General features: G+C 35.1%; 188 protein-coding genes, 1 tRNA gene and 3 pseudogenes (2 of these 192 running past the window's edge). 91 read left to right on the top strand and 101 right to left on the bottom strand.

The window, feature by feature from the left end; translation table 11 throughout:
- Window positions 1-373 carry the 3' portion of a CARDB domain-containing protein gene (locus ACIEHO_RS03300; protein ID WP_406968602.1) on the top strand. 557 nt of this gene lie to the left of the window's left edge, so only the last 373 of its 930 coding nucleotides appear in the window; the start codon falls outside the window, past its left edge; the stop codon is at window positions 371-373.
- A 67-nt stretch (window positions 374-440) separates the two neighbouring features.
- Here ACIEHO_RS03300 and ACIEHO_RS03295 read toward each other — a convergent pair whose 3' ends face one another.
- Entirely contained in the window at window positions 441-791 is a 351-nt protein-coding gene (locus ACIEHO_RS03295; RefSeq protein ID WP_406968600.1) for a toxin-antitoxin system YwqK family antitoxin, read from the bottom strand.
- Window positions 792-1,173: 382 nt separating this feature from the next.
- On the opposite strand from ACIEHO_RS03295, the gene ACIEHO_RS03290 reads away from it, so the two are divergent.
- The 4 genes from ACIEHO_RS03290 to ppnP all read left to right on the top strand — a co-directional run bounded on the left by ACIEHO_RS03290 (window position 1,174) and on the right by ppnP (window position 6,256).
- Window positions 1,174-2,376, top strand: coding sequence for a porin (locus ACIEHO_RS03290; protein WP_406968598.1), 1,203 nt, complete (start codon window positions 1,174-1,176; stop codon window positions 2,374-2,376).
- Between the two features lie 76 nt (window positions 2,377-2,452).
- Window positions 2,453-4,765 carry an inorganic phosphate transporter gene (locus ACIEHO_RS03285; RefSeq protein ID WP_406968706.1) on the top strand — a complete coding sequence of 771 codons (2,313 nt, stop codon included), beginning with the start codon at window positions 2,453-2,455 and terminating at the stop codon, window positions 4,763-4,765.
- A 174-nt stretch (window positions 4,766-4,939) separates the two neighbouring features.
- Window positions 4,940-5,800 (top strand): OmpA/MotB family protein, encoded by an 861-nt coding sequence (locus tag ACIEHO_RS03280; RefSeq protein WP_406968596.1) that lies wholly within the window; start codon window positions 4,940-4,942, stop codon window positions 5,798-5,800.
- 171 nt (window positions 5,801-5,971) lie between these two features.
- Window positions 5,972-6,256 carry a pyrimidine/purine nucleoside phosphorylase gene (ppnP, locus tag ACIEHO_RS03275; protein WP_406968594.1) on the top strand — a complete coding sequence of 95 codons (285 nt, stop codon included), beginning with the start codon at window positions 5,972-5,974 and terminating at the stop codon, window positions 6,254-6,256.
- Window positions 6,257-6,405: 149 nt separating this feature from the next.
- Here the strand turns inward: ppnP and ACIEHO_RS03270 are convergent, their stop codons facing one another.
- From ACIEHO_RS03270 to ACIEHO_RS03255, 4 genes are all read right to left on the bottom strand, one after another.
- Window positions 6,406-8,172 (bottom strand): Na/Pi cotransporter family protein, encoded by a 1,767-nt coding sequence (locus tag ACIEHO_RS03270; RefSeq protein WP_406968592.1) that lies wholly within the window; start codon window positions 8,170-8,172, stop codon window positions 6,406-6,408.
- Window positions 8,173-8,412: 240 nt separating this feature from the next.
- The gene (locus tag ACIEHO_RS03265; protein ID WP_406968590.1) at window positions 8,413-10,203 is read right to left on the bottom strand and encodes a ribonucleoside-diphosphate reductase subunit alpha; all 1,791 of its coding nucleotides are present in this window, start codon (window positions 10,201-10,203) and stop codon (window positions 8,413-8,415) included.
- Window positions 10,204-10,206: 3 nt separating this feature from the next.
- A complete protein-coding gene (locus tag ACIEHO_RS03260) occupies window positions 10,207-11,481 on the bottom strand; it encodes a ribonucleotide-diphosphate reductase subunit beta (RefSeq protein WP_406968588.1) in 1,275 nt (424 codons plus the stop codon).
- A 475-nt stretch (window positions 11,482-11,956) separates the two neighbouring features.
- Window positions 11,957-12,520, bottom strand: coding sequence for a DUF3109 family protein (locus ACIEHO_RS03255; RefSeq protein ID WP_406968587.1), 564 nt, complete (start codon window positions 12,518-12,520; stop codon window positions 11,957-11,959).
- Between the two features lie 106 nt (window positions 12,521-12,626).
- Between ACIEHO_RS03255 and ACIEHO_RS03250 the strand changes: the two genes are divergently transcribed.
- From ACIEHO_RS03250 to ACIEHO_RS03240, 3 genes are read left to right on the top strand one after another with little or no spacing between them, the layout of a single operon-like run.
- Window positions 12,627-13,214 carry a MarC family protein gene (locus ACIEHO_RS03250; RefSeq protein WP_406968586.1) on the top strand — a complete coding sequence of 196 codons (588 nt, stop codon included), beginning with the start codon at window positions 12,627-12,629 and terminating at the stop codon, window positions 13,212-13,214.
- 12 nt (window positions 13,215-13,226) lie between these two features.
- A complete protein-coding gene (locus ACIEHO_RS03245) occupies window positions 13,227-13,430 on the top strand; it encodes a hypothetical protein (protein WP_406968585.1) in 204 nt (67 codons plus the stop codon).
- Between the two features lies 1 nt (window position 13,431).
- Window positions 13,432-14,040: an FAD-dependent oxidoreductase gene (locus ACIEHO_RS03240; protein ID WP_406968583.1), complete on the top strand. Its 609-nt coding sequence runs from the start codon at window positions 13,432-13,434 to the stop codon at window positions 14,038-14,040.
- Here ACIEHO_RS03240 and ACIEHO_RS03235 read toward each other — a convergent pair.
- The 4 genes from ACIEHO_RS03235 to ACIEHO_RS03220 form a co-directional block, all read right to left on the bottom strand.
- On the bottom strand, window positions 14,037-15,629 hold the full coding sequence (locus ACIEHO_RS03235; protein WP_406968581.1) for a S41 family peptidase: 1,593 nt from the start codon (window positions 15,627-15,629) through the stop codon (window positions 14,037-14,039). The genes ACIEHO_RS03240 and ACIEHO_RS03235 overlap by 4 nt on opposite strands.
- Complete coding sequence (locus tag ACIEHO_RS03230) at window positions 15,629-16,060, bottom strand: deoxycytidylate deaminase (protein WP_406968579.1); 432 nt, start codon at window positions 16,058-16,060, stop codon at window positions 15,629-15,631. The genes ACIEHO_RS03235 and ACIEHO_RS03230 overlap by 1 nt, the downstream gene beginning before the upstream one ends.
- Before the next feature lie 134 nt (window positions 16,061-16,194).
- Window positions 16,195-16,785 carry a HupE/UreJ family protein gene (locus ACIEHO_RS03225; RefSeq protein WP_406968577.1) on the bottom strand — a complete coding sequence of 197 codons (591 nt, stop codon included), beginning with the start codon at window positions 16,783-16,785 and terminating at the stop codon, window positions 16,195-16,197.
- A gap of 33 nt (window positions 16,786-16,818) precedes the next feature.
- On the bottom strand, window positions 16,819-17,790 hold the full coding sequence (locus ACIEHO_RS03220) for an NAD-dependent epimerase/dehydratase family protein (RefSeq protein WP_406968575.1): 972 nt from the start codon (window positions 17,788-17,790) through the stop codon (window positions 16,819-16,821).
- Between the two features lie 160 nt (window positions 17,791-17,950).
- Between ACIEHO_RS03220 and ACIEHO_RS03215 the strand changes: the two genes are divergently transcribed.
- Window positions 17,951-18,469, top strand: a complete 519-nt coding sequence (locus ACIEHO_RS03215; protein ID WP_406968573.1) for a hypothetical protein — start codon at window positions 17,951-17,953, stop codon at window positions 18,467-18,469.
- A gap of 65 nt (window positions 18,470-18,534) precedes the next feature.
- Here the strand turns inward: ACIEHO_RS03215 and ACIEHO_RS03210 are convergent, their stop codons facing one another.
- Entirely contained in the window at window positions 18,535-19,251 is a 717-nt protein-coding gene (locus ACIEHO_RS03210; protein ID WP_406968571.1) for a tetratricopeptide repeat protein, read from the bottom strand.
- Window positions 19,252-19,434: 183 nt separating this feature from the next.
- Between ACIEHO_RS03210 and ACIEHO_RS03205 the strand changes: the two genes are divergently transcribed.
- The gene (locus tag ACIEHO_RS03205) at window positions 19,435-19,902 is read left to right on the top strand and encodes a CBS domain-containing protein (RefSeq protein WP_406968569.1); all 468 of its coding nucleotides are present in this window, start codon (window positions 19,435-19,437) and stop codon (window positions 19,900-19,902) included.
- A gap of 2 nt (window positions 19,903-19,904) precedes the next feature.
- On the opposite strand, the gene ACIEHO_RS03200 is transcribed toward ACIEHO_RS03205, so the two are convergent.
- The 3 genes from ACIEHO_RS03200 to ACIEHO_RS03190 all read right to left on the bottom strand — a co-directional run bounded on the left by ACIEHO_RS03200 (window position 19,905) and on the right by ACIEHO_RS03190 (window position 20,974).
- Window positions 19,905-20,099, bottom strand: coding sequence for a hypothetical protein (locus tag ACIEHO_RS03200; protein ID WP_406968567.1), 195 nt, complete (start codon window positions 20,097-20,099; stop codon window positions 19,905-19,907).
- An 8-nt stretch (window positions 20,100-20,107) separates the two neighbouring features.
- Entirely contained in the window at window positions 20,108-20,500 is a 393-nt protein-coding gene (locus ACIEHO_RS03195) for a hypothetical protein (RefSeq protein ID WP_406968565.1), read from the bottom strand.
- A gap of 123 nt (window positions 20,501-20,623) precedes the next feature.
- A complete protein-coding gene (locus ACIEHO_RS03190; RefSeq protein ID WP_406968563.1) occupies window positions 20,624-20,974 on the bottom strand; it encodes a hypothetical protein in 351 nt (116 codons plus the stop codon).
- Window positions 20,975-21,136: 162 nt separating this feature from the next.
- Between ACIEHO_RS03190 and ACIEHO_RS03185 the strand changes: the two genes are divergently transcribed.
- Window positions 21,137-21,469: a single-stranded DNA-binding protein gene (locus ACIEHO_RS03185; RefSeq protein ID WP_406968561.1), complete on the top strand. Its 333-nt coding sequence runs from the start codon at window positions 21,137-21,139 to the stop codon at window positions 21,467-21,469.
- 48 nt (window positions 21,470-21,517) lie between these two features.
- On the opposite strand, the gene nadB is transcribed toward ACIEHO_RS03185, so the two are convergent.
- The 3 genes from nadB to ACIEHO_RS03170 all read right to left on the bottom strand — a co-directional run bounded on the left by nadB (window position 21,518) and on the right by ACIEHO_RS03170 (window position 26,037).
- Complete coding sequence (gene nadB, locus ACIEHO_RS03180; RefSeq protein WP_406968559.1) at window positions 21,518-23,074, bottom strand: L-aspartate oxidase; 1,557 nt, start codon at window positions 23,072-23,074, stop codon at window positions 21,518-21,520.
- Window positions 23,075-23,080: 6 nt separating this feature from the next.
- Window positions 23,081-24,007 (bottom strand): quinolinate synthase NadA, encoded by a 927-nt coding sequence (gene nadA / locus ACIEHO_RS03175; RefSeq protein ID WP_406968557.1) that lies wholly within the window; start codon window positions 24,005-24,007, stop codon window positions 23,081-23,083.
- A gap of 221 nt (window positions 24,008-24,228) precedes the next feature.
- On the bottom strand, window positions 24,229-26,037 hold the full coding sequence (locus ACIEHO_RS03170) for a hypothetical protein (RefSeq protein ID WP_406968555.1): 1,809 nt from the start codon (window positions 26,035-26,037) through the stop codon (window positions 24,229-24,231).
- A 279-nt stretch (window positions 26,038-26,316) separates the two neighbouring features.
- Between ACIEHO_RS03170 and ACIEHO_RS03165 the strand changes: the two genes are divergently transcribed.
- On the top strand, window positions 26,317-28,899 hold the full coding sequence (locus ACIEHO_RS03165; RefSeq protein ID WP_406968553.1) for a phosphoenolpyruvate carboxylase: 2,583 nt from the start codon (window positions 26,317-26,319) through the stop codon (window positions 28,897-28,899).
- A gap of 78 nt (window positions 28,900-28,977) precedes the next feature.
- Here the strand turns inward: ACIEHO_RS03165 and ACIEHO_RS03160 are convergent, their stop codons facing one another.
- The 5 genes from ACIEHO_RS03160 to ACIEHO_RS03140 all read right to left on the bottom strand — a co-directional run bounded on the left by ACIEHO_RS03160 (window position 28,978) and on the right by ACIEHO_RS03140 (window position 33,583).
- Window positions 28,978-29,316, bottom strand: coding sequence for a P-II family nitrogen regulator (locus ACIEHO_RS03160; RefSeq protein ID WP_406968551.1), 339 nt, complete (start codon window positions 29,314-29,316; stop codon window positions 28,978-28,980).
- 124 nt (window positions 29,317-29,440) lie between these two features.
- Window positions 29,441-30,670, bottom strand: coding sequence for an ammonium transporter (locus ACIEHO_RS03155; protein WP_406968549.1), 1,230 nt, complete (start codon window positions 30,668-30,670; stop codon window positions 29,441-29,443).
- A 28-nt stretch (window positions 30,671-30,698) separates the two neighbouring features.
- On the bottom strand, window positions 30,699-31,037 hold the full coding sequence (locus tag ACIEHO_RS03150; RefSeq protein WP_406968547.1) for a P-II family nitrogen regulator: 339 nt from the start codon (window positions 31,035-31,037) through the stop codon (window positions 30,699-30,701).
- 142 nt (window positions 31,038-31,179) lie between these two features.
- Window positions 31,180-32,466, bottom strand: coding sequence for an ammonium transporter (locus ACIEHO_RS03145; RefSeq protein WP_406968545.1), 1,287 nt, complete (start codon window positions 32,464-32,466; stop codon window positions 31,180-31,182).
- A gap of 103 nt (window positions 32,467-32,569) precedes the next feature.
- Window positions 32,570-33,583: an outer membrane beta-barrel protein gene (locus ACIEHO_RS03140; protein ID WP_406968543.1), complete on the bottom strand. Its 1,014-nt coding sequence runs from the start codon at window positions 33,581-33,583 to the stop codon at window positions 32,570-32,572.
- Window positions 33,584-34,050: 467 nt separating this feature from the next.
- Here ACIEHO_RS03140 and gltB point away from each other — a divergent pair, with 467 nt between their 5' ends.
- Complete coding sequence (gltB, locus tag ACIEHO_RS03135; protein WP_406968541.1) at window positions 34,051-38,565, top strand: glutamate synthase large subunit; 4,515 nt, start codon at window positions 34,051-34,053, stop codon at window positions 38,563-38,565.
- 4 nt (window positions 38,566-38,569) lie between these two features.
- Window positions 38,570-40,033 (top strand): glutamate synthase subunit beta, encoded by a 1,464-nt coding sequence (locus ACIEHO_RS03130; RefSeq protein ID WP_406968539.1) that lies wholly within the window; start codon window positions 38,570-38,572, stop codon window positions 40,031-40,033.
- An 80-nt stretch (window positions 40,034-40,113) separates the two neighbouring features.
- Here the strand turns inward: ACIEHO_RS03130 and fbp are convergent, their stop codons facing one another.
- Window positions 40,114-41,121, bottom strand: a complete 1,008-nt coding sequence (fbp, locus tag ACIEHO_RS03125) for a class 1 fructose-bisphosphatase (RefSeq protein ID WP_406968537.1) — start codon at window positions 41,119-41,121, stop codon at window positions 40,114-40,116.
- 114 nt (window positions 41,122-41,235) lie between these two features.
- On the opposite strand from fbp, the gene ACIEHO_RS03120 reads away from it, so the two are divergent.
- From ACIEHO_RS03120 to ACIEHO_RS03110, 3 genes are read left to right on the top strand one after another with little or no spacing between them, the layout of a single operon-like run.
- Entirely contained in the window at window positions 41,236-41,715 is a 480-nt protein-coding gene (locus tag ACIEHO_RS03120; protein WP_406968535.1) for a GNAT family N-acetyltransferase, read from the top strand.
- A gap of 1 nt (window position 41,716) precedes the next feature.
- A complete protein-coding gene (locus tag ACIEHO_RS03115; protein WP_406968533.1) occupies window positions 41,717-42,967 on the top strand; it encodes an aspartate kinase in 1,251 nt (416 codons plus the stop codon).
- Between the two features lie 21 nt (window positions 42,968-42,988).
- On the top strand, window positions 42,989-44,815 hold the full coding sequence (locus ACIEHO_RS03110) for a GNAT family N-acyltransferase (protein ID WP_406968531.1): 1,827 nt from the start codon (window positions 42,989-42,991) through the stop codon (window positions 44,813-44,815).
- Between the two features lie 87 nt (window positions 44,816-44,902).
- Here ACIEHO_RS03110 and ACIEHO_RS03105 read toward each other — a convergent pair whose 3' ends face one another.
- The 14 genes from ACIEHO_RS03105 to ACIEHO_RS03040 form a co-directional block, all read right to left on the bottom strand.
- Window positions 44,903-45,304: an NINE protein gene (locus ACIEHO_RS03105; protein ID WP_406968529.1), complete on the bottom strand. Its 402-nt coding sequence runs from the start codon at window positions 45,302-45,304 to the stop codon at window positions 44,903-44,905.
- Between the two features lie 96 nt (window positions 45,305-45,400).
- Window positions 45,401-46,165: a TSUP family transporter gene (locus tag ACIEHO_RS03100; protein WP_406968527.1), complete on the bottom strand. Its 765-nt coding sequence runs from the start codon at window positions 46,163-46,165 to the stop codon at window positions 45,401-45,403.
- Between the two features lie 25 nt (window positions 46,166-46,190).
- A complete protein-coding gene (locus ACIEHO_RS03095; protein WP_406968525.1) occupies window positions 46,191-46,577 on the bottom strand; it encodes a VOC family protein in 387 nt (128 codons plus the stop codon).
- Window positions 46,578-46,593: 16 nt separating this feature from the next.
- A complete protein-coding gene (locus ACIEHO_RS03090; protein WP_406968523.1) occupies window positions 46,594-46,965 on the bottom strand; it encodes a VOC family protein in 372 nt (123 codons plus the stop codon).
- A gap of 11 nt (window positions 46,966-46,976) precedes the next feature.
- Window positions 46,977-47,438: a DUF1801 domain-containing protein gene (locus tag ACIEHO_RS03085; RefSeq protein ID WP_406968521.1), complete on the bottom strand. Its 462-nt coding sequence runs from the start codon at window positions 47,436-47,438 to the stop codon at window positions 46,977-46,979.
- A gap of 24 nt (window positions 47,439-47,462) precedes the next feature.
- A complete protein-coding gene (locus ACIEHO_RS03080) occupies window positions 47,463-48,443 on the bottom strand; it encodes a 2-hydroxyacid dehydrogenase (protein WP_406968519.1) in 981 nt (326 codons plus the stop codon).
- Window positions 48,444-48,597: 154 nt separating this feature from the next.
- Window positions 48,598-49,974 (bottom strand): magnesium transporter, encoded by a 1,377-nt coding sequence (gene mgtE, locus ACIEHO_RS03075; protein WP_406968517.1) that lies wholly within the window; start codon window positions 49,972-49,974, stop codon window positions 48,598-48,600.
- Between the two features lie 19 nt (window positions 49,975-49,993).
- Window positions 49,994-50,788, bottom strand: coding sequence for a 16S rRNA (adenine(1518)-N(6)/adenine(1519)-N(6))-dimethyltransferase RsmA (gene rsmA / locus ACIEHO_RS03070; RefSeq protein ID WP_406968515.1), 795 nt, complete (start codon window positions 50,786-50,788; stop codon window positions 49,994-49,996).
- Window positions 50,789-50,853: 65 nt separating this feature from the next.
- Window positions 50,854-51,177, bottom strand: a complete 324-nt coding sequence (locus tag ACIEHO_RS03065) for a DUF4286 family protein (protein WP_406968513.1) — start codon at window positions 51,175-51,177, stop codon at window positions 50,854-50,856.
- An 18-nt stretch (window positions 51,178-51,195) separates the two neighbouring features.
- Window positions 51,196-52,983, bottom strand: a complete 1,788-nt coding sequence (locus tag ACIEHO_RS03060) for a tetratricopeptide repeat protein (protein ID WP_406968511.1) — start codon at window positions 52,981-52,983, stop codon at window positions 51,196-51,198.
- Between the two features lie 509 nt (window positions 52,984-53,492).
- The gene (serS, locus tag ACIEHO_RS03055; RefSeq protein WP_406968509.1) at window positions 53,493-54,770 is read right to left on the bottom strand and encodes a serine--tRNA ligase; all 1,278 of its coding nucleotides are present in this window, start codon (window positions 54,768-54,770) and stop codon (window positions 53,493-53,495) included.
- A gap of 44 nt (window positions 54,771-54,814) precedes the next feature.
- Window positions 54,815-56,131, bottom strand: coding sequence for an HTTM domain-containing protein (locus tag ACIEHO_RS03050; RefSeq protein ID WP_406968507.1), 1,317 nt, complete (start codon window positions 56,129-56,131; stop codon window positions 54,815-54,817).
- On the bottom strand, window positions 56,124-57,056 hold the full coding sequence (locus tag ACIEHO_RS03045; protein WP_406968505.1) for a bifunctional riboflavin kinase/FAD synthetase: 933 nt from the start codon (window positions 57,054-57,056) through the stop codon (window positions 56,124-56,126). The genes ACIEHO_RS03050 and ACIEHO_RS03045 overlap by 8 nt, the downstream gene beginning before the upstream one ends.
- 56 nt (window positions 57,057-57,112) lie before the next feature.
- Window positions 57,113-57,631 (bottom strand): hypothetical protein, encoded by a 519-nt coding sequence (locus ACIEHO_RS03040; protein ID WP_406968503.1) that lies wholly within the window; start codon window positions 57,629-57,631, stop codon window positions 57,113-57,115.
- Between the two features lie 98 nt (window positions 57,632-57,729).
- Here ACIEHO_RS03040 and ACIEHO_RS03035 point away from each other — a divergent pair, with 98 nt between their 5' ends.
- Window positions 57,730-60,759, top strand: coding sequence for a zinc-dependent metalloprotease (locus ACIEHO_RS03035; protein WP_406968501.1), 3,030 nt, complete (start codon window positions 57,730-57,732; stop codon window positions 60,757-60,759).
- A gap of 32 nt (window positions 60,760-60,791) precedes the next feature.
- On the opposite strand, the gene pth is transcribed toward ACIEHO_RS03035, so the two are convergent.
- The 3 genes from pth to ACIEHO_RS03020 form a co-directional block, all read right to left on the bottom strand.
- Window positions 60,792-61,421 (bottom strand): aminoacyl-tRNA hydrolase, encoded by a 630-nt coding sequence (gene pth, locus ACIEHO_RS03030; protein ID WP_406968499.1) that lies wholly within the window; start codon window positions 61,419-61,421, stop codon window positions 60,792-60,794.
- 97 nt (window positions 61,422-61,518) lie between these two features.
- Window positions 61,519-62,730, bottom strand: coding sequence for a 2-oxoglutarate dehydrogenase complex dihydrolipoyllysine-residue succinyltransferase (gene odhB, locus ACIEHO_RS03025; RefSeq protein ID WP_406968497.1), 1,212 nt, complete (start codon window positions 62,728-62,730; stop codon window positions 61,519-61,521).
- Window positions 62,731-62,774: 44 nt separating this feature from the next.
- Window positions 62,775-65,516: a 2-oxoglutarate dehydrogenase E1 component gene (locus tag ACIEHO_RS03020; RefSeq protein ID WP_406968495.1), complete on the bottom strand. Its 2,742-nt coding sequence runs from the start codon at window positions 65,514-65,516 to the stop codon at window positions 62,775-62,777.
- Between the two features lie 220 nt (window positions 65,517-65,736).
- Between ACIEHO_RS03020 and ACIEHO_RS03015 the strand changes: the two genes are divergently transcribed.
- The 11 genes from ACIEHO_RS03015 (at window position 65,737) to ACIEHO_RS02965 (ending at window position 75,223) form a co-directional block, all read left to right on the top strand.
- Window positions 65,737-66,204: an alpha-ketoglutarate decarboxylase gene (locus ACIEHO_RS03015; RefSeq protein WP_406968493.1), complete on the top strand. Its 468-nt coding sequence runs from the start codon at window positions 65,737-65,739 to the stop codon at window positions 66,202-66,204.
- A 220-nt stretch (window positions 66,205-66,424) separates the two neighbouring features.
- Window positions 66,425-66,925: a c-type cytochrome gene (locus ACIEHO_RS03010; protein WP_406968491.1), complete on the top strand. Its 501-nt coding sequence runs from the start codon at window positions 66,425-66,427 to the stop codon at window positions 66,923-66,925.
- Between the two features lie 6 nt (window positions 66,926-66,931).
- Entirely contained in the window at window positions 66,932-67,501 is a 570-nt protein-coding gene (locus tag ACIEHO_RS03005) for a fasciclin domain-containing protein (protein ID WP_406968489.1), read from the top strand.
- A 20-nt stretch (window positions 67,502-67,521) separates the two neighbouring features.
- Window positions 67,522-69,492 (top strand): Sec-dependent nitrous-oxide reductase, encoded by a 1,971-nt coding sequence (nosZ, locus tag ACIEHO_RS03000; RefSeq protein WP_406968487.1) that lies wholly within the window; start codon window positions 67,522-67,524, stop codon window positions 69,490-69,492.
- A gap of 123 nt (window positions 69,493-69,615) precedes the next feature.
- Window positions 69,616-70,206 carry a hypothetical protein gene (locus tag ACIEHO_RS02995; protein WP_406968485.1) on the top strand — a complete coding sequence of 197 codons (591 nt, stop codon included), beginning with the start codon at window positions 69,616-69,618 and terminating at the stop codon, window positions 70,204-70,206.
- A gap of 25 nt (window positions 70,207-70,231) precedes the next feature.
- Window positions 70,232-70,666 carry a nitrous oxide reductase accessory protein NosL gene (locus ACIEHO_RS02990; protein WP_406968483.1) on the top strand — a complete coding sequence of 145 codons (435 nt, stop codon included), beginning with the start codon at window positions 70,232-70,234 and terminating at the stop codon, window positions 70,664-70,666.
- A 6-nt stretch (window positions 70,667-70,672) separates the two neighbouring features.
- A complete protein-coding gene (locus tag ACIEHO_RS02985) occupies window positions 70,673-72,073 on the top strand; it encodes a nitrous oxide reductase accessory protein NosL (protein WP_406968481.1) in 1,401 nt (466 codons plus the stop codon).
- A 1-nt stretch (window position 72,074) separates the two neighbouring features.
- Window positions 72,075-72,509 (top strand): CopD family protein, encoded by a 435-nt coding sequence (locus ACIEHO_RS02980; protein WP_406968479.1) that lies wholly within the window; start codon window positions 72,075-72,077, stop codon window positions 72,507-72,509.
- 2 nt (window positions 72,510-72,511) lie between these two features.
- The gene (locus tag ACIEHO_RS02975) at window positions 72,512-73,747 is read left to right on the top strand and encodes a nitrous oxide reductase family maturation protein NosD (protein ID WP_406968477.1); all 1,236 of its coding nucleotides are present in this window, start codon (window positions 72,512-72,514) and stop codon (window positions 73,745-73,747) included.
- Entirely contained in the window at window positions 73,741-74,448 is a 708-nt protein-coding gene (locus ACIEHO_RS02970; RefSeq protein ID WP_406968475.1) for an ABC transporter ATP-binding protein, read from the top strand. The genes ACIEHO_RS02975 and ACIEHO_RS02970 overlap by 7 nt, the downstream gene beginning before the upstream one ends.
- A complete protein-coding gene (locus ACIEHO_RS02965; RefSeq protein WP_406968473.1) occupies window positions 74,441-75,223 on the top strand; it encodes an ABC transporter permease in 783 nt (260 codons plus the stop codon). Before ACIEHO_RS02970 ends, ACIEHO_RS02965 begins: the two co-directional genes overlap by 8 nt.
- A 203-nt stretch (window positions 75,224-75,426) precedes the next feature.
- Here ACIEHO_RS02965 and ric read toward each other — a convergent pair whose 3' ends face one another.
- The 4 genes from ric to ACIEHO_RS02945 form a co-directional block, all read right to left on the bottom strand.
- Window positions 75,427-76,161 carry an iron-sulfur cluster repair di-iron protein gene (gene ric / locus ACIEHO_RS02960; RefSeq protein WP_406968471.1) on the bottom strand — a complete coding sequence of 245 codons (735 nt, stop codon included), beginning with the start codon at window positions 76,159-76,161 and terminating at the stop codon, window positions 75,427-75,429.
- A gap of 50 nt (window positions 76,162-76,211) precedes the next feature.
- Window positions 76,212-76,646, bottom strand: coding sequence for an RrF2 family transcriptional regulator (locus ACIEHO_RS02955; protein WP_406968469.1), 435 nt, complete (start codon window positions 76,644-76,646; stop codon window positions 76,212-76,214).
- A gap of 68 nt (window positions 76,647-76,714) precedes the next feature.
- Window positions 76,715-77,062 (bottom strand): hypothetical protein, encoded by a 348-nt coding sequence (locus ACIEHO_RS02950; protein WP_406968467.1) that lies wholly within the window; start codon window positions 77,060-77,062, stop codon window positions 76,715-76,717.
- Entirely contained in the window at window positions 77,062-78,036 is a 975-nt protein-coding gene (locus ACIEHO_RS02945) for a polyprenyl synthetase family protein (protein ID WP_406968465.1), read from the bottom strand. Before ACIEHO_RS02945 ends, ACIEHO_RS02950 begins: the two co-directional genes overlap by 1 nt.
- Window positions 78,037-78,159: 123 nt before the next feature.
- Here ACIEHO_RS02945 and ACIEHO_RS02940 point away from each other — a divergent pair, with 123 nt between their 5' ends.
- The 4 genes from ACIEHO_RS02940 to ACIEHO_RS02925 are packed head-to-tail and all read left to right on the top strand — an operon-like array spanning window position 78,160 to window position 84,836.
- Window positions 78,160-78,765 carry a TetR/AcrR family transcriptional regulator gene (locus ACIEHO_RS02940; RefSeq protein ID WP_406968704.1) on the top strand — a complete coding sequence of 202 codons (606 nt, stop codon included), beginning with the start codon at window positions 78,160-78,162 and terminating at the stop codon, window positions 78,763-78,765.
- A 3-nt stretch (window positions 78,766-78,768) separates the two neighbouring features.
- Window positions 78,769-80,109, top strand: coding sequence for a TolC family protein (locus tag ACIEHO_RS02935; RefSeq protein WP_406968463.1), 1,341 nt, complete (start codon window positions 78,769-78,771; stop codon window positions 80,107-80,109).
- A gap of 22 nt (window positions 80,110-80,131) precedes the next feature.
- Complete coding sequence (locus ACIEHO_RS02930) at window positions 80,132-81,304, top strand: efflux RND transporter periplasmic adaptor subunit (protein ID WP_406968461.1); 1,173 nt, start codon at window positions 80,132-80,134, stop codon at window positions 81,302-81,304.
- Window positions 81,305-81,314: 10 nt separating this feature from the next.
- Window positions 81,315-84,836, top strand: coding sequence for an efflux RND transporter permease subunit (locus ACIEHO_RS02925; RefSeq protein WP_406968459.1), 3,522 nt, complete (start codon window positions 81,315-81,317; stop codon window positions 84,834-84,836).
- Between the two features lie 194 nt (window positions 84,837-85,030).
- Here the strand turns inward: ACIEHO_RS02925 and ACIEHO_RS02920 are convergent.
- Window positions 85,031-85,112, bottom strand: a tRNA-Leu gene (locus ACIEHO_RS02920).
- A gap of 99 nt (window positions 85,113-85,211) precedes the next feature.
- On the opposite strand from ACIEHO_RS02920, the gene ACIEHO_RS02915 reads away from it, so the two are divergent.
- The 3 genes from ACIEHO_RS02915 (at window position 85,212) to ACIEHO_RS02905 (ending at window position 88,908) form a co-directional block, all read left to right on the top strand.
- A complete protein-coding gene (locus ACIEHO_RS02915; protein WP_406968457.1) occupies window positions 85,212-86,600 on the top strand; it encodes a dipeptidase in 1,389 nt (462 codons plus the stop codon).
- 110 nt (window positions 86,601-86,710) lie between these two features.
- On the top strand, window positions 86,711-87,571 hold the full coding sequence (locus ACIEHO_RS02910; RefSeq protein WP_406968455.1) for a DMT family transporter: 861 nt from the start codon (window positions 86,711-86,713) through the stop codon (window positions 87,569-87,571).
- A gap of 236 nt (window positions 87,572-87,807) precedes the next feature.
- A complete protein-coding gene (locus tag ACIEHO_RS02905; protein ID WP_406968453.1) occupies window positions 87,808-88,908 on the top strand; it encodes a DUF4407 domain-containing protein in 1,101 nt (366 codons plus the stop codon).
- Here ACIEHO_RS02905 and ACIEHO_RS02900 read toward each other — a convergent pair whose 3' ends face one another.
- From ACIEHO_RS02900 to ACIEHO_RS02860, 9 genes are all read right to left on the bottom strand, one after another.
- A complete protein-coding gene (locus tag ACIEHO_RS02900; RefSeq protein WP_406968451.1) occupies window positions 88,909-89,187 on the bottom strand; it encodes an STAS domain-containing protein in 279 nt (92 codons plus the stop codon).
- 708 nt (window positions 89,188-89,895) lie between these two features.
- Window positions 89,896-90,474, bottom strand: a complete 579-nt coding sequence (locus ACIEHO_RS02895) for a PhnA domain-containing protein (protein ID WP_406968449.1) — start codon at window positions 90,472-90,474, stop codon at window positions 89,896-89,898.
- A gap of 127 nt (window positions 90,475-90,601) precedes the next feature.
- A complete protein-coding gene (locus ACIEHO_RS02890; protein WP_406968447.1) occupies window positions 90,602-91,432 on the bottom strand; it encodes a hypothetical protein in 831 nt (276 codons plus the stop codon).
- Between the two features lie 147 nt (window positions 91,433-91,579).
- On the bottom strand, window positions 91,580-91,942 hold the full coding sequence (locus tag ACIEHO_RS02885) for an MmcQ/YjbR family DNA-binding protein (protein WP_406968445.1): 363 nt from the start codon (window positions 91,940-91,942) through the stop codon (window positions 91,580-91,582).
- Complete coding sequence (locus ACIEHO_RS02880; RefSeq protein WP_406968443.1) at window positions 91,939-92,547, bottom strand: DUF4230 domain-containing protein; 609 nt, start codon at window positions 92,545-92,547, stop codon at window positions 91,939-91,941. The genes ACIEHO_RS02885 and ACIEHO_RS02880 overlap by 4 nt, the downstream gene beginning before the upstream one ends.
- Window positions 92,548-93,297: a cyclase family protein gene (locus ACIEHO_RS02875; RefSeq protein ID WP_406968441.1), complete on the bottom strand. Its 750-nt coding sequence runs from the start codon at window positions 93,295-93,297 to the stop codon at window positions 92,548-92,550.
- Entirely contained in the window at window positions 93,294-94,427 is a 1,134-nt protein-coding gene (gene hemW / locus ACIEHO_RS02870; RefSeq protein WP_406968439.1) for a radical SAM family heme chaperone HemW, read from the bottom strand. The genes ACIEHO_RS02875 and hemW overlap by 4 nt, the downstream gene beginning before the upstream one ends.
- The gene (ruvC, locus tag ACIEHO_RS02865; protein ID WP_406968437.1) at window positions 94,427-94,978 is read right to left on the bottom strand and encodes a crossover junction endodeoxyribonuclease RuvC; all 552 of its coding nucleotides are present in this window, start codon (window positions 94,976-94,978) and stop codon (window positions 94,427-94,429) included. The genes hemW and ruvC overlap by 1 nt, the downstream gene beginning before the upstream one ends.
- A complete protein-coding gene (locus ACIEHO_RS02860) occupies window positions 94,978-95,616 on the bottom strand; it encodes a cell envelope biogenesis protein OmpA (protein ID WP_406968435.1) in 639 nt (212 codons plus the stop codon). The genes ruvC and ACIEHO_RS02860 overlap by 1 nt, the downstream gene beginning before the upstream one ends.
- A 30-nt stretch (window positions 95,617-95,646) precedes the next feature.
- Between ACIEHO_RS02860 and ACIEHO_RS02855 the strand changes: the two genes are divergently transcribed.
- Entirely contained in the window at window positions 95,647-96,612 is a 966-nt protein-coding gene (locus ACIEHO_RS02855; protein WP_406968433.1) for a lysylphosphatidylglycerol synthase domain-containing protein, read from the top strand.
- Window positions 96,609-97,733 (top strand): glycosyltransferase family 2 protein, encoded by a 1,125-nt coding sequence (locus ACIEHO_RS02850; RefSeq protein ID WP_406968431.1) that lies wholly within the window; start codon window positions 96,609-96,611, stop codon window positions 97,731-97,733. Before ACIEHO_RS02855 ends, ACIEHO_RS02850 begins: the two co-directional genes overlap by 4 nt.
- Window position 97,734: 1 nt before the next feature.
- Here ACIEHO_RS02850 and ACIEHO_RS02845 read toward each other — a convergent pair whose 3' ends face one another.
- Window positions 97,735-98,178: a hypothetical protein gene (locus ACIEHO_RS02845; RefSeq protein ID WP_406968429.1), complete on the bottom strand. Its 444-nt coding sequence runs from the start codon at window positions 98,176-98,178 to the stop codon at window positions 97,735-97,737.
- 151 nt (window positions 98,179-98,329) lie between these two features.
- On the opposite strand from ACIEHO_RS02845, the gene ACIEHO_RS02840 reads away from it, so the two are divergent.
- A complete protein-coding gene (locus tag ACIEHO_RS02840; RefSeq protein WP_406968427.1) occupies window positions 98,330-98,833 on the top strand; it encodes a DUF456 domain-containing protein in 504 nt (167 codons plus the stop codon).
- A 252-nt stretch (window positions 98,834-99,085) separates the two neighbouring features.
- On the opposite strand, the gene ACIEHO_RS02835 is transcribed toward ACIEHO_RS02840, so the two are convergent.
- From ACIEHO_RS02835 to ACIEHO_RS02820, 4 genes are all read right to left on the bottom strand, one after another.
- Entirely contained in the window at window positions 99,086-99,760 is a 675-nt protein-coding gene (locus ACIEHO_RS02835; protein ID WP_406968425.1) for a response regulator, read from the bottom strand.
- Between the two features lie 10 nt (window positions 99,761-99,770).
- Window positions 99,771-101,780, bottom strand: coding sequence for a tetratricopeptide repeat-containing sensor histidine kinase (locus tag ACIEHO_RS02830; RefSeq protein ID WP_406968423.1), 2,010 nt, complete (start codon window positions 101,778-101,780; stop codon window positions 99,771-99,773).
- Between the two features lie 116 nt (window positions 101,781-101,896).
- Window positions 101,897-102,043, bottom strand: a complete 147-nt coding sequence (locus tag ACIEHO_RS02825) for a hypothetical protein (RefSeq protein WP_406968421.1) — start codon at window positions 102,041-102,043, stop codon at window positions 101,897-101,899.
- A 364-nt stretch (window positions 102,044-102,407) separates the two neighbouring features.
- Entirely contained in the window at window positions 102,408-103,433 is a 1,026-nt protein-coding gene (locus ACIEHO_RS02820; RefSeq protein WP_406968419.1) for a LacI family DNA-binding transcriptional regulator, read from the bottom strand.
- A 178-nt stretch (window positions 103,434-103,611) separates the two neighbouring features.
- Here ACIEHO_RS02820 and ACIEHO_RS02815 point away from each other — a divergent pair, with 178 nt between their 5' ends.
- A complete protein-coding gene (locus ACIEHO_RS02815) occupies window positions 103,612-104,424 on the top strand; it encodes an HAD family hydrolase (RefSeq protein WP_406968417.1) in 813 nt (270 codons plus the stop codon).
- A 304-nt stretch (window positions 104,425-104,728) separates the two neighbouring features.
- Here the strand turns inward: ACIEHO_RS02815 and ACIEHO_RS02810 are convergent, their stop codons facing one another.
- Window positions 104,729-106,276: a hypothetical protein gene (locus ACIEHO_RS02810; protein WP_406968415.1), complete on the bottom strand. Its 1,548-nt coding sequence runs from the start codon at window positions 106,274-106,276 to the stop codon at window positions 104,729-104,731.
- Between the two features lie 186 nt (window positions 106,277-106,462).
- On the bottom strand, window positions 106,463-108,379 hold the full coding sequence (locus tag ACIEHO_RS02805; protein WP_406968413.1) for a helix-turn-helix domain-containing protein: 1,917 nt from the start codon (window positions 108,377-108,379) through the stop codon (window positions 106,463-106,465).
- 282 nt (window positions 108,380-108,661) lie between these two features.
- Between ACIEHO_RS02805 and ACIEHO_RS02800 the strand changes: the two genes are divergently transcribed.
- Entirely contained in the window at window positions 108,662-109,276 is a 615-nt protein-coding gene (locus ACIEHO_RS02800; protein ID WP_406968411.1) for a hypothetical protein, read from the top strand.
- Between the two features lie 87 nt (window positions 109,277-109,363).
- On the opposite strand, the gene ACIEHO_RS02795 is transcribed toward ACIEHO_RS02800, so the two are convergent.
- Window positions 109,364-111,214: a helix-turn-helix domain-containing protein gene (locus ACIEHO_RS02795; protein ID WP_406968409.1), complete on the bottom strand. Its 1,851-nt coding sequence runs from the start codon at window positions 111,212-111,214 to the stop codon at window positions 109,364-109,366.
- Window positions 111,215-111,521: 307 nt separating this feature from the next.
- Here ACIEHO_RS02795 and ACIEHO_RS02790 point away from each other — a divergent pair, with 307 nt between their 5' ends.
- Complete coding sequence (locus ACIEHO_RS02790) at window positions 111,522-111,764, top strand: hypothetical protein (RefSeq protein ID WP_406968407.1); 243 nt, start codon at window positions 111,522-111,524, stop codon at window positions 111,762-111,764.
- A gap of 8 nt (window positions 111,765-111,772) precedes the next feature.
- On the opposite strand, the gene ACIEHO_RS02785 is transcribed toward ACIEHO_RS02790, so the two are convergent.
- On the bottom strand, window positions 111,773-111,919 hold the full coding sequence (locus tag ACIEHO_RS02785; protein WP_406968405.1) for a hypothetical protein: 147 nt from the start codon (window positions 111,917-111,919) through the stop codon (window positions 111,773-111,775).
- A 457-nt stretch (window positions 111,920-112,376) separates the two neighbouring features.
- On the opposite strand from ACIEHO_RS02785, the gene ACIEHO_RS02780 reads away from it, so the two are divergent.
- The gene (locus ACIEHO_RS02780) at window positions 112,377-113,981 is read left to right on the top strand and encodes a hypothetical protein (RefSeq protein WP_406968403.1); all 1,605 of its coding nucleotides are present in this window, start codon (window positions 112,377-112,379) and stop codon (window positions 113,979-113,981) included.
- A gap of 1 nt (window position 113,982) precedes the next feature.
- On the top strand, window positions 113,983-114,486 hold the full coding sequence (locus tag ACIEHO_RS02775; protein WP_406968401.1) for an LSm family protein: 504 nt from the start codon (window positions 113,983-113,985) through the stop codon (window positions 114,484-114,486).
- A 170-nt stretch (window positions 114,487-114,656) separates the two neighbouring features.
- Here ACIEHO_RS02775 and ACIEHO_RS02770 read toward each other — a convergent pair whose 3' ends face one another.
- Window positions 114,657-114,977: a panthothenate synthetase gene (locus tag ACIEHO_RS02770; RefSeq protein ID WP_406968399.1), complete on the bottom strand. Its 321-nt coding sequence runs from the start codon at window positions 114,975-114,977 to the stop codon at window positions 114,657-114,659.
- Window positions 114,978-115,503: 526 nt separating this feature from the next.
- Here ACIEHO_RS02770 and ACIEHO_RS02765 point away from each other — a divergent pair.
- Together ACIEHO_RS02765 and ACIEHO_RS02760 are read left to right on the top strand one after the other, a co-directional pair.
- Window positions 115,504-115,989 (top strand): hypothetical protein, encoded by a 486-nt coding sequence (locus ACIEHO_RS02765; protein ID WP_406968397.1) that lies wholly within the window; start codon window positions 115,504-115,506, stop codon window positions 115,987-115,989.
- A 375-nt stretch (window positions 115,990-116,364) separates the two neighbouring features.
- Complete coding sequence (locus tag ACIEHO_RS02760; RefSeq protein ID WP_406968395.1) at window positions 116,365-116,931, top strand: CHRD domain-containing protein; 567 nt, start codon at window positions 116,365-116,367, stop codon at window positions 116,929-116,931.
- 248 nt (window positions 116,932-117,179) lie between these two features.
- Here ACIEHO_RS02760 and ACIEHO_RS02755 read toward each other — a convergent pair whose 3' ends face one another.
- Entirely contained in the window at window positions 117,180-118,070 is an 891-nt protein-coding gene (locus ACIEHO_RS02755) for a hypothetical protein (protein WP_406968393.1), read from the bottom strand.
- 432 nt (window positions 118,071-118,502) lie between these two features.
- Between ACIEHO_RS02755 and ACIEHO_RS02750 the strand changes: the two genes are divergently transcribed.
- The gene (locus tag ACIEHO_RS02750) at window positions 118,503-119,315 is read left to right on the top strand and encodes a hypothetical protein (RefSeq protein WP_406968391.1); all 813 of its coding nucleotides are present in this window, start codon (window positions 118,503-118,505) and stop codon (window positions 119,313-119,315) included.
- A 92-nt stretch (window positions 119,316-119,407) separates the two neighbouring features.
- On the opposite strand, the gene ACIEHO_RS02745 is transcribed toward ACIEHO_RS02750, so the two are convergent.
- Window positions 119,408-122,617 (bottom strand): toxin-antitoxin system YwqK family antitoxin, encoded by a 3,210-nt coding sequence (locus ACIEHO_RS02745; protein WP_406968389.1) that lies wholly within the window; start codon window positions 122,615-122,617, stop codon window positions 119,408-119,410.
- Between the two features lie 275 nt (window positions 122,618-122,892).
- On the opposite strand from ACIEHO_RS02745, the gene ACIEHO_RS02740 reads away from it, so the two are divergent.
- Window positions 122,893-123,231, top strand: a complete 339-nt coding sequence (locus tag ACIEHO_RS02740) for a hypothetical protein (RefSeq protein WP_406968387.1) — start codon at window positions 122,893-122,895, stop codon at window positions 123,229-123,231.
- 345 nt (window positions 123,232-123,576) lie between these two features.
- Here ACIEHO_RS02740 and ACIEHO_RS02735 read toward each other — a convergent pair whose 3' ends face one another.
- Window positions 123,577-123,936 carry a putative quinol monooxygenase gene (locus ACIEHO_RS02735; protein ID WP_406968385.1) on the bottom strand — a complete coding sequence of 120 codons (360 nt, stop codon included), beginning with the start codon at window positions 123,934-123,936 and terminating at the stop codon, window positions 123,577-123,579.
- Between the two features lie 956 nt (window positions 123,937-124,892).
- Here ACIEHO_RS02735 and ACIEHO_RS02730 point away from each other — a divergent pair.
- From ACIEHO_RS02730 to ACIEHO_RS02710, 5 genes are all read left to right on the top strand, one after another.
- The gene (locus ACIEHO_RS02730) at window positions 124,893-125,729 is read left to right on the top strand and encodes an RteC domain-containing protein (RefSeq protein WP_406968383.1); all 837 of its coding nucleotides are present in this window, start codon (window positions 124,893-124,895) and stop codon (window positions 125,727-125,729) included.
- 279 nt (window positions 125,730-126,008) lie between these two features.
- Window positions 126,009-126,290 (top strand): helix-turn-helix domain-containing protein, encoded by a 282-nt coding sequence (locus ACIEHO_RS02725; protein WP_406968381.1) that lies wholly within the window; start codon window positions 126,009-126,011, stop codon window positions 126,288-126,290.
- A 6-nt stretch (window positions 126,291-126,296) separates the two neighbouring features.
- Entirely contained in the window at window positions 126,297-126,944 is a 648-nt protein-coding gene (locus ACIEHO_RS02720; RefSeq protein WP_406968379.1) for a hypothetical protein, read from the top strand.
- The gene (locus ACIEHO_RS02715) at window positions 126,928-127,584 is read left to right on the top strand and encodes a P-loop NTPase family protein (protein ID WP_406968702.1); all 657 of its coding nucleotides are present in this window, start codon (window positions 126,928-126,930) and stop codon (window positions 127,582-127,584) included. The genes ACIEHO_RS02720 and ACIEHO_RS02715 overlap by 17 nt, the downstream gene beginning before the upstream one ends.
- 41 nt (window positions 127,585-127,625) lie before the next feature.
- Window positions 127,626-128,741 (top strand): hypothetical protein, encoded by a 1,116-nt coding sequence (locus tag ACIEHO_RS02710; RefSeq protein ID WP_406968377.1) that lies wholly within the window; start codon window positions 127,626-127,628, stop codon window positions 128,739-128,741.
- Window positions 128,742-128,861: 120 nt separating this feature from the next.
- On the opposite strand, the gene ACIEHO_RS02705 is transcribed toward ACIEHO_RS02710, so the two are convergent.
- Complete coding sequence (locus tag ACIEHO_RS02705) at window positions 128,862-129,512, bottom strand: N-acetylmuramoyl-L-alanine amidase family protein (RefSeq protein ID WP_406968375.1); 651 nt, start codon at window positions 129,510-129,512, stop codon at window positions 128,862-128,864.
- A 198-nt stretch (window positions 129,513-129,710) separates the two neighbouring features.
- Between ACIEHO_RS02705 and ACIEHO_RS02700 the strand changes: the two genes are divergently transcribed.
- From ACIEHO_RS02700 to ACIEHO_RS02665, 8 genes are all read left to right on the top strand, one after another.
- On the top strand, window positions 129,711-129,998 hold the full coding sequence (locus tag ACIEHO_RS02700; RefSeq protein WP_406968373.1) for a hypothetical protein: 288 nt from the start codon (window positions 129,711-129,713) through the stop codon (window positions 129,996-129,998).
- Between the two features lie 34 nt (window positions 129,999-130,032).
- The gene (locus ACIEHO_RS02695) at window positions 130,033-130,317 is read left to right on the top strand and encodes a hypothetical protein (protein WP_406968371.1); all 285 of its coding nucleotides are present in this window, start codon (window positions 130,033-130,035) and stop codon (window positions 130,315-130,317) included.
- Entirely contained in the window at window positions 130,304-132,706 is a 2,403-nt protein-coding gene (locus tag ACIEHO_RS02690; RefSeq protein WP_406968369.1) for a TraG family conjugative transposon ATPase, read from the top strand. Before ACIEHO_RS02695 ends, ACIEHO_RS02690 begins: the two co-directional genes overlap by 14 nt.
- A 4-nt stretch (window positions 132,707-132,710) precedes the next feature.
- The gene (locus tag ACIEHO_RS02685; RefSeq protein WP_406968367.1) at window positions 132,711-133,298 is read left to right on the top strand and encodes a conjugal transfer protein; all 588 of its coding nucleotides are present in this window, start codon (window positions 132,711-132,713) and stop codon (window positions 133,296-133,298) included.
- A gap of 2 nt (window positions 133,299-133,300) precedes the next feature.
- Window positions 133,301-134,143, top strand: a complete 843-nt coding sequence (locus ACIEHO_RS02680) for a hypothetical protein (RefSeq protein WP_406968365.1) — start codon at window positions 133,301-133,303, stop codon at window positions 134,141-134,143.
- Between the two features lie 108 nt (window positions 134,144-134,251).
- Window positions 134,252-134,866 (top strand): conjugal transfer protein TraK, encoded by a 615-nt coding sequence (locus ACIEHO_RS02675; protein ID WP_406968363.1) that lies wholly within the window; start codon window positions 134,252-134,254, stop codon window positions 134,864-134,866.
- Window positions 134,867-134,917: 51 nt separating this feature from the next.
- A complete protein-coding gene (gene traM / locus ACIEHO_RS02670; protein WP_406968361.1) occupies window positions 134,918-135,847 on the top strand; it encodes a conjugative transposon protein TraM in 930 nt (309 codons plus the stop codon).
- Between the two features lie 31 nt (window positions 135,848-135,878).
- Window positions 135,879-136,712, top strand: a complete 834-nt coding sequence (locus ACIEHO_RS02665; RefSeq protein WP_406968359.1) for a DUF4138 domain-containing protein — start codon at window positions 135,879-135,881, stop codon at window positions 136,710-136,712.
- Window positions 136,713-136,782: 70 nt separating this feature from the next.
- Here ACIEHO_RS02665 and ACIEHO_RS02660 read toward each other — a convergent pair whose 3' ends face one another.
- From ACIEHO_RS02660 to ACIEHO_RS16520, 10 genes and pseudogenes are all read right to left on the bottom strand, one after another.
- A complete protein-coding gene (locus ACIEHO_RS02660) occupies window positions 136,783-138,033 on the bottom strand; it encodes a type II toxin-antitoxin system HipA family toxin (protein WP_406968357.1) in 1,251 nt (416 codons plus the stop codon).
- Window positions 138,034-138,038: 5 nt separating this feature from the next.
- Window positions 138,039-138,326 carry a helix-turn-helix transcriptional regulator gene (locus tag ACIEHO_RS02655; protein WP_406968355.1) on the bottom strand — a complete coding sequence of 96 codons (288 nt, stop codon included), beginning with the start codon at window positions 138,324-138,326 and terminating at the stop codon, window positions 138,039-138,041.
- 73 nt (window positions 138,327-138,399) lie between these two features.
- Window positions 138,400-139,992, bottom strand: coding sequence for a type IV secretory system conjugative DNA transfer family protein (locus ACIEHO_RS02650; protein ID WP_406968353.1), 1,593 nt, complete (start codon window positions 139,990-139,992; stop codon window positions 138,400-138,402).
- Window position 139,993: 1 nt separating this feature from the next.
- Window positions 139,994-141,022: a MobB family relaxase gene (mobB, locus tag ACIEHO_RS02645; protein ID WP_406968351.1), complete on the bottom strand. Its 1,029-nt coding sequence runs from the start codon at window positions 141,020-141,022 to the stop codon at window positions 139,994-139,996.
- Between the two features lie 4 nt (window positions 141,023-141,026).
- Entirely contained in the window at window positions 141,027-141,419 is a 393-nt protein-coding gene (locus ACIEHO_RS02640) for a BfmA/BtgA family mobilization protein (protein WP_406968349.1), read from the bottom strand.
- A 558-nt stretch (window positions 141,420-141,977) separates the two neighbouring features.
- Window positions 141,978-142,175 carry a hypothetical protein gene (locus ACIEHO_RS02635; protein ID WP_406968347.1) on the bottom strand — a complete coding sequence of 66 codons (198 nt, stop codon included), beginning with the start codon at window positions 142,173-142,175 and terminating at the stop codon, window positions 141,978-141,980.
- 17 nt (window positions 142,176-142,192) lie between these two features.
- Window positions 142,193-142,573, bottom strand: coding sequence for a DUF6876 family protein (locus ACIEHO_RS02630; protein ID WP_406968345.1), 381 nt, complete (start codon window positions 142,571-142,573; stop codon window positions 142,193-142,195).
- Window positions 142,574-142,645: 72 nt separating this feature from the next.
- Window positions 142,646-142,983: pseudogene (locus ACIEHO_RS02625) on the bottom strand (single-stranded DNA-binding protein).
- Window positions 142,984-143,743: 760 nt separating this feature from the next.
- A complete protein-coding gene (locus tag ACIEHO_RS02620) occupies window positions 143,744-145,312 on the bottom strand; it encodes a ParB/RepB/Spo0J family partition protein (protein WP_406968343.1) in 1,569 nt (522 codons plus the stop codon).
- 437 nt (window positions 145,313-145,749) lie between these two features.
- Window positions 145,750-147,012, bottom strand: a pseudogene (locus ACIEHO_RS16520) (site-specific integrase).
- Between the two features lie 722 nt (window positions 147,013-147,734).
- Here ACIEHO_RS16520 and ACIEHO_RS02600 point away from each other — a divergent pair.
- The 3 genes from ACIEHO_RS02600 (at window position 147,735) to ACIEHO_RS02590 (ending at window position 155,850) form a co-directional block, all read left to right on the top strand.
- On the top strand, window positions 147,735-148,784 hold the full coding sequence (locus ACIEHO_RS02600; RefSeq protein ID WP_406968339.1) for a pectinesterase family protein: 1,050 nt from the start codon (window positions 147,735-147,737) through the stop codon (window positions 148,782-148,784).
- Between the two features lie 2 nt (window positions 148,785-148,786).
- Complete coding sequence (locus tag ACIEHO_RS02595; protein ID WP_406968337.1) at window positions 148,787-151,318, top strand: glycoside hydrolase family 95 protein; 2,532 nt, start codon at window positions 148,787-148,789, stop codon at window positions 151,316-151,318.
- 155 nt (window positions 151,319-151,473) lie between these two features.
- Complete coding sequence (locus ACIEHO_RS02590; protein ID WP_406968335.1) at window positions 151,474-155,850, top strand: two-component regulator propeller domain-containing protein; 4,377 nt, start codon at window positions 151,474-151,476, stop codon at window positions 155,848-155,850.
- 143 nt (window positions 155,851-155,993) lie between these two features.
- Here the strand turns inward: ACIEHO_RS02590 and ACIEHO_RS02585 are convergent, their stop codons facing one another.
- The 10 genes from ACIEHO_RS02585 to ACIEHO_RS02540 all read right to left on the bottom strand — a co-directional run bounded on the left by ACIEHO_RS02585 (window position 155,994) and on the right by ACIEHO_RS02540 (window position 178,079).
- Complete coding sequence (locus tag ACIEHO_RS02585) at window positions 155,994-157,934, bottom strand: polysaccharide lyase family protein (protein WP_406968333.1); 1,941 nt, start codon at window positions 157,932-157,934, stop codon at window positions 155,994-155,996.
- Between the two features lie 288 nt (window positions 157,935-158,222).
- Complete coding sequence (locus ACIEHO_RS02580) at window positions 158,223-159,848, bottom strand: glycoside hydrolase family 43 protein (protein WP_406968331.1); 1,626 nt, start codon at window positions 159,846-159,848, stop codon at window positions 158,223-158,225.
- 214 nt (window positions 159,849-160,062) lie between these two features.
- Window positions 160,063-163,836 carry a pectinesterase family protein gene (locus ACIEHO_RS02575; protein WP_406968329.1) on the bottom strand — a complete coding sequence of 1,258 codons (3,774 nt, stop codon included), beginning with the start codon at window positions 163,834-163,836 and terminating at the stop codon, window positions 160,063-160,065.
- Between the two features lie 128 nt (window positions 163,837-163,964).
- Entirely contained in the window at window positions 163,965-165,485 is a 1,521-nt protein-coding gene (locus tag ACIEHO_RS02570) for a pectate lyase family protein (RefSeq protein ID WP_406968327.1), read from the bottom strand.
- Between the two features lie 115 nt (window positions 165,486-165,600).
- Entirely contained in the window at window positions 165,601-167,193 is a 1,593-nt protein-coding gene (locus tag ACIEHO_RS02565) for a hypothetical protein (protein WP_406968325.1), read from the bottom strand.
- A 30-nt stretch (window positions 167,194-167,223) separates the two neighbouring features.
- The gene (locus ACIEHO_RS02560; RefSeq protein WP_406968323.1) at window positions 167,224-169,248 is read right to left on the bottom strand and encodes a RagB/SusD family nutrient uptake outer membrane protein; all 2,025 of its coding nucleotides are present in this window, start codon (window positions 169,246-169,248) and stop codon (window positions 167,224-167,226) included.
- 12 nt (window positions 169,249-169,260) lie between these two features.
- Window positions 169,261-172,596: a SusC/RagA family TonB-linked outer membrane protein gene (locus ACIEHO_RS02555; RefSeq protein WP_406968321.1), complete on the bottom strand. Its 3,336-nt coding sequence runs from the start codon at window positions 172,594-172,596 to the stop codon at window positions 169,261-169,263.
- Between the two features lie 431 nt (window positions 172,597-173,027).
- Window positions 173,028-174,575, bottom strand: coding sequence for a glycoside hydrolase family 28 protein (locus ACIEHO_RS02550; RefSeq protein WP_406968319.1), 1,548 nt, complete (start codon window positions 174,573-174,575; stop codon window positions 173,028-173,030).
- Window positions 174,576-174,619: 44 nt separating this feature from the next.
- Window positions 174,620-177,085 carry a glycoside hydrolase family 95 protein gene (locus ACIEHO_RS02545; protein WP_406968317.1) on the bottom strand — a complete coding sequence of 822 codons (2,466 nt, stop codon included), beginning with the start codon at window positions 177,083-177,085 and terminating at the stop codon, window positions 174,620-174,622.
- Window positions 177,086-177,107: 22 nt separating this feature from the next.
- A complete protein-coding gene (locus ACIEHO_RS02540; RefSeq protein ID WP_406968315.1) occupies window positions 177,108-178,079 on the bottom strand; it encodes a pectinesterase family protein in 972 nt (323 codons plus the stop codon).
- A 1,150-nt stretch (window positions 178,080-179,229) separates the two neighbouring features.
- Here ACIEHO_RS02540 and ACIEHO_RS02535 point away from each other — a divergent pair.
- The 17 genes from ACIEHO_RS02535 (at window position 179,230) to ACIEHO_RS02455 (ending at window position 200,559) form a co-directional block, all read left to right on the top strand.
- Window positions 179,230-181,989, top strand: coding sequence for a TonB-dependent receptor (locus ACIEHO_RS02535; RefSeq protein WP_406968313.1), 2,760 nt, complete (start codon window positions 179,230-179,232; stop codon window positions 181,987-181,989).
- Between the two features lie 38 nt (window positions 181,990-182,027).
- Window positions 182,028-183,035 carry a purple acid phosphatase family protein gene (locus ACIEHO_RS02530; protein WP_406968311.1) on the top strand — a complete coding sequence of 336 codons (1,008 nt, stop codon included), beginning with the start codon at window positions 182,028-182,030 and terminating at the stop codon, window positions 183,033-183,035.
- A gap of 215 nt (window positions 183,036-183,250) precedes the next feature.
- Complete coding sequence (locus ACIEHO_RS02525) at window positions 183,251-183,928, top strand: response regulator transcription factor (protein ID WP_406968309.1); 678 nt, start codon at window positions 183,251-183,253, stop codon at window positions 183,926-183,928.
- Window positions 183,925-185,169: a PorY family sensor histidine kinase gene (locus ACIEHO_RS02520; protein WP_406968307.1), complete on the top strand. Its 1,245-nt coding sequence runs from the start codon at window positions 183,925-183,927 to the stop codon at window positions 185,167-185,169. The genes ACIEHO_RS02525 and ACIEHO_RS02520 overlap by 4 nt, the downstream gene beginning before the upstream one ends.
- Before the next feature lie 48 nt (window positions 185,170-185,217).
- Window positions 185,218-185,637, top strand: a complete 420-nt coding sequence (locus ACIEHO_RS02515; RefSeq protein WP_406968305.1) for a PepSY-like domain-containing protein — start codon at window positions 185,218-185,220, stop codon at window positions 185,635-185,637.
- 4 nt (window positions 185,638-185,641) lie between these two features.
- Window positions 185,642-187,690, top strand: coding sequence for a phytase (locus ACIEHO_RS02510; RefSeq protein ID WP_406968303.1), 2,049 nt, complete (start codon window positions 185,642-185,644; stop codon window positions 187,688-187,690).
- Between the two features lie 19 nt (window positions 187,691-187,709).
- Window positions 187,710-189,347 carry an alkaline phosphatase PafA gene (gene pafA / locus ACIEHO_RS02505; RefSeq protein WP_406968301.1) on the top strand — a complete coding sequence of 546 codons (1,638 nt, stop codon included), beginning with the start codon at window positions 187,710-187,712 and terminating at the stop codon, window positions 189,345-189,347.
- Window positions 189,348-190,286 carry a class II fructose-bisphosphate aldolase gene (locus ACIEHO_RS02500; protein ID WP_406968299.1) on the top strand — a complete coding sequence of 313 codons (939 nt, stop codon included), beginning with the start codon at window positions 189,348-189,350 and terminating at the stop codon, window positions 190,284-190,286.
- Between the two features lie 9 nt (window positions 190,287-190,295).
- A complete protein-coding gene (gene iolE, locus ACIEHO_RS02495; RefSeq protein WP_406968297.1) occupies window positions 190,296-191,180 on the top strand; it encodes a myo-inosose-2 dehydratase in 885 nt (294 codons plus the stop codon).
- 1 nt (window position 191,181) lies between these two features.
- Window positions 191,182-192,216, top strand: coding sequence for a Gfo/Idh/MocA family oxidoreductase (locus tag ACIEHO_RS02490; protein WP_406968295.1), 1,035 nt, complete (start codon window positions 191,182-191,184; stop codon window positions 192,214-192,216).
- A gap of 9 nt (window positions 192,217-192,225) precedes the next feature.
- Complete coding sequence (gene iolB / locus ACIEHO_RS02485; RefSeq protein WP_406968293.1) at window positions 192,226-193,086, top strand: 5-deoxy-glucuronate isomerase; 861 nt, start codon at window positions 192,226-192,228, stop codon at window positions 193,084-193,086.
- A gap of 26 nt (window positions 193,087-193,112) precedes the next feature.
- The gene (gene iolC / locus ACIEHO_RS02480) at window positions 193,113-194,120 is read left to right on the top strand and encodes a 5-dehydro-2-deoxygluconokinase (protein ID WP_406968291.1); all 1,008 of its coding nucleotides are present in this window, start codon (window positions 193,113-193,115) and stop codon (window positions 194,118-194,120) included.
- A 12-nt stretch (window positions 194,121-194,132) separates the two neighbouring features.
- Window positions 194,133-196,013 (top strand): 3D-(3,5/4)-trihydroxycyclohexane-1,2-dione acylhydrolase (decyclizing), encoded by a 1,881-nt coding sequence (gene iolD, locus ACIEHO_RS02475; RefSeq protein ID WP_406968289.1) that lies wholly within the window; start codon window positions 194,133-194,135, stop codon window positions 196,011-196,013.
- 12 nt (window positions 196,014-196,025) lie between these two features.
- Window positions 196,026-197,504, top strand: coding sequence for a CoA-acylating methylmalonate-semialdehyde dehydrogenase (locus tag ACIEHO_RS02470; RefSeq protein WP_406968287.1), 1,479 nt, complete (start codon window positions 196,026-196,028; stop codon window positions 197,502-197,504).
- A gap of 19 nt (window positions 197,505-197,523) precedes the next feature.
- Complete coding sequence (gene iolG, locus ACIEHO_RS02465; RefSeq protein ID WP_406968285.1) at window positions 197,524-198,534, top strand: inositol 2-dehydrogenase; 1,011 nt, start codon at window positions 197,524-197,526, stop codon at window positions 198,532-198,534.
- Window positions 198,535-198,575: 41 nt separating this feature from the next.
- Window positions 198,576-200,153, top strand: coding sequence for a solute:sodium symporter family transporter (locus ACIEHO_RS02460; protein WP_406968283.1), 1,578 nt, complete (start codon window positions 198,576-198,578; stop codon window positions 200,151-200,153).
- Between the two features lie 202 nt (window positions 200,154-200,355).
- Window positions 200,356-200,559: a transposase gene (locus ACIEHO_RS02455; protein WP_406968281.1), complete on the top strand. Its 204-nt coding sequence runs from the start codon at window positions 200,356-200,358 to the stop codon at window positions 200,557-200,559.
- Between the two features lie 289 nt (window positions 200,560-200,848).
- Here the strand turns inward: ACIEHO_RS02455 and ACIEHO_RS02450 are convergent, their stop codons facing one another.
- From ACIEHO_RS02450 to ACIEHO_RS02420, 7 genes are all read right to left on the bottom strand, one after another.
- On the bottom strand, window positions 200,849-201,400 hold the full coding sequence (locus tag ACIEHO_RS02450; protein ID WP_406968279.1) for a cysteine hydrolase family protein: 552 nt from the start codon (window positions 201,398-201,400) through the stop codon (window positions 200,849-200,851).
- 65 nt (window positions 201,401-201,465) lie between these two features.
- The gene (locus ACIEHO_RS02445) at window positions 201,466-202,338 is read right to left on the bottom strand and encodes an AraC family transcriptional regulator (protein WP_406968277.1); all 873 of its coding nucleotides are present in this window, start codon (window positions 202,336-202,338) and stop codon (window positions 201,466-201,468) included.
- Window positions 202,339-202,398: 60 nt separating this feature from the next.
- Window positions 202,399-203,337 (bottom strand): carbon-nitrogen hydrolase family protein, encoded by a 939-nt coding sequence (locus ACIEHO_RS02440; protein ID WP_406968275.1) that lies wholly within the window; start codon window positions 203,335-203,337, stop codon window positions 202,399-202,401.
- 216 nt (window positions 203,338-203,553) lie between these two features.
- The gene (locus ACIEHO_RS02435; protein ID WP_406968273.1) at window positions 203,554-204,465 is read right to left on the bottom strand and encodes a PLP-dependent cysteine synthase family protein; all 912 of its coding nucleotides are present in this window, start codon (window positions 204,463-204,465) and stop codon (window positions 203,554-203,556) included.
- 165 nt (window positions 204,466-204,630) lie between these two features.
- Window positions 204,631-205,167, bottom strand: a complete 537-nt coding sequence (locus tag ACIEHO_RS02430) for a GNAT family N-acetyltransferase (RefSeq protein ID WP_406968271.1) — start codon at window positions 205,165-205,167, stop codon at window positions 204,631-204,633.
- A gap of 1 nt (window position 205,168) precedes the next feature.
- Window positions 205,169-205,645, bottom strand: coding sequence for a GNAT family N-acetyltransferase (locus ACIEHO_RS02425; RefSeq protein WP_406968269.1), 477 nt, complete (start codon window positions 205,643-205,645; stop codon window positions 205,169-205,171).
- 12 nt (window positions 205,646-205,657) lie between these two features.
- Window positions 205,658-207,130, bottom strand: a complete 1,473-nt coding sequence (locus tag ACIEHO_RS02420; RefSeq protein WP_406968267.1) for a pyridoxal phosphate-dependent decarboxylase family protein — start codon at window positions 207,128-207,130, stop codon at window positions 205,658-205,660.
- Between the two features lie 73 nt (window positions 207,131-207,203).
- Between ACIEHO_RS02420 and ACIEHO_RS02415 the strand changes: the two genes are divergently transcribed.
- On the top strand, window positions 207,204-208,091 hold the full coding sequence (locus ACIEHO_RS02415; RefSeq protein ID WP_406968265.1) for a LysR substrate-binding domain-containing protein: 888 nt from the start codon (window positions 207,204-207,206) through the stop codon (window positions 208,089-208,091).
- A 185-nt stretch (window positions 208,092-208,276) separates the two neighbouring features.
- Here ACIEHO_RS02415 and ACIEHO_RS02410 read toward each other — a convergent pair whose 3' ends face one another.
- The 5 genes from ACIEHO_RS02410 to ACIEHO_RS02390 form a co-directional block, all read right to left on the bottom strand.
- A complete protein-coding gene (locus tag ACIEHO_RS02410; RefSeq protein ID WP_406968263.1) occupies window positions 208,277-209,218 on the bottom strand; it encodes a carbon-nitrogen hydrolase family protein in 942 nt (313 codons plus the stop codon).
- Between the two features lie 101 nt (window positions 209,219-209,319).
- Window positions 209,320-210,192 carry a YitT family protein gene (locus tag ACIEHO_RS02405; protein ID WP_406968261.1) on the bottom strand — a complete coding sequence of 291 codons (873 nt, stop codon included), beginning with the start codon at window positions 210,190-210,192 and terminating at the stop codon, window positions 209,320-209,322.
- 126 nt (window positions 210,193-210,318) lie between these two features.
- Window positions 210,319-210,948, bottom strand: coding sequence for a CatA-like O-acetyltransferase (locus ACIEHO_RS02400; RefSeq protein WP_406968259.1), 630 nt, complete (start codon window positions 210,946-210,948; stop codon window positions 210,319-210,321).
- A 63-nt stretch (window positions 210,949-211,011) separates the two neighbouring features.
- A complete protein-coding gene (locus ACIEHO_RS02395; protein WP_406968257.1) occupies window positions 211,012-211,803 on the bottom strand; it encodes a PhzF family phenazine biosynthesis protein in 792 nt (263 codons plus the stop codon).
- Window positions 211,804-212,252: 449 nt separating this feature from the next.
- Window positions 212,253-213,125 (bottom strand): AraC family transcriptional regulator, encoded by an 873-nt coding sequence (locus tag ACIEHO_RS02390; protein WP_406968255.1) that lies wholly within the window; start codon window positions 213,123-213,125, stop codon window positions 212,253-212,255.
- A 93-nt stretch (window positions 213,126-213,218) separates the two neighbouring features.
- Between ACIEHO_RS02390 and ACIEHO_RS02385 the strand changes: the two genes are divergently transcribed.
- Together ACIEHO_RS02385 and ACIEHO_RS02380 are read left to right on the top strand one after the other, a co-directional pair.
- Complete coding sequence (locus ACIEHO_RS02385) at window positions 213,219-213,575, top strand: DUF983 domain-containing protein (RefSeq protein WP_406968253.1); 357 nt, start codon at window positions 213,219-213,221, stop codon at window positions 213,573-213,575.
- A gap of 172 nt (window positions 213,576-213,747) precedes the next feature.
- A pseudogene (locus ACIEHO_RS02380) lies at window positions 213,748-213,998 on the top strand (tyrosine-type recombinase/integrase); the annotation flags it as partial.
- Window positions 213,999-214,051: 53 nt separating this feature from the next.
- Here ACIEHO_RS02380 and ACIEHO_RS02375 read toward each other — a convergent pair.
- Window positions 214,052-214,645 (bottom strand): RNA polymerase sigma factor, encoded by a 594-nt coding sequence (locus ACIEHO_RS02375; protein WP_406968251.1) that lies wholly within the window; start codon window positions 214,643-214,645, stop codon window positions 214,052-214,054.
- Window positions 214,646-214,749: 104 nt separating this feature from the next.
- Here ACIEHO_RS02375 and ACIEHO_RS02370 point away from each other — a divergent pair, with 104 nt between their 5' ends.
- The 7 genes from ACIEHO_RS02370 (at window position 214,750) to ACIEHO_RS02340 (ending at window position 229,025) form a co-directional block, all read left to right on the top strand.
- Window positions 214,750-215,946 carry a FecR family protein gene (locus tag ACIEHO_RS02370; protein WP_406968249.1) on the top strand — a complete coding sequence of 399 codons (1,197 nt, stop codon included), beginning with the start codon at window positions 214,750-214,752 and terminating at the stop codon, window positions 215,944-215,946.
- 157 nt (window positions 215,947-216,103) lie between these two features.
- Window positions 216,104-219,553 carry a SusC/RagA family TonB-linked outer membrane protein gene (locus ACIEHO_RS02365; protein ID WP_406968247.1) on the top strand — a complete coding sequence of 1,150 codons (3,450 nt, stop codon included), beginning with the start codon at window positions 216,104-216,106 and terminating at the stop codon, window positions 219,551-219,553.
- Window positions 219,554-219,563: 10 nt separating this feature from the next.
- Window positions 219,564-221,069, top strand: coding sequence for a RagB/SusD family nutrient uptake outer membrane protein (locus tag ACIEHO_RS02360; protein WP_406968246.1), 1,506 nt, complete (start codon window positions 219,564-219,566; stop codon window positions 221,067-221,069).
- Between the two features lie 16 nt (window positions 221,070-221,085).
- On the top strand, window positions 221,086-222,468 hold the full coding sequence (locus ACIEHO_RS02355) for a TlpA family protein disulfide reductase (RefSeq protein WP_406968244.1): 1,383 nt from the start codon (window positions 221,086-221,088) through the stop codon (window positions 222,466-222,468).
- A gap of 47 nt (window positions 222,469-222,515) precedes the next feature.
- Window positions 222,516-225,317 (top strand): M16 family metallopeptidase, encoded by a 2,802-nt coding sequence (locus ACIEHO_RS02350; protein WP_406968242.1) that lies wholly within the window; start codon window positions 222,516-222,518, stop codon window positions 225,315-225,317.
- A 233-nt stretch (window positions 225,318-225,550) separates the two neighbouring features.
- Window positions 225,551-227,518, top strand: a complete 1,968-nt coding sequence (locus ACIEHO_RS02345) for a protein-disulfide reductase DsbD family protein (protein WP_406968240.1) — start codon at window positions 225,551-225,553, stop codon at window positions 227,516-227,518.
- Window positions 227,519-227,534: 16 nt separating this feature from the next.
- Complete coding sequence (locus ACIEHO_RS02340) at window positions 227,535-229,025, top strand: aminotransferase class V-fold PLP-dependent enzyme (RefSeq protein ID WP_406968238.1); 1,491 nt, start codon at window positions 227,535-227,537, stop codon at window positions 229,023-229,025.
- 376 nt (window positions 229,026-229,401) lie between these two features.
- Here the strand turns inward: ACIEHO_RS02340 and ACIEHO_RS02335 are convergent, their stop codons facing one another.
- Window positions 229,402-230,686 carry the 3' portion of a ParB/RepB/Spo0J family partition protein gene (locus ACIEHO_RS02335; RefSeq protein ID WP_406968236.1) on the bottom strand. The gene runs 503 nt beyond the window's last position, so 1,285 of the gene's 1,788 nt are visible here — the last part of the coding sequence; its start codon lies off the right edge, out of view; it ends in the stop codon at window positions 229,402-229,404.

The following is a 230,686-nucleotide window of genomic DNA, read 5'->3' as shown; positions in this document are numbered from 1 at the left end:
ATTCTCTTCGAACCAATTCCATGCACTGTATCTAGGTGAAAGTCTTCAAATTTTATTAAATGTAGAAAATAATGGTACAGCCGACTCCAATACGATGAAAGTGGGCTTTTATGTTACCCAAGGATCGAGTTTCAATAATGCTACGTTATTAAAAGAAGTCACTTACAATGGAATTATCAGCCCTAATCAAAACCAATCAATGTCAACTGAAATTTCAGGACATTCAATAGCCAGTTATGCTAATTCTAACGGATGGGCATATATTCATGTACGTGTAGATAAGAACAACAATGTTAACGAAGGCACAACGGGAGGGGAAGATAACAATGTTTACTCATCAATACCAACAATTACCTACTATAATCCAAGATAAAAATATTAAGCAATAAAAAAAAGCATCCCAGTTGGGATGCTTTTTTTATTAGTAGTTTTCAAGTTTATTATAAACCGCCGTTGTTATCAACTTCTGTTTCTTTTAAGCTTGCAATAACATTTTCATTGTAATCTACTTCTTTTACGGTTTCATTAGTGTAATAAAACCATTTGCCGACTTTTTTACCATTATCATAATTACCAAAAATTGTTTTTTTGCCTTCCGCGCTAAAGCTTAACCACTCACCTTGAAGCTTCCCATCTGTAGTGTAAAAGCCAGTTTGGCTTACCACGCCATTGTCATGATAGTAAACAACTTCAATTAAGTTCGTTTCTTTGTTAAACTTTAAATCTCTCTTTTGCTGAGCAAAAGATACCACAGTAATTAAAAAGGCAAAAAATAAGATAAACTTCTTCATAATTATGGGGTTTTTACATTATTTATCAAAGTTACGAAACAGATAACATTTAAACAACGTTCTCATAACATTAATTTAACATTAAACATGTAAAAAACTGATTTTCAACAAACAATAAATCATCAAACCAACCTCATTCTTAATATTAAATTAATATTTACATTACATTACAATGAACTTAAACATTGATATTTGTAGGGTCTTAAGACTAATTTAATTAGTATTTCATATAATCTATTAGTTTTTGTCGACTACATTATCATGATTTCTAATGAGACTGCCTTTGGCCAAGGCAGTCTTTTTTTTTATAATCTTAAACTTTAGGTAACATTTAGTTAACATTGGGATTGGTTATTTGCAGCGACAAAAACTAATAAATACAATGAAACTTAAAATTACTTTAGCACTGGCTCTTTGCCTAGTGTTTTCAATGCATTCACAAGAAATAAGCGATACGTCTTTCGGAAAAGGATTAATCAATTTTGTTGCAAAAGACAGTTCTTTTAGCGTAAAATTTGCTCCTCGCTTTCAAGTACGTTCCATGTCATCATGGGATTACAACGGAAACAACTATAATAGTCCAGAGCATAACTTTATTGTACGTCGTGCTCGTTTAAAGTTTGATGGTTTTGCTTATAGTCCAAAGCTTAAATATAAAATAGAGCTAGGTCTTTCCAATAGAGATATCTCTGGAGCCAACGAATTCAATCGTAACACACCGCGATACATTTTAGATGCTGTTATTATGTGGAACTTCGCCAAAAACTTTGAACTTTGGGCAGGCCAAACAAAACTACCAGGAAACGTAGAGCGTGTTGTATCATCAGCAAACCTTCAATTAATTGACCGTTCATTATTAAATAGTCGTTTTAATATAGATCGTGATTTAGGTATTCAATTACGTCATAAAAGCAATTTAGGGGGTAACTTCCTAATGCGCGAAAAACTATCGATTTCACAAGGCGAAGGCCGCAATGTTACCGAAGGCAATGAAGGTGGTTTACAGTATACAGGAAGATTGGAGCTTTTACCTTTTGGAACTTTCAAATCAAAAGGTGATTACAGTCAATCGGATTTAAAACGTGAAGATAAACCTAAATTAATGCTTGGTTTCACCTATAACTATAACCAAGATGCCGTTAGAGAAAGAGGATTTGCCGGCGACTATATGATTAGAACGGATGGTTCCATTTATGAAACCGACCAAACTACCATTTTTGCAGATGCCATGTTTAAATACAATGGATTTTCGTTTATGGGTGAATATGCTAAACGTACAGCCGACGATGAAATTGCGACAGAAGCAGATGACACAACCCCTACTGGAGATATCGTTCTAACAGGTAATGCTTTAAATTTACAAGCAGGTTATTTGTTTAAAAGCAACTATGAAATTGCTGCACGTTTCACTACACTAGACTATGAAGCCATTACCCAAGCACTTCCTGCCAAACAATACACTTTAGGTGTTAACAAATTTATTGTTGGGCACAAACTAAAAGTACAAAGCGACATAAGCTACACCACACTTGATGGCAACAAAGACAACATCACATTTAGGTTAGGATTTGACGTTCATTTTTAAGTCATAAAATAACAATTACGTAACATAATAATCATATATTGTCATGATATTTGCAGACCTTTTACAATTAAAACCTATGGAAAACATTTATTTATACATGCTAATAGCCATTGCTATATTAGCTGTGGTAGACCTTGTTGTTGGCGTTAGTAATGATGCCATTAACTTTCTAAACTCTGCAATAGGCTCTAAAGCCATTTCATTACGTACGATAATGATTGTTGCAAGTTTAGGTATTTTCATTGGTGCCGTTTTTTCAAGTGGCCTTATGGAAGTCGCGCGAAAAGGTATTTTTGTACCAGCACAATTCAGTTTTCATGAAATCATGCTCATTTTTATGGCCGTTATGATTACGGACATACTCTTACTTGATTTCTTCAATACAATAGGCTTACCTACCTCAACAACGGTATCTATTGTTTTTAACTTATTGGGAGCTGCTGTTGTTATGGCACTAATCAAGATTAGTGCTTCAGAATCACAAACATTAGCAGATTTGGGTAGCTATATCAATACGAAAAAGGCTTTAGAAATTATAAGTGGCATTCTACTATCGGTCGTCATAGCCTTTAGTGTAGGTGCCTTTGTACAGTGGATTTCCCGTTATATTTTCACTTTTCATTACGAAGAAAAAATAAAAAATTTCGGCGCCCTTTTTGGTGGTTTGGCATTAACGGCCATTCTGTATTTTATTTTCATGAAAGGCTTAAAGGGAACTCCTTATTATGGCGACCTTAAAGGCTATGTTGAAGGGAATGAATTATATATCATTATTGGAGGCTTTGTCCTTTTCACCCTATTTTCGTATGCCTTCCAAAAAATAACTAAAAAAAGTATTTTACTAATTGTTATCGCTGTTGGTACTTTTGGATTGGCTTTAGCTTTTTCAGGAAATGATTTAGTTAACTTCATTGGTGTCCCCATGGCGGCTTACCATAGTTACGAAGCTTGGATAGGGTCTGGCACTGGAGCTTCAGAATTTACTATGGGCATATTAGGTAAGAAAATGCCTGCTGAGCCATTTTTATTGTTCATCTCTGGAGGCATTATGGTTGTTACCCTTTGGTTTTCTAAAAAGGCCAAAACGGTAGCTGAAACCGAAATTAGCCTATCTCGCCAAAGTGAAACTCACGAAAAGTTTAAGCCCAACATGCTTTCAAGAACAATTGTAAAAGCCACTTCTGGGATGTCGGATGCATTAAGGTATATCATTCCTAAATCGATGCTAGCTAACGTAGATGCTAGTTTTAAAAAACCAAATACAACCATAATGACTAAAGACCAAAGTATGGATGCTCCAGCATTTGATATGATAAGAGCTTCAGTTAATTTAATGGTTGCTGGCGTGTTAATTTCTATTGCAACTGCCATGAAATTGCCACTTTCAACTACATACGTGACTTTTATGGTTGCCATGGGTACATCTTTGGCCGACAGGGCCTGGGGTTCTGAAAGCGCCGTGTATAGAGTTGCTGGTGTTTTAAATGTTATAGGTGGTTGGTTTGGCACTGCATTTGGTGCTTTTACAGCTGCTGGTGTCGTAGTATTTTTAATTAATTGGGAGCCGAGTGTAATGACTCCTATACTTCTATTGCTTACTATTATTTTATTAACTAGAAACTTCTTATCACACAAAAAGAAATCTACCGAAAGCAAAAGTGAGGACCGCCTTAAAACAGCAGAAAGCAGTTCGGTTCAAGGGGTTATTCATGAAAGCGCAGCTAATATAGCCAACGTAGTAAAAAGAGGTAACAAAATATATTCTAACGCTATAAAAGGCCTTGCTAAACAAGATTTATCTTCATTAAAAAAGAACGAGAAACAAATAGCTAAATTATCCTTAGAAGTTGACAACCTTAGAGACAATATATTTTATTTCATTAAAAACCTTGATGACTCTAGTGTTGGGGCCAGTGATTTCTATATTAGTATTCTAGGCTACCTTCAAGACATGACACAGTCTTTGGAATACATTTCAAAAGTAAGTTTCAAGCACGTCAATAACAACCATAAAAAACTTAAGTTCAATCAGATAAAAGAACTAAAAGAAATTGATGAAGCGGTTGAAAAATTGTTCAATGATATCAAAGCATCATTCGATTCGAGTTCCTTTGAACAAATTGGTGATATTCTAAACTCCAAAACTGAACTCTTCCGTCTGCTATCTGAAAAAATTCAAAAGCAGATTGAGCGTACCAGAAAGGAAGAATCGAGCCCAAAAAACACAACTTTGTATTTCGGCTTGTTGTCTGAGACCAAAGATTTGTTAATTGCAACCATGAATCTTCTTGAAGAGTACCATAACTCTCATGATTCATCTGTTGAACCAGCAACCCTTGAAGTTGTTGAATCTATTGCCAAAAGTGACCTACCAGAGGAAACGGTATAGATTACAAATAAATTAAGGGCAAGCCTCAATAAACTTTAGAACCATTTAAAAGTTTATTGAGGTTTTTTTATTTCTTCAATATTAAATATCAGCAGGTTACAAATAAATCCAATACACCGTAATCTATATTGCTCCCAGTTTCGTAAATAGAATAAATCAAATCTTATATTAATTATGAAGAAAATATCCGTATTACTTTTATTAGCCATTATCACCGTATCATGTGTTTCCAAGAAAAAATACTTGGCATTGCAACAAGAGAATGGTGAAATTAAAAGTGAATTACAAAAAACTAAAGTTGCTAAAGAGGACTTAGAAGCTAAATTCGATAAAATTCAAGAACGCGTTGAGGCTTACAATAGCAAAATTATGTCTCTAAAAGAAGAAAACGATTCAAAACTAGAGGTCGTTGAAAACGGTACTGTAATCTCTAACGACACGAAATCACGTATGCGCGAAACATTAAAAAATGTTGACCAAAACAAACTTAGCCAAGCGAAAACATTAAAAGACTCTATGAACTTGGCGGTGGCATACAACCTAGAAAAAACCATAAACGAGAGCAACATTGATGAAGACCAAGACTTTGCCGTTGAAATTAATGAAACTGTAGTAATGATATCTATCGCAGATAATATGTTGTTTAATACAGCAAGCTATAGACTAAGTTCTAAAGCTGATCCTGTTTTAAAGAAACTAGCCGATGTTATCAACTCTGAGCCAAGCTTAGATGTTATGGTTGAAGGCCATACAGATGCGAGAACCATTAATACCGCTAATATTGCAGACAACTGGGATTTAAGTGTTTTAAGAGCGACCTCAGTTGTTCGTAAACTACAAGATAAATATAACGTTGCTCCAGAAAAACTAATTGCTTCTGGCCGAAGCAGCTACCAACCTATTGCGAGCAACGACTCTAAAGAAGACCGAGCAAAAAACAGAAGAACAAGAATTATTATTCTACCGAATATCGATAAGTTTTTTGCACTAATGGCCGATAACGACAAAGCCATTTCTGGAAATATTTTAGACTAGTATTAGATTAAGTAAATCCGTTGACAACCGAAAAAGGTGTTACAAAAGCTTTAAATCTCTAAGGGCCCTCACTCTTGGAGATTTTTGTTTTTGACAAAATCCTATATTTAACTACTTGTATTCTTTCTTCCATGAAGAGTTTATTATTTTTGGTGAAATTTTAAATTAAAAATGATGATTTCAGCAAACGAATATTTTGACGGAAACGTTAAATCTTTAGGATACACTAGCAAAACGGGGCAATCAACCTTGGGCGTTATGAATGCCGGAACCTACGAGTTTAGTACTTCAAAACATGAAACCATGAATGTGGTAGAAGGCGAAATGACAGTACTATTGCCAGGGGAATCTGAATGGAAAACCTACAAAGCAGGAGAAGCTTACCAAATTGAAGCCAATGAAAAATTTCAGGTGAAGGTTGGTGAACAAACCTCTTATTTGTGCCAATATAAATAAACGAAAGCGCATTAAAATTAACGAATAAGAGCTATAAAGCATCGGGAAACTTGTTATTCTGAATTTAATTCAGAATCTAAAACAAGTTCAGATAGACAAAAAATGTGCCTTTTTAGCTCCTTTTTAGCTCCTTTTTAGTACTTAATTTTTCACCTATTTCCTTCTTCGTCCAATAATGAATCTTTTTTTACATACAGCAGTTCAGCAACATCAATTAATTTTTTTATCATATCGTTTACATTAGCATAATCATTAAATAAAGACGAAGCCATTTCAGCAGTAATTAAATTTTGCCTAATTAACTTATCTATAGATTTATTACTTAATCGTACTTTTTTTATGGCCTCACTTTTTAACTTTTTTAATTTGACCCTATGCTTTTTTTCGTCGTCATCTGTTCTAAATAAATATATAGTTCTAAGCACATTAGTTAGCTTTTTTCGATAACTATCGTATTCTTTTTGTAAATGCTTATTATCCATATCTAATACACGGCTAATGTTTTTATTCAATTCGCGTGCATCTTTAATAATTTCCACCATTTTTCTATTAGCGATCTTTATATCCGTTATTGCCGTAATTTGTTTACTATTTAGACTTAAAGTACTTTGGGCGGTTGATGCATACTTTATAATTTCACCATATATATATTTTACTTTTTTATAGTATAAGTCTTCAATGTCTGTTTGAAAATCGATGTTCGACTTCTTAACTATGGTTTTAATTTTTTCATCAGACTTCACATCAGACCTATGAATATTCAAAGCATGGGTTACAATTTCAAAAACACTATTTTCATATAAATATTTCGATTCCTTTATCAATGCAGAAATGGTAGAACCAGAGAACTTAAGCACAGAAGCGTTAAGATATTTAGGCTCATCGATATCTTTTTCGGTTTTCTCCTTGAAAAATTTCAATAAAAACTTTTCCAGAACACCTATAAAGGGCAACATTAAAAGCACTCCTAACGCATTGAAAATCGTGTGAAACATTGCTAGTTTTAGGGTGTTATTGGTAGAAGCTATATTTATCAAATCGGCTAGAATATTTACTAATCTTGCCAAGGGGAAAATAAAAGCCATGGCCACCAAACCAGTAGTAACATTAAATATAAAATGCGCCAAGGCCAACCGTTTCCCTGCACTGTTTGAACTTACCGCGCCCAAAACTGCCGTTATAGTGGTGCCAACATTGGCTCCAATGGCCAATGCCAATGCATTTTCATACTCTATTTGCCCTACAGACAAGGCGGTTAATATAAGCGCCAAAGTTGCACTACTTGATTGCAAAATAGTTGTAATTAGTATACCAAGTCCTGTATATATAAGAACGCCCAAGAAACCCGAAACAGCGTATTCAGATAAATCGATATACTCCTTAAAGACATCAAAGCCTTCTTTCATATAGTGAATGCCCAGAAAGAAAAACCCTAGTCCAGCCAACACATTTCCAACGCCCTTGAGCACTTGTCTTTTTTGAAAAGAAAAAATAATTCCGAAAACAAGCATGGGCATGGCCAAGGCAGAAATCTTTATTTTCAGTCCAAATCCAGCCACTAACCATGCAGTAGCTGTAGTACCTAGGTTTGCACCAAATATCAACCCAAAGCCTTCTGCTAAAGAAATCAACCCGGCACTTATAAAAGATATGGTAATTACAGTAACCAGTGAACTTGACTGAATTAACGCTGTAACGACTGCGCCAGCAGTAATACTTTTGTATAATTTATTTGTTGCTTTTTTTAGAATCTGTTGAAGTGGACCTTTGGTAAAAACTTTAAAGCCTTCTTCTAGCATAATCATTCCAAAAAGTAGAATAGCGATACCTGCAGAAATCGTTTTAAAATTGGGATTTAAGTACAGCGCCAAACCTAAAAGAACCAAGAGTAAGTAGAAAATTATCTTTTTAAACATATTTGTTTGATTTCGCTGTTTTAAAGTATTACCGTATTACCATCTAAATTTAAAAAAAATAAAATCGTTTGTTAAAACTTTAATTTGTAATTGCTAGCAAATACTAGTTTTTTTTAGATTGAGCTCCCCTAGAAACAAATTAATACAAGGTCCATTTATTAAAGCACCGAACACCTAAATAAAAAAAACACCTTAGTTTTAAGGTGTTTTTTTATTTAGTTTAATTAAGTGTTTTAGGCATTATCCTTCACAACTAGCACATTCCTTTTTCTGCTTAAATTTTTGTGCAGCATTCATGCTATGTTGGTAGTACAAAGATTTGAGCCCAAGCTTCCATGCCGTTACATATATTTTGTTTATGTCTTTAACTGGCATATCTGGATGCACAATAATATTAACCGACTGCCCTTGATCGATATGGTTTTGTCTGTTAGCTGCCTGATAAACGATGTTTAACTGGTCAATTTCAGAATAGGTTTTAAAAACGTCGCGCTCTTGCTCGGTTAAAAACTCTAAATGCTGAACAGAACCATCATGGTCACGTATACTGCGCCATACCTCTGGTGTATTCTGTCCTTTTTCTTCTAAAAGATTCTGCAAGAACGGGTTTTTAATGGTGGTTTTAATTTTGGCAATATCTTTTACATAAATATTAGACCATATAGGCTCGATACCTTGTGATACCTGACCTAAGATAAACGCCGATGAAGTTGTTGGAGCAATAGCATTCAAAGTAGCGTTACGTCTGCCATAACCTTTTAACACCTCTGGCTCACCGTATAATTCAGCCAATTCTTCTGAAGCTTTATATGATTTCTCTTGAATTAATTTAAAGATTTCACTGTTTAAGTTGAAAGCTTCGGCACTGTCAAATGATAACATTTTAGACTGCAATAACGAATGCCAACCCAATGCACCTAAACCTAGCGCTCTATTATCCTTTGCAAAATTATAGGCACGCTCCATGAACATAAACGTTTGTCTATCATCTAAATCTTGTGAATCTCTAAACTCTTCAAGTTTCTCAATAAACTCAGTAATAACAGCATCTAAAAAGTATACCATGGTTTCAACCGCATCGGTATCTTTCCACTTATCATAATGTAATACGTTTACAGAAGATAATACACAAACGAAAGACCATTGATCGTTTGAAGGCAACATAATTTCTGTACACAAGTTACTTGCTACTATTTTATGGTTTTTATCTTTATAAACATCTGCCGCTTGGTTGTTTGCATGATCTTTAAAGAAAATATAAGGATAGCCTATCTCACCTCTGCGCTGAATTACTTTTGCCCAAACAGAACGTTTTTCAACATCGCCACCTATCATTTCTTCCATCCACTTATCAGTAACCGTAACACCGTGCGTAAGCTCTTGAATAGAATTTCCTTCTGTACCAATTTCTAAAAACTCCTTGATATCTTGATGCTCTACAGGTAAATATGGTGAAAAACGACCTCTTCTTACCGAACCTTGGCTAACTACATCTACCATTTTTTCGAAAAGTTGCATGATATGCACCGCACCAGAAGACACCCCGTTGTTTTTTACAGGAGCTCCTCTATGCCTAAGGTTTCCAAAATACCCTGATGTACCTCCACCTAATTTAGACATCATTCCCACTTCAGACTGGGTGTAAAGTATGTTACCCATATCGTCTGCAATGTTAGAGCCAAAACAGCTTATAGGAAGTCCACGCTTTTTTCCAAAATTAGACCATACCGGAGATGCTAAAGAGAAGAAACCTTCAGACATGTACTTGTAAAACTTATCGGCATAACCGTCAATTTTCAAAATTTCCTCGGCTCTTTCTGCTATTTCTCTTATCCTGCCCTCTGGAGTGATTCCGTCGGTTAGGTAACCCGACTCTAAAAATTTACGGCTGTTTTCGGTTAGCCATTTAAACTCATACTCAGTTTCCAATTGAGTAGCATTCTTAATTTGCTCTTTACGGGCACTTAATAATTGGTCATAATTTGATTGTTGCTCAGTTTTTTCACCCTGGAGATGCGTGTTTACTTTCATAATTTAAAATAGGTCGTCGCTAGTTATACTTTTTGTTCTTTTACTGTAATTAATAGATCGTTTCACAAAGAAATCGCCGTGTTTGGTGCCAATTATTTCATCATCAAACCACTCTGTTTCGGCCAATAACTTTTCGCTTACGTCAAATACTTTTCCTATGCCAATACTTTCCAATGAATTGTTAAATCGATTCTTAATAAATTCGTTAATAACGTTCTTTGGAAGAAAATCCAATTCACCATCTTCAAAAATCCAATCGATAATATCACTTTCAGCCTTAAAAGCATCTTTACAAATATTTTGGATTTTCTCGTTATAATCCTCTCCAAACCATTTTGGATTTTCCTTTTTAATAATTTTTATTACATCTATACCAAAATCGCCATGAATTTGCTCTTCTTTTGAAGTCGCTTCAACAACATTTGATATACCTTTTAACATGTTCTTGTGTTTGTTAAAAGCCATGATGATTAAAAACTGAGAAAACAACGACACATGTTCTATAAAAAGGGAGAACAACAATATAGACTCGGCATATTCTTGAATGTTTTCACTTTTGGAATTTTTTAAAGCCGTTTCTAAATAATGAACACGCCTCATTATTACCGGCTTCTTCTTTAGAGTTTTAAACTCAGCATTAAGACCCAATATCTCCAACAAGTGCGAATACGCATCATGATGTCGCACCTCACTTTCTGCAAATGTCGCCCCCACCGAACCTATTTCTGGCTTAGGCATTTTTTGGTAAATATCGCCCCAAAATGATTTGACGGCAACTTCAATTTGAGAAATGGCCAGCATGGTATTTTTTATGGCTGATTTTTCTATTGGAGTAAGACCTGTTTTAAAATCCTGAATGTCACTGGTGAAATTAAACTCACTGTGAATCCAATATGAATGCCTAATCGCATTTACATATTCGTACAAATCTGGATATTCATAAGGTTTTAGGTTAATACGCTTTTCAAAAATATTGGTCTGGCGCTTTCTAGCTTGCTCATCTCTGTAGAGAATATAAGCCTTAGCCGCGTTATGGAATGCACTGCCCATTAATTTATCTTCTACAATATCCTGCACTTGCTCTACCGTTGGAACATATCTTGAATCTACCGCTTTTCTTGCTAAAAGTGATTCAAATACTTTCCCCGAAATAGACTCGGCGTCTTCCCTTGTTCCATGTCCTACCGAAAGCATTGCTTTTTCAATAGCAGCGGTGATTTTGTCCAACACAAAAGGTGTTGTGTCGTAATCTCGTTTAATGATGTGCGTTATTTCCATATATTTAGTTTTGGTTGAGTCATAATCTCTTTATATCGCATTTTGTAAAATCACCTAAAACATGGCCTCCATTTCTGCGCATATCTTTTTAAAAACTTGATTGAATTCTTTCTTTTCAAAAAAACCGACTTCAACAAAGTTTATAATTTGTTAAATATGTTTTTGGTAATCTCAAAACACATTTTTAACAAGTTTACTAACAAGCTAAAAAAATTGAATTTTATCTCTGAATTGATTGAAACAAAGATTGCAAAATGATTGATACGTTTAGAAGCAAATAAAAAAACCTTTTCAACAAGTTTTTAACAAAGAAGAAAAAACAAAACCTAAGAAAGTTTACAAAAAAAATAACTCAAAAAACTGATTAACAGCATTTTATGTTTTTTTGACTTTCAAAAAGTTATCAAATTTTTTAAGGATTTAAACCCTAAAACACTGGGGTTTATAGCGTTTTAAACAGCTATTTTTGGAATTGTTAAAAAGTTTGGGCAACCTTTTCTAACTCCATGTACCAATCTTCTCCAAATTTTCTTATGAGCGCTTCTTTTACAAATTTGTAAATGGGTACCTTGAGTTCGTTACCCAAAGCGCAGGCATCATCACAAATTTGCCATTTATGATAATTTACGGCCGAAAATTCACTGTAATCTTGAACACGAACAGGATATAAATGACAGGAAACTGGTTTTTTCCATGTGATTTCACCTTGATTATATGCTTCTTCAATAGCACATAGCGCCACTTTTTTTTCGTCGAATATCACATAGGCGCAATCGGCTCCATTGATGAGAGGAGTTTCTAATTCACCATCTTCGGTCTCTACTGACGTTCCTTGGGCTTCAATGGCATCAATACCTTCTTGACGCAAAAAAGGCTTCACTTTAGGATATATTTCCTTTAAAATATCAGCTTCGTCTGCATCTAGAGGCGCACCGGCATCACCATCAATACAACAGGCTCCTTTGCACGCGGAAAGGTTACAAAGAAAATCCTTTTCAATGATGTCTTCAGAAACTATAGTTTTACCCAATTGAAACATAACGGCCCCTATTTTAGAGTTTGCAAAAATAACTAAACTTTAGCGTTTTAAAGCAAATAAGTATGGTTTAATCCTATACTTTTGCACAATATTTAAAATCAAGCTTATGCAACTTAATTTTAAGGAAATCTTTACCGCCTTTATGGTACTATTTGCTGTAATTGATATTGTTGGCAACATTCCCATAGTTATAGATTTACGTAAAAAAGCCGGACACATACAAAGTGAAAAAGCCTCTATTGTAGCCGGTGTCATTTTAATTGTTTTTCTGTTTTTAGGAAAAAGCATATTAAACCTTATCGGCATCGATGTTAATTCGTTTGCCGTAGCAGGTGCCTTTATTTTGTTTTTTATCGCCTTAGAAATGATTTTAGGAATTACACTCTACAAACAAGAAGAGCAAAACTCGAAAACTACAGCGGTGTTCCCATTGGCATTTCCGCTTATTGCCGGCCCGGGAAGTTTAACCACGCTGCTTTCGCTTCGCGCGGAATTCAGGACAGAAAACATTATCGTTGCGGTTATAATAAATGTTATTATTATTTTTATAGTTTTAAAGACATCGTCTAAAATTGAAAAACTCATTGGGCAAAACGGCATTAACATTATCCGAAAAATATTTGGCGTAGTTTTATTGGCCATTGCAGTAAAACTATTTGCACATAATATAAAAGCACTTTTTGATCTCGTTTAAAAGATTGACAACATGAAAATTCTATCTATAGTTCTCAGCATCATCGCCCTAGGCCTGATTATTTTTAATTTCACCAAAGTAAATCTTAACGCACCGTTTGATGACGACAGTATCGTAGCGGTTATCACCATAGTCGCCGGGCTTTGTGTCATTTTAATGATGGCCATTTTAAGAACATCTAAACGTATTGAGGACAAAGTTAAAAAAGGCAAATAATATGTTTGACGCATTAATTATTGGTGGTGGAGCGGCCGGCATGTCTTGCGCCCTAGTTTTGGGATCGGCCCAACATAAAGCTTTCGCGAAAGACAAACGCATTGGCATTGTTATACACCAAAAAACCTCGCATTTGCAAACGGCCTTGTTCAATAATGTATTGGGGTTGAAACCCGGGACTACCGGAGCATCTATTTTAAAAGGTGGAAAAGAACAACTTTCCAACCTTTATCCGCATGTCGAGCAATTAGAAAAAGAAAAAGTTTTAAACGTTTCGCAAACCGAAGACCACTTTAGGTTAAAGACAAACAAAAACACCTACCATTCTAAAGTAGTGGTTATCGCAGTGGGATACACCAATTTAATGAATATTGAAGGACTTGAAAATTTTATTGAGCCACATCCTAGGGCTGCCATTGAAAAAGACCGTATTTGGCTAAAAAACACCGACCACTTAATTAAAAAAAACCTGTATGTAGCTGGAACATTAGCCGGTTGGCGTAGCCAGTTTGCCATAGCATCGGGAAGCGGATCCCAAGTAGCGACAGATATTTTAACCCTCTGGAATGGTGGAAAGCACACAAAAGTACATGATAAACTAGAGGTTTAATTGCCTTCTTCACTAAGGCTAATCACCTCTTCAATCATAATATCACGTTGGTTATAAACTTCTTCGAAGGCACCATTACCAAAAAGTTGATCTGCAAGGGTCGCCTTTATATATTGCTTAACCTCATCATGGTAGGCTACAAATGTCACTTTAGAATCGGAACGCAGGTTTAAATAATCCTGAAACGCAAATACCAAATCATCGCCTACTTCAAAATTATCAATAAAATTTTTTCGCGTAATATCATCGTATTGATGCCTATCTTGCTCGAGTTCTTCAAAAACAAAATTTCCAAAAAAACCACGTCGCAGTAAAAAGGACAAGGTTTCATTTTGCATACTTTTATCTAGTGGCACAAATACATCGGGAATAATGCCGCCGCCGCCATAAACGACTTTTCCGCCAGGTGTTATAAATTTTAACGAATCATCCACCTCAATTTTTTCAGGATCTAACAGCTCACCACTATCCAATCGCTCAAAATATTCATCGTAGTAATCTTTGTTACCATTGTCGTAAGGCCTTTGTATGGATCGCCCCGTTGGCGTATAATAGCGCGACACAGTTAAACGTACAGCACTGCCATCACCCAGTTCCATTTCGCGTTGCACCAAGCCTTTACCGTAAGAACGTCTTCCTACAATAGTACCTTTATCATTATCCTGTAAAGCGCCCGCAACAATTTCACTCGCCGAAGCCGAGTTTTCGTCAATCAGCACATAAACTTTGCCTTCTTCAAAATCGCCCTTACTGGTAGCAAAACTTTTATCGATATCGCCACGCTTGTTCTTGGTGAACAGAATTAGCTTATCATCTTCTAAAAACTCATCTACTATCTTTTCAGCTATGCTTAAAAATCCGCCAGGGTTGTTCCGTAAATCTAGCGCAATCTCGGTAGCACCTGAATTTTCAAGCTTCTCAATACCTGCTTTAAATTCTTTGTAAGTAGATTCAGCAAACCTATTAATTTTTATGTAGCCTAATTTATCGGTCAACATATAAGCAGCATCAACACTTTTAATGGGAATTTTTCCTCGCTTTACAGTGAAATTTAAAAGATTGGGTTCACCGCGACGATAAACCTTCAATTTAACTTTAGAATTAATTTCACCTTTAAGTTTGTCTATAATATCCCCATCTTTAAGGTTATCGCCATAAAGCGTATCACCATCGGCTATCAAAATCCTGTCTCCACCTTTAATACCTGCCTTTGCACTCGGACCGTTTTCAATAGCACGAATTACGGCAATAGTATCTTTGTAGGTATAAAAACTGACGCCAATACCTACGAAATCACCCTTCATTTCTTCGGCAACGCGCTGCATATCCTCCTTTGGAATATAAACCGAATGCGGATCAAGATTTTCCAATATGCCGTTTACGGTAACATCAACAATACTATCTGTGTTAATGTCATCAACGTAATCATACTCAATGTAATCAATGAGCCGATTGAGCTTGTCCTTTTTACTATTGGTTGAAAACAACTTGTCTCGTGAATCTGAAAAATCCAACTTTCCGCCAATAAAAACACCCATCGCAACAGCAATCCCTAAAACCAATGGTATGTATTTTTTTTGTGTCGACATTATACTTTTAAATCTTCTATTAACCTCAGTTCCACCCCTGCTTTTTCTAAGAATTTAAGGCCAGAATCGTCTTTATAAGCCTTGTTATAAACCACTTTTACAATCCCTGCTTGATGAATGAGCTTACTACACTCCTTGCACGGCGATAAGGTTATGTAAAGCGTAGCACCTTTACACGATTGTGTTGACGATGCCACTTTTGTAATAGCATTGGCCTCGGCATGCAAAACGTACCATTTCGTGTATCCTTCTTCATCTTCGCAGAAATTCTCAAATCCAGATGGTGTTCCATTATATCCATCAGAAATAATCATTCTATCTTTCACAACAATCGCACCAACCTGCTTTCGCTTGCAGTAAGATAACTTGCCCCATTCTTGGGCCATCCTTAAATAAGCCTTATCGTACTTTAACTGTTTATTATTTGGCATTAATGTATTTTAAATTAATGGCGCTACCCTATCGGGTCAGGCTATCCGCGATATCCTTAACTCAAATAGCATAACGAATATAGTTGCAAAACATTTTAATTGCAACGTCAAGGCGTTAAACTTTTACGAAAATTTTATGATAAGAAGTCGCTGTTTAAGATCATGGGAATAACCAAGCCCACCACAATGGCCGAAATAACCATAATCCAATCGCGTTTTGTAAACCTAAAAATAGTTTGAACAATATACCCCAAAAACAGAACCATAAACACAATAATTATTTGGGCAATTTCAATACCCAAAGCGAATTCTAGAAGCATTCCAATTTTGTTATCACTATCGCCCAAAAGCATCCTAAACTCTCTAGCAAAGCCTAAACCGTGGATTAACCCAAAAAACAAAGTCGATAAAAAAAGAACGCCAACCTTTTCGCGCTGTGCTCCTTTACCAGAAGTAAAAACATTAAACAGAGCCACCACCAAAATGGTTATGGGAATTAAAAATTCCACTACCGTAGCATTTACGCTAACCACACCATACGATGCCAATACCAGCGACAATGTATGACCAAGCGTAAACATCGAAACCAGGAGAAGTACACGCTTCCAATCTTTAAAAATGTAAGGAACCGTTAAAACAATTAGGAACAAAACATGGTCGTAGGCATTTATATCAAGTACATGATTGATGCCATATTCTATATTAAACCAAAAATTTTCAAGCATATTAATAAAGATTTAGGGTGGCCAAATATACAATTAATTCGATTTGTTTAAAACATCCTCATACTTCTTACGCAATTGAAAGAGCATCTCTTCAGTGACATCTTCTAACTTGAAGCTGTGCTTCCATTTCCAGTCTTGCCTAGCATAAGAATCATTGATGTTTTTGGGCCAACTATTGGCTATATCTTGCCTATAATCGGGCTTATAGCTTATTTTAAAGTCTGGCAAATGGTTTTTTATAGATTCTGCAATCGTCCTTGGTGTAAAACTGATAGCTGCCAAATTGTACGAAGACCTAATTTTTACATCTTCAGGTTTTGCCCTCATAATATCAATAGTGGCTTTTATGGCATCATCCATAAACATCATGGGGAGCTCAGTATCTTCTTTTAAAAAGCACTCATAGCTACCTTCTTTTATAGCTTTATGGTAAATTTCCACAGCATAATCGGTTGTTCCACCACCGGGCATGGTTTTCCAACTTATAATTCCAGGATAGCGCAGACTGCGCACATCAACATTATATTTATTATGGTAATACTCGCACCACCGCTCACCTGATTGTTTCGTTATTCCATAAACGGTTGAAGGTTCCATAATCGTATATTGCGGGGTATAATTTACCGGTGTTGTTGGGCCAAAAACTGCAATGCTCGATGGCCAAAACACTTTTTTCACAAACTTATCTCTTGCCAAATTTAAAACATTAAATAACGACGTCATGTTTAAGTCCCAAGCTTTCATGGGGTACTTTTCTCCCGTGGCACTTAACAGGGCCGCCATAAGGTAAACGGTGTCGATATCGAATTTTTCAATGCAGGTTTTCACACTGGCATAATCTTGGGCATCAACAATTTCAAAAAGGCCAGAGTTAACAATATCTAAGTTACTATAACTTATATCGCTGGCAACCACGTTTTCATGGCCGTATATTCCCCTTAAGGCAAAAGTTAATTCTGAACCTATTTGCCCACATGCACCAATAATTAGTATTCTAGAACTCATTAAACACAAGTTTTTTAAAGATTTTTTAAAAATAATAAGTTTTTATTGATAATATTCTATTTTTCAATCCAAAATTTTTGATGTCGATATGATGCTCAAGCGAGTAAAACCAAAGTAATTGGTATATATTTGCGATGAATGATTTTTTTAAAGTAAAGTTATGCGCACAATACCCTCATTACTCTTTAGCATCTTTGTTCTGTTAACAGGATGTAAAAACACAGAAGAAAATGGTACTGTTTCTAAAGAAGAACAAAACAAAAGTGAAACAATAACCGAAGAAGATATTGCCAAACTTAAATTCACCGATTATGTTTTAGACGTAAAAGCCCAAAACATTATTAAAACCTCGGTGGAATATGTGCAGTTACAAGACCTTAGGAATAATATAAAAAATGGTGATTTGAGCTTTTTTGTTGGTAGCGAAGAAACCTCAAAAGCTCTTTTTAAAAATTTAAGACAAACCTTACCCAGTGAATTCAATACTGAGTCTATTCTGGCCAGGATATTGGTTTTGGAAACTGAATTTTACAAACTTGAAAGCCTTTCCCGCCTAACTACAACCAGTAGAGAAGAACTGCTGCAGGCTATAAAAGATTTTTTTGTGGCTTATTCAAACCTTAGCTTGCAGATAAACAAAAAGATGGAATTTGAAAACCGTACCATTGAAAAACCTTAATGTATAAAAAAAGGCGAATCATTTCTCATGAATCGCCTTTGGTTAAAACCTTATCTCTAAAAACGTTAATTCTGAGGCTGTGCAGCTTGATTTTGCAACGCCTGTTTTTGTCTTAACAGTTCGTTTTTGGTTAATTGTATTAAATTAAAGTTTGGCGCTTCTTTCAACACCGCATCTAAAATATCTACCGCAGCATCAATATTGGCCTTTCTATCTTTGTTATATGTAGATAATGCATTTAAATACATAAACGCCGATTTTAATGGCACTTCATACGGATTTTGGCTTTCATAGAACGCCTTTTTCATATCGGGTTTTGCGTTTATCAACCCATAATTTATATGCTTATCTGCTTCAGCATATTTTTGGGTTTGCAAATTGAGCTCTGCCAACTCGTAAGCCACCATAGCATTTGGGTTTCGCTTAAACATTTCATCAAAATGCACAATGGCCAATTCAGGACGTTTTACAGCCTTTAGCGATACCGCCTTTACCTCAACTGCAATATCAGAATCTGTTACTTTCTTTTCAAACCCCAAAGTATTAAGTGCCTGCACATAATTCCCTTCACTCATATAAATGTATGCCAAAGTATCTTTTCTCGCTTGCGATGGCGACAAAATGTTTATGTGCGTCATGGCATTGATAATACCTTGCACATCCCCTTGGGTTTTCATTTGCTTGTAATAAGCTTCGTAGTGTTTAAGTAGTTCTGAGTTGGTTTGTGCGCTCATCATAAAACCAACCAGTAAAAAAACCAATCCAAATAACTTTTTATTCATCGTTTCTATCTATTTTAATTTAGTGGGCTAAAACTATAAAAATTTAACATTTAAATCCTTAAAAGAAAGCTAATTATTTTGATTATTATTAAAAAATGAGCTTTTATTTAAACTTGAAAGCCATTGATTTTAGGATTTATCATAAAAAATGAGTATATTTAAGTTTATTTAAATTTGATATTTATGGGAATAAAGAGTTTTCAAGGAGCCAGAAGAAACCAGTCTAATACTGCCGACACACAGTCATTAAGCGTTAGCGACTATATGACTACCGACTTAATTACGTTTACACCAGACCAAAGCATTGAAAGTGTTATGGAAGCCATAATAAAAAACAGGATTTCTGGTGGACCAGTAGTTAATGATAAACATGAGTTGATTGGTATTATTTCTGAAGGTGATTGCATCAAACAAATTAGTGAAAGTCGTTATTACAATATGCCAATGCAAGACCAAACCATTGAAAAGCATATGGTTCAGAATGTGGAAACTATTGACGGCAATATGAACATTTTTGATGCAGCCAATAAGTTCCTGAGCGCAAAAAGACGCCGTTTCCCAATCGTTGAAAACGGTAAATTAGTGGGACAAATAAGTCAAAAAGATATACTAAAAGCTGCCATGCAGCTAAAAGGCCATAACTGGAAATAAAATTATAATCTGTCATTAACTTTTTGCAAAGCTATTGGTTCAACTGTAACCAATAGCTTTTCTTTTTTTGTTCCCGATAAAGTCAATATTTTTGAATAGGAATACCCTTCAACAGGTTGTTTTAACGTTTTCCATTGGGCAATTCCTTTTACGGAGATGGGCTCATTAAGTTCTATAATACCTTCTTTGAAGCGCATCCTTTTGTTTATACAAAAAAACGAGTGCTTTTTTTATTGTGCATTTTAAGATAAGCTTCCAGCTTTTCAGGAGCATCATTTCTAAATCCCGAATTTTTCGCAAAGTCTTTTACCAAATAAAACCGACGCATACATTTATGCATAGAACCTATTTTAACGATGGCCGTTTCGGAGTTGCTTTCAATAAAAAAGTCTTGTGATTTTTGGTCATTAATTATTTTTCGCCAATTTTTGTTTCCCTTTACTTCTAATAGAATATGGCCATACACACACTTTCTTCCGCTCAACGGAGCTATTAATGGCTCACCCAGGTGTTTTGCTTTACCTATTGTTTTAGCATATTCTTTTTCCTGAATTCGATGAATAGGTTTTCGTCTACTTTTTTTAAACTCCCGAAGCATTATATTTTTGTTGCTGTAGTAAAATAAAATCAAGCCAATAATAATAACCACCTAAAACATTATTACAGGCATCAAAATCCCAGAAAAGCCATTTAAAACAAACATACTAACAACCATAGGCAATTAACTTTCTCTTTTAACCAGAGCATAGTAATCGCCATCCAAAGGCAGGTAACCCTGATCGTAAACAAAGTAATATACTTTGCCGGATTTAGTAGTATAAATGCTTGTAAAATAGTTAAAATCAAAACCTGCTTCAATAAGCTTTCCTCTTGAAGCCGTGGTTTTTTGATTGGGATTAAGCTTTTCTAGAATCCGATAATTTTTTCTCAATCTATTATTGGTGTTCCTGATTAGGTTTTTGCTGTCTTTGTTGATTCGGTTGTTATAAGAATTTCTACAACCGTCACTACAGAACTTTTTATCGATTCTGCCAATAATCTTATCGCCACATTCCAGACATTGTTTTTTCATGCCACAATATATGAAAAATTATTCGTTTACAAACGACAACAAACATTTACAAACGATAATAAATAAGTAAAAACCGAATAACCTTTTAAGTTTGAGCAATATTTGCAGTGTCGAAACATAAGAACTCGATAGTATTAACTGTTTAACATTAAAATTTAAATTATGAGCACGCTAAGAAACAAAGTACAGTTGATTGGAAATTTAGGAAACGATCCGGAAATCATCAATCTAGAATCTGGTAAGACATTGGCAAAATTCAACATTGCCACTAACGAAAGTTACACCAACAACAAAGGAGAAAAAATAACTGACACACAGTGGCACAACATTGTGGCCTGGGGAAAAACGGCACAAATTATTGAAAAATACGTTTCAAAAGGTAAAGAAATTGCTATTGAAGGCAAGTTAACCTCGCGTAGTTACGACGATAAAGAAGGCAACAAACGCTACATCACAGAGGTGGTTTGTAGTGAATTGCTAATGCTTGGCAAGTAATCTTTTTTTGACCTTTAAATCTTAGTAAAGCCGGTTTTAGTACCGGCTTTACTTTTTAACATTATCAATATTAAAGTACCCTCCCTTGTTTTCGGTTCTTTCTAATGACTGTACAATAATAAGATGGGCAATGTTAACCATATTTCTTAGCTCACATAATGATGTGGATATTTTAGACTCCCTATACAAATCCTCGACTTCACTGTGAATCAAATCAATTCGCTTGATTGCCCTTTTTAACCGCCTGTTGCTTCTTACAATTCCAACATAATCGCGCATTAAGGCCTGTAATTCTTTTAAGTTATGCTGAATTAAAACATGCTCTTTAGTTATGGTTGTACCTTCATCATTCCAATCTGGAATTTCAATATTTACAGTTTCAATTTGATGTTCACAATGGTGTCTGTAAATATTATGAGCATAAACCAAAGCTTCTAAAAGCGAGTTTGATGCCAACCTATTGGCACCATGCAACCCTGTTCTAGAACATTCACCACAAGCAAATAAATTTTTAATGGTTGTTTTTCCTTTTGTATTCACCTTTATGCCTCCACACAAATAATGTGATGCTGGCACTACCGGTATCCAATCGGTTTCAACATTAATATGTCGTTTTAGACATTCACTATAGATATTGGGAAAATGGCTTTTAAAAGCCTCCATATCTAAATGGGTACAATCTAAATAAACATTAGTGTCTCCAGACTTTTTTAGTTCATTATCTATACTTTGTGAAACAATATCGCGAGAGGCCAATTCGGCTCTTTCATCATAATCGGGCATAAACCGATACCCCTTTTTGTTACGCAAATAAGCACCAAAACCACGAACCGCTTCAGAAATTAAAAATGACGACTCCCCTTTGGCCTCATAAAGCGCCGTTGGATGAAACTGCACAAATTCCATGTCTTCAATTCGGGCTTTGGCTCGGTAAGCCATAGCTATACCGTCTCCAGTGGCAATAACGGGGTTTGTGGTATGCCCATAAACACAACCTATACCACCTGAAGCCAACAAGGTGCTTTTTGCCTTTATGGTGAAAATTCTTCCTGTTTTTTGATCGAGAACATAGGCCCCAAAGCAGGTCAATTTGTCGGTAGAAGCGCTTTTAATGTGATGGTTTGTTACTATATCAATAGCAAAATGATGCGGTAAAATGGTTATATTGGGTAATTGGTGAACTCTTTGCAGCAGTGCACGTTCAATTTCATAACCAGTAATGTCTTTATGATGGACGATACGGTATTCTGAATGCCCACCTTCTTTTCCCAAATCAAATTTTCCGGCATCATCAACATCAAAATTGGCACCCCAAAGTAAAAGCTCTTCAAGTCTATCTGGGCCTTCCTCCACAACCATTTCTACAACGCCTTTCTGGCAAAGGCCATCACCTGCAATTAACGTATCCTGAATATGCTTTTTGAAAGAATCGTCTTCTTTATTTAAAACAATGGCCACACCGCCTTGGGCGTACTTTGTATTGGACTCGTCTTCATCCGCTTTTGTTACTATAACCACTTTCCTTTCGGGAAATTTTTCAGCTATTTTAACCGAGAAAGTTAAACCTGCAACACCAGAACCTATGACGAGATAATCTGAAGTCATGTTATGTTATTTAGACAACTCCAACATGCGCTGAATAGGCAATAAAGCGCGGTCTATTATGGCAGGGTTTACATCAATTTGAGGCGACTCGTTCAACAAACAGTCGTATAATTTTTGAAGGGTATTCATTTTCATGAAATGGCACTCGCTGCACGCACAGGTATTGTCTTCCTTTGCTGGCGCAGGCACCAATTCAGTATTCGGCATTTCCAGTTGCATTTTATGGAGAATTCCCGCTTCTGTTGCAACTATAAACTTCTGGTCTTGATGTTCCTTTACATAATTAATCATTCCCGAAGTTGAACCAACATAGGTTGCGGTATCTAAAATATGAGTTTCAGATTCGGGGTGCGCTATAATTTTATAATCGGGGTGCTTTTTGTGAAGTTCAATCAATTTATCCATTGAAAAAGCTTCATGAACCACACAACTACCATCCCAAAGTAGCATATCTCTGCCGGTTTCATTAATAATGTAACGTCCCAAATTTCTATCGGGCGCAAAAATAATTGGGGTCTTTTTAGGTATAGACTCCACAATTTTTAAAGCGTTAGAGGACGTACAAACAATATCGCTTAACGCCTTTATTTCTGCCGAGCAGTTTACATAAGTAATCACTATATGATCTGGATGTGCCTTTGTAAATTCCTCAAAGGCTTCCGGTGGACAAGAATCTGCCAAAGAACACCCTGCATTTAAATCGGGCAAAACAACCGTTTTACTAGGATTTAAAATTTTAGCCGTTTCAGCCATAAAATGCACGCCGGCAAATACGATAATATCAGCATCGGTTTCGGCAGCCCTTTGCGATAGGCCCAAACTATCTCCTACATAATCTGCAATATCCTGTATTTCGCCAACCTGATAGTAGTGCGCCAAAATCACAGCATTCTTTTCTTCCTTTAGCCTTTTAATTTCTTTTACTAAATCCATTTTAAACTATAAAAGTATGATTACAAAACTAGCTGCGTAAAGTAAATGCGGCCATTTTTATGCAAATATCCTAATTAATCTGTTTAATGGATTGCGTTTCGTTTAAAAAATATTCCCTTATAAAATACCTTCAACGATTTTATTGATTTTTTAAATAATTGTTAACCAAAGTCTTTAATAATTCAGAAAACAAAAAGCTAATTTAAAGCAAAACAGCATCTTTAGGCCTCAACTAGCTCTACTTCCATGGCCGTTAAAATACCTTCCAAATCTTGCTCGCTCCTATCCAATTCGTTTAAAACGGCGAACTTTACTTCAGAAAAAGTATCTTTTAGATTATTAAACAAGTTTTGGTAATAAGAAACTCCCAACTTTAAATTTTTAGCGAAAGTGGTTAAATATTTCTGTTCTTTTTTGCTCATTGAGCTTTTGGCTTCCTCTATTTTTTTTCTGAGGTAATCCATATAAATACCCAGTTCTTTAACAAACAAATTAGGCCTATCGCTATGTGAAACCATATTGTCTCGCCCATAGATATGGTCAGTAATATTAGCTAAACTCATAATTTTAGAATAATAGGCCATGTTAGGACCTGGACAAATAGAAACGCCTTCGCCTTCGGTTTTTGTATCTAAATCATAAGCCAAAAGTGCCGATGTACCCAAACCAACACAAGTACAAGATTTTTCTATTACTTTATCATATTGTTTTTGATATTCGTCGGCATTCAACCCTGCGCCTTCGAGCCCTTTTATTTTTAAATATTGAAACTCTCTGGAAGCTGTACACATTCCAGTTTCTTTAAACTCTTTGTTTAGCGCTACAAACTTTTTAGGACACGAACTGCCCGGTCTACCTTTATCTATTAAAACCTGCTTTTCAATATCCTTCGTGTTATTTTTCAGGTTGTTAAATGGCACGCCCAAAGGAGAAATATCGCTTAAATACAAATCCTCTTCTTTAGCTTTTTCTAATTTTTTTAGAGTTTTGGCATCAACGGTTGTAGCCTCTGGCACAAGCAAAAATGGACTTCCCCATCCCACAGAATCTAAATTATAGTGCTCTAACAAAAAGTTGTGTTCCTCCTGTGTACCAACACCTCCTTGAGCTGTAATTTGAAATGATAATTCCTCGCTTGGAACAGCTCGATTCTGTCTTAACAACTCTTCTTTTATAACATTGAAAATGGTTGCTTGCAACGCATTTCGGTTTTCTTTAAACTCATTGAGTACTGGCCCTAGAAGATAACCATCGGTGGCAAATGCATGCCCTCCGCAATTGAGTCCAGATTCTATTCGATACTCTGAAACCCACAAGCCCTTTTTGGCCAAAAACTTACCTTGAATCAAGGCTGACCTATAATCACTTACCTTTAAAATAATACGTTTTTTAAAATGCCCCTTTGCATCTGGATAAAAATCATCAAACTGTGCCATGTAGGCATAAAGTCTTGGGTTCATTCCAGCCGAAAGCACGACAGAAGAATTCAATTTACTTTTTGCAAAGCCCCTTAAAGCTGCATGGGCATCATTAAATTCAACGGGAAGTTTTTCGTCCTTTTGGTAATTGTCCTTATCAACCTTGGTCATAATATTAACATCAATGGCACCCATTACCAGGTTTTCTGAAGTCCACTTATTTATTTCGGCATCATCGAGTTGTTTTGAGATTAAATTTTCAAACTCACTTTTTAACTTCGAGCCACTGGGAAGCATATTTATATAAGCTAAAAGCTCTTTGTTAACTTTTGCCGTAACATTTTTTAATGCTTGGAAATTTTTATCCGCCAAATCGTTGATTAGGTTCAGGTAAGAGGTTATTCTTTTGGCCCTAAAGTCTTCAACTTTATTGGTAATTTCTTTATAAGGTATCTCAAACTTTTCGCTGTACATTTTTCTTAATTTCTCAAGTAAAATATCATCTACCAAAGAAATCACGGAATCCATTCCATACTGAGCCACCTTTAAAGGTGTATCAACAGTGAAACCAATGCCCATTACCGGAATGTGAAACGTGTGCGCTTTTTTCATGTTTTTTATATTTGATCGACAAAGGTAAATAGTTATGTTATGGCAGAATATGACAAATATCATACTACATTCTCATACAATTGATGAACTAATGGAGGAAAAAACTGAAAACAACCCCATAATTAATTAAAAAGATAGGGCCATAGCCCCCATTTTATTTAATTATTCTTAATCAGGTTTCTTTAAAGGATAAAATTTGATAAAACTTAAAACAGGCTGTGTTGTTTAGGTCTAGCTTTAGTATTTTTATGCTTAATTTTCAATAGAAAAAAAAATTATATGTCAGTAGAGCCAAAATTAACTAGATTCAACCAAAGTGTTTTGTCAAAGTATCAAATATACAATAGTATATTCATGACTTTACCTTTTGATTCGGTTACAAAAACCGGAGTTTTGCTCCCTTTATTTCATGAAACATGCGAAAAGGGCTTTAAACAAGGAGACGACCCCACCACTATAGTTGATACCTTTTTCAAGAAATACCAAGCACGTCGTACCAAAGAAAGCCAAATAAATCTTCTTTTTAGGTTTATACAATATATTGAAAGGCAAGTTGTACTGTTTGACGCCATTGAGGATGCCGCTTTTCCGGTAGTGAATAACATGGAAGGTGTTGGTACATTAAGAAACCTTAAAGGGTCTGCAAATTCTGAAGGCAAGTTAGAAGAGTTAAAACAATATCTTGATGAGTTTAAAGTTAGAATAGTACTAACGGCCCATCCCACACAGTTTTACCCAGGCTCGGTACTTGGTATTATAACGGATTTAACCGAGGCCATCAAGGAAAACAACCTTTCTGAAATCAACAACTTGTTTGGACAATTGGGAAAAACGCCTTTTTTTAAGCACACAAAGCCCACACCTTACGATGAAGCTAAAAGTTTAATCTGGTATTTAGAAAACGTATTTTACGAATCATTTAGCGAAATTTACAATTACATACAGCAAAATATCTATACGGATGGCAAAAAGCACAATGAGATTATAAACATTGGATTTTGGCCCGGTGGCGATAGAGATGGTAACCCGTTTGTAAAACCAGAAACCACTTTAAAAGTAGCCAACAAACTCAAGCAAGCCGTACTTAAAAAATATTACCAAGACCTAAAAAAACTAAGAAGAAAGCTTACGTTTAGAGGGGTTGAAGAGCGTATTATAAAATTGGAAACCATTTTATACAAATACAGCATAGACCTCAACAGGAAAAAAACCATAGATTCCAAAGAATTAATTAAAGAGCTTCTTAGTATAAGACAGGTTATTATTGATGAGCACCAATCACTATATGTTGCCGAAATTAACAACCTAATTAATAAGGTGCATATGTTTGGATATAATTTTGCTACGCTAGACATAAGGCAAGACAGCCGCATACACCATTCAGTTTTCACAACGGTTATAGATCATTTAATAGCACAGGGTAACTCTTCGTTCCCAGATAACTATCACGATTTATCTGAAAGTGAACAAATTGAAATTCTTTCAAAAGCTAACGACAGTATTGAAGACTTAGATGCTTTTGAAGACGAAATGGTACGTAATACCCTTAAGACTATTTCAATAATTAAAGACATCCAAAAGAGCAATGGCGAACGCGGAGCGAACCGCTATATAATAAGCAACAACCAAACAGCTTTAAATATGATGCAGCTGTTTGCTATGCTTAAAATTGTTGCCTTTAAAGATGAACTAACGGTTGATGTAGTGCCTTTATTTGAAACCATTACCGACCTGGAAAATGCGCCAGGCGTTATGGAACAATTGTACACCAACCCAGAATATATGGCCCACTTAAAGGCCAGAGGCATGAAACAAACCATAATGCTAGGTTTCTCTGACGGAACTAAAGATGGTGGTTACTTAATGGCTAACTGGGGAATTTATAAAGCTAAAGAACTGCTTACCGAAATGTCTAGAAAATATGATGTTACTGCCATATTTTTTGACGGACGAGGTGGACCACCAGCACGTGGAGGAGGTAAAACCCACCAATTCTATTCATCTTTGGGGCCAACAATTGAAGATAAAGAAGTACAGTTAACTATACAGGGACAAACTATTAGCTCTAATTTCGGGACTTTAGATTCGTCTCAGTACAACCTTGAGCAGTTAATTAGTTCTGGTATTATGAATAAACTCAAGGAAAAGAACAGAATGTCTGACGAAGACAGGGCGGTTATGAATGATTTGGCAGAGACGAGCTACCAAACCTATAAAGACTTTAAAAGCCACGAGATGTTTATTCCTTATTTAGAACGCATGAGCACTTTAAAATACTACGCCAAAACCAATATAGGCAGTAGACCATCCAAAAGAGGAAACTCAGATAAATTGGTGTTTTCAGATTTACGTGCCATTCCGTTTGTTGGGTCATGGAGCCAGTTAAAGCAAAATGTACCAGGTTTCTTTGGTGTTGGTACGGCATTGAAACAATATGAAGACAGAGGTGAATTTGATAAAGTAGAGCAACTTTACAAAAACTCTAAATTCTTCAAAACACTGTTGGAAAACAGTATGATGTCCTTAACAAAATCATTCTTCGACCTTACAAAATACATGTCTAACGACGAAGAATTTGGTGCGTTTTGGAACATTATCCACGAAGAATACTTGACCACTAAAAGTCTATTGCTTAAATTAACAGGATACGAAGATCTGATGGAAAACGAACCTTCTGGTAAAGCCTCCATTCAGGTAAGAGAATCGATTGTTTTACCACTTTTAACCATTCAGCAATACGCCCTTAAAAAGGTTCAAGAATTTGAAAAAGCCGGAATTGATAACGATGAGAAAAAGATTTTTGAAAAAATAGTTACCCGATCGTTATTTGGTAATATTAACGCCAGTAGAAACTCGGCTTAATACAAGAATGATTATATACATAAAAAGGGCTAATTCTTTCGAATTAGCCCTTTTTATGCGTAAATAATTCTCTACTATTTAATTTAAGGTATCGCCGCCTTTACTACCTGTTCGAATTCTAAAAGCCTCTCCGATGTCAGAAACAAAAATTTTACCATCGCCCACTTCGCCTGTACTTGCGGATTTTATAATGGCTCCAATGGCGGCTTCAGCAAAATCATCATTAACTACTATAGAAAGATACCTTCTTTGAATATCACTTGTGCTATAGGAGATACCCCTATACACATGACCTTCTTTTTCGTTACCCAATCCGGTAACATCCCAATAAGAAAAAAAGTTAACCCCAACATCGTGAAGGGCCTCTTTAACCAAACTAAACTTAGATTTTCTTATAATTGCTTCAATTTTTTTCATGATTTTAAAAATATAATAAACTATTCAAACACTCTTAAATTTAAATCAGTATTCAAGATAACAAAAAAAAGGATGCCTTTTTAAAAAGGCATCCTTAATTATATCAAATTTAATTTATTATATATTAATGCTCATTCAATCTAAAATCAGCATAAGCATCCATACCGTGCTCGTGAGCATCAAGCCCTTCCAATTCTTCTTTTTCAGAAACCCTGATACCTACAGTTTTCTTCAACACAAAGAATATTAAGAATGAAGACGCTATACAAATTCCTGCGTAGCAAGCTACACCTGTTAATTGAGCTATGAATGTATGGTCTGGATTAGTAGAGAAAATACCAACTGCCAAAGTACCCCAAATACCACATACTAAATGAACCGCAATAGCACCAACAGGGTCGTCTAATTTAATAGCATCAATAAAACTAACAGCAAATACAATAAGTGCACCTGCAATAGCACCAATGATGATTGCACTTTCTGGTGTCATAACATCTGCACCAGCAGTAATACCAACCAAACCACCTAAAATACCATTTAAGAACATGGTTAAATCAAGGTTTTTATACTTTAAGAACGAAACCAAAGCAGCAACTACACCGCCAGCAGCAGCAGCCAAACACGTTGTAACTAAAGTTAACGACGTTAATTCTGGATCAGCTGAAAGCACAGAGCCTCCATTAAAGCCAAACCATCCTAGCCAAAGTATAAGCACACCTGCGGTTGCCATAGGAATACTATGACCAGGAATCGCTTGCGCTTTTCCGTTTTTAAATTTACCTATTCTAGCACCCAATAACCAAACGGCTACTAAAGCAGCCCATCCTCCAACTGAATGCACTAAAGTAGAACCAGCAAAATCATAGAATCCTAATTGATCTAAGAATCCGCCACCCCATTTCCATGATCCAGCAATTGGGTAAATAATACCTACATATAGTACAGTAAATATCATAAAAGGTCCAATTTTTATACGCTCTGCAACAGCTCCAGAAACAATAGTGGCTGCAGTGGCTGCAAACATACCTTGAAATAAGAAATCTGTCCACCAAGTGTAACCACCATCAGCGTATTCTGTTGTCATTCCATTTTCTGGTGCAGCAATTCCGAATCCTGCAAAATCAAAAACCCCAGCAGAACCTTCTGCAAATCCAGGGTACATTAAATTGAAACCTGCTATATAATATAGTAGCAGCCCTGCCGTGATAATAAATATGTTTTTAAATAATATGTTTATTGTATTTTTTTGTCTTGTTAGCCCGATTTCTAAAAATGCAAAACCTGTATGCATAAAGAAAACCAATGCTGTACAGATCATCATCCATACATTGTTTGCTGTAAATAATCCTTCCATTATAATTGTTTTTTATGTTTTGTATTAATTATTTTAAAGTTTCTCCGCCTTTTTCACCTGTTCGTATTCTGTAGCACTCATCTATATCTGATACGAATATTTTACCATCACCTACTTCGCCCGTTCCAGCAGAACTTATAATGGTTTGAACTGTTTTTTCTGCAAAATCATCATTTACAACTATCGATAAATATCTACGTTGAATATCACTAGTACTATATGACACACCTCTGTAAACATGTCCTTCTTTCTCATTACCAAGACCGGTTACATCCCAATAAGAAAAGAAGTTTACACCTACGTCGTGCAACGCATCTTTTACAACGTTGTATTTTGATTTTCTAATAATTGCTTCAATTTTTTTCATAATCTGTAATCTTATTTAATTTTAGTTTGCTAAAACTAGGAAATTATTTGATTCCCCTAAAACACTTATTTATTGTACTTTGCCAAATATTCAAAAAGTGCCCTTAAACAAAGGCACCTTTTGACATTCTTATAATCTTATTTTACTCTTCAACTTCTCTTTGTCTCTTACCTGGGTAAGCGATTGAACCATGCTCTGCCCAGTCTAGACCATCAATTTCTTCTTTTTCAGAAACTCTAAGTCCAACTGTTACTTTCATAATATATAGGAATATGAAAGATAAAACCATAGCCCAAATAGCGTAAGCAATAACTCCGATAGCTTGAGCTCCTAGTTGAGCAGCTCCACCACCATTGAACAAACCTATACCAGCGTCACCGTCAACACCCCAAAGACCAATCACTAAGGTTCCCCAGGCTCCGGCTACACCGTGAACAGAAATAGCACCTACAGCATCATCAATTTTTAACGTTTTTTCTATAAAACCAATTGATAACACAACTAGTAAACCACCTACTAATCCAGCTAATACGGCACCACCTTCCGTCATGTTACCACAACCAGCAGTTATACTTACCAAACCAGCAAGAGCACCATTTAAAGTCATACTTAAATTTGGTTTTCCATTTTTAAACCAAGTAAACAATAAAGCACCTAAAGCACCAGCAGCAGCAGCTAAATTTGTAACAAGTACAACTTGAGAAGCTCCGGTAGCATCATCGCCACCCCATGCCAACTGAGAACCACCGTTAAAACCAAACCATCCTAACCAAAGGATAAAAACACCTAAAGTAGCGTACATTTGGTTGTGACCGTGCATTTCGATTGGTTTACCGTTAAGGAACTTACCAATTCTAGGACCTACCATCCACGCGGCAATCAAGGCAGCCCATCCACCAACAGAGTGAACTATTGAAGAACCTGCAAAATCGATAAATTCGGCTGGCATAATACCATCAGTATTATTTAACCATCCGCCATTCCATTCCCATCCACCAGCTATTGGGTAAATAAAGGCCGTTAGTATAACACTAAAAATGGCATATGTTGTAAATTTTGTTCTTCCTGCAATAGCTCCAGAAACAATAGTTGCTGCAGTAGCGGCAAATACCGTTTGGAAGAATAAATCGGCAGCGCCCTGAGAGAAAATAAAACCACCCCAATGGAAAAAACCTCCACCTTGATCGGCACCGTACATTAATGAATACCCTATGAACCAGAAAGCCAAAGAACCAACTGCGATGTCCAAGAAGTTTTTCATGGCAATGTTTACCGCGTTCTTTGAATCTGTCATACCAGACTCAACTAAGAAGAATCCAGCTTGCATAAAGAATACTAGAATACCTGAAATTAGCATCCACAGCATTCCCATGTCGCCTTCTATTGCGGCGGTATCTTGAATTATAAGGGGCATATTTAATATTGACATAATAAATAATTTTTAGGGTTAGTTAATTATTAAGAATAAAACAGGTTCTTTATTGAGTAATGAACCTGCCTTATTCATTTTTGTTATATTCTTTTTACATCCCTTAGAATGTAACTATAGCAGCTAAAGTAAATGCAGCTAAACTATCTGTACCAACTCCATCACTGTCAACAAAGTTTCCGTAAAATTGACCATCATCTTGATTAGTTAAAGCGTCTAGTCTAATTTCTGGTTTGATAATTAGGTTATCTACAGTATAACTTCCAGTTAAAGTTGTAGCGAATACAGATGGTAAATCATCTCCATCACCATGTATAGCAAAATACTCACCCCTTAAACCTACAGAAAAGCTATCAGAAGTAGCAATTTGTGGGTATAGGGCAGCACCGTAGAAACCAGAACCGTCATTATCATTATAAGCAGCATTGATACCTAAGAAGAAAGCATCTGACAAGTCAAAGCCACCAGTATAGTCAACTTCAAAACCTAATCCACCGGCATTCCCGCTATCATAGTAAAAGTTAAGGTATTGGCCATAAGCACCTAATTGAGCTCCAAGCGCATATTCACCACTCATAGATATATCATTTGTATCCCATGGGTTAGTAACAGCTAACATTAAGCTAAAATCATCAGACAAAGCAAAATCTGCTTTTAAACCCATATGAGAGAAAGGTCCGCTTGAAAACAAATACGAGCAGCTGTAGTTAAAGTTTGCTGCTGGAGCAATAACTTCATAGCCTAAGAACGTATTCCATCTACCAAATGTTAAGGTAGTACCTTCAGACACATTCCAATAAACATAAGCTTGATTAACAATACCATCAACAATATCTGTATTAAAAGTAGCACCCGCACCTCTTGGGCCAGTAACTAAATCTAAAACCGCACCTACTTTTTCTCCTTCATAACTAGCAATAATGTTACCCATACCTAATGCGAAGCCAGATTTACCAGCAAAAGCAGTACCGAATGTGGCACCAACATTATCTGGAGCTGTTAGATAAGTTTGATAATAAGCATCAACACTACCACTTATGGTAAGCTTGCTCGCTTCTTCCTGAGCAAATAAACTAAATGCCATTAAGAACATTGAAAGTGTAATAAATTTTTTCATAATTGTTTTCATTTAAGTTATTAATTCTTGTTGTTAATTTTTCTTTAAGAACGGCGTAAAACTATGTGAAAAACTTTTAACCCCCACAAAAAATAGGGGTGATTAATTTATTTTTATCAATATTCTAATTTACCCCCCTTTTTTTTAAGGGTATTCATTAAATTTTTACATTTTTTAATATTTCAACAAAGACCGCATTTGTATTATTGTCAGTATTTTCCATTTTTTTATAACATTTTTATGGTTAATTGGATTATTCGTTAACTATAATTAACATATCCGTATTTATATTGAAAAAATATCCGTTTGAATATTTATTAAAAAAGCGGAGTAATATTGATATATAATTATTTTCACCTCATATTAGCCTCTAAAATCGAAATAATGAAAAGCACATTATTGTAATTTAAAAACTAGTGCATATCTTTACGTTTCAACTCAAGTTTTAAAACCAATAATTGTTGATTATGCTGACGAAACAAGGACTTTATTTACCAGAATACGAACACGCAAATTGCGGGGCTGGTTTCATTTGTAATCTTAAGGGCGAGAAAACAAATCAAATCATTCATGACGCCTTAGAGATTTTGGTAAAATTAGAACACCGAGGCGGTGTAAGTGCTGATGGAAAAACCGGTGATGGAGCGGGTTTACTTATTGATATCCCTCATGATTATTTTAAACGTGTTTGTGATTTTAACATACCCGAGCAAAGAGAGTATGCTGTAGGTATGGTTTTCTTACCAAAAAATACAAACCAATATATATTTTGTAAAACTACTTTCGAAAACGAAGTTAAGGCTCAAGGTTTATCAGTTTTAGGATGGAGACAAGTACCTGTAGACTCTAGCCAATTAGGAGAAATAGCAAAGGCTTCAGAACCTAATATAGAACAAATATTTATTGGCAAAACTGAAGATATTGATGAAGCCACATTTAAGGCTAAACTATACGCTGCTCGTAAAATCACTGAGCATGAAATATTAAACTCAAAAATATCTGAAAGCCTATATTTCTACATACCAAGTTTATCATCAACCACCTTAATCTATAAAGGCATAATCATGCCAGAAGACATCGGTCCTTATTATACCGATTTACAGCAAATAGATTTAGTAACACGTTTGGCACTAGTACACCAGCGTTTCTCTACCAACACCATGCCAACTTGGGAACTGGCTCAGCCATTCCGTTTTATGTGTCAAAATGGAGAAATCAATACACTAAGAGGAAACGTGAGTAGAATGCGTGTACGTGAGGAAATTATGAAAAGTGAAGTTTTCGGACCGCAAATCGAAAAATTGTTCCCAATTATATTGCCAGGAAAATCTGATTCTGCTTCTATGGATATGGTTGTAGAATTATTAACGCATACTGGGCGTTCCCTACCAGAAATCATGATGATGATGATTCCTGAAGCTTGGGAAAAACATGCCACCATGAGTGAAGATAAAAAGGCATTTTACGAATACAATGGCTGTATCATGGAACCATGGGATGGACCTGCGTCAGTGCCTTTCACAGATGGTGATTACATAGGCGCATTACTTGACAGAAATGGTTTAAGACCATCAAGATATACGGTTACCAAAAGTGGTAAATTAATCATGTCTTCTGAAATTGGTGTTGTAAATGTACCTCCTTCAGATGTTGAAAGCCACGGTAGATTAGAGCCTGGAAAAATGTTCTTGGTAGACATGAACGAAGGCCGTATTATTGAAGACGAAGAAATTAAATCCAAAATTGTTTCAGAAAGACCATATAAAGAATGGTTGGACAAAACACGTTTGCACTTAAGAGACGTGCCATACACTAACGAAACTTGTCCGATAGAAACTATCGATATAAAAACAAGACAACGTTTATTCAATTACACGTTTGAAGATATTCAAGAGGTTATTACTCCAATGGCCATTGTGGGCAAAGAAGCACTGGGTTCTATGGGAATAGATACGCCTTTGGCCGTATTATCTGATAGACCTCAACTTATTTCAAACTACTTTAAACAATTGTTCGCTCAGGTTACCAACCCACCTTTGGATGGTATTCGAGAAGAAATTGTAACCGATATTAGTTTGAATTTAGGTAAAGACCGAAACATTTTCAGCATTACAGAAAGACAATGTAGAAAATTAAGAATTCAGAATCCGGTTATTTCCAATGCCGATTTAGAAAAAATCAGAACGATTTCAATCGATGGTTTTAAAACTGAAACTATTCATATTCTATATCCAAAAGCCCAAGGATTAAATGGACTTGAAGATGCGCTTGAAGATATTATCATTCAAGTTACGAAAGCTTTAGAAAGAGGTACCAACATTATTATATTATCAGATAGAGGTGTAAATAAAGACTACGCTCCAATACCTTCTTTATTGGCGTGTTCTTACGTAAACCACCAAATGAATCGCTTACGTAAGCGTTCATATTTCGATATTATTATTGAATCTGCTGAGCCTCGTGAGCCGCACCACTTTGCCACTTTGTTTGGTTATGGTGCTAGTGCCATCAACCCATATATGGTGAATGAAATCATCAGAATGCAGGTAAAGGAAGGCTTTATTGAAAATATGAACGAAGACCAAGCCGTTGAAAACTTTAACAAAGCTATTGGCAAAGGTCTGTTGAAAATCATGAACAAAATTGGAATCTCAACATTACATTCTTACCGAGGTTCACAAATTTTCGAAATTGTAGGTTTCAACTCTGCCTTTGTTGAAAAATACTTCCCATATACCGCTTCAAGAATCGAAGGTATTGGTTTATATGAAATTGAAAAAGAAATCAACGAACGTTATAAACTAGCGTATCCAGATAAATTGATAGATAAGCGTTTAGGCCTAAACATTGGGGGCGATTATCGTTGGAGACGTAACGGTGAGCGCCACTTGTTCAACCCAACAACCGTTTCCAAATTACAACAAGCCGTTCGCTTGAGTGACCAAGCCAGCTACGATGTTTATGCTAAAGCCATTAACGAACAAGCCGAGAATTTAATGACCATTCGTGGTTTATTCGAGTTTGACAACCTGGATCCTATTCCTATTGATGAAGTAGAGCCATGGACGGAAATTGTAAAACGTTTTAAAACAGGTGCGATGTCTTACGGGTCTATCTCCAGAGAAGCCCACGAAAACTTGGCCATTGCCATGAATCGTATTGGAGGTAAATCGAACTCTGGCGAAGGCGGCGAAGACCGCAAACGTTTCCAAAAAGATGTAAATGGCGATAGCCGAAATTCAGCGATAAAACAAGTCGCATCAGGTCGTTTTGGGGTAACTTCACATTACCTAACAAACGCTAGAGAAATTCAAATTAAAATGGCCCAAGGTGCAAAACCTGGTGAAGGTGGTCAATTACCTGGCGAAAAAGTATTGCCATGGATTGCCGCGGCACGTAACTCGACACCTTTTGTAGGGTTGATTTCACCGCCACCGCATCACGATATTTACTCCATTGAAGATTTAGCGCAATTAATCTTCGATCTTAAAAATGCTAACCGGGATGCTAGAGTTAATGTTAAATTAGTATCAGAAGTTGGTGTAGGAACCATTGCTGCTGGTGTTGCAAAAGCAAAAGCCGATGTAGTTTTAATTTCTGGTTACGATGGTGGTACGGGAGCATCTCCACTAACATCGTTGAAACATGCCGGTTTACCTTGGGAGCTTGGTTTGTCAGAAGCGCAACAAACTTTAGTACTGAATAATTTAAGAAGTCGAATTGTTGTAGAATGTGATGGCCAACTAAAAACAGGTCGCGATGTTGCCATTGCTGCATTGCTAGGTGCCGAAGAATTCGGATTTGCAACAGCGCCATTAGTGGCTTCAGGTTGTATTATGATGCGTAAATGCCACCTTAATACTTGTCCAGTTGGTATTGCCACCCAAGATAAAGAGCTACGTAAAAACTTTAAAGGCACACCAGAACACGTTATTAACTTCTTCTATTACATTGCTGAGGAGTTAAGAGGAATTATGGCTCAATTAGGATTTAGAACTTTGGCCGAAATGGTTGGTCAAACGCATAAAATTAATGCCAATAAAGCCATTAAACATTACAAAGCTAAAGGATTGGATTTATCGAGCATCCTATACAGACCTAGAGCTTACAGTCAATTGCCAGTACGAAACACGGAAGAACAAGATCACAATCTTGAAAACGTATTAGACTTTACTATTTTAAAAGATTCTCACAGAGCTCTCTATAGAAAAGAAAAAACGAATTTATCATATCCAATTAACAACATTAACCGTACTGTTGGTGCTATTGTTAGTAACGAAATTTCCAAAATATACGGTCACCTAGGTTTACCAGAAGACACTTTGAATATCAATTTCACGGGTTCTGCAGGACAAAGTTTTGGTGCTTTTGGTGCACACGGTTTAACATTTACTATTGACGGAAACACCAATGACTATCTAGGTAAAGGTTTATCTGGAGCAAAACTTATTGTTAAAAAACCAGCCGAAGCAGACTTTATAGCTGCAGAAAATATTATTGTAGGCAATGTTTGCTTATTTGGAGCCGTTCAAGGACAGGCTTACATTAATGGTATCGCCGGAGAGCGTTTTGCTGTTAGAAACTCTGGAGCTTCCGCAGTCGTTGAAGGTGTAGGCGATCATTGTTGTGAATATATGACAGGTGGGAAAGTAGTTGTTTTAGGTAAAACTGGAAGAAACTTTGCCGCAGGTATGAGTGGCGGTATTGCTTATGTCTATGACCCTCAAAATAAATTTGTAAATGGTTTGTGCAACACTGAAACCATTGAATTTGAGGATATATCAGCTGAAGATTCAGCCGATTTAAAAGATCTTATAGAAAAACATGTAATTTATACAAACAGTACCCGTGGTAAGGAACTCCTAGCCAATTGGGATAAAACCTTAGGTGATTTTGTAAAAGTCATGCCAATAGAATACAAGCGTGCATTAAAGCGCTTAGAGACAGAAGAACAAATGGTTGAAGAATTAACAATAGCATAGTGTCATGGGAAAAGTAACTGGATTTAAAGAATTTGACAGACAAGATGAACAATACAAGCCCGTTGAAGACCGGGTAAAACATTATAAAGAATTTACAATTCCGTTAAGTGAAAAAGATATCAAACTACAGGGCTCGCGCTGTATGGATTGTGGTATTCCTTTTTGCCATAGTGGTTGTCCACTAGGCAATTTAATACCCGATTTTAACCACATGGTACATCAAGGTGAGTGGCAAAAAGCATCATGGATACTGCACTCTACAAATAATTTCCCTGAGTTTACTGGTAGATTATGTCCGGCTCCTTGTGAAAAATCTTGCGTATTGGGTATTATTGAAGACCCAGTAGCCATTGAAAATATAGAAAAACAAATTGTTGAACGAGCCTTCAAAGAAGGATGGATTAAACCCCAACCACCAAAAACGAGAACAGGAAAAACCATAGCCGTTGTTGGTTCTGGTCCTGCAGGTCTTGCCGCTGCACAGCAATTAAACAGAGCGGGACATACCATTACAGTTTTTGAAAGAGACGATGAAATTGGTGGACTTTTACGATATGGTATTCCAAATTTCAAAATGGAAAAGGAAATAATCGATAGACGTTTAGCCATTTTAGAAGCAGAAGGTATTGAATTCAAAACCAACGTAAACGTGGGGGTAAACTATGACGCTGAAGAGTTAAAAGCCTTTGATGCTGTTGTACTTTGTGGTGGAGCTACCGAGAAAAGAAGCCTGCCTACTCCAGGCATTGATGCAGATGGCGTGGTTCAAGCTATGGATTTCTTAACACAACAAACCAAAGTTCTTTTTGGTAAAAAAGTAGAAAACCAAGTGATGGCCACCGATAAAAATGTTATCGTTATTGGTGGTGGTGATACTGGTTCCGATTGTGTTGGAACCTCTAACCGTCATGGAGCCAAATCGGTAGTGAATTTTGAAATTATGCCGAAACCTCCAGGACACCGTTCGCCAACCACTCCTTGGCCGTTTTGGCCATTGCAGTTAAAAACATCCTCTTCACACGAGGAAGGTGTTGAACGTAATTGGTTAATAAACACTAAAGAATTCATTACAGACGAAAACAATAAGTTAACTGCTTTGAAAACTGTAAACGTTGAATGGAAAATGGTTCCGGGTGAGCGTCCTCAACTAATTGAAATTGAGGGTACCGAAAAAACATGGCCTTGCGATTTAGCTTTATTGGCTCTTGGTTTTACAGGTCCTGAAAGTACTTTAGCGGACAAATTAGGCATTGAAAAAGATGCCCGTTCGAACTACAAGGCTGAATACGGAAAGTATCAAACTAATATACCAAACATATTCACAGCTGGTGATATGCGCCGCGGACAATCCTTAATTGTTTGGGCCATTTCTGAAGGTCGTGAAGCAGCACGCCAGGTTGATTTATACTTAATGGGTAAATCTGATTTACCTTCAAAAGATATAACTGGCGATTTGGTTGCGCTCTAACGAATGAAGTAATTTATAATAAAAAATGCGAGCCAAAAAGCTCGCATTTTTTTTATCTATATTTTATATTTTCCTGCGAATTATTTTGCATTCTTAAAAAACTCCTCAGCCTTTTCAACCATGTTCTTACTACCACAGATAAATGGCACCCGTTCATGTAATTCGGTGGGCTGAATATCCATAATTCTAGTTTCACCGTCACTGGCCTTTCCGTTGGCCTGCTCTGCCAAAAATGCCATAGGATTACATTCATAAAGCAAGCGCAATTTCCCCTTAGGGTTTTTTGAACTCTGGGGGTACAAGTAAATGCCTCCCTTTATCATATTTCTGTGAAAATCTGAAACCAAAGAACCTATATACCTTGATGTATAAGGCCTATCTCCCTCTTCCTTCTGGCAGTACTTAATGTAATCTTTAATACCCTGTGGAAAATGGATATAATTCCCTTCGTTTACCGAATAAATATTACCATCTAACGAATATTCCATATCTGGATGCGACAAATAAAAGGAACCTATGGCAGGGTTAAGCGTAAAACCGTTTACACCAGCCCCAGTTGTATAAACCAACATCGTTGATGTTCCATAAACCACATAACCAGCAGCCACTTGTTCACTACCCTTCTGCAAAAAATCTTCCAGCGTAACAGGCGTTCCAACTGGAGTAACACGTCTGTAAATTGAAAATATAGTACCAACTGACACATTCACATCGATGTTTGAAGAACCATCCAAAGGATCAATCAAAACTACATATTTGTTACCGTGGTTTTCATCTTGGCTATTTATTGTTATAAAATCATCTTCTTCTTCGCTGGCAATACCACAAACAATATTTCTCTTAGTCATGGTTTGTATAAACTTCGTGTTGGCGTAAACATCAAGTTTCTGCTGATCTTCACCTTGAATATTGGTATCTCCGGCAGCACCAATTATATCAACCAAACCAGCCTTATTTACCTCGTGATTAACTACTTTTGCCGCCAATCGAATGGAATTGAGCAAACTTGACAACTCTCCTGACGAGTATTTAAAAGATGCCTGATTTTCAATAATAAATTCGCCTAAAGTTTGTTTTTTATGTGCCATGTTGGAATATTTTGCACTACAAAATAACAGTTTTTTTAACAAACTACAACGTTTTAGATACTGTTTCAGGAATTATTTAACTTTAAACTATATTTGATGTAATATTTAGGAAATATGAATTTTACAATTAGAAAATCTGTTAAAAAAGACATGCCACAGGTTTTAAAGTTAATTAACGAACTTGCCATTTTCGAAAAAGAACCTGAAGCCGTTGAAATAACTGTTGAAGATTTAGAACGTGATGGCTTTGGCAGAAACCCCGCCTTTATTTGTTTTGTTGCAGTGGCCAACTCCAAAATTGAAGGAATTGCCTTGATATACAACCGCTATTCCACTTGGAAAGGTCGAGCCATTCATTTGGAAGATTTGATAGTTAGCGAATCTATGCGTGGCAGCGGAATAGGAACTGCTCTTTTAGATGAAGTTGTTAAATATGGCCATAGCATAGGCGTTAAGCGTATTAACTGGGAGGTTTTGGATTGGAACGAGCCAGCTATTTCATTTTACGAAAAAAAAGGCGCCCATGTTATGCGCGATTGGGATGTGGTGCAGTTAAGTGAAGAAGGCATTAAAAATTACATTTCAAAAATATAAGATGCAAATATTTAAATTTGGTGGTGCCTCAGTAAAAGATGCCCAAGGTGTTAAAAACTTGGCAAATATTTTACAAACAGTAGGTTTTGCAGACACCATGTTAGTTATTTCGGCCATGGGAAAAACTACCAATGCGCTAGAAATTGTGGTTAAAAACTACTTCGACAACAAGCAAGAACTACAAAGTTCTTTACAAGAGGTAAAAAAATACCATAACCAAATTCTGTTGGATTTGTTTGATAACGAAAACCATCCAGCATTTAAAAAGGTTACGGCTCTTTTTGATGAGTTATTTGCATTGTTAAAAGTGAATAAATCACCCGATTATAATTTTGTATACGATCAAATTGTGGGGTACGGCGAACTAGTTTCCACAGCCATAATAAGCGAATACCTAAATTCTATCGGAATAAAAAACAACTTGATTGATGTTAGGAGCTTTATAAAAACGGATAATTATTATAGACAGGCCCGTGTAGATTGGAGTAGTACTCAAAAGCTAATTTCTTCAAAACTCAACAAAACGACATTAAACATCACGCAAGGATTTTTGGGTAGCGATGCCAACAATTTTACCACGACTTTAGGTAGAGAGGGTAGCGATTATACTGCAGCAATTTTCGCCTATTGCCTTAATGCCAACAGTGTTACCATTTGGAAAGACGTTCCAGGGTTATTAAATGCCGACCCAAGATACTTTGAAAACGCTCAATTGTTAAACAACATATCTTATCGAGAAACTATAGAGTTAGCCTTTTACGGTGCATCTGTTATACACCCAAAAACCTTACAGCCATTACAACGCAAGGAAATACCTCTTTATGTAAAGTCGTTTTTAAAGCCCGAAACATCAGGAACACAAATAAGCAAAAATATCACCATCAATCCGATGATACCTTGCTTCATAGTTAAGAAAAACCAGGTATTGATTTCACTTTCATCATTAGATTTTTCCTTTATAGTTGAAGAGAATATCAGTGAAATATTTAGACTTTTGCACCAACACAAAATGAAGGTTGATGTTATCCAAAATTCAGCCATTAGTTTTTCAGTGTGTATTGATAATATTTATAATAATTTAGAACCTCTTTTACGACATCTAAAAGCAAAATTTAAAGTAACTTGTCATGAAAAGGTTTCACTTTACACAATTAGGCATTACAACCAGTCTGCCATAAACGACATTGAAACGGACAAAACCGTGCTACTAAAACAGTTAACTCAAGAAACGGTTCAAATAGTAACTAAATAAACTATTTAGTACATTTACGCCATGGGCAAATCACAAAATATAGGTTTAGTATCTGCCAAAGAAGTGGCCAAAGCCATTCAATTGGACAAGTACGGATTCATCGGCACTTTCATTGGGTGGCTGTTAATGAAACTGTTAAAAATATCTACGCTCAATAAAATTTATAACCGTAATAAACACCTTAACGAATTAGAGTTTTTAAACGCCATTTTAGACGATTTTCAAATTAAGTTTGAAATACCTGAAGAAGATTTAAAGCGGCTGCCAAAAGACGGTGCTTATATTACTATATCCAACCATCCACTTGGTGGTATTGATGGCATTTTACTATTAAAATTAATGCTAGAGCAACGCAAAGACTTCAAAATAATAGCAAATTTTTTACTGCATCGTATTGAACCGTTAAAACCGTTCATAATGCCGGTAAACCCTTTTGAAGACAGAAAAGATGCAAAGTCAAGTTTAACAGGGTTTAAAAATTCCATTTTACACTTACGGGAAGGGCATCCGCTGGGCATTTTCCCTGCTGGGGAAGTTTCAACCTACCGCGATGGAAAATTGGTAGTGGATAGACCTTGGGAAGAAGCCGCCATGAAATTAGCAAAAAAGGCAGAAGTACCAGTTGTCCCCATTTATTTCCACGCAAAAAACAGCAAGTTGTTCTATAAACTTTCAAAAATTAGTGACACGTTTAGAACAGCAAAACTGCCTTCTGAATTACTCACTCAAAAAAGACGTATCATTAAGGTTAGAATAGGAAGGCCCATTTCGGTTGAAGACCAAAAAGAGCATGCTGACCTTAAAGATTTTTCGGAATTTTTAAGGCGAAAAACCTATATGCTTTCCAATGCTTTTGAAGAGAAATCAAAAATTTTTGATGGTATTTCATCTAGCTTAAAAACACCTAAAGCACCAAAAAATATAGTTACTCCGGTAGACGCTTCTTTAATGGCAAAAGAAGTTGAAGCCCTTAGAGAAGACGGTTCACGCCTTCTACAAAGTAAAAATTACGAAGTGTTTCTAGCTGAAGCTAAAAAAGTGCCAAGTATTCTGCGTGAGATTGGAAGATTGCGCGAAATTACTTTTAGGGAAGTGGGCGAAGGCACCAACGAAGCTATCGACTTAGACGATTTTGACAATTATTACCACCATATGTTCCTTTGGGACAATGAAAGGCAAGTTTTGGTTGGCGCCTATCGTATGGGGCTGGGTTCCCAAATTTTTGACCGCTATGGCATCAATGGGTTCTATTTACAGGATCTTTTTAGGTTCGAACCAGAGTTATATAAAATGATGAGTGAATCCATCGAAATGGGACGCGCTTTTATCATTAAAGAGTACCAACAAAAACCGATGCCACTATTTTTACTTTGGAAAGGTATAGTGCATACAACTTTACGTTACCCTGAACACAATTATTTAATTGGAGGTGTAAGTATTAGCAACCAATTTTCAAACTTCTCAAAATCGTTGATGATTGAGTTCATGAAATCGCATTACTACGATCCATACATTGCACAATACGTTAGGCCTAAAAAAGAATTTAAGGTAATACTAAAAGACGCCGATAAAGATTTTGTTTTTGACGAAACCGAAGCCGATCTAAACAAATTTGACCGCATTATAGATGAAGTTGAGCCAGGCGCACTGCGCCTACCTGTACTACTTAAAAAGTATATAAAACAAAATGCCAAGTTGGTAGCCTTTAATGTCGATCCGTTATTCAATAATTCAGTGGATGGTTTAATGTACATTAAAATTGCCGACTTACCAGAAAGCACCGTGCGCCCAGTTATGGAAGAGTTTCAGGCTGAATTAGAACGCAGGTTTAATGGAAACAACGGGTAATAAAACTGTGTATTCGCGAGATAGCAAAGAAAAAGCCAAAAATTAAATTTTTGGCTTTTTTAGTATTCAATCTTAATAAATTTTCGACTAAAACCAAGGTTTTTTGCCTACCTGATACGTATTATAAAATTCTTCATCAGATTTTGTTAGGTAAATAATACCCTCAATAAAACCAACAATACTTGCAATTCCACAGGTTACTATGGTTGCAATTAGTAATATAACACCTTCTTTGTTATAACCCAATACAAACTTATGTATTCCTAACCCTCCAAAAAGAATGCCCAAAACACCAGCTAATATTTTTTTATTCTCACCAGAAGAAAAAGCTTCTTTAGCACTTTCCGTAAATTCTGAGGCTGTTTCTTTGGCTCCATCACTAAACTGCTTAGCTTTTTCACTTGCTGTATCGGCTGCCTTTTTAGCTCCGTCTTTGGCGTCGTCCAACATATCGTTTAGGTCGTCGCTTAAATTTTTTTCATCAGACATAATTTTAAGTTTTTTGTTAGTAAAACGGTTGTAAAGGTAATAAAAAATGTATTGGTTTTTGGTTGGTTATAGTTGCAAAAAGCCATAATCCCATAACTACCTAAACAACATGATTATTCCCCCAATTGCTGTAACAATTAGTATAAAACGCCTGTAGTTAAGATTGGAAATCAACTTTACAATTCTTGCTCCTAGAAAAAACCCAATAACAACGGTTGGGATTAGTACTGAATTAAGCACCAATGTATCTACGGAAACTGTTTTCCAAACTAAAATATGAAAGGGAAGTTTGAACACATTAATAATAAAAAATAACCACGCGGCGGTACCAATAAATTCATTTTTTGGAAAACGCATAGCCAGAAAATAAATATTGGAAATGGGTCCGGCCAAATTACCAATCATGGTTGTAAACCCTGCCAAAAATCCCATAATGATACCAAACCATTTACTTTTGGGTACTTTGGGTGATGCTTTCCTTTCTGTGTAAATCATGATAAGCACCGAAATGATAATGATTACAGCCATCATTCTTTTAAATAGGAGTTCTGAGATATCGTTGCCCACCCAAACACCAACCAAAACCCCAACAATCATCCATGGAATAAGCTTTTTAATAATATCCCATTTTACATGATGGAAGTAATAGGTTACAGCAAAAATATCGGCTGCGATAAGCATGGGAAGCAAAACACCTGTAGAAGCCTTTTCTCCAAATATAAAGGCTAAAATAACCACTATAATAATGCCAATCCCCTTAATACCAGATTTGGACAAGCCCAATAAAAAAACCGCAAAGCCAATGGCCACCCATTCCCATGCAATTAATTGAAAAGATTGTAAAATTTCTAAATAAGACAATAGCTATTTTTTAAAGAAAACGAATTTACAAAAAAGCTTTGTCAACAGGTTCCCAGAGCTCAATTTTATTACCATCGTTATCTAAAATCCAACCAAATTTTCCATATTCATATTCTTCAACTTCTCCAACAATGGTTACGCCTTCCTCCTTTAAAACCTTAAGCAGTTCATGTAAGTTTTCAACACGATAATTAAACATAAAGTCTTTTTTTGAAGGCTCGTAATATTTGCTGTCCTCAGGAAAGGGACTCCACTGCGTAGAGCAATCGTTACCTTGTTTATCTTTCCACCAAAAGGTACAGCCGAAATCATCGGTATTAAAACCCAAATGCTTTTTATACCAATCCTTTGTGGCTTTAGCGTCTTTGGTTTTAAAAAACAAACCGCCAATACCAGTTACTCTTTTTTTCATTTCTAGAAATTTTCAATTATACGTGCTGGTCTATCAAAATGCTGTTACCATCGGGATCGAATAACATGGTGCTTGCCGGCCCGGTTGTACTTTCATCTGCTTCCTTTTCTAATTTGATATTATTATTCTTTAAATGTTTTTGAATACCCCTGATATCATCAAACGGTTCAACTTTATTGGCACTTTCGTCCCACCCTGGATTAAAGGTTAAAATATTTTGCTCGAACATACCCTGAAAAAGTCCGATAAGGGCATTACCATTTTTCATTATCAGGTAATTTTGCTCCATATCTCCAGCAAACTTTGTAAAACCTAGTGTTTCGTAAAATTGTTTTGATGCCTTTATGTCTTTTACACTTAGGCTAATAGAAAATGCTCCTAGTTTCATCTTTTAATAATTTATTTTTTCTTTTTGATATTAGTTTCGTAAACAGCAATCCATTCGTTAACAGTAAGTTTTGTGCACAATTCGGCTATTAATTCATAGGGGATATCTTCTAGGTTTTTAAACCGTATACAGCTTTTGCCCATATCCAATTTACGCTTGCTGTGTTTTGGAAACTCCGCCACAAACCAATCGTGAATTTCAGGAATGGCATAAATACCACTATGATAAAGATTGACTGAATTTTTCTGTGAAGCAAAACTCATAAATGGCAATGGTAACTTAGAATTACAATGGTACCCATCTGGATACACCGAATGCGGAACATAATATCCAATCATCCCATACTGGATGCCTTCCTTGAACCCCTTCGGCAAATTGCCATTAATGACTTTACGCAGTTTTATAAGCGTTTTTTGGCGCTCTATAGGAACTTGACTGATATAGTCCTCGGGTGAGTTCGCTTGATATTGCATAATGTCAACTTTAGAAATCTAAAGTTAACAAAATTTTGCTTTAATTTTGTCTACTATGGTTTGCGCAAGCTTCTCTTTGCTTTCAACCGTCCAACCGGCCACATGTGGAGACAGCAGAACATTTTGGGCGTTAATTAAATATTGAAAGGCTTCAGACACTTCTAATTGGCTAAGCAAGCCTTTTTTAACTTTGCCTGAAGTGCCAAGTGTATTAAACAAATTTTCGAAAGAGGCTTTTTCATATTCCAGAACATCTAGTCCCGCACCTAAAATTTTGCCTGAGCGCAACGCCGAAACCAAATCTTTTGTTACCACACTCTTACCGCGCGCCGTATTGATAAACCAAAATGGTTTTTTAAACTGATTAATAAATTCTGAATTTATCATATTCAGGGTTAACGGTGTTTGTGGCGTATGCAAACTTACCACGTCTACTTTTTGTTGAAATTCGTTTAGAGACAATTGTTTGGCATTAGTATCACCAACATCATCCTTAATATCATAACACAATACCTCAACATCAAAACCTCTTAGCTTTTTTGCGAATGCCTTTCCCATATTACCATAACCAACAATCCCTACCGTTCTACCATCTAATTCGACCCCTCGATTCTCTTCCCGCAACCATTGGCCTTGCCTTACTTCGGCATCGGCTTTATTCAGTTTATTAAACAAAGATAGTAGCATCCCTAAGGCATGTTCGCCAACTGCATTGCGGTTACCTTCTGGTGCGGATATTAAGTAAACTCCTTTTTTTTTGGCATAATCGCAGTCTATATTTTCTAAACCAGCACCTACCCGACCAATAAATTTTAGGTTTTTGGCAGCATCTAGAAATTGCTGATCGATAGTAAAGCGGCTTCTTAAAACAATACCATCATAATTTTTAATTTTGGTTTCTATTTCCTCTTTTGAAGAAATATAATCTTCTTCATTTTGAAAGCCTAAATGGTTTAATTGATTAATAAGTAGTTCGTGGTTGGTGTCGAGATGAAGGATTTTCATATTGAATTTTATATAAACCAAAAGTAAATATTATGTGATACTGAAACAAGTTGAGCTTAACGAAGTTTTGCGCCAGGGATTGATTGAAGTAAAAATCTTTTTGAGAACAAAAGATTGAAGTAAAAAGGCCAATCTACAGGGCAACGTCAAAATACTAAATACCTAAAATCATTTTTGCAATCCAGAAATAGATAAGAATTCCGAAAATATCGTTACTTGTAGTTATAAATGGCCCCGTTGCTATAGCAGGGTCTATACCACGTTTGTCTAAAAAAAGTGGCACAAAAGTACCTATCAAACCAGCAACGATAATCACCGCCACCAGTGAAACAGAAATAGCAAATGCTGTATTAATTTCGCCTTTTGTAACCCAGACAAAAAGAAATAGAAACATGGCTAAAATAACTCCATTTAGAGCTGCTAAAAGCATTTCTTTTATCAAACGGCTGTTTACGCTGCCCTTTACATCGTCGTTGGCCAAACCTTGAACAATAATCGCACTGGACTGGACCCCAACGTTACCTGCCATAGCCGCAATTAATGGCGTAAAAAAGAACAGTACCGCATATTTACTAAAAGCATCTTGAAAGCCTTCCATGATTAAAAAGGCCCCCACGCCACCAACTAGGCCTAAAAATAACCACGGTAAACGTGCTTTAGTTAGTTGTAAAATGCTATCATCGGCCTCAACATCTCCAGTAATACCTGCAGCCATTTGGTAATCCCTCTCAGCTTCCTCCTTTAAAACATCAACAATATCATCAATGGTAATTCGCCCCAAAAGGATTTTATTCTCATCACTTTGAACTACTGGAATAGCCTCTAAATCGTATTTAGCCATAATTTTGGCTACTTCTTCTGCATCCTCGAGTACATTAACGTAGTCAACGTTTGAGATATAAATATCGGCAATTTTTTGATTGCTTTTTGCAACAATTAAATCTTTTAAAGACAAGCGTCCAATAAGCCTTTCTTGCTTATCGACCACATAAATAGAATGCACTCGGGTAACGTCTTTTGCCTGCCCCCGTATACGCCGCAAACAACCCGCTACAGTCCAAGTTTCATAAACCTTCACCAACTCTTTGGCCATAAGCCCACCCGCAACATCCTCATCATAGGCTAAAAGCTCTGTAATCTCGGCTTTGTGATCTTCATCCTCAATCTTTGAGATAACCTCTTGCCTTCTCTCTTCGGGTAATTCGGAAATAATATCGGCAGCATCATCGGTATCGAGTTCCTCAACTTCATCGGCGATTTCCTGCGCCGAAAGGTTTTTTAAAACTTTTTCCCGATTGTCTTCATCCAGTTCCATTAAGATATCGGAAGTGGTTTCAGAATCTAGAAGCTTAATTATATACATAGCTCCCTCTAAATCGAGCTCATCTAAAATTTCGGCAATATCGGCATAATGAAACTCCTCCATTAACTTTTTGAGCGCCTTGTTATCTTGGGTTTCAAGGAGTAACTCCACCTGCTCTAAAAGTTCATCTGTAAGCTGAAATTGTATGTTTTCTTTTTCTTCTGACAAATGGAAAAAGTTTATTAATTTAAATATCGTTTTCTATGAGTTGCGTGAGTGCAACAAACTCTTGAACACTTAATTGTTCTGGACGTTTGCCAAATATACTATTTGCTTTTAAATTATCTGACAAATTGAATGTTTTTAAACTGTTACGAAGCGTTTTTCGGCGCTGTTGAAAGGCTTGTTTAACCGTTTTGAAAAATAGTTTTTCATCACAAGGCAAAGTATAGTTTTCTTTTCTAATAAGTCGCAACACACCAGAATCTACTTTTGGCGGCGGGCTGAAAACACTAGGTGGAACCGTAAATAAATATTCTGCCTCATAAAATGCCTGAACCAAAACAGACAAAATACCGTACACTTTATTACCTTCTTTTGAACAAATGCGTTGTGCTACTTCTTTTTGGAACATTCCTGAGAATTCAGGTATTTGCTCTCGCATGTCTAAAGTTTTAAAAACAATTTGGCTAGAGATATTATATGGAAAATTACCAATAATACCGAACGGTTCTCCTTTGAAAACGGCATTTAAGTCGTACTTTAAAAAATCTTTTTCTATAATTCGAGGAACCAAGTTCAAGTAGTTGGCCTGAAGGTATTCTACCGATTCTGTATCGATTTCGACAACGTATGTTATGGCATCCTTCTTTAAAAGATATTTGGTAAGCACACCCATACCCGGACCGATCTCCAAAATATTTTTATAACCGTTTAAAGTTAAGGAGTTGGCTATTTTTTGTGCAACTGATTCATCATTTAAAAAATGTTGTCCTAAATGCTTCTTAGCTTTTACCTGGTGTTGATTGGGTTTGTTTGCCACTAATTGCTCGTCGTTTAGTTAGCAAAGATACAAAAGCCCCTCCGACTGGGCTCAGGGTGACAGAACTATTTAAAGTTCACGGTGTACTCATCTACAATTTGGAGTTCGGTACGGAATGCCAACATTTTATCTGCAAATTTTCTAAGGCCTTCACTTCGAAGTCTCTCGGCGTCTTGACGGTAATAAGCATCTAAGGCTTCCCGAGAATACGATCGGTATTGAATGGAATAGGTTAGACCACCCATATCTTCTTCAACAATTACTCTGGTAAGGGTAGCTTTTTCAAACTTACCCGTGCCCAAAACTTGCGGAATGTGCTCCTTAATCCATTTTAGCCAATCGTCGTGAATACTTTCGTCAATATTTACCGTTACGTTATATATGTACATTTTAAATTTTAGTCGTTTTTATAAAGTTTCCGAATTTATCGTGTCTCCGCGCAACGCTCTAAAACGTTTTCTAGCTTCAACAAAATAAATGCTATCGGCATGGTTAAAAATAATCTTCTCGTAAAGTAACTTAGCTTTTTCAGGTTGATTTAATTGCTTCTCGTAAATCTGGGCCAATTTAAAAGTAGCATCGTCAATCAAAATACCTTCTCTGTAAGTTTCAATCAGCACCTCATAATTAGCTACAGCTTTATCAAACTGCCTCTTCACTTCATATAATTGCGATTGTTTATAAAGGGCTTGAGCAATAATAGGTTCTGTTTTATGCTCATCTAAAATTTTATTCAGTAAGGATATGGCCTCATCATTTCGGTTTTGAAACGCTAACAAATCAGCCTTGGCATAAAGCTTTAATGCTGTTTGAAGGGAATCTTCATATTTGTTATCTGTAATAAGAAGTTTTAAATCCAATGCATCATTGGCAATAAGTTGTGATGTTGAAGACTTTAAAATTTTAAGTTGTGACTCGGCCCATTTAAAATCGCCTTTATAATAACTGGCTTTGGCTACTTTGAATCGGGCTTGTTGCGAAATCGTGCTGTTTTTAAGATTACGCTGAATTTGCGTGTAATAAATCAGAGCTTTATTGAACTGTTCCTGAAGCAAGAGGATATCCCCCAGTTCTAACTTAACCTGAGCTTTTTCAAGTTGTGTTAAAGGTTCCTTTAAAACAGTTTCTAAAAATTTAGTAGCCTTATTGGTTTCATTCATGTAAAACGCCAAAAAATGCCCGTACGAAATTTGAAGTTTTAGGGTTTTAGCATCATCACCAAAAGTGTCTAATAAGTTTAAATACTTCGCTTGGATATCTTGGAAATCGTCTTTTGAACTTTCTTCAATTTGAAGCTGAAGCAATCTATAATGAGCGTTTAGCTTTGTATCAGGATTTTGGGCGGTTTCAATAATGAAACTATAGATTTCTTTGCCGACCTGGATTTCATTTTCATTGACACAAATAGCAGCCAATTCTTCAACCCTAGTTAAACCAGCCTGTTCTCTATTATAAATGGCTTTTTCTTGCGTGAAGGCCTTTTTAAAATCCTTTTGCTGAACAAACAACCAACTTAGCAGTTCGTTCCATAAAACATCGGGCTGTTGTTGCATTTTTTTAAGCAACATTTTACGGAAAAGGATATTGCTTTCGTTATAACCGTCTTCAGTTACAAAATCGTTTATGGCTCGTTTTATATTGCTTAAACTATTGGGATTGGAGTCTATAAAATCTAAATAACTTTTAAACATTTTTTCAATTTGCCCTTGCTCACCGTAAATTTGGGCAAGCTGGATGTTAAAATTAAAATCGGGATTTAAGGCCATGGATTTTTCATAAGATATTGCCGCCTCATCCAAAAGCGAATGATTTTGAAAACTTCTGGCTACCGAAAAAACATTGCTTGCTTTCTCATCAATAGTTCGAATTGCTTTTTCATAAAGCTCTTGAGCTTTTTCAATCTTATTTTGAAGTTGATAATTATAGCCCAATTCTACCAAAAACCCAGGATATTTTACCCGTTCCATTAAACTTAAAAGAAACGCTTCGGCTTCAGCATACTGTTCTAATTCTTGATGAACAACAATTATTTGATAGATATAATTGATATTGGATGGTGATTTAGCAAAATGTTTCTTGTACTCCAGTAAGGCCTTTTCATATTCACCATTTTTAAAATATTCTTTAGCCACCAAATCGCCTTGAGAGAATGCGGTAACCGAAAAAAGAAACATTATAATAAATAAAAGCCTCATTTGGTAAATATAGTAAATGTGTATTTTAGTAACGGTGGCTATCAAGAAATTTTAATAATTAAAAAAAAATGCCCGAATAAAATTCGGGCACTAACCAACCAAAAATAATACTCTATTAACTACTTGTTAATTAACTACTCGATTGGGGACAGTCTTTAAATTTCTGCATAGTGCAGAATGACCAATTCAACCATTTTTTGATTGCATCAAGATGTCGGAACGGAAAAACAAAATCCCTATTTGCTCACAATAGCCGTTGCTCTATCTTCAGATTCAAATAACTCAAAATCTGAAGACAATACTTTTGTTGCGAAAAAAACTAGAGCAATTAACAGAACAATGCGTTTAACATTTTTCATAATCAGTTAGGTTAAAATAGATTTGGACTGCTAACTTGTAAAATAAAAGCTAAAAAACCAAGAAAACCTACTAAAAATCGTTAATCGGCATGCGATTATTGTATTTTGTCGATGTTATAAACGTGAATCCCTAATTAAGTAGGTTTAAACTTACTCTGAATCAATAACTTTAAAACCAGTGTAAGGTTGCAGAACTTCAGGAATGTCAATACCATTTTCAGTTTGGTAATTTTCTAATATTCCTGCCAATACACGTGGTAAGGCTAGTGAACTTCCATTTAAAGTATGTGCCAGTTCATTTTTACCATCGCTGTTTTTAAATCTTAATTTCAATCTGTTGGCTTGAAATGTTTCAAAATTAGAAACCGAAGATATTTCCAACCAACGGTCTTGGGCTGTTGAAAATACCTCAAAATCGTAAGTTAAAGCCGATGTAAACCCTAAATCGCCTCCGCAAAGTTTCAAAATTCTGTAGGGTAATTTTAATTCTTCCAAAATGGTTTTTACGTGTGCCACCATGCCATCTAAAGCATCATACGATTTACTTGGGTGTTCTACTCGTAAAATTTCAACTTTATCGAATTGGTGCAAACGGTTTAAACCTCTAACATGTGCACCATAGCTCCCAGCTTCACGACGAAAACAAGGTGTATAGCCAGTTATACTGACAGGTAAATCGCTTTCATTTAAAACCACATCTCTAAAAATATTAGTTCCAGGCACCTCAGCCGTTGGTATTAAATACAGATTATCGCCAGTTACATGGTACATTTGCCCTTCTTTATCTGGCAATTGCCCCGTACCAAAACCAGAAGCTTCGTTTACTAAATGTGGTAATTGATATTCGGTATATCCAGCAGCTGTATTTTTATCCAAAAAATAGGCAATCAATGCACGTTGCAGCCTAGCCCCTTTACCTTTATAAACTGGAAAACCAGCACCGGTTATTTTGTTACCCAATTCAAAATCTATAATGTCGTATTTTTTAGCAAGTTCCCAGTGCGGCAATGCACCGTTGTACAATTTTGGCACTTCACCTGCTTTAAAAACCTCCTCATTATCTTGTTCCGTACTACCTTGCGGTACAATTTCGTTCGGCACATTAGGTATTTTATAAAGCAATTCGTTTAACTCTTCGGCTTTTAGATTTAAAGCCTCCGTTAGTTCTTTTGAAGTTTCTTTTAACTGACTTGTTTTTTCCTTAAGAACGTTTGCTTTCTGAACTTCACCAGATTTGTACAAATTCCCTATTTCTTTTGAAAGCGTATTCGATTCGGCCAAAGTATTGTCCAATTCCGTTTGAAGGCGTCTTCTATCCTCATCAAAAGTAATGACATCATTAATCATTTGCGCAGCATCAATATTTCGTTTTGCTAAACGCTCAATTACCAAATCTTTGTTTTCTCTAATAAAGGCAACTTGCAACATGTTGTGAAAATTTAAGCGACAAATTTAAGGAATTACTTATATAATTACTGCTGTTTCGATGGCAAAATCCAACTGCTGTGCTTAAATGTATTCCAAGGCACGCTGGCCAAATCTACATCTGGATTTATTAAGGGTTTGAACGGCTTACCATTAACGCTAACCTTACAGTTTACATAAACGGCAACATCTTGCCCTTTTTCCTTATACTCCTGTTTTAAATGTTGGGCAAATTGCCAAATCACATCAGGCTTTGTACTTGCTGTTCGCTTTTGTTTTGGTGTTAGATAATCGTTTAAATTAATGTAGGAGCGATTGTTGGTTTGTCCATTTTCTACCCAATAAGCTATCTGCGCGCTTTTTGTTCGAAGCATCATACGCCAAGATAGTCTATGGCCTTCCTCAGTCCACAACACATTATCCTCAATAAAATGATGCCTTAGAGGCAATGCTATTTGGATGATGAAATAGAATGAAAAAACAGAAATCCAAAGATTTTTATGCTTCGGAATTATTATTTCTTCACCTTCATAAAATGGTTTTCTTTTTAAGAACAACTTATTAATGGTTTTCAGTTCAAAAAAGAATAAGGTAAATGCCAATGCCAAATATGGAAATATTCCTATTTGAAAAATTACAGAGTTAAACAAATGAAAGAACACCGATATCCAAAATATATATATTCTAGTTGGCTTAAACAGCAATAGTGGCACAACCAATCCATCAAACAAAATACCGCCATAGCTTAGAACATAATGTACCCATTTTTGCTGAAGCAGATTGCCAACTATAAAATAATTCTTTTTGGACTTCATAAACAATTCCATAACGGTAGAATCCATCCAATCTGGGTAAAGTTTGGCTACTGAAGCATAAGTGTAAACGATAAAAAGCTGTAAAATAATAATCCAACGGCACCATCTGGGCATGGAAAAACTTTTTATTTGTGGGTTTAGATATACATCTAGTGAAGCGTATTGGTTTGCTGGAAGAAACACCATTATACTACTAATCAAGATTAATAAATAATAATGGTTGTTATAGGACGACTTTTGCATTAAGTAGGTTGCCGACCACATTAACGTGAAAGTCAGTATACTTAACCTATACCTATAACCTATCATGACAAACAACCCAAACATTCCCATAACAGCATAGTAAACGTACATACCATTACCTGGAAGCGGCTGCAACCATTCAAAACCAATAAAAGAGAATGTAAATTGTGGCTCGATTAAGGTGGTTTTAACCCAACCCGTAAATATAGCGCCCACCGATTCTAAAAAGCAAAGTAGACCAAAAATAATCCTAAAAATAATTAATGCAGAATTATCAATTCGTTTAAAGAGCCACTTATTAAGCATTTTGTTTTGAGATAAAATCGAGTGCTGTTTTTTTATCTAATGACAATTGCTTTTTCAAGGCTTCAACCGATTCAAATTTTTCTTCATCTCGAATACGCTGCAGCAAATCAATTTGGATATTTTCCCCATAAATATTGGCATCGAAATCAAAAAAGTGTACCTCAATTGTTTGTTTGCTACCATTTACCGTTGGGTTGGTTCCAATATTCATCATACCATAAACGACATCATCTTTTATTTTTGAACTTACAATATAAGCACCTTGTTTTGGGATGAGTTTATAGTTTTCCTCTACTTGAATATTTGCGGTTGGGTAATGTATTTGCCTTCCCAAACCTTTTCCTTTTGACACCACTCCGGTAAGCATAAAGTTGTAACCTAAATAAGCATTGGCTTTAACTATATCGCCCTCTAACAAGGCCGTTCTGATTTTGGTAGAACTTACAGAAACATCATCAATGTCTTGAGCCGAAATTTCCTCAACTTCAAAACCGTAAGTTTCACCAAATGTTTTTAAATCATTAATATCAGCATTTCTATTTCGACCAAAACGATGGTCATAACCAATAATTACTTTTTTGGCATTAAGTTTATCGACCAAAATTTGCTTAACAAAATCTTCTGCTGACAGTCTTGAGAACTCATGGGTAAACTTTTTTATTAGCAGGTAATCCAGCCCAAGTGCATTTAAAATAGCGTGGCGTTCTTCTATGGTGTTAATGAGCTTAATATTAGAATCTTTCTGTAAAACCATCCGCGGATGCGGGAAAAACGTAAGAATTACAGATTTCAACCCGTAAAGTTTGCCTGTTTTTATTAAGCGCTTTATTATTTTTTGATGCCCTATGTGAACCCCATCAAAAGTTCCGATGGTTACTACCGTTTCCTGGTTATCTAAAGCATTTAAGTTACTCTTCGTTTTCAAGCCTTTAATTTTCTACAAAACTAGGTATTATGAAAGTTAAAACAAACTATAAGCATCTATTGCAGACTAAAAGTTTCACTTATCCTATTAATAATTTGTGGCACCTCATCTATTTTAAACTCTAAATTAAGTTGAGCTTCCGTAACATTTAACCTTGCAACTGCTAATTTCCCCTCTGAAATTCTATAATATCCGGTTTGCCCTTTACAATAGCACCATCTTGCAAAAAATAATTTTCTGCTTTTAAAGTCTGTGGTTTCAAAATCTAAATCATCGGGGTTTAATTCTATAAAAACCTCTTCTCTGTAACTGCCATCCATTAGCTTGTTATCGCTCTTTTTTTTGTATTCAAACTTTAAAACGAAGTTTTCGCCCTTCGCAATTTCCAAGTAGATTTTGTTTAAACCATCACGTTTAACTTGTAAGGTTTTGTTATTAAAACGTTCTAAAGTACAATACCCATTATCAGGACATGAGGTCTTATTAGACTGAGAAGTTATGGCAACATTTGCAGAACTTTTACTTTTACATGAGATGGTTAAAACAATAAAAAATAACAGACACCAATACTTCATAAACAAATATATGCAATTTAAAATCACAACTTATTTTTGCAATTAATCTTTTAACACTGTATTTTTAGCCAGATATGAAGCCTCAAATTGTAATTACAATGGAATCTTTTTTTAAAAAAAACTACTCTATATTTCTTATTTTATTCTGCGTTTTCCTTAACCTTTCAGCACAAAACAAGCAGGGTTTATGGTCTCAAATTTCTATAGAAAATGCATCAAAAGGGAAACAATTAATAAGGAAAACCACACCTAAAAAAGCTAATTTTTTTCAATTGAATATTGGAAACTTAAAGACGGCATTAAGATCCGAAATCAAAAATAATGTTACGACCAAAGAAATTGATGCAATAGTAAGTTTTCCAAACAGCGAAGGTCAACTTGAAAAATATCGAATACAAGAATCATCCATTTTAGAATCAGATTTCCAATCTAAACACCCAGAAATAAAAACATTTATTGGTCAAAATATAAACAATCCATCATCCACCATAACTTTCAGTTTAACATCAAGAGGTCTACATGCCATGATGTTTTCAACTAAAAAAGGGGTGCAATTTATTGACCCTTTTACAGAAGAAAGCAACACCTATATGGTTTACAATAAAGGTGACTTGCCGAGCTTAAAAAAAGAATTTACATGCTTACTGCCCGAAAACATCACTGTAGCAAAACATCCAAATAAAGAATCTTCATCTTTTAAAAATGCTAACGACGGAAAACTAAGAACTTTTAGGATGGCAATAGCTTCAACGGTTGAGTATTCGCAATTCCATTGGATGGCCGCGGGATTAAATGCCGGTGATACAGAAGCTGATAAAAAAATCGCCGTATTAAATGCTATGGTAGTTACCATGAACCGCGTCAATGCCATTTTTCAGCGAGATTTATCGATTAAAATGGTTTTAGTTGATAACACAGATATTATTTTTATCGACTCTGACGAATTAAATAACAATGATGCTGAAACACTTATCGATCAGAGCCAGACTGTTATAAACGATGTCATACTTCCTGAAAATTACGACATAGGCCATACATTCAGTACTGGCGCCGACGGTTTAGCCTCTTTGAACTCCCCTTGTGTGGACAACCTAAAAGCCATGGGAGTTACAGGATTATCCTTTCCAGTGGGCGATTCTTACGATATTGATTACGTTGCCCACGAAATTGGGCATCAATTTGGTGCGCCACACACCTTTAATGGAAACTTAGGTAGTTGCGGTGGCAATAGAAGTTCGACCAATGCTTATGAGCCAGGTAGCGGATCAACCATTATGGCCTATGCCGGTATTTGCTCGTCACAAAACGTTCAATTTAGCAGTGATGCCTATTTTCACCAGAAAAGCATTCAAATGATTTGGGACAACATCACCACTGGCCAAAGCACATGCGGTGCAGAAATCACAACAGGAAACTCCGCCCCAATTGCTCATGCAGGAGCCGATTATACCATCCCTATTTCAACCCCATTTAAGCTTACAGGAAACTCTACCGATCCCGATGGCACAAGTACCCACACATATACATGGGAGCAGTACGACCTCGGGCCGGCGGGCGAAACAGAAGAATCCAATACCACCGGACCTTTGTTTCGCTCTTTTGAAGGTACTAACAACCCGGTTAGAAACTTCCCTGAATTTACGGGTTACATTGCTTCGGGCGGTTCTACAGCATGGGAGAAATTACCATCAGTTAATAGAAGTCTGAATTTTGCGCTCACAGTAAGAGATAATGATGTGTTTGGCCCCAATGGAGGAGGACAGACCGATGTAGATTTTATGGAGGTAATTGTAAACAGTACCGAGCCATTCACCGCAACCAACCCTGTTAATTGGGCACAAACCACAACACAAACTATAGAATGGAATGTAGGGCAAACGGCAAATGTTGGCACAATAAATTGTCAGTTCGTCAATATAAAGCTATCTACTGATGGTGGGGCAACCTTCCCTACAACTATTGTTAGCAATACTCCAAACGACGGGTCGTATTCATATACGGTGCCTTCAATTCCTGACACCAGCACGGCTAGAATTTTAATTGAAGCTTCCGATAACATTTTTTACGATGTTTCAGATTTTGATTTTTCGATTTCAACCAATCCTGATTTCTTTATTGTTGACCCTATACTTTCAACTATTGACTGTGGCGACACAAGTGCTACTTTCAACTTCGATTATGTTCCAGTCAATGGTTTTTCGGAAAACACCACATTTAGTGCTACGGGTATACCAGGAGGTGCTACCGTATCGTTTTCACCTACAAACTTGACCAATTCGGGAACCGTTACAATGACCATTGGAAATTTAGATGATGTTTCACAAGGCAACTACAACATTTCCATTACCGGAACAGCTACCACACAGACCAAAAATATAAATGTAGATTTTCCATTTTTTAATTCTATATGTATTTCTTCTGGAAATCTAGATTTTCAAACAAGTACAACACGGGTCCAATTCAATACAATTGACAACGTTACTTCAAAATCTGATTATTCTGACTTTACTTCGATTTCTTCAGATGTTAGCAGAAACACTATGTATGATTTGATTGTAAACGTAAATACCGATCCCAATGATGGGGCTTATGAAACCAGTACAAAAGTATGGATAGACTGGAACCAAAACTGTAGTTTTGATGACCCTGGTGAAGAATACAATTTAGGTAATGCTTTTAACGTAGCCGATGGACCAACTGATAATTCACCGCTGTCAATAACCATTCCTAACGATGCTGTTTTAGGCAATACAATAATGCGTGTTGCCACAAAATACAAAGATGATGGACAGCCCACTTCATGCGAAAATGATTTTGATGGTGAAGTGGAAGATTACACTTTGAACGTTCAACCCACGCTTAGAATTCAAAAATTTGGTTTTGATGATTTCCAAGTATACCCCAACCCTAATAAAGGTGAGTTTACGATTAAACTAAATAGTGCATTATCCAGAAATATTACGGTTAAACTTTTTGATATTAGCGGCCGAGTTATTCATCAAAGCCAATATGAAAAAGTTGGTGATTTTAAAGAAACAATAAATTTGAGAAATGCCCTATCTGGTATTTATCTTTTAAAAGTTAGTGACGGATTAAAGCAATCCACAAAGAAAATAGTTATTGAATAAGGACAAAAGGAAAGTTTTCTTATAATTTATCTTTATTTGCCATTAAAGGCATTCATGGTATTATTTACCCCCGACAGAACAAAAGATTTTATCAGTTCAACAGATTTTTCCAAACGTTCTTTTAGCTGACTATTTTCTTCTTCGGACCACTCGCCTAAAACGTAATCTATTTGTCGGCCTTTATTGAAAGCATCACTAATGCCAAACCTGAAACGGTTATACTTTGTCGTATTTAATTTATCTTGAATATCCTTTAAACCATTGTGGCCACCATCGCTACCTTTGGTTTTTAAACGGATGCTTCCAAACGGCAAATTCAAGTCGTCGGTAATCACTAATAAATTTCCCATCGGAATTTTTTCCTTGGTCATCCAATATAAAATAGCCTTTCCGCTTAAATTCATATACGTATTCGGCTTCATAAATATAAACGTTCGGCCTTTTAATTTATAGGTTGCTACATCGCCCAATTTTTGAGTTTCGAAAGTTAAATCTTCATGACGTGCAAAATAATCCAAAACCTTAAAACCTATATTATGACGCGTGTTTTCATACTTTTCGCCAATATTCCCTAAGCCTACAATTAAATACTTTTTCATAACGTCTTGTTCTTCTACTTGCGCTTCTTTCTTTTTAAATAACCGAACTAAAAACTGCCACATAGAAGTTCATTTTGATGCAAAAATAAAAAAGCATCCCCAATAATGTAGGATGCTTTTATCACTATATTTTTAAGAAGGAAAAAATCCCTCGCTCATTTTATAATTCCAACGCTTTTTTCACGTCATTATCCATCAACAGTTCAATTGGGTTTTCTAGTGCTTCTTTAACAGCTACCAAGAATCCAACACTTTCCTTTCCATCGATAATTCTGTGGTCGTAAGATAAAGCCACGTACATTATTGGTCGGATTTCCACTTTACCATCAACCGCTACTGGACGCTCTACAATGTTGTGCATGCCTAAAATACCACTTTGCGGTGGGTTGATAATTGGTGTTGAAAGCATACTACCAAAAACACCTCCGTTAGTAATAGTAAACGTACCACCTGTCATTTCATCAACAGTAATTTGACCATCTCTAGCACGCAATGCCAAACGTTTTACTTCAGATTCTACGCCTCTAAAACTTAAGTTTTCAGCATTTCTAATTACTGGTACCATTAAACCTTTAGGCCCTGAAACTGCGATACTGATATCACAGAAATCGTATGTCAACATTTCTTTACCATCCATCATGGAATTAACTGCAGGGTACATTTTTAACGCGCGTACCACAGCTAAAGTAAAGAAGCTCATAAAACCTAAACCTACGCCGTGTTTAGATTTAAATGTTTCTTTGTATTCTGAACGCAAAGCAAATATTGGCGACATATCAACCTCGTTAAATGTGGTTAACATGGCCGTTGTATTTTTAGCTTCTACCAAACGCTCTGCCACCTTACGGCGTAACATAGACATTTTGGTACGCGAAGTTCCTCTATTTCCACCAGTTGGTGTTCCCATTGAAGGTACGGCTTTTACAGCATCTTCTTTAGTAACCCTACCATCTTTACCCGTTCCTGTAACAGAACCAGCATCCATACCTTTTTCGGCTAAAATCTTTTTTGCAGCTGGGCTAGCACTACCGGTAGCATAAGTTTTGGCTTCAGGTGCAGATTCTTTTGGAGCTTCCGCTTTAGGGGCTTCTTCCTTCTTTTCTTCCTTTGGAGCCTCTCCTCCCTCTGGCTTTTCAGCATCGGTATCAATTAAACAAACTACAGCACCAACGGCTACGGCATCACCCTCTTCCGCTTTAAGTGTAATAGTTCCGCTGGCTTCAGCTGGCAACTCTAAAGTGGCTTTATCACTATCTACCTCAGCAATAGCTTGGTCTTTTTCAACATAATCTCCATCTTCTACAAGCCACGTTGCTATTTCAACTTCTGTAATAGATTCCCCTGGTGAAGGAACTTTCATTTCTAAAATCATTCTTTATAATTTTAATGGTATCTAAAATTCTTTTTATTACTTAATCATTGTATATCAAAAACAGCGTTAACAACACTCTTTTGTCTTCTTTTATCTCTGGTGCTCGAACCTGGTGCAGGCACAGAACTGTATGGTCTTGAGCACACTTCTAATTTAACCAAATCCATACGTTGTGACATGTGTGTCCACGCGCCCATATTCTTTGGTTCCTCTTGTGCCCAAACATATTTTTCAACATTTGGATAACGATTTATCACTTCTTGAATTCGGTCTAAATGAAGAGGAAACAATTGTTCTACCCTTATTAACGCAACATCTTCACGCTCTAGCGAATCTCTTTCCTCCAACAAATCGTAATAGAATTTACCCGTACAGAATACCATTTTTTTAACTTTTTTAGGCTCTAGAACGTCATCTATCACTTCTTGGAATTTACCTGAAGCCAATTCACTAATTGAAGATACCGCTTTTGGATGGCGCAGTAAACTTTTTGGCGTGAAAACAATAAGTGGTTTTCTATAATCACGTTTCATTTGACGGCGCAATAAATGAAATATACTTGCTGGTGTTGTACAATCTGCAACAACCATATTATCGTTTCCACATAATTGAAGATAGCGCTCTATTCTGGCCGATGAGTGCTCAGAACCTTGCCCTTCATAACCATGAGGAAGCAAAACAACGATGCCATTTTGCGATTTCCATTTGTCCTCGGCCGCCGATAAATATTGGTCGAAAATAATTTGGGCGCCGTTACTAAAATCACCAAACTGCGCTTCCCAAATCGTTAATGTATTTGGGTTTGCCATCGCATAACCGTAATCGAAACCTAAAACACCATATTCTGATAAAAACGAATTGTAAATATACATTTCGCCTTTATTTTCTGGGTTGGTATTTAAAAGATTGATACGCTCTTCTGATTTCTCATCACGCAAAATAGCATGACGGTGGCTAAATGTTCCACGCTCTACATCCTGTCCTGACATGCGCACATTATAGCCTTCTTCAAGCAAACTTCCATAAGCCAAAGTTTCTGCCATACCCCAATCTAACGTATCGGTTTCGAAAACCATTTTTGAACGACCATCTAAAATACGCTCTGCCTTTCTTAAAAACTTCACACCTTCAGGAACGGTAGAAACGACTTTAGAAATATGTTTTAGTTTATCTTCTGCATAACCTGTCTCCATGGATTCAAGCATAGCCTCAATACCTCTTCGCTGGAAACCTTCCCATCGAGCTGGCATAAACTCTCTTACCTTAGATGAATCTGCTTCTTTTGATTTTGCGTATTCGGACTCTAAAGTATCCTTGAACTCATCAACAATATTTTTTACATAGTCTTTGTCAACTGTATTCTCCGCTACAAGCTTTTCGGAATATATTTTAAATGGGTTAGGGTGTTTTGCTATTTCTTTATACAATTTAGGTTGGGTAAACCTTGGCTCGTCACCTTCATTGTGTCCATACTTTCTGTACCCCAACAAATCTATGTAAACATCTTTTTTGTAACGCATTCTATACTCTAAGGCCATTTCTACGGCATGAACAACAGCTTCGGCATCATCAGCGTTAACGTGCATTACCGGTGAGAGCGTAACCTTGGCCACATCTGTACAATAAGTACTTGAACGGGCGTCTAAATAATTGGTTGTAAACCCAATTTGATTGTTAACAACAATATGCACCGTACCACCAGTTTTGTAACCGTTTAACAAGCTCATTTGTGCGACTTCATAAGCCACGCCTTGCCCAGCAATAGCAGCATCTCCATGGACAATAATAGGAATGATTTTAGAATCGTCTCCGTCATAATCATTATCAATTTTAGCACGGGTAATACCTTCGGCCACTGGCGCAACGGTTTCCAGATGCGATGGGTTTGGCACCAAATTCATCTTGATGTTTTTCCCATTTTGATAGGTTTTATCGAGCGTTAAACCTAAATGGTATTTTACATCACCATCAATATTCTCATCTTCAAAATCTTTACCATCAAACTCGTTAAACAACTCATTTAAAGGCTTTCTAAAAATGTTAACCAATGTACTTAAACGTCCACGGTGCGCCATACCTAAAACGCATTCCTTTACATCGAATTTTTCAACGGCATAAAATAGCACATTACTAATGGCTGGTATGAGCGACTCTCCCCCTTCAAGAGAAAATCGTTTTTGCCCTACATATTTGGTCTGCAAAAAGTTTTCGAAGGTTACCGCTTGGTTTAATTTTGAAAGAATATATTTCTTTTTTTCAACTGAAAAATTGGGCTGATTATCGTTAAGATTTAAATTCTCTTGCCACCAAGAAATAACTTCCGGATTACGCAAATACATATACTCAACACCAATAGAACTACAATAAATTCGCTCTAGATGGACTATAATCTGCCTTAGTGTTTGCGCCCCAATACCTAAAATTTCACCAGCATTAAATACGGTATCTAAATCGTTTTCGGAAAGACCGAAATTTTCAATATCCAAAGTTGGCGAATACGTTCTTCTATCACGTACAGGGTTTGTTTTGGTAAACAAGTGCCCTCGCATTCTATATCCGTCAATTAATTTAATGACTTGGAACTCTTTTTGAAGATATTCCGGCATTTGGGCAGACACTCCATCTACAATTTCGCCATCCAACCCATAGTTTTCGCTACCAAAATCGTAACCTTGAAAAAAGGCTCTCCAACTAGGTTCTACAGAGTCTGGATTTTTAAGATACTGCTCGTATAATTCAGCAAAAAATGCTGTATGTGCTGCGTTTAAAAATGAAAATTTATCCATTGTTTGTTTTAATCCCGTGTAGGTTCATCAAAATATTTCCCAAAAATACAACTTTTAGTAAAATTAGGTATTGGTTTAACTATATTTATAGCATATGAACACTATTAAATTAATATGCCATAATTATCTGTTAATTTTTTTATGATTTTTCACTGATATGAACGTATTACTTACAATTAATAAAAAGACAACCCTACTTTTAATGATATTATTGGTTTGTATGACCAGCTCTTTTGCTCAAGAAAAAAACAACAAATTTTGGGACCAAGTTCGTTTTGGAGGTGGTTTGGGCTTAAACTTTGGTGATGGTTTTTTTAGTGCTACCATTGCCCCTAGTGCCATTTATGAGTTTAACAAGCATTTTGCATCGGGCATTGGTTTAAACGCAACTTTCAATAACCAAAAGAGCGTTTATAAATCTACCATTTTAGGAGGTAACCTTATTGCTTTAGCCAATATTATTGATGCCTTTCAACTATCGGCAGAATACGAGCAGCTTCATTTAAATAGAAGATATAATGTGAATTTAAACATTACTGACGACAGCTATTGGGCGCCCGCTCTATTCCTAGGAGCTGGATATAGAAGTGGCAGCATTACACTTGGAGTTAGGTACGACCTTTTATATGATGAAACAAAAAGTGTTTACGCTGACCCTTGGATGCCTTTTATTAGGTTTTATTTTTAAAAATTATTCTCATACAAACCTTAAACATCTCATTTTTAAAGGCTGGAAAACTCAGTTAAAAAAATATTTTTCTAAAACAGATATTCTTTAACCAACAAGCCCCTACACCTCAATAAATTACAACATAAAAATAAAAAAGACATTTTTGTCTTAAATATGATATTTATCATATTATTCCTCATAGTCTCCATGTATTTTTGTTATACAAAACTAATTTAACATGAAGACAATACTAAAATCAACAATTATTTTACTAGCCTCAATTTTAATAAGTTGCGGCGGAAAAGAAGAAAAAAAAGAAAAAGGATTTTCATATGAAAAACCTAAAACAAGCGAACAGACTACCAAAAAAGTAGAGTCTGTTCCGGCCTCAAAACAGATAGACCTTACCAATAAAGGTATTGGCCCCATCACTTCACTTTCTTTAAACTCCGAAATAGACCAACAGTTGGTTTCACATGGAGCAGATGTATTCAAGAAAATGTGTACTGCTTGCCACCGGCCAGACAAAAAATTTATTGGTCCATCACCTATCGGTGTATTAGAACGCCGCTCTCCTGAATGGGTTATGAATATGATTTTAAACCCAGAAGAAATGGTACAAAAAGACCCACTAGCAAAGGCATTATTAATTGAGTTTAATGGATCGCCAATGGCAAACCAAAACTTAAGCGAAGAAGATGCCAGAGCCGTATTGGAATACTTCAGAACATTAAAATAACAACCCATGAAAACAATTAAAAGACTAATTTTTGTTTTAGCATGTTTAGCAGTTGTTCACTCCTGCAAAAACAATAACAGCAAAACCACAGTAACTGAAACCGAAACACCTAAACAAGAAAAAACGGGTCAAGCTTATATTACTAACGACGAGGCTACTCCAAACTGTTTACAAATAGCAATTAACTCTCCAAATCATAAAACATTAGTCGCTGCTGTTCAAGCGGCTCAAGTAGAGAATGCCTTGGTAAACGTTGGCCCCTTAACTGTTTTTGCTCCAACAGATGATGCTTTTGCAGCATTACCAGAAGGTACTGTTGAAAATTTATTGAAGCCAGAAAACAAAGCAACTTTGGCGAATATATTAAAATACCATGTTACCCCAGGCAATCTTAGTACGTCTATTTTAACAAAACTCCCAAAACTAGGTCAGGCAAATAATCAATATGTGCAAGTGAAAGTTGTTGACGGAAAACCAATTATTGGCGGAGCAAACATAATTGCCACGGTTAAAGCAGGAAACGGTATTGTACATGTAATAGACAAAGTGCTTTTACCTCCTTCAGAAAACAATTAATTCTAACTAAATATAAAACCATGAAAATTATATTAAAATCTATTTTTACACTGGCAGCCATGCTTATGGTGTTTACCAGTTGTAATAATTCAGGAAAATCAACTGGAAAATCCGGTGCTCTTGCCGGCAATGTTGCCGAAAAAGTTTATGTAGCTCCTGGCGAGCACGACGAGTTTTATGCCTTTATATCTGGAGGATTTAGCGGACAGCTTTCGGTTTACGGGCTACCATCAGGGCGTTTATTTAAAGTTATCCCCGTGTTTTCGCAAGATGCAGAAAAGGCATATGGATACAACGAAGAAACAAAACCTATGTTAAACACATCACATGGTTTCGTGCCATGGGACGATTCACATCACCCAGACATCTCTCAAACCAATGGCGTTATTGATGGGCGTTGGGTGTTTATTAACGGAAACAACACTCCTCGTATTGCAAAAGTAGATTTATCTACCTTTGAAACTACCGAAATCATTGAGGTGCCCAACAGTGCCGGTAACCACAGTTCCTCATTTGTAACCGAGAACACAGAATATGTGGTTGCGGGAACACGTTTTTCGGTTCCAATCCCACAAAGAGACATGCCTATTAAAGACTACAAAGGAAACTTTAAGGGGTCTTTAACCTTTATTTCTGTAGAACCGGAACATGGACATATGGATATAAAGTTCCAACTTATAATGCCTGGTTTTGACTATGATTTATCTCACCCAGGGCGAGGAAAATCCCATGGGTGGTTCTTCTTTACTACTTACAATACAGAAGAAGCCAACACATTGTTAGAAGTAAATGCTTCACAAAACGATAAAGATTTTATCGCTGCCGTAAACTGGAAAAAAATTGAAGAATACGTTAACAATGGCGGTGGCACAATGATGCCTGCAAACTATGCCCATAATGTATACGACGAATCAACACATAGCGCTACATCAACAATAAAAAAAGAAGTACTTACCGTAAACCCATTAGATGTACCTGGTGCTGTATTTTTATTACCAACACCTAAATCACCACATGGTTGCGATGTAGACCCCTCAGGAGAGTACATTGTTGGTAATGGTAAACTTTCTGCTAACCTGACGGTGCACTCATTCACAAAAATGCTTGACGCCATTGAAAATCAAAAGTTCGCTGGCGATGCGTATGGTATACCAATTTTGAATTTTGAAGATGTTTTAGCTGGTTCTGTCGAGCAACCAGGCTTAGGCCCTTTACATACCGAATTTGACGGTAAAGGAAATGCATACACCACATTCTTTATTTCTTCCGAAGTTGTAAAATGGAAATTAGGAACTTGGGAAGTTGTAGACAGACAACCTTGCTACTATTCTGTTGGACATTTAATGATTCCTGGCGGAAACTCACAAAAACCATGGGGCAAGTATGTTGTAGCCATGAATAAAATTACTAAAGACCGTTATTTACCAACGGGGCCTGAAGTAACCCAGTCAGCACAACTATATGATATTTCGGGCGACAAAATGGAGCTATTACTGGATTTCCCAACCGTAGGTGAACCACATTATGCAGCCGGATGCCCTGCCGATTTAATAAAGCCGCGTTCTAAAAAGATTTTTAATTTAGAAGACAACAACCACCCTTATGCATCAAAAACTGAAGCCGACACAAAAGTTGTGCGCGACGGGAACACCGTTCATGTTTACATGACAACGATTCGCAGTCATTTCTCGCCAGATAATATTGAAGGCATTAAAGTTGGAGACCGCGTTTACTTCCATGTTACCAATTTAGAACAAGATTACGATGTGCCACACGGTGTTAGTATGATAGGCGCCAACACCTCCGAACTACTAATTATGCCTGGGCAAACCGAAACCTTCGTTTGGGAACCAAAACAAGTTGGTGTATGGCCATTTTATTGTACCGATTTTTGCTCTGCATTGCATCAAGAAATGCAAGGTTATGTGCGCGTTTCATCGGCTAATGCCAACACGCCTTTAAAATGGTCGCTAGGTGAGAACATTGAATAATTAAAAATAAACAGAGTTCTATTTTAGTATTAATATTCTTAAAAAGGCGAGAGTTCGTTTTCGCTCTCGCCTTTACTTTAAAAGCATAAGATGAAAACCTATTAACTTTTAAAATTCCAAAAAATGAAAAAGTCAAATATCATCATGCTAATTGCAGTCATTTTACCTCTTGGGCTATTTTTATTTCCGCTTTGGAAAATCACACTCGAAGCACCGCAATATCCAATACCTTTGGGCATGTATATTCATATAAATGACTTTTCTGATGCCCACCCTCACGATATTAAAAACATTAATTTAATGAACCACTATGTGGGCATGAAATACATCCCAGAAGCTATACCAGAATTTAGAATATTCCCTTTAGGAATCATTATCACAAGTGTTATAGGCTTATTAATTGCTCTTAAAGGAAATTACAAATGGTTTATGTTTTGGTTTGTCTTAATGATTGCCTTAAGCAGTGCCGGTTTATACGACTTTTATTTATGGGAGCACGACTACGGTCACAATTTAGACCCTAAAGCTATCATGAAATTTACTAACCCAGATGGTTCTGTAATGGGATTCCAACCGCCATTATTTGGAAGCAAGGATATTTTAAATTTTAGAGCGCATTCATATCCAAGATTAGGAGCCTTGTTTTTGGGGCTAGGAATTGCATGCTCCTTTATTGCTTATCTAGTAGGCAAAAAAAATCACAAAAACACTTAACTTAGGCAAGGAAAAAACACTAAAAATGAAAACACTTAAACTTTTTTACGCTTTAGCCCTACCATTGGTTTTGATAAGCTGTAATGCAACCCCTAAATCCATAGATTATGGAAATGACGGATGCTATTTTTGTAAAATGACAATTGTTGACAAACTCCATGCGGCTGAAATTGTAACCAAAAAAGGAAAGGTTTATAAGTTTGATGCTTCAGAATGCATGATAAACTTCATGAAAGAGTTTAACAAACAAGACATTAAAATATATCTATCCAACAATTACACTGAACCAGCAAGTTTAATAGATGCGACCCAAGCCACTTTTTTAATCAGCAAAAACATTCCCAGTCCAATGGGGGCTTTTCTTTCTGCTTTCAAAACCAAAGCAGATGCCAAACAAGTACAGTTAGAAAAGGGCGGCGAATTGTATTCATGGGAAGCGCTAATTAACCATTTAAAATAGCTTAAGATGAAACTAACAAATGTATTTATCACAGGGTTTCTATGCCTTTTTTTAACGGTAAGCGCTCAAAAAAAGAGTCAATGCGTACACTGCAATATGTTTATTAAGGACACCTACCACAATGCCGAAGCAACAAAAAACAACAATACGGTTTTACAATTTGACGCTATTGAGTGTTTAATCAATTATTTAAAAAGCACTAGTGAAAGCTCGCTTAAAACTTTAAAAGTTTCAGATTACAAAACAGGAAAGCTTATAGATGCCAAAACCGCTACATTTTTAAAAAGCAAAGATATCCCTAGTCCAATGGGAGCTAACCTTTCGGCTTTTAAAAGCAAAGTCACTGCTAATGAAATACAAAAAGAAAAAGGTGGTGAAACATATACTTGGGATGGCATTAAATTAAAGTTTCAAAATTCGAAGTTTGGGGCAATAGACCATAACCACCACGACCATTATAGACCAGATGCCCATGCACCAATTGGTATTATGGGTGACCACTTACATGAAAAAGGTGGTTTAATGGTATCCTTTCGCTATATGAACATGGTTATGGAAGGCAACAAATCCGGAACCAATACAGTAAGCAACGATGCCATTTACAACACCTACATGGTAGCACCTCAAAATATGACCATGGACATGTACATGTTAGGAGTTATGTACGCCCCTTCTAATAAACTAACCCTTATGCTTATGCAGAACTATGTAAAAAAAAACATGGATGCAACGGCACAAATGCAGATGAACGGCATGACTATGCTGCATAATTTTATGACAAGTGCTTCGGGAATGGGCGATTTAAAGTTGGCTTTGCTTTATGGCTTATTTAACAACCATAAAACTTCACTGCACCTTAACGGAAAACTCAATATTCCTGTTGGAAATATTGAAAATCAAGATAACACGCCAATGATGGATAATGCAAAATTACCATATACCATGCAATTAGGCAGTGGTACTTTTGACATCTCCCTTGGGGCTACTTACAAACAAAACTACACAAACACCTCTTGGGGAACTCAATTTCTAAGCACCATTAGAACTGGCAAGAATAGTGAAGACTATCGTCTTGGCCACACTTATCAGCTCCATATTTGGGGCGCTTACAAATTATCAACCAACTTTAGCGTATCTGGGCGTTTATTAGGCATTTCTGAAGAAGATATTACGGGAATGGATGCGGACCTCAACTCCATGATGATCACTACAGCTAACACTAAAAACTACGGTGGCGAAAAAATAAAAACATTTTTAGGACTAAACATTTCCTTTCCCCTAACATCAAACCTGAAAAATTTTAGACTAGGCATTGAGGCGGGCGCACCTATTTTTGAAGACTATAACGGTATTCAAATGAATGAAAACCTAAATATCAACATTGGATTAAAATACAATATATTGTAACATGTTTTTAAAACTAGTCATATTTGTACATATCATTTGTGCCACTATCTGGACTGGAGGCCACCTTATCCTTTCGTTAAGTTTTTTACCTAAAGCCATCGCAAAAAATGATTTTACGGTTATTGAGCAGTTTGAATCTAAATATGAGCCCATTGGCATTCCAGCCTTACTCATTTTGTTGATTACAGGAGTTTATATGGCAACTGTTTATACTCCAGATTTTTTTCAATTCGATTTTCACAACCATCACACCCAACACATATTCATAAAACTTGTATTATTATTAACAACAGTAGTATTGGCTGTTCATGCAAGATTCTTTTTAATTCCAAAAAGAGAATTAAAACCTCTTGCATACCATATTATTTTAGTTACTATTTTATCTGTTTTGTTTGTATTTGTAGGTTTTAGCACCAGAATAGGCGGTTTATTATAACAATGAAAACATTACTACACATCTTTATATTGCTCTTAAGTTGTTTTAGCGCAACGGCCAAAACCATTTCGGTTTGCAACACGTGCGCGATATCTTCATTTAAAAAAGCCATTTCAGTCGCAAAAGACTACGACACCATTTTGGTCAAAAAAGGCAATTATAAAGCATATAATGTTTTAATTGACAAACCACTCACCATTATTGGGAAAAATTACCCTGTAATTGATGGGGAAAATAAAGGTGAAATAATAACCATTATTTCTGATAATGTTACGGTAGATGGTTTATTTATTATTAACGTTGGCACTAGTTACACTGAAGATTATGCTGCAATTCGGGTAAAAAAAAGCAAAGATTTTGTTATTAAAAACTTAGTTTTAGAAAAACTGTTTTTCGGAATTTATCTTGAAAAAGCACAAAACGGCAAGGTAATCCATAATAAAATAATTGGTGATGCGGTACAAGAATACAACTCTGGAAATGGTATTCAGCTTTGGTATTGTAAAAACATACAAATTGAAAACAACATCATTCAGGGTGTTCGAGATGGTATTTATTTAGAATTTTCACATAACTGCCATATCAACAACAATGTTAGCACCAAAAACTTAAGATACGGGCTACATTTTATGTTCTCAAACAACGACATATACCAAAACAATACCTTTGAAAATAATGGTGCCGGGGTTGCTGTTATGTTTTCTAAAAAAATACAAATGCTCAACAATGTTTTCCAAGAAAACTGGGGTACAGCCTCTTACGGCCTACTTTTAAAAGAAATTAACGATGCCGAAATAATAGGAAACACATTTAACGAAAACACCATTGGTATTAACATTGAAGGCTCCAACCGTATTAATTACACTAACAATAATTTTATAAAAAATGGTTGGGCCGTAAAAGTTAGGGGTGCTTGTTATACCAACCAGTTTTCAGGTAACAATTTTTTATATAATTCTTTTGACATTTCATACAATAGCAAGGTAAACGATAATGTATTCAACCGAAACTATTGGAGCAATTACACAGGTTATGACTTAGACAAAAACGGCGTAGGTGATGTGCCATACAGACCGGTTAAACTGTTTTCGTATGTTGTAAACAGAACGCCCGAAACCATTATTTTACTTAGAAGTTTGTTTATTGATATTATTGATTTTTCTGAAAAAGTTTCACCCGTTTTTACGCCCGATAATTTAATGGACCATAACCCTTCAATTAAAAAAATAACATGGTAAGCATTCAAAACCTACATAAAAAATTCAATAAAAACATTGTTTTAAATGGAGTAAATCTTGATATCCAAGAAGGGGGTATTTTTGCGGTACTTGGCCCTAATGGCTCTGGAAAAACCACGTTAATTAAATCTATCCTGGGGATGGTTATTCCTAATAGAGGCAGCATTACCGTATTGGGCGAAAATATAAAAAACAACTCCAGTTACAGGCGTAAAATTGACTACCTGCCACAAATAGCCAATTTCCCTAACAATTTAAAAGTTAGCGAACTTATTACAATGATTAAGGATTTACGCGGGCAAACCAATGAAGACAAGCAACTAATAGAACTTTTTAAACTTGAACCTTTTCTGGATAAAAAATTAGGAAACCTTTCTGGTGGCACAAAACAAAAAGTAAACCTGGTACTAACCTTTATGTTTAATAGCCCGCTTATTATTCTTGACGAACCCACAACTGGATTAGACCCTATATCATTAATTCGATTAAAAACCTTGATACAAGCCGAAAAGAAAAAAGGCAAAACCATATTAATAACATCACATATTATGAGTTTTGTTGAAGAAGTTTCGGATGGAATTGTGTTTTTATTAGATGGCAAAATATACTTTAAAGGGGCTATCTCAGAATTAAAATCCCAGACCAAGCAACCAGATTTTGAACACGCCATTGCATCAATATTAACCAACAACCATGTTTAAGATATTAAAATACAGTTTTTACGATTTAATGCGCAGCCGTTGGAGTTACGTTTACTTTACATTTTATCTACTGCTCAGTATTGTATTATTATTTTTAAACAACGATTTATCTAAGGCGGTTATTACCTTAATGAATGTCATTATAATTTTGGTACCGTTAATAGGAACCATTTTTGGTGTAATGTACTACTACAACTCTAAAGAATTTACAGAACTTCTGTTAGCACAGCCCTTAAACCGAACGTCAATATTTTTGGGACAATATTTAGGGGTTGCTATTTCTCTATCTATGAGTTTAATACTGGGATTAGGCATTCCCTTTATATTTTATGGCTTGTTTAAAAGTAATGCTATTTGGGATTTTTCGTTATTGCTGATAACAGGAACTTTTTTGACCTTTATTTTTGCGGCTTTGGCATTTAACATTGCACTATCAAACGAAAATAAAATAAAAGGTTTTGGCTACGCCATTTTATTATGGCTGTTTTTATCCATAATTTATGACGGTATATTTTTAATGTCGTTAATCTTATTTGAAAATTATCCGTTAGACAAATTATCTTTAATTGGCACAATGCTAAATCCTATCGATTTATCTCGAACCCTAATCCTTTTGAAACTAGATATTTCAGCTTTATTGGGTTACACAGGAGCGGTTTTTAAAAAATTCTTTGGCACTAATTTAGGATTAATAGTATCATTTATAAGCCTATCTATATGGATAGTATTACCTGTACTTCGCATAGCCTTTATATCAAAGAAAAAAGACTTTTAAAAGGTATACATAAAACTAACTTATCATTATGTGACTACCGTGAATTGGGCTAGCCAAAACATTTTTGTAAAACAGGCTTCTTTTCTATTACAAAATCGTCGGACAATTAACATTTATAGTAATAAAAAAATTTGAAATAAACTCCCCCGACACAGTGTGCATCGGGGGGAATTTATTTCAATTAAATGGTCGTTTTGCTATTACTATTCAGCAAACTGCTGTTCTAGTTTTACGGCCTTAGGGAATAAAATATTATTTTCTAAATGGATATGAAGGTGCAAGTCTTTTTCAAATTCATCTAGCATGGCATAGGTTACCCGATAGGTATTACAAGCATCAGCTGGCGGATTGTAATTATTGGTAAGTTCAGCTATTTTTCTAAAACGTTCACCTTCATTATCATGCTCCTGCATCATCATGGCTATTGGGTTTTCAACCGTGCCGAAATATGGTTCTTCAACACCACTTTGGCTCGATACGGCTGAAGCCATTTTCTTAACAAATGGAAAAAGAATAAGTTCTTCTTTTTTCATGTGGGCGGACAATTCTTTAGCTGAAGCTATAAAAAGCTCGTTGATTTCAAAGAGTTCGCGATGACGCTCGCCATGAACTCGGCATAACTTATCTAAAAACTGTCGTAAAACTGGGATTTTTTCTTCCACATACCTGTGATGTTTCTTTTCAATGTAATCTACCAATAAATCCATCGGCCATGAATTGTAATCAATAGATTGATTAGTTTTTGAATTCAGCAAAGTCTCAAGCTCGCCCAATAATTGGTTGGCATCAATATTTTTTTTGGTGCACACCTCTTCTATTGTTCTGTTGCCTTTACAACAAAAATCAATACCATACTTACTGAATATGGCCGCAGTTCGGTAATCGTCTGCCACATATTGCCCTATTTGCTTTTGGGCGTTGTTACTTAATATTTCCATAATACTATTTTAATTCGGATGTTTTTATCCTATTTATATTCAAATTTTTTTTAAACCTTTAAAAACGACGCTCCAGATTTTATGTTAAGCGCTAATTCTTCTAAACTTGTGTTTTCTAACATATATTTTAATTCTTCTCTTACACTTTTAAACTTATCGTGTACAGGACAAGGGTGTGCTTCATCACATTTATGTAAACCCAAACCACATCCATTATAAATGGAATCGCCATCAATTGCTTTTACAATTTGGGCCAGTGTAACATTGGCTATTCTATTTTTATCAATTTCAAAACCACCATAAGCCCCCTTTAAGGAATTTACAATATCATGTTTCACTAAGGCTTGTAAAATTTTGGCTGTAAATGCTTGTGGAGAATCTATTTCCTTAGCAATTTCTTTAGGGCTAACACGCCTATTCTCATAAGAGTTTATAGCAATAAAAATAGATGCTTTTATACCGTATTCGCAAGCTTTTGAAAACATATAATTCTTTATTTCAATGCAAATTTATGAAGAAAATTTAAATAGGACAAATTTATCCTTATTTAAGTTTAATATTTGTTTCGTAACCAAACTTTCTGCCATTCGCGTTTTAAAATTAAAAACGAAACATCTTCCGAAAGTTTCAGCACATCCTCGCCATCCAAGGCCTTAACGGCACTTTCTGAAACATCAACAATATAAAGCAAATTGAGATATTCGATAAATTTTTCTTGAATAAGTTTATAAACCATTTCGTGAAGCAAGAGCTTTAAGCTTGAAGGTAGAATGTCTTCATGAAAATCTAAATCAATATTCGCTAAAAGAAAGTCTTTATTTAGCTGAATTATTAATTTTTGATACAAATCTAAACGATTGGCTTCTTCAATTAAATTGTCAAAAGTAGCTGGTAACTGCATTACACGGTTCGGTTCATTAAATTAGTCCCAAAACTTTTTAAAAGTTCTTTATTACCATTGGATATGTTTAAACTATCTAAAATTTTAAAAGCCCTATTCGTATAGTCCTCAATAGCTTGTTTAGTAGCCTGTGCCGAACCAGACAAAACAAAATACTGTTTAGCCGTTTCAATCTTTACCGTATTATCTTCAGGATTAGAAGCAAATAATCGTTCTAAATTAAGTTTATCCCTTTCATTTAAAAATTCTAAAGCCTTTAAATACAAATAGGTTTTTTTATTTTCGATAATATCACCACCCACCTGTTTCCCAAAGGTTTCTGGATTACCAAAAGCGTCCAAATAATCATCCTGTAATTGAAAGGCTATTCCCAAATTATTACCAAATTGATAGATTCTTTTTTGGTCTTCTTCTGAGGCCCCTGCAACAATAGCTCCCATCTTCATAGCTGCACCAACCAAAACTGCCGTCTTGTACTCAATCATTTTTAAATACTCGTCAATAGTGACATCGTTCCTAGTTTCGAAATCTATGTCATATTGCTGACCTTCACATACCTCTAAGGCTGTTTTGCTAAAGAGTTTTGCTAACGCTCTAAAAGTTTTCGGTTCATAATTTTCAAATAACTGGTAAGCCATTATCAGCATGGCATCTCCCGAAAGAATACCGGTATTTACATCCCATTTTTCGTGCACGGTTTGCTTTCCCCTGCGCAATGGGGCATCATCCATAATATCGTCATGTACCAATGAAAAGTTATGAAACACTTCAACGCTTAAAGCCGCATTTAAAGCTTCTTTATAATTGCCGTTAAAAATATCGGTGGTCATTAGTGTCAAAACCGGACGTAACCTTTTACCTCCCAGACTCAAAATATAGGTTACAGGTTCATAAAGGTTTCTAGGGTCTTTTCCTGTTACGCCATTTTCTAAATACGTAACAAAATCTTGTTGGTAATCTTTAATTGAAAGCATGAAACAAAAATAAATTAATTAACGGTACCAAAAAGCCTAAAAGTATACATAGTGTTAAAAAATCATAAAACTTTGGAAACTTTTTTGGTTTACATAGTTTCCTTAAGTACATTTGCGCATCAAATGAGAGAGCAAATTATAAATAGAGCTCAAAGTTTATTCTTAACCCTTGGGTTTAAAAGTGTTACTATGGACGACATTGCCCAAGAACTGGGTATTTCAAAAAAAACCATTTACGTACACTTTAAGAACAAAACCAAACTCGTTGAGGCTGTTACTTTTGAAGTATTTGACAACATATGCCAAGGAATTGACGGTATTTGCAATACAGCTACCGACCCTATTGAACAATTGTACGACATCAAAATGTTTGTGATGCAGTATTTAAAGGATGAAAAGGCATCACCTCAATTTCAATTAAAAAAGTATTACCCTAATATCTACAGACAATTGCATTTAAAGCAATTTGAAAAGATGCAAAAATCAGTTAAGGAGAGTTTAGAGAATGGTATTGAAATGGGGCTTTTCAGAAAAACTATAGATACCGATTTTGTTTCAAGAATTTACTTTAACGGAATGACTGGAATAAAAGATGAAACCTATTTCCCAAAGGACCAGTTTCCTATGGAATACTTACTGGAAAACTTTCTAGAATATCACCTAAGAGCCATTGTAACAGAAAAAGGCATTCAAGTACTAAACAAGCATATAACAATAAATCAATCATAAAGCATGAATCATAAATTCATTTTAATCTTTAGTTTTCTACTGGCTATAAAAGGGTTTTCGCAAGAACCACCTAAAAGCTTTTCTTTACAGGAAGCCATTAATTATGCACTGGAAAACAACCGTACAGCCAAAAACGCCGCTCGAGATATAGAGGCCGCTAAGAAACAGAAATGGGAAACCACCTCTACGGGCTTGCCTCAAATAAGTGCAACGATAGATTACCAAAACTTTTTAAAGCAACAGGTTTCACTTATCCCTGCTGAATTTTTTGGTGGTAATCCTGGCGAATTTCAAGATGTAATTTTTAGTCCGAAGCAAAACATAATGGCAACAGCCACTTTAAACCAAAAGATTTTTGACGGCTCTTATATTGTTGGCCTGCAATCGGCAAAAGTGTATTTGCAGATTTCAAAAAACGCTAAAGAAAAAACCGATTTAGAAGTTAGGAAAGCAGTAATTGAAGCCTATGGCAATGTACTAATGGCCAAAGAAAGCATCAATATCTTACAGCGAAACATGGAAACGCTGGAAAAAAACCTATTCGAAACTAATAAAATTTATGAGAACGGATTGGGCAATCAGGAGAGTGTTGAGCAGCTTCAAATCACACTGTCGGGTGTAAAGAGTAATTATAAAAATGTTAGTCGGCTAAAAGATTTGGCATACCAAATGTTAAACATCACCCTTGGTTTAGACATCAATAATCCAACAACTTTAACCGACAGTTTAGAAGCATTAACGGCTCAGAATATCAATTTAGGCTTATTAAATACCGAAGAAAGCGTTGAAAACACGATAGATTACCGAATTGCCGAAAACGACCAAAGATCAAAAGAACTGCTCTTAAAGTTTGAAAAAAGCAAGGCACTCCCCACTTTAACTTCATTTATTAACGGTGGGTATTCTGCTTTTGGAAATGAGTTTAACTTTAACAGTAAAGATCAGGAATGGTTCGGCTCTTCATTATTGGGTGTAAGTCTAAATATCCCCATATTTAGCTCTTTAGGAAGAAGTGCCGCAACGCAACGCGCCAGAATAAACCTTGAAAAGGCGCAAGACGATTTAAAAGAAACCGAACAAAAAATCCAACTACAAATTGCGTCAGCAAAGAGCGATTATCAGTTCGCCGTAGAAGATTACGAAAACAAAAAACAAAATCTAAACCTTGCCGAACGCATAGAAATCAAGAACCAAACCAAATTTTTTGAGGGGGTTGGGTCGAGTTTCGAGTTGCGACAGGCGCAAACACAATTATATTCAGCTCAACAAGAGTTTCTTCAAGCTATGCTTGATGTTATCAACAAAAAAGCAGCCTTAGAAACTGCACTTAATATTATTAATTAATCACCGATCTAAAACACTTAAAATGAAACATACATATTTTTTATTCATAATCACATTGCTACTGGCTTCCTGCGCAGGAGAGGCCAAAAAGAACTCCGTTGAGAGCGTCATAGAAAAAGGTAATTTAGAAAGTATTCGCCAAAAACGTGCTGAGTTGGTTAATGAAAAAGAAGCCTTAAACAATAAGGTGAAACAACTTGATGAAGCTATTTCGAAAATAGATACGGTAAAACATATCCCATTAATAACCACTTTCACAGCAAAACAGGAAGTATTCGAGCATGTGTTAGAAATACAAGGTAACGTTACCACAAAAAACCTTTTAGTTATTACACCAGAATACAATGGCATACTATCTCGAGTTTACGTAAAAGAAGGCCAACAGGTTAAGAAAGGACAATTACTCGCCAAAATTGATGACGGTGGCTTAAGTCAGCAATTGGCGCAATTACAAATTCAGGCAGATTTGGCGAAAACAACCTTTGAGCGCCAAAAACGTCTTTGGGATGAAAACATTGGTAGTGAAATTCAATATTTACAGGCCAAATCAAGTTACGAATCTCAAAAAAAAACAGTTAATCAATTAAAAGAGCAAATCGCCAAAACTAGAGTAAGAGCTCCTTTTTATGGAACTATAGATGACGTCATTACAGAACAAGGTAGCGTAGTCGCAGCGGGCCAAACACCGTTAATGCGCTTGGTGGACTTAAAGGATATGTATATTGAAACCAATGTACCTGAAAGTTACATTTCTGATGTTACCAAAGGCAAAAATGTTGTGGTTGAATTTCCAGTATTAGGAGAAAAGATTGAAACCCAAATCCGTCAAGCCAGTAATTTTATCAACCCAGACAACCGCACGTTTAAAGTTGAAGTAGGTATTCCTAATAACATCAAAAGCATAAAGCCAAACTTAACGGCAAAACTTAAAATTAACGATTACACAAGCAAAGAAGCTATTTTGGTTCCGCAGAGTATCATCTCAGAAAACGCCAATGGTGAACAATATATCTACACCATAAAAGATAAAAATGGAAATAATGAGGGCATAGCTAGCAGGGTTATTGTAAAAACTGGAAAAACCCAGGGAGACGTTATTGAAATTACAGATGGTGTTGACAATGGCACCGAAATCATAAAAGAAGGTGCGCGCAGCGTTAAAGATGGACAAACCGTTAAGGTAATTAACTATTAAACCAGATACTATGGCTAAACAAAAAAAACAAGTCGATAAAGAATTTGGTTTATCATCGTGGGCCATCAACAACAAAACCACCATGTACGTTCTTATTGCTGTGTTTTTCTACATTGGTGCCTCTGCTTTTTTTAGCATGCCCAGAGAAAACTTTCCAGAGGTAAACGAAACCAAAATTTATGTTAGCTCTGTATTCCCAGGAAATACGGCGGAAGACATAGAAAAACTCATTACAGACCCTCTTGAAGACAAGCTGAAAACGGTAAGTAATGTAGTTGAAATCACCTCGACATCTCAAGAGGATTACGGCATGCTGGTAGTTGAGTTTGATGAAAACATTACCGTAGAACAAGCCAAACAAAAAGTAAAAGATGAGATTGACACAGAAACTTCTGGTGAAGATTGGCCAACCTTTAATGGAGCCAAGGTAGAACCCGATGTTTTTGAACTGAGCCTTTCGGAAGAAATGCCCATCTTAAACATTAATATTTCAGGCGACTACCCTATTGAAAAACTCAAGGAATATGCCGAGCATCTTCAAGATGAGATTGAAGATTTATTGGAAATTAAAAAAGCTGATATCCGTGGTGCGCAAGAAAAAGAAGTTGAAGTAGCCGTTGATATTTACAAAATGATGGCTGCCAAGGTTACTTTCAGTGACATCATAGGAGCCATAAATAACGGAAATGTTACCATGTCTGCCGGAAACTTAAAAGCTAGTGGACAACGGCGTACTATTCGTATTTTAGGGGAAATTGAAAACCCTTCAGAATTAGAAAACTTTGTTGTTAAATCTGAAAATGGAAACCCCATTTACCTGAAAGATGTGGCAGAGGTTTCATTTAAAGAAGAAGACAAAACCACTTATGCTCGCGAATTTGGTGAGCCCGTGGTCATGCTAGATGTAAAAAAACGTGCTGGAAAAAACATGGTTGCCGCAGCGGAGCAAATCCAAGTTATTGTTAAAGACGCCGTAGAAAAGGTATTTCCTGCCGATTTAAAAGTCAGTATAACAAACGACCAATCAGAGAAAACCATTGGCCAAGTTGACGATTTAGTAAACAACATCATTTTTGGAGTTATTTTAGTGGTAACCGTTTTAATGTTCTTTTTAGGATTTAAAAACGCCATTTTCGTTGGTTTCGCCATTCCTATGTCTATGTTCATGTCACTAATGATTTTGAGCATGATTGGCTACAGCTTAAACACTATGGTGCTTTTCGGATTGATTATGGGACTGGGGATGTTGGTTGATAATGGTATTGTAGTGGTTGAAAATGTTTATCGCCTTATAGATGAAGAAGGCATGAGCCGTATTCAAGCTGCAAAAAAAGGTATTGGCGAAATAGCATTCCCCATTATTATTTCAACCTTAACAACCGTAGCAGCATTTATTCCTCTTGGACTTTGGCCAGGAATAATGGGCGAGTTTATGAAAATTTTACCCATCACATTGTCCATAGTTCTGGGGTCTTCACTATTTGTTGCCATATTTTTCAATTCGGTTTTGGTTTCACAATTTATGAACACCGAAGACAAAGACATGCCACTCAAGCAAATAATAAAAACCACGTCAATTATGACCATTATTGGCATATTGGTCTTCATTACGGGCGGAGAGTACAGAGCTCTAGGATCACTTATGGTTCTTACGGCTATCTTACTCTGGATTTACAGATTGTTTTTACGTAAGTGGGCTAATTATTTCCAAACAAAAACATTGGTAAAACTTGAAAGTTTTTATGAAAAACAATTGCGTAAAGCTCTTTCAGGAAGAAGACCTTATTTTTATAGTATTGGTGTTTTTATTTTGTTGATTATTTCATTTATAACATTTGGAATTTCATTGGCATCACAACGCACCAAAGTGGAGTTCTTTCCTGACAATAAACCCAATCAGATTATTGTTTATATTGAGTACCCACAAGGTACGGCTATTGAAAAAACCAATGCCATCACCAAAGAAATAGAAAAACGTGTTTACACAGTTCTTGATGATAGTCAATATAAAGAAGACGGCTACAACTTTATGGTTGAAAGTGCCGTTTCACAGGTTGGTGAAGGTTCAGGAAATCCTCAAACCGATGGTGGCTCGGCGGCAGAAATGCCACATAAGGCGAAAATCACGGCCTCAATGCGGGAATATAAATACCGTCAAGGGGAAGACAGTGAATTGCTGCGACAAAAAGTTCAAGAAGCCCTAGTTGGCATTTACCCTGGTGTTCTTATTTCGGTTGAAAAAGATGCCAACGGACCGCCAGCAGGCGCTCCTATAAACATTGAAATTGAAGGCGATGATTATAACGAATTAATTGCCGTTGCCGAAAACATGCGTGAATTCATCAACACCAAAAATATTGCTGGTATCGATGAGCTTAAAATTGATGTAAACAAGGACAAACCATCTATGCAAGTTTCCGTTGATAGAGAAAAAGCTGGAGAATTAGGTGTAAGCTCAGCTCAAGTTGGGCAACAATTACGTAACTCCATTTTTGGGGCCAAAGCCGGTATTTACAAAGAAGGTGGTGACGATTATGACATTTATGTACGTTTCAATAAAGACAACCGTTATAATACAAGCGCTCTATTCAATCAAAATATCACCTTTAGAACCAATACAGGGCAACTTAAAGAAATACCTGTTTCGGCAGTTTCAAACTACGAAAACACTTCTGGGTTTAGTGCTATTAAGCACAAAGACACCAAGCGTGTGGTGACGGTTTATTCTGCCTTAGCACCTGGCTATACAGATGCAGGCGCCATTGTAACTCAAATTCAAAACGAAATGAAAAGTTACGAAGGCCTCCCAGACAACATAAAAATAGATTATACTGGGCAAATTGAAGAGCAAAACAAACAAATGGCCTTTTTAATGGGTGCCTTTTTTACCGGTTTAGGGTTAATATTCTTTATTTTAATCTTTCAATTTAACTCCATATCTAAACCTACCATTATAATGCTGGCTATATTTTTAAGTTTGATTGGAGTGTTCGGTGGACTTGTAATTACAGGAAAGGCCTTTGTTATTATGATGACCATGGTAGGTATTATTTCACTTGCAGGTATTGTAGTTAATAATGGTGTAGTGCTGCTCGATTATGCTCAGCTTTTAATTGACCGAAAGAAAATTGAAAAAGATATTGATGACGATAATTATTTAAGCGATGAAGACCTCTTTGAAACCATTGTAAAAGCCGGAAAAGCGCGTTTGCGACCTGTATTATTAACGGCCATTACAACTATTCTCGGCTTAATTCCGTTAGCTATTGGTCTAAACATTAATTTCTTTACATTATTTAAAAATTTTAACCCTAATATTTATATGGGTGGAGATAATGTAGTATTCTGGGGTCCATTGGCTTGGACAGTTATTTATGGGCTATTTATTGCAACCTTCTTAACGTTAATCATAGTACCCGTATTATTTTTCTTGTCCATGAAATTAAAAATGCGGATGTTTAAAAATCGTGTAGCCAAAACTGAGAAAGCTCTTCCGCAAGAAGCGTTTAATATGGATAAAAGGTTAGAGTAAAATCTAATTTCGGTTTAAAGCAACAACTTTCAGTTGCTTTGAAGATATCCTTTTTCATAAATAAAAAAGGATTAGTTAATAGCGAGAAAAGCCCCGACAATTGTCGGGGCTTTTTGATTCAAGGTTATCCTTAATTAAGTCTAAAAAAATAAAACCCTTTAACTAAAATTAGTCAAAGGGTTTGTTCTTTTATGTGCGGGCGGAGAGACTCGAACTCTCACACCTCGCGGCACTAGATCCTAAGTCTAGCGTGTCTACCAATTCCACCACGCCCGCAAAAGGACTGCAAATATAAACAAGATTTTTAAATTGCAAACACCAAACAATAAAAACATTCTTTTTTTATACTTTTGAAAAGAAAGACACCAAAAGTATATGAAGAACATCCAATCCTATATAAAAGAGCATAAAGACCGATTTGTAAATGAACTTATCGAACTACTAAGAACCCCTTCTATAAGTGCCGATTCAGCCTATGAAAAGGACGTCCTCAAAACAGCAGAATCCATAAAAACAAGTTTAAAGCAAGCTGGCTGCGATAGGGTTGAAATATGCCCTACCGAGGGCCACCCCATTGTTTACGGTGAAAAAACAATTGACAAAAACTTACCTACCGTATTAGTTTACGGGCATTACGATGTACAACCGCCAGATCCTTTAAACCTATGGAATTCCCCGCCGTTTGAACCCGTAATAAAAAACACCGAACTACACCCCGAAGGCGCTATTTTTGCCCGAGGTGCCTGCGACGATAAAGGTCAGATGTACATGCATGTGAAGGCCATGGAATTTATGACACAAACCAACCAACTACCCTGCAACGTAAAATTTATGATTGAAGGTGAGGAAGAAGTGGGCAGTGCAAACCTGGGGGCTTTTATAAAAAATAACAAAGAAAAATTAAAAAACGACGTTATTCTAATTTCCGATACTGGAATGATAACAAAAAAGGTTCCATCAATAACAACCGGGTTGCGCGGCTTAAGTTATGTTGAAGTTGAAGTTACGGGTCCAAATCGCGATTTACATTCGGGACTCTATGGTGGTGCCGTGGCCAACCCTATTAATGTGCTAACCAAAATGATTGCCTCATTACACGATGAAAACAATCATATTACCATTCCAGAGTTTTATGATAAAGTTGAAGAACTCAGTTTGGAAGAACGTGCAGAAATGGCAAAAGCACCTTTTAGTTTAGAGCATTATAAAAAATCATTGGATATTGATGCCGTTTATGGTGAATCTGGCTATACTACAAACGAACGTAACTCCATCCGCCCAACCTTAGACGTTAACGGTATTTGGGGCGGCTACACAGGTGAAGGTGCGAAAACAGTAATAGCGAGTAAAGCCTATGCCAAAATTTCTATGCGCCTGGTTCCCAATCAAAATTGGGAAGAAATCACCCAACTTTTCACAACCCATTTTGAAAGCATCGCACCAAAAGGCGTTAAGGTTAAAGTTACTCCGCACCACGGCGGACAAGGTTACGTCACCCCAATAGATAGCGTGGGATACCAAGCGGCAAGCAAAGCCTACGAAGATACTTTTGGCAAAACGCCAATTCCACAACGTAGCGGTGGTAGCATCCCTATTGTTTCCCTTTTTGAACAAGAACTAAAAAGCAAAACCATACTTATGGGCTTTGGTCTGGACAGCGACGCCATTCACTCGCCAAACGAACATTTTGGAATTTGGAATTACTTAAAAGGTATAGAAACCATCCCTTATTTTTATAAGTATTTCACCGAACTTTCAAAATAATTTGGGCGCTCCCACAAGGGTCGGGCTATCCGTTTCAAGTCCTCACTCGTACCTCGCTGTGGGCTTTACTCTTCTATCCCTAGCGCAATACCAAACCCGAAAACCACTGCATGAAAAACCAACACAGTAGCCACCTTATTCAACTTGCATTAGCCACACTTTTTATAAGTGCTTCAGGAGCATTAGGAAAATTTATCGATATGCCAACACCCGTTGTTATCTGGTGGCGTTCCATATTGGGTGCTCTGTTTCTGTTGGGTTTTTGTTTTTACAAAAAATTTAATTTAAAAATATATTCCAAACAAGATGCGCTTTCCATATTTATAAGTTCACTGCTTATGGGCGGACACTGGATTTTCTATTTCTATTCACTCAAGCTTTCAAATGTAGCCATAGGCATGTTATCACTTTTTGTGTTTCCTATTTTCACGGCTTTTCTAGAACCCCTGTTTCTTAAAACAAAATTCGACCCCATTTACATTTTTTTAGGCTTAATGGTCTTAACAGGCATGTATATAATGGCTCCCGAATTCAGTCTTGAAAACACCTACTTCAAAGGTATTCTGTTCGGCTTATCATCAGCACTATGTTATGCCTTGCGAAACATAATTTCAAAAAAACTAACCTCTGGTTATAACGGTACCCAAATTATGTACTACCAAGCCAGTATTTTAAGTGTTCTACTTTTTCCTGTTTTGTTCTTTATGGATACTTCAAACATCGTAACCCAATACCCTTATGTAATTTTATTGGCCATCGTAGTTACCGCCATTGGACATACCATGCTTATTAACAGTCTAAAACATTTTTCGGTAAGTACAGCTAGTATAATCAATAGTGTTCAGCCTATCTTCGGGATTATTATAGCGTTTGTTTTCTTAAATGAAGTTCCAAATACGAACACCTTTATTGGAGGCGCCCTAATTTTAGCGACGGTATTAATTGAGAGTGTAAGGTCTCGACAAAGATAATCGCTCAAAATTTTTAACCTCAAATACATTAATGCAAACAAGAGTAGCCGTGTCGCGTTTTCCAAAGAAAATATTTCTCAAACAAGACTTTTTAAGAATCACCAAACACTTTCGGAATTATGATGGCAACATTTCTTGGTTTGAACAATTTATCGCTTAAAGTTTTTAAACAAAAAGTGTAACAAATCGCTGGCTTTAACGTTCTAATAGTCAATCATCAATCAAAATAAATCAATATGTTAAAGCGATTTTTTATTATCTGCTCGGGTGCAGACACCCAAATTTTAGAGCGTTGCTCTTCTGGAGAACAAAATAAATATGCCGGCATTGGCGCTACGGTTTTCTTTACGGCCGTCATGGCTTTTATTGCTTCCAGCTATGCTCTTTTTACTGTTTTCGACAACCTTTTTACATCCATATTTTTCGGCTTGATTTGGGGATTTCTTATATTTAATTTAGACCGCTATATTGTTTCAACCATAAAAAAAACAGGGAACGTTATAGATGAACTTATTCAGGCTACGCCAAGAATCATGTTGGCTATTATCATAGCTTTAGTAATATCAAAGCCTTTGGAATTAAAGATTTTTGAAAAAGAAATCAATCAAGTACTCTTGGAGCAAAAAAATGAGATGACATTGGCAAACAAAACCCAGATTGCAGAGCAGTTTGAACCTTCGATTTCTCAGCTTAAAAACGAAATTACCCAATTAAAAAATGAAATAGTGGGAAAGGAAATAGAGGTCAATCAACTTTACAATACCTATATCGCGGAAGCTGAAGGTACAGCCGGCACAAAGCTTTTAGGCAAAGGTCCTGTTTACAAAGAAAAACGAGACAAACACGACGCCTTGTTGAAAGAACTTAATCAACTTAAGACTGAAAATAAAACTAAGATCACAGCTATTGAAACTCAAATTGCACAATTAAAAACTACTTACGATAACAAAGTGTCGAATACACAACCCATAATCAATAATTTCGATGGTTTGATGGCGCGTGTTAATGCATTAGGTGAACTTCCTTGGTTGCCTTCATTATTTATATTCATGCTATTTTTGGCTATTGAAACATCTCCCATTTTCGCTAAGCTACTTTCTCCCAAAGGGGCGTACGATTTTAAATTGGAAGACCAAGAAGAGGCTGTTAAAAGCCACTTGCTTCAAAACAAAAACCAACGTGAAGCTATGTTAAAAACAGATTACGCCATTAACGACCGAATCTATGCCGATATTGAGAGGGAAGATGAATTGCAGCAATACAAACGCAAAAAAGCCAGAGAACTTATGCAACTGCAAGCCGATGCCTTTTACAATAAACAAAAAAATATTCTTTAATTATGCCGCTGTGGCATTTTGAAAATACTCATACAGCTCTTGGCAACCAAACCCAACAATAGAAAATCTTTTGTTTTTCATTAAAGCTTCGTTATGCAATTTTGCAATAGCCTCAACACCATACTTATCCATACTTTCTATTTCTTGAACACTTATTATAACACCTTTTGTTTTATCAAAAATATTATTAAATTCTTTCTGAAATAAACCAATGTTGCCCTTGTTAAGATTGCCTTTAATTTTGAAGAAATTGTTACAATTAGTAATTTTTAAATCCATAGCACATGAGTTTTTTCGGTTAAATTTTAAAACTTGAGGGAGACCAATCGTTTGATTGAGTTATAAATATATAAAAACAGAAAGGTTATTGCAGAATTTTTTAGACAAATAGATTTTAACTTAGACGAAAACTAAATACATGTTAATTTGATCGATGAGTAACCTATTTTAGTAATCAGATTTTGCAACTTTTACTTTTCTTAAAATTAATGATTACAAACACCCTAAGTAGTTACAAATGAAAAAACTGGATTTAATTCTATGTTTGGTATGCGCTTTAAATAGTTTTTTTCAAGCGTATGTTGAAAACGATGTTAGGTCAATAAAAAAAACGCAAAGCCTGGCCTAATAATAACTTGGAGAAATATATGGAAGAACATTGGAAAAGTGACTCGTTAAATTTAAAAGCAGTCATGGTTTAATTTATGTCTGGTATGATAATTTGGAACACTACCAAAAAGCACATCCAACTGAAGCGCATACTGGAAAATAATTGTCGATACTTCGGCATCCTATAAATTTCTGCTGTTTTTAAGTTTTGATTGAAAAAAGAAACGGTTAATTATATAATATGGAATATAATCACAAGGTTATTCTCATGGTCGTATTGGCTACCATAACTATTTTTGGGCTAATAACAGGTAGATATCTGTTTCTTATATTTATGTTTCCTCTGGGGTTTGGCTTTTTTAAAAAGAAAAACGAAGATTAAGTTTTCTTCACATATTTTGTAATAATAACTATGTGCTGTTTGTCAACCTTACCTTCAATATAGTTGGCATTTTCATTGTCTAAACGAATATTTCTAACAGACGTTCCTTGTTTAGCTACCAAACTAGAACCCTTAACTTTTAAGTCCTTTACCAATACTACATTATCGCCATTTTCTAAAATAACCCCATTAACATCACGGTGAATTATTTTTTCACTTTCATCTTTATCTTCACCGGTAGCTCTCGCCAAAGCCAATGTATCCTCATCAAGATACATCATGTCCAACAAATCTTTTGGCCATCCTTCATTTCGCAATCTTTGCAACATTCGCCATGCCATAATTTGCACGGCCGCATGCTCACTCCACATACTGTCATTCAAGCAACGCCAGTGATTTGGGTCCATATCAGCATCGCCATTTATCTGGTTTAAACACGTTTTACAAACCAAAACGTCATTACTTACATTTTCATTTAAGGATGGTGGAATGGTATATTGACTTAAATCTTCTGCGGAACTACAAAGTTCACAGGTATTATTGCTCCTATCTTTTAAGGTTTGTAAAACACTCATATGCGAAATTTTATGGTGCAATAATACGCCTAATTGCAGTTTTCGCAAACTGATATTGTGTTTTAATTGATATATGCCGAATAAAAAAGGGTGCCAAATGGCACCCTTTTTATTGATTATTTAAAATTTATTTTGAAAGACCGTTTATCCATTTGTACATATAATCACCATGTACTCCAGTAAAGTATTTGCTCCATGCTTTGCCACCGGCTTTTCGCTCTTCTTCATCTGGCCATGCTTCTTTCATTAGCTCTTCGTTTCTGTCATACATTTTATCTAAATCTGCCCAAGATTCTATATAAAATGCTTCTAAGTGCTCGGTTCTATCCGACCCCCAAGCATGAACATGAGGATAATAGGCTTTTATGTATTCATTTTTATTGATGACTTTTTCAATAAATTCCATTCTCATTTTCTTGAATTCTTCCTGCGAACCATCTTCTGGAAATGCGAAATGGGTTTTTCTAACATAGCACAACATATCCTTATCGGGTGTCTCTGTCATTAATTTTGCTCCCGGAATTGGCGAATAAATCTCATCAGAATGTTCATTTGAATAGTATGAAAAACGATTTTCCATAAATGCCTTGCGGGCTTCATCATCTGGCCATGCTTCTTTTGCTAACTCGGCGTTTCTTTCACTAAACTTGTCCATGTCATCCCATGAGGCAAATGTTTGCACAGAAACCAATTCGGTATTGTCTGGAGTAAATTCATGCATGTACATTGATGCTCCAAGAATGTATTCGTTCTTTTTTACCACCTTATCTATAAATTCCTTTTCGGTGGCCTTCCATTCGTCCATGCTGAAATCCTCTTTATCCATATTCCAATGCATGGTAGTCACAGCAATATAAGCAGGCATTTTTGGGGATTCTTCTTGGGCGAAATTAATTGAAGGTGTGAACAATAATAGCACAAAAGCTATTACCGACAATAATTGATTGATTGTTTTCATAATCTGTTAAATATTAAAGTTAATAAATGAGTTAACGGTTACTTTAAGATTTAAGGGCTCGATTATGCTATATAAAAATTAGAACTGAGGGAAGTACTAATATACAACAAAAAACCTATTGACAAATAGTTACTTATAGATTTTTGCCTAAATAAGTGTATCTCGAACCTTTTTGGGAAGTCCTTTTAAAACCATATCATAAGAATGGTCTATTAACTCTTTAATAAAATGTGGTGGTAATTCACCTTCGTCTAAGTATAGTGTGTTCCAGTGCTTTTTGCTCATATGATATCCCGGACGGACGCTGTTATAATTGGCACGAAGTTCTTCTGAATACTCGGGGTCTGCCTTTAAATTAATAGCCGCTTCTCCCCGCTCCCACCATTTTAAAGATGCCAATGCAAACATTTTGCCCTGCACTTTGAATACGAGCGTGTCTTGGTCAAACGGAAATTCTTCAGTGGTTCCTTTTTTACTGAGGCAATATGTTCTTATTTGCTCAATATTCAATTTAACTTTTTTTGATTTTTATCGTTTATCTTCAAAGCCGAGTAATCGAGTTTCCAGCCAATGGTCTCTACAATAGTTTCTATAAGTAAAATAGTTTCTAGAGCCTCTTGTTGGGCCACTTGAATCAATCCACTTTCGGGAATTTTTTCTTGAATATGTATTTTGGCTTCGTTATGCAGCCCTGTTAAATCGGCAGCTTCAAACTTATTAAACAGACCATCAGATTTGTCATAATAATTTAAATTGGTTTCAATGGACAGTACTTCGGGTTGTGGAAAATCCTCTAAAAAAATTTTTCTGCTCTCCGTATCAGCCTTTAGTTCTATTTTAGACAAATCGTAACCTACATGTGCTTTGGCGTTTATAACCACAAGTGCCTTCTTTTTACTTGTAATAAGTTTTAAAAAACGTTGCTTTACATCTTCATAATGGTATATTTCGGCAAAATCGCCTTCAACAGTTATAAACTTACAAACCCTTTTTATTTTGTCTAAAAGAATAGTGGATTGTGCATTTACTAACTGCTGTCTCTTGATAGACCTTAGATAGGTTACTACACCTAAACATACCAAAGCCCCAATTATAATTCCTAAAAATGTTTCCATTTAATTTATTATTTGATACAAAACAGGTTTGCTCGGGGTAGCATCGTTTTCAAACGGGGCTATTTGTAGGTTTAAAAAATACTCGCCGTCCGTCACTTTGTTTGGAACATAAATGAGCTCGGTAATTGTAGCATCTAAACGGATTTTTCCTTTGATATTCCAAAAGGCGTTGTGAGCCAAAAGTTCACCATCATCCTTTTCCTTATCCACACTCGGCAAATCTATTAATAGGTGTTTTATACCTTTTTCACGTAAATAAACAGCTGCATCCTTTAATAAATAAGTGGGATTGGTATGCGAATATTGTCTCGACATTTTAGATGTTGTATTGGGCATGGTGCGAATCACCAGTGCATCGCGTTTTTTGTTGCCCAAAGCAAAACTTATTTGCTTTTTAGAAATTACGGCATCACCATTTAAGCGTTCTGGTGCTACTGTAATGACTTCTGCTAAAAAGAAAAACTGTTTTAAATGCTTATTTACCGAATGCACTTTTTCAGTAATGTGCCCTGCACTTTCGGTATGTGTGCCGTGCCCATGCGGATTAAACGTAATATTATTAAAATTTATACAGGCCCCTTCTTTTACAGTGGCAATCCACTCACCATCATTTACGGGTTCAATTTTTGGTTCATCAACATACCAAGCTGTTACATTATCTTTTGAAGCTCTAATTGGTATGGAAATATCGAGTGGTTTGCTTAAATCTATTTGAAGTTTTCTAGAATTGTATTGTATGGTTGCTATCAAGTTAAATTAATTTTAAAAAGGCTGGATGCGATACCGTCGCTTAAAAACTTACCTTTTTTTGTGGTTAATAGTTTGTTATCTTCAATATACAATAAATCTTGGTTAATGTAAATTCGGGATTGTTTTATTAAGTATTTTTTATAATTTTCACCAAACTCCTCTTCTATTTTTTTTATTGAAACACCCCAAATAGTCCGTAAACCCGTCATTACATATTCGTTGTATTTATCGGTCACCGAAAGCGTTTCCCTTTCCATAGGCAATATGTTTTGCTCAATGCCTTTTATGTATTTTGAATTGTTTCTTACGTTCCAACTTCGATGGTTTCCATCGAATGAATGTGCCGAAGGACCAATACCCAAATAGGGCTTACCTTGCCAATAAGCCGAATTGTTTTTGCTGAAATAGTTGGGTTTGCCAAAATTGGACAATTCATAATGAATAAAACCAGATTCTTCTAACTTTTCAACCAGTATCTCAAACTGCAGTTGCGCCAAATCGTCATCAACATTTTCGATTATGCCTTTCTTGATTAACGAGTCTAAAGCTGTTTTTGGTTCCACAGTTAATGCATAGCATGAAATATGGGGCACATTAAAAGCCAATGCGGTTTCGATATTCCCCACCCATTCTTCATGGCTCAGCCCAGGTATACCATAGATTAAATCGATTGAAATATTTTCAAAATAGCTGGTCGCGCCCCTTAAACACGCCTTGGCTTCCTCAGCATTGTGTGCTCGGTTCATTAATTTTAAATCACGCTGAAAAAACGATTGGACACCAATGCTTAAGCGGTTAACTGGACTTTCAGATAGTTGGACTATTAGATTTTTAGATAAATCGTCTGGATTGGCCTCCAAGGTAATCTCAGGATTATTACAAACTTTAAAGTTTTTATAGACCGTTTCAATCAATAACCTCAATTCATTAATCGACAATAAAGATGGCGTACCGCCACCAAAATATATAGTTTCTACTGTTTGATTTTCAAATTCTTCTTTTCGTAATTCCAATTCTTTCACTAAACACTGAAGGAGTTCGTCTTTCTTCTTTAATGATGTTGAAAAATGAAAATCACAATAATAGCAAGCTTGCTTGCAAAATGGAATGTGGATGTAGATACCGGCCATTATTTTTTTACCCGATCTTCATTCTGTTTTACAAAAGCATCCCACCCCGAGTAACTTTTACCAACCTCAACCCTACCGGAATTGTAAAAATGACATACTGCCGCCGCCAAGCCATCTGTAGCATCTAAATTTTTGGGCAATGTTTTTAATCCTAAAGTGCTCTGAAGCATTTTAGCCACTTGCTCTTTACTGGCGTTACCGTTACCCGTAATGGCCATTTTTATTTTTTTTGGCAAATATTCTGTTATGGGTATTTCTCGGCTTAAACCAGCCGCCATGGCCACCCCTTGTGCCCTGCCAAGCTTGAGCATACTTTGTACATTTTTACCAAAGAAGGGAGCCTCTATAGCGATTTCATCGGGTTTGTGCGTATCAATCAATTCGATGGTACGTTCAAAAATCAGCTTCAGCTTTAAATAATGGTCACTATACTTTTTTAAATCGAGTTCATTAAGTTGCACAAACTGCATGGTTTTACCCACCACTTTTATAAGTCCGAACCCCATAATGGTAGTTCCGGGATCTATGCCTAAAATAATTCGTTCCTTCATTAATCTCCACAGTAATAGCAACCACTCAGCGAAATAGATGCGCCAATGGTAATGGTTAGTAAATCGCCGTTAAACGACCCAAAGCCCTCAGAAACTGGACTAAAACGCTTTCCAAAGCCAAAAATATACGAGCCATCAAGATACACCGATAATTTATCTGAAATACCATAATGTAGTTCTAATCCGCCCAAAGTATTTAAATATGAGGTTTTGTTGTCCCCGTAATTGCCCAAAGGCTTGATTATTGAAAAACCAGGACCAACATGCAAAAACAGCCCCATGTGTCTTGAAAAACTCATGATTGCTGAAGCATCATAGACCAATTGCGCATTAATGCGTGAATAATTAAGTTTAAATTCTGGGGTATTTTCTAGATTAGAAAACCGGTTGTAGCCAAAATCCAATTTTGCCCCCCATTTGGGTTTAAACATATACTGCAAGCCCAAATTAATACTCGGGAAATTAACCGAATTAGCCTCAAAATTGTTAACAAAACCATTAGAAGACGGGGTATTCACCCCTAAAGCAAATTGTGCTTTTATCGTATTGGTATCACCTTGAGCTAATAGCGAAACACTATAAAATAACACAAATCCTAACAGCCAATTCTTGGTATTAAAACTAAAATTTGAAATCATTTAATATTATTGATTTAATTTGCAGCAACTATGTACAGGCAACCACACAAAACTAAACAATTCTTTTTTGTGCTCATTAAATTAAGCATTGTAGTTGCTGCGTTTTATTTTATTTATGATAAATTAACGAACAACACTGCGTTAAAATTTTTCATTTTCATCGATTTTGTTTCAAAAACTGGCATTTTATCATTAAAAACTATCATTTTTTTAGCTTTTTTGAGCACATTTAACTGGTTTTTAGAAATTTTAAAATGGAAAATCTTAGTGGCTTCCCTAGAAAAAATAAATATAAAACAAGCCACCGAACATTGTTTGTGTTCTTTAACAGCATCACTATTTACACCAAACCGAATTGGTGAATATGGAGCAAAAGCTTTGTGTTTTTCTACAGGTCAACGCAAAAAGGTCATGTTAGTTAACTTAATTGGCAACTTATTACAAATGGCCGTAACGATAATTTTGGGGGCAATAGGCCTTTATTTTTTTATCAAGAATTACCAACCCAACATCGATTATACCAAATTTTTGCTGTTTTTAACCATTGCTTTAATTGTTATAGTCTTAATTGGATTTGTTACAGCTAAAAGTAATTTATCCTTTAAGGGATTCTCCGCCGGTAAATTTAAAGACCATCTTAAAAGTTTTCCGAAGCATCAATTTGGCTTAGTTTTTTTGCTTTCAGTGTTGCGGTACGCTATTTTTTCGTTTCAGTTTTACTTTTTGCTGCAACTATTTGATATCAAACTCAACTATTTTGAGGCCATGACCCTCATTTCATCTATGTACATTTTGGCATCAGTAATTCCATCAATTTTTATATTCGATGTGGTTGTAAAAGGCAGTGTGGCCGTCTATCTTTTTGCTTTCGCCGGTGTAAGCAGCCTTGTTATTTTAAGCATTGTGACCATCATGTGGATTTTCAATTTTGTGCTACCTAGCATATTGGGCAGCTATTATGTGCTGAAATTTCAACCGAAAAACGCCCTCTCATGATTGTAACAAGCTTAATCATTACCATACTGTACCTGTTTTTAATAGGAAGCTTTGTTTATGGGTTTGATAAAGTTGCTGTTTTTAATTTGGAAGACCTTCAAGCCGAAACAAAGTTTTCAGTTATTATTCCGTTTAGAAATGAGGCCGGAAATTTACCTGATTTATTGAAGTCAATAGTAACATTAAATTATCCCAAAGATAAATTTGAAATTATTTTTATTGACGATGACTCGGAAGACCACTCCGTTGAAACCATAAACAAACACCTTTCAAAATCTAAAGTCCATTTCACGATAATTGACAATGAAAGACACAGCCCTTCACCAAAAAAAGATGCTATAGCTACAGCCATTAATAAAGCAAAAAGCGAATGGATAATAACCACCGATGCCGATTGTATTTTGCCTACGTTTTGGTTAGATAGCTTTGATGAATTCATTCAAAAAAACGACACTTTATGCATTGCTGGGGCAGTTAAGTATGTTGAGGGCAACTCATTTTTAAACCGATTTCAAATATTAGATTTACTCAGTTTGCAAGGTGGCACCATGGGCGGTTTCGGCCTAAAAAAACCATTTCTATGTAATGGGGCTAATTTTGCTTATCAGAAAACATTATTCAAAGAATTAAATGGTTTTGATGGCAATACCAATATAGCCAGTGGAGACGATATTTTCATGTTGGAGAAAGCAGTTAAAACTTACCCAAAAAAAATACATTATTTAAAATGTAAGCATGCTATTATTTCTACCAGAGCACAAGCCTCTTGGAAATCATTAATTCAGCAACGCATTCGTTGGGCGGCAAAAACAAGTAATTACAGCAATGGTTTTGGAAAGTTTACAGGGCTTTTAGTCTTTATTATAAATGCCACAATAATTTTAGGTTTAGCACTTTCTATCTTCGGGGAATTTAACTTAAAAAGTTGGTTTTATATTTTAATCATTAAGGCTAATATTGATTTTTATTTAATCTACAAATCAGCTTCATTTTTCGACCAAAAAGAAGCGCTCAAAAGTTTTGTTTTTGGCTTTATACTTTACCCTTTATTTAGTGTTTACGTAGCCTCAATATCCTTTTTTTCAAGCTACGAATGGAAGGAAAGAACATTTAAAAAGTAAATTAATTAACACTAATTATTAATGGTAAATTAAATTCTGTGGTTACTTGTTGCCCACGTTTTATGGCTGGAAATATATTAGGCAACGAGTCTAAACTTTTTTGAAGAAGGGTTTTAATTTCAGGGATTTCGTATTCAGTAATAGAATCTATTTTGGCACTCATCAAAGATAAGTCACCCTCCTTGGATACTTGAATTTGGAGCATCACGGTATCATGAATGTCCCTGCTTACAACAATAACTTCTTTTTGTAAAAAATTGGTTATGTGATTGGTTAAAGTGTTGTGAAAACAAACCTTCCTTTCTACTTTTGAAATAGACGATTCGCAATCTGAAAAACTAGGGTATTCGTCCACATCATTCCAATTGAATGTTTGTAGTTCTTCATTTAAAATAGCCTCTGAAGATGTTTTTTTTACATTAAAATACTCGCATGCCGTTAGCATTAAAACACATATAAAAACCAAGCACTTTTTCATAAATAACTACTGAAACCGAAAAGTACAATTTTATATTAAAACTATCCAACTGAAGACAGTAATTCGTAACAATTGGAAAAATTTTTCGTCTTATAGGGTGTAAAACTTAAACATTTTTATGGATATTATTTTAGTAATTATCGCAGCATTAATTATGTTATTGGGTATTTTAGGCAGTTTTTTACCTGTATTGCCTGGCCCTCTTACGAGTTGGGTTGGCCTTTTGGTGGTTCATTTTACAGATGCCATTCCCACTAACAAATCGTTCTTAGTTATCACTCTTTTAATAGCCTTATTTATTTGGCTTTTAGATTATATTATTCCTGCCATGGGAACTAAACGTTTTGGTGGATCAAGGTATGGCATGATTGGCACCACCATCGGGCTAATTGTGGGTTTAATCGCCCCAATTCCTGGTGGTATAATCATTGGCCCTTTTGTTGGCGCACTTATTGGAGAGCTGATAAACAAAAGAGATTCTAAAACCGCAACTAGAGCCGCATTCGGGTCATTTATTGGTTTTTTAACCTCTACCTTTATAAAATTTGTGGTTGCTGTAGTTTACCTCGGTCTTTTTGTTGGCATTGTTTGGGATTATAGAAACACCTTGTTTCACTTATAAAACGAAGAAGCCCTGTGGGTCTCTCACCTCCACAGGGCCTTGTAAATTGCTATTATCAACAAAAAAATTGAGGGATTAACTAATTTTTTGAAGTGTTGATAATTCAAATATAATTAATACAAAACTTCTTCAACTGCGGGAAACCCGTAACAGTGTTACCGGTATTTCACAAAACCGTCACAGGGCTTAGGTTTTCGAAGCGAAAAGAAATTGCTGAAAATTTCAGTTTTAACAAAATCTGTAAGCATCAACCTACGCAAACCCCCTTTTCCTAGCTTCATTTAATAAAGTTTCATCCTGGCCATCGTTCACCTCAAATATATCTCTAAGCTGTTTCTTTCGCTTTTCAACAGCGCTTAAAGAAATATCTAAATGCGATGCCAAGTTTTTGGTTTTTACACCTTGAGAAAGCAGGTAAAGGATTTTTCGGTTTTTATCATCAATTACAATATCACTCGTAATCGTTTTTCTTATGTGGCTGTTAACCGTACCGCTATAAAAAGGAGGATTGTTAAGCACAGCTTGAAACGCACTGGCCAATTCGCTTGAAGTTAAATCACTTTTTATCAAAAAGCCTTCAGGATCGATGGTTTTGATAATATTGTGTATCCTAAAGGACTCGTTAAACATGGTTAATATAACAATTCTTGCCTGAGGTAAAATCTTGCGGGCGTATTCAGCCAAATCTTCACCCGAACTCATAGAACCATCAGAAGAGGGCGGTAAACTGATATCAAAAAACAACATCCCATAAGGGCGTTCATTTTGTACAGATTGATCTATTAATTTAAGAGCTTCATCGCAGTTATTAGCTATATCAATTTCTAACTCTTGATTGTCCTTTTTAGTATAAAGCAGTGTGTTTTGATAACCCTCAATTATTATTGGGTGATCATCAACCATTAAAATTTTAATTTTTTCAGTCATAATTTTGGCGTTAGCCTATAGGTGCCTCTAGGATTACTGTTGTTCCTTTGTCTTTTTCAGAAGTTATATTAATTGTTCCGTCTATTTCATCTACTCTTGAATTTATGTTCTTTAGGCCAATCCCTGATTTTGCCTTGTTAACATCAAATCCAGCACCGTCATCGGCGATGCTGAGGCAAATTACGTCATTTTTTAATTTAAAACTAATATTGACGTGTGAGGCATAAGCATGCTTGTATATGTTGTGAAGTGTTTCCTGAAGAATTCGGTAAATGTGAATTTTCTTTTTATTGGATACAGCATCCCAATTTATATCGTCATCGCGCTCGAGTTTATAATTAAGCTCGTAGGCCAATGTTTGTGTTTCAACCAAGGTTTTTATGATATCTATAAAACCGGAACCCGAAACAAAATCGGTGTTTAATTCATGTGAAACCTTTCTGATATCTTCCTCTATAGTTTTGAGTTCTGCTATATATTGCCCCCTTGTTTTAACAGCTTCAGTGCTATTGTTCATGTTTAAACTATCCAAACTAAGGCGTGTACCAAATAACCGGCCCAAAACACCATCGTGTAACTCTTCGGATATTCGTTTTTTTTCCAATGCGCGTGCTTCCTCTATAGTTTCGTTTTGCGACAACATTAAATTGTAAATCTCCTCATTGGTTTCTTGCTGCTTTTGAATAAATTGAAGCTCCTTGTTTTTATTTCTTTGTGTAATTACCAAATATAAAAGGAAGGAAGCTAAAATTACAACGACGGAAATTATTAATAGCCACATGCGCTCTTTGGCTATCTGGATGTTTTCTTGCTCAATTTCACTGGTTTCAAAACGAATTCTGGCAAACTTATTTCTAGTAGCTCTTTCATTTTTAATAAGGCTATCATTAAGTTTTACATAGGCATCATAATATTTAACTGCCACACTATCTTCTTCAATCTTGGAAAGTAGGGCATATGATCTAAGCAAATCATCAGGTGAATATTTTTCAGAAATCTGTTTAGATTTATATGCGTAATATTTAGCTGAATCTTTGTTGTTAACACTTAAATAATAGTGCGCTAGATGCTGATTGATTATTATAGTATTGGCATCATTGTTTAAACTATCACAAATTTTTAATGCTTTGAAAAACAAATTTGGTAGCTCTTCATAATTGTTGGACAAAAACAAAGCATGCGCATAGTTATCCAAGGTTATAGCATATGAAAGCGGACGCTGTTCAATGAGATTCTTATTTCCAAGAATTTCATTATAATAATTTATAGCCAACTTATATTGACCAGCATCCTTATATGCCAATGCTAAGTTATTTTTATACGTATCCAACAAAACGCCATTATTTGGCAAAACACTAATTTTTTCTATAGCCTTTTTATGGTATTTTATAGATTCATCAAACTGTTCTAACATTTTAAAAACATGTGCCAAATTACCATAAAAATAAGACTGATATTTTATGACATTATTTGTTTCGTTCAATTGATTTAAAATAGAAAGCGCGTTAACTGAAGTTAGTTCACTCCCTGTAAGGTCTTTTTCGTCCTTTTGAAGTAGTGCTATATCGTAAAGCACGATAGCCCTATTCAATTTGTCATTTAATCTATTGAACAACTTTTCAGCTTTATCATCATAATAATATGCACTGTCGTTATTCTTTTCATAATAATAGTACCCCAAATTTTTATAAATATGGGCTATAGAAAAAGAATCACTTGTTTTTTTTGCCTTTTTTAGAGCTTCATGAATATGACTTAAAAAGCTTTTATAATCTTTATTTGCCGAATGGGCTATTGCCAAATTGATATCACTTTTAATAATCAACGAATCAATTTGAGATATAACTGCAAGGTTTTTTGCTCTTTGCGCAAATACTATTTTTTTATCTAAATCAATTGAACTAGCAGGATTTGATTGAATTAGAAAATACTGAATGCTATCCAAAGATTTAGTAGTGTCTTTTTGAGAATAACAGACACTATGATAGGCAAACAATAAAAGTATAAAAATAAATTTCAATTGGATTAAATAACTTTAATCTCAAATGTATTCATATTTTCTTAAATATAATAATAGATAAAGCCCTTACTTAGTTTGCAAGGGCTTTATCTATTATCATATAAATGACATCTATATTATCTAGGTGTAATAGTTCCATCACCAACAAAAACGCTTTGTGGGTTGTCAATCAAAACATCATCTTCTGTTAAGTCTTGTTTTGTACACGATACTAACGACGCAAATACTGCGACTACGATTAGAGTAATTTTTAGGGATTTCATATAAATTCGATTTTAAGGTTAAACAGTTTTTCTTTTATCAAATAAAATTGTTAGCTAAGACCTTGAAAACAAAATCTTGCTAGAGGGAAAAAATGGATAATTAACTTAAAACCGAACACGCTAAAGCATATGCGATTTATTTTTTTAATATGAGGGAATTATTAAGACTTGAAAAAGTCTTGAAAATGGATTAATTTTTTCTTAGTTGGACTTAGGGAAATAATGTGCGCCCGACTATGAATAGCTAATATATGTTAACAACTTTTAATAAGTATCATTTTTTTCGACGAAACGTAAAAAATTCGACGAAATGCATTATTTTTTATCGACGAAATGCAAATAACTACGTTTTTTAAACCAATTCTTACAAGGTTGATTTGTTTTTCACCAAACTTGTTTTAACGATTTTTGTTTTCACATCATCATAAGGAGAATCGCTTTGCAATCTTTGAATTAGCATTTGCGCCGCACTCTCACCTATGGCTTTAGCATGTTGACGAATGGTGGTTAATTTGGGCAACGTATGGTTAGAATCCGATTTACTGGCAAATGCAATTACCGATATGTCTTTTGGAACTTTCATTCCTAAACTTACGGCTGTATTTAAAGCTATTACACCAGATGAAGTATCGGCTGCAATAACTCCATCAATTTTTTTGTTCTTTTTTAAAAACGATTTTATCTTTTTTTGATGATCGTCCTTCTTTTTAACCTTTAACACGACCGGCTCTTTTCTACTTTCCAAAATAGCCTTATTGTAACCCCGTTCTCTTAACTTGCCAACGCTGAGTTCATTTATATTACTAATAAAAACAACTTGCTTTCTGCCCTCATTTAACAGGCTTTTAGTTGCATTATATGTCGCTTCAAAATCGTCAACAATCACTTTGTCGCACATAACGTCGTGCGCTACCCTATCAAACATAACAATAGGCAGCCCTCGATTAATTGTACTCTTAAAATGTTCTATTTCATTGTCAACTTGAGTTTCTTGTGCCACAGAAAGTATAAAACCATCCACACTGCCACTTGCCAGTAACTTTAAACTTTCTTTCTCCTTTTCCAACGATTCATTGGAGATACAGGTTATAATATTGTAACCGTGTTTGTTCGCCTCGCGCTCTATACCAAAAAGTACTTTAGCTAAAAACCGATTAAGTATATTAGGAATTATAACTCCAATGGTTTTTGTCTTACTTTGCTTTAAGCTAAGCGCAACTTTATTGGGAGTATAATTATACTTTTCGGCAAGCTTTTTAACCCTTTTAATCGTTTCCTCACCAATTTCTTCACTGTTATTTAAAGCCTTAGAAACCGTTGAAATTGAAACCTCCAACTCTTTTGCTAATTGTTTTAAAGTAACCATATTGCCACCTGATAAATTTTGCATTTGCAATGTACAAAATTAGTTTTTTGCAAATAATGGTGATTTTTAATTTTAAAACGATTGCTTGAACTACATAAAAAAGCTCAAAAATCATAATAAAAAAACCATATAATTACAGGTTAATATTTACTTAACAGAATATTAGCCCAAGAGTGTTACTTTTGCTGTTCAATTTATTTTTATGGATTTATCGAAGGTAAAACTTGTAGTTTCAGATATGGATGGTACTTTACTAAACCCCAATAGTGAAGTTAGCTCTCGGTTTTTTAGTCAGTTTAACGCTTTAAGAGAACAAAACATACACTTTATTGCGGCTAGCGGACGCCAATACCAAAGTATTTTAGACAAGCTTCATCCCATTAAGGACCAAATTTCTATCATAGCCGAAAACGGTGGTATTATGAAATTTAATGACCAAGAACATATCTTGCTAAAACTAACTTCCCAGAATGTTAAGAATGCGGTTGAAACTTTAAGACCTATTGAAGGTGCATATATTGTTTTATGCGGCAGGAAATCTGCCTATATCGAAACCAACGATCAGGATTTTATTGATAGATTCCGTAAATATTATAAAGAATATGAAATTGTTGAGGATTTGACAAAAGTAAATGATGATGATTTTTTAAAAATAGCCGTTTTCCATCACGTATCATCTGAAAATTATATTTGGCCTACTGCAAAAACACTGAATAAAGATTTGCAAGTGATTGTGTCCGGTGAAAATTGGCTAGACATCTCACATGCTGAAGCAAACAAAGGTTACGCTCTTACCATTCTACAAAAGGAACTAGGTGTTACCACCGAAGAGACTATGGTATTTGGTGATTATAATAATGATTTAAAAATGCTGGAGCTTGCATATTTCAGCTATGCCATGGAAAATGCCCACGATGACGTAAAAAAAACGGCTCGCTTTTCTACAAAAAGCAATCGAGAAGAAGGCGTAGAGTCTATTTTGGCGGAGTTACTAAAAAGCAAACAGAAAATATAACAACACAAAAAAGCGCACGTAAATGTTGTGCGCTATTTAGCTATTAATCATCCTCAATTCTTGTTGAATTTTCTAACACATAATTACGAAACACCTACTGATAGTTATGTAACATTTGTTACATAAACCAATAAAACCCTGATTACAAGTTTTTTATATTTATTTTTAAATAGGTAAAATTTATACTTTGGAACGAAATAGACCGAGTTTAAACTTTCGGCGGGTTAACTTTTAGAACATACAGCCTTACCGAATTCTAACAAAGTCTCATCAAAAACAAGTCTTACGTATTTTTTGAATAGAGCTAAAACGCTTCTTTAGACCACTGAGCCTTTTTCACTAAATCTGGGTGGTCAGGTATATAGGAAAGTCCTTTTGAATATATCGCATAAGACGATTTATAATCTCCTTTGTAGTAATAGTAATTACCTCCTCTTAAATATAAATCGGCTATTAAGTTTTTATTTATATCGCTTAATACCTTATTATTATCCATAACCGATTCAAACTTAATTAAGTAATCTGTGGCCATTGCAATGTCCTTGCTTTTGTAATTCATTAGTGAAATATTACCGTAGAAATGAGCTAAACTAATGAAGTACCTGCGGTTAGACTTTAAGAAATCATAAGACTTGGTCATTTCCAAAAACAATTCCAACGATTTCAAATCGTACATGGAGAGCAACACTTTTTTAAAACAAGCATATTCAATTATTTCTTTAGCAATTTTACTGTTGGAATTAATCTCTAATATATGGTCACAATATCCCAATGCACTATCAAGCTCTTCGTCAGTAGCTGAACTCCTGGCCAAATATTCGTATAAATATTCAACTGCTTCACTTCTAACTTTTTCTTCCGATAGTGTTTTTAGCTTACCTATTGTTTCTTCAATGAATGCATTATCGTTGTCATCATGCTGGGTGATTTTATACAGACTCGATTTTAAGTTGCCAACAGAGTAATCTTCGGGATAATTAGACATTTCCAACAATTCAACAAGATAATCCACATCGTATTGCGTATTGAATTCAATATCATTAACTTTAGTAAACATAATGCCCTTAAGCATTGGTTTTATAAGAGGTGAAGAATAAAACACCTTAGACTTACGTAAGTTAATTAGTGCCTCATCATAATTTGCTTTGCTCAAACTAGATAAGCCTTTGTTGTAATATTGCATGCCAATTAAAGCACTCTTATCCACAAACTCTTTCCCGTAGTAATACTCTTCATAAAATTTCATGTATCCTTTTTCAAGAACCTCTTCTTTAGTAACAAGTTTGTAAGCTATTAGTTCATCTATGATTTTTCGCACTTCAGACTCTTTTGGGACCGAGTACCCATAAGCCCCAGGGGCTGTGGTTTCCAAATATATTTTAAACGTATCGGGGTAAGCAATTAAGAAAACGTGCGATGGTGTTTCTTTTATGTGATAAGGAATATTGAGTTCTTCAAAAGCAAACGAATATAAAGCAGAAGCTGTAACACAATTATACGTACCATTCTTAAAAATATCGGTAAAGTATGAGTCTAGGTTATACTTAATAAAAAATCTATCATGCATTTCGTCGTAAATATGCCTTACTCTCTTTTTTTCTTTTTTTGCTCGCTCTTCTTTGGGCGGAAACGTTTGTATGACCGATAACAGTTCTTGTTTATAATTTACAACCTTTTCTTTATCCATTAAAGTGTCAATAGCAAAAAGACTTTCAATGAAACTATAATTTAACGAATCTGATTTATAGGATTTAAAAACTGATTCCTCAAACGCAGAATTATAGATTTGGCCGTAAAAATTGAGTGAATTGAAAATGATAAAAAGCAGGACAAAGGCTTTAACGTTTTTCATGCAAAGGAAAACTTTTAAATTAGTCAACTAATTTAATAAATTATAAGAAAATTAGCATAGCATTTAAAGTTTTTGAAGAAAAAGGCCTTTTTTAAATGTCATGCTATCGTGCTTCACTTTTAATTTGACATATCTGTGAAACAAACTAAAAATGGTGAATGAAGAATTTTTCACTAAGCGTGGTTATTATCTATTTGGCAATTTTAAACTGGAAACAAAGGCTTTAAACCCATTATGGTGCTCTATACCCTTAAAGGCAGGCATAACCGCAGCCCATGCAACATAGGCGTGTTTTGGGTCAGTCTCCAACATCTTAACAGCGTTATCAGCATCATTTAAACCGGCATATAAATGTGCCAAGTTATAGTTTTTCCAAGGAGATTCTGGCCAGTTCTTCACTTCCTCTAGTATTTTATGTGCCTTTTCTAATTCTCCAATTTCTGCATAAAGACTGCCAAGCGAACTACCGTGTCGTGAACTAAGGCTATACAATTTCTCATAAGCTTCCAAGGCCTTAATTGTGTTTTCTTGAAGCTCATATATAAATCCTTTTGCTAAATAGGCCACCGTATTATTTGGTGCTATTTGTAAAGAAGTCTCTACTTTATCCATTGCCCTTTTATAATCACCATAATAGGCTAGCATCCAGCCCGTCCAAGCTATATATTTAGCATTAAACGGATCTAATTTCTCGGCCATTTCATGGTGGTATAGTGCTTTTTCTTTTTCTCCCACCAATAAACAATACCATGCATAATCATAGTGAACATTTGCCATACTGGGGTTTATCGACAATATATAGCGAAACAAATCTTCTGCCTGATTCCAATTTCTGTCATGATAAATGCCAATACCCGCCATACTTGCATATGCTTCCAACAAAGTTGAATCTAGCTGAATAGCTTTATTGGCTGCCATTTTTGCCTTACCGAAAACATTACTATTTTCTGAAGAACTATGCCCCAAGATAACATATCCATAAGCTAAACCTGCATAAGCTAATGGCTCTGCCGGGTCTGCATCTATGGCTTCATACAAAAACCGAATACCTCTATCGAAATCTTCTTGTGACGATTTATGAAGGTAATACATACCGCGTATATAATTTTTGTAAGCTTTTTTATTGACCTTTCTATTATGCTGGTTAAGGTTTGAATATCCTAATACATGTAGTGACCCAGTGGATATCCCAATACGTTTTGAAACCTCGTTTTGAACAGCAATAATGTTTTCAATGGAAGTGTTGTAGTTTAAGGTTTGAAACCCTTCTTCTGAAGCACCCATTTTGTAAACAGTAACATTTAATACCAAACTATCCTTATCTGAATAATAAGCTTTTCCATACACCAAAAAATCTACACCCAACTCCTTAATGATATTTTCTTTTGTTAATTTGCTTTTTTTATATTTCTCTGTTGTTGCTCTAGACAGCACATTAAGCCGGTTTAGTTTTCCAAGTGAACTTGCAAGCCCTTCATGGATTCCTTCAGACAAAACATCCCGATCTATAGATTTTGTTTTTACTTCAATTGGTAAGATAGCTAAGGATTTTGGGCCTTGTTCATTCGAGCCACTAACAGAATTGTAAAACACAGCAGCCGTAAAAACAAATAAAAACAATACTACCAACTTATATGTTTGAACCCGAAATGCCCCGAAATGCAGAATACGTTTAAAAAACTTATTACCTGAAAATTCCGTCAATTGGGAAGATGAAGCACCAACTTTTGAAATCTCGGTTTCATCGAAAAGAATGCCACTGTCAAGTTTATTTTTTAATTCCGTAGGCGAACAGTTATATTGCTTATGAAAGCATTTTGTAAAATACGACGGACTGCTAAAACCAACAGAGTAAGCAATCTCCGATACTGTTGAAGTATTGTTTTTTAGTAAAATATAGCCTTTTTGAAGCCTAAATATTTTAATAAATTCACTTGCGCTGACACCTTTAATCTTTCGTATTTTCCTATGAAGCTGTGATCTGCTTATACCCATAGATGCAGCCAATTCACTTACACCAAAGCTCTCCTTATGGTAATTGTCTTCCAATACACCATTGAGCTTCGAAATAAAAGACTCTTCCATTGACTCTAGCGAACCCATACTTTAAAAAGTTATAACCAGTAAAAAACGAATACATAATTTACAATTTTTTGTCCTATTTAAAAATTATCATTTAATTAAAAATCTTGATATTCATAAATATCATTTTCGAGAACCACTTATATGCATTAACATATTTATACCTTCTTGCAACCATTCTGCTACTAAATGCAACATATTTTACACCTATTACAACATATTAACAACCTGCTTCTATGATTAAAAGCTAATTTTAATACAACGCTATAAACCGAATTATTGTTTAACTAAAAATTAATTAAAATGAAAAATTTAAAATTATTATTTGTTTTTGGCAGCTTAATATGTTTGTTGGCTGCATGTGAGAAACCTCAAGATATTATAACAGAGGACAACTTAACCGAATTGAACATATCAGCGAAAAAATCCAACCAAATGGAGCTCCCGTTTAAAGCCAAATTGTTTACAGGACAAGCGGAAGATGCCTTAACCGAAATATGTTCTTTTACTTCTCCAACTGATTTTTGGGGACTTGAGCACCAAGTGGGTGGTGGTAACGCCACACATCTTGGAAATTTCACAACAGATATGACTTTTTGCTTTCACGTTGTTTTAGATAATCAAGGCGTTCCTGATTTTCTGGGTGGATTTGGAGTATATGAAGATGTAGAAGGCTACATGGAAGCTGCCAATGGTGATCGTGTATTTTTTACAGGTCCCGGTAGTAGCCTAGTACCCATCCAAGATGAGGAATATATGTTTGCATTTGAAGACATTTGCTATATAAATGGTGGAACTGGTCGATATGAAAATGCTTCCGGAGAATTTAACATTAATAGTCTAGTAAGAATTGATGGCACAGGTACAGATCATAATTGGGAAGGCACTATTACTTTGAATAATGGCAAAGCTAAATGACATGCCTCTAAATAAAATATTATCATCACTAAAGGGTTTATCGAACAAAAAAGCTCTTATCTCTTAGAGCCTTTTTGTTCGCAACCATTACTCCATATTAAGTTTATCTGTAAGCGCTATAAACATGGGCTCAGACCTAAGCGGCTCAAAATCTATGAAATGTTTTACCCTTGGAAAAAAAATTTCGCCGTATTCATAACTACCTTCTAAATGCTCTAGAGCCTCTTTTTTATCTCCCATTAACATACACAGTCTTGCCTTTCTAAAACATCTATTGTTAATACAACCTGGATTCCTTTCTTTATACAATCGAACCAGCCCTTCTATTCCTGATGTTTCATATATTTTATCAATTGAACCAGGATTAGTTCGATGATATTCAGGAAACTTCAATTTTAAAGTCTCATGTGCTTTATCATATTCACGCAACTTAATATAAGTAATAAATCTATCGTCAAGACCAAACCCTACTAGTTCATAGGCTTTTTCAGTTTCCTCAATGGCTCTTTTAAATTCACGGTTATTGTAGTAAATTAGAGTACTTTCATTATATATTTGTGGCGCATGGGGATTATATTTAATCGCCAATTCAATATGCTCTCTTGCCTCATCCTTTCTTCCTAAAATATTCATTAATTCGGCATAACTATGATGCGCATTTGCATTACTAGGTCCCAATAATACTGCTTGTTTAAGCTCTTTTTCTGCTTGCTTCCAATTCCAATCAACCCAAAAAGATATATCTCCTAATACACCATAGGCCGAGGAAATATTTTGATTAATTGCAAGTGCTTTCTTGCTATACAATTTTGCCTTTTTAATCCCTTCGTCTCTTGGATGGTACCACCCCCAAAATGCCATGACTTTATACGCATCACCCAGTCCGGCATAAGCCGGAGCGTACAAAGAATCCAAAGCTATGGCATCCTCAAAATACTTAACGCTCCGTTTTAAATCGGCCTCTGTTCTCTTGTCCCAAAAAAAGCGACCCTTCAAGTATAAATTGTAAGCTTGATAATTTTCAGTGGGTGCTTCCACGATCCTTTTCTCATCTGAAGGTGAAAGCGCCACCTCTAGTTGCTTTACAATTTCTTTGGCTATATCGCTCTGCATCGCGAATATGTCTTTGTTCTGTCTTTCATAATCATCAGACCAGATATGAACATCTTTCCTAGCATCAATAAGCTGTACCACAATCCGTATTTTATCCCTTTGCTTTTGGACACTGGCCTCCAGGATATGGGAAATATCTAACTCTTTAGCTATTTCAGGGATGGTCTTAGAAGTCTCCCTATATTGATCCATGGTGGTTCGTGAAATCACCTTAAAACCTTCTACTCCTGCAAGGCTAGTTAAAATCACGTCCATGACACCATCTGCAAAATACTGATCTGATTGGTTGTCACTAAGGTTTTTAAACGGAAGTACCGCCAAGGTCACCTGCTTGGTTTCATGTTTTTCGAATACTAAAAACTCAACAATATAAGCACCCATCACTGAAATCATCAGTAAAACCCAAAATAGGGTGCTAATATTAAACCTTAAAGGGCTCCCTTGTTTTACCGTATTGCTACACAATTCAAAATACTTGTCATACTCCAGCTCTCCATTCAACTCACTTGGCAAACTTTTAAAGTACTTATGAAAGCACTTTGTAAAATAAGAGGAACTGTTAAACCCCACAGAATAAGCAATCTCCGACACGGTTGATGTATTGTTTTTTAATAAAGCATAGGCTTTTTTAAGCCTAAACAATTTGATGTATTCGCTAGCGCTAACACCTTTAACCTTTCGTATTTTCCTATGAAGCTGTAATTTGCTAATACCCATAGAAGCTGCCAGTTCACTTACGCCAAAGTCTTGCTTATGGTAATTGTCTTCCAATAAACCATTGAGCTTCGAAATAAACGACGCATCCATTGAATGTAGCTCCTCCATACTTTAAAAAGTTATAAATCGGTGAAAAACGAATACATAATTTACAATTTTTTAGCCTATTTAAAAACTATCGCTCAAATAAAAATCTTTCATAAGCCGTAAGACTATTCTTGATAAGCGATTTTCGTCTTATCATCATATATCGTCTTACAACAAAATTCTTACTTATCGCAATATATTTTACACCTATTACAATATACCAGCAACCTGCTTCTTTGATTAAAAACTAACTTTAATGTAAAGTTATTAACCAAGTGAATTACTGTCTAACATGGTCAAATAAACCACGACCAAAAAACTAAATATTATGAAAACATTAAAATTATTTGGAATTGCCCTAATGAGCTTTATACTATTAAGCAACTGTGAAGTTCAGGAAAATGAAATCACTGACACAGATAGTTTACAATTGAAAAGAAATTACAAACTCCAATCCAGAAAGGTTAATGGTGTATTTACAGCAGCTAACGGAGACAAACTTTATGTAGGGCCTATGAGCCAAAATGCCCCATCTGGCGGCACCGTAATTCCCTTTGAATACGGTTTTTAGGAGGCGTACTATCGAGATTCATTTACTTTTAATGGAGGCATAGGTCGTTTTAAAGGTGCTTCAGGAGGAGGCATGACAAATAGTTTTGTAAACTCATTTGATGACAATGGCAACTTCATTCCAGAATTCCAAACAGACCATGAATTTGCCGGCACTTTAATTTTACCAGCAAACTAAATGATAAAATTTAGACAGCATTAATATTTTGGCTTTACGAAAGTCTTCATAAAAAAAAGGTGAACAGATGTTCACCTTTTTTGCCCCAAATCTACCATGAACTTAACCTACTTATGTTATGGTGATTCAAACATAAATAAGTTAAATGAATTAAAATAAAATATTCTTCTAGGAGCCTATTTATTTGTTTAAAAGAGCCTAGATTATTCTTTTGTAGTTGTTTTCCACACATCAAGTTAAGAAATAACTAGAATAATTCATAAAAGGCAATCCATACGAATTGTTTACAAAAATTTCGTACCTTAATGAGCAATTGGGAATACGCTGGCCTGAAAATGAACAAGCAATATTGAAAATGCTTCGGCTTGAATATTTCCTTTGCTGTTAAAAAGCAAGAAATTAAAAAGCAATTAAAATTGTAAAATAAGCTAGTGAATGACAACCAACCCAACCAAAAACATTACTGCAATCACCATGGTTCTTATAATCATTGGGTTAATAATTTATTCTTGTGGCAGATTATATATAAAACAGGATTTTAGACAGACCTATGATATCCACAACGACTCTATTCATCAAAAACTATACAGCCAAGCATTTTTTAAAGTTCATCTTAAGAATGGAAATGTTAGTGTTTTAAATGAATGGGGGGTAAATGGGAACAAAGACTCACTATTTGGAAAAGGAAAACTATTTGACTTCAACAGAAATGAAATAAAAGATGGTTCGATAGCGCATGAAATTGATGAGATTGCCATTATAGAAACCAATCAGCTAGAGGCCATAAAATCTAGAGACAATGAGAGAGTTTCTGGTCTCGCAATTTTAACAGGTGTAAATCTAATATTAGATGCTATTTGCATAACAAACCCCAAAGCCTGTTTTGGCTCTTGCCCAACATTTTACACCAATAACAGTTTGTCTGTCCATGATGCAAAAGCTGAAGGATTTTCAAGTTCAATTTCCCCTTCTTTAGAAACCACAGATATGGATGCTCTTAAAACAAGCACTTCAGATGAAACGTTCTATTTAACCATGAAAAATGAAGCTTTTGAAACTCATCTAATCAATGAACTATTTCTGAATGTAGTTTCCAAAAAAAAATCTGAGCATGTTTTTCAGGACAAGAACAATCTTTTCCATAAATCAGATCAAATATACCTACCTAAAATTGCTCAAATAAATAATACCGACATTTTAAACTTAATTACATATCAGGATGAACTAGAGTTTTATTCTAAGACTAACGAAAACGATCTTACAGCAAAAGATGAAATCTATTTAGAATTTGACAATATCCTTTCTCAAAACATGGGTTTAACCATTAATTTTCGGCAAACCTTACTAACAACATTTTTACTCTATAACGGACTCTCTTATATGGGTGATGAAGTTGGTGACTACTTTGCCAAAATTGAAACTAACGAATCCATAAAAAAACGGGTAAGCAACCCCTTTAGTCTACTTGGGAAAATAAAATTATTCGCATACGATGACAGCAAAAAACAATGGATACTTTTTGATGAACTCTATGAAACCGGCCCTATAGCCAAAAACATGATGATTGCACCACTCAATAATATTAAACCTCATACAGGAAGTCTAAAAATTAAGATTGAAATGACAAAGGGGCTATGGAAAATAGATTACTTAGGACTTGCTAATATTAATAATACAACAACTGGCACTAAAATATACCCTAACAAGATTGAGGTTGTGGAAGGTGAAGATTATGGCATAGATTGTATCATAAATGACGACCGAAACTACTTGACTTCTTTCCCCGGAAATGAATTCAAATTTAAATTTAAGTTACCAGAATTAGGATTTCATGAGGAACATGAACTTTTCCTTTCAAGTAAAGGATACTATTTAGAATGGATAAGAGCAAATTGGCTTAAAAACAAAAACATAGAAAAACTTGAAAAAATGCTTTCTAACAATAAAGAAGTTTGGACTAGTTTGGCATTAGAATACAAAATTGTCGAAGATGAAATGGAAGATGTATTTTGGAATTCAAAATATATAAACCTACAATAAGATGAAAAACCTTCTTATTATAATTATATCTATATCCTTTATGTGGAGCTGTAGCACTCCGCAATATCTGAGCACGCCCAAAGACTTTAAAAATAATGTGAACGGTCTTTACCTCGAATATAAACTTAACAAAAGTCAACGTCGTGAGATAGCTGAAATCATTGAAGTTAAAAACAACTATGTCAAACTTTTACCAGTCGACAATAAGGAAATAATAACGATCAAACGAAATGATATCAAGCAAGCACAAGTATTGGTATCTCTATCTGCTAACAACCAAAAACAGCTAAATACTTGGGCCGGCTTATTAAATTTAGCTTCGCTTGGTCATGGTGTTTTTATGGTGTTCTCGCTACCAATTAATCTAATTACAAGTACCTCAATCTATTCAAAAGGAATTTATAGAATGAAAATTCCAAACGATGTAGTATGGCATGAGTTACACAAATTCGCAAGATTCCCTCAAGGTATACCCGAAAATATTGATGAAAATCTTATAAAATAGCTAAAGATTATGAAAACGTTTATTACAGTATTAGTTTGCCTTTTCTCAATTTCAACTGCCAAAGCCCAAGACAAGGGCTTAATGGACTTGCAATAAAAAAGCTCTAATATCGTATAAAAAAACCACCCCTATGTTTAAAGTGAGTGGCTCTCTTAATTTAGACTGTTACTTTAATTCACTTGAAGTCCATTCCACTTTTCAGCAAGTTTTGTGAGATTAGATTTCATTAAATCATCTGGTGTCATGGCAATCCTGAATTCACAAATGGCTTCAAAATTTAAAAACCAAGGTTCGGCAATAGATGGGATATCAGATGCATTAGCAACTTCTACCACCATAATTGCTCCACGATTACCATCTTGTTCAGTAAAATAAATACTTTCAGGCTTGATATCATCAATCACACGACCAATGATTTCGCCAGCAGTACCATCTCTTACCATCGAGTTAAAAGGCTCGATAGGACAGGTTACATTAACTAACATTTTCATGATTAATAAGTTTAACTATTAATAACATTAATTAAATATACAAAATAATATTATCATTTAAACCGATAACACCCTAATAATAAGATGAATAAACCCTAAACAACCATTATCATCAAAAAAAATTATCCGTTTTTTAATACGTTTAGCTTTGTATGACATAAATTTGTATTTAGTTAAATAATCCGTTGCAACAGCAAATCTAATCACCTTTATAAACCTGTATATAGATTTCTTACGCGCTTTACTGTAACCTCTTTTCAGTCTTGAGGAAATACCCATAATGTTCAATAAAGATATGTTTATAATCTTTAATTTGATATCTCTTGACTTGCATTTATGCTATATAAAAACTAGTAAATGTCTACCAGATTCAAAGTAAATAGTGTATTGCTATTTGTGATACTCCTTCCTTATAAAATCTATGCCAAAACTGATGAATATCATTTTTTTTGTTTTTATTAATCCCTACCTTTTGATTCATAATTGTACAATGGCACATTAAATCTTTAATTTAAATCAATCATATATGTCTGTAAATAATAAAAATAAAACTTTGTGCAACCTATCGAATTTTTTATTGGTGTTCGTCTTATTATGTGGAAGCTTACTTATAAGTAGTTGCAATAAGCAAGCGCGTGCCTTTGCATTGCCTGAAGGAGACATTGAAAAAGGAAAAGTGACCTATAAGAGATTGGCCTGTAATGAATGTCATATTATTTCAGAAATCGAGTGGAGAGGAGGAAGTGATAATCTTAAAATACCTCTTGGTGGTGAAGTATCTAATCAGAAATCCTATGGAGAATTAGTCACTTCAGTTATCAATCCTTCTCACAAAATCGCACGGTTCTACAATCAAAAAACCTCGACCGAAGAAGGTCTTTCAAAAATGAGGAATTACAATGAAGTTATGACTGTTCAGGAACTCATTGATTTAGTTACCTTTCTTAAATCGGAATATCAAATAATAACACAGCCAACGGATTACTATCCTTATTATCCTTATAGTTATTAGTAGCAAAGAACCATATAGAAAGCTATCATAATAGACAACTTATAGGCTTGAGTTTTTAACAAAAAAAAGAGTTATAATTTCTTGCAACTCTTAAATTTATAACATTTATATTATAAGCTAACTTAAGTTATACTGAACCTGTTTAAAGTATGGATATTAGAGACTAATCAAATCCATTAATTTACCTGCAAACCTTAAGAGTTATCTATCATATGGGTAATGACACGTCTATTATTTCAACCTTAACCAACTGTATATCAATATTTTTTACTATATTTATACATATTAACTCCTGTTTTTGGAGCATTGGAACATACTTCCCCACAATCTTATTTTCATAGACCAACAAGCTTCTAAACACTAAAAATTATTGTTATGATTAAGTTTCTATTTAAAACAGCAGGTCGCTTCTGCCTGTTAGTGGCCCTAGGGCTAATGTTATCAGGATGCAGTCACGAATCACTTGTTGAGGTGCAGGAAGAATCGCTAACACTAACTACATCTTCTAAGCAAAGTGCTTCAAAAATGAATAATCTAAACTTTCCGACACACTTAAGCGGGGACAACGAAGTACCTGCTCGAGAGACTACGGCTACTGGCCAAGCCATAGTTCGCATAAGTAAAGACGAGTCATCTATTGCCTTTAAACTTATTGTGGCAAATGTTAGTACAGATATTACTGGTGCTCATTTTCACATCGCTCCTGCCGGCTCTAACGGTGGTGTTGTTGTAAACCTATTAAATATCAGTGATTTTCCTCCCGAAACAAGCGCTCCGGTAAATGGCATGTTAGCTGAAGGCACTATTACTGCCAGCGATTTAACAGGCTCATTATTAGACAAACCATTAAGTGATTTAATAATGGCTATACAAACTGGGAATATTTATATTAACGTTCACACAACAACCTATCCTGGTGGCGAGCTTAGAGGGCAATTATAAATTTGTAGTAGTAGAAAAATCTAAAAAAACCCAGGGTAGAAATTCTCCATATTAGGGTTTAGTATATCTTAAAAACTATTAAGATAATTATTTAAAGCGGTCATTACTAAACAAAAAAACATCCTAATTTTCAATAAAGAAAAAAAGGTTATCAAGTAGAAATTTTAGAGATATTATTCGTTTTAAATACATAATTTCAAAAAAAAGGCTGGGTTAAAACCCAGCCTTTTTTATACTTATTTCAAGTATTATAATGAATCCCAACCGTTCTCTAAGTCATCATAAGTAACATCTGTTCCAAATGGGTAGAATCGAAGTTGTAATAGCCTTAAACCATTGTTATCATATTTCCAATACTCATCTTCCAATAGATCATTAAAAATGGGTATGCGCACGTGGAAAGTTAAAGTTTCTTCCATATACTCATTTTCAGGTGTATCTGGATTATCATAACTAACTACATAAGTAACTTCTATTTCATATACCACAGACAACAACTCTGCCGTAACATTTTGCCATTCTTGTTTTCCTTTTAAACGTTCAAACTCTACTGGACTTGGAATAAAATCTCCCCATACAAGATTAACAATATCATAATTATCAATAAGATTTTCTAAAAATCTTACTTCTTTTTTTGTATCTATATATCCCAATAATTCATCATAGGCATATTGTGAAAGGTCGGCCATAGTAGTTATAGTAGAACCTGTCAATGGCTTACCAAGAGGGCGCGCATAAACTGAATAATCTGTTGTGGTATCAAATCCATATGGAAGTTCAGTAACATAAGGTTCAAACCCTGGGTCTGGCAATTGGAATAAAGCGCCATCCTCATCCGTACCATTTTTATCTAATACCGCATAATCGTCACCTTTCTGAAGGTTTATTGCACTCACACCATATAGGTCGACAAAAATAACATGACCACCAGCGATATCATCCATTGTCTTATCCTTAACACCAATAAGGTTTAGGTTATAATGTTCACCAACAAGTTTATCACCTGTTTCTTGTTTTGACGAAGTTTTACTGGATGTTAATGTTAAACCTACCTCATTCTCTTCAAGTAACTCTGTGTTACAAGCAGTAAAAATAGAAATGCAAAGAATTGTAATCCCTAAATTTTTTAATTTTTTCATTTTAAAACATTTTATTATTAATAACGTATAAAGCTATGTTTTTCAGGTTGTTACAAAAAAACTATCTGTTAAAAAACATTAATAATAGATTAATAGTTAAAAAGCAGTTATTATTGGACGAAATGACATAAAAACAAAAAAGTGTCCCCGTTTTCTGTAAAGAAAAAAGGAAAACTTTCCATTGGAACACCAAATTTTCTTTAGTATTACTACACTCCCAAACTAACTTTAGGAACAGCACGACTTCTTTTCATTGCAAAAAAAGTCATAATCTTAGAGCTTTTTAGCAATTTGGAGGTATTTACAGACACCATACAATTTAATTTTTTTTTGTAATAGTATAATCGATTTGTCCCATATTATATTTTAAACAAATTCTCGGACACTTAAGAAGACTTGTTTTAATAGTTTAGTCTAAAATTTAATGTAATTATGAAAAAAATTGTTTTTATTATCGTTTTTTGGGGCTTAACATTATTTGGAGTTTCTTACTCTCATGCTCAACGTAAAAATATTTGTATCAGTGATGACCTTTCTGCCCATTCAGAAATACTGAAGGTTAAACTAGGCGTTAAATGGAACAATAGAACATGGAAGTTTAAATTTGGAGATTATAAAATTGCAAAGAGTAAAACGGGTTGGTTTACTACAACAACAAAATCTAACCTTCTTAATACTAGAACAGAAAGTAGAAGCAAGTATAAATTTTCTTTTCTTTTAAATGATAAAACCAAGGATACTGCAATCGTTAATGCCTTAAATACAACATCCATAAAAGCGCTGCATTCATTTCAATTATTTGAAAACTTTTATATTGGTGATGATGAATTAATACAGCAAGCGGATTTTTTTTCAAGTTTTATAACATTAAGCAGCAATAGGGAGGAAACATGGGAATTACTTATTGCAAACACTTATAGTAAGGACGAAGAATCTGAAAAGATAGCTTTTCTCAAAAATGGTGAGCGGATAATAGAAATTATTCCCGTAAGTTCTAAGGATTGCCAAAAAGACAAACGCTTATTTCCTGCCCTAGGTTACGAGTTCATTGAAAATGAACAATCACTTTGTGCCCTGCAATATTTTGGAGGAGGCATAGTGGGTTACAAGAAAAATATTATTTGGATGAGATCCGATTTAAAACCAAAAATGAAATTAATTCTTGCTGCCGCCATGACAGCCATAATGGAAATAAGAGGGCCAGGCTACATTGAACAATTATTATTTGGGAACAATACTGATTGAAATTAATAAACTAAACTTATCGATATCATCCAAACAAAATTGTTGCATTATAAAAAAAGCTTTTCAGATAATTAAATTGGCTGTTTACTAATTTATTTTTTTACGAGGTTTCCATCTTCATCATAATATTTCGAATCGCTTGATGCCTTTCCGTTTTTAAAATATTCTATGGATTGTAATGTTCCGGTTTCATAAAACGTTCTTTTTTCGCCTACTTGAACGCCATTTATAAAAGTCCCTATTTCATGTACTTGACCATTATTGTAATAAGATTTAGCGTCACCATTTTGCTTACCATTTTTAAAACTTGCTGTAAACTGTAATTCGCCTGTTTCGTAAAATTGTTTGCATTCTCCTACTACCTGGCCATTTTCATAATTAACTATTTCTTGTATTTGACCATTTTCGTAATAGGTTTTTGCTTCTCCTGTTATCTGGCCATTTTCAAAATTTCCTAATTCTTTTAATTGACCGTTTTCATAAAACGTTCTTTTTTCGCCTACTTGAACGCCATTTATAAAAGTCCCTATTTCATGTACTTGACCATTCTTGTAATAAGATTTAGCGTCACCATTTTGCTTACCATTTTTAAAACTTCCTATAAACTGTAATTCGCCTGTTTCGTAAAATTGTTTATTCTCGCCTGCTGGCTTGCCATTTTCAATATTTCCTAATTCTTGTATTTGACCATTTTCGTAATAGGTTTTTACTTCTCCTGTTATCTGGCCATTTTTTAAATTTACTATTTTATGTAATTCACCTGATTCGTAAAATTGTCTATTCTCACCTGCTGGCTTGCCATTTTCATAATTTCCTAATTCTTTTAATTGACCGTTTTCATAAAACAATTTACAGTTCCCTACTAGCTGGTCATTTTCAAAATTGACTATTTTTTGCAGTTTACCATTTTCATAATATTCTCTACGCTCACCTGTCTGCTGACCATCTTTAAAAATTACTACTTTTTGGAGTTGTCCTGTTTCGTAGTATTCTCTAGCTTCTCCTGTTAGTTCCCCATTTGCTAAATTTACCTTTTTTTGTAGCTGGCCATTTTTATAATATTCTCTACCCTCACCATTCGGCTTGCCATTGGCATAATTTGATATTTTATGTAATTCACCTGTTTCGTAATAGATTTTAGCTTCGCCCGTTTGCTGGCCATTTATAAAATTACCTATTTGTTTTAATTGACCTGTTTTATAATATTCCTTAGTTTCACCTTCTTGTTTCCCTTTTTCATAATTACTTATAATATGGGGTTGACCAGATTCGTAATAGCTTTTATATTCACCTACTTGAATTCCATCTTCAAAATTCAATGTTTTATGGAGTTGACCAGATTCGTAATATTCCTTTGTTTCACCTGCTTGTTGCCCATTTTCAAAATTACTTATGATATGGGGTTGACCAGATTCGTAATAGCTTTTATATTCACCTGTTTGCAGACCATTTTCATGATTAAGTATTTGTTTTATTTGACCAGATTCGTAATACTCCTTTGTTTCGCCTGCTTTTTGTCCCTTTTCATAATTACCAATTACTTGTAATTGACCATTTTCGAAAAATAGTTTCCATTCTCCTGTTAGCAGACCATTTTCATAATTACCTATTTGTTTTAATTGACCTGTTTTATAATATTTCTTAGCTTTACCTGATTGTTTGTCTTTTTCATAATTATGAACTTCTTTTAATTCCCCAGTTTCGTAAAACAATTTAAATTCACCTGTTCGCTTTCCATTTTCAAAATACCCTATTTGTTTTAATTGGCCATTTTCGAAAAATAGTTTCCATTCTCCTGTTCTTTTATCCTCTGCATTATAATGTCTAATCCCTTTTAATTGAGCATCATCAAAATATTCTTTACGTAAACCTGTTAATTTTCCATTTTCATAATTACCTATTTCTTGTAATTGACCATTTTTGTAAAACATTTTTGCTTCTCCTTGTAGTTGGCCATTTTCAATATTTCCTATAAACTTTAATTCACCTGTTGGATAAAATATTCTAACCTCACCATTTTGCTGACCATTTTCAATATTAAATATTTGCTGCAATTGTCCATTTTTGTAAAACATTTTTGCTTCTCCTGTTTTCTTATCCTTTTCATAATTCCCTATAATATGCAATTGGCCTGTTTCATAATATTGTTTTATTTCACCTGTTTTCTGACCGTTTTCAAGATTAGCTATTTGTTTTAATTGGCCATTTTTGTAATAGGTTTTAACTACACCTGTTTTCTGTCCTTTTTCAAAATTTGATATTTCTTGTAATTCCCCGGTTTCGTAATAATTTTTACCTTCTCCAGTTAGTTGTCCATTGTAAAAATTCCCTATTGTTTTTAATTGTCCGGTTTTGTAATAGCTTTTAACTTCACCTTCTTGTTGCCCTTTTTCATAATTACTTATAAAATGGGGTTGACCAGATTCATAATAACTTTTATATTCACCTGTTTGCTGCCCATTTTCATAATTAAGTATTTGTTTTAATTGTCCATTTTCATAATACTCCTTTGTTTCGCCTGCTTGTTGTCCTTTTTCATAATTACCAATTACTTGTAATTGACCATTTTCGAAAAATAGTTTCCTTTCACCTGTTTGCAGACCATTTTCATAATTACCTATTGTTTTTAATTGTCCGGTTTTGTAATAGCTTTTAACTTCACCTGTTTTCTGTCCATCTTCGAAATTTATTATTTCTTGTAATTGACCGTTTTTGTGAAACGTTTTTGCTTCTCCCTGTAGTTGACCATTTTCATAATTACTTATAACATGTAGTTGTCCAGTCTCATAATATAATTTAGCTTTTCCGTTTGGTTGGCCATTTTCAAAATTTCCTGTTTTTTGTAATTGACCATTTTCGTGAAAAGCTTTAGCTTGGCCAGCTAGCTGTCCATTGTCATAATTTGATATTGCCTTTAATTGTCCAGTTTCGTAATATTCCCTTGTTTCACCTGTTTTCTGTCCATTTTCATAAATCCATATCCCCTTTAACTGTCCGGTTTCGTAATATTCTTTTGTTTCACCCGTTGGTTTTCCATTTTTGTAATTCCCTATTCCCTTTAATTGTCCAGTTTCATAAAACACTTTTCTTTCTCCTGTTTTCTGTCCATTTTCAAAATTTGACATTCCTTTTAATTGACCATTTTCATGATAAAATTTCCATTCACCTTTCTTTTTACCGTATTCATCATATTGCCCAATACTTTTTAATTGGCCATTACTATGGTATTCTTTCTTAATTTCTTGAGAATTTGTTAAGTTGAGGAAGAACACAACTATTAAAAATAATACTACCCTTTTCATAATTTCAGATTTTATATTTGTTTGTTCTGACCCAATTTAATATAATGAATTTGCGACAGCAATTGTGATTTCTACTCGCTACTTTTAAGCTACTTAGTCCAATTTACACTTAACTAATCAGTAATTTTCAGTATAAGTTGAGTACGTCAATTACACCAAAACTACCTCTAATTTATATAATACTTGTCCGAAAAAATACAGGAAAGATAAAACTGGACACCCTTTCTAATTAAACAACATACTTTTATATTGTTTAACTATAAAACATAAATATTATGAAACAGGGTTTAAAAATTGTTACGGTATTTTGCCTATTCTTTCTTCTTACGAATTGTACAGGTAGCGATTGGCTCGACATAGATTTTGATAGTTGTGGGTTTTATTCATATGTGGATGTAGCCTCAGCATGTGAATGCTTTGAAGTCACAGAAGAATATTGTTCTTCTAATTTTTATCAATTAGATGAGGATGAGTTTAATCGTATTAATATCCTTTTTGATGAAAACGAGGAGATTTGTATTGAAATTTCTGGAACTGATTTTTCTGGAAAATCTTTTTCAGGATTCGCAAAGAGACCATTTGTAGACTATTGCCATAAATGGTTTGGTAATTAGAATTCATCTTAAAAACACAAAAGCATCCCAATTTTCTAAAAGAAAAAAGGAAAGCTTTCCATTGGAACACCAAATTTTACTTTGGTATTACTACACTCCCAAATAGTATTTGGGAACAACACAACTTCTTTAACTTGCCCAAAAAAGCCCTAATCTCTTAGAGCTTTTTAGCAATTTGGCGGTCTGGACGGGACTCTTTAAAAAATTAGTTGGATATTAAATAGCTAAAACATCACCTCACCAAACTAAAATGCCCATCATAACGGACAAGGGTCGAATAGGTCTATTCCTAAACCAGTAAATTCACATAAGTTTAGCTAATTACAACAAAACAATTACAATCAATTAGCGACTAAACCCATCAAATAGCTTTAAATGCACAGCACCAAGACCGGCAAGTGCCGAAATAAGTTCGGAATCCGGATTCCCATAGACATGGAATCTTTGAACATCTAGGCAATCAAAAAAACGTTCTGCATAGGCCTGAAAATTACCGAGATGAGTTCGCACAGCATCCGAATTGGTATAACGTTCAAAGATATGGCATTCACTATTCTCCAAATTGATTGACCATTCATAGTTAATGGTATCCGGTTCATTGGCCTTAGTCGCTAAAATCATCCCATCTATTAATGCTTTTAACGCTTCTAATTTACCGTGTTTGATTGAAAGTTCGAGGTTCCAGAATACTTGAGTATTTTCCATAATGTTAAATATTAGTTCTTTAAAGATAGGGAGAATTTTAAAATCATCCCCAAACAAAAAATGCCCATCATATCGGAAAAGAGTAGAATGGGTTTATTTCTAAAATACTTTGTCATATCTCTGTGACCAATACAATGTACGTTCTCAGTGATATTTGAACTTTTTAGCACTAAAACTTAGTGAAGTTAATGCATACAGTGTAATTAGTTTGAAGATTAATTCAAATCTTTATAAAACAAAAAAGCATCCCCATTTTCTGTAAAGAAAAAAGGAAAGCTTTCCATTGGAACACCAAATTTTACTTTGGCATTACTACACTCCCAAATTAACTTTGGGAACAACACAACTTCTTTAACTTGCCAAAAAAAGCCCTAATCTCTTAGAGCTTTTTAGCAATTTGGCGGTCTGGACGGGACTGTAACCTTGCTCTATCAGCCCAACCATAGCAGTACAACTGCCAAATATCTTCACTAATGTTGACGATTTGTGACCTATTTACAAATATTCAATAGTTCAATTTATTTTCGTCTGGCGCAAAAATAGTAATTTGAATCAATTAAAAATATTTAATATCAAAAAAAATTAAATAATTATAACTTAATATATTCCATAGTTCATAATCAAGCTAACTTTATGCATCAAGAAGTTGATAATACTTTAGAAGAAATCATAAACTTTTAAAATCATATAGATGAAATAAACTTCTGAAAAAGTTGGCTAATCAATTTTGTCTAACTAAATCTAGTCAGGTTAATACTAACCAAAAACACTACTTCACACATTTCCAGTCACAAAATAAAAAAGTATTATTTATCTTTTTTTCCCATAAAGCAATTTAAGGCACATTTTTTGGTGCAATATTCTTACAAACATATGTAATCTAAAAATTTTTAGTCTCTCTCCTATTTCAGTTTGCATCGAACTTAGTCTTAATTATTTTTAACAAATAAGTATGCATGAAATTAAAACTACTATCAGATAATTTAATCTTGGAATTGAAGGAACTTGAAAATGACTCTCAGGATATTATAAGTGTCTCTAATAGAGCAATAATCCTATGCCGTAACTTATTGACTACATATAAAAAACACATAATCAAGAATGGATTTGAATCTACCCAAGATGAAATTGAATTTTTCAAAAACACGAAACAACCAACACTAACAAATCTTATTTATTATTCTGAAGTTCGTTCTTTTGAAATACAGTTTCCAAAAGTAAATCATGATGCTCAAAAGAAATTCATAAAAAAGAAAATAAGTAAACTGAATAGGTTTTTTCTTTACAATATGGATTTTTGTCAATACATTAAATCAAACAACACACATTTTGACCAACAATATTTCACTAGAGAGTATTTTGATAATTTCCCAATAACCTCTTCTAAATTCTATTTCCAAGATCCAGAATTCAGTACACCTCGTTGTATGCTTTTAGGTAAGTTCAAAGCTTACAATCTATTTATAATTTATCTACAAAATAGACTTATAGACAAAAATAAATCACTAAATTTTGATCCCAATGCACTAAACAGCAACATGAGCTTGCAATGGACTGCAAGCAAAACCGCTCTCACGGAGCTAATATATGCGCTTCATCACAGTAAATCGATAAATAATGGCAATGCAGATATCAAAGAAATAGCATCTGTCCTTCAAAAAATATTTCATTTCGACCTTGGTAATTTCTACAAAATCTTCTCAGAAATTAAATCTCGAAAAACAGATAGAACTAAATTTTTGGATAATCTATCTAACGGTTTATTGGTGCAAATGGAAAATTCTGAAGAATAAAAACCAGACTTTATTTTAACCACATACGGTTAACCTCCTGCTTTTCAAATTCTTTCTCAATAATCTCCCCTTTCTTAATTAAAACTCACAAATACTGCTACCAAAACACAATAAATAGCATCAAATTTAATAATGTTAAATTTTGACCGTATACGGTCTAACTTGTGAATAAAATCCACTAATACACTTCAAATTTGCAGAACGAAAGTCAAATCAGGTCAAGGGCTATCATTTTAGCTAAAATCAAAATGGTAGTTCTTTTCTAAAAACGGTTCTACTATGCCTGCAACAATTATTACTACAGATGATCTTAGAGATTTCAAACTTGAATTACTCGATGATATTAAAAAACTTTTAAGCAAACAAGCAGAAGGTAAATTGAAGAAATATTTAAAATCTTCAGAACTCATGGACTTACTGCAAATTAGCCCTGGCACTTTGCAGAATCTTCGAATTAATGGCACACTTCCATACACAAAGGTTGGTGGCATTATTTTTTATGATTCTGAAGAAATACAAAAGGTTATGGACTGTAATCGAGTGCTTCGTCAAGAGGAATAAACATGTATGAATTATATAAAACATCTCAATGCTGCCTTCCAAAAATTTCATTCAGACAAACGATTGAATCCAACTCATATAAGCTTATATATGGCATTATTTCAATATTGGAATATCAACCGATTTCCAAAGGAATTTTATATCGACAGGCAAGAAATAATGCAACTCTCAAAGATTGGATCAAAACCAACCTATCATCGCTGTTTAAAACAAATGGCTACATGGAAATATTTAAAATATATGCCTTCCCATAATCCGTATAAAGGAAGCAAAATTAACATGCTCATATTTAATACAAGCTCTGAACAAGTTGTAAACAAGCATGAAACAAGTACTGAACAAGCATTAGTACGTAATATAAACATTAATAAACAAATAGAAAACATTAATAAAACTAAGCTACCAAAAAATAAATTTGAAGTGATTAATTTTTTTAATAAGAAAAAATGGCCAACTAATGAAGCTCAGAAATTCTACAACCACTATCAAGGCATCGGTTGGAAAATTGGGGGCAAAATAAAAATTGAAGATTGGCAAGCTACCGCAAGTAATTGGATGCTTAAAGCCAATGAATTTAAAACTACAGATGTGGTTTCTCAAAAAAATGACAACCTGCGAACCAGTAAAAACAAAGATTATGGTCAACCCTTGTGAAATAGTTGAAGAACATAAAACGTATTCCATTGGCTCGTTTGATGGCAAGGAGGTGATTTACGATTTTGAAAAAATCTTAATCTATCTCGATGCTAAAGGAAAAATGCTCTTTGGTAATGATTTTAAAATCTACGAAGAAGACCGCTCAATCATTTTAAAACTCTGCCAATATTTTATAAAAGACAAAGAAAATTGCGATAAAAATGAAATTGATCCAGATAAGGGTATTTTACTTTCTGGACCTGTTGGTTGCGGAAAAACAAGCTTAATGCTATTGTTAAAGAATATCGTTCCATTACAAAAACCGTACATCCTGATTCCTTCTAGAAATATTGTATTTGGTTTTAATCATATTGGCTACAAAACTATTGAAGACTATGGTTGCAGGCAGTTTTTCTGTTTTGATGATTTAGGTGTGGAACCTGTTGGAAGACATTACGGAAAAGACTGTAATGTCCTAGGCGAAATTTTAATCTCACGCCATGAACTTTTTATAGATCACAAAATAAAAACGCACGCAACTACAAACCTAAATGCTGGAGAATTGGAAGATTTATATGGCAATAGAGTCCGAAGTAGAATGCGGGAATTATTCAACCTCGTAGCATTTGATCAAGACACCAACGACAAACGAAAATAACAGATTTCCGACTTCACGGAAATTAAATAAATATGATTTCAATGAAAATAGCCACCTACAACATCCAGAATTTATTTCACAGAGATAAGAGCCTTTTGGAAAAACCATTTGGCAAGAATCTCACAAATTGGATAACTGAACTTGATTCTTTAATGCTTCAAACTTCTAAATCTTTGAGTCAACAGGATCGGATTAGAGAATTATCATTTTTAATTGGTTTTGAAAAATCAAGTCCGCGACCTTATGCTGTATTGCGAAGAAAAGCAGGCTTTCTGTTTATGAAAGGTTTAAGCCATTCCATTGACAATAAAGCCAGTAATCTCACAGATTGGAATGGATGGATAGAACTTCAAACTGTTCCCATTCATCCTAAGTCAACACATCATAAAGCACAAGTTATTGCAGATGTCAATCCCGATATTTTATTACTACAAGAAATAGAGGACAGAGCATCATTTGAAGATTTTAACCAACTCATTCTACCAAAGTTTGACTGCAAGCCTTTTAATCAATCTTTTGTGATTCAAGGAAATGATATGAATAGTTTAGAAATGGGAATAGCGTTGCGACAAGGCTACAACCTCGAAACAGTTAGAACTCATAACGTAAATTCTATTAATAATGATGCTGGCAAAAACCTCATTGAATACGAAATTAGCACACCTTCAAAAGAGACTATTTGGTTATTGAATGCCTATCTAGAAAAGTCCACAACAGACAAAAAGCAGTCAGATAAGATTAGAAAAAAACAAATCTCAAAAATCGCTGAAGTTTATAACAATCTCATAGCTGAAGGCAAAACCAATATCATTATCGCTGGTACATTTAATGCGCCATCCTATTGTGATTCTTTATCGCATTTACTACAAAATACAGACCTAAAAGACATCACAAAACACCTATCGTTTGAAGTGGATATGGACAAAGGAAATGACGCTACTTATTTTAGATTAGGCGCTTTCAGAATGGGTGTAAATATTAAGCAGAAAGATTACATGCTCTTCTCTCCTAGTCTATTTGATAGAATGATTGATAGTGGGTTAAATCGCAAAGCCATGTGGCCAGAAAAGCTTCCGCAATGGTCTATTTATAAATCTGTTTCTAATAGAAATATTGCTGCTAGTGAGCATCCTTTGGTTTGGGGGAAGATTGAGTAATGTATAGCAAAAGAAAGCAATATACATCTTGATAGTAGTATTATTTTCTTTTCAAAACATCACGATATATGGCTGTCACTATTTCCTTAATAATCTTTAAAAACTCTAAATACAACTCACTCATACCCCTGAAAATTTAATAATTGAATGAAGTATAACCAAAGCAACAGCATATTGAGATTCTTCTTTGGCCAAATAGATAGCCTCATCCGTTTGAGATAAAAACCCAAGTTCTAAGAGAATAGTTGCGTTAGTATTATTATCTCGTAAGACCTGAAAATTTCCATATTTCAATCCACGTTTTTTAATGCCAAGTATATCAGCTAATCCCTTTTGAAGAGTAAACCCTAAATAGGCAGATTCCTCCGCTTGCACTTCGTTTTTAGGATGAATAAAAACTTCTGTTCCTGATGCTATTCTGTTTATAGCTTGATTACAATGTATCGAAATAAATATATCAGCTTTTAGTTTTTTGGCTAGTTGTGTTCTATCGCCAAGAGCTATTAAAGTATCTGTGTATCTAGTGAGATATAACATTAAGGGATTTTCAATTAGCTTGTTATTTAGTACCACTATTTTAGAAGCAATACCCAAAGCAATATCTTTTTCCTTTATACCATTTATACCTATTGCACCAGCATCTTTTCCGCCATGTCCAGGATCTATTACTACAATAGGATTTCTTGCTTGGTATTTACCATTCTGTGAATAAGAAAGATTTAGAAAAACTAGACAGAATAACAGCACTGTCATTTGATTTAATGTGATCATAATAATCGTTTTAGGTTACACAATATTCAAGAAATCAATTACTTCCTTAATAATCTTCAAAAGTTTAACACCAATTAGCGTTAAAATTTAGAGATTTTCTTCCTTCAACTTCAAATCACAATAGATTTCACAAAAGTCTTAGCAGACGGCGAAGTATGACGTACTGCACAAATACTAAAAACTTAAAATCTATTTCTTATGAAAAAATCAATTTTTGTCTTACTCCTGTTCTTATTAGCATCAGCTTCAAGCTTTGCTCAAATTGGTGGTATTGAAGATTCTGTAAATGATGTTTCAGATACCATTAGAACCATTTTCCCAATCATCTTGGGTGTCATCTTCCTTATCGGATTCCTGTTCAATGCTGGTCATTTCTTTGGCGAGAACGCAGACCTTAAAAAAGGGATTACTCGTGTTTTAGTATTTGTATTAATTGCTGGTGCAGTAGTAGGCATATTCACTTACTTAATAACCATCGTAGTATAATGACTCTCATCGAGGGATTTATTGAAATAGCTGTATGAAGAAATACGAAGTATATAAAAACATTAGAAAACAGGCAGTCATTTTTGGATTGCCTATTTCCCTATTTGCACTCATGATGGTGTCCATTTTAGCATCATTGTTAATCATTATTTTCTCTTTCAGCTTTGCGATGATAATTGGCATACTGATGTTCAATGCAGTCTTATATGTTGCTTTTACGCGCATAACCAACAATCCGCAGCTTTTTCAAATGGCAAAAGCTTTCCCAAGAATTATAAGCAACAAAAGAAATTCCGGCTTCGATTATGAACAAGATTAACATTGCAGCATATCAACCCATTGTAGATATTCAAGATAATATCGTATTTGCCAATAATGGTAATGTCGTCTTGTGCTATGAAGGGAATCTGCCAGAAATCTATTCCCTGTCCGAGAAAGATTTTGAGGATATGCATGGCGCATGGTTTCAAGCTTTGAAATCATTACCAATTGGAACTGTAGTTCACAAACAGGACATCTACCTTAAAAAATCTTATTCTTCAGAACAACTTCCAAACACCACCTTTTTAGAAAAAGCCACACACGAGCATTTTAAAGGTCGTGGACACATAGAGCATAAATGTTATCTATTCTTCATCTTAACCAAGAACAAAGCCCTAAACAACCCGAAATATGTCAATCCCTTCAAAAAAATTTCAAAAGGAATCGTTCAAGAACTAGATGATAACATTAAGAGCTTCGCTAACTCTGTAAACGATTCTGTTTCTTTTATAAACAATAGTCGAAAAATGGAATTTCAACCGCTTCAATCGGAAGAGATTCACCAACTTACAAGCGGTTATTTTAATGGATTCAATGAAGGATTTGATACTGATATTTTACTAGAAAAGAAAAGCGTCAATATTGGCGAAAATCATTTTGATGCGCTAGCCATCAACAGCGAATTATGCTTTGGCGAAAGCGTGCAAAGTAGCAAAATGAATGAGAAATTCACTTCTGACGATTTTGTGTTTCATCAAGGGTTTATTGATGGCATAGGCCTTACGCTTAATGAAAACCATATTGTCAATCAGATTCTTTATTTAGACGACAAACAAAAGTGGCGCAAGCTGTTGGATAAGAAAATAGAAGAACTTAACAAAAGTTCCAATTTTGGTTCACAAAACAAAGTCGTACTTGGTAAAATTCAGCACATTTTGGACCAAATCAATGCAGATGATAATTCACGTATTATACGTGGTCATCTCAATATTGTGTATTGGTCGAAAGATGTTAAAGAATTGGATAAAATAACTTCTAAAATTAAAACAGAATTTAAAGAACTGGATATTATCCCTTACTATCCTAGAGGGGAAGAACGTAAAAACTATATCCTGAACAGTTACTGCTGTTTTTCTTCAAATTTCTCAAATAATGATTTATACGTAACTGACTTAAAGCATGCACTTTGTTTGTTCATCAATAATACCAATTACAAATCGGATAAAACAGGTATCATCTTTAATGACAGGGAACATAACATTCCTGTTTTAAAAGATGTTTGGGATGAAAAAAAGAAACGCATTAAAGCACGAAACTTTGCCATATTTGCGCCAACTGGCGAAGGCAAATCGTTTTTAGCCAACAATATTTTGCGCCAATATTTTGAAAGTGGCGTAAGATTAGTCATTATAGATTTAGGTGGTTCTTATACCAAATTTGCCAAACTCTATCCTGAAAAATACACGGTGCTGCGTTACGAAAGCGGAAAGAACTTAGGCATCAATCCCTTTTACATTAGTGATGTAATTGATTTGATACCTGAACGACTTGAAGATTTATCAGTATTTCTTTTTGAATTATTTGCTTCAGATTTAAAAGTAACCAAAGCACAATCCGTTTCCGTTAAAAAAATATTACGGCATTATTATGATATCACTTCCGAAAATCATTCTTTGGAAGGCTTTTACAAGTTTATAGAAAGGCACCAGAAAGACCTTCTGAAAACCCTAAAAATCCATCCCGACTATTTCAATGTGACGAGTTTTTTGCACGTCCTATCTGAATATGTCGGCGATGGTCTATATAGCTTTTTATTTGAAGTTAGCGAAGACCAAACTTATAAAATCGAAGACAAACGATTGATTGTTTTTGAACTGGATGAAGTAAAAGACAACAAGGAAATTCTATCTGTCATGCTCAAGCTGATAAAGTCAGCTGTCCAAAGAACCATTTGGAAAAATCGTGCAGAAAAAGGCATTATCCTTTTTGACGAGTTTGCCAAACAACTCAAGTTTGAAAATGTATTGGAAAGTGTGGAATTCTATTACCAAGCCATTAGAAAACAAAATGGTGCGATTGGTATTATTCTACAATCCATAAATCAATTGCCAAATAATTCAACATCAGCAAGCATACTTGAAAACACACAGGTTATCTATAGCCTGAATAATGAGAAGGGCTATGAAGAACTAGTCAAAAGACTCAATCTATCTAGCCATGATTTAAACCAATTAAAATCCATTAAAAACAATCTTTCTGGTCCAAGAAAATATACCGAAATGTTTATTAAAATCGGAAAGGAAAGCAACATTTTTAGGCTTGAAGTACCGAAAGAAGTATACGCAGCTTACTTAACCGATGGACAAGAAAACGAGGCCATAATGGCCATTTATGAAAAAAGCCTGAATATGGAATTGGCTATAAAAGAATTCACATCTAAAACATAGTAATATGAACACAAAAATCAAAACAATTTTATTCGGACTAATTTTTACGGTTGCCATTTTATCGCCCTGCGGTACTACTGCCCAGGGAATGCCTACTTATGACAATACCAATTTTATCAGTTTGGTAAAACAACTTGTAGAATCAGGCAAACAGACAGCTCAAATGATTAAGTCTGTGCAATTCTTGAAGGACGCCAAAGAAAGCATAGAGAAAGTATCTAATGTGATACGACAACTTAGAGCGGTTGAAGAAATTGCTAAAAACAATCAACGTCTTATTCAGGTTATGCAGAATGATTTACAAAACATTTTGAACTCGCCTTACATAAAACCAGATGAAGTTACACGAGTTGCAGAATCATTCGATGCCATCGTCCAAAACTCTTTAGATATGGTAGATTTTATAGACGAAATCCTATCCAGCGATTATCTAAAAATGACCGATGCCGAACGTGCCGAAATTCTAAAACAAAAAGAGTTAGAATCGAAGCAAATGATTTCCAATATCACTACAAAAACGAAACGTTACAAAGACATTATTTCCTTTAGAAAAATGCAGGATAGAGTTAATAATCGCGAAATAAATTATTAGAAATGACCGCAACCATCATTTTAGGAATTGGGTTAGAACATATCGACACGTTGTTTCAAACCATACAGAATAGTAGTTTCTCGCAATATACCATTGCAGGCATGAAAACACTTGCCGTACTGTTTTTTTTGGTCAATATCCTAAAAAAGTATAATGAAGGTATTGCGGACAAGGATGGTTATTCATGGGGATTAAGTCCTGGCGAACTCGCAAAGAATTTTGCTGTGGTACTCTTGGTTATCTTTTCAACGCAGGTGTTAGGGTTTTTCGATGGCATTTTAGTGGCCATTGAAGGACAATATCGAGGGACTGCACCTGCGTTATTACCATTGCAATTACAGGATTTACCGCTTGAAGAAGATGTTGGGCTATTGGACGCAGCAAGTTTGGCGATGACACTCCTTTATGAAGCGTTGTTAACGCCACTTTACGGATTCAAGATCTTAGCCTTTATACTGAGTACCATGTTGTGGATTCTTGACCTTTTTATATATCCGCTCTTTTTAGCAGAACGCTTTTTCCTATTAGGAATCATGCAAGCGTTTTTCCCATTAGTTATCAGTCTTGCTGTGTTTGAAAAGTTCCGTTCCCTAGCCTATACGTTTTTTAAACTGTATGCAGCAGTCTATATGTTGGTGCCTGCATTTTTCCTGGTCAATGTATTTGTCAATGCGATATATACTGAAATAAACACCAATTTCTGGACCAACTTATTTGGTACCGATTTTGGCCAAGGCTTTTTTGCACCTGTTGTACAATTAGGTTCGGTTGGCTTTATCGTATTCCTGAAATTCAAGCTATACAAACGTGCCACATCTTTTACACTTAGATTATTTACTGCCTAAGGCAGATTAAACATAAAAATATGAAACATTCATAACTAAATCTTGATACCCAAGGAAATGATTAAATGGATGCTACATGTGACCATTAAGAAACAATAATATAAACACATGAAAACACCTTACAAAAATATTTATACCGTGCTGAAGTTAAATCGATTCATCGTTTTGGCAGTCGTTGTTTGCACGTTGCTATCCAGTAGCTTTTCAGTTTGGATGGCATTTACCACAAACAAAAACGCCATGAATAGTGCATTTGCCATCAATACCGATGGTAGTATCATTCCGTTGAAACTAGTAAACCAAAAAGAAAATTTTAAAGTTGAAGTTCTAGCGCATTTGGAACTGTTTCATAACTACTTCTATAATATCGATGCGAGTAACTATGAGAAGCATTTAGAAAAGGCGCTTTGGTTGGGTAATAGTTCCGTGGATAATCTATATCGCCAGAAAAAAGCGGATGGTGTCTATAATCGCTTATTACAATATTCCTTAGTACAAAATGTACTGAGTATTGATTCAAAAATAACAGAAAATAATAGTACCTATAGTTTTACCACAACCACCATTTTTGAAATCAATAGAGGTTCTATAATCGATACTTATGAGTTGGTGTCTACTGGAGACTTAATTATAGTTGACCGAAACTTCCCCAACAATCCACATGGCCTATTAATTACCAATTATTTCGAAAACACTTTAAAAAAACTAAACAATGAAAGTTGAGCCGACCCGCCTGCCGTCAGGCAGGTAATCGGCATTTAAAATACCACTCTTATGAAAGTAGAAAAGAATAAAATAGTATTTATAGCAGTATTGGCTATTGTTTTCATATTCCTTATTTCCTATTCCGTGATGGTAATGGGCGATGATGAAAGTGAGAATGACAACCTTGAACAGACCTTAATACCAGATTTAGAAGAAAACCAAAAAGAGTATGATTCTAAATTAGATGCTCTTAATGATTTAAAAGAAGTCCGTGAAAACAATGCACCAAGCATCTATAATGAAAAATTAATTGATTCGATGGGTTATTACGATCCTGACCTGCCTGAACGTGAAAAGAAACGTATTGTAGATAGCATTTATGATGCAGGCAAAATTCAATATTCTGATAAAAAATATCAAAACTTCGGACAAAAGAAAGTCGAAAAGAAACAACCAGTAGAAATTGATTCATCCGACATCAAAAGAGAACTAAAGATTCAAGCCAAGGAAATGGGTCTTGAACATCAACTATTTTTTGCTGCTGAACCGAAACCCAATAAACTTTCCATTATCGGTAATACCGATGCCACCATTTACGTAGTTGTTGATGGCGACCAAATTGTAAAAGCAAATACGAGATTGAGAATGCGACTTACCGAAGCTGCAACAATCAATGGTAAACAAATGCCCAAGAACACATTTTTATTCGGGTTTATAAGCTTTCAACCTAATCGCGCTTTAATTGAAATTGAGAATATCAATCATCATCCCACAAAACTAAAAGCTTTCGATTTACAAGATGGTAGCGAAGGCATTTATGTGGAAAACAACTTTAGAGCTGAAGCGACGAATGAAGTTCTGGAAGATGTTATAGGCGATATCAATATCCCAACTGTTCCTCAAGTGGGCGGAATCACAAAAGTATTTAGACGTAGTAATCGAAATGTAAAGGTTACTGTATTGAACAATTACAAACTTATTCTAAAACCAAAATTATAAGTCCATAATGGACATTTAAAAACGCACTCTTATGAAAAAGTATATCAGCATTTTAACTCTAATTATTGTTTCCGCTTCTATGGATGCGCAAACAACAAATATTCTTGACACCATTTACGCAAACGACACAAAAAATGTTGCGCTCTTTTTCCCTGAGCCTATACGTCAAGGCATAACAGGTTCAGAAAATTTTGTATTCACGTACAATCGAGAAAAAAAACAATATTTTGGCTTACTGCAAGCCAAACAAGGAAAAGAAAGTAATCTACTGGTAATCAATAGAAATGGTTCAATTTTTTCGTATATTGTAAGGTATAAAGCGCAGCTTTCAAAGCTCAACTATTTTATCCCGATGACAAGTAGTATTGGGAATGAAAAACCAAAAGTTAAAGATTCGATTCAGACTAAAACTTCTGAAAAAAGTATTGACAACAGCACGTATTATTATCAAAAATTTTGCTCTTATCTTCTTGATAAAAGACAATACCTTGGAAGGTATATAAGGCGAAATGATGGTGTTATTTTGAGGCTTGAAAATATTGTTTTTGATAAAGATGAACTCTACTTCGTTATTCAAATTAGGAATAATTCTACTTTGGATTATGATTTAAATTTCTTAAACCTTTCCATCGAGACTCGACAAAAAGGAAAAAAGAAATCTTTACAACGTTTGTACCAAGAGCCTATTTTCAAATACCATCTGCCTTCTAAAATTGTAGTCAATGAAACGGTAAGATTCATTTATGTCATGCCGAAATTTTCATTATCCAATGACCGAAGGGTAATTTTAGAATTGAATGAGAAAGATGGCGAGCGAAATATTGAAATGAAAATATCACATAAATATATCAATAACCCAAATTAATTACATTATGAAAGCTTTAATTACTTCCATCCTTGCATTATTTATTTTATTAATACTCTAATTTAAGTCCCTAGACATTAAAAGCACTAGACATCAATGCTATCTCCGAATTTTTTATACCGATTCTATTTGCAACTGTTTTCCAATCTTTGACCACAGTTAATACATCATTTAAAATGGTCTCCATTTCGGCATTGTCTAACCTAAAATACTGGCCAACACTTTTAGCCAAATCGAAGCTTAAAGCATTGTCATCCATATCTATATTTAGAGACAAACCATTTTTTTCTATCGAGGGGTTTAAATCATAGGCGGGCGATAAGATCCAGCCTTTTTCAGTTAATATAAATCCGTGATTTCGCAAATGGTCATCCGTATTAGAAATTGCTATGTTAAATACGATACGCCGCCAAAGTTGATGTAAATTAGCTTCCACATCTGTACCATAATTTTCTATGAACTCTACAATTTCAAGATAACTTGGTGCAGACTCCTTTATAATATCTTCTGTATTTCCAGTCATTGTCATAGCTGAAGCAAAGTGAATGCGTTTTCCGTTGTCTCTATCAAATCGTCTAGTTAGGAACGTGTGATACCGACCGCTAATCTTTTCTGTTTTAGAATCTACCATATGTATTCCTGCAGCAGTGGCCAGTTGATAGGCTAAAAACTCCCAAGCCGCTTTATCTATGGTATCTGTCTTTGATGGGAACTTTGCTATCCAAAGATTCTTCTTTGGGTCAAAAACATTTGCCTTGGGTCTTGCCCCTCCTAAAGAAGAACCTGGTGCTATCAATATAGCAATCCATTTTCTTACCGCTTCACTTTGGTCATCACTTTCTAGTTGCTTCGCTGCTTCCTGCAAATCTCCTAGCGATGACCACGGTGGTGTTGGACTATGTGCATCGTTATCTAAAAAAGGGCCTTCCAATTCAGTTTTAAAGCGCAAAGCCCCCATTCTACTTTCATCAAAAACGCCGAGCAAATAATCTATTTCATAGAGTGTGACTGCTTTTTCATTCTTAGCTCTAGCATCTTGAGCAGCCCTACGTTTCATTAAAGTCTTACCCCAGGTATCTGGCATACTATCCAAAAAGATTCCAAAATTTTCCTTATTGGCTGGATACTGTGGGCCTGAATAAAAATCTATATCTGGGTCTAGCAATCTTTGTGCATCAGTTTTTAACCAATCCTTGTCATACTCAAAGCTGAAAGCTTTTTTGCCTTTGGCTAAGTGAGCAGAAAGTACGCCTACCAAGGTTGGCTTCTCTAAAGCTGCCCAATCTGCAAATACGTATATGTCAAATTTTCCTGTTGCCATACTATTTATAATAGATCAAGGTCTTGCAGTTTTCTGCCGAATTCATCATCCCTGGCTAACTTTAGAAAATCATCTTGAAGATTAAGCACCCTAAATACATTAAAGTACAGACCAATCGCCACAGCTGGGTCTCCCTTTTCAATACGATAAAGGGTAGCTCTATGAATACCTGCACGTTCAGAAACTTGCTCAGTGCTAAGCTTCCTTCGCTTACGAGCAAGCTTTACATTTTCCCCTATTTGTTCAAACATCTTTTGAAATTTAGGCAGAAGAATAGCTTTCTTAGAATTCATTTTGTTGTTTATTTACGACAAATATAATATTTTTGATGTAAATAAGCGACAAAATAATCACTATTCCTTTATACTATTTAAATATCTCTTTAACCTCTTGGTAAATTTTATCAAAATTAGCCTGTAAATCGGCATCAGAATATTCTTGTTGTTTCGTTGGTAATCGTTTTTCAATTTTAGGAAGTTTAAATTGTACTTTCTTGTCCTTACCGTCTGCAAACGTAATAAACTCGCCTTCTTTTAGCCTAAAAAATACATCAGCTCTAATTTTAGCAACTTCTCGCTCTCCTGTGGTTATGCGTGTATCAAAATTAAGGTTATAGCCACGATTGACACTTGTAGTTTCTTTCTTGACAATTTCAAAAAAACGTTCATAATATTTCGCTGTGTCTGGATCGTTTACCTTTCCGAAGAATTGATAGGATAAATTGCTTAAAATCGCTTTGCTCGCCTTATCACCATACATCATATCATTTTGAATTTTGTCTTGCATCACGTAAATCGTGGCAATATCATAACTACGTAACGTGGCTGGAATTCTGTGCATATTCAATAATCTAATCGTTGGTGCTTCTTCCATTAATAAAAAAGAAGCATTTGAATTTCTCACACTCATTTGCTTTGTAATAGTATGAATAATAGTCGCGATAATTGGAGAATAAGCGGTTTCATATTTTGGGTTATTGACTACTGAAATCGCGAAAGGTTTTTCTTGGTTATTTATATCTAGCGGAACATCATCTGCGGATAAGGTCATAAAAATACGTTGGGTACTTATCTTCTTTAGCGCATTAGCCAAGGTGCTTTTTACACCAGCGGTTTGTCTGTCGGAATCCTTACCACTAATAAACGCATCTGCCATCGCTCTCGATGTGGTGTTGGAACTTAAAAAAGTTATTAGGCTATCTGTGTCCAGAAATTGATAAATGGCTATTAGATGCGGTAAAGTACAAAGGTGCGGATATGAGGTTCGTAGTTTCCAAATCAAACCACCAATGAGACCCTCAGCTGCATCATTGAAGAATTTTATTGTACCTATGCTTCCCGATTCTCTTTGCTCTAAAAGATTTTCAATGAGCACTCTGGCAACCTCATTGACGCTTTCTTCATTGGTCATGTATCTTGGTGCTATTGGATTCACTCTATCATAAATAGCATCAAATGAAATCACTTTGAAATCAATCTCGTTTTTTTCAAATAAAGGAAATGCCATTTCTGTAAGTTCAAAATTTTTATAATCGTGAATGACACCAGAAAATTTATGTTTACTAAAATGCAGAAGAAAATTAAAAACGACGCTTTCTGTTTTTCCACTTCCTGCAGAACCTATAATTGAAGCGCCTCTTTTGATGTTGTTTATTTTGAAATTTCCTCGCTTAACTTTAAAATGAACTTGATGTTTATTGTTAGAATCTAAAGTGTCATTCTCCTTGTGGAGAAATACATATAAAACGGTGTTGATAAGCAAAAGCGGACAACCTATATAAAGTAACTGTATAATCCATTGCATCAAAAAAGTGTTCAGTTTAAAAAGTAGTCCTAAACAAATTACTGTCAATATGAGATTTATAAAAAAGGCATATCGCGTCATTTTGAACAGAATTGAAAACACCAAGCTCATTCCAAATAATAATCCAATAGTAAATGTGACTCCTTGTATTTCCATGTTATATACCTATTGAACCCGATTTAATTGCCAGGTCCACACCGCGTTTTAAAGTCCTGATTGTTTTTAGTGCCAACTGCACTTGATTAGTTGGAATACTCATAATGGGTACTCCTGATCTTGCAAGCATTTTAAAAGCAACAGCTTTTTCACTTGCCGGCAATCCTAATAATGTTGTGAAGTACAGTTTTGGGTTTTTAATGAAATCTTTCTTCGATTTATAGGATTCTGAATAGTTACGTTTGAAACCAAACGTTTGATCAAAAGTGCTTTCTGCTTTTGTAAAAAAAGCATCTCTGTCAAAACCACGTTTTACTAATTTCCCGTTCATCATAACTTCTGAAGCTTTGTATTTAGATCCAGGCGATAAACTGACAGAATTTGATGCATCCTTTCGGCTCACGATGATATGAATATGACTTTGGTTACCCGCTTTTTTCATGCCTTGAACTATCCTTTTTCCATTTTGTTGGTGTGGTGCTTCGGCTTCAAGTTTGGCTATTTGGGATTTCATTTTCTTGATATTACCGTCTAAATTTCCATTTTCAATTTTTCGAATATCTTGTTTAAGTTGAAGTATTTTAGTGCCAAACGGTTGGTTCTCTTTTACTTGTTTATCTGTACCTTTAAATTTGCGTTGATGCTCAATTTTTGCAAAATATTTTATATCATCAACAGTTATAGGTTTGCCATTGATTTCACGATTGAAAGACGATGCATAATCGGTCATAATCGCTCTGGTGTACTTTTTTAAATCTTCAGAACTCTTTTGTAATTTTCGTAATTCAGATTGACTTGGGTTTACGGTAATTGAATAAAATTTAGGTTCTTTATTTTTGAGTTTCGCGGTATTGCCATCAATTTCTTTTACCACGTCTTTGGCTTCAATTTCATCGCCATATTGATTGAAAAAATGTTCCATATCCTCTTGCTCCAAACTCTGATTTTCTTTCTCTAGATAGTCTACAAAATCCGCAGAACTTTGTGAATAATCTCCTCCTAATTTTTGAGCTGTAATTGTGATGTACATAATTTTATAATTGATTATTTGAATCTTTTTTTTCCACAAACTGGACTTTCCTTTCTTTAAGATCTTTTTCTAAAATGAGCTTTTTCTCTTTAGGTTCAAATTCCATAAACAAGGATTGAAGCATCGCAGTTGTGGGTTTGTCGTGGTTCTTTTCGATGTCTTTTATGATGGCGATCACGGCATTAATTCGTTTCTTAATTTCACTTTCTAAAGTTTGCATATTTGGACCAATAGTTTCATTTGGCGAAATGCCATTATCTTCAAAAAAATCAAGCATCAATAAAAGTGTCATAGATTTTGAAAGTGACATTTTTCTACAAAATCCATTAAATTTTTTAGCTACCGAAGTTTTAATACTTAGGCTTTCAAATCGTTCTTTTTCATATCCTTTATCCATTTTTCCTTGAAAAATTTGTTGTTTTTATTGGGCTGACAGCTTTTTTCCGTGAAAAAACATGTTAGAAATTCAAAAATCAAAACAATCAATCGCCGAAAGGTGTTGATTTTACTAGGGTTTTGGAAAAACTGAAAATCGAAACATCGCACTAGCGTGTTACCCTCTTGCTATACAAAATTCGTCCCGCAGGGACAAAAATTTTTGCTACACATCATATTCATGATGTGCTTGGATAGAATTAAAATACTCCATAGATCTCATTTTTTGAATGACTGGTCATGAGCGAAAGTCAAATATAAAAAGAATAACCAGGTATCAATTAACTGCCTATTGACAGCCCTATAAATATAAAGGTTTCAAAGGCCAATTGAAAAGAAAAAAAGCCCCCAAACAGCATCAATTCCAACCAATGAATATGGTTTTAAGGGAATTTGAAATTTTGGTCGTCAGATTTTGAAATTATTGGGCTAAATGTTTTAAGGATTGAACCTTGCAAAAAAAACAAAAAGACCTTTAAAGTTTCAAAGGTCCTTTATTAAGCGATTATGTTCTAAGTTCTCAAATATTGAACACATACTGATAGCTGTAAAGGTTTTTTATCGCTTCTTCGTCCAATATCGTGTCATAATCCAAATGCTGTTTTTTTGCATAGGCTTTGAGGTCATTCCCAAATTTTCTTTCTATATCTTCTTTTGAAACTGAAAGCAGATATTGTTGGGTCTCTTCGTCCAGATTGTTGTAATTGAGATAAATCATAACGGTCTATTCTATGTTCAATATTCACTGGGCAACATCAAGGTATTGTTCACAAAATATAGGCGCAGTTCATCCAGTGGAAAATCCGTTACGCTGTACCGGTGCGTTTCCAATATGGTGTCGTTGCCATCGCCATAACTTATAATAGCTTCACATCCTTTTTCAATTTTTTCAGCTTCTGAAAGACGTTTAAAATCAATGGTTATGAAATGGTTTTTGTCCATAAGGCTCTTTGCAAACACCGAGGCATCGGTAATTAGCCAAAAACATGCTGCCTTTTGGGCTAAATAATGTACCCCGTCCGTAAACCGTGTCTGTATCAATGGCAATTGAAAAATTTGCTCTGTGCCACAAAATTGTTGTAGGCTTTCCTGTAATGTATTAACTTTGGTTTTCATTGTTTTTCTGATTTAGATTAATAATGAAAAAGAGGGTGTTGATTTAAAGGGACACCCTCTTTTATTTTTCATTCACTCATTGCTTCCTAGCAGTAATATTTCACTTACTACCACTTCGGTTACATAGCGTTTTACGCCATCTTTGTCCTCATAGCTTCTTGAGGTCAATTTGCCCTCAATGGCTATTTCCTTGCCCTTGGTCACGTACTTTTCAATGGTGTCTACGGTCTTGCCCCATGCCACTAGATTGTGCCAATGGTATCGGTCTGCTTTTCGCCTTTAGCATCTTTGTAATGCTCATTGGTCGCCAATGATAGACGGACTACTTTCTTTCCGCTTTCCAAGTTTGTAATGGTTGGCTCTCCACCAACGTTTCCGATTAACTGTACTTTGTTTCTTAATGTACTCATGATTAAAAAAAATTAGATTAATATTTCCCCTATCGGATTTAAAACGGATTAAATTTTAAGGGGTGTTTTGTTGAATTTCTCTCCTGCGCAGCACAATGGATGGAGTGGGTTTTGTCAAGACTTTTGGAAAACAAATCAGGAGTATCTGCGACGTAGAAAAACACTTGGGTTTTCAAGGAAGTAGAGACCTTATTTTTTTTCAAAATTCGCATGGTCTTGACAAGTTCCACAAGGGCATTAGCAATTCTTGATGACCTATTTACCGAGTGAACGTACCGGCAGTTAAGCGAATGAAAGTACTTGGGTCATCCTAGAATTGCTTTTGCCCTGCCTGTTTTTCGCTGTACCGAAAAACAAGCAAAGGCTTCATCCATTATTAACCCCTTAAAATGTACAAGCCAAAGGTTTGGTTTTCAACAACTATTGAACAAAGCCCAGAGAAGGGTTTGCCGATAATTATGTTAAGAAAACCGAAGATTTGGCTCCCTTTACCATGTATAGGACCAATAAGCTGATGTAAGTTCTGCTCTAGCGGACGCTATTTCAAAACTTTTGGTTGGGAACGAAGTGTTCCTGCCTTTTGCGGCAGGAGAAACGTAGAGTACACCTGAAATTTTGGGATTGTGTCCAAGATGTTTTAATAAAGCGCTTTGCCTGAAATGGAGTTTTTACGGAATGGAGTGGAAATGGGCTGATTGGCTCATGAAAACAGAATATAAAAACAGCCACTAATCATCAAGTTGAGAATTAGTGGCTTCGATTATGATTTGACCGACTTTTTGAGTTTGGTAACCCGCTCTTTCTGTCTGCCTATTCTTTTATTGGCAATAGCCTTTTGTTCATTTTCGATATCTTCTATTGGAATACTACCGAAACTTTCAGCTAGACTTTTTAATGCCATAGCTTCGCTATATTTTGGTAATGATGACTTAAAGGAATCAAAACCTACATTGTTGGTGATGGTTGCCATGTCGTCTTTTGCTAATTCTCCAAGGCGTTTAAGCAATCCGCTTGCACCTTCTTTCCCATATTTATCAATATCCAACAGCTTACCGTAGTGTTGTTTTTTTGGCCAACTCAATGCGCCCCATAAAATCAATCTGTTGAGAACTTCTGTGGCATCACAATGTTTATGTTTTCCAAGCACAGTCAATTCTTCAGCTCCACTCATCGCTTCTATGATTTTCTTATGAACTTTCTCTTCATCGAGTTCCAACATGCGTTTTGCTCTTGTATTGATTTTTTCAATTTGAGCGTCAACACTTTCCTTACTTTTCGGATCCATCGATTTTATCTCCTGCTTTTTGGTCATTTTGATTGACACGTATTTTCCTCGTTCATAACCATTAATCCAAAATCCTTTTATTTTGTTTTTCCGTTTATCTTTTCCGTGGACAGTCTCAAAATCATCATAATTCACCAACACATTGACACCTAGTTTTTTCAGTTTCTGTGTTAGTTCGTCAGTTGTGTCTTGATGTTTTGATTTAATCAAATGGACATCCTCAGCATTATTGACAATGCTCTCAATTTCGTTTTCGATGTGCATTTCAGTTTTATTGCTGAAACAAACTTTATCGAAACATCTGTCTTCGTCCTTTACATCTGGAAACAAGGAACTGTTTGCTCCTGAACGCTTAGGACAATTGACGCACGCACCAGCCCTTTTAACCAATTTTTCATCCAGCGTATTAAAAACCGCTTTCGATAACTGCGCTGTAATGTTTGAATCGATATAGCTCTGTAGCTGTTTGGCAGATTTTATGCCGCCACTCCAATCGCTTGCATTTTCTGCCACTTCTTTTTGGTACTTCTTATCCAGTCGTGCAATTATCAATGCCTTTGAAAGGTTGATTCCATTTTTGAAAAACAGCTTTTTCCATTCGGCATTTAGGTTATTGAGGCTCAACCGTTGCAGAATGAAACTTTCGGATTTGGCGATTTTAATCGCTATATCCTCAATGAGATAATTACCTTTACCAATCATCATTCTAAAGGTTTCAGCTTCACGCAATGGATGCACATCTTCCCTTTCAAGGTTTTCTATTATTTGGGCTTCCAGTGCTTCTTGGTCGTTCATATCCTTGATTTGGACTGGTACAGATTTCAAATCAATGAGTTTACAGGCTCTCAACCACCTTTCTCCACAGACAAGTTCGTAGCCTTCGGAAGTGGGCCTGACAAGTAACGGCTGGAGCACTCCATGCTCTTTAATGCTTTCTGCGAGTTTCTGGATGGATTGCTCGTTGAAATCGCTTCTCGGATTGGTCTTACCGGTTGTAATTTCAACCAATGCGACCTCTTTTAAATGTTCGGTAACTGTTTCCATAAATAATTTGATTTTGGTCCGTCAAGCCGACAGACATGATTAAACAATATTTATGCAGAACCCAAACGGAAGACAAAATTTTGGAGCGGAAAGGAAACGGATATAAATAGTGAGGTAGGAACGGCTTTATGCCGTCCCTTTTCCGAGAAATATTTTGCGAGTTTACCTTCGTGCCAATATTGTTATAGATATCTCTTTCTATTTTTTTAATTTGATTTGGATATGCTTTGATTAAAAATAGTCTTGCTAATGGAACTTGGGCAAGGCGAACATGATGCCAAAATTCGGCATTCAAATGCCCTAACCGTTCCAGTGGTCACGGAATGGTCAAACAAAATGGAATCATCAAATTTTGGCACCATGTTCAAGATTTTTCTAATGAAGCGCTTTTCCCGAAATGGAGTTTTTATGGAATGCAGTGTAATGGACTGACACCACTATGTACCATTTAAAATAATTCCATGCTTGTTTACATTTGTTGTTCTTTCTTTTTTCAAAATGTCTTTTAGGTTGATGATATCAGAGCTCAGTTTTTGTTCCATTACCCTTGCATAAACCTGTGTCGTGGCCAGTTTACTGTGTCCCAACAGTTTTGACACTGTTTCAATGGGAACGCCGTTGGATAAGGTCACAGTTGTTGCAAAAGTATGTCTGGCGGAATGGAACGTTAGCTTTTTTTGGTATCTTTAATTTCAATGTGATTTCCTTCAAGTAAGCATTCACTTTTTGATTGCTATATAGAGGCAATAAGCTATCGGACAATGCTCCCTCATACTTGGCTATAATATCCAATGCTTTGTCCAAATAGTGGTATTTTTACAGGTTTCTCAGTCTTTTCCCTGTTCGTGAAAATCCAATAATCCCCATCTATGCCCTTTACAATATTATTTCTGCCCAATGATTTCACATCGATGTACGATAATCCCGTATAACAAGCAAAAACAAATACATCCCTGGTCTTGATATGGGCTTCTTGTCTTAAAGTACCCAGCTCCAATACTTGCAGTTCTGATTTTGATAAAAAAGCACGCTCATACTTTGAAAATTTCAATTTGAAACGTGCGAACGGATTCTTTTCTATCCATTCCAGGTCCATTGCCAAGTTGAACAGCTTTTTAAAGCGTTCCAAATGTTTCATGATACCATTGTGGTTCAGTGGCCGTGCTTCATTCATAGAATGGGCATTGTGTAAAAATTGTTCTAGATCAATGATGAAGCCATACGATAACTGCTTTAAATAAATATCATTGGTCTTCATTTTTTCTTTTAGAAACCGTTTCAGATATTTTTCTGTGGTAAAGTAGTTTTTGAGCGTCCCTGGTTTTAAGCACGGATTTCATATTTTTGTTGTGGTAGCCCACCAACTCCAATAAAGTTTTCTCTTGTTCGTCCTCCCCTAAATATCTGGCTTTAATGGCTTGGGCGCTTACCAGCTTAAATTCCGAAAGCAATTGTTTATGACACGCCAACAGATTAGCATACACTTGGTCTAAATAGGCATTTAATGCTGGGGCATTAGGGGTTCTTGGTCTTGCTCTTTTGGTTTGGATATCCCAAGAAGTAACCGGTTGGTAACGTTTTAAACTGATTTCAGCGCGTTTTCCATTTACGGTGATACTGGCATAAACAGGGGCCGAATTTCCTTTTCTTTTGGCCATCTTTAACCAAAAGAGGATACTGAATGTCTTTGAAGTTTGCATAGACTCTTGCTTTAAGTGATGACAGAACTAACCGTCATTCCATATATCATTAATAGCCAAAAAGTTAGTTTCACTTTCCAAAAGTAGGTAACCGAATAGGTAACTTTTGTTTTGATATTTAAGCTAATTATATGAAATCAATAAAAACTTAAATAACTGAATATCATGTAATTAGGTTTCTATTAATGTCACTTAACACCCATTTTGTCGGGATAGCAAATAACTTATCTACAATAAACTCAAAATGATTCAAAAGAAACACGGCATATTTTTTATAAAACTTAATACCTTGACATACCCCCTAACTTTATGCTTTCAGACAATACAGAGCCTAATACTCACTTATTTTCACAAACCCATGTTAACGATTTCCAAACTTTTTATGAACTCTATAATGCCAATAAAACTTTCGAAGTGTAAATAAGTATCTTAACTATTAAAAACATAAACATCAAACACTATTAATACCTCATCTTAAAAAAGCTTTGATACGCTTTGGACGTTCAATCAACCTCTATACTAGCCTATCATTTTTTGTAACAATGTCAACTATATTACGAATAAAAGCACTTCACATTCACCTTCCTAACAAAGAAGTGTGATTTCACCCATCTTAACATGTAAAACACCCCCCTTTGAAAAGCATTTTAATCTATAATTTAGCCTTTCCCAAATTTTCTCTCAACAAAAAAAAACAATATCATATAGTCTCTAATAAAAACATGAAAATCAACCTTATCAAAACTCTTCTATTTCTTTTTATAATTCTATTTGCAAAGAACATTTTTGCCAACCCTATCCCAAAAATAACTGTGGCCCTTGATGGCTCTGGAAATTTCACAGGTATTCAAGCGGCCATTAATAGCGTTCCCTCTAAACTGGAGTCAAGAACAACCATATATATTAAAAACGGACTGTACAACACGGAAAAACTACTTATTCCTGAAAACAAAAAAAATATAACTTTTATAGGGGAAAGCCAAGAACAAACTATTATAAGCTACCATATCTACGATTGCAAAGGAGGTTTAAACAATAAATGTCCTGCTGAAGATGCCGCTAAATGGTCTGGTGAAACGATAAGGACCTCGGCAACTATAACCATTCAAGGCGATGGCTTTAAAGCTGAAAATATAACTTTTCAAAATACAGCCGGCCCCGTTGGACAAGCTTTGGCAATAAGTATCAACTCAGACAAAAACATCTTTATAAACTGTAGTTTTCTTAGTTATCAAGACACTATCTTTCTAAGAAAAGACGGTACTAGAAGTTACTTTAAAGATTGTTTCGTTCTTGGCAGAACAGATTACATTTATGGTGGTGGTATTGGTTATTTTGACACCTGCGAAATACGGAGTTATGGCGGCGGGTGGATAACCGCACCAAGCACTCCAAAAACACAAGAATACGGTTTTGTTTTCTATAAATGCAAACTAACATTTAAAAACAATAGTCCCAGACCTAAAGACAATAGCCAATTAATAAGTCTTGGGCGCCCATGGCACAACCACCCTAAAGTTACCTGGATAAAATGCGATATGGTAGACAAAATTGAACCTTTGGGCTGGCCTACCCTTTGGCACATGGAATACGCTCCAACCAGTAAAGACTTGCACCTATACGAATACAAGAACACAGGTAAAAGTTCAGATATCAGTAAAAGGGCAAACTGGGTTGGCATTAGAGAACTCTCAAAAAAAGAAGCCAAAAAATATACAATGAAAAATGTAATAAAAAGGCAAGACAACTGGAATCCTAAACAAATAAAATAAGCATGAAAAACATAATTTTTACTTTAGTAATATTAACTTTTTACTTTTCTTCAAACTCCCAAGAAGCATTAACGCTTTGGTATGACAAACCATCAAAAGCATGGACAGATGCTTTGCCTTTAGGCAATGGAAGATTGGGCGCTATGGTTTATGGCATTCCTCAACGTGATACCATTCAAATTAACGAAGATACTTTTTGGTCTGGAAGTCCATATCAAAACACAAACCCAAATGCAAAGGAAAGTTTAAAAACCATTCAAAACTTTATAGAAGATGGCAATTACATTGAAGCACAAAAACTCGCCCTTAAAGATATTATTGCAGACCGCAATACAACATCCCATGGCCAAGTTTATCAATCAATCGGCAACCTTATTTTAGATTTCCCCGGTCACGAAAACTACACCAACTTTGAAAGAAAATTGGATTTAAAGACTGCCATAGCCTCTACAACATATAAAGTTAACGGGACAACTTTTAACCGAGAAGTATTTACATCTTTTACCGATCAGCTTATCATCATCCGCTTAACATCAGATAAAAAAGAAGCCATCACTTTCAACACCTTCTTTGCTGGCCCTTTAAAAAAACATATGGTAACCGTAGTTTCTGAAGTTCCGGGAAATCAAAATGAAATGCTTCTTGTTAACGGAAAATGCACGAAGGAAACACAAGAGAATATTTTAAACCTTTTAAACTTCAACACCCAAATAAAAGTTGAATCTAAAGGAGGCATTCGAAAAAAGAACAATAATAGTATTACGGTTGAAAATGCAGACGAAGCCATAATATATATTTCAGTAGCCACTAACTTTAAAAACTACAAGGATATTTCTGGTAATGCAGAACAGCGCGCCAAGGACTATTTATCCAAATTTTCAAAAAAATACGGCAAAGCAAAGTCCGACCACATTTCTGTATACCAAAAACAATTCAACAGAGTCTCACTCGATTTAGGAAAATCTGAGCAAATGATTAAACCTACCGATACTAGAATTGAAGAATTTTCTGAAAGCCACGACCCAGAACTCGTTTCAACTTATTTCCAATTTGGCCGATATTTATTAATAAGTTCCTCACAACCGGGCACACAGCCTGCAAATTTGCAGGGTATATGGAACCCTAACGCTGACCAATATCCTGCATGGGATAGTAAATATACCTCCAACATTAATGTTGAAATGAATTATTGGCCGGCGGAAGTCACCAATTTAACAGAATGTCATGACCCCTTTATCCAAATGGTAAAAGATGTAAGCGAAACAGGAAAAAAGTCGGCCTCAGAAATGTACAACAGTAGAGGCTGGACACTTCACCACAACACAGATCTTTGGCGAATGACAGGTGCTGTTGATAAGACCGCTGGTGTTTGGCCAACTTGCAATGCGTGGTTTTGTGCGCATTTATGGGAGAAATATCTTTACTCTGGTGATGAAGCTTATTTAAAAGACATCTATCCTATCTTAAAAAGTGCTAGTGAGTTTTACCAAGATTTTCTAATCAAAGACAAGAAAACAGGATATTTGGTCGCTTCACCATCTATTTCACCAGAACACACACCCGGCCTTCATTTTTATCAAGAATTGAAATCTGATGGCACTATGGGAAGAGAACGCTGTAGCGTTTTTGCTGGAGTAACAATGGACAACCAAATGATTTTCGACTTACTATCGAACACAATTGATGCCGCAAAAATTTTAAATATCGATACCTCTTTTTCCAAAGAACTTGTTACTGTTAGATCACAACTACCTCCCATGCAAATAGGACAGCATACCCAATTACAGGAATGGATTGAAGACTGGGATAAAAAAAAAGATGCCCACAGACACATTTCACATTTATGGGGCGCATACCCTGGAAGACAAATTTCAGCTTTTAAAACTCCTGAACTTTTTGAAGCCTCTAGAAACTCATTAATCGGAAAAGGTGATGCAAGCCGTGGATGGTCCATGGGCTGGAAAGTAACACTTTGGGCGCGCTATTTGGATGGAAACCATGCCTACAAGCTCATTAAAAACCAACTTAACTTAAAACCAGCAAACGCAACGATTAAAGACCCTGACGGTGGCACGTACAGTAATATGTTTGATGCTCATCCACCTTTTCAAATTGATGGTAACTTTGGCTGTACTGCTGGAATTGCTGAAATGTTAATACAAAGCCATGATGGGGCTATAACCATTCTCCCTGCTTTACCGGATGTTTGGACAGAAGGAAAGGTTTCTGGATTAAGAGCTCGGGGTGGTTTTGAAATCGAAAACTTAGAATGGAAGAACAATAAAATTCATAATATTACAATAAAATCTAAACTTGGTGGCAATCTGAGACTGCGAAGCTATGATAAATTGACCGGTCAAAACTTATTGGAAGCAAACGGTAAAAATCCTAACCACTTTTATAAATTCCAACCTGTAGAAGCCCCGATAATATCACCTAAAGCCAAACTGGAAGGCATCAACATCAAGCCTGGGTTTGAGTATGATGTTAAAACAAAAAAAGGAAAGCGTTATACTTTCAACATTCTAATTTAATCTTTAAAAACATAAATTGAACGGAAGCTACAATAATCTGTTTTGCAAGCTTCCGTTCTTAACAAAGAAAGAAAACTGAACTCGATTTCTTTTAGCCCAAACACCTTTGTAAGGAATTTTTTTTTTAATTTGGTTTTCACCTAATCATGATAAAAGTGAATTTTACAAAAATTTACATTTCAATTGCCTTAACTGTTTTCTCCTTATTTGTAGTTTTAGGTCAGCAAAACTATTCTTCGGAACAATTTCTTGTCGAAGATGGACTGCCTCATAACATCGTCAACCAAGTAATTCAAGATAAAAAAGGATTTATTTGGATAGCTACCACAAATGGACTGAGCAGGTACAATGGGTACACATTTACCAATTTCAAACCGAAGCCTGTAGATGATATTATAATGAACAACAATCGGGTCAATAAGATAGTAGAAGATACCTTTGGCCGAATATGGATGAGATGTGAAGCCATACAGCCAGAAGTATATTGTTTTAGCCCAAAATCGGAATCCTTTTGGGGCACGGAATTAATCCCCGAATTAAAAAGCTCAAAATTTAGCATCCGACAAATACAAGCCAAAAAATCTGGATCAGTGTGGCTTTTATCCCAAAACAATGGCTGCATTCGGGTTACAGACTCTTTATTTAATACTAAAATATACCAGAAAGCCATTGGAAATTTAAAATCCACTACCGTTTATGCCGTTCATGAAGATTCAGATTTAAATTCTTGGTTATTGACCAATAACGGAATAACCATGGTCTCACCTTCTAAAAGCAATGAAAACCCCAAACATTTCTTTTACGGATTAGACACCCCTTTAGAATTTCATTCTGCAATAGAAATAAATGATGAAATCTGGTTTGGAGGAACAGATGGTACCATTGCCAAGTATACAAAGGGAAGCGGCAATTTCAGAACAAAAAGTATTGAGTTAAACGCAAAAATCATAAGACTTGAAAAATTAGACCAACAAACCATTCTAGCTGTTACAGACCAAAAAGGCTTTTGCTCCATTAATATATTTACTGGAGAAATCGAAATATTTACCCCAAAAACAATACCTAATCTAAAAACCAAAAACTTAACTCCTATATCGTTTACAAAAAACCATCAACTATGGTTTATGCACAACAAAGAAAAAGGTATTTATCTTTTCAATTTTAGAAACAAAAAATTATACTATTATCCTTCAAAATCAGCGAGTAACAACCCGATAAGCGCACCCTCCAACGCTTTAGTTTTAACTGACAGAAAAGGTGATGTTTGGGTACAGCCCTATGGAGGTAGTTTTTCCAAATTCAATCCTACCACACACAAAATCACCCCTTTAACCCCACCCAATAAAGCAAGTGACTCCAATTTTTTAAATAGCTTCCACACTGCTTTTTTTGACAAACAAGGCTTCCTGTGGTATAACACTCATTCTTCAGGGCTATATAAAATCACTTTTAGCGAGTATAACTTCAAAGCATCGCCCCTAAATTCAAACACAACAGAACAACCTAGAAATGTTAGGTCAATCTTTCAAGACTCTAAAGAAAATATCTGGGTGGGCACCAAACAAAATCAAGTTTGGATTTTTGACAAACACTTAAACCCAATTGGAGCATTTTCTCCGTCAGGGCATTTGAATAAAAATGCTGTTTGGAACAATACCGCTTATAGTATTATTGAAGACAATAACCAAAATATATGGATTGGCACAAGAGGTGATGGCTTGTATAAACTGACTCCAACAAATGAACCATTCAATTATAAAGTTAAACATTTTGTTCACAACACCAAAAATCCGTTCAGCATTTCAAGTAACAATATATACTCCGTTTTTGAAGGCTACGATGGCTTAATTTGGGTTGGCACTTTTGACGGATTGAATGTATTAGAAAACAAAAATTCTGAACAAGTACAGTTTATCAATCATAAAAACAAATGGACTAATTACCCTATAGACAACTTTGGCAAAATACGGTGCATCAATGAAACCAAAGAAGGCTTTTTACTTGTTGGCAGCACTGGTGGACTAATTGTACTTTCTCCAAATAGGAATTCGCCAAACAGTCTTGGTAAAATTAGAACTTACCGCATTGACAACCACCCCTCCAACGGTCTCAAAAGCAACGACATAATAGATATCTGTATTACCAGCAATGAAGAAACATTTTTAGCTACGGCAGATGGCGGGTTGAGTAAAGTAACCCAAAAAGATACTTTAGGCTACCCCATTAAGTTTAAAAGTTATGGAAAAAACGATGGACTCCCTTCCAACAATTTATTGTCAATTGTTGAAGATAATAACGGAAAAATCTGGGCAACAACAGATTATATGATTACACGTTTTAATCCTAGCCAAGAATACTTCGAGGTTTTTCCAGAAATTAAATGGACGGTTAGCAACAATAATTTTTCTGAAGCCACCAAATTCCAGCTTGCATCTGGAGAATTACTGTTTGGATACTCACAAGGTATTTTGCACTTTTACCCAGACCAAATTAAATCCAATTATAATTTACCCTATTTAGCATTAACAGACTTTTCAATTTTTAACAAAAAAGTAAGCAGCAACAAAAATTTATCTCCTTTAATAACATCTATTGACAATACTGAACATTTGGTTTTAACACATAAGCAAAACTTTTTTAATATTGAGTTTGCCTCCTTAGACTATAAAAACCCTGAAAACATTAAATACGCCTACACCCTTGAAGGTTTTGATGAAGGTTGGAACTATGTAAACAACCAACGAACCGCTTACTACACAAATGTTACCAAAGGCAAATATACATTTAAAGTAAAATCTACCAACAGCCAAGGGAACTGGGTGGATAACGAAAGACAATTAAATATAACAGTAAAGCCCTCTATTTGGAACACAACTTTTGCATATGTCATCTATACTATTGGAGTCTTAGGACTTTTGCTATTAGTCATCCATACCATATTAACCATATACCGATTAAAGACCAATGCCAAGGTTGAAAAGAAAATGTTTGCGCTTAAACAAAAGTTTTTCATCGACATCTCGCATGAACTGCGCACTCCCCTAACATTAATTTCTGCACCAATCGAATACCTCATAAACGACAATAGAACCCCTGAAATCATAAAAAAACAACTCACTTATGTCTCGCAAAGCACCAATAGGTTACAAAGGTTAGTTGACCAAATCCTGGATTTTAGGAAAATCCAGGATTTAAAAATGAGAGTTTCAAAAATTAACTTTTCACATTTCATTGAAGAAATTTTCAACAACTTTACCGAAGTAGCCCAAGAGAAAAATATAAAATTCACTTTAGAATCCGAATGGAACAACATTGAATTATGGGCAGACAAAAGCGGAGTAGAAAAAATAGTTATGAATTTACTTTCCAACGCATTTAAATATACTCCCGAAGAAAAATCAATATCCATAAAAATTGATCAAGACGACAAATACGTTAGTTTTCATGTCATCGATGAAGGCATAGGTATTTCAAAAGAAAACCTTTCGTCATTATTTACTAGATTTGTGGCATTTAACAAAAACAAAAGCAACCCTAGCACAGGGATAGGCTTATCGATGGTCAAAGAAATTGTAGATAAGCATAACGGAAAGTTACATTTTGAAAGTGAAGAAAATAAAGGCACTTTATTTTCTGTGTATTTTAAAAAAGGAAAAAACCACTTTCCGTCTGAAGTAGAATTCGTTGAAAACAAAACAAACGAAGACATACTGAACAAAAAACCAAAACCCGACCAAAACAAACCTGATAAAAACATAGAAAAAATTAAAATTTTGGTTGTTGAAGATGATTTTAAATTAAGGAACTTCATAAGGAACATTTTAGAAACCGACTATCTGGTTATCGAAGCTGAAAATGGAGAAAAGGGATACCAACTTATTTTGGATAAAAACCCCGATTTTGTAATCAGCGATATCATGATGCCAAAATTAAATGGCGTCGATCTTCTAAAACGTATTCGAAAGAACATAGAGACAAGCCACGTTCCGGTTATATTGCTAACGGCAAAAACTAACATTGAGAGCAAACTGGAGGGGCTGAGTTATGGTGCAGACGACTATATTACCAAACCGTTTAGCGTTTCCTATTTAAAAGTCCGAATTTTAAACCTCTTGGAACAACGCAAACGTTTACAAAGTATATATTATTCCTTTGACAAGACTGTTACTAAAGATTTTAATCCAAAACCATTTTTGCTTACCGACCAAGATGAAGAAATCATGTCTAAAGTCATGGAAAGCATAGAACAAAATATGGACAATAATAACTTTTCGGTAGAAGATCTAGGTACTAAAGTTGGTTTAAACCGGACTTCTTTCTACTATAAAATTAAAAGTCTAACAGGGCTTTCCCCCGTCGAATTTATCCGGGATGTACGCTTAAAAAGGGCTGCTCAACTCATTACAGACAGCCAGTTGTTAATCAAGGAAATTGCCTTTATGACGGGCTTCATAGATATTAAATACTTTAGCAAATCATTTAAAACTAAATTCAACACTACCCCAACAGAATACCGTAAAAAACATAAATAAAAATAGGGTTCAACATTTACTTCTCCCTAAAGTGCAAAAAAATATCGAGAGAAATCCGATATTTTTTTTTCTTACTTGAATACTACTTCTCCATTATTTTTTAATAATCTTGCCTCATAACAACTCACTATCTGTTTTAAATTTTATATATACAGACCCGGTTTAAGTTTAGTTCCATCATAACTTAAAATAAAATTATTTTTTACCATATCACCATCAAACACTACATCAACAAGATGTCCATTAAGTCCGTAAATGCACAATGATGCTTTTCCTGTATTGTTTGTTGTTATTTTAAAATCAGTAAAATTTTTAAAAGGGTTAGTATATTGACTAATGGTTTTAGGTTTTAAAGTCACAACACTTTGGTTGGAAAGTGTTAACAACTTACCTGACTCTGATTTAATGCAATCATACATTAAGCCTCCCCTATTTCCCACACTGGTCATTTTAAACGATACGGTATTGCTCCCCAGATTCAGATATGATGCATAAAATGTAAGCGTTCTCACCTCGTGACGGCCACTAAGAACAGCACTACGATACACTGAGGCATCATTGCCAAAAGACCATGTAGTTTGCTTAACGCCATTAACATACACATCTACCTTTGGATTTGCCGCTGCACCTGCGATAGAAGCTGTTAAAACAGCATTTTCGGGATAAACAGCATCTACATTAAAGTTTACCGTCCATGTTCCCACTTTTGTTTGGGCATAATACCAATCATTTTCTGGGGTACTACTTCCAATAGTATAATCCAAATTTGAAGGTGGCAAATCATATAAACCATATGCTCTTGGAGTATCAGACATTTTAAATCCTTTGGTCAACCTATCATTTTCTCCAATCTGCCAAAATTTCTTTTCTAATTTTTCAACAGGCCAATCTATAGTTCCCAACGCAACTGAAGCTCCCAAAACATTGATATTATCAACAACCAATTTCTCAGTAATTTCACCTTCCGTAGCATAAGCAAAAAGGGTATAGACTCCTTCCCTAACATTTGGTATTGTAAATTCTCCATCTGAATTTGTCTGCGACCAAAACATATAATCGGTACCCTGATTATAAATAGACGAACCCGGTTTAGCCAGCACCACTTGAATGTTATTTGCAGAGAGTCCATGTGGAATATTCAACGTTCCTGTTACTTCTGTTCTGTTTGTTGGAAACAAAGGGTTATCCAACCATTGATAAGGCCATTGATATTTTTGAAATCCGGCCTGCGCTTTAGCATCATCAATCATTTCTTGATGGGTATTCCCTGAATTTACATAGATAAAAAATGGACCATAAATTTTATCTGTTCCTGTCGAATAACTTTGGGATGCTGCTCCAAAATGCTCTCCCTGTAGCATTTGAAGCACTAACGGCGTTTTGTTTGTGGCATGAACCGTTAATTCCTGTTTCATTGGTCCACCGTTCATAAACTCATTACTTGGAGCAATGGCCCAAATACCCTCATTATCAGATAAAATACCATGCACATCATCTTCTACTAAATAATTCGCCCAATCGTATTTTGTATAAATAGAACCATCAGACAGTTCATAAGTGGCATCCATTATTGAATTGCTATTTGAAGCCACCATTTCAGCCACCGAAGGCAGTTCGCCTTGCATAACATCAGACACATATCCATAATCAAACAACGAACGGTTAACCCGGTAAACCACTCTCATTTCACGCAAAGAAATGGGCGTTGATGTTCCTTTTACCGTAACATAAGAATGAATGCCACTCACTCCCTTTTGCATTATAAACGCCTGCTCAAGAAGTAGTGTTCCTGTTGTTCTTGAATAAACAACCTCTACATAATCGGCTGTTTGTTTTTCAATCCTAACCTTATCTGGACTCAACTCACTATAAGCATTTTGATCATTATAACTAAAATAAAAACGCCCTTGGTTATTGGCATCTATCAAATCTTTCCCGTTGTACAATAAAGAATTAACCTGCACTTTGCTATTAATGGTTATGGAAATAATTCCGTTATCCATTGAAGTCAATCGGTTTTGAGTATCTACAGTTGCAGTAACATCTGCTTGGGAAAACAGGGCATTGCCCATAAAGAGTATCAAAAAAAGAGATAATATAAGTTGTATTTTCTGTAACAGAATACTTGTTTTTACGATTGTAAAATAAATTTAAAACTTAGAGTCTGTTTAAGAATTTCTGATTAGAATTTTTATAGATCATTTTTGATGCAATACAAGGCAAAATTTTTAAGCATAGCCTTAGCTACGGTTCAAAATTGTAACGAAATATTGCGCAAAAAGGGGCATAAAAAATAATTGACAAAATCTTAAACAGACTCTTAAACATTGCTGCTTTTATTAACAAAACAAATTAAGAGTTATTTGAGGACACTATTTAGTCACTCTAAACCAATCTATATTTGTATATCCGGCATTATTGATTTTTCCTTCCCTAAGCGCAACAAAACCTATTTTAGAGCCTATCCATCCCCCTTCGCGGGCTTTGAACTTTTCTCCTGCTTCAATAAAATTTTTATTGTCGTAGCTATAATAAAATTGGCTCGACGCAGATTGATCTACGGTTACCCTAAAATACAATTGATTGTTTTTCAAATCACTCAAAATCTTTATACTTTCCGCAGCGCCCTTATCGGCGTCATCGCATGTCACCTGAACCAGTTTTAATTGACCGTCGATATTCTTCACAGCCAAATAGCTATAACTTCTTCCCATTATTAAAAATCCAAATTCTTCGTTATCGAAATTGGGCGTAAAATCAAATTTAACGGTAGCTGTAAATTCATTTGCTGGAAATTTTTGCGCCAATATATTCGGGACTTCCCATAAATTCACATAGCCTTCGGGCTTCGGAAAGCAGTTCAACCTAAAATACCCCATACGTGCAGATGGATATCCCCAGGTTATGTGCTTGTTGGCATGCCATTGCCATTGTAAACCTTGCTCTGGTTCATTAAATTCATCGGAGTCTGGCGGGGTCGTAATAGGATAGGAAGCCCCTACATTTGGTTTTTTAAATTCTGAAACTGGCTCTCCAATGCCATTACCATCATAATCCACTCCCATTACAGGCCAATGGTTTTTCCATGACATGGGATTTAAATGAACAACCCTTCCATAAGGCCCTTGATCTTGAAAATGAATAAACCAATGCTCATCCGTTACGGTATCTACCCACGCCCCTTGGTGGGGGCCATTAATTTCGGTTGAACCTTGTTCCAAAACCACTTTTTCTTCATACGGGCCATAAATATTTTTCGAACGTAAAATGAGCTGCCAACCTGTAGATACACCGCCTGCTGGGGCGAATACATAATAATAGTCATCTCTTTTATATATTTTTGGACCTTCGACTGTTTTGTGGCCTTCGTGACCATCAAAAATAAGCACATCATCATCTAAGGTTGATGCTCCATCTTTTGACATAGAACAAATCATAAGAACACTTTTAGTACCCGCTCTACTTCCTGCAAAGGCATAGCCTAAATAAGCTTTTCCATTATCGTCCCAAAATGGTGCCGGATCAATAATTCCCTTACCCGGCTTAATCAAAACAGGTTCTGACCAATCACCATAAGGATCGCTTGTTTTGGTCATATATATTCCGTAATCTGGATCTGGATAAAAAATATACAGCTCGTCATTATAGTATCGAATGCATGGAGCCCAAACCCCTTTGCCGTGTTGTGGTTTATTAAACACATCTAAAGGCACTTGTTTTGGCAACGCATAATTAATCAGTGTCCAATTTACCAAATCATTGGAATGCAAAATGGGCAATCCTGGTACACAGTTAAATGATGAGGCCGTCATATAATAATCCTTTCCTACTCGACACACATCGGGATCTGAATAATCGGCATACAAAATTGGGTTTTTATATTTACCATTCCCTAAATCTGAAATCCAAACCTTAGAAACCGTTTCTTTTGTACGCTGTCCAAAGGAATGGAGCGTCATAAAAATCATGAATATTATGACTACTTGTTTTCTTTTCATGTGCTTTTTTTTCATATTCTCTTATTATTATCGTTTTTTTTATGGTTTCATATAACTTTTGATGTTAAATTCATTTTGTTATCTAATTATTTTTATCAATGCCTCCTTTAACAAAGTAAAAACGCCCTGAATACAATGAGTTCATCATCAGAGCGCTTAAACTTAAGTCTACTCGTATTAAAATTCAATCAAAAAAACTCAATACGATTTACAATTACTTCTTAATAAACTTAACAACCTTTCTTGTATTTGAATGTGACGTGAGTTCTAAAAGATACACACCGGAATGAAGTAAACTAACGTCTATGAGCTTACTCGAACTTTTTATCACTAACTTTCCAAACACATTGTACACATTAAAAGTTTTAATATTATGGGGTCCTGATACATTTAAAATTGTCTCTACTGGATTTGGAAACACCTTAAACTCTTCTTTCCCTACATTATCAAGACCTAAACTTTCGCTTGCCTCATTTGACTGGGCACTTAATGCACCATAGCCATTTACAGCCTGTACAGTATAAGCATTACCTGCTATTTTGGTATTTTCCGCACTTTTACTTTCGGTACTATCCGTATAAGACGTATCGGTTGTAAACCCTATAACCTGACCATTGCGCATGACCACATAGCACATAGCATATGGAACGGCATCCCAAGAAAGCACATTATCGCTCAATGAAATTTCCGGTGCTTCGGTAACTTCGGTCATCATACGGGGATCCCATGAACCGGTGCCCACAACTACATTTTCATAAGTGTATTCGGCAGCCTCTTCATCGGTAAACGCATTTTTGGCCGTACCTGTAACGGTTTCGATAACATTACCGTTTTCGTCTTTTACATCGTATTCATAGGTATCTATTCTTTGGCTTAAATCCAAAGCATTTCCATTTTCGTCCATGGTATTATAATCTGCAAAAATGGCTGGGATAGCTCCCATTTTATAATACCATCCTACCGGATAAATATCAATTTTGCTTATGGTATTAAAAAAAGCGGCCTTTGGGGCGTTTAACCAAGGACGTCCTAAATAAAAATCGACTCCCTCAGGCCCATCTATGGTACAATTACTAAAAACATAACCCCATTGTGTCGTTTCACCATGACTTGGCGCCACAATATAACCTCCGTTCTCTACACAGGTTAGTGTTGTTCTATCAAAGAAAAAATTACCATCACCAAATATATAATCGACCTTTCCTTCAATGTTACAGTTTAATAAATAACCTTGACTGTTTGTTGTTTTACCAGTTAAAAAGGTATCCTGATAACTTCTTAAAGTACAATTATTAAAAGCCACTTTATCTGTATTGGTATACATGGCCAAAGCTTGAGGGCCGGTTTGATTATCTACCCCAAACTGATTGATGAATGTCATGTTCTCAAAATAGCAATTTGAACCGTAAACAACCACTGTTGCCCCTTCACTGCCATAGTTTGGTGTTTCGGGGTTTCCATCTTCTCCGCTTAAGTGATCATCAGTGATGATAACCCCTGCTTCAGACTGTCCTATTAAATGAATAAATGGTTTGTTTTCTGGTATTTGAACATGTTCATTATACATCCCATTCTTTACAAAAATCAACCAAGGCGATGTTCTGTTATTGGGTACGGCATCAATCCCCTCCTGTACGGTTAAATAGTCTCCTGTACCATCGGTTGCAATAACTGCATCAAATAATTTGGCTATGGGCTGCGGACGATCTATTGTACTAAAATCAAGAGTGATACCGGTAAAGGGGTTTCCTGCCAAATCGGTTAAAGCTCCACTGGGAACCGTAAATGTATAAGCTGTATTATAACTCAATTTCGAATAAGGAAAAGATACCGTCTTAGATCCAAAAGAAGGATGTAATACTGCCCCTTCTAATGTGGCATCTCCCGTTCCAGCTTTCATAGGCTCATCAAAAGTAAGTACGATTGACCCGTTTGCACTGGCATTGGTAGCGCCTTCGGTTGGTACGGTTGAAATCAAAGTGGGAGCTGTTTCATCGTTAACCACTGTTTTATCGGCAAAAACATATATATTCGTAATGGCCGTACCATCAACATCGGAAGCATTTCCCAGTTCAGCACTGTTTACGGTATCAGCAATCCACCGAACATAAATTTTACTTTGGCCATTCGCATCGGGCGGTAATGTAAGGTTTAAATCGGCCCAAGAGCTGTTCCAAACCGAACTTAAATCGACTTCACCTAGTTTGGTATAATTTGTACCATCTAAGGAATATTGTAAGGTTATGATGGAATACCCATGATACGACCCTGATAACATGGCGTTTATTTGAATATTTTCATAACCTATCGTAGAAAAAGAAGCCTCAAAGGCCCTTGGCGTGGTCCATTCTGATGGATCTGCCCAAAAGTGCACACAAGGATAACTCGGCGAGTATGCCCCTTGAGGCCTAGCTAACCAGCCGGTACTTGTTCCATCGGCTTTCTTTACCGAAAACAGGCCAACGTTGGATAATGCTGAATAATAATCGCCTTGTCTATCGGATTTTGGGTTTTCATCCTTAAAATCCCACCCAACAATAAAAGGGATTTCATCAAAAGTTGCCGTAAAGCTTTTGTTAGCATCTACCAATATTTCCCGCGATACTTGGGTGGAGTTGTCTTCCCAATTTAAAAAATTAACCACTTTATTAGGTTGCGCTTCTATATTTACAATGGTTCCTGCTTCATATTTTCCATCGGTTGGTTCAGGACTCATTGTAACACTGCCCCACTGGCTTCCTTCAATGGTTACATCTACAGCATATGTGGCCATGGTTTCAAATTCCGCCTGCACATGCATATCATCATTCATTGTAAAAGTATAAGGGTTTTCGGTAGATAATTGCTCGCCAGTATCGGCATTTTTCCAAGCTTTGAAGGCATATCCAAAATGGCGTGTGGCAGTTAAGGTCACCATATCTCCCTGATTATAAACCCCTCCGGGAGGAGACACCTCGCCGGCCGCTTCAGGTAAGGTAGAAACCGTTAAACTTGCTGGCGCTGTAACTTCTTTTAACCAACTTGGATCCCCTATAATACCACCCAACGTGCTTGCGGTAGCTATTGGCGAGTTGGAGGTGATTGTAAAATCACCATTATCCGGGTCGGCAAACCCAATAGCAGTTAAGCCCAAGCTTTCCAATGTATGGTCATCTATTGTTGATGTCGTTGCCGATGACACATTGTAAGTTCCGTAATTAACCACCAAGTTTTTTTCGGCTATCAAGTTCCCGCCGGTAGCGACAATGATATTTGGTAATTGCGTGGCTCCTGGTTCGGTTATAATATTGTTTCGGAAGCTATAATTTGAATCTGTACTGTACCGATCCCTTACGTTACATATTGCCCTGCTACCATCTTTACCCCATTTATAGACCGTATTGTTTTCAAACACAAAGGAAAATACATTTGTATTGGCCACAGCATGGTTTGGGTAGAAAAAACTTTCGCCGTTTAGGTAATTATAAAATGTACTGTTGGTTACTTCTATGGCTTTCACAATATGCTTTGGCCAAATAAACCTATAGCCGTTATCCCCACAGTTTTGTATGGTACAGCCATCAAACTTTATTAAATCGATAGTGTTCCCTTCGTTATTTGTCCTTAAAAAACAGCGATTTACATTTTGAACGGTAACGTTATAGAACTCTAAAGTCCTTATATCTCCAATGTCGCCGGACAAAAAATAATCGCTAGACCTATCAATGGTTAAGTCTTTAAATATGAAGCCACAGTTTGTAAGTGCTCCCCCCATTGAAATTTCTTGGGTAATAATTACCGTTTCTCGGTTTTCCCCTTGAAGGGTGATTACTTTACCGTCTTGCAGGTTTATTCCCGAAGCATAAGTTCCTGCCCCTAAGATTAGGATATCCCCATCTGATGCGTTTGACAGCTCGTTAGCAATAGTTCCGGGTGTTACCGGTATGGTATTGGCCGATATGGCACAGGTTCCCGATAGGAAGATCAAAAAAAGTAAAATCTGTTTCATTGTTTAATGTATTTAGTTGGTTGTTGTTTTATTGTTTACTTTATCCTATTATACGGATAAAAACATTTGATATATAGAAGAAATCCTGCACAGAAGAAGTGGTTAGGTTCCTTTGTGCAGGATTTTATTTATAGTTCGGTTTGAAGCTTTACCTGTTCAGCCACTAAGCTATTGATATAAACTTCAATATTATCATAAGCTGTACTTAGGATGTTTCCTGTTGCATCATCTTTATTTGGATCCAGACCATTCTCGGTTTCCCAGATATCTGGCATTCCGTCGTTATCAGAATCTTTAGGCACATCCCTTGTCTCAAGTTCTGGCCATCCACCAACAGCTGATTGGGTATCTATTATTCCATTGGTACTACCGTTGCCACCATCCATTATGGTTGCCTTCCCCTCCCTAGCATCGGCTATAATCCTTTCATCAACAGCATCTCGAATTATAGAAGCTCCTGCTAAATCCAAGACCAAACTATAAGCCTTTTCAGCTGTATGTGTAGTTACAGGCATAGCATTGTGAGGCTCTTCTATTCTCATGGCCGCTTTATCTTCTTCAGAAACCGTTCCATAAGAATGATAAAATTGGTTATACACTCCGTAAGTCCAATTATCTTCAGTTACTGCCATAGATCCTTCTACAACATTGCCATCAATATAAAATTTCCCCCAAACATCATACACTGGATTTGGGCTAATGTCACTTTTTGTATTCTTGTCAATAGATATAATACGAGTCTTTTTTGATGTGGCCGGACCAGGTTTGTAATAACAATTAACTATGTTTACATTCATGGCCTCACCGCCATAACAACTGTTACCGCCCCAATTATAAATCACGTTATTCCTTAAATCAACCAAATCGGTAAGGGCAAAAGCATCATTTGCGTACTCACCCAACCTAGGGTTTCTACTATCGTGGTGAGCCAGCAAATTATGATGAAATGTGGCATTTTTACCACCCCACACACCGCCATAGCCATGTGACCCTTTCTCGTGAACTGACTTTTTCAAAGATTCTGATATAACGCTCCATTGTAAAGTGAAATTTTCATTTTGATAAAATGAAACACATTCGTCGGTTGACCAACTCATGGAGCAATGGTCTATAATGATGTTTTTTTGAAAACGTCCGCCCATAGCATCGCTCTCTACCTTCGAAACATCACCCATTCTTACCCTCAAGTACCTTAAGATGACATTATCGGCACTAACATCCACATCATAATCTGCCAAGCAGATTCCATCGCCCGGTGCGGTCTGCCCTGCTATGGTTATATTATCTTTATCAATCCGTAACTGCGAAGTCAAATGAATGGTTCCCGATACATCAAAGACAACAATTCTGGCCCCCGACTGGTTTACGGCGTAACGTAATGTACCGGGGGTATTTGTGTCGGCTAACGAGGTAACCTTATACACTTTACCACCACGGCCCCCAGTCGCATTCATACCGCCGCCCTCGGCACCGGGAAAGGCAAAGGCCTCTTCATTTATTGGATTATTATCACCCTCATCTACATTATCATCCTGTTCTGGGTTCTGGCTTGTAGGGCTTTCGGCCCATTTATCATCTTTACTACAGCTATGCGTAAACAGCAATAGCAATGTTGTAAAAATTGTGGTGAAGATTATTTTGTTTTTCATAAAATTTATTTTTTGCGTTAACATTGATTATCCTTAGCTTATATTTTAAAGTAGAGGAGAAGGACTCTTGAAAACCTTCCCCTCAGACAAACTAAACTAAGTAAACTAACTCTAATTAATCGAACCATCTGGTATCGCCGGCCACACCTGTACCTGCAAAACCAATACCTTCTTGGATATGGAAATCACCATTATCAGGATCTACAAAAAGTCCGTAAATATCCAATGGAATTTCCGTAATACCATTTAACGGCCTATCTTTGATCATCAAATCATTAGTCTTATAACTACCTGTATAAGAAATAGCTATATTACTATAATCTCCATTAGTATCATTTATTTCAGCGCCTCCATTAGGACCTGTTATTATACAGTCCTGAATAGACACCTGAACTGGATGGTTGTTATCAAACCTCCAAATATGACCCATTGATAAATTGATATTGACACAGGTTATATTGTTGAAATTAATTTGTGTTGAAATACGTATATCTGCAAAACGGGTACTTATTTCCGTAAGCGTACAATTTGAAACATTAATGGAATTAACCGTATTGCCCGAGCCTACGTTTAACATACCCCAACCTCCTGTTTGGGATATCCAACAGTTGCTTACGTTAATATCGTTCACCACACTATCCCCATTAACCCTAACAATAGAATTGATGTCTGACACATTACACCCTACTATGGTAATATCGTTAATTGTGTGACCTCCGGTCTCCACAAAGAAACTGCCCGAAGATGTTGTCGACAGGTATTGGATTGTCAAATTATTAATTTGTCCTTCAAACCTAAATCTTGCATTATCCAGAGTAGAAAGTTTTCCAGTACTATCAGCCGAACCAACAAAAGCAATATTGTTTATGCCATTAGGGATACGCAAATCGCCCCCAATGGAATAATCTTGTCCTGATTCAAATTCAACAGTAATGTCCGTTGTTCCTCCGGTCACGATGTCCTTCAAAGCTTGGGCGATGCTACTAGCATTATCCGTTGGCAAAGCATTATACACATAACTATCGGGAATACCTGTGGTAAGTACACCCAACGTTCCTCGGTTATTATCTCCATTAAAAATCTTAACAATATAGTTTGTTCCCTTTTCCAGCCCTTCTATTGTTAATTCCCCTAAAGATTTTTGCTCGTCAGTCAAACTAAAATCTTCTAATAGCTCCATCGTTTCATTGTACAAGCTTATGTTAGTTACCCTTGGGGTTACCACCCACGTTAAGGCAACACTATATGTTGTGGGCGTATAGCTTGTAAAAATCTGTTCAGCGGGAGTCTGAAAATACACTTGGTTATAATTGGATTGCATATCTGTATCCTCATTAACACTTTTCATCCTAACCGAATAGCCTGTTGTGCCATCGAGTTCGGAGAAGGTTTCCCGGTATTCTTCCTTAACTTGGTTGGTTGACTCAGCAAAAGGTGTTAAGGTATCGGCCAAAACCTCTACCGTTTTAACAATTTCATTAAACTGCAAGCTGTCCTTACTAAATTCAAAAATGTATTTTGTTGCAGAAATTCCCTTTGTGAATTTTAACTCGACAGCTGTTGGTTCTATACCAGAAACTTCTAATACAATGGGCTTAAAAAGCCTATTCCCTCCTGGTTCTACATCCCAGTTATTATAATCTTTTTCACAACCAACCAAAAAACTGGCCAGCAATGAAATCATAAAAATTAATCTTATATTTTTCATTTTAATTAATATTTAATTAATTGAATCGTTTTAATATCCATAGGAATTCTCCAACTCTCCTTGAGATTCAAATATATCCTCATAATAAATTGAAAACATGTGCCTGTAGTTACAATTACCGTTTCCTTTGGGGTATTGGGCCATGTTAGCCTGTATTTCAGCCCCATTGCTCATCGTGCTTAAAAAACTCGTATAATCGTAATCTTTATTGATACCTGTTGCCGCTAGCAAAATTCTGGTTGGCCACTCTATATAATTGGTATTTGTTCCACTATCTGGTTTTGCTGCATTTTTTGGAAACCAATTTATCGATTCGTATTCAGGCCCAGGGCTTGCCCCCAAATTGGTGTAGAGGTTAATAGAGCTTTGGTCTATATACTCATCATCTAAATATTTGTAGTAAACCGTTTGAGGAAAATCGGTTGGCTGGTATGTTTTATCAAAAATGGTTACCGGTTGTTGGTTATCCAACATTAAACACAGTGTTTTTTTCATGGTCTCAATCTTATCGTACAACAGCCCCCAACGCACTAAATCGTGTTTACGGATGGATTCGCAACCAAACTCCCATGCACGCTCATTTATAATAGCCTCTTGGAAATCGGCATCATATTGCTGGATTTTTGTTGAACCTGGGCCAAAAGCACGCTCCCGCACTTTTTCTAAAGCTTGACGCGGAGACATTCCTGCTACCGGGTGTACCTCATCTGGATTAGCCAATTGACTTTGGGCCTCGGCATACATTAAATAAATATCGGAATAACGCATGAGTATCCAGTTAACACCAGTAGCTATACGCGAATTGGCTGTTTTGTGCAATGACAGATATGCATCGGACATCCAATATATACGCCATTTAGCAAAGTTGACACTTAAGGCATCGTTCTTTAAGGTCTCCTTATTTTCACTATCGTATCGCGCCCATGTTAAAGTAGCATCCCTACGGGCATCCTCACGGTCGAACGAATAAAAATAATAGGCTTGAGAAATCACATAACTACCGCCAAAACCTCTTGTTCCGTATTTAGTGTTACCTGACACCTCATAACCCATTAATGACCCAATATCGCCATTGTTCCCAAGACCAAAACCAACTTCAAAAAGATTTTCGTTATATGGGTTTTGCCCCAAACCACATACGGTTTTCCATATATTCTCGTACTCTGGATCTAAAGCATGAGGGTGATCTGAACTTCCTAAAATCTCAGCTGTTTGTTGGGCCGCAATAGTATAATAATCTCTCCAATTTTTTACTCTCCCTACATAATAACCATTGGTTTCAGGAATTGTTGGGTGGTGTACTAAGTCCTTATCAGGAAACATATTTCCATCCCGTAAAGACCAGCCCCCTGCAAATAATGAAATCTTGGCTAAAAGTCCTTTAGTAAAAGCCTTTGACAAACGCTCTACAGTAGAATAATTTGAACTTTCATTAAGCCATGGTAAATATCCAACAGCCTCCTGCAAGTCTTCCACCAAACCAGCGTAGATTATATCCCTATCTGTTTTTCCTATGTAAACATTGGATAAATCGGACTTGGAAGCTTCTGTTTTATAAGGTACATCGCCCCAATACTTTACCAACTCGAAATAAGCCATTGCCCTAAGTGTTAAAGCCTCACCTAAAAGCGGTTCCATTTCATTTGCTCTACTTTCCAAAATAGGTGAGTTTCTTATACCGTCTATAGCGGAAGAAGCCAACTCGACCATTTCAAAAAGACTTTGCCACCTCGTAGTTCGATTGTAGGGGTCGTCGTAAAAATTACCTGCCCCTTCATCTCTACTGGTTGAATTATAGTTATTGGTAGTAAAGCCTGAATTGGCTTCAATATCTGAAACGCCCTGCCAGTTAACCGAAAGTTTCTGTCCATAAATATATGTGTCTGTCATTTTACCGTAAACGCCCATTATGGCCGCTTCAGCCATTGATGGTGTTTTAAAAACGGTTTCTGAACTAAGTTTTGACGGTGATGCTGTATCCAAAAAATCTTTTTCGCACGACACAAACACCATAGCAACACTTAGTAAAATAGAATAATAAAATATTTTTTTCATGTTCTTTTTTTATTAAAATGTTAAGTTAACACCAAGCAAAAACGTTTTTGCTTTTGGATATGCCGACCAATCTACCCCAGGAGTCAGTGGTGAACGCACTGTATCTACCTCTGGGTCTTGGCCGGAGTAGTTCGTCCATACTTTTAAATTATACCCTGTTAAATAGCATCGCATTCTTTGTATCAATCCGCTCTTCATGATACTATCTGGTAAGGTATATCCCAAAGTTAATGTTCCCAACCTTAAAAATGAACCATCTTCAATGGCCCAATCTGTTACAATTGTGGAGTTGGAAATAGGATGCCAAATTCTTGCATTCTGGTTGAGTTCTTGCAAACGTTGTGGATCGGCCGAGTTACCAAACATAACGTTATAACCTGTTTCCGGATCTATCGTTGTGAACCTGTTTTCCAAACTCATGATAGAGCTCAAATTATTGTAGCGTTTAGAGCCACTGAACGTGGTGTTGTCAATCTTGTTGGCGTTGTAAATATCATTGCCGTAAGACCAATTGAACATTGCCGATAAATCAAATCCTTTGTAAGAAGTATTTATGGAAAAACCACCTGTATGTTTTGGCTGCGCCCTACCAATAACTTTTCTGTCTTCATCAGGGGAAATCACATTTCCTTCACCACTTAGTTTTTTAAGCTTCATGTGACCAGGGCCAAAATAATTTCCTGAATTAGTAAATACGGTTGAGGCATCTGCCACACCTTCGTTCAACACCCATTTATTCTGGTTGTCGTCATAAGTAAAATCGTCAAAGGTGTACATGCCATCGGTTACGTAACCGTACATTAAACCTACTGGTTGCCCTACTATGGCTCTAAAATCATCACGACCTACAGTTGGCGCCCAGTTAGTAGCCGCTATCATCTCTCCCGAACTATCCAACTCTTTTACCTTGTTCTCATTAAATGCAATGTTGAAATTTGCAGATAGTTTAAAATCATCATTATCAATAATATCACCTGACAAAGCAAGTTCCAATCCTTTATTTGAAGTACTTCCTATGTTTTGGTACTGCGTATTGTATCCTGAATTAGAAGGCAATGCCACACCCAATATTAAATCATTGGTGTCGATTTGATAGGCATCAACGCTTAAGGACAGACGCTGGTTAAAAAAGCCTAAATCCAAACCAACATTGGCCGACACGGTGGTTTCCCAAGTTAAGTTTTCATTTTTCAATACGGAAGACGTCCGCATGGCACTTTGAGCTGTTTCGGCAACATAAATTAATCTATTGGCTCTATTTTCAAAAGTATAGTCCTGTCGCCAATAAGAACCAACACGGGCATTACCAACCTCTCCATAACTTAAACGCAACTTAGCATTGGACAGCCAACCTTTTGCTCCGCTCATAAAAGATTCATCAGACAATCGCCATGCAAAAGCGGCTCCTGGAAAAAAGCCCCATCTGTTTTTAGGTGCAAATACATTTTTTCCATCGGCGCGAGCCGTAAAGCTAAAAATATAACGGTCGTGAAGCGTATAATTTAAACGCCCGAAAACCGATGATGTTCTTGAAGGCTCCCCTATAGTAGTGTAGGTAGGAAGCGGCGTTCCGTAATTCCACATGGCCAACACATCATCGGCTGTAAAATCAACCGGGAAGAATTTTGATTCTGTACGCATTTCATCACGCTGAGAACTTCTGGCCTCTTGGCCCAACAATATATTAAACCTATGCACATTGTCATTAAATTTCCCATCATAGGTTACGGTATTTTGAATAGACCAGTTTTTACCTTTATAATCTTGGCGTCTCGCAACAGGCTGCCCTCCGTTTGCACTGGCTTCGCCCGTTTTATTAAGCCAAATATTATCGGTATAGTTTTTATTGAACGCATAACTTCCTTTTGATGAAATTGTAATGCCTTTTACAGGTTTATAAGTTAGCCCTGCATTCATTGTCACGTTAAACCTGTTTTGGTCTTTATACTCATTTATAGTATTATAAATGGGGTCATTAAGGCTACTTAAAGCTTCTGCGGAAGTAATATCGTCTACATCTCCTAAGGCATCTTCCGTTAAGAACGTTAAACTTCTTACCGGAGCATACTTAACCGCATCCCTTAGTTTTCTTCCGCTCGATACGCTTGGGCCTCCAATTTGGGTGTTGGACAACCTTGAATTAAAATCGAACACCAGTTTTGACCCGAGGTCTTTATTTAACCTAAAACTTACATAATCCCTTTTATAAGCAGAATTCAACATAATGAAATCCTCTTCATCACGTGTGTAGTTAAGTTTATAGTTTACGGAGGAATCCCCTCCAGTCAACCCTACATCTACATGCTTTTGTATCCCGGTATTTCCATAAAGTTGTTCTTGCCAGTCTAAACCTTTTTTAGATTTATAGATATCAACATCATCCCAAAGACCATACATACCATAAAAGGAAGTCCCGGTAATACTTTCTCCCGGATCCAGTTCTTTTTGGTAATACACATATTCGTAGGGAGACAATACATCGGTTAACTTATATGTGTTTTTTATACCTGTATATGCATTGACCGTAACTTCAGTTTTACCTTCCTTACCTGATTTTGTTGTGACAAGAATTACCCCATTTGCTCCTTCTGAACCATAAATTGCTGTGGAAGAGGCATCTTTAAGTACATCTATTGATTCAATATCCCCTGGAGGAATGTCATTTATACTTCCTACCGGAAACCCATCAACGATATATAACGGCGAGTTATCCTGTGTAATGGAGCTCCCTCCTCTAATCCGTACTTTTATATCAGCATCTGGCGACCCTTCGGCAACGGTAACATGAACACCTGCCAAACGACCAGCCATAGCTTGTAACGCAGATGTAGCAGGAATATCCTTTAAAGACCCTATATCTACTGAAGCAACAGCACCGGTTAAATTCTTACGCTTAGTGGTTCCGTATCCAATAACAACCACCTCATCGAGATTGGTTGACTCTTCCTTCATTACAATATTGATTGTCTTTTTTCCGGAGACAGATACTTCTTGAGTTTCCATCCCTACGTAAGTAAATTTCAAAACAGCATTTGAGGGTACATCGTTTAAAGTAAAGTTTCCGTCAAAATCTGTCATAACCCCTTTCAAAGTCCCTTTTACAACGATTGATACTCCAGGTAAAGCCATACCATTCTCATCTAGAACCGTACCCGAGACATTAATTTGTTGGTAAGACAAATTTTTAGTTTCACTATTTTTATAGTAATTAGTATTTGCCAATAGTTCTTTACTATCATTTGCAAATAATGTATAAGGGAAAAATGCCACTACAGATAAAACCATAAGTGTTTTCCCTACTGCAACTTTAAATACGTCAAAGCTTTTCTTTGACAAACTATTTTTCATAAATTATAGTTTAGTTATTGTTATTTAGTTATTTAATCGGTTTGGGTTATTTTCAGTTACCCTTCTTTTTAATTGTTTAAGTTCGTTTCATACATTCGGGTTTATTAAGTTCAACATTCTACCTATTCTCAATCGATACAAAAACTGTCTGCATAACAATTGAAACAATTCTATTCATTAAAAGCATTTGCAAATTGTTTTATAGGACAAACAAATTTAGACTCCTATATATTTTACTATGGGGACGAAACACAATAATAGAGGGTACAAATCACACAACACCAATATTTACAAGGATTACAGACAATAAAAAGAAAAAAAAACGCTACCAAAGGGGTTAAATACATTTAGAAAATCCAGTGGGTTATTCTACTAGCAAAAAATCCTATTGGGTTTGAATTTTACGGTGAAGTATTTGTAAAAAAAAAGACTTACTGCTTTGTATTTCTTATAGGTTCTTTTACCAAATTCAGGAAATTATCTCCCATAATAACGGAGCTACTATCCTTTTCTAAAAAAACATCAGCAGATACTTTTTGAAAACAATTATTTAAGAGCACGTTTTCGCTAACAGAAACTTTAATTACAGGTTGATCTGCAACCGGCAATGTGCAATTGATGCGGTTTAAAACAACACCTTTGCAATTCTCAAAATCTAAAACATTCCCTTGCTTAGTACCAGCATTAATATTGTTGAACTCTAAATTCGTGGCAGTGTGTGCTTTAAAACCTTCCTTTGCTGATATGGTAATATTAGAAAAGGACAAATCGTTTATGGGCATTTCTTCAATTCCTCTTATAAACCCAATACTATTTACATCCTCGCCCGTAACATTATCAATATGGATGTTTCTAAAAATCGGCGTTCGTTCACTAATAGACTCTGGTTTTGAGGTCTTATCATAAAACAGATTAAAGCTGAAGGCATTTCTAACAATATTTCGCATAACAACATTGGACACCCTAATATTCTCAACCACTCCACCACGACCTCTGGAAGCCTTCATTCGAATTCCTGAATCTGTCCCGTCAAAAACACAATTTGAAATAACAACATTTTTTACACCACCAGACATTTCACTACCAATAACAACCCCTCCATGACCTGACAACATAACACAATTAGTTATTGTTATGTTTTCGCATGCCTTTCCATAATCTCTACCATGAAAATCTCGACCTGATTTTATAGTAATACAATCATCACCAACACTTATAAAGCAATCAGATATTCTTACATTACTGCAAGACGACGGGTTTATTCCATCTGTATTAGGACCATCAGAACTATTAAAAATTGAAACACCATGAATTAAAACATCATCACAACCAACAGGATTAATGGTCCAAAAGGGTGAATTTTGAATTCGAACACCTTCAATTTTCACTTTTTTACATTCTAAAAACTGAATAAATGGGGGACGAAAAAACTGATTTTTCAAGGTTCTTTCGTAATATTGTTCTACTTCTAAACCCGCATTAGCTTCGCTCCAAAGTTGCTGCAAATCATTAGGGCTTTCAATCTTGCCTCTTTCATTAACTTCATCCGAAATTCTTTTAATTTCTTTCCACCATTCAAAACCATTTCCTTCTAAAGTCCCTTCTCCTTTTATAGTTATGTTTTCGACATTTTTTGCATTAATCAAAGGTGCAAAAGAGTTCATAAAAACGCCTTCATAACGCACTTTTTTAAACGGTAAGTATTCTTTAAATTCTGAAGTGAATTTTAAAATTGCACCAGCCTCTATATAAAGGGTAATGTTACTTTGTAAGGTAATTGGCCCAGTTAAATACGTTCCTGTTGGAAAGTAAATTGTTCCTCCTCCATCTTTACTGGCTAGTTGAATTGTTTCGTTTATTAAATGAGTACACAATTCTTCACCTGTGGTATCAGCTCCTAATTCTTTAATATTATAAGTTTCTGCATGAATTTGATGTGCTATAAGCACAACAAAAGCAATAAAATATCTTTTTAACATCTCTTAATTTATGGTTTAGTTTAAAATTTTTATCGAACATTTTACTAATGAACTCCTAGTGCATGTAATTTGACGGTTTCTCCTTTGTCAATCATGATATCGTATAAGTAATAAGATTTCAAATCGATTTTTCCTAATTTAGATTCATTAGAAACTAGCGGCTTTTTTATTTTTGGGGTTTTATAAAATTCATTAAGGTTTTCACCGCTTGCTATAGAAAATTCTTTTCCATATTCATTATAAAGTCTTACCTCGCTTCTTATTCTCAATAAGCCACCTATTTTTGATACTATGCTTGCTTGTTTTAATTGATTTTCTACCCACTCCATATCAACTTCAAAACCTCCCCTTGCCTTTAAGCCTTTTACCTCACCAGATTTCCATTCTGTAGGTAAAGCTGGCAATAAATGAACGGCTTCGTCATGTGATTGCAATAACATTTCAGCAATTCCTGCCGTACAACCAAAGTTGCCATCAATTTGAAAAGGCGGGTGCGCATCCAACAGGTTAGGGTAAGTGCCGCCTTCTTTTGCTCCATCCTGAACTAGTGTTAATTGTTCTTTGATTAAATCGTATGAACGGTTTCCATTTAGCAGACGTGCCCAAAAATTAACTTTCCAGCCCATGGACCAACCAGTTGATTTATCCCCTCGGTACATCAAGGTATTTTGTGCAGCCTCAAATAATTCGGGATTTTTAAATGGTGAAATTTGTGCCGATGGATGTAACCCGTATAAATGGGAAATATGCCTATGTCTATCATTTTCCCTATCCCAATCCTTTATCCATTCTTGCAATTGGGAAATCTTGCCTACCTGCATAGGGGGCAACAAACTTCTTTTTTTCTCAATATCATTTCTAAATGCTTTATCCTCATCTAAAATTTTGGATGCATTGATAAGATTAGAAAACACATCGAAAACCAGTTGATTGTCCATAGTAGTTCCATAGGTAATAGAAACATTATTTTTATAAGAATTCTCAGGAGACATTGAAGGCGCCACAACTAACCAACCATGTTCTGGTTCTGTTTGCAATACATCAGAATAAAATTGTGCTATTGATTTTAATACAGGATAATATTTCTTCAAAAACTCCTTGTCTCCAGTAAATAAATAATGTTGCCACACATGTTGTGTCAACCAAGCTCCACCCATTGGCCATACGCCGTAAAAACCACCATCTACCACACTTGTTATACGCCATAAATCGGTGTTATGGTGCATGTTCCAGCCTCCTGCATGATACATTTTACTTGCACTTTCCTTACCTGTTACAGACAATTCCTCAATCATATCAAACAAGGGTTGATGAAGCTCTGATAAGTTCGTTACTTCAGCAGGCCAATAGTTCATCTCTGTATTAATATTTACTGTGTATTTACTATCCCAGGGTGGCGATAACAAATGATTCCATATACCTTGCAGGTTTGCAGGTTGACCTCCTGGTCTAGAACTTGAAATTAAAAGGTATCTACCAAACTGAAAATATAAAGACACTAAGGACAAATCATTGTTTTCAGAAAACTTTTCCAACCTTTCATCTGTCGCTAGATTGTTTACAGAAGTTTCATCCCTTTGTAATTTTAAAGACACTCTATTAAAATACTTTTGATAATCTTTTATATGAGCATCTTTTAAATTGCTATAATCAATCGACTTTGCTGAATTTAAATAACTGATAGCCTGCTCATGGGTATCATTAGTCAAATCTTTATAATTTTTAAAATTTGTACCAATACTGATTATTAAAGTAACTTCATCTGCATTTTGTATTTCAAGGCTGTTATTATTTTGAACTAATTTTCCCGATTTCAAAACGGGTTGCACCAAAGCTTCAAACTTCACTTTACCTTTTTTATTAACATCATCGCCACTTTGTCCTTTTAACACCAACAATCCACCCTCAATTTGAACGTCATGGTTTTTTTGAGGGCTTTGAAAACCAAGTGTGAAATTAATTTTCCGTTTCTTGTTAGCTGATAAACGCACCACCATAACTTGCTGAGGAAAGGAAACGAAATATTCTCGTTTAAAATCCACACCATTGGCCGAATATGTTGTTGTTGAAATTGCGTTTTCAATATCCAGCGTTCTCTTATAATTTGAATAATCAACTGCTCCAAAATCCATTATCAAATCACCAACAGTTTGATAAGGCATCCCATAATTATTATTGGTTGGTGTGTTTCTAGGAAAAGTTTCGTTCGATAAAGCTTGAGCTTCCTCATATTTTCCTTCAAATAAAAGATTTCTAATTTTTTCTATATTGGGATAGACATCATAATTGGGCACATTATTCCCTGGTTCACCAGCCCATACCGTTTCTTCATTCAGTTGAATTTTATCATCAGCAACACCACCAAAAACCATCCCCCCTATTCTTCCATTACCTATGGGCAGTGCTTCATTCCAATTATTTGCTGCTTGCTTATACCATAAGGTGTTGTTGACCTGTGATTGTGCACAAAGTGAAATACCTAAACTAAAAATTGCAATTAGTATTTTCATATATTTTTGTTTTGTATCTATTTTATTGCGTAAATCCTTTTAACAAAGTCCATTTACTTGTTATCTTGAAAATATTGTTGATGTTGTACTCTTTTATTTCCTTTTCGGTTAAAATATGCGACCATGCCACTCTTTCCTTGATATTAGCCCCTTCTCCTTTGCTTCCATATTCTGCATAATAAACAGTTGCTTGCCTTTGTGGCTTACCCCAATTGTGCCAACCTTCGGAAACAATATGTTTTCCCATGGTACAATCGATAAAAACAACCTTAGCATACGACCTCCATGGGCGGCCCAGATAGACTTTGTCTACATTTTTATCTGCTGTTAAATTGCAATTAAGAAATACATAACCAAAATCACGTTCTCTTGGGGTGTTTGCCGCTGTAATAAAAGAATTGGATTTACTATGAATTTCACATTGGTTAAAAATGGCCGTTGCGGCTCCAAAAATGAAATCGGTAGTGCCCGAAATATAGCAGTCTATGAAATACTGCCGACTATTTTTACCCGATGCATACAAGGTATCTTGATGACCAATAAACCTACATTTTTTAGCTACGAAATAATCCCCTTCTACATGTAGTGCAACGGCTTGACCAACTGGCCCTGATGAATTTTCAACCTTTATATTTTCAATTTTTATGTTATCCCCCAATATTTTCAAGGTATAACTTGTAAAAGTACCTATTCCTTGCCGTCCTACATGATCTCCATAAACAATAATGGTTTCTTTGTTACTCTCGCCTATAAGGGTAATGTTGGAATGGAATGAATCAATCAGTACTTTTTCCTTATATACCCCATTTTTAATATATATGGTCTTTTCTTCCTCAGAAAATGCTCCACAAGCAGTTACAGCCTCTTGTATAGAGGAAAAATCACCTGAACCATCTTGTGCCACTATTATTTCTTTTTTTTCAATGGCAAACAACAAGTTGCAACTAAAAATAAAAAGGTAAAAAATAAAATGTAAGCTATGCTTTTGTTTCATCCCAACTGAACGGTTTAAAAAAGAAAGAATAAAGAAACTACATTCCCTATCCTTTACTTATGACAAATTATTAATTTGATGATTCTTCATCATCTTCTGCTATACCGCAAAGTTAAATGCTCAACATAGGTCTAAAGGGTGGCGATTCACAATACTAGACGGGGCTATTAGCAATAATTCAACACGCCGTTGTTAAATTACTTTAAAATCGTTTGTTTAGCACCAAAGGAATTACAATTTGGCTATACCTGTTTAACTTATAAGAAAAACCTATTAGAATAATTTTAAACTAAAAAACATTTGTTTTGGATTTACTATTGAAAATAAAGTTGTCGTGGTCACTGGTGCCGCCGGCATAAAAGGAAGCATAGGAGAAACGTTGCTACAGACCTTTTCTCTAGAAGGTGCTATACCTGTTATTGTTTGCCGCAGTAATAGAGGGTAGAATTACGAAAAAATATTACAGCAACGTGGTATTGATTCTATTTTTGTCAAAACTGACTTAACCCGGACTAGTCAAATTAAATTAGCAGTAAATATAATAATAGAAAAATATGGAAAATCGACGTCCTGATAAACAATATAGGGGTTAACGATGGTGTTGGCTTGGATTCTTCCGTCAGTGACTTTAAAAACTCTCTTCAACTTAAGTTAGCAAATAAATCGCAGACAGAAAAAGCCCGCGAGGACTTTCGTAAATTGACTTTAGAAACAAGTTCAAATTTATTTACTTTAAAAGTTCCGAAATCGTAATTAACGTTTTCATCAAAAATTATAATAATTTTCCTTTTTGACATAATTCCGTTCTAAATTTCCCGTAGAATTTATGCCGAGATTCGGAGATGAAATAAATTTAATCCCCAAACCTGACCTTAACAATTTTTGTCGAATTTAGAAGTGTTCTAAAAAGGGATAGGTTACATAAAGAACTAAGAAATGCTGATTTAACAGCAAATTTTATTCGTATTCATAATAAATTAAAATCTATGTTTTACTGAAGTTTTATTAATAAAACTATTAAACTTGCCTTAGTTAGAATTTTAGAATTTATTTTTATTATCATAAATTGTTAAAATAACCAATCCAGATTTCATACAGATTTCAGTTTTACGTTTGGAAAACAACTAAACTTTATTAAAAAGATAAACCAATGAAAAAAATTACAAAAACTAAAAAGTGTCTAATTTATGGCATCTCTCTTTTTGTGTCTTTATTGTCTTTTCAAAGTACATTCTCACAAGAAAAGGCTGTAATAAAAGGTGTTATTACAGATGCCGAACTAAAAGGCCCGTTACCAGGAGCAAATATAATTGTTGTTGGAACATCAAATGGAACTACTACCGATTTTAATGGCGAATATACGCTTTTTGTTTCATCTGGCAGTTTCGAAATAGAAGTCAGCTATATAGGAAATGAAACTAAAAAGGTAAATATTGAAATTGCGGCAGGTGAAACAAAAACTGCTAACATAGAGTTATCACGCGAAGCTACTTCTTTAGATGAAGTTTTAATAACGGGTTCATTAGATGGGCAACAGAAAGCTCTTAATCAACAAAAATCTTCTGATAATTTGAGGAGCATCGTTTCTGCCGATCAAATGGGGAAATTTCCAGATCAAAACTCTGCCGAATCACTGCAGAGAGTTTCTGGTGTAAATTTACAAAGAGATGAAGGTGATGGTCGATTTGTTTTAGTAAGGGGCCTAGCACCACAGTTTACCAATATTAGTATTAATGGTGAACAAATACCTTCACCAGAAGGCGATTCTCGTTTTGTTGCATTAGATGCGATACCATCTAATCAGTTAGCTTCACTAGAAGTTAGTAAATCTATTACACCAGACATGGATGGTGATGCTATTGGTGGATCTGTAAACTTAAACACACCTACAGCAACTAAAAAGGAGCTAACCATTAACGGGTCTGCTGCTCTTGAATATAATGATGGATCAGAAAAAACTACTGGACAAGGGAGTGTTTCAATAAGTAAACGGTCTGAAAGTGGCAAGTTTGGATTTATAGTAAACGGTAGTTATGCAGGTAGTAAAAAAGCATCAGATAGGTATGAATTTGATGGTTATCCGCAAACTGATGTAGAAGGGAAACTAGAAATATCTGATTTTGAAATTGAGAGAAATCGATTAGGCTTAAGTACAACTTTAGATTATAGAGGAGAAAACACTAATTTATATGCAAGGGTTTTGTTTAGTGAATTGAGAGAGGTTGAATTGAGAAGACGTATTAGTCTTGAAACCGAAGAGGACGATGGAGAACTTGAATATACGTACACCAAAGAGTTAAAGGACAGACCTGAAAATCAAGGTGTCTTTAGTTTAAATTTAGGCGGGTCTACTGTATCTCCAAAATTAAAATGGGATTATGAGTTTTCTTATTCTGAAGCATGGCAGGATACGCCAAGAAACGATCAATATGTGTTTAAGGGTGAGCCTGATGGATTTGAATTTGATTATTCAGACAGATTAAATCCTCAACTTATTAGCCTAGGTGGAGTACCAGCCAGTAGTAATCCTTTTACCGATTTAACTGTTTTGGAATTTGATGAGTTGGAAAAAGAAAGTACACGTGCAGAAGACAGAAATATTACCTTAAAAACAAATCTTGCAATTCCTTTCAAAGTAAATGATAACACTGGAGAATTTAAGTTTGGAGGAAAAATGCGTTTTAAAGATAAGCAGTTTGATGTAAGAGAATTTAATGTATACGAATATGATGGTGACGACGATTTAACTTTAGACAATTTTTCTGATGGTTTTGATGAAAATGGATTTATGGCTGGCGATTTTAACAGTTCATTAGGCGGTTTTGTATCTGGGAACAGTGTCCTTAATTTTTTAAATGCCAATATTGGTGATTTTGAAGAAGATACTGCAAAGTCTATTGAAGAAACAATATCACAAGAATATACCATATCTGAAGACGTGTATGCGGCTTATGCCATGGGTAAAATCAAGTTTGATAAGTTATTGTTATTAGGAGGATTAAGATACGAAGCAACAAAGTACAGGTACTCAACTGGAATCTTTAATGAGGAAGAAGAAACAGCTAGTAAAATTGACGGAACAAATAAATATGATTACCTATTACCTATGCTGCATTTAAAGTATAATTTTAGTGACAATACTATATTAAGAGCTTCGGCTACGCAAAGTTATTCAAGACCTAATTTTGAAGATTTATCTCAAGGAGCTGTATTTAACTCGGCAGATTTAGAAGCTTCAATATTTAATCCAGATCTTGTGCCAGTTGAAGCCATTAACTTAGATTTATTTGCAGAACATTATTTTGGTACTGTAGGCTTATTAAGTGGAGGTGTATTTTATAAAAAACTAGACAATTTTATATACAAAGCAACCACAGATCAAACCTTTAGAGGTATTCCAGACGTAGAAGTTACGCAAGCTATTAATGGTGAAACAGCAGATTTGCTTGGTTTTGAAATTGGATATCAACAAAAACTAAACTTTTTACCAGGATTTTTAAAAGGTTTTGTAGTTTATGCTAACTATACGTATACCAGTTCAAAAGCAGAAGTAGCTAATTTTTCTGAAGATGATGAAATAACAGAAATAGACTTACCGGGTCAAGCTGAACATATCGGAAATGCTGCTTTAGGATATAATAAAGGAGGTTTTGATGCAAGATTATCCTTAAATTATAATGGAGCTTTTACTAGTGAGTTTGATGGAGACAGAGCAGTTAGAATAGATAATAGAGTACAAATTGATTTTTCAGCAAGTCAAACGTTTGCAAAAAAGCGTATGACTGCCTTTATAGAGTTAGTGAACCTAAACGATGAAAATCAAATCGAACTTTATGACACAAGAGCAACTCCAAGAGAAAGACAACGTTATGGTAGTTGGGGAAGACTCGGATTGAGGTTTAACTTTTAATCAACTAAAAGGGTTTAAAAACTTCCATTTTCTTTACAATGAAAAACATTATAAAAAGTTTATTTGTATTTGCCTTAATAAGTGTTATTGGGCTCAATATAGGCTGTTCTTCAGTAAAAGAAGCTCAAGTAGTAAAATCTTCCTCTAAAATAAGTGATGAGGTATATTTTGTAACTGACAGTTTGGTTGTATGGGACGATGCACTTCACTTTTTGGTAATAGGCGATTGGGGTAGAAAAGGTGATTATCATCAGCAAGATGTTGCAGATAGAATGGAGGAAGCTGCAAAAAAATTAGATGCAGAGTTCATTATTGCTTTAGGAGATAATTTTTATCCTAATGGAGTAGCTAGCATAGATGACCCTAACTGGATGTTTTCATATGAGAATATATATAAAGGGTATCACCTAGAAATTCCTTGGCATGTTGTTCTGGGTAATCACGATTATCGTGGTAACCCTCAAGCACAAATAGATTATACTAAAAAAAGTCAAAGATGGAATATGCCTGATAGATATTTTGATTATCAATTTGAAGATGAAGACACAGGTCTATTAGTGAACTTTTTATTTTTAGACACAAATCCGTTTGAGAAAAAATATTACAGTGAAAAAGCCTATACGAATGTTAAAAGTCAAGATACTATAAAACAAATACAGTGGATTGATAGCATCATGACAGCAAAACCTAAAGGTGATTGGACTATTTTTTCTGGACATCATCCGCTTTATTCTGGAGGAAAAAGACTAAACGCTACTAAAGATATTCGAAATGCTTTGGATCCAATATTAAATCGGCATAATGTAGATATCTATTTTGCAGGTCATGAGCATGATTTGCAATACATAAAACCAGAAGGTAAAACACATCATTTTATTTCTGGAGCAGGGTCAGAAGTCAGAAAAACAGGTCTTATCGAAGGTATGTCAAAGTTTGCGGCTTCTATTCAAGGATTTATGGCTGTTACAATTACTAGGACGAAAATGCTGATTCAAGTAATTGATTATAAAGGGAACATAATTTATACCACATCTATTGTAAAATAATATCATATTTATTAATTAGTTTTAAAATCGGAAGTGTAAAATTATTTCCGATTTTTTATTTATAATCTCTTTTAAAATTTGAATACAAATTCTCAAAATATTTGAGTTGCCTGTCACAGATTTTAATTTCAAAAATAAATATAAAAAAAACGACTAAAATCTTATAATAAGATAAATTCAGTATCTTGGATTTTAGATAAAAAATTCTTAAAAACATGAAATTATTAATCATAGAAGACGAACAAGAAGTTCAAGATGATTTAATCACATTTCTTAAAAGTGAAAATTTTTTGTGTGAGGCAGTAGCTACGGCTTTTTTGGCTAAAGAGAAGGTGTATATGCATAACTATGATGCCATTATTTTAGATATAGGTCTGCCTGATGGTAGTGGTCTTGAAGTTTTAGAATATTTGAAGGAAATCAAAAAAGACACTGGAGTTATAATTCTAAGTGCGCGTGGTGCCATTGATGATAAAATAACAGGTTTAGATCTTGGCGCAGATGACTATCTTACAAAGCCATTTGATTTTAATGAATTGAATGCAAGAATAAAATCAATCATTAGAAGAAAGTTATTTAATGGAAGTAATAGCATCAATTTTGGCGAAATAAATATAAATACTGCGTCTCATGTTGTAAAAATAAATAGCATTGAAATTGAACTTACTCAAAAGGAATATCAATTGTTGCTTTTCTTAATTAGCAATGAAAACAGAGTCATCACAAAAGAATCAATTGTAGAACACCTATGGGGAGATGATACTGATATGTTTGATTCCTTTGATTTCATTTATAGTCATATCAAAAATTTAAGAAAAAAAATTCTGAAAGCAGGGGGAAAAGACTATTTAAGCACTATATATGGCGTTGGTTATAAATTTATAAAAGATTGAAATTACTTTATAAAACATCATTGTATTATGCACTGGCTTCGTTATTATTCTTTGTAATAGCAGGTTTTATTATTTCTTCAAATTTCAATAAGGTTATCGAAAATGACGTCAATGATTTCCTGATAAATAGAGAAGAAATTGCGACTACTCAAATAGTAAATGGCGTTTTACTTTCATCATTAAATAATTATGAACAAATTGTAAAAATTACAGACCGACAAAATGCATTAGATAAAATAGTGCTTAAAGACACCACATTGTATGATATTATTGGTGATGAGTTTCACAATTACAAAAAACTTGAAGTAACAAGAAAAATAGGAGATAATTTGTATGATATCACCATTTTTAAATCATTAATCAAAACCAATATTCTTATTACTGAAGTACTTAAATCTTTAATTATTGTTTTTCTAGGTCTTCTCACCTTTTTAATATTTGGAAACTTATTGATTTCTAACAGTATATGGAAACCCTTTAAAAATACCCTATCCAAACTGGAAAATTATGAACTTGCAAGTACTAAATCTGTAGATTTTAATAAGACCAATACCCAAGAATTTAATCAGCTCAACACAATGCTAAATACATTAATAACAAAAATTCATACTGACTATCTAAATATGAAGGAGTTTACTGAAAATGCGGCGCACGAAATTCAAACACCTTTGGCTATTATTCGAAGTAAATGTGAAATGTTATTACAATCAGATAGTTTAACTGAGATCGAGCTTAATCACACTAAATCTATTTTTAATAGTTGTCTCCGATTATCTAAAATCAATCGAGGACTTTCATTATTGGCAAAAATTGAATCTGGTGCTTATGAAGCTACAGAAAAGGTTAATGTGACCGAAATATTACGAGATCAAATAGCGCATTATAGTGAGATTGTTGAGCTAAATAACTTGCAGTTAAAAGCCCGTATAAACAATGAAATTTACTATGATATTAATCCAGAATTAACAGAAATATTAATTTCTAATTTTATAAGAAATGCCATAAAACACAATATTCAAGATGGAGAAATTGCGATTCATGCTTATGACAATATGATTTGCTTTTCAAATAGTGGTGAACAAAAAGAAATTGACAAGAGCCAGTTTGAACGATTTAATAGATCTAGTTTAAATTCATTAGGACTTGGGCTCTCCATTGTAGATAAAGTATGTAAGCTATATACCATTAAATTAAAATATACTTATAACAACAATACCCATAATTTTCAATTAATATTTTAAAACAGATTCTCTACAGATTTTGTACATAAATTCGAACCAGTTTAAGAAATGAAACAAAGTTCTTTAATAGCAATTTTTCTGATATTATTTTCATGCGATACAGCTAAGGTTCCTCGTGAAATTCAACTAAAGTTTTTAGAATTGGAGCCTATGGCTCATAACATTACTTGGATAATTGACAATAATATTTATCAAGTTGATTGTATAATCAATAAGAAACATAGTACTTCATATTTTGATAAAAATGGCAATTGGCTGGAAACAGAGTCAGAAATTGATACTGAAGAATTACCTGAAGCAATATTAAGAACCTTGCAAACAAAATTAAGCGAATATTCAATAATAGATATTGAAATAGTTAAAACAAAAGATAGTCAAGTTTTATACGAAGTAGATTTAAAAAAAGGAAACAAAATTTACGATATACTTTTTGATGAAACTGGTAAAATTTTAAGAAAACAAATTTGAAGTTATGAAACCAATTATTGTAAAGAAGTCATTATTTCTATTTTCAGGAATACTGTTATTCTCATCATGTGAGAAAAAACCAAAGATTGCAGAAAACGCCATAAAGCCTAAAATAACAACAGAAGCTGTAAAGCATGACACAGACGATCCTGCAATTTGGATTAATGAAGAAAACCCTGAAGAAAGTTTAATCATAGGGACTGATAAAAATGAAGACGGGGCATTATATGTTTATGACTTAAAAGGGAATATCATTGAAGATAAAACCGTAAGAGGTTTAAAACGTCCTAACAATGTTGATATTGAAGAAATAGAAATTGGCGAAGATGAATTCTCAATAGCAGTTACTACAGAGCGTTTAACAAACAAACTACGTGTTTTTAAATTACCGGAGATGACTCCAATTGACAATGGTGGTATCGAAGTATTTGTTGGAGAAGAACAAAGAGACCCAATGGGGGTTTCTTTATACAAAAACCCTGATGATGAAGTTTTTGCTTATGTTGGCAGAAAATCTGGACCACAAGATGGTTACATTTGGCAATATAAGCTTGAAGGCGATGCCAGCGGTAATATAGTTGGTAAAAAAGTCAGGGCTTTTGGTAAATATAGTGGTAAAAAAGAGATAGAAGCTATTGTAGTTGATGACGACCTTGGCTATGTGTACTATTCTGATGAAGGGGTTGGTGTACATAAGTATTATGCTGATGCAGATAAAGGAAATGAAGAATTAGCTTTATTTGCTGCAGAAGGCTTTGCACAAGACCACGAAGGTTTAAGTGTGTATTCTACTGATGTTGGTACAGGTTACATTATCGTCTCTGATCAACAAGCAAACAAATTTCACTTTTTCACTAGAGAAGGGACAAAAGAAAACCCACATGCTCATAGATTTGTTAAATCAATAGATGCCTCTACCATGGAAAGTGATGGATCTGAAGTAACAAATGCTTCATTAGGTGATTTGTTCCCTAAAGGAATGTTCGTAGCCATGTCTGATGATAAAACCTTTCAACTATACGCTTGGGAAGATATTGCCGGAGATGATTTACTTATTGCTCCTGATGGATTACCAGAACATACTAAAAATGCAATTCAACCAAAATACATTACTGAAAAAGTTGTGTATGACACGGATGATCCAGCTATATGGATTAATAAAAAGGATCCTTCTAAAAGTCTGATTATTGGAACTGATAAAGAAGATGGAGGTGGATTATACGTTTTTGATTTGCAGGGTAAAATTATTGAAGACAAATGTGTTCTTAATCTTCAGCGTCCTAATAATGTTGATATTGCATATAATTATAACTTAGGTGGAAAGAAAATTGATATTGCAGTGACTACAGAAAGAAGTAAAAATCAATTACGTATATTTAGTGTTCCGGATATGAAACCTATAGATGGAGGTGGATTACCCGTATTTACAGATCGTGAGGAAAAAAATCCAATGGGACTGGCACTTTATACCAATCCTAAAGACGGACTAATATACGCTATTGTTGGACCAAAGGATGGGCCAGCTGAAGGGTATCTAGTTCAATACCGTATTGATAATGCTGCCAACGGAACCGTAAAATTGACAAAAATACGCGATTTTGGAAATTATAGTGGTGTTAAAGAAATTGAAGCCATTGCTGTAGATAATGAATTAGGGTATATATATTGCTCTGACGAAAACTTTGGAGTGCGCAAATATTATGCAGATCCAGCCAAAGGAAATGAAGAATTGGCTCTGTTTGGAACAAAGGATTTTGGAAGAGACATTGAAGGAATAAGCATTTATAAAAATGATGATGGAACGGGTTATATTCTTATTTCAGACCAACAACAGAACACCTTTAATATCTTCCCAAGAGAAGGATCAAAAGATAACCCTCACAAACATGAGTTGATCAAATCTGTAGAATTAATGACTATGGAAAGCGATGGTTCAGAGGTAACATCAGTTAATTTAGGAGATGAATTCCCAAAAGGAATATTTGTAGGCATGTCTACAGATAAAACATTTCATATCTACGATTGGCGAGATATTGCAGGAGATAGTTTATAACAAAAAACTCATATAAAAGATGAATTTTAAATTGAGATATGCTGTAATAGCAGTATACATCATTAGCTTCAGTTTTAAGGGACTAGCACAAACTGAAAACACGAAATTAGTTGTGGGTATTGTTGTAGATCAGATGCGAACTGAGTATTTGTACAGATTTCAGGATAAATTTTCTAATGGAGGGTTTAAACGATTAATGAATGAAGGTTTTGTATGCAGAAATACACATTATAATTATATCCCAACTAAAACGGCCCCGGGGCATGCATCCATTTATACGGGCACAACACCTAAATACCATGGTATAATAGCCAATAAATGGTATGACAGACTGCAAAAGAAGGAAGTTAATAATGTAGATGATTATAGTGAAAAAACACTTGGAGGTTCAGAAAATAGTGGACAACGTTCTCCTTATAAAATGTTATCAACTACTATTACTGATGAATTGCAACTGTCTAACAATGGTAAATCGAAAGTGATAAGTATATCATTAAAAGACAGAGGAGCAATTTTACCGGGAGGTCACATGTCTGATGGTTCCTATTGGTACGATGAAGCAACCGGCAATTTTGTAACCAGTACCTATTATAAAAATGAACTTCCGGAGTGGGTTGAGAAATTTAATAAAGCAAAGCATGTAAAATCCTTATTAAAAAAAGGTTGGCATACCTTAATTCCTATTGAAAAATATAACGAAAGTACTATCGATAAGCAAACTTTTGAAAAAGTATTTCATCATAAAAAAGATGCCACATTTCCTTATGAATTCAAAAAATTATCTGACAAAGAACAATTCGAGCTATTTCAGGAAACCCCATTTGGCAATACCATTGTGGCCAAACTTGCCATGGAAGCCTTAAAAAATGAAAAATTAGGTCAGGGTTCACAAACAGACTTTTTAGCGATCAGCTTTTCAAGTACAGATAAAGTCGGTCACGCATTCGGCCCCCACTCCATAGAAGTAGAAGACACCTATTTAAGATTAGACCAGGATATTGCTTCTATGCTTAAGCAACTGGATGAAAAATTAGGAAGAGACAACTATACACTGTTTTTAACTGCAGACCACGGCGCAACAGATGTACCTCAATATTTAATTAACAATAAGATACCTGCTGGCTATTATGATGACACCATGATAATAAATAAGGTCAATATACGATTAGCAGGAATTTTCAAAGTAAATAACCTAGTGGAAATCATGTCCAACGGACAGCTTTTTTTAGATTTAAAAGCTATAAGAGCAAATCAACTTGATTTTAATGACGTGTTGGAAGAAAGCAAAAATGAACTTTTAACTGTTGAAGGTGTGTTTCAAGTATTATTACGCCCTGACCTTGAAAAAATGGAATATACTAAAGATGAAAAAGGGATGGTACAACGTGGTTTTCACACAAAACGTTCAGGAGATATTGTTGTATTGTTCAACCCGTCTTGGACTAAAAAAAGAAAGTATGGAACAGAACATAGTACAGGTTATAGCTACGATACCCATGTACCACTTTTATGGTATGGAAAAAATATTACTAAAGGGTCTTCTACAAAACATTATAGTATAACTGATGTAGCCCCAACAGTATCGATGTTATTAGGGATTAAATTTCCAAATGCCTGCACTGGGAAACCTATTAATGAATTGTTTGACAATAAATAGATGAAAGTACCTGCAAAATTTCTTTTTGAAAAGGCATATGGAAAATTTTGTATTCCAGCAATAAACATTTCAAATCCAGAGCAAGTTCATGGTTTGTTTTCTACTGCACAAAAATTGCAGGCTCCTTTTATTGTACAAACCACTCCAGCAGCAAGAGAATATGCGCACCCTAAAATGTTGCTAAATTATATTAAAGCTGCGGCTGAAATTTATCCCAATGTTGTTTATGCCGTACATGTAGATCACGGATTCGAGTCACATATTGTTGATGCTATAAACTCGAATGAATATACCTCAGTGATGATTGATGCATCACACGATTCTATTGAAAAAAACATAGAACGTACAAAAGCGGTCATTGCGTTAGCTCACCCTAAAAACATTTCTGTTGAGGCAGAATTAGGAGTGCTAAGTGGGGTTGAAGATGATTTAAATATAAAAGAAGAGAATGCTTTATATACCAATCCTTCTGATGTTGAATACTTTGTAAAGAGCACAAACTGTGATAGCTTAGCCGTAGCCGTAGGCACCAGTCATGGCGCTTATAAGTTTTCTGGAGGTAAAGGATTACGGTTTGATTTATTGGAAGAAATACAAAATAAACTCCCTCGTTTTCCTATTGTTTTGCATGGAGCATCAGCCATAGATTTAGATGAAGTTAAACGTATAAATGCAGCTGGAGGCGGGCTATCAAATAATGCCAAAGGTGTTAGTGAAGAAGAAGTTAAAAGAGCTATTGCCTATGGTGTTTGCAAACTAAATATTGCTACAGATTTGAGGTTGCTTTGGGTGCGGATTTTTAGAGAATTTTTTAGAGATTATAATGGAGAATGGGATCATTTAAAACCAGGAAAACAATACATGCAGGAGTTGGAAAACCTTTTGGAGCATAAGTTTACAATGCTGGGGAATTTAGGAAAATCACATTTATATAAATAAGAAACAAGAATGATAAAATTAGGAATAGCACCTATAGGTTGGACTAATGATGATATGCCGGAATTAGGCGGTAATATCACTTTTGAACAATGTATAAGTGAAATGGCATTGGCTGGTTATGCTGGCTGTGAAGTGGGGAATAAATATCCAACCCATGATAGAGTACTTTTGAAAGAATATTTAGATATTAGAGGTTTGACTATCTGTAATCAATGGTTTAGTTATGAGTTGACCACAAAACCACTAAAAGAAGTTAAACGAAACTTTATAGAGCAAATAGAATTTTTAAGCTTCATGGGAGCTAAAGTTATTGGAGGTGCAGAATGTGGTAATACCATTCATGGCAATTATTACACCCCGCTAACAAATCGTAAAACATCTACCAATGAAGATTGGAAAAGCTTGATAAATGGATTAAATGAACTAGGAGAAATTGCTGCAAACGCTTACGGCATGACGTTATCTTACCACCATCATATGGGGACTATGGTAGAAAACATGGAAGAGGTAGACCGCTTATTGAATGAAACCGATGATCGCTATGTATCACTTAATTATGATTGTGGACATTTCTATTTTGCCAATCAAGATCCTTTAATCGCTCTAAAAAAATATTTACCAAGAACTGGTCATATACATCTGAAAGATGTGAGAAAGAGTGTAAAAGAACGCGCCTATAAAGATAATTTAAGTTTTTTAAAAGCAGTTAAGTTAGGCGTTTTTACCGTACCAGGTGATGGCGATTTAAATTTAAAGCCTTTAGGAAAAGAGATTCATAAAAGTGATTATCAAGGATGGGTTGTTGTTGAAGCTGAACAAGATCCTTCTATCGCAAATCCATTAGAGTATGCAAAAAAGGGATATCAATATTTAACTGAAGAATTAAGGTTCTAGTATGAAAAAATTAAATCTGGGTATAGCAGGGTTAGGAAGATTAGGCAAGGAGTATGCTAAAAATATAGCACATGCTTTACCTAATGCTAACCTAATTGCTGCCTGTGGTTTAAATAAAGAAGAATTAACATACGCCAAAGATTTTTTTGGAGTTGAGTACTTGTATCAATCCTACGAAGAAATGCTTACCAATACTGCAATGGATGCTATAGTAATTGTTACACCTACGAATCAACATGCAGACCACATTATTAAAGCTGTTGAAGCAGGATACCATGTGTTTTGCGAAAAGCCATTAGCTATTAATTTGGAAGATTGTTATACAGTGGAGGAAGTGATTAAAAAGCATCCACAGTGCATTACTATGCTCGGCTTTGTAAGACGTTATGATCCCAGTTATGTTGATGCCAAAAAAAAACTTGATGAAGGCTTGATTGGACAACCATTCTTTGTCCGTTCTCAAACAGCAGATATAGATACATTGGCACCTTTTCAGATAGAATTTTGCACAACAGGCGGAGGTATTTTTCATGACTTTAATGTTCATGATATCGATTTAGTTCACTGGTACTTAGGAGCCAATATTATAAAAGTTTGGGCCTTAGGTGGAGCCTATAAATTTAAAGAGTTTGATGATGCAGGAGATGCTGATAATACGGTTGCCATGTGTGAACTCGATAATGGTACAACGGCGGTTTTAGGCGCATCTCGAGTTTCATCTTTTGGCCACAATACTTTAACAGAAATTGTAGCTACTGAAGGAAACTTAAAAATTGGAGATCCTCCTTTAAAAAACAGTGTTCAGATTTCGGATAAATATGGTGTCAGACGTGAATGTGTCAAAACATTTTTCGAGCGTTTTCAAAACGCATTTTTATTACAGCTTCAAGATTTTGTTGATTGTGTACTAGAAAACAGACAACCAGAACTAACAATGCAAAATGCTACAAAAGCAACATTGGTTGCCACGGCATTGACAAAATCCTTTAAAGAGAAAAAAATTATTGAAGTAAAAAATTTAATTCCCAAAAAATAATATCACGAGATGAAACTATTAATAAAACCTCAAAAAGAGTTCGGTATATACCAAAGTATAACGCCAGAAAGTGCTAATTGGAAATGGCTAAGTTTTCAGGCACGCCTTATGAAAAAGGACGAGCAATGGACATTTAATACTGAAGAGAATGAAATAGTTATTGTGTTACTTGGGGGGAATTTTAAGGTTGATAGTAATAAAGGGTCTTGGGAAACCATAAATGGTAGAAAAGATGTATTTAGTGGCATTGCGCATACACTATACCTGCCAAGACATACTTCTTTTACTTTAACGGCCATAAGTGATATATTAGATATAGGTTATGGTTGGTGTGAAGCTAACCAAGACTTTAAACCGAAATTTGTTACACCTAAAGATACACCAGTAGTTATTTTTGGCGGCGATAATGCTACACGCCAGTTTAACGACTTGGTACCGCCAGGGTTTGGATGTAGCCGTTTAGTTTCAAGAGAAGTCTACACCCCTTCAGGGAATTGGAGCTCTTATCCAGCCCATAAACATGATGAAAGAAAACTTGATAACTTAGGTAATGTATTAGAACCTGTTCAAGAGGAAACTTATTTCTATAAGTTTGAAAAGCCCGAAGGCTATGCTATTCAGCAAGTATACACCAAAGACAAATCATTAGATGAAATGGTGAAAGCCAGACACAATGATGTGGTCATGATTCCAAAAGGGTTTCATCCTGTAGTTGCCGCTCACGGATTTAATTGTTATTATCTTAATTTCTTAGCAGGAACAGATCAATGTTTAGAAAATACAACCGATCCAGATCATGAATGGATTTATAATTCATGGAGTAGTCAAGACAAGCGTTTGCCATTGGTAACCGCAGAAATGAACAAATAAGATATATAAAATTAAAGAATATACACATGAAAAAATTTGATGTCATCACTTTCGGAAGGTCTTCAATCGATTTATATTCACAGGATATTGGCGTGCCATTTAATGATATAAAAGGGTTTGATGCTTTTGTTGGTGGCTCACCATTAAATATTGCTGTTGGTTGTGCTAGATTAGGTGTTAACTCTAGCTTACTTACAGCTGTAGGGAATGATAAAGTAGGAGAATTTATTATTAATTTTCTCAAAAAGGAAGATGTAAATACACAATGTATTCCAGTAAAAAATAACACAAGGAGTAGTGCTGTAGTTTTAGGAATTGAACCTCCTGATAAGTTTCCATTAGTGTACTATCGCGATAATGCTGCAGACAGTCAAGTTGATATAGACGATGTCAAGAATGCCAATATTCAAGATTATAAAATTTTATTGATAAACGGCACTGCTTTAAATATTGAACCTTCTAGAAGTGCTACATTTTATGCTACTGAAATAGCCAAAAAAAATAATATTGACATTGTATTGGATTTAGATTTTAGAGCAGATCAGTGGCATGATTACAGAGCGTTTGGTTTAACGGTAAGAGCCATTCTTCCAAAAGTAAAAATAGCTATTGGTACCGAAGAAGAAATTTTAGCGGCTACACTCAGCGATTTATCACAAGTGTCAATAAAAGATCAACAAATTTCGGCTCCAGAAATTAAAGGAGATATAGACACTTCTATTCAGCAATTACTTAACTCAGGAGTAGAAATACTATTAGTTAAAAGAGGCTCTCTAGGTGTCAGCATTTATAAAAATGATGGATCTAGAGAAGACGTACCAGGGTTTCCTGTTGATGTACTTAATGTTTTAGGAGCTGGAGATGCCTTTGCAAGTGGTTTTTTATACGGAATTTTACAAGGATGGAGTTTATATAAATCGTGTAGAATGGGTAATGCCAGTGGAGCTCAGGTTGTAACCAAAAAAGGATGTGCAAACTTTATGCCTACACTGGAAGAATCGCTAAAGTTTATTGAAGAAAAAGGGGGCTTTTAAAATTATATAAAAATGAAAACTAAAAGACTTACAGTTGCACAGGCTACAATTGAATTTTTAAAAAATCAATATGTAAAAAGAGATGGAGTTGAAATGCCATTTTTTGCAGGCTGTTTTGGGATTTTTGGCCACGGTAATGTTGCCGGCATAGGAGAAGCATTAAAACATAATTTAGATTTTAAATATTACCAATGTAGAAATGAGCAAGCAATGGTTCATACTGCTGCTGCGTATGCCAAAATGAAAAACCGGATGCAAACTTTTGTATGTACAACTTCTATTGGTCCAGGGGCTACAAATATGATAACGGCTGCCGCTGGAGCTACTATTAATAGATTGCCTGTATTATTACTACCGGGAGATTTTTTCTCAAAGCGAACAGCATCACCATTATTACAGCAACTAGAAAGTAATTTTTCACAAGATATTTCTGTTAATGATTGTTTTAAACCAATTTCTAAATATTGGGATCGTATCAATAGACCAGAACAGTTAACCTCTGCATTATTAGAAGCAATGCGTGTGCTAACCTCTCCTGCTGAAACTGGAGCAGTAACATTGGCTTTACCTCATGATGTGCAAACAGAGGCTTATGATTTCCCAACAAAACTTTTTGAAAAGCGTATTTGGTACATTCCACGTCCTACTCCAGATAAATATTTAATAAGCAAAGCAGTTGAAGCTATTAAAAATGCAAAAAAACCAATGCTTATTGCTGGTGGTGGTGTTTTATATTCTGAAGCTGAAACTCTTTTAAAAGAATTTGCAGAAACTACAGGTATTCCAGTAGCCGAAACCTATGCAGGTAAAGGTGCATTGCATTATCAACATCCATTGAATCTAGGTGCCTTAGGAGGAACAGGAACTAAAGGAGCCAATGAAATTGCAGCTGAAGCTGATGTCGTTATTGGCATAGGCACACGCTATGGTGATTTTATGACTGCATCAAAATCTGCGTGGCAAAACCCAGAAGTTACTTTCATCAATATCAATATTGCAGAAATGGATGCCTTTAAACATAGTGCCATTCCGTTACAAGGTGATGCCAAAGAAACATTGCAAGTTTTACTAGAAGCATTGCAGCAATATAAAACAGAGGAATCATATACAGAAAGAGTAAAAACTTATAACGAAGAGTGGGATAAAATTGTAGATACAGCTTACGAAGCTGTTGATGAAAATCATCCTGTACAATCAGAATATATAGGCGCTCTAAACAACTTCATAGATGATAAAGACGTGGTACTTTGTGCTGCTGGTAGTTTGCCAGGAGACTTGCATAAACTATGGCGTACCAAGAACCCTAAAGGGTTTCATTTAGAATATGGTTTTTCCTGTATGGGCTATGAAATTCCTGGAGGATTAGGTGTAAAAATGGCTGACCCAGATAGGGAAGTTTACGTAATGTGTGGTGATGCTACATATTTAATGTTGCCATCTGATTTAGTAACAACCATTCAAGAAGGTTATAAAATAACCATGATTCTAATTAATAATGAGGGTTACGCCAGTATTGGCGGGCTTTCTAACCATGTCGGAGGCGGAGGGTTCGGAACACACTATAAATATAGAAATGAAGAAACTGGACAACTAGACGGTGATTTCTTACCCGTAGATTTTGCTAAAAATGCCGAAAGTTTAGGAGCTATTGTTTATAAGCCAAAGGGAATTGAAGCATACAAAGAGGCTTTAGCTAAAGCTAAAACCAATGACAGAACTACCGTCATTTATGTCGAGACTATTCGCGATAGAAAATTAGCAGGTTATGCCTACTCATGGTGGGAAGTTCCTGTTCCTGAAGTCTCAATTTCTGAAGATGTTCAAAAAATAAGACAACAGTATATAGAAGACAAAAAGCGTCAAAAACAATATTTAAAGCCAAATAAATTTTAAAATCAAAAGAAGATGTCAGTATTAAAAAATTACATAAACGGACAATGGGTAAGTAGTAAGAGTGATGAAGTGCTTGATGTACACAACCCTGCAACACAAGAGGTGATTGCTAAAATTCCATTTGGAAAGGCTACCGCAACAGATATGAATGATGCTATTGATTTAGCACATGAAGCATATTTGGAATGGAAGAACGTACCAACAATGCGTCGCGTTCAACCTTTGTTTAAACTTAAAACCTTATTAGAAGACCATAAGGATGAGATTGCCAAATTAATTACTGAAGAATGTGGTAAAACCTTTGGTGAATCGTTAGGAGAAATACAACGCGCCATTGAAAATGTTGAGGTGGCTTGTGGCACTTATGTAATGAGTCAATCTGAGTTTTCTGAAAACATTGCTACAGGTATTGATGAGTTTATGATTCGCCAACCTCTAGGTGTTTGTGGATGTATAACACCATTTAACTTCCCTGGAATGATACCTTTTTGGTTTCTTCCATATGCCATTGCTACTGGTAATGCTTTCGTGATAAAGCCATCCGAGAAAGTGCCAATGACAATGCAATATGTTTTTGAATTAATTGATAAGAAACTAGACTTACCTAAAGGTTTATTGAGCATCGTTCATGGCGGAAAAGAAGCCGTTGATGCTATGTTACAAAGCCCTAAAGTAAAAGCGATAAGTTTTGTGGGCTCTACTAATGTTGCAAAATATATTTATTCTGAAGGTGCTAAATATGGCAAGCGTGTACAAGCCCAAGGAGGTGCTAAAAATCCAGTTGTTATTATGCCCGATGCTGATGTAGAAATGACTACAAAAATTATTATAGATTCTGTTTATGGTTGCGCTGGCCAACGCTGTTTGGCAGCATCCGTAATTATTCCAACAGGAGACGATAAAGGTATGTTTAAGGAAGCCCTAGTTGAAGCAGCTAAATTAAGGACAACAGGATATGGCTTAGACGAAGGTGTGCATATGGGACCAGTAATTACCCAAGAAAGCAAAACCAGAATTGAAGGTTTAATTCAAAAAGGAGTTGATGAAGGTGCAAATTTATTGGTAGATGGTAGAAATACCAAAGTATCAGGATTTGAAAAGGGAAATTTTGTAGCTCCTACTATATTAGAAGGTGTACCTACAAACGGCGAGTTAATTGAGACAGAAATATTTGGTCCAGTAATGAGCTTGGTTGATTTTAATAAACTAGATGATACTATTGAATTTATCAATAAAGGACGTTACGGAAACATGGCATGTATTTTCACTCAAGATGGTTTATCAGCGCGTAAATTTAGAAGTGAAGTTATGGCAGGAAATGTTGGGATTAATATTGGTGTTGCCGCACCTGTAGCGCAGTTTCCTTTTTCTGGATGGAAAGAATCTTTTTTTGGGGATCTACATGGTCAAGGAAGACATGCAATAGAATTTTTCACCCAAACAAAAGTAGTTATTGAGCGTTGGCCTAAAAACTGGTCAAGACAATTTTAAGAATATTAAATAAGAGATTATGAGCAAGATTAAGTTTGGTATTGCCGGTGTTGGAAGAATGGGAAGTATTCATTTGGAGAATTTAGTGACTAAATTTCAAGATGCTGAAGTGGTAGCCATTTCAGATATTAACCCAAATACAAAGACATTGGCTCAAAAATTTGGAGTACCAAAAGTATATACTCAATTTGAAGATATGGTCAATGATCACAATGTTGATGCCGTAGTTATTTGCTCTCCAACAGATTTTCATGCCAATCATATTATAATTGCGGCAAAAGCAGGAAAACAAATATTCTGCGAAAAACCAATGGATTTATCTTTGGATACAGTCAAAGAAGTATTAAAAGTTGTTGAAGAGGCTGGTGTAAAACTATTTATAGCATTTAACAGGCGATATGACCCAAATTTTCAAGAGGTAAAACGGATGGTATCTAATGGTAAAATTGGAAAACCACAAATTATTAAAATTACTAGCCGAGACCCAGGACCACCGCCTGTAAGTTATATAAAAGTTTCTGGTGGTTTGTTCTTAGACATGGCAATTCATGATTTTGATATGGCTCGATTTATAAGTGGAAAAGAAGTCGTTGAAGTATATGCAAAAGGAGCCGTTTTTGTTGATGATAATATAGGAAAAGCAGGTGATATCGATACAGCCATAACTACATTAACTTTAGAAAATGGAGCAATGGTTATTATTGATAATAGCAGAAAAGCAGCCTACGGTTATGACCAGCGACTAGAAGTTTTTGGTTCAAAAGGCATGTGCGGTTCAGAAAACAAGTTACATAATAATCATTTTTATTACGATGAAAATGGAGTGCACAGTGCCTTGCCATTGGATTTTTTTATGGACAGATATGCAGACTCTTATTTTAATGAAATGAAGGCTTTTATTTCATGTCTTAAAAATAATGAAGAACCCTCAACATCAGGGCAAGATGGCATTATTTCTTTAGCTATTGGATTAGCGGCTAAAAAATCACTTAAAGAAAATAGAGCCGTCAAGTTATCGGAAATTTTATAATCTAGAACTGCGCTCTATAAATCATTTTAAAAATATTAGATATGTATACAGCTATCACTTTTATTGCCTTTACAGCATTTGTAGCAATTTATTCATGGTATAAACTCCGAAAAGAAAACTTAACATCTCAAGATGGTTATTTTCTGGGAGGACGAAGTTTAACAGGGGTTGTGATTGCAGGTTCTATGCTATTAACTAATATTTCAACCGAACACTTAATTGGAATGAATGGGTCTTCCTATAAGAATGGGTTTATCATTATTGCATGGGAAGTTACTTCAGCTTTAGCATTAGTGGCTGCGGCAATTTATTTTGTGCCAAAATATTTAAAAATGGGGTTGACTACCATACCTCAATTTCTTGAAGAGCGATTTGATGGCACCACCAGAACTTTAGTTGCATTGTTTTTAATGATTTCTTTTGTTGTGACACTTTTACCAATAGTGTTATACACTGGAGCTATCAATTTAGAAAGTATTTTTAATATTTCTGAGGTTTTTGGTGTAACCAAAGAAAAAGGTCTATGGTTAACCGTAGTGGGGGTTGGTCTTTTAGGATCAATCTATGCCATTTTTGGAGGGTTGAAAGCCGTAGCTATATCAGATACCATAAATGGCTATGGTCTTTTAATAGGCGGTCTTGCTATTCCCTTAATTGCATTAGTGAGTATAGGTGATGGAAATCCTTTATCCGGATTAGTTAAAGTTTATGAACATGCGCCAGAAAAATTCAATGTTATTGGTGCTAAAGATTCTGTTTTACCTTTTGAAGTGCTGTTTACAGGTTTAATAATTAATCAATTGTATTTCTGGAGTATGAATCAGACCATAATTCAGAGGGCACTTGGAGCTAAAAATTTAGTTGAGGCACAAAAAGGATTACTCTTTACTGGTGTGCTAAAAATTTTAGTGCCAATTATTATTATTCTTCCTGGGGTAATTGCCTTTTATTATTATGGAGATTCATTCTATGATAAACAGGATATGATTTATCCTGAATTAATTAAAAAAGTACTTCCAGTAGGACTGGTAGGAATTTTTGCAGCCATCGTAATGGGAGCTGTATTGAGTACTTTTAATAGTGTTTTAAATAGTGCAGCAACAATATTTAGTATTGATGTTTATAAACGCCATATTAATAAGAATATTAGTGATTCAAAGTTGGTAAAGATTGGTAAATTAACATCAACTATTTTAGCAATTTTTGCCATATTAGTTGCTCCTATGGTGGCAAATGCTCCTGATGGATTATATCAACTATTGCAACAATTAAATGGCATTTTCTTTATTCCAATTGCGTCCATTATGTTAGCAGGATTCTTTTTAAAGAAAATATCTGCTACAGGGGCAAAAGCAGCATTGGTTGTAGGATTGTCTTTTTATATTTTATGTACGTTCATATTCAAAGTAGATATTCATTTTGTACATATCTGGGGAATAGAGTTTTTATTGAACCTAGCCGTTATGTTTGGAATTTCTTACTTCTTTCCAGTTAGTAAAGAGTTTAAAATCAAAGATTTGCATATTCTCGAAATGAAACCTTGGAAATATGCAAAAACTATGTCTATAGCTTTATGCATAATTACTATATTGATTTATATTTTGCTTGGGACTAATTAAAGGATTAATGAAAAAGCAATTAATTTTAATTATTGAAGATTTAATATACTATTAACTAACCAAACTTTTAACCTTTTATATGTTGTTAGTTAATGAAAAAGATAGGGCAACCCCTTAGAAGAATTTTAGTGTTATTGGACTTACTATATTAGACTGGACATAAAGATGCGAGATTTAGAGTTACATAAATTAATTTTGAATCATGAAAAAACAGCACAGAAATCACAGTCCATCGTTTAAGAAAAAGGCAGTAGAATTAAGTTATGCCCGAGGGAACACAAAGCAAGTATGTGAGGAATTAGATATTCAGTATTTCACCGTTGACGAAAAGAATCAAAAGATTCTGCTTGGCTCAGTTATATCGAAAAATACTGAAAAACAAGACTTCATACTTTTCAAGAAATAGAAGAACGCTTTCTCAAAAAGTTCAAAATATATCTAAAAGGTCACTGTTAGCTTACCGAAACTATGGCTATGAATGTTATGGTTTTAATTTGATTACTTTTTAATCGAGGAATTAAAGATAAAGTAGTGAGCAAAGAATTATATCCGTTTAGAACTGGCAAGTTCAAAATCAAGTTTCCCAAAACTACCAAAAAATAATCAGATAAAGCTCATCAAAAAAAATAGCGGTTCAAGTTTGCACCTAAACCGCTATTGCGTTTATACATCTTTGTTGGCTGCTGGCTTTTTCTTTATGCTGAAAGATAATCACTTGTGTTTTTTATTTCAGCATAGAAGAATTCAAGAGCAGCAAGGAAGGCGTGATGTACATCATCCGCTTTTATCGTTTGTCCTTTTATTTCCAAATCCCGTGATGCACAGGCATCACCAATTACGGTGCATTTGTATCCAAAATCAAATGCCGCTCTTGTGGTTGCATCAACACACATATGGGTCATCATTCCGGTAATAACCACTTCGGTTACATTATTTTCTTTTAAATACTCCAACAGTCCTGTGTCCCTAAAGCTATTAGGAAAATTCTTTTGGAAAACTTTTTCTCCTTCAACCGGCTTAACGTTTTCGTGGATTTCAACCCCTTTTGTTCCTTCAACAAATATAGGCATTGCTTCCGGATCCGCAGAAACGTGTTGGATGTGTGCAATGGGTAGATTTTCTACTCTGAAATGGTCGATAATTCTACCGGCCTTCAAGCTTGCCTCAACCGGATTCACCAATGGAATAGCCCCATTCTCAAAATAGTCATTCTGGATGTCAATGACAATCAATGCTTTTTTACTCATAACTTTTGTTTTTTAATGTTTATACAAAAGTCGTGATACACAAGAGGTTTTAAGATACCAACTTGTTAGGAAATGGTACCATTTTGATAACTGTCCAAAAATTCCGTTGTGGTTTTTCCCGTCTGCGATTTAAAAAATCGCATTAAATGGTTCGGTTCTGAAAAATTCAATTCGTAAGCGATTTCTTGAATTGTCCTGTTCGAATGTATGAGTAAATTCTTGATTTCGAACAATAAGCGTTGCTTTAAGAGATTGGTAGCTGTAACATTAAACTGTGTTTTTACAGCCTTATTCAAAGTAATGCGACTAATGTTGAGCAAATCTGAATAATCACTTACTCGTTGCTTTTCTTTTATATGAACCTCAAGAAGTCTTTTAAACTCAAATGCATAATTATTAGTAGAACTTTCAATGGATAACTCATTTGCCAGGGCATATTGACGATTCAATTTTTGAAGCAGATAGTACAGTAACGACCGTATAATATGAACACTGTCTGGTTTGGTGGCAGTAAGCTCTGTTTTAATTTCGGTTAGTTGTTCGCAATACTTTTTAAATGAATTTTTGTCAATTTCCATTAACAACGGATAGTCCAATTGATAAAAGTATAAAAGTCGAAATGTAAACAGTTTATCTGCAAAAAAGTCGTTAAGGAAATCTTCTTGAAAAGCAAGTATTTTAAATTCTAGTCCTTTCTCAACTAAATCCCATTTTCTTTTTTGAAATGGTGATATAAAACCAATGGAATTATTTTTAATTTGAAATTTCTGCTGATTGATTGTTACCGAACCGATTGCTGATGTGATAAAGACAATTTCAAAATAATCTGTATTATAGGTTTCTTCGGTCAAGTAGCTTTCCTTAACCTCATCCGAGGGCAACACATTTAATAAAAAATCAACTCCGCAATCTGTCTTATGAAATTTTATCGTTTTCAATTATCGTTATTGTTTTTTCAGCTTGCAACCCTCGGTAGTCTACTATTCCGCCTGCTTATTTTATTCATTGTGGGTTGTTTTCTCTTTTATAATTTCAGGTTGATTCAAGGCATTAAATGTAAAAATATCATTTCTTGAATAATGACCTATAACGTCAAAATCCAATTTACTTAAATTAATTTCATCTAAATCTAATTCTGCAATTAAAGCTCCTGATTTATCAAATAAAGGACCTGCTATTACTTGCCCCATTGGTGAAACAATAATACTACCTCCTTTACATATATCTTCTGGTTCATCTTGTACAAGATGCTGGTATTTATCAGGATACATTGATTTTGTAAAATACTGATTACAGCCCAAAACAAAACATCTACCCTCTAAAGCAATGTGTCGCATTGTAGAAGTCCATTCTTCTCTTGAATCGGCAGTTGGTGCGATATAAATTTCAACACCTTTTTTGTACATAGACATTCTTGCTAAAGGCATATAATTTTCCCAACAAATAAGTCCTCCTAATTTGCCTATTTTAGTATCAAAAGAAACTAAAGATTCTCCATCTGATTCACTCCATATAACTCTTTCTGCGCCTGTTGGTTTAATTTTTCTATGTACGCCCAACAATCCATCTGTTGGTGAAATGTATAGCATTGAACAGTGTAAACTACCATTTGTGTTTTCCTTTTCTGTAGCACCAATTACCAAATATACGTTCTCTGATTTTGATAATTTTTCGAGCCTTTTTAAATCTTCACTTTCTATATCTATACTATTTCTGTAGTATTCGGAATATAGATTTCTACCTTCGTTTGTCCTGCTGCCAATTTTTGTACCAAAAGAAAACCCCCTGGGATAGCCAGGAATAAATGATTCAGGAAAAACAATTAATTCACATCCTTCTTTTGCATATTTCTTTGATAGGTGTTCAACTTTTTCAATAGTTTTCTCTTTGTCAAAGAAAACAGGACTATCTTGGATTAAGCATACTTTTAATTTCATATTTACTTTTTTTTATAAACACATTTTTTTTTGCATCAACTACCATACAACAGCCTTATAAATTGTTGAGTGCTGGCTTTCTACGCTCTTTTTTTTATCAAATTACGATTATTTCCGATTGTAATTTCTGGCATTGATTATTCAGTTTTTCTTTGTTAGAGAGATGTTTTTATAGGTTGCAGGTAATGAACATATATACTTTATTCTATGCTGTTTTCATCTATATAAATCTCCTTGTAGATATTTCAATCCTGAGTCACAAATAACCGTTACTATTTTTTTACCTCTCCCCAATTTCTTCGCTCTTTGAAGTGCCGCCCAGACATTTGCTCCTGATGTAATGCCTCCAAATATCCCTTCTTTTCTGGCTAAGTCTCTTGCTGTTTCATAGGCATCTTCATCTCTGACAGATATTACTTGATCTACTAAATCTGGTATAAATATTTCTGGTATAAATCCAGGCCCCATTCCTTCTAATCTATGGGTGCCTGAATTATCTCCTCCTGATAAGGTTTTTACATTATATGGTTCTATTGGTATACATTTAATTTTAGGTATCTCTTTCTTGAAGATTTCTGAATTCCCAGAAAAACATCCTCCCGTGCCTACTCCTACTAGAAATTCATCTATTTCATAGCCCAATTCTTCGATTATCTCTTTTGCCATTTTATGATAGGCCTTTCGATTATCTATATTATTGAATTGATTAGTATAAAACGTATTTGGTTGACTTGCTATTTCTCTGACCCTTGCACGTGCACTATCTAAAACATTAGCCGTAATTTTCCCATTTTCACTTGGTACTAATTCTAACGTTGCTCCAAAAGCTCTCATTGTTTGTAACTTTTCTTCTGCGAACGCATCGGAGGAGACGAAATGAGCTTTATATCCTTTTGCAGCACATACCATTGCCAAAGAACTGCCTGTACTCCCTCCTGTAGAATCTACTACTGTTACTCCTTTTTTTAAATCTCCTCTTTTTTCAGCTCCTTCTATCATCGATAGGGCCATTCTATCTTTCATACTACCAGTGGGATTCGCTCCTTCATATTTTACATAGATATCTGCACTATCAGAATCTACTAATTTTTCTAATTTGATTAATGGCGTATTTCCTATACCTTTCATTTATGTTATTTTTATTCTAGGTGCTATCTCAACTATTTTTATACTTCGATCAAACAATACTATAGCAAATATATTTTTTAAAAGCCAAATCAACGATTTGGCGGTGTTTGTAAATAGCACTGAACTTTCATTAACCACCGAATGCCCTATTTGCTATATACCGTCTTACCTGTTGGCCTTTTTATTCAGTTTTAGTTTCATCATAATGTCTGTTTGCTCATCGTTGCCAAGTTTAAAAATGTGCTTATCAAATTCTACAAATCCATTTTTTTCATAAAATCTGATTGCTCTTGGGTTATGTTCCCAAACGCCTAACCATACATATTCTACGCTTTTTTCTTCCGCCAATTCAATTGCTTTGTCGTAAAGTACTTGTCCAACTTTTTTTCCGTGAAATTCCTTTAGCACGTAAATCCGTTCGATTTCGAGTGCGTTCTCGTTCATTATTTCAGTTTGTGATTGCCCGAAATTCACTTTTAAATACCCAATTACTTTGTCAACAAGTTCCGCAAAATAGAATTCAGCGTTTTTGTCTGTTAGTTCTGTTTTCAGTTTTTCGCACGAAAATCCTTCTTCCAAATATTTCTGCATATCTTCTTCGCTATTTCCTGAAGCGAAAGTTTCGGCAAAAGTCAGTTTTCCTATTTTTTGTAATTCATTTATATCTTTGACAGTTATTTTTCTGATTTTTACACCTTGCATTTTATTTGTTATTTTCTGTGTTCCATTCATAGCTCAACCAATCGTTATTTTCTTTGGCTCCAAGTCTTTCATAAAATTTTTGTCCACTTTTATTCCAAGGTGCAACCGTCCACTTTATTTGACCACAATTATTTTTTTTCGCTTCTTGTTTTAGTGCAAACATTAATTTTTCGCCAATTTTCCGGCCTCTATAATTTTCCTCCACATAAAGCTCTTTCATATAAATTGCTGGTCTGCTTTGGGCTGTGTAAGGTAAAAAATAATAGACTAATATCCCTACAATTTCATCATCGTCTTCGGCTACGATGCAATGAAAGTCAGGTGGATTTTCCCGAAAACCACTGTTCTTTACAACTTCTGGCGTAATTGCAAAACTGTCAATATATTTTTCATAAACAGCCAATTCTTTCATTAAAACCCAAACTTTCGCACTGTCTGCCTCAACAGCTTTGCGGATAATTATTTCGTCATTTTTCATATTACGGTAGAGTTACTGAACATTTAATTCAAAAATATCAACATTCATCTTTAGTTCACTTGCCTTTTCAGTGATAAGGTTCAGCAGTTGTTGGAGGTCGGCTTCTATTGTACGCGTATTCATCAACGATACCCTTAAATAATATTGACCGGAAGCTGTTGTTCCAACAATGTAGAATCTTCCATCTCGAACGATCTCTTGTTGTATTTTGCTGTTGAGGATGTTTAAATCGCCTTTCGCATTAATAAATCGGAAACATACAATATTGGATTGTGGTTTGATAAGAACCTCAAAATCGGATCTCTTGTTAAGATCTTCGGCAAAATTTTTAGCCAAGCCGTACAGAAGTTCAATCTGCTCTTTAAAAATGTCGTATCCATACATCCGAAGGATAGTATAGATATGCACAATGCTCATCGGTTTTGTACATTCAAATGTTCTTTTCCCTGAATTGTACCATTCCTCACTTTTTTGGTCTTGCCATAGATATTTAGCGTCCTGAGAAAAGGTGAGGTTGCTATACCATGAATGCCTAAAAATGACAGCTGTTGAGAGCGAGGGAACGCCCATCATTTTGTGGAAATCCATAATGATCGAATCGGCATAATGGATACCATTCAATAAATGACGGTATTTTGTGGAGAAAACGGATGGGCCGCCGTGAGCCGCATCAACATGGAACCATATCTTATACTTATGTGCAAAATCAGCAATGGCTGCGAGATCGTCAAACGATCCTGTTGATGTGGAACACGAACAACCGACTATACAGAATATTTTTTTGTTTTCACGATCGGCTAATTGGTAAAAATCCTCCAATAAGTCCGTGCGCATTCGGAAATCGGCATCAACAGGTACCTTGAAGATATTTTCTTTTTTCAAGCCAATAACCGATGCAGTACGGTCTATGCTGAAATGAGCTTCTTCGGATACTATAACAACAAGTTGATCCATTTTAACATCAGGATTTTCACGCAAGTATTTAATTTTTGCAGTGAGTATAGCTGTAAGATTGCCCAGACTCCCACCTGAGGTAACAAAACCTGAAGCATCATCCGGTAGACCAAAAATGCGCGATAAGTCATCAATAACGATTTTTTCCATTGCATTTCCCGCCATTCCTACCTCATATACACCCATACCATTATTTAGATGTGCAATCAATGCTGAGGTCAATGTCGTAATTGGATGTGGTGCGGCTATCTGATGTCCTAGATTGCCACGCATATTCATGTTAATGGAAGATTTAATAATATTCCTGAAAAGGTGAAGAGGGTCTTCAATTTTATCGCCTTTGAAATCATCCTGCCAAAACTTAAGCTGCTCTTGCGGCGTTTGCCAATTAAGCACAGGGGAGCCAATGTTTTCTTTTGCTTTCGTCAATTCTTCCGCAAGCACATCTATAGTCTGATAACCGATATTCCGGAATACTTCCGCCGAATTGACATCGTCAAAATCGACTGTATTATTTGCTGTTTTGTTCATTCAGCAAATTTAGATAACTCAATTAATTAAAAAAAATACTAAATTTGAATGAACTAATCATTTTAATGAATAAATGGATGTAGATACTTCAGTATTAAGAAACTTTCTGCTTTTATGTAAAACGCTAAACTTTACACGGGCTTCGGAGCAGACGCATATTGCCCAACCAGCATTGAGCAGACAGATCAAACAGTTGGAAGATCTTATTGGGGCGGTTTTGTTTCAGCGCAACAAACGTAATGTTGAGTTGACTTCAGCGGGCAAATATTTTCAGAAGGAAGCCGAACACCTTGTTAACCAGTTTGATTTTGCCGTTCGCCGGACAAACAAACTATATCATGGTCGGGCAGGTGAAATCAGGATCGGTTACACTCATTCGGCATTGCAACACTTTTTGCCCAAAATGATGCTGGCCGTAAACAATGTCTATCCAAACGTTAAAATCATTTGGTTGGAATTTAATAACACACGGCAATACGATGCGCTGAAAAATAGAGAGATAGATATTGGTTTTTCTACCAATCCTGAAGTGGACGGTAATTTCAGACATAAAATAATAGCAAGGACGAACTTCGCAGTGGCCATGCCTCTGGATTGTCCGGTCGGTTCAAATGGTAGTAACGGACTAAAGCAGTTCAGCGAAGAACGGTTCATTTTGCCGCCCAAAGCCGAAGGGCCAAAATTTGTGGAGACCTTAAATTCCATTTTTATTCATGAAGGATTTACGCCACGTACCATTCATGAAACACCTTTTGCAAGCACTGCGATTAAATTAGTGGAAAGTGGATTTGGACTCACAATAGAGCCTGTTAACAGTCTAAAAGGTTATAAGAGGATTAAGTACATCGAATTGGATCAACTGCCCCAAAAAGTAGAAAATGTAATGCTATGGTTACCAAGCACCGAAATATCTTTTCCTGAAATAATACAGTTTATGCAAGATTTCTCTATTGATGACTAAATATCTATGTCAAAGTCTTGTCGCTTTCAGAAACAATTTTCAATTGCTTGGGTAAATATCCCGATTCTTGCTAACGAAGAGAAGTCATTAAGGACCAGATGTTGTATGTGAGCATTTATAGAACTAAAGTCGCAAGCTAGCAAACAAATCAACGACCAAACGATTAAACTATAATAAGCAATGTTTTACACGGTTTTGTGTGGTGTTTTCTCTTTTATAATTTCAGGTTGATTCAAGGCGTTAAATGTAAAAATATCCTTTCTTGAATAATGACCTATAACGTCAAAATCCAATTTACTTAAATTTATTTCTTCTAAATCTAATTCTGCAATTAAAGCTCCTGACCTATCAAATAAAGGACCTGCTATTACCTTCCCCATTGGGGAAACAATAATACTACCTCCTTTACATATATCTTCTGGCTCATCCAACACTAAAGATTGATATTTATCAGGATACATTGATTTTCTAAAAAACTGATTACAGCCCAAAACAAAACATCTACCCTCTAAAGCAATGTGCCGCATTGTAGAAGTCCATTCTTCCCTTGAATCGGCAGTTGGTGCGATATAAATTTCAACACCTCTTTTGTACATAGACATTCTTGCTAAAGGCATATAATTTTCCCAACAAATAAGCCCTCCTAATTTCCCTATTTTAGTATCAAAAGAAACTAAAGATTCTCCATCTGAGTCACTCCATATAACTCTTTCTGCGCCTGTTGGTTTAATTTTTCTATGTACACCCAATAATCCATCTGTTGGTGAAATGTATAGCATTGAACAGTGTAAACTACCGTGGGTGTTTTCCTTTTCTGTAGCACCAATTACCAAATATACGTTCTCTGATTTTGATAATTTTTCGAGCCTTTTTAAATCTTTACTTTCTATATCTATACTATTTCTGTAGTATTCGGAATAAAGATTTCTACCTTCGTTTGTCCTACTGCCAATTTTTGTACCAAAAGAAAATCCCCTGGGATAACCAGGAATAAATGATTCAGGAAAAACAATTAATTCACAACCATCTTTTGCGTATTTCTTTGTAAGCTGTTCTACTTTGGCAATTGTTTTCTCCTTATCGAAAAAAACTGGGTTGTCTTGGATTAAGCATACTTTTATTTTCATCTATTCCTATTTCTTTTTAAATAAATTACAATCTGTTTGTATCAAATATCACACAACGGTCTTATAAGTTGTTGTGCGCTGGCTTTCTATGCTCTTTTTCATCAAATTCCGATTACTTCCGATGAATTCATTACTATAATAAAAACCTTAGGGTCAATATTTTTGGCATTTTTTATAATTGTAGGAACGTCTTTTTTCTCCAATGCAGAGATGATAACTTGTTTTTCATCATTTGGGTAAAACATTTCGCTGCCTTTTAACATTAAACAGTCACAATTATTTTCGAGTATATCTGTTCTGATATCGTTGTATTTGTCAGAAATAATCAACAATGTTTTCTTAATGTTCAAACCACTCAGGATAAAATCGATGACTCTACTTATGGCAATAATTGAAATTACGGAATAGATGGCAAGCTCCAAATCCTCAAATACGAATAATGCAAAACACAGAATTAGGCCATCGATTCCGACCATTGTTCGCCCAATTTGAATTCCAAATTTTCTTGAAAATAGTTTAGCGATAACATCTGTCCCGCCCGTTGTTGCCCCCGCAACTATTACCGTTGCAATTCCCGCACCAATAATTGCTCCACCAAACAATGCCGAAACGAATACGTCAGAAGTAACGAAAGGTTCTGGAATGAAATACATTAAGGTATCGATGAAAACCGAGGTAAGTATTAATGCGAATAAGGTTTTGACACCAAAATTTGCCCCGATTATTCTAATCCCTAAAATCAAAAGAGGAATATTTACCGCAAGGGCAATCATTCCCATTGGAAAACCGGTTAAATGATTCAAAACTACACTTAATCCATAAACGCCACCGGACATTAAATCGTGTGGAACAATAAAAAAAACGAAACCTAAAGCAATCAATGCTGCCCCTAAAACTATTAGTCCGTAATTTTTGAACCATATTTTTGAAAATAGTTTTTCTTTTGGGGCTTTTTTTATTTTATTTTCTGGCATTGATTATTCAGTTTTTCTTTATTTGAGGGATGTTTTTATAGCCTGTTTACAACGGTTTTGTGGTTTGTTACGTGTTTTAAGTGTCTAATTTAGCAAATACAAACCGAATAGGGTTGGCAGTAGTTGTTATTTTATATTGAGTTGATTTTGAAATTCACTTAAATATTTTGCTATGTGGAAACCATCAACTAATCCATGATGAGCTTCTATAGAAATCGGTAACATTCTTTTTCCTTCTCGGATAATAAACTTTCCAAATGTTATTTTAGGAACAGATTCTTTTTGGTCAAAATTTGTAGGATGTAATAATCCGCTAAATGAATTCCATGGAATAGTTGAATGACGAATTAAATCCTTTTTAATATCATCGTTATTTAGTCTTAATCCTGAACAGTTTTTTACTGCTAAAATTTCATTTTCTAATTCTGCGTTAAAAGTCTCAAAATCAGAAGAAAAATTCACAAAACCGAATCCGAAAGTTTCGTCTTCTCTTCCTATCGTTATTCCGGCATGAACTTTTTCGAATTCTATTATTTCATTATCAATAATTCTATATTTTAGTTCATCGACAGAATTAACAGCAATCATTGATTTATGAAGATAATTTGCAAAGAAAGATTTACCGTTTTCTTTAGAATTTTTATAGCATTCATCACAATCAACTTCTGTAACTATCCCGAAAGTTGGACTTGCCATTTTTGAAAAAAAATCAAAATGCTCTTTTCTTTTCCAGTTAGTTAGGTCAATTTTTTTCATTAATATCTTGTTGTATTAAGGTATTGAATTCGTATTCTTTGGTTTAGGTTGGCGGTACTTTTTTTATTCAATTTCAATTTTTCCGTTTAAATATAGTTTTGCTTGTCCACTTAATTCAACACGTCCATTTAGGTTTTTACATTTTAAAAATCCTTTTCTTTCGGAAAGTTGAATTGCCGTCAATTCATTTTTGTTCAATTCTGCCGACCAGTATGGTGTCAAAAAAGTATGAGCTGAACCACACACCGGGTCTTCGTTTACTCCTACTTGGGGTGCAAAAAACCTTGATACAAAATCAGATTTTTTTCCTCTCGCAGTTATGATTATTCCTCTTGCTTTAACTTTTGCTATTTCATTAAAGTCAGTTTTTATATCTTTTATTTTCTGCTCGTTGTCAAATACCAACATATAATCAGTCTTTCCTTTCAATGCTTTTATAGGCTTAAAGTTGAATCCGCTCATTAGTTCTTCGGTCAAATCCACTTCATTAAATTCATCAGACGGAAAATTTAACGTTAACCAATCGCCATCTTTTCTCACAGTTAAATTTCCGCTTCTCGGTGAATGGAATTCGATTTCGTTCGAGTTATGATTTTCAAAGTTAAAAAGTACAAAAGCAGTTGCCAAAGTTGCGTGACCGCACAAATCAACTTCAACCGTTGGTGTGAACCACCTAATTTCATATTGGTTGCCTTTCTTTACATAGAATGCTGTTTCAGAAAGATTATTTTCTGCCGCAATTTTCAGCATTGTTTCATCTTCCAACCAATTTTCTAATGGACAAACTGCTGCAGGGTTTCCAGAAAATACTTTGTCTGTAAATGTATCAATTTGATAAATTTTAAGTTCTTTCACTTATTTGATTTTTTTAATTATTGCCAACTCATTATATAGCATACGAAAATAATACTCTCCCTTTTATTTATGATGCATAACCCAATTTTTTTCTTTTTTTTGCGAAATGCAGTACGGGTGTAATTCAATTTCCAGACCGGGAAATTCCACCCTTTTTGGGTTGCAACATCTTTATAAAGATTGTATGATTTTTGTTTATCAGTTGCTTTTAAGAATCTAATTTGAAAAATATATTTTATAGATTTTTTCGGGAAGTCCCGCTCGCTCGTGTGAGGAGGACATTCCGTCATTTAATGGCGGAACCGCCCACTCGATTGCGCATAGTATTCTTATATTAATCAACAACCTCGACCAAGGGTACGAGGTATGCTTCCGAAAAAAATTCTTTTATTTCGAGGCAAGCTCCACGCAATTAAACCCTTGGCTATCGCTACACGATTAAAATTTTATCAAAAATACTTTTTCCGAAAATCCAGAGGTGTCATACCTGTTTTTGATTTGAAAAATTTTGAAAAATAAGCATAGTCCGAGAATTCGAGTGTATATGCGATATTCGCTAAATTGTCGTGAGAATGTACAATCAATCGTTTTGCTTCTAGAATTATCCTTTCGGAAATTAATTGGCTTGTCGTTTTATTTATTGTTTTTTTAACTATCCTATTAAGGTGTTTGGTAGTTATGCTTAACTTTTGAGCATAAAATTTAGGAAATTTTTCTTTATAAAAATGGGTGTTTATTAAGTTCTCCAGGGATTCAAGTATGCTATAATAATTAGAAGAATTAAGTTTTTCTAAATTGATATTAACCGTATAAGCCCTTGTTAGTTCTATATAAATGTAGTTTAGTGCATTTACTATTTTCAACTCTCTTAAAAGATTGGTTTGTAAATATTCTTTATAAGCTTCCTGAAACTTAAGATTTAATTCGTACAGCTTTGTGTGAGCTAATTCTAATACAGGGGGATTTTGATACGAATAAAAAAAAGGAAATGAATGTAACGTATGTCCTAAAAACTTTAATTCATAAAATTCTTGAGAATGAAAAAAGATAAAACCTTCGGGTTGTTTTTCAAATTTCCAAAAATGTGTTTGGCCTGGTTTTAAAAAGAATACCTTGCCAGGATTAATTCTATAAGAATTAAAATCAATTTCGTGTGTGCCTGTGCCTTCGGTAAATAGGACGCATAGATAAAAATTATGACTATGTGGTTTATTGATTAAATTCTTATTGAGCTGAATGTGATTTGAAAAAGAATTTATATACACATCATTGAGAGGAGCAGATTCTTTAAATTGACTAATATTTAGAACTGGTATTTTCATAGTAATGTCCTAAAAGTACAAAAAATGGCGCACATATTATATGAATAAAAGCGACTTGAGGTTATAATTTTGCAGTATAATAATAATTATATTATGAGTAAAGTTGTTGATGCTTTGAATTGTAAGTGTCCGAGTTGCAGAAAAGGAAAGCTATTTAAGAATAGAGGAAATATCTTACTTTTGAACATTCCTAAAATGAATGATAGATGCACTGTATGTAATTATAAATTTGAAATAGAAACAGGTTTTTTTTATGGAGCTATGTATGTAAGTTATAGCCTTGCCGCTGCACAAATGATAGCTGTTCTTGTGGTGTTTTGGTATTTTATCGATTTATCGCCTTTAAGAGTTTTCGCCATTATTGTTATAATAGCATTTCTCTTAAGTAATATTAATTTTAAATTGTCACGGTCTATTTGGATATATTTGTTTTATAAGGATAAGATTTGATGAAGTCAGTTTTGTATTATGCATACGAAAATAATATTATCCCTTTTAACACAATATTTTTCTTTTTTTGCGAAATGCAGTACGGGTGTTATTCACAATTCTGCCTATAGAATCTATTGTTCTTTACTGGCAATCGGGAAGGGTTAACGGAATGGAAAGCCGAAATTGAGGATTGTCCAATGAAAAACTGAACGCATACATCAAGGAAATAGCAAATCTCTGCGAAATAAAAAGAACCTAACGTTTCATATCGCACAACACACATTTGCAACAACAATAACCTTGTCTAATGGAATTCCAACTGAAACCGTTTCAAAAGTATTAGGACATACAAAAATTGCTACAACCCAAATTTATGCCAAAGTAATAAAAAGAAAAGTAAGTAGCGACATGCAAAAATTAAAGACACTTTACAGTGCTTAAAATATAAGTTCTTTTACTTGTAAATTTAATATTAAAAAGAAAGATATCTACTGTTACACCCCAGAAGGTTTTTTTCTAAATAAGAAACACAAAAATAGTTTCGCTTTATCTTTCAACTTCTCTCGTAAAATAGAAAAAGCTTTGGACATATGGTTTTCAACAGTGTTAACAGAGATATTTCTGTATTCAGCAATTTCAGTATAAGTTAAACCATCCCGTTTACTCAATAAAAAAGTTTCTTTGCATTTAAGAGGTAGCTGTTCAATTTCCTTCTCAATAATAACCTTAAGGGGCAAAGTGTCGTTTATATCTTTGGTTTCATAAAAAGTATCTAGTCCTTCAATATACTTTTTTTCTAGAGCAGAAACAGCAACATGCTTTCTATAAGAATCTACAAACTCATTATAAACAGATTTATACAAGTAGTTTTTTATAGAAATATCTTCAGACAATTTATTACGTCGTTGCCATAATTTTACAATAACATTCTGTACAATATCTTCACTTTCAAAATAATCTCTAGCAAGATTACTAGCATAGACACAAAGACTATCATAATAAAGATCCACCAAATACGCATACGCATTCTCGTCGCCTTTTATAAGCTGTACAACAATATTCGCTTCCGTAAGATGGTCTTTTTTCAAAAGGTTAAATGATATTAATTTAAGACAAATTTAATTTTTTTTAACAAAAAATAGTGGTATTTAAATTTTGCTTCGTTATAAAGGTAAATATCCATATAAAAATAATGAGTAAAAATATAGAAAAACTAATTGTAAAGTTCTTAAACAAAGAAGCTAATTTCGATGAGCTCCAACAATTAGAACTATGGATTTCCAACCCTAATAATGAAGCCTTGTTTCTAGAATTTATAAAAATCAATGCTTCCATTAACAAGTCTATGACCAAATACAATAAAGTAAAAGCAAAAGAAAATATTATTCGTCGCATAAAGAAAGAAAAGGAAATAGCTACTAATAACTCAAAACGAAGTTTAAGGTATAAATATGCTGCAGCAATCCTAATCATTGCATTTGCATCAACTTACCTTTTAAAAGATACGCTGTTTAATAACCAAATAGAAAACAACATACCTATCATAGTCAATAACCAAATTAAACGAGGTATTGACAAAGCAACCCTAACATTAGAAGATGGCACACAAGTAACCCTGGAAAAAGGTACATCCTATCAAACCCAGAATGCCAATAGTAACGGTGAAGAAATAATTTATAACAAACCTTCACGAGAATTAGTCTATAACTATCTAACAATCCCTAGAGGAGGGCAATTCCAAATGACCCTTTCAGATGGTACTAAGGTATGGTTGAATTCCGAAACCCAACTAAAATACCCGGTAAGTTTTACCGATGGCGAAAGCCGTCAGGTAGAGCTTGTTTATGGAGAAGCTTATTTTGAAGTAACTCACAGCACCGAACATAAAGGCTCTAATTTCAAAGTATTATCCCCGTCATTGCAAGGAGAAGCGACGAAGCAATTTCACTATAATCAAGCTATAGAAGTACTCGGCACAAAGTTTAATGTTAAAGCCTATAAAGATGAAACAATGGTGTACACCACTTTGGTTGAAGGTAAAGTTAAGGTTAAAACTGATACACAAAACAGAATGTTAGCACCAAACCAACAATCAATAGTTGATATCAATAATAAAAATATAGAAATAGCAAATAGCAATGTCCGCAATGAGGCCGCTTGGGTCAATGGCGAATTCATATTACAGCACAAAAACCTCAAGGAAATTATGAAGGTGTTATCTCGCTGGTATGATATGGAGGTAACCTTTGCAAATAAAGAATTAGAAAATGTTCGTTTCGTAGGTGTTTTGGGTAAAGACCAAAACATTGAAGATATCCTAAACACCATCAAAAGTTTCGGTGTCATCAACAGCTACGAAATCAACAATAAAAAAGTAATATTAAAATAGTTGTTGTTATTGAGAGGAGCACCACGACGTGACAATCTCATGATAACGTAGTAATAAAAAATAAGGGAGCGAAGTCTAATCATTTCGACGTGAACCGGACTCCGTCCCTTCTAAAGTGATAAATTAAAACAATGTTTAACTAACACAATTCAAATTTATGCAAATTAAATTAATTAATGCCCTGCATGCCTCAACGAAAATAGGGGCGTCCAAACGGCTCTTATTATTGATTATGAGAACATTCATTTTCTTATTATGTACTACCGTATTCAGTTTCAATGCCGAAACCACTTTGGCACAAGAAAAAGTAACTATCGATGTCGATAAGGAAGCTACCATAGATGAGGTGTTCGAAATCATTATCGACCAAACCCAATACCGTTTTTTATATCCTGAAGACTTGTTTAAAAACGCACCTAAAGTGCATCTTAGCAAAGGCACAATTAGAGTGGATAAGTTGTTAAATCAAAGCATTTCTTTGGAGAAATTTAATATAGTGATATCAACGGATAATATAATTTCATTTAAAGAGAAAAACACGACACAAGAGTTTCAAATTTCCGGCAAAATAACTGATGAGAATGGGCTTCCTTTAATTGGTATTACTGTGTATATTACAAATGTCGCACCAGTTGAAGGTAATATGAGTAAAGAGTTTATAATCCGCGGGACGACAACAGATTTAGACGGAAATTTTAATTTAAAAACAGAAAAAGGCTATTATTTAATTGTTACAGGTTTGGGGTATGAGTTTTACAGCCAGCAATTAATTGAAGACAAAACGGTCTATAATATTATACTAAAGGAAAAAGTAAGCCAACTTGATGAGGTTCTTGTTGTAGGCTATGGTACTACAAAAAAGAAAGATTTAACCGGAAGTATTGGATCGGTAACGTCTAAAGAAATAGAACAAATTAAAGGCCAGAGTGTGGACCAATTATTAGTTGGTAAGATGCCTGGTGTTTATGTTCAAGGTCAAGGTGGTCGTCCTGGTTCTGGTGCTATTGTTAATATTAGAGGCTTGAGTGCTATACGTGGTGACAATCAACCTCTATATGTGGTGGATGGCACCCCAATTATTGTAAACCCAGCTGGGTTGTCTAATAATGGTGAAAATCCTTTATTAGCAATTAATCCAGCTGACATTGAGAGAGTAGATGTGTTGAAGGATGCTTCAGCCGCTGCAATTTATGGTTCTAGAGCAGCAAATGGAGTAATTCTTATCACTACAAAACGTGGTACAAGAAATTCAAAACCACAATTGAATATTAGTTTTAATTCAACAATTCAATCACCAATAAATACTTATGACGTATTTAATGCCACGGAATATAAAAATTTCACTTTGAAAAATGCAGAAAAGAGAGTTAATGATGGTAATAACACCCCTCTAGACAGTCAAATAGTGAATGATCCAAACTCTTTCTTTAGGAACGAGAATACAGATTGGCAAAAGGAATCGACAAATAATATAGCTTTATGGAACGAATACAGAATAAATTTTACTGGTGGAAGTGATAAAATAAATTATTTAGTATCTTCAAATATTACCGACCAAGAAAGTTTGTTTTTAGGAGGAAAATTTAATAGGTATGGATTGGCTACAAATATTGATGCCAATGTTACAGATTCATTTATTATAGGAACTTCTTTAAACTATAATTATAGCGTAAATAAATCTTCTGATTTAGGGTCTTTTGAACAAGTATCTATATTTAGACCAGATGTAGGGATATATGACGAATTTAATGAATATACTACGGCCCCACTTTATCCGGGCGCTCCTATTAATACCAGAAATCCGGTGGGTGGTGCAGCTGAAAGTAGAAATAAAACACTAGCACAGTTTATGTATGCAACTATTTATGGAGAATACAAAATTGTAAATGGTTTAAAATTTAAATCTCAAATAAATGTAGCTACAAATTCAAGTGAAACTGAAAATTTCGATCCTTCATTTTCTTCTTCAGCAGCTTTTAGACTATTAAATGGAGGCACTCAAGAAGCTAGTTTAAACTATCAACATTCTAGATCATATACTACAGTTTTTAGTAATACCTTAAGTTATAACAAAACCTTCGGGAATCATAATATTGACGCCGTTATAGGAGTGTCTTGGGATAAATACAGACAGGATTTAAAATCACAAACTTATTTAGGTTTTCCAGACGATTATATTTTAACCGATATAGCTAGTGCTAATCGCGTTGAGAGTTATGGTAGTCAATCTATTGAAAATGGTCTTAATTCACAATTTGGGCGTTTAAATTATAAATATAAAGATACTTGGTTGGCAACTTTTACAGCAAGAAGAGATGGATCCACAAAGTTTGGCCCAAACAATCAATATGGCTTTTTCCCTTCAGGTGCGATAGCATGGAATCTTCATAACGAGAAGTTTTTTAAGAACAACGTTGTTAATAAACTAAAATTAAGAACATCTTTAGGAAAAACAGGATCAGACAATTTAGCATCTTTCTCTTATTTAGCCAATTTCAATTCAGGGTATTTTTATAATAACATTAACGGAACGGCTGTCAATGGTATTCCTAACTATGATATACAATGGGAAGAAACCGATCAATTAGATATTGGTTCAGAATTTAGTTTGTTTAACAATCGTATTTACGGTGAAGTTGTCTATTTTACTAAAAACACTAGTGGTATCATTCTATTTACACCGCTACCAATAGAATCTGGCTTTACTAGTTTTAATGCCAATGTAGCGGATGTAAGTAATAAAGGCTGGGAAATTGGCTTTGGTGCAGATATTATTAGAACAAATAATTTTAAATGGAATTCAGAGATGAATATCTCCTTTATAAAAAACAATGTAGATAATTTGTATAACGGTTCAGTATCTGCTACTGGAAATTTAAGAGCTTTACAAGAAGGGCAACCAATTGGTGTTATTACTGGCTATGATGTTTTAAGTATTGCTCAATCACAAGAAGAAATTGATGCTTTAAATGCTGCTGCGCCTGATGGTACTTATTGGTCTTCATTGCAAGAACCAGGAGATTACATTCTTAAAGATATCGACGGAGATGGTGAAATTACACCTGAAGATATTACTCCATTAGGTAGTATTTTACCTGAATATTTTGGTGGGTGGAATAATAATTTTACCTATAAGAATTTTGATTTAGGGGTGAATTTTACGTTTGTGCAAGGGAATAAAAGAGAAATAAGTAGTGTCATGGCTCGATTTTTGGCTGACAGTGATCCTTACGCAAATACGACCTCTGTTGTATATGACACTTGGTCGCCAGAAAACACTAATGCCACATATGGCCGTATAGGTTCTCCAACCACAGTCGGGGCTGTAGCACTCTCTAAGTTTGTTGAAGACGCATCTTACATTCGATTGAAAACATTATCTTTTGGATATAATGTACCAAAAATATTTTTAGATAAATTGAATATTTCAAGAGCCAGAATTTCATTTTTAGCCAATAACCTTTTGACATTTTCAAACTATTCTGGTTTAGACCCTGAATCGGTTCAAACCCTAAATTCTGGTTCGGGCACTTTTGGTTTAGCTTATGATAATGGTAGTTACCCTTTATCAAAAACGTATAGTTTGTCTATTAATCTCTCATTCTAAAAACAATCTTATGAAATCTTATATAAAAACTAAAATATTATTTTGTTTTACTGTTTTAACAGTAATTACTTCATGTGAGTTAGCTAATGATTTAGATGATTATGAACCTTTATATTCTTTGCCAGCTGAAGATGCTATTTATGATGAAAGTTCTGCTGAATTGGCTTTGGCGGGAGTTTACAGTACTTTACAAGGAAATGGAAATTATCAGCTTTCGAGATTAACAAATTCTTTAAGTGGTATGAGCCAAAATCCAGTAACGGCCATTTTTGCTGGAGGCTTACCTCCTGAAGAACAAAGCTTTGCAGTTAATGACCCAATTTCAGATGGTAGTATGCTGCTAACTATATACACTGGTCAATACACTTTAATTAATCGAGCTAACTGGTTAATTGAACAAGCTTCTGAGTTAAGTGATGATGTATTTCCTACACCCAATAGACGTGAAGAAATAATAGGAGAAGCAAAAATTTTAAGAGCTTTTGGTCACTTTCAATTACTTCGTCTTTTTGGTCAATTCTATAATTTGGATTCAGAATATGGTATTAATGTGAGACTTAGCCCAGCTAAATCTGGTGAAGTACAACCAAGAAATACGGTTTCCGAAACCTATGATGCTATAATAAACGATCTTGAAGATGGAATATCATCGGCTCCAGAATTAATAGCAAAATACTATGTAAACAAAACTTTTGCAAAAGGCTTGTTAGCCAAAGTTTATATGTACATGGGTAATTATAATGAAGCAGCCATATTAGCACAAGAAGTTATTAATAACTCTGGTTCAAATTTTCAACTATTGCCTTCGTTTGAGGCTTTATTTGATCATCAATCTGTAGATGTTTTTAATAATAACAGTTCTCTTTTTAATCTTTATTCTGATCAAGATGATGAACCTATTTATTACGGTAATGAATGGACAATTTATTCAAACTTCTCGAGTGCCGTTGCAACTATGGCGACCACAGAAACTGTTAATATTAGTGGACAAATAATAAATTATGATGCCACTAGAGTCCCATTTATGCTAACAGGTGCTCCTCTACTCCCTTTTCCTGGCCTCAATGGAAACATGAAGTACAGACAGCAAACAGGAGGTCACGAAACATTCTATTTTTTAAGAATGGCTGAAATTTATTTAATATATGCCGAATGTGAAGCAAGAAATACTAATTCTGTTACAACTGATGCTTTGGAAGCGCTAAACGCTATTCGTATAAGAGCAGGGGCCACTTCTACAGGCGGCAATGGTTTTGAAACATATCCACAAACTATTTCTTTAGAACAGTTTTTAGAAGTTGTTAGAAAAGAGAAAAGAATTGAATTAGCTACAGAACAAGGAGAGGATTGGTTCGATTTAATTAGATATGATTACATTGATGGCTTTGGTTCAGGATTTCAGGTGTCTAATGTTAAACCTACAGCCACTAATTCAGATAAATTTATTATGCCTATTCCATTTGCATCAATTGAAGTTGGAAATGAAATAATTAAACAAAACCCAAGCTATAAATAATATAAAGCAGTGTAAAATGAAAAAAATATTTTTTATGTGTTTGACAATGATTTTTATAAACTCATGTCAAAAAGAGGAAAAAAAGCCAGAATATATAATTGTAAGTGGGCAATTAAGTAATACAAAGGGAGGGCCATTAAATTTCACTAATTTAAGTGGGTTCACAAAGACTATTAACATTAAAGAAGATGGTTCTTTTTTAGATACTTTGCATGTAAGTGAAGGTAGCTATATGGCTCTTTTGGGGAAAGAATATATGCCCATGTACTTTACAAAGGGGGCTGAAATACAAATTACTGCTGACGCAAAAGATGTGTCAAATACGTTAACATATACTGGGGATAATAAAGATCTTAATAATTATTATGCCTATAAAACCAAAAGGACTTCTAGAATTAGAGAAGATATGGCCACAAATTTGGCTTTAGAGGAGAGTGATTATTTAAAGCTTATTAATGAAGTTAAAGTCGATTTTCAAGGTCAATTAGATAAATTAGTTACAATTAATGATGATATAAAAGAAAAGGAGAGAAGAGCAATAGAATATTACATTCAAGATCAACTTAATTATTATGTAAGATACCATGGTAACGTTACTAAAAAAGAGAACTTTCAAGTATCTGACAATTTTAAGTCACAGTTAAAGGAGTTTGATAAAAATAATTTAGAAGATTACATCTATTCATTAGACTATAATACATCTGTTTTTATGAGTTTGATGCAAAGCGCTTCTACTCTAGCTACAAAAGACTCTATTCCTAGAAGAGAGGCTGAATTGAAGTTAGTAGACGGTATTCAGAACGACACATTAAGAGAATTAGTTTTGCATCGATTTGTAGAAATGAATCTACCTTTTACAAAGGATAGTGTTAGGCGAAATTATTATAACAAATATTTAAGTTTGAGTAAAAATCAAACACAAAAAGAAAAGATTACAGAACTATATAACAATTTACAAAAATTAGAGCCCGGAAATCCATCACCAAAATTTGTAAATTATGAAAACTATAAAGGAGGTACTTCTTCATTAGATGATTTTAAAGGCAAATATGTTTATATAGATGTTTGGGCTACTTGGTGTGGCCCCTGTAAAGCACAAATTCCTTTCTTAAAAGAGGTTGAAGCTAAATACCATAATAAAGACATTGAATTTATCAGTATATCTGTTGATAATCAGAAAGATTATCAAAAATGGAGAGATATGATTGAAGAGAAAAAAATGGGTGGCGTTCAGTTATTTGCTGATGCAGCCTTTAATTCTCTTTTTATAAAAGATTATAAAATTGTTGGTATTCCTCAATTTATTTTAATAGACCCCAAAGGCAACATAATAAGTTCTAACGCACCAAGACCTTCAGATAAAGCACTAATTGATTTGTTTAGTGAATTAGGCGTTTAGTTTAATACTAAATCAAAAGCTTTTTATCTTAAATTCAAAAGAAAATCATGAAATTAAATAGTCACTTTAAAGCGCTTTTTTATGTGCTATTAGCATCTATGGCTCTACAAAATGCTGGAGCTCAAAACCATCTTTCCAAGTTTAGTAAAGTTCAAGAATTGGGAGGCATAGAAGAATATTTATTCACCCCTAATGGAATGAACTTATTATTGGTTCAAGATAATTCGGCTCCCGTAGTGACCGTTCAAATTGTTTACAGAGTGGGTTCTAAACACGAAGTGCCAGGAAATACGGGTTCCACTCATTTATTGGAACATTTAAATTTTAAGGGAACCCCTACGTTTAACAAAAGTAAGGGAGCAGGTATTGTTAATATGCTTCAAGGTATAGGTGCACAAATGAATGCCACGACTTGGAATGACCGTACTAACTATTATCAAACCATCCCCAGCGATAAAATGGAGTTGGCATTACATATTGAAGCAGATAGAATGCGAAACTCCCTGCTGTTAAAAGAAGATAAAGAAGCCGAAATGACCGTAGTCCGTAACGAATTTGAAAGAGGGGAAAATAACCCTGGAAGTCTCTTGAATAAAGAGATTTGGGCAACAGCCTATATGGCACATCCCTATCATCATGCAACAATAGGATGGCGCTCGGATATTGAGAATATGCCCATTGAAGTCCTGCGAGATTTCTACAATACTTACTATTGGCCGGATAATGCTACATTGACTATCGTAGGTGATTTTAAAAAAGATCAGTTATTTACCTTGGTGGATAAGTATTTCGGTAAGATTACCAAAGCGCCCCATACCATAATACAGCCCTATACTACAGAACCTGAACAACTTGGACCACGACGTGTTACCATAAAAAAACCTGGACAGCAGGCCATGATCACGGTCGCTTACAAAATCCCAGGGACCATGCATGACGACTTGCCGGCCTTAAATGTTTTGGGTCAGATTTTGGGCAGTGGTACCTCATCAATAATCAGCAAGACCTTTGTAGATAAGGGGCTAGCAACCTACGGTTATGCAAGTGCAACTAATTTTCAGGAAGTGGGTTTGTTTTCAATCTCTTTGGGATTCTCTCCTGACAAAAATATAGAAGATTTGAACCAACAAATTTTAGAAATGGTTGAAAAGGTTAAAAATGAAGGCGTATCCCAAGAGGATGTAAATAGGGTGGTTTCAAAAATGAATACCCAAACCATTCTCTCCCGTGATGGTTCTGGAAGTATCGCATTGGAGCTTACGGAAACAATCGCTGGAGGCGATTGGACTGAATATGTCAAGGGAGCGGAACGTTTAAGTAAAGTTACCGCAGCAGATGTGAAGCGTGTAGCAAACAGCTATCTGCTCGAAAATCAAAGCACCACGGGTTATTTTATCCCGGAAGAAGCAGGAGGTAATACTTCAGCCCAACCAAAAGCTTCAGGATTTACAATGGGTGAGGAAACCAAATATTACTACCGTAATCCAAATGTAGAAAATGTTGAGATTGAAACAAATAGCAATAAAATAAACTTTGAAGAATTAACCTCAGCATACGAAAGTATTGAGCCAACCCAAAAGAGCAAAAAATTTACTAGAAAGGATGTTGCTGGAATAGACGTAGTCACTGCTAAAACGGGCGCAAAAGGATTTGTTACAGTGGCGGCCAGTTTACCAATAGCCAGTTATGTAGGCACAGGGAAAAACGAAATGATTCCTGATTTGACCGTGGGGATGTTGAGCAAAGGAACAAAACTTCAAGATAAATTCCAGTTTTCTGAAAAATTGGAAAAATTGGGAGCGAACATTAGAATCAATTCTGATGTGAACAATGTCAACATCAACTTTAAATGTCTTTCTGAAGACGTGAACACAGTGATTGAATTGCTGGCAGAAGAACTGAGACAGCCATTATTTGATGCCAAAGAATTTGAGCTGCTAAAAGAACAAACAATAAACAATTACAAACGTGGCTTGACTGATCCGGCTACTTTGGGTTCCATAGCATTGGCACAGGCATTGTATCCAAAAGGGCATCCAAATTACAAATACGATGTTTCAACAACTATTGAGAAAATAGAGGCCGTTTCTTTGCAAGACCTAAAAGAGTTTCATAGCACCTATTTTGGTACTGCAGGTATGCATTTGGTAGCTGTGGGAGATGTGGACACAAAAAAATTATACGCTGCTTTAAAGCAAAGTTTTTCTGGATGGAATAGAGGTTCAACAGCCAAAGCTGTTTTTGAGAACCCGTCTGCCACTGTCAGTTTGGAGAAGATTGTGACAATTCCTAAAAAGCCCAGTGCAGAATTGTTCATTGGTAGCTACACAGGTATTGAAAGAAACGATAAAGATTATGTGCCGCTATATGTTGGAACAAATATTTTGGGCGGTGGATTTTCTGGCAGATTGATGCAAACGGTTAGAGATAACGAAGGTTTGACCTATGGCATCTACGCTAATCATTCAGGTCATAATCAAGCAGGAGGATTTTGGACAGTCAATGCAAGTTTTAACCCTACTTTATTTTCTAAGGGATTGGAATCTACGAAGGTGCAGCTTGAAAAATGGGTAAACGAAGGTGTTACCGCAGAAGAACTTGCAACTAGCAAAAATAGTATCAATGGCCGCTTCAAAGTAGGTACAGCCACAACCTCAGGATTGGCGCAAACCTTATTAAGCTTTTTGGAACGTGGATTGTCGCCAGACTATTTGGATGAATTTCCAAAGGAAATTGAAGCCGTGACCTTGGAAGAAGTAAATAAAGCGATTACAAAATACATTGATACAGATAAACTTGTCATAATCAAATCGGGATCACTTGACCAACAAGGTCAGCCTCTGGAGTAATAAGAGAATCTTTTCCAAAACTACATATTTTATTATTTGAATTAGTCCAAAATAATATAAGGAAAGATAGTTAAGAGGCTGTCTAAAAAGTAATAAACAAACGTCATTACGAGAAATTATAATTTCGAAGTAATCTCATAATCAGTAACTTGAATTTTAGAGATTCCTTCACTTCGTTCGGAATGACGACTTTTTATACAGCCTCTTTTTAATTTTAATAATAGACCTATAAAATGAAAAATATTGTTATTGCATTCGTGCTGTTGCTATTGCCATTTGCTGGAACCTCCCAAATTTTAGAGCCGGTTAAATGGTCAACTTCTGTTGAGAAAATTTCCGAAACTGAATATTTACTCACGTCCAAAGCTACGATTGATTTAGGCTGGCACTTGTATTCGCAAAACGTACCAGACGATGGCCCTATTGCAACGACATTTAAATATGATGACAGCCATGGTGATTTTAAATTTATAGGTAAGACACTCGAAGAAGAGGGACATACTATTTACGACCCTATTTTTGAAATGAAAATAAAATTCTTTGAACTATCTACTACTTTTGTTCAAAAAGTAGAAGTAGATGAAGGTGTTTCATCTATTTATGCTACTGTAGAATATATGGTTTGTGATGATACAAGGTGTTTACCCCCAACCGAAGTTGATTTGGTTTTTAAGATTTCAAACGAAACAGTGGAGAAAACAAAATCTTTAAATATTTCTGATAGCACTGTAAACAACACAGAAAAATCGTCTTCCAAGAAGGGACTTTGGTCTATCTTTTTTATAGCTTTTCTCTCTGGGTTTGCCGCATTGTTAACGCCATGCGTATTCCCAATGATACCCATGACAGTAAGCTTTTTTACCAAGCAAAGTAAAACAAAAGCAATTGGTATAAAAAATGCCATTATTTATGGAATTTCTATTATTGTTATTTACGTGTTATTAGGAACAGCAGTGACTGGTATCTTTGGTGCCGATGCCTTAAATGCTCTAGCAACCAATGTATGGTTTAATATCATTTTCTTTTTGCTATTAGTCATTTTTGCAGTGTCCTTTTTAGGAGCTTTTGAGATTATGCTACCAAACTCATGGGCTAATAAAGTAGATTCAAAAGCCAATAGAGGTGGGCTTATAGGTATTTTCTTTATGGCACTGGCATTAGCTATTGTATCTTTCTCTTGCACCGGTCCCATTGTTGGAACATTACTTGTACAGGCAGCCTCAAAAGGTGGATTGGCCCCAATTATTGGGATGTTAGGCTTTTCATTGGCCATTGCTTTACCATTTGCATTATTTGCAGCCTTTCCAGGTTGGTTAAATTCCTTGCCAAAATCTGGTGGTTGGCTAAATACGGTAAAAGTGGTTTTAGGGTTTTTAGAATTGGCATTGGCATTTAAATTTCTATCGCAAGCTGATTTAGTGTTGCAAACACACATTTTAGAGCGTGAAGTTTTCTTGGCTATTTGGATAGCTATTTTTGGAACTTTAGCGCTTTATTTATTTGGTAAAATTAAATTGCCACATGATTCACCATTAACTCATATCTCTGTTGGCAGACTAAGTTTAGGCCTTTTGGTATTATCATTCACTATTTATATGATTCCAGGTCTATGGGGGGCACCCTTAAATTTAATAAGTGCGTTTCCACCACCACAGAATTATAGCGAGTCGCCTTATGGAGTAGGCTTTTCAAAAGTTAGTGAAGGTAGTTCACAATCAAATAGTAACCATGATAATTTACCAGAAGGCGCACATTTATTGGCACCTCATGATATTATTGCCTTTAATGATTATGATAAGGGATTGGCGTATGCTAAACAAGTTGGCAAACCCGTAATGATTGATTTCACAGGATGGGCTTGTGTAAACTGTAGAAAAATGGAACAAAACGTTTGGCCAAACCCTAACGTATTAAATATTTTAAAGAATGACGTAGTTTTAATTTCATTGTATGTTGATGATAAACGGCCATTAAAGGCAAGTGATGTTGTGGAGTCCAAACTAAAACCAGGAAAACAACTAAAATATATTGGACAAAAATGGAGTGAACTACAAACCTTAAAATACAAAGCAAATTCGCAACCATTTTATGTTTTAATGGATCATAATGAAGAAAATCTTATTGATCCTGTTTCATATACTCCTAATGCAGATGACTATCTTCATTGGCTAAAAAAAGGAATATCTAATTTTGCTAATTAGAAAAACGATTAAGACAATGGCTAATCATATAAAGAACAAAACAAAACTAGAATCTTATTTTTCTAAATTTAGAGAAAATATAGTAGGCATTAATCAAGAGTTTGAGTCTCCTTACGGGAATAAAAAAATCATTTATGCCGATTGGACAGCAAGCGGACGTTTATACAGACCTATTGAAGAAAAAATATTAAACAAAATAGGACCTTTTGTAGCTAATACGCATACAGAAGCTTCTATTACAGGAAGTGTGATGACTCATGCTTACCATGATGCTAGAACGATTATTAAAAACCACGTAAATGCATCAAAAGATGATGTGTTAATCACTGTTGGTACGGGAATGACAGGAGCCATTAATAAATTTCAGCGTATTTTAGGCATCAAACTTAATGAAAACCTAAAAGACCATACTAATGTTCCTGACGAAAAAAGACCTATTATTTTTGTATCCCATATGGAACATCATTCTAACCAAACATCATGGTTAGAAACCATTGCAAAAGTGGTAGTTATTCCTTCAAATAATGAAGGATTGCCATGTTTAGACAGCTTAAAATCTTTATTGCTAGAGTATAGCCAGACTCCCATAAAAATAGCTGCTATTACAGGTTGTTCAAACGTAACAGGCATTAGGACTAATTATCACGAAGTGTCCAAAATAATGCATCAAAACAATGGTCTGTGTTTTGTTGACTTTGCATGTTCTGCACCTTATGTAAGTATAGACATGCATCCAGCTGATGAATACTCATATTTAGATGCCATAACCTTTTCACCACATAAGTTTTTAGGTGGCCCCGGTACATCTGGAGTTTTAATTTTCAATAAAAAATTATATAAAAATATAGTGCCAGATAATCCAGGAGGAGGAACCGTTAGTTATACAAATCCTTGGGGAGACCACGATTATATTGATGATATTGAAACCCGTGAAGACGGTGGTACACCAGGTTTTTTGCAGGCCATAAGAATTGCTCTTTCTATAAAACTTAAAGAGGAAATGGGCGTTCAAAATATTTTAGAAAGAGAACGCGAACTCAATGCAATTATATTCAATCGCTTATCTCAAATTGAAAATTTAAAAATACTTGCTCCAAATCATACAGACCGATTAGGAGTGTTTTCATTTTATATTGAAGAGGTCCATTACAATTTAATAGTTAAACTTTTGAATGACCGTTTTGGAATTCAAACCAGAGGAGGTTGTTCGTGTGCTGGAACTTATGGACACTATCTATTGCATGTAAATCAACTAACATCTAAAGCTATTGAACAAAAAATATTAGAAGGGTGTTTAATAGATCGTCCAGGGTGGATTCGTATGTCAATACATCCAACCATGACAAATTCAGAAATTGAATTTATTTGTGATGCGATAATGGATGTAGCTAATAATTACGATACTTGGGGAAAAGAGTATTATTATGATGCAAAAAAAAACGAGTATAGCTATAAAAGTGACAACAACATCATAAATCAAATCACAAATTCATGGTTCAATGACTAATAGAATGGACTACATAATAAATTTGGTACTATCAATGCAGTAATTTTCACTACTTTGTTTATAATGCTTTCAGCTTCTTGTAGCGAAATTTTAGGATTTTCGGATGTTCGTTTCATAATGATATTTTTTGATTAAACAATATTTGAGCAGTACCCAAACGGAAGCTAAAATCACAGCTCAAAAGGAAACGGAATAAATAAGCGTAGGATGTTGCGTTGGCTTTATGCCGTAGTCTTTTGATGGGTGTATTTTACGAGTTTACCTTTGCGCTAACTATTGATTGATAACCCCTTCCTTGTAAATACATCTTTTAAAAACTATCATAAAAAAGAAAAAGGGCCAGCACGAATGCCGACCTTTCTTCAAACAACAAAAGCTAATCGTTGAGTTCCTGAATTTGCTTTTCAAGAACTGTGATACGCTCTTTCAAACGTTCCTCACGTTTGCCTCTCTTTTCGGCATATTCGTTTTCAATGCCGGCAATCTTGGATTTGTAATATCCTTGCATTGCGTTGTAAAATGAAATGTTCGTCAGATTATTTACGTGATTGCTTTCGCCAAAATGCACTTGCTTTGTAAGCATATAGCGTATCAACTTATGGAAGATTTCTTTTTTGAACTTCTTCTTGAAATTCTCGACCATTTCAGCTTTGGTCATCTTTGAAGTGTCGCCCAAGAACTTTGAAAAATACTTTTGCTGGCTCATATAGTCCACATTGTTCTCAAATAACGATATCGAGAATGCCACCATTTCATCTGTTGAAAGTGACTTCTTCGTATCAATGTATTTCGTCTCACGAATAGTCTGCACAACTTTCTCAAATTGCTTGTTGTTCTCTATTTGCTTCTTCCGGATTTCCCTTTCGTTGATTTTTACGATTTGTTCTTCAGGCGTACAGTCTGCCATTTTTCTATTGGCCAATGGTGCCGAATATTCCGTAGAATCGTTCTTTGATTTTTCAACAATCTTTACAAAAATTTCTTTGTGCTGGAATGAATCGGGATGGAACACAATACCGTTTTTAAATCCATCTTCTTTTGCTGAATTGAATTTTTCCAATGCATCTTTGTAATCCTGTATTGCTTCATCCAATTCTGCCTTTAATTCATCCTCAGAGTAATCATAAGGCTGATACTCTTTCTGAATACCCTCGATTGTTGGCTCAATAGGATGCTCTATAATTTCAATATCATCCAGCAGATAGACTTTCAATCCGTTCTTTTTCAATTGTGATATAATGAGCTGATTGTTCTCGTCATCTGCCCAATACTGTCGTATTTCAGGGATTAAAAGGATATTCTCTTTTTTGGACTTTTCAATCAAGTTCAAGAACGATTTGCTTTTCTTCGTCTCAAAGCAGGCTGATTTCGTACAGACCATTTTACCTTCGCCGAACAGATTGCCTTGATTTGCTGCATTGAACGGACATTCAACACAAGACCCTGCTTTCGGGACCAATTCTTTATCGGCTACATCAAAGGATGCTTTTTCCAAATCGTAAGTCTGGTCTTTAATCATCCTGTTTATCTGATGTGCAGTAAAATCCTCGCCCATCGTTTCCAACATCATCTGCTGTTCTTCTGGCTCGAAGAGTGCTACACCGACACCCAACGATATGGTCATTTCGCCATTGCGCACAAATTGCTTGAAACCGTCAATC

The organism is Flavisericum labens (assembly GCF_045446075.1).
Taxonomy (GTDB): Bacteria; Bacteroidota; Bacteroidia; order Flavobacteriales; family Flavobacteriaceae; genus Flavisericum; species Flavisericum labens.
The sequence above is the reverse complement of the archived record's forward strand: the minus strand, read 5'-3'. Positions and strand labels throughout refer to the sequence as shown.

Coding starts and splice junctions, on each gene's coding strand:
- ACIEHO_RS03040 (WP_406968503.1), bottom strand. CDS start 57,631: ATGAAGTATTGGTGTCTGTTATTTTTTATTGTTTTAACCATCTCATGT.
- ACIEHO_RS02565 (WP_406968325.1), bottom strand. CDS start 167,193: ATGAAAAATATAAGATTAATTTTTATGATTTCATTGCTGGCCAGTTTT.
- ACIEHO_RS03155 (WP_406968549.1), bottom strand. CDS start 30,670: ATGGAAGGATTATTTACAGCAAACAATGTATGGATGATGATCTGTACA.
- ACIEHO_RS02995 (WP_406968485.1), top strand. CDS start 69,616: ATGAAAAAGTCAAATATCATCATGCTAATTGCAGTCATTTTACCTCTT.
- ACIEHO_RS02640 (WP_406968349.1), bottom strand. CDS start 141,419: ATGGATAAAGGATATGAAAAAGAACGATTTGAAAGCCTAAGTATTAAA.
- ACIEHO_RS03085 (WP_406968521.1), bottom strand. CDS start 47,438: ATGCAATATCAAGCGAACTCACCCGAGGACTATATCAGTCAAGTTCCT.
- ACIEHO_RS02425 (WP_406968269.1), bottom strand. CDS start 205,645: ATGAAAAATGACGAAATAATTATCCGCAAAGCTGTTGAGGCAGACAGT.
- ACIEHO_RS02760 (WP_406968395.1), top strand. CDS start 116,365: ATGATTAAGTTTCTATTTAAAACAGCAGGTCGCTTCTGCCTGTTAGTG.
- ACIEHO_RS02530 (WP_406968311.1), top strand. CDS start 182,028: ATGAAAAACATTATAAAAAGTTTATTTGTATTTGCCTTAATAAGTGTT.
- ACIEHO_RS03170 (WP_406968555.1), bottom strand. CDS start 26,037: ATGAAAAAAGCGCACACGTTTCACATTCCGGTAATGGGCATTGGTTTC.
- traM (WP_406968361.1), top strand. CDS start 134,918: ATGAAAGTAGAAAAGAATAAAATAGTATTTATAGCAGTATTGGCTATT.
- ACIEHO_RS02815 (WP_406968417.1), top strand. CDS start 103,612: ATGGATTTATCGAAGGTAAAACTTGTAGTTTCAGATATGGATGGTACT.
- ACIEHO_RS02525 (WP_406968309.1), top strand. CDS start 183,251: ATGAAATTATTAATCATAGAAGACGAACAAGAAGTTCAAGATGATTTA.
- ACIEHO_RS02925 (WP_406968459.1), top strand. CDS start 81,315: ATGGCTAAACAAAAAAAACAAGTCGATAAAGAATTTGGTTTATCATCG.
- ACIEHO_RS03260 (WP_406968588.1), bottom strand. CDS start 11,481: ATGGAAATAACGCACATCATTAAACGAGATTACGACACAACACCTTTT.
- ACIEHO_RS02575 (WP_406968329.1), bottom strand. CDS start 163,836: ATGAAACAGATTTTACTTTTTTTGATCTTCCTATCGGGAACCTGTGCC.
- hemW (WP_406968439.1), bottom strand. CDS start 94,427: ATGGCCGGTATCTACATCCACATTCCATTTTGCAAGCAAGCTTGCTAT.
- iolG (WP_406968285.1), top strand. CDS start 197,524: ATGAGCAAGATTAAGTTTGGTATTGCCGGTGTTGGAAGAATGGGAAGT.
- ACIEHO_RS02350 (WP_406968242.1), top strand. CDS start 222,516: ATGAAATTAAATAGTCACTTTAAAGCGCTTTTTTATGTGCTATTAGCA.
- ACIEHO_RS02545 (WP_406968317.1), bottom strand. CDS start 177,085: ATGAAAATACTAATTGCAATTTTTAGTTTAGGTATTTCACTTTGTGCA.
- ACIEHO_RS02810 (WP_406968415.1), bottom strand. CDS start 106,276: ATGAAAAACGTTAAAGCCTTTGTCCTGCTTTTTATCATTTTCAATTCA.
- ACIEHO_RS03245 (WP_406968585.1), top strand. CDS start 13,227: ATGAAAATTCTATCTATAGTTCTCAGCATCATCGCCCTAGGCCTGATT.
- ACIEHO_RS02890 (WP_406968447.1), bottom strand. CDS start 91,432: ATGAAAACAATCAATCAATTATTGTCGGTAATAGCTTTTGTGCTATTA.
- ACIEHO_RS02665 (WP_406968359.1), top strand. CDS start 135,879: ATGAAAAAGTATATCAGCATTTTAACTCTAATTATTGTTTCCGCTTCT.
- ACIEHO_RS03200 (WP_406968567.1), bottom strand. CDS start 20,099: ATGCGCTTCAAAGAAGGTATTATAGAACTTAATGAGCCCATCTCCGTA.
- ACIEHO_RS02680 (WP_406968365.1), top strand. CDS start 133,301: ATGACCGCAACCATCATTTTAGGAATTGGGTTAGAACATATCGACACG.
- ACIEHO_RS02910 (WP_406968455.1), top strand. CDS start 86,711: ATGAAAAACCAACACAGTAGCCACCTTATTCAACTTGCATTAGCCACA.
- ACIEHO_RS02930 (WP_406968461.1), top strand. CDS start 80,132: ATGAAACATACATATTTTTTATTCATAATCACATTGCTACTGGCTTCC.
- ACIEHO_RS02725 (WP_406968381.1), top strand. CDS start 126,009: ATGCCTGCAACAATTATTACTACAGATGATCTTAGAGATTTCAAACTT.
- ACIEHO_RS03145 (WP_406968545.1), bottom strand. CDS start 32,466: ATGTCAATATTAAATATGCCCCTTATAATTCAAGATACCGCCGCAATA.
- ACIEHO_RS02660 (WP_406968357.1), bottom strand. CDS start 138,033: ATGGCAACAGGAAAATTTGACATATACGTATTTGCAGATTGGGCAGCT.
- ACIEHO_RS02900 (WP_406968451.1), bottom strand. CDS start 89,187: ATGGATTTAAAAATTACTAATTGTAACAATTTCTTCAAAATTAAAGGC.
- ACIEHO_RS02705 (WP_406968375.1), bottom strand. CDS start 129,512: ATGATCACATTAAATCAAATGACAGTGCTGTTATTCTGTCTAGTTTTT.
- ACIEHO_RS02850 (WP_406968431.1), top strand. CDS start 96,609: ATGATTGTAACAAGCTTAATCATTACCATACTGTACCTGTTTTTAATA.
- ACIEHO_RS03035 (WP_406968501.1), top strand. CDS start 57,730: ATGGAATCTTTTTTTAAAAAAAACTACTCTATATTTCTTATTTTATTC.
- ACIEHO_RS02340 (WP_406968238.1), top strand. CDS start 227,535: ATGGCTAATCATATAAAGAACAAAACAAAACTAGAATCTTATTTTTCT.
- ACIEHO_RS03230 (WP_406968579.1), bottom strand. CDS start 16,060: ATGCCAAATAATAAACAGTTAAAGTACGATAAGGCTTATTTAAGGATG.
- ACIEHO_RS02490 (WP_406968295.1), top strand. CDS start 191,182: ATGAAAAAATTAAATCTGGGTATAGCAGGGTTAGGAAGATTAGGCAAG.
- ACIEHO_RS02540 (WP_406968315.1), bottom strand. CDS start 178,079: ATGAAACAAAAGCATAGCTTACATTTTATTTTTTACCTTTTTATTTTT.
- ACIEHO_RS03205 (WP_406968569.1), top strand. CDS start 19,435: ATGGGAATAAAGAGTTTTCAAGGAGCCAGAAGAAACCAGTCTAATACT.
- ACIEHO_RS02985 (WP_406968481.1), top strand. CDS start 70,673: ATGAAACTAACAAATGTATTTATCACAGGGTTTCTATGCCTTTTTTTA.
- pth (WP_406968499.1), bottom strand. CDS start 61,421: ATGTGGCAGTTTTTAGTTCGGTTATTTAAAAAGAAAGAAGCGCAAGTA.
- ACIEHO_RS02405 (WP_406968261.1), bottom strand. CDS start 210,192: ATGCCAGAAAATAAAATAAAAAAAGCCCCAAAAGAAAAACTATTTTCA.
- ACIEHO_RS02750 (WP_406968391.1), top strand. CDS start 118,503: ATGAAAAAAATTGTTTTTATTATCGTTTTTTGGGGCTTAACATTATTT.
- ACIEHO_RS02500 (WP_406968299.1), top strand. CDS start 189,348: ATGAAAGTACCTGCAAAATTTCTTTTTGAAAAGGCATATGGAAAATTT.
- ACIEHO_RS02855 (WP_406968433.1), top strand. CDS start 95,647: ATGTACAGGCAACCACACAAAACTAAACAATTCTTTTTTGTGCTCATT.
- ACIEHO_RS03240 (WP_406968583.1), top strand. CDS start 13,432: ATGTTTGACGCATTAATTATTGGTGGTGGAGCGGCCGGCATGTCTTGC.
- ACIEHO_RS03065 (WP_406968513.1), bottom strand. CDS start 51,177: ATGTACATATATAACGTAACGGTAAATATTGACGAAAGTATTCACGAC.
- ACIEHO_RS03060 (WP_406968511.1), bottom strand. CDS start 52,983: ATGAGGCTTTTATTTATTATAATGTTTCTTTTTTCGGTTACCGCATTC.
- ACIEHO_RS02360 (WP_406968246.1), top strand. CDS start 219,564: ATGAAATCTTATATAAAAACTAAAATATTATTTTGTTTTACTGTTTTA.
- ACIEHO_RS02935 (WP_406968463.1), top strand. CDS start 78,769: ATGAATCATAAATTCATTTTAATCTTTAGTTTTCTACTGGCTATAAAA.
- ACIEHO_RS02675 (WP_406968363.1), top strand. CDS start 134,252: ATGAAAACACCTTACAAAAATATTTATACCGTGCTGAAGTTAAATCGA.
- ACIEHO_RS02440 (WP_406968275.1), bottom strand. CDS start 203,337: ATGAAATTAAAAGTATGCTTAATCCAAGATAGTCCTGTTTTCTTTGAC.
- ACIEHO_RS02400 (WP_406968259.1), bottom strand. CDS start 210,948: ATGAAAAAAATTGACCTAACTAACTGGAAAAGAAAAGAGCATTTTGAT.
- ACIEHO_RS02730 (WP_406968383.1), top strand. CDS start 124,893: ATGAAATTAAAACTACTATCAGATAATTTAATCTTGGAATTGAAGGAA.
- ACIEHO_RS02385 (WP_406968253.1), top strand. CDS start 213,219: ATGAGTAAAGTTGTTGATGCTTTGAATTGTAAGTGTCCGAGTTGCAGA.
- ACIEHO_RS03080 (WP_406968519.1), bottom strand. CDS start 48,443: ATGAAAATCCTTCATCTCGACACCAACCACGAACTACTTATTAATCAA.
- ACIEHO_RS02715 (WP_406968702.1), top strand. CDS start 126,928: ATGGTCAACCCTTGTGAAATAGTTGAAGAACATAAAACGTATTCCATT.
- ACIEHO_RS02455 (WP_406968281.1), top strand. CDS start 200,356: ATGAAAAAACAGCACAGAAATCACAGTCCATCGTTTAAGAAAAAGGCA.
- ACIEHO_RS02825 (WP_406968421.1), bottom strand. CDS start 102,043: ATGAAATCCCTAAAAATTACTCTAATCGTAGTCGCAGTATTTGCGTCG.
- ACIEHO_RS02735 (WP_406968385.1), bottom strand. CDS start 123,936: ATGGAAAATACTCAAGTATTCTGGAACCTCGAACTTTCAATCAAACAC.
- ACIEHO_RS03295 (WP_406968600.1), bottom strand. CDS start 791: ATGAAGAAGTTTATCTTATTTTTTGCCTTTTTAATTACTGTGGTATCT.
- fbp (WP_406968537.1), bottom strand. CDS start 41,121: ATGGCACATAAAAAACAAACTTTAGGCGAATTTATTATTGAAAATCAG.
- ACIEHO_RS02470 (WP_406968287.1), top strand. CDS start 196,026: ATGTCAGTATTAAAAAATTACATAAACGGACAATGGGTAAGTAGTAAG.
- nadA (WP_406968557.1), bottom strand. CDS start 24,007: ATGGATTTAGTAAAAGAAATTAAAAGGCTAAAGGAAGAAAAGAATGCT.
- ACIEHO_RS02415 (WP_406968265.1), top strand. CDS start 207,204: ATGGATGTAGATACTTCAGTATTAAGAAACTTTCTGCTTTTATGTAAA.
- ACIEHO_RS02740 (WP_406968387.1), top strand. CDS start 122,893: ATGAAACAGGGTTTAAAAATTGTTACGGTATTTTGCCTATTCTTTCTT.
- ACIEHO_RS02975 (WP_406968477.1), top strand. CDS start 72,512: ATGAAAACATTACTACACATCTTTATATTGCTCTTAAGTTGTTTTAGC.
- ACIEHO_RS02370 (WP_406968249.1), top strand. CDS start 214,750: ATGAGTAAAAATATAGAAAAACTAATTGTAAAGTTCTTAAACAAAGAA.
- ACIEHO_RS02620 (WP_406968343.1), bottom strand. CDS start 145,312: ATGGAAACAGTTACCGAACATTTAAAAGAGGTCGCATTGGTTGAAATT.
- ACIEHO_RS02595 (WP_406968337.1), top strand. CDS start 148,787: ATGAAAAACATAATTTTTACTTTAGTAATATTAACTTTTTACTTTTCT.
- ACIEHO_RS02450 (WP_406968279.1), bottom strand. CDS start 201,400: ATGAGTAAAAAAGCATTGATTGTCATTGACATCCAGAATGACTATTTT.
- ACIEHO_RS02690 (WP_406968369.1), top strand. CDS start 130,304: ATGAACAAGATTAACATTGCAGCATATCAACCCATTGTAGATATTCAA.
- ACIEHO_RS03185 (WP_406968561.1), top strand. CDS start 21,137: ATGAGCACGCTAAGAAACAAAGTACAGTTGATTGGAAATTTAGGAAAC.
- ACIEHO_RS02510 (WP_406968303.1), top strand. CDS start 185,642: ATGAAACCAATTATTGTAAAGAAGTCATTATTTCTATTTTCAGGAATA.
- iolB (WP_406968293.1), top strand. CDS start 192,226: ATGAAACTATTAATAAAACCTCAAAAAGAGTTCGGTATATACCAAAGT.
- ACIEHO_RS02695 (WP_406968371.1), top strand. CDS start 130,033: ATGAAGAAATACGAAGTATATAAAAACATTAGAAAACAGGCAGTCATT.
- ACIEHO_RS02550 (WP_406968319.1), bottom strand. CDS start 174,575: ATGTTAAAAAGATATTTTATTGCTTTTGTTGTGCTTATAGCACATCAA.
- ACIEHO_RS02880 (WP_406968443.1), bottom strand. CDS start 92,547: ATGGAAACATTTTTAGGAATTATAATTGGGGCTTTGGTATGTTTAGGT.
- ACIEHO_RS03255 (WP_406968587.1), bottom strand. CDS start 12,520: ATGTTTCAATTGGGTAAAACTATAGTTTCTGAAGACATCATTGAAAAG.
- ACIEHO_RS02840 (WP_406968427.1), top strand. CDS start 98,330: ATGGATATTATTTTAGTAATTATCGCAGCATTAATTATGTTATTGGGT.
- ACIEHO_RS03290 (WP_406968598.1), top strand. CDS start 1,174: ATGAAACTTAAAATTACTTTAGCACTGGCTCTTTGCCTAGTGTTTTCA.
- gltB (WP_406968541.1), top strand. CDS start 34,051: ATGCTGACGAAACAAGGACTTTATTTACCAGAATACGAACACGCAAAT.
- ACIEHO_RS02600 (WP_406968339.1), top strand. CDS start 147,735: ATGAAAATCAACCTTATCAAAACTCTTCTATTTCTTTTTATAATTCTA.
- ACIEHO_RS02845 (WP_406968429.1), bottom strand. CDS start 98,178: ATGCTAACGGCATGCGAGTATTTTAATGTAAAAAAAACATCTTCAGAG.
- ACIEHO_RS03250 (WP_406968586.1), top strand. CDS start 12,627: ATGCAACTTAATTTTAAGGAAATCTTTACCGCCTTTATGGTACTATTT.
- ACIEHO_RS02570 (WP_406968327.1), bottom strand. CDS start 165,485: ATGAAAAACAAAATAATCTTCACCACAATTTTTACAACATTGCTATTG.
- ACIEHO_RS03215 (WP_406968573.1), top strand. CDS start 17,951: ATGCGCACAATACCCTCATTACTCTTTAGCATCTTTGTTCTGTTAACA.
- ACIEHO_RS03095 (WP_406968525.1), bottom strand. CDS start 46,577: ATGAAAAAAAGAGTAACTGGTATTGGCGGTTTGTTTTTTAAAACCAAA.
- ACIEHO_RS02970 (WP_406968475.1), top strand. CDS start 73,741: ATGGTAAGCATTCAAAACCTACATAAAAAATTCAATAAAAACATTGTT.
- ACIEHO_RS02915 (WP_406968457.1), top strand. CDS start 85,212: ATGAAGAACATCCAATCCTATATAAAAGAGCATAAAGACCGATTTGTA.
- ACIEHO_RS02460 (WP_406968283.1), top strand. CDS start 198,576: ATGTATACAGCTATCACTTTTATTGCCTTTACAGCATTTGTAGCAATT.
- ACIEHO_RS02980 (WP_406968479.1), top strand. CDS start 72,075: ATGTTTTTAAAACTAGTCATATTTGTACATATCATTTGTGCCACTATC.
- ACIEHO_RS02990 (WP_406968483.1), top strand. CDS start 70,232: ATGAAAACACTTAAACTTTTTTACGCTTTAGCCCTACCATTGGTTTTG.
- ACIEHO_RS02820 (WP_406968419.1), bottom strand. CDS start 103,433: ATGCAAAATTTATCAGGTGGCAATATGGTTACTTTAAAACAATTAGCA.
- ACIEHO_RS03270 (WP_406968592.1), bottom strand. CDS start 8,172: ATGTTTAAAAAGATAATTTTCTACTTACTCTTGGTTCTTTTAGGTTTG.
- ACIEHO_RS02435 (WP_406968273.1), bottom strand. CDS start 204,465: ATGAAAGGTATAGGAAATACGCCATTAATCAAATTAGAAAAATTAGTA.
- ACIEHO_RS03265 (WP_406968590.1), bottom strand. CDS start 10,203: ATGAAAGTAAACACGCATCTCCAGGGTGAAAAAACTGAGCAACAATCA.
- ACIEHO_RS03115 (WP_406968533.1), top strand. CDS start 41,717: ATGCAAATATTTAAATTTGGTGGTGCCTCAGTAAAAGATGCCCAAGGT.
- ACIEHO_RS03225 (WP_406968577.1), bottom strand. CDS start 16,785: ATGCTTGAAAATTTTTGGTTTAATATAGAATATGGCATCAATCATGTA.
- ACIEHO_RS02745 (WP_406968389.1), bottom strand. CDS start 122,617: ATGAAAAGGGTAGTATTATTTTTAATAGTTGTGTTCTTCCTCAACTTA.
- ACIEHO_RS02555 (WP_406968321.1), bottom strand. CDS start 172,596: ATGAAAAATAGTTTGTCAAAGAAAAGCTTTGACGTATTTAAAGTTGCA.
- ACIEHO_RS02965 (WP_406968473.1), top strand. CDS start 74,441: ATGTTTAAGATATTAAAATACAGTTTTTACGATTTAATGCGCAGCCGT.
- ACIEHO_RS02390 (WP_406968255.1), bottom strand. CDS start 213,125: ATGAAAATACCAGTTCTAAATATTAGTCAATTTAAAGAATCTGCTCCT.
- ACIEHO_RS02630 (WP_406968345.1), bottom strand. CDS start 142,573: ATGAAAACCAAAGTTAATACATTACAGGAAAGCCTACAACAATTTTGT.
- ACIEHO_RS02430 (WP_406968271.1), bottom strand. CDS start 205,167: ATGCAAGGTGTAAAAATCAGAAAAATAACTGTCAAAGATATAAATGAA.
- ACIEHO_RS02790 (WP_406968407.1), top strand. CDS start 111,522: ATGAAAACATTAAAATTATTTGGAATTGCCCTAATGAGCTTTATACTA.
- mobB (WP_406968351.1), bottom strand. CDS start 141,022: ATGTACATCACAATTACAGCTCAAAAATTAGGAGGAGATTATTCACAA.
- ric (WP_406968471.1), bottom strand. CDS start 76,161: ATGGAAATATTAAGTAACAACGCCCAAAAGCAAATAGGGCAATATGTG.
- ACIEHO_RS03235 (WP_406968581.1), bottom strand. CDS start 15,629: ATGTCGACACAAAAAAAATACATACCATTGGTTTTAGGGATTGCTGTT.
- ACIEHO_RS03010 (WP_406968491.1), top strand. CDS start 66,425: ATGAAGACAATACTAAAATCAACAATTATTTTACTAGCCTCAATTTTA.
- ACIEHO_RS02710 (WP_406968377.1), top strand. CDS start 127,626: ATGAAAATAGCCACCTACAACATCCAGAATTTATTTCACAGAGATAAG.
- ACIEHO_RS02580 (WP_406968331.1), bottom strand. CDS start 159,848: ATGAAAAGAAAACAAGTAGTCATAATATTCATGATTTTTATGACGCTC.
- ACIEHO_RS03210 (WP_406968571.1), bottom strand. CDS start 19,251: ATGAATAAAAAGTTATTTGGATTGGTTTTTTTACTGGTTGGTTTTATG.
- nosZ (WP_406968487.1), top strand. CDS start 67,522: ATGAAAATTATATTAAAATCTATTTTTACACTGGCAGCCATGCTTATG.
- ACIEHO_RS02635 (WP_406968347.1), bottom strand. CDS start 142,175: ATGATTTATCTCAATTACAACAATCTGGACGAAGAGACCCAACAATAT.
- ACIEHO_RS03120 (WP_406968535.1), top strand. CDS start 41,236: ATGAATTTTACAATTAGAAAATCTGTTAAAAAAGACATGCCACAGGTT.
- ACIEHO_RS02945 (WP_406968465.1), bottom strand. CDS start 78,036: ATGCTTTCAATTAAAGATTACCAACAAGATTTTGTTACGTATTTAGAA.
- ACIEHO_RS02515 (WP_406968305.1), top strand. CDS start 185,218: ATGAAACAAAGTTCTTTAATAGCAATTTTTCTGATATTATTTTCATGC.
- ACIEHO_RS03285 (WP_406968706.1), top strand. CDS start 2,453: ATGGAAAACATTTATTTATACATGCTAATAGCCATTGCTATATTAGCT.
- ACIEHO_RS03165 (WP_406968553.1), top strand. CDS start 26,317: ATGTCAGTAGAGCCAAAATTAACTAGATTCAACCAAAGTGTTTTGTCA.
- ACIEHO_RS03050 (WP_406968507.1), bottom strand. CDS start 56,131: ATGCTTAATAAGTGGCTCTTTAAACGAATTGATAATTCTGCATTAATT.
- ACIEHO_RS03150 (WP_406968547.1), bottom strand. CDS start 31,037: ATGAAAAAAATTGAAGCAATTATTAGAAAATCAAAATACAACGTTGTA.
- ACIEHO_RS03005 (WP_406968489.1), top strand. CDS start 66,932: ATGAAAACAATTAAAAGACTAATTTTTGTTTTAGCATGTTTAGCAGTT.
- ACIEHO_RS03140 (WP_406968543.1), bottom strand. CDS start 33,583: ATGAAAAAATTTATTACACTTTCAATGTTCTTAATGGCATTTAGTTTA.
- ACIEHO_RS03090 (WP_406968523.1), bottom strand. CDS start 46,965: ATGAAACTAGGAGCATTTTCTATTAGCCTAAGTGTAAAAGACATAAAG.
- ACIEHO_RS03220 (WP_406968575.1), bottom strand. CDS start 17,790: ATGAGTTCTAGAATACTAATTATTGGTGCATGTGGGCAAATAGGTTCA.
- ppnP (WP_406968594.1), top strand. CDS start 5,972: ATGATGATTTCAGCAAACGAATATTTTGACGGAAACGTTAAATCTTTA.
- ACIEHO_RS02955 (WP_406968469.1), bottom strand. CDS start 76,646: ATGTTTTCAAAAGCTTGCGAATACGGTATAAAAGCATCTATTTTTATT.
- ACIEHO_RS02895 (WP_406968449.1), bottom strand. CDS start 90,474: ATGAGTGTTTTACAAACCTTAAAAGATAGGAGCAATAATACCTGTGAA.
- ACIEHO_RS02805 (WP_406968413.1), bottom strand. CDS start 108,379: ATGGGTTCGCTAGAGTCAATGGAAGAGTCTTTTATTTCGAAGCTCAAT.
- ACIEHO_RS02560 (WP_406968323.1), bottom strand. CDS start 169,248: ATGAAAAAAATATTTTATTATTCTATTTTACTAAGTGTTGCTATGGTG.
- ACIEHO_RS03195 (WP_406968565.1), bottom strand. CDS start 20,500: ATGCTTCGGGAGTTTAAAAAAAGTAGACGAAAACCTATTCATCGAATT.
- ACIEHO_RS02795 (WP_406968409.1), bottom strand. CDS start 111,214: ATGGAGGAGCTACATTCAATGGATGCGTCGTTTATTTCGAAGCTCAAT.
- ACIEHO_RS02720 (WP_406968379.1), top strand. CDS start 126,297: ATGAATTATATAAAACATCTCAATGCTGCCTTCCAAAAATTTCATTCA.
- ACIEHO_RS02355 (WP_406968244.1), top strand. CDS start 221,086: ATGAAAAAAATATTTTTTATGTGTTTGACAATGATTTTTATAAACTCA.
- ACIEHO_RS02420 (WP_406968267.1), bottom strand. CDS start 207,130: ATGAACAAAACAGCAAATAATACAGTCGATTTTGACGATGTCAATTCG.
- ACIEHO_RS02835 (WP_406968425.1), bottom strand. CDS start 99,760: ATGACTGAAAAAATTAAAATTTTAATGGTTGATGATCACCCAATAATA.
- ACIEHO_RS03280 (WP_406968596.1), top strand. CDS start 4,940: ATGAAGAAAATATCCGTATTACTTTTATTAGCCATTATCACCGTATCA.
- serS (WP_406968509.1), bottom strand. CDS start 54,770: ATGTTGCAAGTTGCCTTTATTAGAGAAAACAAAGATTTGGTAATTGAG.
- ACIEHO_RS03190 (WP_406968563.1), bottom strand. CDS start 20,974: ATGAAAAAACAATGTCTGGAATGTGGCGATAAGATTATTGGCAGAATC.
- ACIEHO_RS02950 (WP_406968467.1), bottom strand. CDS start 77,062: ATGCAGTTACCAGCTACTTTTGACAATTTAATTGAAGAAGCCAATCGT.
- iolC (WP_406968291.1), top strand. CDS start 193,113: ATGAAAAAATTTGATGTCATCACTTTCGGAAGGTCTTCAATCGATTTA.
- ACIEHO_RS02700 (WP_406968373.1), top strand. CDS start 129,711: ATGAAAAAATCAATTTTTGTCTTACTCCTGTTCTTATTAGCATCAGCT.
- ACIEHO_RS02775 (WP_406968401.1), top strand. CDS start 113,983: ATGAAAAACCTTCTTATTATAATTATATCTATATCCTTTATGTGGAGC.
- iolD (WP_406968289.1), top strand. CDS start 194,133: ATGAAAACTAAAAGACTTACAGTTGCACAGGCTACAATTGAATTTTTA.
- odhB (WP_406968497.1), bottom strand. CDS start 62,730: ATGATTTTAGAAATGAAAGTTCCTTCACCAGGGGAATCTATTACAGAA.
- ACIEHO_RS03015 (WP_406968493.1), top strand. CDS start 65,737: ATGACCAGCTCTTTTGCTCAAGAAAAAAACAACAAATTTTGGGACCAA.
- ACIEHO_RS02650 (WP_406968353.1), bottom strand. CDS start 139,992: ATGGAAATACAAGGAGTCACATTTACTATTGGATTATTATTTGGAATG.
- ACIEHO_RS02755 (WP_406968393.1), bottom strand. CDS start 118,070: ATGAAAAAATTAAAAAATTTAGGGATTACAATTCTTTGCATTTCTATT.
- ACIEHO_RS02655 (WP_406968355.1), bottom strand. CDS start 138,326: ATGAATTCTAAGAAAGCTATTCTTCTGCCTAAATTTCAAAAGATGTTT.
- ruvC (WP_406968437.1), bottom strand. CDS start 94,978: ATGAAGGAACGAATTATTTTAGGCATAGATCCCGGAACTACCATTATG.
- ACIEHO_RS02535 (WP_406968313.1), top strand. CDS start 179,230: ATGAAAAAAATTACAAAAACTAAAAAGTGTCTAATTTATGGCATCTCT.
- iolE (WP_406968297.1), top strand. CDS start 190,296: ATGATAAAATTAGGAATAGCACCTATAGGTTGGACTAATGATGATATG.
- ACIEHO_RS02860 (WP_406968435.1), bottom strand. CDS start 95,616: ATGATTTCAAATTTTAGTTTTAATACCAAGAATTGGCTGTTAGGATTT.
- pafA (WP_406968301.1), top strand. CDS start 187,710: ATGAATTTTAAATTGAGATATGCTGTAATAGCAGTATACATCATTAGC.
- ACIEHO_RS02905 (WP_406968453.1), top strand. CDS start 87,808: ATGTTAAAGCGATTTTTTATTATCTGCTCGGGTGCAGACACCCAAATT.
- ACIEHO_RS02940 (WP_406968704.1), top strand. CDS start 78,160: ATGAGAGAGCAAATTATAAATAGAGCTCAAAGTTTATTCTTAACCCTT.
- ACIEHO_RS03110 (WP_406968531.1), top strand. CDS start 42,989: ATGGGCAAATCACAAAATATAGGTTTAGTATCTGCCAAAGAAGTGGCC.
- ACIEHO_RS02345 (WP_406968240.1), top strand. CDS start 225,551: ATGAAAAATATTGTTATTGCATTCGTGCTGTTGCTATTGCCATTTGCT.
- ACIEHO_RS02800 (WP_406968411.1), top strand. CDS start 108,662: ATGAAAAATTTAAAATTATTATTTGTTTTTGGCAGCTTAATATGTTTG.
- ACIEHO_RS02685 (WP_406968367.1), top strand. CDS start 132,711: ATGAACACAAAAATCAAAACAATTTTATTCGGACTAATTTTTACGGTT.
- ACIEHO_RS02780 (WP_406968403.1), top strand. CDS start 112,377: ATGACAACCAACCCAACCAAAAACATTACTGCAATCACCATGGTTCTT.
- ACIEHO_RS02365 (WP_406968247.1), top strand. CDS start 216,104: ATGCAAATTAAATTAATTAATGCCCTGCATGCCTCAACGAAAATAGGG.
- ACIEHO_RS02765 (WP_406968397.1), top strand. CDS start 115,504: ATGTCTGTAAATAATAAAAATAAAACTTTGTGCAACCTATCGAATTTT.
- ACIEHO_RS03020 (WP_406968495.1), bottom strand. CDS start 65,516: ATGGATAAATTTTCATTTTTAAACGCAGCACATACAGCATTTTTTGCT.
- ACIEHO_RS03130 (WP_406968539.1), top strand. CDS start 38,570: ATGGGAAAAGTAACTGGATTTAAAGAATTTGACAGACAAGATGAACAA.
- ACIEHO_RS03105 (WP_406968529.1), bottom strand. CDS start 45,304: ATGTCTGATGAAAAAAATTTAAGCGACGACCTAAACGATATGTTGGAC.
- ACIEHO_RS03160 (WP_406968551.1), bottom strand. CDS start 29,316: ATGAAAAAAATTGAAGCAATTATAAGAAAATCTAAGTTTAGTTTGGTT.
- nadB (WP_406968559.1), bottom strand. CDS start 23,074: ATGACTTCAGATTATCTCGTCATAGGTTCTGGTGTTGCAGGTTTAACT.
- ACIEHO_RS02770 (WP_406968399.1), bottom strand. CDS start 114,977: ATGAAAATGTTAGTTAATGTAACCTGTCCTATCGAGCCTTTTAACTCG.
- ACIEHO_RS02410 (WP_406968263.1), bottom strand. CDS start 209,218: ATGAAAATAAAAGTATGCTTAATCCAAGACAACCCAGTTTTTTTCGAT.